Below are 229,483 nucleotides of genomic sequence, written 5' to 3'. Positions count from 1 at the left end.
CATTGATGTTATCAGCCATCTGGTTAAAGGCCACGCCAAGACGCTCAAAGCTGGAACCGCTGTCGAAGTGAATGCGCTCGGTAAAATGCCCCTCGCCAAAACGCTGCGCGGCGGACTCCAGCTTCAGCATGTCCTGCCAGTGGGGGCGCATCCAGATAAAGACCGGAAACGCGAGTGAAATGGCGATAAAGGCCATCAGCGCCATATCCAGCAGACGCATCTGGTGCAGATAATAGAGATAGGGCACCGGCCCGACGGCCAGCACGTAATGGCTGCGCGGGATGCGCTGGATAAAGGTGTATTTCTCATCCAGAGCGACGATATCCCCGTCGCGCAGGCGCTGCATCGCGGGTGTATCCAAATCGAAATCTTTTAACGGCTCGATGCGTAAATCAAATGACAGGTTCAGATCGAGCTCTTTGAGGGTTTTTGCCCAGTCGTGCGGCGGGATCTCTCTCAGCTCGCTGCGCATCAGATACAGCGAGCTTTTCATCAGATCGTCCAGCGACTGCCTGCCCGCACGTTCGGCGGTGAACTTATAGACCAGCCCGACCAGCATGGTCATCACCAGGAAGCAGACAAACAGCAAAAGATAAAACTGCACAAACAGCTTTTTCATTGGATCTCACCGAAAAAACGCTTTGTGCAGAATATACATGAAAACCCGTCGATATTTTCATGTCTGTGAAGCGTGTTACATGGCTTTCGCGCTGTTTTTTAACCTGGCGATGAGTGTTTCCGTTACGGCCAGGCCTTCCGCAATGTGCGGTTCAATCACGGCGGTCCCAAATTCGTTAATTAAATCCAGAAGAATTTCGTAAAACTGGATGAGTTCAAGGAGATCAATGAGCGCTTTTTGATCGGCGCGTGAGAGGGAGGAATGGCTAACTGCTGCCTGATTAACAATCCATTCAAGATTGGTTTTGATGACTTCTACTTCACGGTAGCTATATATAGTTCATGGGCTTAAATCCTCATTTCAAGATTTTATGGGAGAAATGTGCTGAAAAGGTGTGGGTTTATAGCCGGCCCGGTGAGGCTTTAAGAAAAGAATGTAGGAATGTTAATTATGGATTAGTTCGCGGGCTTATCAAGTTAATTGTTGCGCAAACTGGCAAACTAACGCGCGAAAAAGGGGACATCGACGGGTAATGCCTTCATTTCGCGCACGTTATCTTTTATCAGGTTTCCCAGGCGTGCGGGGCAAACAGATACCCCTTATTACGCACGGTTTTAATGCGGTAGGGCTCGGTGGCGTTATCCTGCAATTTTTTGCGCAGACGCGAAATCGCTACGTCAACGCTGCGATCCATTCCGTCATAGCTCACGCCACGGAGGTTTTTTAGCAGCGCGTCGCGGTCCATGATTTGCCCGGCATGCGTTGCCAGCTCCCAAAGCAGGTCAAAGTCTGCGGTGGAGAGGGCGATAAGCTCGCCGGAAAGCAGGACCTGGCGGTTAACCGGGTCAATAGACAGCGTACCGAAGCGCATCGCTTTGTGAGGCGTCAGAGACGGTGCGGGCGCTTCGCGTTCGATACTGGCGTGCTGGCGCAAATGCAGGCGCAGGCGGGCCAGCAGGACGGCAGGCGGTGTGGTCTTCAGAATGTAATCATTGGCGCCCATCTCCAGCGACAGAATATGGTTCATATCGCTGTCCAGTGAGGTGAGCAGAACGATAGGGCCGTCCCAGCGGGCGCGCAGGTCACGGCAGAGCGTCATGCCGTCTTTGCCTGGCAGCATGATGTCCAGCAACACTAAATCCGGATTTTCACGGACGACCACCTCTTCGGCACGATCGCCGCGAGGCTCAACAATGACGTCCATATCATGTTTACCCAGATAGGCGGCGATCAATTGCCCGACTTCGGGTTCGTCTTCAACATAAACAATCTTATTCATACAACGTCTGTTTTCGTGAAAAAAGCCAACATACACCGCGGAACCTTAACCTTCCATTAATCTTTCAAAATTAACGCCGCTTCCGTTATTCTGAAGTCTATTGTTACTTGATTGTTATAGGGAAAAATATGGGGCTGGTGATCAAAGCCGCGTTGGGGGCGCTGGTGGTGTTAATGATTGGCATTCTGGCAAAAACCAAAAACTACTATATTGCCGGGCTGATCCCGCTGTTCCCGACCTTCGCGCTGATTGCCCACTATATTGTGGCTTCTGAACGGGGCACGGAGGCGTTACGTACGACCATTGTGTTTGGCATGTGGTCGATCATCCCGTATTTTCTCTACCTGCTTTCTCTGTGGTATTTCACCGGTTTTCTGCGGCTTCCCCTGGCGCTGGGCGGGGCGGTGATCTGCTGGGCACTCAGCGCCTGGGTGTTAATATTCTTCTGGAGCCGCTTTCACTAGCGCAGCGGGCGTCCACCGTCCACGGCAAAGGTTCTGCCGGTGACATAGCAGCTGGTGAGGAGGTAATCCACAAGGTCGATCACCTCTTTCTCGCCTGGGGCAATTTTCATCAGCGACTTATTCAGCGCCTGCTGGCGGTACTCCGCATCATCGTTTTCGTTAAACAAAATCATCGCCGGGGCGATGGCGTTCACCTTCACCTCGGGCGCAAGCTTGCGGGCAAAGGAGCGCGTCATGTTGTCCAGCGCGGCTTTACTGGCCGCATAAGCGATGTGCTTGTCGCTGCCGCGCTCAACCACATAATCGGTGAAGTGGATGATGTCACCCGCCGCATGGCCGTGACCGCGCAGCAGATCCTGCAGGGCGTGGTTAAGCAGATAAGGGGCGTTGACGTGGATCTGCAGCATGGCGGATAGCGTATCGCTGAGGGACGTGCCGGGCTTCTCTGCACACCAGGCGCTGGCGTTATGGATCACAGCGCGCAGCCCCGTCGCGGTGGATTTCACCTGCTCCGCAAAGGCCAGGATGCCTTCATCGGTGGAAAAATCAGCCTGAATGCAAACCGCTCCGGCTTTGCGCAACCCCTCAATCGACGGGTATTCCGTACGGTAGCTGACAATGACCGGATGGCGAAGGTTGAGAAAGTGATGGGCGAGGGCGAGGCCGATACGGCGGCCTCCACCGGTGATCAATATTGGGCGAAGCGGTGCATTTCCCATCGTATTCTCCTTTACAGTTCAACAATGGGAAAGACAGTGCTATCCCATTAACATCCAGGTTGCCGGTACGGCAGCAACCAGTAACAGCCCGATTAAGGCCATTTCACGGCGTTTCAGCGCGTTCTCCAGCTGATGCGTGCGGCGGGCGTAGATAAATACCAGCAGGCCCGGCGCATACAGCACTACCGACAGCAGCAGATGCATCGGCCCGGAAGCATACAACAACCACAGGCCGTAAATACAGGCCCCAACGCCCACGACATAGTGCGCCGGACGCGTGGCGATTTTTAACAAATACGCACCCACTAAGAAATAGGGTACCAGAATCATCTCGGAGGCGATGGTCAGCAGGGTGTTATAGTCTGAACCTGTGAGCCAGATCAGCACCAGGCAGACCTGAACGCTGATGTTGGTCAGCCAGAGTGAGGCTGATGGTGCATTATTTTTGTTTTGTCGGGCAAACAGGCGTGGAAACGCCTTGTGCGTCGCGGCCAGGAACGGCACTTCAGCCGCCATGATGGTCCAGCTCAGGTAAGCGCCGCAGACGGAGACGATCAGCCCTGCGGCAATCACCACGTCGCCCCAGGGGCCGAGCATTTTCACCATCAGGCCTGCCATCGACGGGTTACGCATTTCGGCCAGTTCAGGACGCGCCACCACGCCCAGCGACAGCAGCGTTACCAGCAGATACACGCCCAGCGCCGCCAGGACGGCCAGCAGCGTGGCGCGGCCCACATCGCGTTTATTACGCGCGCGGGCAGAAACCACCACCGCGCCTTCAACGCCGATAAACACCCACAGGGTAATCAGCATCGTGTTTTTCACCTGTTCCCAGACCGGAACGCCAAGCGCAATTCCGCTGAAATCAAGCGTAAACACGTCGAGACGGAACGCAATGAAGGCCAGCACGATGAACAGGCCAAGCGGCACCAGTTTCGCCAGCGTCGCTACCAGGTTGATGCTGGCGGCGGTCTGGACGCCGCGCAAAATCAGCCAGTGAACAATCCACAGCAGCGCCGAGGCGCCGACGATAGACTGCCAGGTATTGCCGTCGCCAAACAGGCGCAGCTCAGGGGTATCGGTAAAGAAACTGAGCGCCGAGAAGACAATCACCAGATAAGAGACGTTGGCGATGACCGCGCACAGCCAGTAGCCCCAGGCGGAGCAGAAGCCAATCAGCTCGCCAAAACCTTCACGTGCATAGGTGAAAATGCCGCCGTCCAGATCCGGGCGAACGCGGGTCAGCAGCAGCATGGCGAATGCCAGCAGCAATATCCCGACACCGGTAATGCCCCAGCCAATGAGCAGGGCGGCAGGGCTTGCAACGGCCGCCATGTTCTGCGGTAAACTGAATACGCCCGCACCCAGCATTGAGCTTAAAACGAGTGCAGTCAGAGCACTCAGGCCAAGTTTCTTTTCCATTGGCTTCCTGTTATGAAAAGTCCCAATCCAGAATAATTATTTCGCTAAGGCGCATAAAAATGGTGGATCACACTAAGGCGCGGGATTTTACGGAGTGTAACGAAAGCATGCAATGATGTGTGGCAGAAATTCGAAAAAAGTAACAAAAAAAGGCGGCATTGCGCCGCCTTTCGTCAACGATTTTGTTACTTGTACAGATCGGCGCTGATGGTCACGTTGTTGCCACGTTCCTGCCACTGGCGGGTGATGTGGTAATACTTCGCCCCTTTCTTCGCCGCACGCTTCGCGACCTGGTAGGAGACTTCCGTCATATTGCCGTAGTTGCCGGTGAACTTGATGCTGTCGAACGGCACCATTTGCGCGGCAGTGGCTTTGTTCAGCTCTTCAATTTTAGTGCCGTCCGGCAGCGTAACGGAGTAGCGGCCACCTTTCGTGGATTGTGTTTCAAAGAAACGGCCCACTTCAGCGCTTGGCGCCGCAGAGGTCGCGACGCCTGGAATTTCAACTTTCTTCGCTTCTTCGCCGCCTTTGGCTATCGCCGCGCGACCCGCTTCAGAATCCGCAGGGATGGCATCCGGGCTCTGCAGAACGCGTTTTTTCGCATCTTCTTTGTAGATGAATGCGGTAATGCGCTGGTTGCCACCCTGGTTAGCATCCACCTGACGCACGATATAGAAAGAGTAGGCACCTTTCTCTTTTGCGGCTTTGGTGATGGCATCGTTCACTTCAGGCTGGCTGCGATAGAAGCCCTGAACGGTAACGGTGTCGTAAGGTTCCAGCTCAATGGCCTGATCTTTCGGCAGCTCAACGATACCGTTGATCACGCGGTTTTTCGGTGCGTCAGCCTTTGGCGCATTATCTTTATATAGCGCAATGGTCACGCGCTGGTTACCGCTGTTGCCGTAATCGGACTGGTCAACAACGTAAAACGAGGCCGCCCCGTTTTTATCAGCGGCTTTTGATGCGGCGGCGACGGCATCGCCAATAGAATTATAACGACCCACAATGACCGTATGGTCAAAAGGTTTTAATGCTGCCGCTTGCTCCGGCGTTAACTCTGTTGCGGCATTCGCAGACAGGGCGGTCGCACAGAGAAGTGCGGACGCCAGGAGTGTGTTCTTAAGCTTCATAAAAATAATCCTTCGCCTTGCGCAAACCATGTACTGGTATTGTTGTTTATTTGAGACGGTCCCGATTATGGCATTTAAAACCCGTCGCTGTCTGCGCCATTTTTCACAGCCTGTGCTCACTGAATTACCGAATTCGATAACATTTAGTGATATGTTGAAAAAACAGGCGTTTGACAAGCAAAACTGATAAAGCATATGACTTTTACAAGTTAATTTAATGTTAATAACTTGTTCTCTTATGGCGCTATATCATGTTTTTACCGCTTCGCTTGCGCGATTTATCGGTTCTGGCGATGAATTTAAGGTAAATATCACTGTCAGTGACGCCGATCGCTTATTTTTCACAGATAAAGTAAGAAATAGTGTTTTCTGGCGGTAGATCACAAGCGCTATTTTCAGTAGGTTATAGACAGTTTGTTACTGTTTTATTTTGCGGGGGTACTCATTTCTCGTCGCTATCATACTGGCGAAAATTGATACAAACCGCGGGCATTTATCGACAAACCATCATCAAAAACCGATGGAAGGGAAAACTATGCGTATTGGGGTACCAAAAGAACGGTTAGCCAATGAAACCCGCGTAGCGGCAACACCGAAAACGGTGGAGCAACTGCTTAAGCTGGGTTTTACCGTCGCGGTTGAAAGCGGCGCAGGCAAACTGGCGAGTTTCGATGACGAGGCCTTTATTCAGGCTGGCGCAGAAGTGGTGGACGGTGCTGAAGTCTGGCAGTCTCCCGTGATTCTGAAGGTCAACGCGCCGGAAGAGAGCGAGATTGCGCTGCTGAATCCGGGAACAACGTTGGTGAGCTTCGTCTGGCCTGCACAAAATCCTGAACTGATGGAGAAGCTGGCGGCCCGTGGCGTGACCGTGATGGCGATGGACTCCGTGCCGCGTATTTCGCGCGCGCAGTCGCTGGATGCGCTCAGCTCCATGGCAAACATTGCCGGCTACCGCGCCATTGTCGAAGCCGCTCACGAATTTGGACGCTTCTTTACCGGTCAAATCACCGCGGCGGGGAAAGTCCCGCCGGCGAAAGTGATGGTGATTGGCGCGGGCGTGGCGGGTCTTGCTGCAATCGGTGCGGCAAACAGCCTGGGCGCTATCGTGCGCGCGTTCGACACCCGTCCCGAAGTGAAGGAACAGGTTCAGAGTATGGGGGCCGAATTCCTTGAGCTGGACTTTAAGGAAGAAGCGGGCAGCGGTGATGGCTATGCGAAGGTGATGTCAGAAGCCTTTATCAAAGCCGAAATGGAACTCTTTGCCGCGCAGGCGAAAGACGTCGACATTATTGTTACCACCGCGCTTATTCCGGGTAAACCCGCGCCGAAGCTGATCACCCGCGAGATGGTGGACTCCATGAAGCCGGGCAGCGTGATTGTCGACCTGGCGGCGCAAAACGGCGGTAACTGCGAGTATACCGTTGCCAATCAGGTGACCACGACCGCTAACGGCGTGAAGGTTATCGGCTATACCGATCTCCCTGGCCGCCTGCCAACCCAGTCTTCCCAGCTGTACGGTACCAACCTGGTTAACCTGCTGAAGCTGCTTTGCAAAGAGAAAGACGGCAACATCACCGTTGATTTTGATGACGTGGTGGTGCGCGGCGTCACCGTGGTACGCGAAGGTGAAATTACCTGGCCTGCGCCGCCTATTCAGGTTTCTGCTCAGCCTCAGGCGGCGCAGAAAGCGGCACCCGAGCCAAAAGAACCTGCTAAACCGGCTTCACCGTGGCGTAAATACGCCATCATGGCGCTGGTTATCATTCTGTTCGGCTGGTTGGCTGACGTTGCGCCGAAAGAGTTCCTCGGCCACTTTACCGTCTTCGCACTCTCCTGCGTCGTAGGTTATTACGTGGTGTGGAACGTCTCCCACGCGCTGCATACGCCGCTGATGTCGGTCACTAACGCCATCTCGGGGATCATCGTAGTGGGGGCGTTACTGCAGATTGGACACGGCGGCTGGATCAGCTTCCTGAGCTTTATCGCGGTGCTGATCGCCAGTATCAATATTTTCGGTGGTTTCACCGTGACTCAGCGCATGCTGAAAATGTTTCGTAAAGGCTAAGGGGTAGCATATGTCTGGAGGATTAGTCACAGCCGCATACATTGTTGCTGCAATCCTGTTTATTTTCAGTCTGGCGGGGCTTTCCAAACACGAAACGTCTCAGCAGGGAAATAACTTTGGTATCGCCGGGATGGCGATTGCGCTGATTGCCACCATCTTCGGGCCGGATACCGGCAACGTGGCGTGGATCCTGGTGGCGATGATCATCGGCGGCGCGATTGGTATTCGCATGGCGAAGCGCGTTGAAATGACCGAGATGCCTGAGCTGGTGGCGATTCTGCACAGCTTCGTGGGGCTGGCGGCGGTGCTGGTGGGCTTCAACAGCTACCTTTATCACGAACCGGGCATGGAACCGATTCTGGTCAACATTCATCTGACCGAAGTGTTCCTCGGCATCTTCATCGGTGCAGTGACCTTCACCGGTTCTATCGTGGCGTTCGGCAAGCTGCGCGGTAAGATCTCTTCTAAACCGCTGATGCTGCCTAACCGTCACAAGCTGAACCTGGCGGCGCTGGTGGTGTCGTTTGTGCTGCTGGTGGTCTTCGTGCGTACCGAAAGCGTGGGCCTGCAGGTGCTGGCGTTGCTGGTGATGACCATCATCGCGCTGGCGTTCGGCTGGCATCTGGTGGCGTCCATCGGCGGTGCGGATATGCCGGTGGTTGTCTCAATGCTGAACTCCTACTCCGGTTGGGCAGCGGCGGCGGCGGGCTTTATGCTGAGCAACGACCTGCTGATCGTCACCGGTGCGCTGGTGGGTTCTTCCGGTGCGATCCTGTCTTACATCATGTGTAAGGCGATGAACCGCTCGTTCATCAGCGTTATCGCCGGTGGTTTCGGGACCGATGGGTCTTCTTCCAGTGCGGATGAAGAAGTGGGTGAGCACCGTGAAATTTCTGCGGAAGATACCGCAGAGATGCTGAAAAACTCGCATTCCGTGATCATCACCCCGGGCTACGGCATGGCGGTGGCACAGGCGCAGTATCCGGTGGCGGAAATCACCGAGAAGCTGCGCGCGCGAGGCATCAAGGTTCGCTTTGGTATTCACCCGGTGGCAGGGCGTCTGCCGGGCCACATGAATGTGCTGCTGGCGGAAGCGAAAGTGCCTTACGACATCGTGCTGGAAATGGATGAGATCAACGATGATTTCGCCGACACCGACACCGTGCTGGTCATTGGCGCCAACGACACCGTTAACCCTGCTGCACAGGACGATCCGGGTAGCCCAATCGCCGGGATGCCGGTTCTGGAAGTGTGGAAGGCGCAGAACGTCATTGTCTTCAAGCGTTCCATGAACACCGGCTATGCCGGGGTACAGAACCCGCTGTTCTTCAAAGAGAACACCCACATGCTGTTTGGCGACGCCAAGGCCAGCGTGGATGCGATTCTGAAAGCGCTGTAATTCGCTTTCTCCTGACAAACCGCCCTTAGGGGCGGTTTTCTTATTTCTGCGGTCAGCTTTTCTCCTCTGTCTATACTTTACCCTTTGTGTAATACGAGGAGGTGTAATGCAATTTCTGTCCCGCTTCGACTTCATCGCGTTGATGATGACGCCGACATTCTGGATAGGCGCCGCCACGGTTGTCTTTGTGACGCTGCTGGTGTACTGGCTGCTGACGCGCCTGATCGCGTTCGTTAAGAAAGGCATCACCACCTGGGGCGACAAGCACCCGGCCACCAACCGGATGCGTTTTATCCTGACGGATATGCTTAACCGCACCAGCCGTTTCCTGCTGTTTGTGGTGGCACTGCTCCTCAGCCTGCGTTTCGTTGACCTGCCCGATCATCTTTTTGGCACCGTCAGCCACGCCTGGTTCCTGGTCTTCGCCATCCAGGTTGCGCTGTGGATGGATCAGGGGGTCGTGTCGTGGCTTCGTCACGTCATGCTGGCGCCGGGAAGCCATAAAAACCCGGTTACGCTGGTGATCACGGGGCTTATTCTCCGTGCCATCGTCTGGTCAGTGATGCTGCTGTCTATCCTTGCTAACGCGGGCGTCAACATCACTGCTCTGGTTGCCAGCCTTGGGGTAGGGGGTATTGCCATTGCCCTTGCCGTACAAACGATTCTGAGCGACGTGTTTGCCTCGCTTTCTATCGGCTTTGATAAACCGTTCGAAATTGGCGATTTCGTGGTGTTCAACGACGTGGCGGGGACGGTAGAGCACATTGGCCTGAAAACGACCCGTATCCGCAGCCTGAGCGGAGAGCAGATCGTCTGCGGTAACGCCATTTTGCTTCAGCAGACGCTTCACAACTACAAACGCATGCAGACGCGCCGCATCGTCTTTACCTTTGGCGTTGCCAGCGACACGCCGCCCGATAAGCTCCGCTACGTGGGGGATATGGTCAGGCAGATCATTACCGATGTCGGTGAGACAAAATTTGATCGCGCCCATTTTCTCGGATTCGACCGCGACCGCCTGACGTTTGAAGTCGTCCATATTGTTAATACCGCGGATTACAACAAATACATGGACATCCAGCAGGAGATCAATATCCGTATTCTTGAAGGGCTGAACGCCCAGGAGATTAAGCTGGCGCTGCCCAGCATGGTATTGCACGCGCCGTGGATGCAGGAGGAGTCAGGTGAACAGCCGAAGCCGGTAATGGAGAGCTGATGAGAAAAGCCCGCCGGAGCGGCGGGCTTTTAAATTACGTTAATCGTCTTCCGGGTCGTCCAGCTCAATCGGCGTCTGATACTCATCCGGCTTAATCACCAGCAGGTCGCAGCGCAGATGGTCGATCACCTGTTCGGCAGTGTTGCCGAGGAAAGCGGCAGAAATACCGGTCCGGCCAATGGTTCCCAGGACCACAATCCCGGCCTGCAGATGCTCGGCTAAATCCGGGATCACCTCTTCAGGCAGCCCTTTTTCCACGTGCGTCATGTTTTCGTCGATGCTGAACTTCTGGCGCAGCGCTTTCATCGCCAGCAGATGCTGGCCGCGGATGGCGTCGTTATAGACGCTAGGGTCAAATTCCGGCAGCTCGATGGCGATATTGATCGGGGTAACCGGATAGGCACCCACCAGATGCACTTCGGTGTGGTTGACCTGGTCAGCAAGCTGGATGGTCTCCTTCACCAGCTTTTCGTTGAGCGAATTGTGATAATCCTCTTCGCTCGCGAGGTTCACCGCCACAACGGCTTTCCCGCCTTCAGGCCACGGCTGGTCTTTCACCATCCAGACCGGGCAAGGGCATTTGCGCAGCAAATGCCAGTCGGTCGGGGTGAAGATCACGGATTCCAGCTTGTCGTGCTGGTGCGCCATCTTCAGCAGCAGGTCGTGCCCGCCGGCAACCACTTCCTGGATAATGGCTTCAAAAGGTCGGTTATGCCAGACCACTTTAATATCAATAGGCACACCCGCTTCCAGGTAATACTTCGCCTGTTCACGGATCCACGCGGTACGCTGGCTGATGACGCCCTGACGCATAGCGGTGCGCTCGTCAGGCGACAGAAGGGTGGTCATCTCATACGAGAAGTCATAGATCGGCAAAAACGCTTTGATTTTGCCACCAATCCGTTGATGTAAATACACAGCACGTCGTAATGCCGGCTGATCGTCCTGATTCGGATCGATAGCCACCAGCATGTTTTGATACTTTGCCATACAGGTCTCCTTACTACTGTCACCACAGTCTGTAATTAAAAGAGTAACCTATATATCCTGAATGAAACAGAGGGGAGCTTTTGCCAGATCAATAATTCATGAAAATTTATCAGAGGAAAAGTACGGTGGTTGTCACCGCGATAAACGCAATGAACAGCAGCACCATTACCGCTATCGCAAAGGTCGTGGAATCCTGAACGTAGGTTTTTTCCTCCCCCTTCATTGGGCCGACAAGCATGATCCAGATGAAGATAAAGGTCACAGAGGCAATCACGACTGAAACGAAAAACAAACTTTCTCTCAATTCATAACCTCAACGACAACCTTTCAGGCGCTGTGTAGGGACGTGCTACGGTGAAAATGTCTTGAAACGGGGGCGATTATACCAGACCAATAAATCACGTGAATTTATCAGTCTGGTTATCAGCATGCGGAGAGTTATGCCACGTTGCGGGCGTGCCCGGCAAGAACGGCCAGCGCTTCACCGTTTTCGATAGTGATGTATTTACCCTTAACGGCCAGCATACCGCTCTTCTGGAAACGGCCCAGCAGACGGCTGATGGTTTCCACGGTCAGGCCCAGGTAGTTACCGATATCGCCACGGGTCATAGTCAGACGGAACTCACGCGGCGAGAAACCGCGCTCGGCGAAGCGGCGGGAGAGGTTATAGATAAACGCGGCCAGGCGCTCTTCTGCATTCTTTTTGGAAAGCAGCAGAATCATGTCCTGATCGCCTTTGATCTCACCGCTCATCAGACGCATCATCTGCTGACGCAGATTAGGCATCTTGCCGGACAGATCGTCCAGGGTTTCAAACGGGATTTCGCAAACCATCGAAGTTTCGAGTGCCTGAGCAAAGCTCGGGTGGTGGCCAGTGCCGATGGCATCAAAGCCCACAAGATCGCCAGCCAGATGGAAGCCGGTGATCTGCTCGTCACCCTGTTCGGTGATGGTGTAGCTCTTGATGGTGCCAGAACGGATTGCATAGAGCGATTTCAGTTCGTCTCCCGCTTTAAACAGCGTCTGCCCTTTCTGAATAGGCTTTTTGCGCTCGATGATGTTATCAAGCTGATCGAGTTCATGCTCATTCAGGGTAAACGGGATACAGAGCTGGCTGATGCTGCAATCCTGGCAATGGATAGCACAACCGCCAGACTGAATGCGTCGTATAATTCGCTTTTCCGGGATCATAGGTTTGCTCAAGCCTTAATTGATATTGGTCAATTTTAACATCTTTTTGGTAAGTACGTAAGCCTGACAAACCCTCAATAAGGACAAGTGGCGACATTGTGTCGCCATCTTCTTGAAATTCCACAGCTTGATTATGGATTTTTAGCCTAACCGGTAGAAAATTAAGCACAAAAAGCCTGGGAACTAGAGTAAGAGATACCCTTCGTGACGCAGCAACCACTCTTTTCGCTGCACGCCGCCGGCATAGCCGGTCATGGTGCCGTTGCGGCCGATGACCCGATGGCAGGGAACCACAATGCTGACAGGGTTGGAGCCATTGGCAGCACCCACCGCGCGTGCGGCGCCCGCGCGACCTAGCTGCTCCGCGAGCTGACCATAATGCATGACCTGCCCGCACGGAATCGACCGCAGCGCCTGCCACACTTCCCGCTGAAAAGGCGTGCCTGCTGTGGCGGTTGGCAGAGTATCAATGATGCTGAGATCGCCTTCGAAATAGGCGCTGAGCTTATCGCACAACCCCCCCGGGTTAACCGCAGTCCGGCGCTGATAGCCTTCTTTACTGTAATGGATGGCGAGCAGCACCTCCATGCGATCGCTGTGCTCTTGCCACTCTACAGCTCTTAAGCGGTACTGTTCATCACATATGACCCATAGCGGCCCCAGCGGCGTGGGGATCAATTCCTGCAATAGCGTTAGCATAAGCGATACCTGAATAACCAAAGCCATTATCATGTCGGGAAATTTCGGGATGTTCAAGATGTTGCGAGGGAACAAGAGGGGTAGTTTTTCAGATTATATTTACATGCAGGAGGAATAATTTCCGAAGGCGTTAGCATATACTATGGATAATTGTGTCTGGGATTAATTATGCGTGCGTCCTTATATTTATTCATTCGGTTTGTCTCCGTCGGTGTGCTGAATACCGCTATTCATGCCGCTGTATTTCTCCTGACCTTTTTTTTATTTTCATTTTCGCAAAGCCTGGCTAACGTAACTGCTTTTTTTGTTGCGGCATCATTTAGTTTTGTTGCTAACGCTACCTGGACGTTCAAAAAAAAACGGACCTTACATAAATATCTGCTTTTTGTCATGGCGATGGCGTGTCTGGCGTGGTTGACGGGCAAGCTGGCGGAGGTTGCCGGACTTCCCGCTTTATTCACGTTACTCACGTTCTCTTCTGTCAGCATGGTGCTCGGCTTTTTACTTTCTAAACGTTTTATATTCAGGGATTGAATATGGTTATCTCACTTGTGATTCCCGTTTTTAATGAGGAACAGGCTATTCCACTGTTTTTCAACGCGCTGCGATGCGAGCCCCTCCTGGCTCATTACTCGCTTGAACTGATTTTTGTCGACGACGGTAGTCGCGATAATACTGTCCAGGCGATCCGCCGGGAAACGTTTCCCGGCAGCGTTCGTCTTGTCGAGTTTAGCCGTAACTTTGGCAAAGAGGCTGCACTGTTGGCCGGGTTGCGGGCGGCAACGGGCGACGCGGTGATCCCTGTTGATGTAGATTTACAGGATCCTGTTCACGTCATACCTGCGCTTATTTCGCGCTGGCAGGACGGGTTTGATACCGTGCTTGCCCAGCGCATCGATCGCCGATGTGATACCTGGCTAAAACGAAAAACGGCACAGTGGTTTTATCGAGCACATAATCAAATTAGCTCACCAGGCATTGTGGAGAACGTTGGCGATTTCAGGCTCCTGTCACGTGAGACGGTAAACGCGATTCTTCAATTACCAGAAAGAACGCTTTTTATGAAAGGCTTGCTTTCGTGGACAGGAGGAAAAACCACGGTTGTGGCTTATTCCCGTGATCCCCGCCGTGCGGGGATCAGCAAATTCAACGGTTGGAAATTATGGAGGCTGGCGGTGGAAGGCATTACCTCATTTTCCATTTTTCCGCTCCAGCTATGGACTTACCTGGGTTTTTTTATCGCCACCCTTTCTATGACTTACGCTCTATGGATGATTATCGATAAACTCATCTGGGGAAATGATGTCCCAGGCTATCCATCATTAATGGTGGCGATTTTATTTATTGGCGGCGTGCAGCTAGTCAGTATTGGTGTACTGGGTGAATATATCGGCAGGATTTTTATCGAGGTAAAAGGTCGCCCGCGTTATATTCTTAAGCAAGGAAGTGAAGGGTGTGATGATGTTAAAAAATAATGCGGCAATGTTGGGGTTATTCGCACTTTGTGCTTTTATTTATTTTTTCCCCGCTCTGAGCCAAACCTATCTGTTCAATGATGATATTGGGCGTAATGCATTAGGTTACGGCAGGTACGAATTCACAGGTTTAGGTGAATATGCTGACAGCGGTCGTCCGGCCGCGGAAATCCTCATTCGCTTGCTCTCCGGGTGGATCGGTCGTTCAACCGACGTTGTGGCTATTAACCTTGCACCGTTAACCAAACTCATTAGCGCTATGTGCGTGGCGAGCGTAGCGTGGATTGTCTATCAAAGAATCATCAAGGAAGCGACATGGAGCGGTTTTCTGGTCTGCCTGACGGTCGTCTTCTCTCCCTGGTTTATTCATTGTATCCAGTACAGCTTTGACTCAGTGTCAATGGGAGCCGCATTGCTTCTGACTGCGCTTCCATTTATTGGTAAACGTAACTGGCGCGGCTATCTGTTCTTCTATGGCTGCTATTTTCTTTCTCTCTGTTTTTATCAGCTTTTCCTGGTTGCCCCGTTTTTGATTATCGCGGTTTTTCTGTTAAAAGAGTTTTTTGACACCGGAACCTTAAGTCTTGCCACGCGGCAGCACGCCGGGAATGTCATCATTACGTTATTTGCTGGATTTGTTACGTATAAAGTATTTATTCTGCTGCTGCCGCTAAGGGAGTACGTATTAATTCACAGCAAAATGCTGACGCTGAGTATTATTTTCCCTGCGCAGGTTTCTACTCATCTCCGGTATCTTCTGGATGTGTTTTTTTCGCCATTTTACGGTACGGCCGGAGTGGTTCTCATCATATTATTTATGTTTTCCATCGCGGGTGTGATCGTGGCGGCAACGCGTATTCAGCGTAACAGATGGCTCTGTCTAACGATCTATTTGTTATCCTGCGTGCTTGGACTGCTGATGGCGTTGCTACCCCAGGCACTGTTGCGTGCTCCTCTTTATGCGGGAAGGGCGATGGCGGGGAACCAGTTCGTGATGCTTATTTGGTTCTTCCCATTGCTTTATCTGCCGAAGATAATGCTTAAATATCTTTGCGTGGGCTGGGTAATTTTCTTTACGTTGATGGCAAGCCTTAATGCGGCGATTACCGGCGCTATTCTGGCACAATATCAGTATGAAGATCGGTTGCTTGACGTAATTTTAAACTACCCGGTCAATGATACATTGCCTGAGAAAATATTTTTGGTTGCACCATATTACGCGAAAGATCGTGTCTGGCTACGTCAGGCGAGCAACGTTCGCGCTAATTTCCCCTATACAAAATATATTTTGCATAATACCTTTATTTTAAATGCCAGTATCTGGCCAACCCGCCAGGCGCAGTTATACAATAGAGATATACTTATCAAAAAAGTAAAAAATGATGGTTCTTTCTGTCAGTGGAAAGACAAACTGGTCAGGCAAGAATTTACCATGTATGTCAAGGGGGATGTACGCTACGTTGACTTTGACAAAACAGCATGCAATAAATCGTTATAAATAGCAGCGAAAAAAACTGGGCCTGCCGACATCGTCAGGCCCATGAACACACAGCAGTGCTTCCTTTCGCAAGCCCACTTTGCTTTTTTCCCTTACAGCAGGTTTTTTATATATAGCATACGCGCCGGAAAATGACAGCGTGTTTACTGATTGAATTCACAAAATTTTAACTTAAATTTGAATTTTAAGTGTCGTAAAATTTTAGTTAAGCCTTGTTAAAGATAATCATTCCGCAAATATGTTTAGCGCTTTTAAAATATGGCTTCCCCGGTAATTAAACCGCTCTTCTCCATGTACCCGTTTGTCATTGAGCCCGTTATCCTCTATGGGTATAGTACGTCTCTCAGATGTAGCCGGAGGATTTCCATGAACCCTGACGACAAATCTCTTTTTCTTGACGCCATGGAGGATGTCCAGCCCCTGAAGCGCTGCACCGATATCCACTGGCAGCAAAGCCGTAATACCCGGGCTCGCCAGGACATCGATACCGAACAGCTCGACAACTTTCTGACCCTGGGTTTCCTTGAGCTATTGCCCCTTGACGAGCAGCTGGCTTTTCAGCGCGAAGGCGTTCAGCAGGGCGTTATTGATAAGCTGCGTTCGGGTAAATACTCCCGACAGGCCAGCCTGAATCTGTTGCGCCAGCCTGCTGAACGCTGCCGCCAGATGCTGTATTCCTTTATTCGTCAGGCCAGTCGTGACGGACTACGTAACCTGATCGTCATTCACGGGAAAGGGCGCGAGCAGAATTCGCACCCTAATGTGGTGCGCAGCTATCTTGCTCGCTGGTTAACCGAGTTCGAGGAAGTGCAGGCTTTCTGCGTGGCGCTGCCGCATCACGGCGGCAGCGGGGCATGCTATGTTTCCCTGCGAAAATCCGATGAAGCAAAACAGGACAACTGGGAGCGGCACGCCAAGCGCAGCCGCTAGCGGGCGATATCTTCGCCCGCCTGAGGCTTAAAACGTTTCCCAGTTACTGTCGGGGGTGGCGGTTGCCGTTGCCGGACGAAGCAGCTGCGGCGTTTTAACGTTGGCCGGGCGCGGGGCGGTGGCGTTGACTTTACCGTTCAGGCGAAACGCGGCCACGGCCTGGCGCAGCTGTTCGGACTGGTCTTCCAGCGCCGCTGCCGCCGTGGCGGACTGCTGCACCAGCGCGGCGTTTTGCTGCGTCACGCTGTCCATCTGCGACACGGCGAGGCTCACCTGCTCAATACCGCGGCTCTGCTCGTCGGACGCGGACGAAATCTCGCCCATGATATCGGTCACGCGGGTGACGGCGGCGACAATCTCCTTCATGGTGGTGCCAGCCTCGCTGACCTGCTCAGAACCGGTGTTCACCCGGCTGACGGAGTTCTCGATAAGCCCTTTAATCTCTTTCGCCGCCTGCGCGCTGCGGCTGGCCAGCGTACGGACTTCACCGGCGACAACCGCAAAACCGCGGCCTTGCTCGCCGGCGCGCGCGGCTTCCACCGCGGCGTTAAGCGCCAGAATGTTGGTCTGGAACGCAATGCTGTCAATCACGCCGGTAATATGGGCGATTTGCTGCGAACTGTTGGCAATTTCGTTCATGGTGCGAACCACGTTATCCACGACGTGGCCGCCGCGAGCCGCTGTTTCAGAGGCGTTCTTCGCCAGCAACGTCGCCTGACGGGCGTTATCGGAGTTCTGTTTAACCGTCGCGGTCAGCTCTTCCATGCTGGCGGCAGTTTCTTCGAGCGAGGCAGCCTGCTCTTCGGTGCGGGCGGAGAGATCGTTGCTCCCTGCGGCAATTTCACCCGCGCCGGTGTAGATGGAATCGGTGCTGCCGCGCACGGCGCTGACGGTGGTTACCAGCGATTGCTGCATCTCATGCAGGCCGGCGGCCAACTGACCCATTTCATTGCGGCCAGAGAGGGCGATATTCTGCGTCAGGTCGCCTCCTGCAATGGCGCGAATATGGTTCATGATGGCGTTGAGCGGTTTTAACAGCAGGTGCTGTAAACCCTGCCAGATCACCACCAGAACGGCAATAACGGCCAGGAAAATAGCTGCCAGCGTCCACTGCATCTGGGTGAAGCTGCTCTGGTTCTCTTCGGTTGCCGCTTTCAGCAGCGTGTTGTTTTCGGCGCGCCAGCGGTTGTAGACCGCTTCCATATCGTCCTGAGCCTGCTGAGCGTCCAGATCGCCATAGGCCTGATAGTTGTCGGCACGCAGATACTCAATCGACAAACGCATCACTTCATGCATCTGATTCCAGGATTTCTGCATCTCGTCGGTTAACGCCGCATTCTGGCCGTTAACCTGCGGCATTTTCTGCCATTCTTTGTTATAGGTTTCCGCTTTAGCCAGAGAGTCGCCTGCGGTGCTGAGCAGTTTGTTAATTGCGGCAAGGGATGCCGGATCGCGCTGGTTTTTTAGGTAGCGAATTGCCACGCGGGTGACGGTGACGCGCGTTTTCACCAGCGTGTTCACGCTGTCGCTCAGGCTTTCCTGCTGGGCATTCAGCACGCCGGAGTTCTGGAAGTTATGGCGATCGTTGCTGACGGCAGAGTAGAACAACCCTCCCGTGACAACTTGCAGCAGACAGAATATGGTGAGGGCAAAGATAATTCCGGTAATCACGTGCAGATTTTTCAGCATAGCGGTCGTCCGTTAGAAAAGATGCAGAGGTACACCAATACTATCGTCGTATAGAATTTAAACTTTAATTTAACTCGCGCTTAACTTAGGGCTTCGGTCAGGAACCTGTTGTAAATCCGGATCATTTTGATGAGGAAGGTTAATATGAGCAGCATTGATAAAAGCGGGACGTACGCGCTCGGAACGCGAACGGTTAAACGACTGGGCTACGGGGCGATGCAGCTTGCCGGGCCGGGCGTGTTTGGCCCGCCGAAGGATAAACAAGCCGCGTTGGACGTGCTGCGCGAAGCCGTGGCGGCGGGCGTGAACCATATTGATACCAGCGATTTTTATGGTCCGCATGTGACGAACCAGCTGATCCGCGAGGCGCTTCATCCTTACCGGGACGATCTCACCCTCGTCACCAAGATCGGCGCCCGCCGTGATGACAAAGGGGCCTGGCTGCCCGCTTTTTCCGCGCAGGAACTGACTCAGGCGGTGCATGACAACCTGCGTAATCTGAAGCTGGATGTGCTGGACGTGGTGAATCTGCGGATCATGTTTAGCGCGCACGGCCCTGCGGAGGGATCGATTGCTGAACCGCTTTCCACCCTCGCAGAATTACAGCAGCAAGGCCTGGTGCGCCACATTGGCCTGAGCAACGTCACGGCCACGCAGGTGGCGGAAGCGCGGAAGATGGTGCAGGTCGTCTGCGTGCAGAACATGTACAACATTGTGAACCGCGGCGACGATGCGCTGGTAGATTTACTGGCGCAGCAGGGGATTGCGTATGTGCCGTTCTTCCCACTGGGAGGCTTTACGCCACTGCAGTTTACCGGCCTGCAGGCCGTCGCGGATTCCCTGGGCGCAACGGCGATGCAGGTTGCGCTGGCATGGCTGTTGCAACGGTCGCCGAACATCCTGCTGATCCCCGGTACTTCATCCGTGGCGCATCTGCGGCAAAACCTTGCGGCGGGAGAGGTGCAATTGCCGCCTGAAGCACTCGAAAAACTGAATGCTCTGATGGGTTAATCACGGCATGGGCAAAGCCGGAAGGACACTTCCAGACTTTGCCCGATCAGACTCCGCATTGACTTTTCTGTCTGTGAAGTGCTAACGCTTCTGCCACAATCTCCTGCTTGCTTTTACGCGTCTCAAAGGCGGTGATTCTGATGTATTCCATCAAATCAGGCTCAATGCGGGCGCTCAACATCCTGAGATCGGCCTCCTTTGCTAAACCGCGGGCAACTCGCTTGTCGGGATAGTCACGGGCTGGCATAGAAAACGTCCTCCAAAAGTCTTGATAATTTGTGCCCTAAAATATGCGTCACTCTTATATAAAAGTCAATCGATAGTGTTTGCGTAGTGATTTGTTGATCTTTCATTTTTCACTTGAAGTGATTTTAAAGTGTTTGTTTGTGACTTTCTTATGACTTGTGTTTAACCCATCTGCGACCGCCCGCACAAGAGGTTGCTGAATTAAATCCGCTCAAACTTCAAGGCGTTTGCGGTCTTTGTCGGAAATGACCTTGATCCTGTGCCGTAATCCGTAATACTGTGTTTATATACAGTATCTGGCGGGAAAGGCATTTATGGACACTCTCTTTTCTTATCATCCAAAACAACCTATTGAATTACCTCTCTATCTTGAGCGCGTTGCCTGTGGCTTCCCAAGCCCTGCGCAGGATTATGTGGAGGATCGTCTCGATCTTAACCGGCTGGCAGTCAGGCACCCCAGTGCGACCTACTTTATCAAAGTGAGCGGGGACTCCATGATCGACGCGGGGATTAGCGACGGCGATCTGCTGGTGGTCGACCGTTCGTTGAATGCTGAACATGGGGATATCGTTGTGGCGTCGGTCGCCGGTGAGTTCACGGTGAAAGAGCTACAGACCCGTCCGGTTCTGCGACTGTTGCCGCGTAATGCCCGCTATCAGCCGATCGCCTTTCAGTCCGAAGAGGAGCTGCAAATCTTCGGTGTCGTCACTCATACGCTTAAAACGCATAAACATGTTCGCGCTGGTTGATGTGAATAGTTTCTATGCCTCCTGCGAGAGGGTGTTTCGCCCCGATCTGGTGGGTAAACCCATCGTGGTGGTATCCAATAACGACGGCTGCATTATTTCGCTGTCGCGAGAGGCAAAGCAGTTCGGCATAAAAATGGGGGAGCCCTATTTTAAATTCAAAGAGAAGGGTTATTCGTCGCGGGTTTACGTCTTTAGCTCGAACTATGCGCTGTATGCCGACCTCAGCAGCCGGGTGATGCAAACGCTGACCGATCTCGCGCCGGCCATTGAGATCTACTCCATTGATGAAGCATTTGTGAACGTTTCGGGTGTCAGCAACTGCCTGTCGCTGGAAGCATTCGGTCATCAGATGCGTACGCAGGTCTTCAAAAACACAGGCTTAACCGTTGGCGTCGGGATTGCGCCGACCAAAACGCTGGCGAAGCTGGCTAACTATGCGGCGAAGCGGTGGTCAGCCACCGGGGGCGTGGTCGATCTCTCGGACAGTGAACGGCAGCGTAAGCTGCTGGCAAAGGTTCCGGTGGAGGAGGTGTGGGGAGTAGGACGACGTATCACGAAAAAGCTCAATGCGATGGGGATTACCACGGCGCTGGAGCTGGCGGAAGCGTCATCCTGGGTCATCCGCAAACATTTTAACGTGGTTATGGAGCGCACGGCACGCGAGCTTCGCGGTGAGCCCTGCCTCGATCTGGAAGAGTTTACCCCTACGAAGCAGCAAATTATCTGTAGCCGCTCGTTTGGACACCGTATTACGCAGTACGAGGAGATGCACCAGGCCATTTGCGCCTATGCGGAACGCGCAGCAGAGAAACTGCGCGGCGAGCATCAATACTGTCGTTTTATCAGCGTGTTTGTACGCACCAGCCCGCACGCGGACAACGAAATTTATTACGGCAATCAGGCTTCCGTCACCCTGATGACGCCCACCAATGACTCGCGCGATATCATCCGCGCCGCCACGGAGGCGCTGGGGCGTATCTGGCTTGACGGGTATCGCTATATGAAAGCCGGGGTCATGCTGGCGGACTTTTTCAGCAGCGGCGTCGCTCAGCTTAACTTGTTTGACGATAACCGCCCGAGCGCCAACAGTGCGGCGCTGATGGAGACGATCGACAGCCTGAATCATTCCGGCAAAGGGAAGATATGGTTTGCCGGGCAGGGGATTGAGAAATCCTGGGCGATGAAGCGTGAGATGCTGTCACCGGCTTATACGACGCGGTACGCGGATTTACCGGTGGCGCGGTAGGAGGCGGTTATTTTGCGGGGGCGTGCTCCGCGATCTCAATCAGCAATTGCTCAATCACGCCGACGACGCTTCGCACGCGTTGCGGAATAAAGCGGGCGTCAGGATAGACGGCATAGAGAACGCGATCGGGCAACCGCCAGTCGGGCAATACCGGCACCAGCGTGCCGGTTTTCAGCGCCCTGGCCGCAAGCGGTCGCTGCATACCGCCGATACCGATGCCCGCCTCCAGCGCCCTTAGCAGCGCGTCGCTGGTGTTGGCGCGGAAAACGGTATTCACTTTTACTTCGATCGCTTCTTCATCCGTGATGAGCCGCAGGGGGGCATCCAGCGGGATGCCGCTAAAGCGCACGTGGGGCAGCGTGGTCAGCTCGCTCACGTCGTGCACCGCCTGAAAGCCGGGGGCGGCAAACAGCGCGCTTTCAATACGCGCCAGCACGCGGGCCGCATGCGCCTGCGGGGGCTCACTGCCCAGCCTAATCGCGACGTCCACGCCCTCCGTCACCAGGTCTGCAAGGCGGTCATCAAGAGAAAGCCTGAGATGTAATTCTGGATGCAGGCGCTGCAGCTCCAGTAGATGTGGCAAGACGATCTGCCCCAGGCCGCTCGGCAGCTGGACATGAACGCTTCCCTGAAATTGATGATCGACCGGCGCCAGCCGTCCCTCCGCTTCCCGCATGGCGTCCAGCAGCAGCTGCATGTCGCGGCGGTAACGTTCTCCCTGTTCGGTCAGCTTCATTGCACGCGTTGTTCGGTGCAGTAACACCACGCCCAGTTCTTGTTCAAGGGCGGCGATCTGCTGGCTGACGGCGGACTGCTTCATCCCGCTCCGACGGGCTGCGGCAGAAAAAGAGCCTGCGTCCGCGACCCAAAGAAAGGTGGAAATGGCGTTGAGCTTATTATTCATTTAATGGTTTTTCTGATAAGTGCTATCGGATGGAGGGGATATTCACTAAAAAAATAATATATGACACTGCATCTGTCACCCTTTCTGGAGAAACACGATGGATAAGATGCAGCAACAAAATGTCGCCCTGGTCGCGGGCGCGAGCGGAATTGTCGGCAGACAGCTTGTTAAAACGCTTCTGCACAATGGATGGGAAGCGATCGGCCTGAGCCGTCAGGCGTTATCCCATCCTGACGGTATTCCAGTGGTGAACGTCGATTTGCTGGATGCTAAGGACAGCGCGCGGGCGCTGCAATCGCTGAGCAGGGTTACCCATCTCTTTTACAGCGCCTGGGTGAACGCCGCGAACTGGACAGAGATGGTTGAGCCGAACGTCACTATGCTGCGTAACCTGGTCAGCACCCTCGAAAAAACGGCACCTTTGCAGACGGTCAGCCTGATGCAGGGTTACAAAGTGTATGGCGCACACCTGGGGCCGTTTAAAACTCCGGCTCGCGAAAGCGATCCTGGCGTGCCCGGTGCCGAATTTAACGCCGCGCAGCTCGCGTGGCTCAGCCAGTTTCAGCAGGGGAAACGCTGGCACTGGAATGCCATTCGGCCGGGCGTGGTGGGCAGTGCGGTGCCCGGTAATACCATGAACCTTGCGCTGAGTATCGCCCTGTATGTCTCTTTGTGTAAGGCGCTGGGGTTACCGCTGCGTTTTCCCGGTTCGGAACAGACCTGGCACAGCATTGTGGATTACACCGATGCCGGACTGCTGGCGGAGGCCACGCTGTGGGCGGCTACGTCACCGGCGGCACAGAATCAGGCGTTCAACGTGAATAATGGCGATATCTGGCGCTGGAGCGAGCTGTGGCCGCGCATTGCCCGCTGGTTTGAACTGGACTCTGCGCCGCCGGTGAGGTTGTCGTTTCACCAGCTGTTTACGGACTATCGCGGCGTATGGCGCGATCTTGCCGGGGAAGGGCTGGTGGAAGCGGATATTTTGCAGCTGAGCGATGGGCAGTTTGCCGATTTCGTCTTCAGCTGGAACTACGACATGTTTGGTGACGGGAGCAAGCTGCGGCGGTCGGGCTTCACGCGGATGCAGGCGACGGATGAGATGTTTTTCAGCCTGTTCGCGCAGTTGAGAGCGGCGCGGATTATTCCCTGATAAATCTGGGCGTCCAGGTGCAAGCCAGGACGCCGGGGGGTTTACTCAACCGTTAAGGCATTAACAACCTCGGCCACGCTTTTCACGCTGCGGATGTTCCCAATCCCCGTGCCAAGCGCGATATAGCCTTCATCGGTATTATCTTCCAGCATGCCCAGGCGCAGACCCCGTAATCCTCCCATCGCCTTGCCCAGCGCTTCGTTGCTTGCGCCTGCTTTATCCATCGACGCCAGTTTTTCCGCCAGCTTGCCGGGAAGCGCGCGGTAGTAATGGGGCACGGTGCGGAAAAGCAGCAAATCGAGACCGTTGGCAGCAACAATTTTCTCTTTGACTCCCTGCGGCACGCGGCTTTCTTCCGTGCTGATAAAGACCGACCCGGCAAACACGCCTTCCGCGCCTAATGCATGGGCCGCTCTGGCGGTGCGATTATCGGTAATGCCGCCCGCGGCCATCATCGGGATGTGTTTCACGGCATCGGCAATCAGCGGCACGATGGAAAAGGTGCCAAGCACCGTTGCGGGTAACGTTCCGCCCTCATCAAAACCGGTAGCAACGATAATGTCAGCCCCCATTTCTTCTGCGAGGCGGGTGTTCTCCGGCGTTGGATTGATGTCGCGGTAGATAATGGCGATACCCGCCTCTTTTAACTCGCTGAACAGCGCGGGAATAATGCTGCCTTCCCCGTAGCCCGTATACACCACGGCCCTGACGCCTTCGTCTTTCACCACCTGAAGAATAGGCCCAGTCCAGACGTCATTAACGGCCGTGGGGATCAGGTTCACGCCAAACGGTTTTTCGGTCAGCCGTTTGGTTTTACGAATTTCTTCGCGCATTTTTTCGGCGGTCTCTTCCGGCGTGGAGACCGCCGTGTCGGCGGTTAAACCGGCATTGGGCCCCAGCACGCCGAGCCCGCCGGCATTGCTGACCGCGGCGACCAGGCGGGCATCCGTGAGCCAGGATAACGGCCCCTGAATAACAGGTTTTTCGATACCCAGGATCTGACAAATACGGTTATTTTTCATAGCAGACTCTCCCTTACGTTTGAATGGGGAAGAGTGTAGGGCGCAGGATTGTTAGGAAAAATAGCCAAAAAAATTCATCACTGTTATAAAATTAATAACAATAACGTTATTCTGATCGCGGCAAAAGCATCCCTTATGCAAATAAACCTCTTTGAAGCTATTCGAATTTTTATTGAAATTGTCGAGTCGGGGAGCCTGACCCAGGCTGCGGAAAATCTGCAGGTCCATCGCCCGGCGGTCACCAAAGCGTTACAGCTTCTGGAGCAGCACAGCGGCACGCGTTTGCTGCAGCGAACAACGCGTCGAATCAGTCTGACGCCGGATGGCGATGCGTTTTATCGCCGGAGTAAACCTCTGCTGGCGCAGGCGGACGAATTACTGGAGTCGTTTGGTACGGACCGGGCAATACACGGTCAGCTGCGTGTGGATATGCCGGTCTCTTTTGCCACGCTGCGGGTGATCCCTAATCTGCCTGATTTTTATCGGCAGCATCCTGAAATCGACATCATTCTGAGCAGCTCTGACCGCCGTCGGGATATGCTCAGGGACGGCCTTGACTGCGTGCTGCGGGTGGGAGAGCTGGAGGACGGCGAGTATATCGCGCGTAAAATCGGGAACATCAACATCACGACCTGCGCCAGCCCGGCCTGGCTGGCAAAACACGGTACGCCAGAAACGCCGGATGATTTACGCAAACATCAGGCCATCAACTGGATTAATAACCGCAGCAGACACATTCAGCCGTGGACGTTTACCACGCCGGAAGGCATCGCGGAGATTACCCTGCCCGGTAAGCTTGTCGTGGATAACTCCGAAGCCTACATTGCGGCAGGCCTTGCCGGGCTGGGGTTAATGCAGGGGATGAATCTTTTTCTCCAGCCTTACATTGACCGCGGTCTTCTGGTTGAAGTCTTGCCAGACTATCGCTCGCCGGACCGCAAGCTGTCGCTGCTCTATCCACACCGTCACCTCTCCCGCAAGGTGCGGGTCTTTACCGAGTGGCTGGAGACTCTGGTGTGAAAGCGGCCAGCTCGTGACACAGCGCGCCAATCTGGTCCACGGCGTTCAGCAGGCGGGGCGTGGGTTCGTTTGCGCAGTTCAGCCGCAGAAAATGCGTTAACTCTGCGGTCGGGGAAAACAGGGGGCCAGGGCTGACGCCGATGCCCAGCGCCAGCGCGCGACGGTGCACCTCCAGCGCGCTGACCTGCTGAGGCAGTTCTACCCACAGCAGGAAACCGGCTGCGGGTACGCTAACGCGCGTGCCGGGTGGGAAGCTGGCCTCGACCCGCGCGACAACGGCGTGGATCCCCTCTGCGACCCGGCGCTTTAGCCTCCGGAGATGGCGATCGTAGTCGCCGCTTGCCAGCATCTCGCTGGTTGCGGCTTCCAGCAGCGGCGTGCCGGCCCAGTCTCCGGCCATGCGGGCCTGTAAGACCTGCGGGTGGTAGCGTCCGGCGGCAATCCAGCCGATTCGCCAGCCAGGCGCAAGCGTTTTTGACAGGGAACTGCAGTAAATCACATTCCCGCTCTGGTCGAACGCCTTGCAGGCCGGAGGACGTTGCCCCTCGCCGACCAGGTCACCGTAAACATCATCCTCAATCAAAGGAATTTCTGCCTCTTCAAGCAGGGCAACCAGTTCCTGCTTGCGCGCGACGGGCATGCTGGCACCCAACGGGTTTTGCACGGTGGGCGAGGCCAGAACGGCAGCAGGGCGGTGGCAGCGAATGGCGTCTGCCAGCGGTTCCAGCAGCAGGCCTTCGACAGGGTCTGTGGGGATCGCTAAGGCCTTCAGGCCTAAATCCTCCAGCAGCAGGAGCGTGCCAAAGTAGGCGGGCTGCTCAATCGCCACGACATCACCTGGCTGACACACGGCCCGAAGGGCCAGGCGCAGCGCCTGCGTCGCACCTGCGGTAATAATCAGATCGTCTGCGCCGAACCGGGCTCCCCACTGTGCAGAACGCGCGGCAATCTTACTCCGCAAATCCCCCCTTCCCGGAGGCAGGCTGTAGCTCTGTCCATGCGCGTCCAGACGACGACCCGCAGAGTGCAGCGCCCGCTGCAGCGCATCTCCCGGCAGCCACGCGGGATCGGGCAGGGCGGCGCCCAGCGGGATCAGCCTGGCTTCTGCACTGCTGAACAGCGACCGGGCCACGGCGGACATGGTGACGGGGACCGGGCCAGGTGAGGAACGCGAGGGCTCCACGCGCGGAGGCAGGCTGGTCTGGCGGATGTAATAACCTGAACGCGGGCGCGCAACAATCAGCCCTTCAGCCTCAAGGCAGCGAAGGGCCTCCAGCGCCGTCGGAAGGCTAACGTGCTCGCGCTCGGCCAGTTTACGTGCGGAGATCATCCTGTCACCGGCGCGCAGCGCGCCAGAGGTCAGCGTGAGGCGCAGCATCTCAGCAATTCGGCGATAGTGTGGGGACGACTGGGACGGGGCGGACATGGGGATCTGTTCAGGCTAATTTTCGATAAAACTGACTATACAGCCAATGATGCACGCCATCTATAGTGTCCGGCATGTTCAGGACAAGGAGGCATTATGCACAGCGATAATTTCAACATTTCCACCTATTTCAAACGCATAAACTACACCGGACCGGCGGCTGCCGATACGGCCACCCTGCATGCGCTGATGCGTCATCAGCTCTTTTCCGTTCCCTTTGAGAATCTGGACGTGCAGGCGGGTAAAATTGTCTCGCTGGCGCCAGACGACATTGCCGATAAGGTGTTAACGCAGGGGCGCGGCGGCTACTGCTATGAGGTGAACGGGCTTTTTGCCATGGCGCTGGCGGCGTTAGGGATACCTTACCGTTTCGTGGCGGCGCGGCCGATGTTCTACCCCGTGCGGCGACCTAAAACCCATATGGCGCTCATCGCTGAGGTAGATAGCCGACTGTGGCTTTGCGACCTCGGGTTTGGCAGCTACGGTATTCGTGCGCCGATGGCGCTGGACACGCTTGATGTGGATATCACGCAGGATTTCGACACGTTTCGACTAAGCCGCAGCGCGGAGGGCGAATATCTGCTTGAGGCAAAAGTGGAGGGAGAATGGGCCCGGCAGTATGGCTTTGATCTCACGCCTCAGGAATGGATTGATTTTGTTCCGGCCAACTACCTTAACTCCACGCACCCGGATGCGATCTTTGTGCAGAAGCGGGTGGTGGTGCAGCATCGCCCTGAAGGACGCCTGATTTTACTGGGCGATGTGCTGAAAACCATCACGGCGAACGGCACTGAAACGCGGCAACTGGCGGAGGAGGAAATCCACCAGGTCCTGAAGGACCGTTTTGCGCTGACCGCCGCGTAATCAGCCGGGAAACGGTGGAGCCTCAGCGCAGTCCGTCTTCTGTGGCGTTGCGCTGAGCTCCCCACTGTAACAGCAGGCTAAACGACGTGGGTAACACTGTCAGCGTCACCAGCGTCGCAGACAGCAGCCCGCCGATAATGGCATAGGCCATTGGGCCCCAGAATACCTGGTGAGAAATGGGGATCATGCCCAGAATGGCGGCACAGGCGGTCAGACAGATGGGCCTGGCCCGGTGTTCCGCAGCCGCCATAATCGCGGCATCGTTTGTCATCCCCTGAGCAAGATTGCTGTCAACCTCGCTAATCAATATCACCGCGTTACGCACGATCATCCCCGCCAGTGCGATGACGCCCAGCAGCGCGACAAACCCCATCGGCGTTCCGCCGGGCAGCATAGCCAGCACGATCCCCGGTAAACCAAACGGGGCCATCAGGAGTGCCAGCAGCATCCGGGAATATCGCCGCAACTGAAGCATCAGCAGCAACAGCATGATGACCAGCGTCACCGGAAGAACGGTGAAGACGGAGCTGTTCCCCTTATCCGATTCGGCAACCGCGCCGCCTTCTTCAATGCTGTAACCTGCCGGCAGGCTCGCGCGCAGTTTATCGACCGCCGGACGCAGCGCTGCAGATACCGCTTCAGCCTTCAGCCCCGGGGCAAGATCCGTTTGCACCGTGATAAAGGGCACGCGTTGCCGACGCCAGATGACCGGATCGTCCACGCCCCAGACCGGCGTCGCGACGGCGCTGAGCGGAATTTTTTTACCGTCATTCCCCTGGATCGTGAGCGAGGAGAGGGTGGCGGTGCTGTGACGTGCATCGTCCGTGGCCCGGAGCACCACGTCGACAAGGCGGTCGTTATCCCTGATAGACGTGACAACGCTGCCGGACCAGACGGTATTCAGCGTGCGGGCGAGGCTCTCTGATGATATTCCCGCCGCCCTGGCCGCCGTCTGATTCACCTCAAGGGTTATGACCCTCTCCGGCTCTCCGGCCGTCTGGTTAACGTCGCGTGAGAACGGGGACTGCCCAATCGCGTCCGTGAGACGGTTCGCAAACGCCCGAACCTGCAGATAGTCAGGCCCGCTCACCCGGTATTTGATTGGCCAGCCGACGGGGGGCCCCAGCTCAAGGGGCGACACGCGCGTGATGATATCGCTAAACTGCGTCGCCATGATCCTGTTGAGCTGCGCATGCAGACGATCCCGCGCCTCAAGATCCTTAGCCACCACAACCATCTGGGCGATATTTTCATTTTCCAGCAGCACGTCCATCGGCAGGTAAAAACGGATGGCGCCGGACCCGACGTACGTCGAATAGCGATTGATGTTGCCGTTGCCTGCCAGCGCCTTTTCCAGCTTTTCCACCTCTCTTAGCGTTTCCGCCTGCGACGCGTTGGCCGGAAGCGTCAGGCTGACCAGCAGCTCAGGCCGGTCCGAGGCGGGGAAGAACTCGCCATGCATAAATGTCGTGCCGTACGCTGACAGCCCCAGCGCGGAAAGCGCAATCAGTACGGTAGCGAGCCGGTGGCGCAGTGCCAGGCGTAAAAGCCGTCCGTACCCGCGCGCGATCCTTCCGGGGCCCGCCGCGTGATGTCTGACTTTTTCCGGCAGCAGCCACGTACCCGTCAGCGGCGAAAACAGGATCGCGACAGCCCAGGAACAGAGCAGGGCAATGAGCACCACGGCAAACAGGGAAAAACAGTATTCACCGGCGCTGGAGGCCGCAAAACCAACGGGAATAAAACCGGCAATCATCACCAGGGTACCGGTGAGCATCGGGAAGGCCGTCGTTTTGAATGCATGGGTGGCCGCATGCCGACGGGAATCCCCCGCTTCCAGCCGGGAGACCATCGTTTCGACGGCGATCATGGCGTCATCCACCAGCAGGCCCAGGGCAATAATCAGCGCCCCGAGCGAGATGCGCTGAAGGCCAATGCCGGCGAACATCATGCCGGCAAACGTCATGGCGAGCACCAGCGGGATGGCCGTCGCCACCACCAGCCCGGCCCGTAAACCCAGTGAGACAAATGAAACCGCCAGCACGATAATAACGGCTTCGATAAGCACCCGGATAAACCCACTTACCGCGTCACTGACCACCGCTGACTGATCGGCGACTTTCACCATCTCGATACCGTGCGGCAGCCCGGCGCTGAGGGCCGCCATTCTGGCGTTCAGCGCAGCACCGAAACGCAGCATGTTGCCCGTTGGCGCCATCGACACCGCCAGCCCGATAGCCGGTTTGCCGTTCACCCGGTAGGCCGGGGCCGGTGGCTCGGCGATTTCCCGGGTGACGGTGGCAATGTCGGTCAGCGGAATATAGCGATTATTCACGTGCAGTGTGACGGCCCGTAAACTCTCTTCGGTCGTGAGCGCCCCGCTGACTTTTATCGCCATGTTCTCCTGCCCGGTACGCATAGTGCCTGCCGGGACAACCGCGTTCTGCGCCCGGAGGGCGTCGGCGACCGCCTGAATATCGAGCCCCATCCCGGCCAGGCGTGCCGGAGAAAAGGCGAGAACCCACTGCTCCTGCTGTTCGCCCAGCAGGGTGGTTTTGCCCATATCCGGCAGGGACATAAGCTCGCGTCGCAAGGTCTCTACGCGATCCCGCACCTCCCGCAGGGTGAAACCTTCGGGAATAAAGGCATAAATTGTGCCGAACGTGTCGTCAAATTCGTCGTCCACGGCAGGAACCTGCACCCCTTCAGGCAGGGACGGCGCGATGTCCTGCATTTTTTTGCGAACCTGATACCAGATGTCCGGCACGCTTTGCGGGGGCGTATCGTCACGGAGGTTGACATGGATAACGGTGCGTCCGGCCCGGGTTTCACTTTCGAGATAGTCCAGCCAGGGGGTTTCCTGCAGCTTTTTTTCAAGCGTATCGGTCAGCAGGCGGGTGGTATCCGCCACGGATGCTCCCGGCCACTGCGCGGAGACGACGGCCGTTTTAATGGTAAAAGCCGGATCTTCGTTACGCGGCAACTTCTCATAGCAGAACACGCCCATCGCAATCACCAGCAGCATAAAAAAGCTGACCATCTGCTGGTTCTTCAGCGCCCAGGCGGAGAGGTTAAATTTGGCTTCCTGTCCTGTGTTCATGGCTGAACCTCTCCGGCCATCACCGGCTCGTCGGACCGCAATGTGCTCACGCCCGCGGTAATCACCCGATCGCCGGGCTCAAGGCCGGAGGCAATCATGACGGAGGTAGCCGTATAGCTCGCGGGTACCACCGCGCGCAGCTGCGCCCGCGACTGCGGGGTAATCACAAAAACCGCCGGTTTGTCGCCGGCACGGGTCAGCGCGGATGCGGGAAGGGTGTACCCGTGCGGGGCTGACGATGGCAACGTGACGGTAACGCTGGCACCCAGCGCCATGGCCGACGGCGGGTTTTGCAGGGTGGCTCTGACGCGCCAGGTGCGGGTCTGAGGATCGGCCTGCGGGGTGATATCCCGCAGCACGGCAGACGCCTGTACTGACGGGTCGCTGAGAAGGGAAACCCGCAAAACCGCCTTATCCAGAGGCGGGATCGCATCGGGAGTGGCAATATCAAACATCACATCGCGTTCTTCCCCGGTCGCCAGCGTCAGCACGGACTGACCGTCGCTGACAACCTGTCCCGCAGAGGCGTTCACGGCCGTGATGATGCCCGCTTGTGGCGCGATCAGGCGCGTCCAGCCGAGGCTTTCGCGGGCATTTCGCCGCGCGGCCTCGCTGCTTTTTAAGCGCGCGCGGGCGACAAGCCAGTCCGCACGGGCGCTGTCGAGCTGCGTGCGGGCTATTGCCCCCGTTGGCATGAGCTTTTGCATTCGACTGACGTTAAGCGCGGCGACCTGCGCGGAGGCTTTGGCGCCTTCATAGTCGGCCTCAGCGCTGTCGAGCTGATTCTGCCCGGTCGTATTGTCAAGCGTGGCCAGCAGCTGTCCGGCAGTGACCCGGTCGCCAATATCAACGCTGCGCGTCAGTATCCGGCCCCCGGTACGAAAGCTCAGGGTCGTTTCATCGTGGGCATGGATCTCACCGGTTCTTTCCAGCGCGGGAAGGGTTTGAGCGGTGCCAACGACGACGTAGCGTACCGCCCGTGCAGGGACGGGCTTATTTTCGTGTTTATCACCGCAGCCGGTCAGCGGAAAAATCGCCAGCGCAAGCAGGGCCAGGGGAAGAAAATGCAGCCAGGAAAGGGTGCGCGCCACGCCGTACAAATGATGCAGGCAGTGGCGGAGGGAGAGAAAAAATTCGTCTGACATAACGCCGCTCCATAAAGGGAATGGCGTTATTAAATGCGTGCTACGTCGAGAAAGATTCGATGTTCTGTCAAGGCTTTATCAAGAGTGGCGATTTTCATTATCGGACGGATGCCAGGGCAGCAAAATGCGCACGGTGAGGCCGCCGGTTTCCGGTAATGACGCGCTAATCTCACCCCCATGCGCCTGACAAATCGCCCGTGCGATGGACAAGCCGAGGCCGCTGCCGCCGGAATGCCGCGCGCGGGACTGCTCCTCGCGGCTAAAACGTTTAAACATTTCCGGTAAAAACTGGGGCGATACGCCCGGCCCGTCATCGGTAAATTCAAGGGTGTAATGCCCGCGGGCGTAGTACAGTGCCACCTCAAGGTGGCCGCCATCGCGTCCGTAACGTAGCGCATTTTCCATGAGGATAGTAACGACCTGTCCCAGGCGGAACGCATCGCCTCTGAAGGGGCAGGTACGCGGGTTACGAAGGATTATCCGGAAATTATGCGCATCAGCCTGGGGCATGATCCAGGCTGCCCGCTCCTGAATCAGCTCATCCAGACAGAACGGCTGGTCCTCCAGCACAAGGTTACCCGCGTCGGCCAACGAGAGAAGGTGGAGCTCATCGGTGAGGCGGTTGAGGTGCTGGAGCTGTTTCATCACCATGCCCAGCTGCGCCGGGCTGGCATCAAACACGCCGTCTAACATGCCTTGCAGACGCCCAATGGCGGCCGTCAGGGGCGAGCGCAGCTCGTGCGCCATCGCGACGTGTGAGGCGCGGAGCTCTTTTTCATAGCGGGCGAGTTGCCCCGTCATGGAGTTAAAATCGGTCGCAAAGCTGACCATTTCCGCCGGTGCATCCTTGATGAGCTCTGCCTGACGGCCAAACTGCCCGTCGGCGACATCCTTTGCTGCATCGCGAAGGCGGCTGAACTGCTGCGCCAGCGGCCGGGCGTGTTTTAGCCCCATCACCACAATAAACGGGATCATTACCAGCACCAGCAGGGCCACCGTGACCCAGTCGGCTGAGGCGATAGACGGCGTGGAGTAGCTCAGGCCCCACCAGGTGTCCACAATCGTGTGGAAGCGGGCCGGATTGGCCTGCGGGTTCTGGCTGAGCGTAAGAAACTCCTGCCGGACCGCCGCTGGCATTTTGCCCATTATCCAGTAGTTCTGCACCGCATAACGTAGCCACATGCAGGTGGCAATGACGATCACGCTGCCGATGGCCAGCGCTAAGATGCGGGCGCAAATCCAGCGCCACAGAGACGAGTGCCGGTTTTTTATCATGGCTGTCTGAACCTGTAACCCACGCCGCGAACGTTGATCAGCACGCCGGAAATACCCGCCACTTCGAGTTTTTTACGCAGGTTATAAATATGGGTGTCCACCACGCGCTCCAGCGCCTCGCTTTCCGGCAAGCAGTGTTCCAGTAAATACTGGCGGGAGAACGGGTGCGCAGGAGAACGCAGCAGCGTTGCCAGAATCGAGAATTCCGTTGGCGTAAGATCGAGCATCACAGGCGCGTCGCCGCCGTTATCCACGCTCGCCACAATGGCGCCCACATCCACCTCCAGCGTTTGCCAGCGAAGGATCGCTTCGTCTGTCTCTTTTTTACTGCTGCGCCGCAGCACCGCCTGTACCCGAGCCACCACTTCCCCCGGATGATAAGGCTTCACAACGTAATCATCGGCACCGTACCGCAGGGCCCCAATGCGGTCGGGGGTATCCCCCATGGCCGTGACCATAATCACCGGCACATCGCTTTTACGGCGCAGACCAGCCAGCACCTCGGTGCCGTTAAGCCCCGGCAGCATCACGTCCAGCAGGATGAGGTCGGGCTTCCACCGCTGCGCCATATCCAGCCCGGAAAGACCGTCTCCGGTAATGGTCACGTCGTAATTTTCACGCCGTAAATAGGCTTCGAGCACGCCAGCCGCATCGGCGTCATCTTCAATAATCAGCACTCTTCTGGACAACATCCGTTCACCTTGACCATTTCTTAACACTACCCCGACGATTCATTGATTCAGCCAAATCATACTGCGCCAACATTATGTGGCCGCCCCTGTATCAGGTGACGCCAGCGTCTGTATGGAGAGCAGTATGATAGCGATAAAAAAAGTCCTGTATATGTCCGTCCCGCTTCTGATGGTCGTGACGTCCGGCGTGCAGGCGGATGATGGCTCCGCGTCCGATTCCTTAACCGTCGGGCTGGGAGGGCAGTATGCCCCGCGTTACTCAGGCTCAGACAAGCAGGTGTGGCAGGTGGTTCCGGTGCTGCAGGGTCGTAAAGGCGCTTTCTTTATTGATGCGCAAAAAGGGGTGGGATATGACCTGCAAAACGACAGCGGTTGGTACTTCGAACACACGCTGGGCTATGACTTCGGAAGGGCTGAGAAAAATTCTGGCTGGCGTGAGGGCGCAAACAATCTGAAAGGGATGGGGGACATTGATACCACCCTGAATACCGGCCTTGCAGTGGGCTGGCAGGCCGCGCCCTGGCTGAGTGTGGAGGGGAAAGCGACGCTGCCTTTAACGGACAGCCAGGGGGCCAGCTATCAGGCCTCCGTGACGCTAGTCCTCGTACAAAATAACCAGGATACGGTCGCCTTTCAGTCTGCGGCCCTGTTTGGCGACAGCCGTTATCTGAATACCTGGTATGGGGTCAGCGAGCAGCAGAGCCGCCGCAGCGGATATCGCCGCTATTCAGCGCCGGGTGGATTTTATGGCGTCGACACCAGTCTGACCTGGAGCCATCAGTTCGATGCCCACTGGGGGACGGTGCTGAGTGCGGACTATACCTGGCTTGGCGACCATGCCAATGATAGCCCGATTGTGATGCGGCGCAATGAGGGGTCTGCAACCGCCGCTATCACCTGGACATTCTAATTCGCGGAGCGCGATGTGGGCGAGGGGATTATTTCTTCTTATCCATCATCGCTTTTAAATCGGCAAACGGGTTAAACGTGGCGACGCCCACGTCTTTTTGGGCGTCTTCACCGGCGACCACGGTGGTGCCGTACTGATCCGCTTCGGTGTATTTCGAATGTTCGTGATCGTGGCAAAACAGGCACAGCAGCTCCCAGTTGCTGCCATCTTCCGGGTTGTTGGTATGGTCGTGATCGATATGGTGAACCGTCAATTCACGCAGGTTGGAATAGACGAACTCCCGCGAGCAGCGTCCGCAGACCCAGGGATAGATTTTTAATGCTTTTTCGCGATAGCCGCTTTCCAATCGCGCGTAGTTTTTAGGGATCAGAGCCATTGCCGGTTTTACCTGCCATGAAAAAAGTGGGGGATATTATATCCCATTATGAAGCGGAATGACGAACCGCTCAATTCCGTCAATTTATTTGACGCTTTCCGTTAAATAAACGGCATTTCTTCTCACCGGGTAATGCGTAAAGTAGAGAGAACGCAACGCATTATCAGGACACACTGTTATGAAAAAGATCGGGTTTTTATCATTTGGTCACTGGACGCCTTCTCCGCAGTCCGGCACGCGTTCGGCGGCAGATACGCTGCTGCAGTCCATCGACCTGGCCGTGGCGGCCGAAGAGCTGGGGGCAGACGGCGCGTATTTCCGCGTGCACCACTTTGCCCGACAGCTTAGCTCGCCGTTCCCCCTGCTGGCCGCAATCGGCGCCAAAACGAAAACCATCGAAATCGGTACCGGCGTGATTGATATGCGCTATGAAAATCCGATGTACATGGCTGAAGATGCGGGCGCGGCGGATCTGATTTCCGGCGGTCGTTTACAGCTTGGCATCAGCCGGGGCTCCCCGGAGCAGGTCATTGATGGCTGGCGTCATTTCGGCTATGTCCCGCAGGAAGGGGAAAACGAAGCGGACATGGCGCGCCGTCATACCGGGGTGCTGCTTGAGGTACTGCGCGGCGAAGGGTTTGCAAAGCCGAATCCACAGCCGATGTTCCCGAATCCTCCGGGGCTGCTGCGCCTGGAGCCTTATTCAGAAGGTTTGCGGGAGCGTATCTGGTGGGGTGCCGGTTCGAATGCGACGGCCGTATGGGCCGCAAAGCTGGGAATGAACCTGCAAAGCTCAACCCTGAAAGACGATGAAACCGGCGAGCCGTTCCATATTCAACAGGCAAAACAGATCCGCGCGTACCGCCAGGCCTGGCAAGAGGCCGGGCATGCGCGTGAGCCGCGCGTCTCGGTCAGCCGCAGTATTTTTGCCCTGATGGACGACCGCGACCGGATGTACTTCGGCGCCAGCCGCAACGACAGCGACAGCGTGGGGTATCTCGATGAGAAAACGCGCGCGATCTTCGGACGCAGCTATGCCGCAGAGCCTGACAAGCTGATAGAGCAGTTGAAAAAGGACGAGGCGATTGCCGAGGCTGATACATTATTACTGACCGTACCGAACCAACTTGGTGTGGATTACAATGCGCACGTGATTGAGTCCATTCTCAAACATGTCGCACCGGCAATGGGCTGGCGCGATTAGGTATTCCGCCGTCAGCCGTGAGATCGTAATGGAAAATCTGGCCCTCTGGTATCGCCGTTTTGGCGAGCCAGAATCTGTTCTGCAACCTGAAACCGCGTCGCCGGGCGCGCTTGCACCGGGACACCTCCGCGTGCGAATGCTGTTTGCGCCGGTGAACGCGTCCGATCTCATTCCCATGACCGGCGCCTATCGCCACAGGACTCCGTTACCCGCCGTCGCGGGGTATGAAGGCGTCGGCGTTGTCATTCAGGCGCCCGCGTCGTTTGCGCATCTGGAGGGTAAACGCGTTCTGCCGCTGCGCGGGCAGGGCACCTGGCAGCGCTATGTCGATTGCCCGGCAGAGTATGCTATCCCCGTTCCGGACGATCTCGATTCATGCCTGGCCGCGCGGGCCTATATCAATCCTCTGGCGGCGCAGATGATGCTGACCCACTATCCACCGCAGGGAAAGCGGGTGCTGCTCACGGCCGCCGGTTCGGATTGCGCCGTTCTGCTCGGGCAGTGGGCGCGTCTGGCGGGGGCAGACGCGGTGTACGGTATTCATCGTTCGCCCGTTCACGCTGAGCGGCTGGCGGCGATGGGGATTGTTCCTGTCGCACAGCATGACATGCAGAAGATCGCCAGCGTCGCCTCGCGTGCCGATGTCGTTTACGATGCAACCGGCGGGGCGCTGGCGGAAGCGATCCTGAACGTGATGCCTGAGCAGGGTATATTCGTCTGCTATGGGCTGCTCTCCGGGCAGACCTTCCGCCAGCAGCGGCCCCTGCCTCGCGTGGCGTGGTTCCATATTCGTAACTATCTGGACAGGCTCAGCGCTGAGGCGTGGCGCGCGGAGTTCGATCAAATCTGGCCCCGGATGCGCGCCAGCGAGTACAGCCCCGGTACGGTATACCCTCTGACGGACTGGCAGAAGGCGCTCAGGGTTTATCGGGAAGGCGGAAGGGCAAGCAAGCCCCTCCTGTCGATGGCGGAATGACGGCTACTGATGGCTCATATCGCTCAGCAGTACGGCGATGCTTTGCCCGCCCGCCGTCTGTTCCAGACCAATCTTCACGATGATGGTCAGCGGAACGGAGAGCAGCATGCCTACGGGGCCGAGCAGCCAGCCCCAGAAAATCAGGGACAAAAAGACGACCAGCGTCGAAAGCCCCAGCCCGCGTCCCATCATTCGTGGTTCAAGAATATTACCGAATACCAGATTAATCGCCAGATAGCCGGCCAGCAGAATCAGCGCATCATAAAACCCGCTGAACACCAGCACCTGAAGAATAGGGGGGATCGCTGCCAGCACGGAGCCGATGTTGGGAATGTAGTTGAGCGCAAACGCCAGTAACCCCCAGACGAACGCAAAGCGAACGTCCAGCGCCACCAGCATTCCCCAGACCACCACCCCGGTAACCAGGCTAATGGCGGTTTTCAGTACCAGATAGCGGGAAACGCTGTCCAGCGCGCGCTGAATAGCCCCCATTCCTTCAACCGGACGAACCATAATATGCTGTAACTTTGCGGGCAGCTGTGGCACCTCCAGCAGCATGAACACGACCGTTAAAAACAGCAGGAAAATGGAGGTCATGGCATTGGAAAGCTGCGTCAGCAGGCCTGTGACGATCGTCATGGCCGCATTAGGGTCGATATATTTAAGAAGCTCCTCAACGGAGACTTCTATTCCCGCGCGCTGTAGCCAGGGCTCAAGCTGCAGCAGCGGTATCGCCAGCGAGGAGCGGTATTTCGGCAGCGTTCGCGCCAGTTCGTTCAGCGAGGTACCCAGATAAGCAACCAGTAGCACCATGGCGAAAATAATGATGCTAATCAGCAGGGTAATGGCCAGCACGCGCGGGATGCGCAGCCGCGTCATGCGCTGTACCAGCGGGTTAAGGATCACCGCAACGAACAGGGCCAGAATAAAGGGCACAATGATGTCGGCGGCAAAACGAACGCCCGTCAGTATGATCACCAGCATGCCCAGCATGATGACAATTTTTATCCCGTTCAGGGTAATAATGGGTTTAGCCATGGTGACTCCGAAAAACGCTTTTTCTTCATAATAAAGGGTAAACGCCCTGCAATAAACTAACCAAAATCAAACGGGACGGGTAAAGAATTGAAAAGACTTTGAGTAAAATCCTGGCTTATGGTACAAATCTAGCGTGTTCAACTACCGAGGACAATTTTCATCCGCAAAGACGAGAAGCAACAACGCGGATAATTGTAATTTTATGGACAATTTGTTCAGGACGTATTCTTCAAACAACACTGCTGTATTTACCACCTCCTTCTCCCTGCTTGCTGGTGAGCAACACTGGCGCACCGCACTATAGTTATCTCTTCTGCCTGAGCTGGCGCTACGCGCTTAGCTGTCTGATTTAATTTCATATTTTTTGGGTTTGCTGCATGCGGCGGGCCACGATGGATTATATTCTCAAGCAGGAGAAAAACATGTTTTACTGGATCTTATTAGCTCTGGCGATTGTCGCTGAAATTACCGGCACGCTGTCTATGAAGTGGGCAAGCGTCAGCGAGGGTAATACCGGTTTTATTTTAATGCTGGTGATGATTTCACTTTCCTATATTTTCCTTTCGTTTGCGGTGAAAAAAATTGCGCTGGGCGTGGCGTATGCGCTGTGGGAAGGTATTGGTATTTTATTGATTACGCTGTTCAGCGTCCTGATATTTGACGAAACATTAACAACAATGAAAATCGCAGGATTAACGACGCTGGTTGCGGGCATCGTGCTGATTAAATCAGGTACCCGTAAACCGGCTAAACAGCAGAAGGAGCAGAACCATGCAACAGTTTGAATGGGTTCATGCGGCCTGGCTGGGCTTCGCTATCGTGCTGGAAATTTTCGCTAACGTTCTGCTGAAATTCTCCGACGGTTTTCGCCGTAAAATATACGGCCTGATGTCGATTGCCGCGGTGCTGGGAGCGTTTAGCGCCCTGTCACAGGCGGTCAAAGGTATCGATCTTTCAGTGGCCTATGCGCTGTGGGGCGGTTTTGGTATCGCCGCCACCCTGGCCGCCGGGTGGGTGCTTTTCGGGCAGCGTTTAAATAATAAAGGCTGGATAGGGCTGATATTGCTGCTTGCGGGCATGATCATGATAAAACTCGCCTGATCAATCGGAAACCCTTACTTAACGACAGCCGCGCTGGCTTACTCTTTAGCCAGCGCTTCCAGCTTATCGCGAAAGCCGGTGACGGACAGGGCCCGGTTATCGGCTCGCCAGCGGTCTTTCGCCGCCGGGGCGGAGCTTTGAACGCCAATCAGCTGCCAGCCGTTATCGGTTTTCAGCATCAGCGGTGAACCGCTGTCGCCCGGCAACGTATCGCACTGGTGCGAAAGCACGCTGGTTTGTGCCCAGCCCGTCACGATACAGTCCGTGTGGGTGTAGAGCGCATCCAGATGATCGACCGGATAGCCAGACTGCGTCACCTTGCGGTCGGCGGCTTTCAGCGCGGCGGTCAGCGCCGCTTTATCTCCGTCAAACAGGGGCAGCGGCGTAATACCCGAAGGCGGGTAGCGTAAAATAATCAGGCCAAAATCCCATGAGGCTGCCGCGGGCGGCACTATCCAGCCGTCACCATCCGGCTTCAGGCGCTTCCCGAGAGAAGGATCAACCCGGCCTTCAATGCCGTGGATTTCATAGCGCCAGATCCCTTTTTGCGACACAAATCGTAAGGCTACCGCTTTGTCTGGCTTACCGTTGGGTGGCGTCAACAGGCAGTGGCCCGCCGTCAGAGCTAATTGTGGGGTAATCAGGGTTGCAGTACACAGGTTACCGCTGGCGGTTTCCAGTTGCCCGATCGCATCCCAGGGGGCCTGGGTAGGGTCGGAGACGCGAGTACGATCGTCATGACCGAAAAAAAGCGTCTTTAGCTCTTTCGCGCTAATGGCACCATCATCGCCATCATCCGCCTGTGAAAATCCAGAAAAAAGGCCAAACGTTCCCAGCAACAACACAACAGATTTACGCATATCACACTCTGGTGGGGGTAATTATGATTATTAAAAGTGAACCCTATGAAAATACTATAGACGGGACGGCGCTAAAGTGGGAGTAAAATCAGCGTGCTACAGTCAGGAAAGATAAAAATGGCTTGCGATGAGCGCGCATAAAATAAGCAGGATCAGAATCAGCTCAAACCGATAGCGTCGCAGCATACGCCCTCCGGATAAAAAAACGGCGCAGAACCTTTTCCGGTTCAGCGCCGGTTTACCAACGTGCCCCGCAGGGCACGGTTAAGCTTGTACTCTTACGCAGCTGGCTGTGCAGCTGGTTTAGCAGCTTCGTGTTTTACTGCTTTTTTGTGATGCTTTTTCGCAGCCTGGGCTTTTTGCTCTACGGCTGGTTTAGCGGCTTTTTTATGGTGCTTTTTCGCAGCCTGGGCTTTTTGCTCTACGGCTGGTTTAGCGGCTTTTTTGTGGTGCTTTTTAGCCGCCTGCGCTTTTTGCTCTGCAGCCGGTTTAGCGGCTTTGTGGTGTTTCTTGTGATGTACGGTTTTTGCTGGCGCCGCGGTGGTCGTTGCAGCAGGCGCCGCAGCAGCTGGTGCAGCAGTGGTTTCAGCAGCAAACGCAGCAGAAGACAGACCCATAGCAGCGGCAACAACCAGAGCTAATACTTTTTTCATGTTCATACCCTCGAATTTGGTTTTTCATTTAACCCCACTGCGGGGCCGTTGAAATAACTATATCCCTGTAAATTCGGGGTTTCCGTGAGTGATTGGTATCGGCGTGTAACCATATGTACAAGGCCGGGGTTCTGCACGGACGCCCCCCTCTCCCTTGAGGGAGAGGGCTGGGGTGAGGGGGAACATACGGCTCTTTTACTTGAGGTCCCTCACCCCCGGCCAAACAGATTACAAATAGCGCGAGGTCAGATGTTCGCGGAAGTAACGAATATTCAGATCCTCGCCCGTCGCCTGGGTGATTAACTGCGACGTGCTGAAGCGGCTGCCGTGCTGCCAGATGTTCTGACGCAGCCACTCAAAGAGGGCGGAAAAATCGCCTTCGGCGATGGAAGCCTGCAGTCCCGGAAGCGCGGTCTTTGCCGCATGGAACAGCTGCGCGGCATACATCGCGCCCAGCGTGTATGACGGGAAGTAACCAAACCCGCCGTCGGTCCAGTGGATATCCTGCATGCAGCCGTTGCGGTAGTTGTCTTTGGTGGATAACCCGAGCCAGGCCTGCATTTTTTCATCCCACAGGGCGGGGATATCGTCCACCTCGATCTCGCCGTTGATCAGCGCGCGCTCAATCTCATAGCGCAGCACCACGTGTGCCGGGTAGCTCACTTCGTCCGCATCGACGCGGATATAGCCAGGCTTAACGCGCTGGTTCCAGGCAATAAAGTTCTCTTCGCTAAACGCTGCCTGGCTGCCAAAGCGGGCATGTACCGCAGGGAGGAGGTGCTTGAGGAAGGCTTCGCTGCGCCCCAACTGCATTTCAAAGAACAGGCTCTGGGATTCATGGATCGCGGTTGAGCGGGCGAGGGCGATGGGCTGGCCTGCCCACGTACGCGGCAGGTTTTGTTCATAGCGCGCGTGTCCGGTTTCGTGGATCACGCCAAACAGCGCGCTGAGCAGTTCGTCTTCATCATAGCGTGTGGTGATCCGCACGTCTTCCGGAACGCCGCCACAGAACGGGTGCGCGCTTACGTCCAGCCGTCCGCTGTTAAAATCGAAGCCGAGCATCTTCATGGCTTCCAGACCCAGCTCGCGCTGGGTTGCCGTCGGGAAGGGGCCCTGCGGCGGAACGAACGACCGCTGAGCCTGTTTCTCCACCGCGCTTGCCAGCAGGTCCGGCAGCCAGGTTTTCATATCGCCAAACAGCACGTCCAGGCGGGCGCTGGTCATGTCCGGCTCAAAAATGTCCAGCAGCGCGTCGTATGGCGTACAGCCTTTAGCTTCGGCGCGCAGGCGGGCCTCTTCGCGGCTGAGTTTCACCACTTCTTTCAGGTTGGCGGAAAAGCCCTGCCAGTCGTTGGCGGGGCGCTGTGTGCGCCAGGCGTGCTCGCATTTGCTTCCCGCGAGCGATTTGGCTTCCACCAGCGATTCCGGCAGCAGGGTCGCCTGCTGGTAGTGGCGCGTCATTTCGCGCAGATTAGCCTGTTCAACGTCGTTCAGATCTTCTCCTGCTGCGGCCGCTAACAGATCGCCGACTTTTTTATCGGTCAGGATCTGATGTTGCAGAACGCTCATTTCCGCCAGCGCTTCACCGCGCGCGGCGCTGCCGCCTGGCGGCATCATGGTGAACATGTCCCAGTTGGCGATGGAGGAGAGGTGCGAGAAGCGGGAGAGACGCTGGAAGGTTTTGACAAGTGATTGATAGGCTGATGTTTTTTGCAATTCTTATTTCCTCATGCCAGGGATGTGTTTCATGGAGCATACAATGAAACAGACCAAATTCCCCAACATTTCCCACACAGAGGAAATCTGTGCCGATCTCCTCCGTTGAAACCGTCCCCGGCATTCCGGGAGACGGTTTTCGGTGGGCACTCAGGACTTATCACGCATAACCTGTTGCAGGATCGCCAGCGCCTGGGTGAACTGGGCATCCGGAATCGTCAGCGGATAAAGGAAGCGGATCACGTTGCCGTACTGGCCGCAGATCAACAACAGCAGGCCCTGGGCGAGCGCCTTTTGCTGTATCGCCTGCGCGATGGCGGCCGAAGGTTCACGGCTCTCGGGATCAAAAAACTCCGCCGCAATCATCGATCCTCTTCCCCTTATCGCCACGAGCGCAGGGAAGCTGCCCTGAATTTCCTCCAGCGTGGCTTTCAGTTGATCGCCCAGATGGCAGGCGCGGGCGCACAGTGACTCGTTGTCGATAATATTCAGCACCGCGTGCGCGGCGGCCACCGCCAGCGGGTTGCCTGCATAGGTTCCTCCCAGACCGCCGGGCGCCGGCGCGTCCATGATTTCGGCGCGGCCCACCACGCCGGACAGCGGCATTCCGCCTGCCAGGCTTTTCGCCATTGTCATCAGGTCGGGCTTGTCCGCATAGTGTTCCATGGCAAACAGTTTACCCGTACGGGCGAAGCCGCTCTGCACTTCGTCAGCAATCATCACGATCCCGTGCTCATCGCAGATGCGGCGGATGGCGGCCACCAGCTCTGGCGGGGCGACGTTGAATCCGCCTTCACCCTGGATGGGTTCAAAAATAATCGCCGCCACCTGTTTCGCCTCAATATCCGCTTTGAACAGGCGCTCTATCGCCGTGATGGCATCCTGCGTCGTAATGCCGTGCAGCTCAGAGGGATACGGCACGTGATAAACCGACCCGGGGAACGGACCAAACCCCAGCTTATAGGGCGCGACCTTGCCGGTTAAGGCCATGGTCATATAGGTTCGGCCATGAAAGCCTCCCCCGAAGGCAATCACACCCGGTCTGCCGGTGTGGGCCCGGGCGATTTTAATGGCATTTTCCACCGCTTCCGCGCCCGTTGTGAAGAACGCCGTCTTGGCCGGGCCCTGCACCGGGGCCAGCTCGTTAAGTTTTTCGGCTAAGGAAACGTAGCTTTCATACGGCACAATCTGGTAGGCCGTGTGGGTGAACTGGTGAAGCTGTTTTTCCACTGCGGCCACCAGTTCAGGGTGACGATGGCCGGTATTCAGTACCGCGATCCCGGCGGCGAAATCAATATAGTCATTGCCTTCCACGTCGGTGAGGGTGGCATTCCCCGCCGTGCGGGCAAAGAAATTACACATTACGCCTACGCCGCGCGGGGTGGCAGAAAGTCTGCGTTGATGAAATTCCTGGTTACTCATGTCAGATACCCTTTTGTCGAAACGATCATACGCCAAGACGATCGCGCAGGCTGTAGTACGCCGCGCCCATCGCCGTGAATGGAATCCGCAGGCTGCGACCGCCCGGGAAGGGATAGTGCGGGAGGTTGGCAAACGCATCAAAGCGCTCAGCGTCACCGCGCAACAGTTCCGAGATCAGCCGTCCGGCCAGGTGGGTGCAGGTCACGCCGTGACCGCTGTAGCCCTGCATGTAATAGATGTTCTTGTCCAGACGACCAAACTGCGGCATGCGTGACAGGGTCAGCAGGAAGTTGCCCGTCCAGCGGTAGTCGATTTTGACGCCTGCCAGCTGCGGGAAGGTTTTCAGCAGCTTTGGCATCACCAGACGCTCGACATCGTCCGGATCGCGCGCGCCATAGACTACGCCACCGCCGTACAGCAGGCGGTTGTCGGCGGTGAGACGGTAGTAATCCAGCAGGTAGTTGCAATCCTCCACGCAGTAGTTATTAGGGATCAGCGTGCGGACGACCGCTTCCGGCAGCGGGGCGGTGGTCACCACCTGGGTGCCGCAGGGCATGCTGCGTTTTGCCAGCTCCGGTTCTATCTTATCGCCCAGATAGGCATTCCCGGCGACGATCACATAGCGGGCCGTCACCTGGCCATGCTGCGTGCTCACCACGGCCGGGCTGGTGTGCTGAATGGCGGTCACCGGGGACTGTTCATACACCCGCCCGCCGTTGAGGCGAATGGCGTCCGCTTCGCCGATTGCCAGGTTCAGCGGATGAATGTGTCCCCCGCTGCGGTCCAGCAGCGCGCCGGTATAGCGTTCGCTGTCAACTTCCCGGCGGATGGCGTTAGCGTCCAGCAGCTCCAGCTGCGTGTTGCCGTAGCGTTCCCAGTTGGCTTTTTGCTCCTCCAGCGTCTCCAGCTGCTTATGGTTTAGCGCCACAAACAGCCCGCCGGGACGATAGTCGCACTGGATCTGGTAGCGCTGGATACGCTCCCGGATGATTTCCCCGCCCTCAAACATCATGCTCCCGAGGACTCTGGCGGCATCGGGGCCGTAGTTTTTCTCAATCACGTCGATATCGCGGCTGTAGGAGTTAACCAGCTGGCCGCCGTTGCGTCCGCTGGCACCGAAACCGATGCGCGCTCCTTCAAGGAGCACCACGTCGTAGCCCATTTCGGCGAGATGCAGCGCGGAGGAGAGGCCGGTATAGCCGCCGCCCACCACGCACACGTCACAGCTGATCGACTCGTTTAGCGTCGGGAAAGGTTCGTAAGCGTTCGCGCTGGCCGCGTAGTAGCTGGTGGTATGTTCGGTCATGATTGAGGCTCCAGGGCAATCCAGATGGTTTTCAGTTCGGTAAATTTTTCCAGCGCGTGCAGGGACTTGTCGCGACCGTTGCCGCTCTGCTTATAGCCGCCAAAAGGTACAGTCATATCGCCATCGTTATAGTTATTGACGAAGACCGAGCCTGCTTTCAGACGGCGGCTCATGCGGTGCGCGCGGGAAAGATCGCGGGTCCATACCGCCGCGCCAAGCCCATATTCACTGTCGTTGGCCAGCGTTAAGGCTTCTTCTTCGGTTTTAAAACGGGTAACGACCAGCACCGGCCCGAAAATCTCCTCCCGGCACAGCGGGGAGGCTGGGTCGATGTCGACAAAAATGGTGGGACCCACTGCGGAAGGCCATGCTTGTTCCCGCCCGTCCAGCAGCAGCGTACCTTTCCGGGTTCCCTCGCGAATAAACGTGTGGACGGTATCGGCGTGCGCAGCGTCGATGAGCATTCCCATCGTGCTGTCGGGGTCGAGCGGATCGCCCGGCTGCCAGTGACGGGCCTGCGCTTTTAGCTTTGCCAGGAAGTCATCGGCGATGCTGTCTTCGAGCAGCAGGCGGGTACCGGCGATACAGACTTGCCCCTGGTTATAAAAAATCCCGGCGGCGGTCGCGCTCACGGCCTTGTCCAGGTCCGGACAGTCGGCAAAGATAATGTTGGCGCTCTTGCCGCCCGCCTCCAGCCAGACGCGCTTCATGTTGCTTTCTCCCGCGTCCTTCAACAGCTGCTTGCCGGTACGGGTAGAGCCGGTAAACGTCAGCACCTCGACCTCCGGATGCAGTGCCAGCGCCTGGCCCGCTTCGTGGCCGTAACCGCTTATCACATTCAGCACGCCGTCAGGCAGGCCCGCCTCTTTCGCCAGCCCGGCCAGCCGCAGGGCGGTGAGGGGCGATTTCTCCGACGGTTTCAATACCACGCTGTTGCCCGCGATCAGCGCCGGGCCCAGCTTCCAGCAGGCCAGCAGCAGCGGGAAATTCCAGGGGACGATGGCCGCGACAACCCCGATCGGCTCGCGCACGATCATCGCCAGCTCGCCTGGACCCGTAGGCGCCACTTCGCCGTAGACTTTATCCGCCGCTTCGGCGTACCAGCGAATGGCGCGAGCCGCGCCGGGAATATCGTCGCGCAGGCTGTGGCGGATGGGTTTACCGGTGTCCAGCGTTTCCAGTAAGGCCAGCTCTTCGCCGTGGCGTTCCATCAAATCGGCGAGCTTATTCAGCACGGCCTTGCGCTGCGCCGGAGACGCCTGCGACCAGTCACCGCGCTCAAATACCTCACGCGCGGCCTGAACTGCGCGGTCCACGTCCGCCTGCTTTCCCCGGGCCACGTTCGCCAGCGTCTGTTGGGTAGCAGGATTGACGGTTTCAAACGTGGCGTTATCGGCGGCGTCACAATAGGCACCGTTAATAAATAACCGGGTCTCAATGGCGCTGTTTTTTGCTTTATCCTGCCAGTAAGTCAGGTGCTGAAAATGCATATTCACTCCTTTCTTTCGCAATCAGATAAATAAAGGCATGGCCGTTTCAGGCAATACGAAGCCGTGAGGCATCCCGGGAATTAACCCGTTGAATGCCGACATTGATCGTTTTTATTTGTCCCGGCGTAAGCGTGCTTACGCCGGGACTGAGTGGTTATTAGAACGTGGTGGGGGTGTGGGCACTGATAATGCGGCAGATGCCTGCCGAGGTGTTGCTGAAGCTGTGCGGTATGCCGGTATTGATGGCATAGCTCTGCCCCGCAACCAGGTGATAAGGCTGGCCATTAATGGTCAGCACTATTTCACCTTCCAGTATCGTACCGATCTCCTCACCCTGGTGTTTGATCCTCTCTCCGGTCGTGGTTCCAGGCTGGTAAGTTTCAAAAATCATCGCCAGCGTACGGTTCGGATTTCCGTTATGAACCAGCTTCATCGAAACCCCCTGACTGCCTATTTCGATAAGGTCTTCCTGATTAATAACCACCTGCGGTTCATCAGGTTTTTCCGGTTCCGAAAAGAATTCCGAGAGCGACAGCCCATAAACTTTCAGCAGCTTTTGCAGCGTACTGATGGCAGGACTGACTTTGTCCTGCTCGATGGTGCTGATGGCACTGTGTGTTAACCCAGACAGTTCGGCGGCACGCCGCTGCGAGAGACCCAGCTGCTGGCGGATCTCAGACAGACGTTTCCCTGGCGCCAGTCCGTCATCGCTCATAGTTGCATTTCCTTTACGGTAGAGGTCAAAGCCGTTGCTTCTCGGCAATGTGGCTTTGACAGGCGGTGATAAAACCTTCAAACAACATGCGTGACAGGGCGTACTCGCTGCTGTTCCATTCGGGGTGCCATTGCACGCCGAGGGCAAAAGGGTGGTCCTGAACGCTGACCGCTTCGACCAGCCCATCCGTCGAGCGGGCCTCCACGCGAAGCCGTGGTCCTAACGTTCGTGCACCTTGCCCGTGTAACGAGTTTACCCAAAATGTGTTACAGCCTGGTATTAATTGAGACAGCAGTCCTCCCTCCTGAACCTGAACTTCATGAGACGGGGCGTATTGTAGCTCAACCGGCAGTTCAGGGTCTTCCCGGTGCTCAAGCAGGTCGTTCTGCTCGAACAGGCGGCGATACAGCGTCCCTCCCGTCGCAACAACCATTTCCTGCAGCCCCCGGCAGATGGCGAAAATGGGGATGCGCCTTTCGAGCGCGGCACCAATCAGCGCCATACTCAGAAGATCTCGCCCGGGATCGGCGTCAGGCTCATCGCCGTTTTCACCATAAAGGTGCGGCTGCACGTTACTTGGGCTGCCCGGCAGGTAAATCCCGTCCAGGGTGGGCAGCAGAGCGGTAAGTAGCTCTGGCTCTGCCAGCGCATGCGGTAAGGCAATGGGTAAGCCCCCCGCGTTAATAATGGCATTCAGGTACTTTTCTTGCAGGGTCTGGGTCTCATGACCCTTAAGCCTGTTTCTGCACATCACCACGCCAATAACTGGCTTGTTCATTATATTTTCCATGATCGCCCTCACAAAGTGGACTAAATTTAGGCCATTTTCGCCTGTGAAACGGCCTTTTCGTTCAATATTTTCTCAATCTAGCAACGAGATCTGCCTTTTGCAAACTTAATTTAACATTTGACAAACATTTTATTTGCATACAGATTCGATAGGGTGGACATTATATTTGACAGTCCAGAGCAGCGAACGCAAATCCCAAAAACGGTGGTAAATCATGGAAACCAATATCGTAGAAGTTGAGAACTTTGTGCAGCACACGGACGAGAGGCGGGGCAGCGCCTTTACGCAGGAAGTGAAGCGCTATTTAGAAAAGTATCCTGACACCCAGTTTATTGATGTCCTCCTGACCGACCTGAACGGCTGTTTTCGCGGCAAACGTATCCCGGTTGCCGGACTGAACAAGCTTGAAAAAGGCTGCTATTTCCCGGCATCGGTTTTCGCCATGGACATTTTGGGTAACGTCGTGGAAGAGGCGGGGCTGGGGCAGGAGCTCGGCGAGCCGGACTGTATCTGCGTACCGGTACCGGGCACCCTGACACCGTCCGCCGCCGACCCGGAATACATTGGTCAGGTGCAGCTCACCATGGTTGATGAAGATGGCGCTCCCTTTGACGTTGAGCCGCGGAATGTACTCAACCGACTCTGGCAGCAGCTGCGCCAGCGCGGTCTGTTCCCCGTGGTAGCGGTAGAGCTGGAGTTCTATTTACTTGACCGTCAACGCGATGCCGACGGCTATCTGCAGCCTCCCTGCGCGCCGGGCACCGACGTGCGTAACACGCAGAGCCAGGTCTACTCGGTAGATAACCTGAACCACTTTGCTGACGTGCTGAATGACATTGACGAGCTGGCGCAGCTGCAGCTGATCCCCGCCGACGGGGCGGTGGCTGAGGCCTCCCCGGGCCAGTTTGAGATTAACCTGCACCATACGGAAAACGTGCTCGACGCCTGCGATGATGCGCTGGCGCTAAAGCGTCTCGTCAGGCAGATGGCGGAAAAACATAAGATGCACGCCACGTTTATGGCAAAGCCGTATGAAGAGCATGCGGGCAGCGGGATGCATATTCACATCAGCATACAAAACAACAGAGGCGAAAACGTGCTCGCAGACGCCAGCGGCGAGGATTCCGCGCTGCTGAAACGCGCGCTGGCCGGGATGATCGATCTGATGCCGGCGTCCATGGCGCTGCTGGCACCTAACGTCAACTCCTACCGCCGTTTCCAGCCGGGAATGTACGTGCCGACGCAGGCATCATGGGGACACAATAATCGCACGGTTGCCCTGCGTATCCCCTGCGGCGATCGCCATAACCATCGGGTCGAGTACCGGGTGGCGGGAGCAGACGCAAATCCGTATCTGGTGATGGCGGCGATTTTTGCCGGCATTTTACATGGGCTGGATAACGATTTACCACTGCAGGAAGAAGTGGAAGGCAATGGTCTGGAGCAGGACGGGCTGCCGTTCCCGATCCGTCAGAGCGATGCGCTGTGGGAATTTATGCAAAACGATCATCTTCGCGAGCGGCTGGGCGAACGTTTCTGCCACGTATATCACGCCTGCAAAAATGATGAGTTACTGCAGTTTGAACGCCTGATTACCGAAACGGAAATTGAGTGGATGTTGAAAAACGCCTGATGACGAGCCCCGGTAAGGGGCCGCTTTGTTTCATCGCATACGTATCACCAAACGGCCTGCGCGGAGCCTGGCCTAACTGTTCGCTGGCATGCCAGCTATCTCCCGGGAGTCGCGTTATGGAGCGCAGGCGGCACAGGGATTTTCTTAACGACACTGTGTGACGAGGTAGGAAATGATGCAGATGTTCAACTATCCGCAGGGCGAAGGGGGCCAGTCAGGCGCCTGCTGTGAGTGCGAGCGAGAGATGCTGCGCTGGTACGATCGCGTATGTTCTTTACAACTACCCCCTTTGCTAAGCAGGTTTGCGTTAAGGACAACGCGATTGCAAACCACGGTAAGCATGGGGGGGACGGTTTATGGCGACTAACACCTCTCTTGATTCGCCGGGCATGGCCGGAAGAACCCGGCTGCGCAGTTCCCTCAAGCTCTGGCAGGTGGTCATGATGGGCCTGGCTTACCTCACCCCCATGACCGTGTTTGATACCTTCGGCATTGTGTCCGGTATCAGCAATGGCCACGTGCCCGCCTCGTATCTCCTGGCACTGGCGGGCGTCATGTTTACCGCCATCAGCTACGGCAAACTGGTGCGTCAGTTCCCGGAAGCGGGCTCTGCGTATACCTACACGCAGAAATCGATCGGACCCCACCTGGGCTTTATGGTCGGCTGGTCATCGCTGCTGGACTATCTCTTCCTGCCGATGATCAACGTGCTGCTGGCGAAGATCTACCTTTCCGCGTTGTTCCCGGAAGTCCCTCCGTGGGTCTGGGTGGTGGGGTTTGTGACGATCCTGACGCTGGCGAACCTGAAGAGCGTTAATTTGGTCGCCAACTTTAACACCCTGTTTGTGCTGGTGCAGATCGCCATCATGGTGGTGTTTGTCATACTCGTGGTGCATGGCCTGCACAAGGGTGAGGGCGTCGGCACCGTCTGGTCGCTGCAGCCGTTTATCAGCGAGAACGCCCACCTGATCCCGATTATTACCGGCGCGACTATCGTCTGCTTCTCTTTCCTCGGCTTTGACGCGGTCACCACGCTGTCGGAAGAGACGCCAAACGCGGCGCGGGTGATTCCCAAAGCCATTTTCCTGACTGCACTGTATGGCGGGCTGATATTCATTGTTGCCTCGTTTTTCATGCAGCTCTTTTTCCCGACGATCGCGCGTTTCAAGAACCCGGACGCCGCGCTGCCGGAAATTGCGCTGTACGTAGGCGGCAAGCTCTTCCAGTCGGTGTTTCTGTGTACCACGTTTGTGAATACGCTCGCTTCAGGCCTGGCCTCGCACGCCAGCGTCTCACGCTTGTTGTATGTGATGGGGCGTGACAACGTCTTTCCGGAGCGGGTGTTTGGCTATGTGCATCCGAAATGGCGGACTCCGGCTCTGAACGTCATTATGGTAGGGATAGTGGCACTGTCGGCCCTTTACTTTGATCTCGTGACCGCGACGGCGCTGATCAACTTTGGCGCGCTGGTGGCATTTACGTTTGTTAATCTCTCGGTGTACAACCATTTCTGGCGGCGTAAGGGGCTGAACAAAACGTGGAAAGATCGGTTCCACTATTTCCTGCTGCCACTCATTGGTGCCGTAACGGTCGGCGTGCTGTGGATAAACCTCGAAGCGACGTCCCTGACGCTTGGCCTCATCTGGGCGGCGCTGGGGGTCCTTTACCTGGCATGGCTAACGCGCCGTTTCCGCAAACCACCTCCGCAGTTTGAAGCCGGTAAGATAGAGCAGGCCTGGGATTCCTGAACGTGAAACGGCACCAGTACGCTGGTGCCGTTTATCGGGATCGCTCATCTACCGGGCATCAGCCCGCAGGCTTACTATCTCAGACGTTTATGAAGACTTGCTCCCACCAGCAGCGCAGCGCACAGCATCAGCGCGATAAACCCGCCCACGCCGTTCCAGCCGTAGTGATGCCAGAACACGCCCCCGAGGGTCCCGGCGATGCTGGAACCCAGGTAATAGCTAAACAGATACAGCGACGATGCCTGCCCTTTGGCGCGACGCGCGCGCGGGCCAATCCAGCTGCTGGCGACCGAGTGTGCGGCGAAGAATCCTGCGGAGAAGAGCAGCATTCCGGCAAAAATCAGCCACAGGGAGGTGAAGAGCGTCAGCAGCAGGCCGACCAGCATCACCACCGTGAAGAACAGCATGACCGGGCCGCGGCCGAAGCGCGCGGTCATCGCCCCGGCTTTCGGCGAGCTCCACGTGCCGGTGAGATAGGCCACGGAAAGCAAACCTACAACGGCCTGGTTCAGATGCCACGGCGAGAGCATCAGGCGATAGCCAATATAGTTAAACAGCGTCACGAAGGAGCCCATCAGCAGGAATCCCATCAGAAATAGTCGCGGTAAACCTTTGTCGCGCCAGTGCAGGCGGAAGTTGATAAACAGCGTTTTCGGCCGCAGAGAGGTCGGGCGGAAATGGCGCGATTCCGGCAGGATTTTCCAGAACATCAGGGCTGATGCCAGCGCAAAACACCCGATTACCGCCAGCGCAATACGCCAGCTAAAGAAGTCCGTGAAGACCCCGCTCAGCAGGCGTCCGCTCATGCCGCCAATCGAGTTCCCGCTGATGTAGAGCCCCATAGAGAAGGCAACGACGCTCGGGTGGATCTCCTCGCTGAGGTAGGTCATCCCGACCGCCGCTACGCCGCTGAGCGAGAGTCCAATCAGCGCGCGCATTACCAGAATACCGTGCCAGCTGGTCATCATGGTCGAGAGTAACGTGCAGACCGAGGCCAGCATCAGGGCGGTTACCATCACCGGTTTACGGCCAATGGCGTCGGACAGCGGCCCGGTAAAGAGCAGGCCAATCGCCAGCATGCCGGTAGAAACAGAGAGTGAAACGCTGCTGCTGGCAGGCGATACGCCAAACTCGTGCGAGAGAACGGGCAGGATCGGCTGAACGCAATAGAGCAGGGCAAATGTTGCCAGACCGGCGGAGAAGAGCGCCAGCGTGACGCGCATAAACTGGGGGGTACCACGTTTAATGAACTGGACCGGCTGCGGTGCTGCGGGTAAATCATTGATATCTCTTGCCGGATCGATATCAATAGTAGTTGTACGACTCACACAGTTTCCTTGCTTAAACATCCCCGTGATTTCTGGTGACGGGTATGACCACCTGTTCAGGGTAGGAAAATGTAAATATTCTGTCTAATATATTAATAATCTCAAATGATACCTTAAAAATATGAATATCGAGCTGCGTCATCTTCGCTACTTTGTCGCCGTCGCTGAGGAGCTGCATTTTGGTCGCGCGGCGGCGCGGCTGAATATCTCTCAGCCACCCTTAAGCCAGCAGATTCAGATCCTGGAACAGCAGGTCGGGGCGCGCCTTCTGGCCCGCACCAACCGCAGCGTGAGCCTGACGGCGGCGGGGAAGCAGTTTCTGATCGACAGCCGACAAATCCTGAGCATGGTCGATGACGCCGCCGCCCGGGCGGAACGGCTTTATCTCGGGGAAGCCGGAGAGCTGCGAATCGGGTTTACCTCGTCCGCGCCGTTTATCAGCGCCGTCTCGCAGACGCTCTCGTCATTCCGCCGTCATTTTCCGGATGTGCATATTCAGACGCGCGAAATTAATACCCGCGAGCAGATTGCGCCGCTGAATGAAGGTGCGCTCGATCTGGGGCTGATGCGTAATACCCAGCTGCCGGACACGCTGGCGTGGGAGGTGATCCTGCGCGAACCGCTAATGGCCATGATCCCGCTCGATCACCCGCTGGCGTCGCGTCCGGCGGTCTCGCTGGCAGAACTAGCAAAAGAGCCGTTTGTCTTTTTTGACCCGCAGGTCGGAACGGGTCTGTATGATGATATTCTGGGGCTGATGCGCCGCTACGATCTGGCGCCGGTCATTACCCAGGAAGTGGGAGAGGCGATGACCATTATTGGCCTGGTCGCCGCCGGGCTGGGCGTGTCGATACTCCCGGCCTCCTTTAAGCGGGTACAGCTGCGCGAAATGCGCTGGGTTGCCATTGCCGAAGAGGATGCCGTTTCGGAGATGTGGCTGGTGTGGTCAAAACATCGCGAACAGAGTCATGCTGCGCAGCGCTTCAAACAGCAGTTAATCCAGGCCTCCGCAGCCTGATTTTTCCCGGGAAAACGGGTAAAAATGTGCGGTAAATCACATGGCTAAGTAAATATTTGACGACACCCATGGAAGTGCTTCACCATAGCCAATAGTTTATTTCGAAGCTCGAAAATAAGGGAGTACGAGGTGGTTGCTGATAGTCAGCCAGGGCATATTGATCAGATTAAGCAGACCAATGCTGGCGCGGTGTATCGCCTGATTGATCAGCTTGGTCCGGTTTCGCGTATCGATCTGTCGCGCCTGGCACAGCTGGCACCTGCCAGTATCACCAAGATTGTCCGCGAAATGCTGGAAGCGCACCTGGTTCAGGAGACGGAAATTCAGGAGCCGGGCAGCCGTGGCCGTCCGGCGGTCGGGCTGGTAGTTGAGACGGAAGCCTGGCACTACCTCTCACTGCGCATTAGCCGCGGAGAGATCTTCCTTGCGCTGCGCGATCTCAGCAGCAAGCTGGTGGTGGAAGACCGGCTTGAGCTACCGCTCAATGCCGAGGAGCCGCTCCTTGACGCGATTGTCTCGCACATCGATCGCTTCTTTATCCGCCATCAGCAGCGGCTTGAGCGCCTGACGGCGATTGCCATCACCATGCCGGGAATTATTGATACCGAAAACGGCATTGTGCACCGCATGCCGTTTTACGACGACGTCAAAGAGATGCCGCTGGGTGAGGTGCTGAAAAACCATACCGGCGTGCCAGTCTATATTCAGCACGACATTAGCGCCTGGACGATGGCGGAAGCGCTGTTTGGCGCGTCTCGCGGTGCGCGGGATGTCATTCAGGTGGTCATTGACCATAACGTCGGGGCGGGGGTGATCACCGACGGTCGTCTTCTCCACGCCGGAAGCAGCAGCCTGGTGGAAATCGGCCACACCCAGGTCGACCCGTACGGTAAGCGCTGCTACTGCGGGAATCACGGTTGTCTGGAGACGATTGCCAGCGTGGAAAGCGTGCTGGAACTGGCGCAGGTCCGGCTCAGTCAGTCCATGAGCTCCTCGCTGCACGGCCAGCCCTTAACGGTGGACTCCCTCTGCGCCGCCGCGCGCCAGGGCGATCTGCTGGCGAAGGACATCATTACCGGAGTGGGGAATAACGTTGGCCGCATTCTGGCTATCATGGTGAACCTCTTTAACCCGCAAAAAATCCTGATTGGCTCACCGCTCAGCCAGGCGGCGGAGATCCTTTTTCCGGCGATTACGGCCTGTATTCAGCAGCAGTCGCTTCCCGCCTACAGCAAAAATATTGCGGTAGAAAGCACCCAGTTTTCCAACCAGGGCACGATGGCCGGCGCGGCGCTGGTCAAAGATGCCATGTATAACGGCTCGCTGCTTATCCGCCTGTTACAGGGTTAACTCTTTTCCGCTGATGTAAGAAAAATTGCGCTATCTCAAGCCGGGTAGCGCACGCATCCCGTAGACTTCCTCCACTGAATTATTTACCTGGTTTATATTTTCGAAGCATACCCAAGAGGTGGAGTGAGTCATGCTTAAGCGTTTCTTTGTTACTGGTACAGATACCTCTGTCGGCAAGACCGTCGTATCCCGCGCATTGCTGCAGGCGCTGGCAGCAAGCGGTAGACGCGTTGCAGGGTTCAAACCGGTCGCAAAAGGGAGTAAAGAGACGCCAGAGGGATTACGTAATAAAGACGCCCTGGTGCTGCAAAGCGTCTCGTCGCTGGAACTGCCTTATCACGCGGTCAATCCCATTGCGTTAAGCGAAGAGGAGAGCAGCGTGGCGCACAGCGGCCTGATTAACTACTCCCTGTTGTCCGACGGGCTGGCGAACCTGAGCGAGCAGGTTGATCACGTGGTGGTGGAAGGGACGGGCGGCTGGCGCAGCCTGATGAATGACCTGCGCCCGCTCTCCGAATGGGTCGTGCAGGAGCAACTGCCGGTGGTGATGGTAGTGGGTATTCAGGAAGGGTGCATCAACCATGCGCTGCTGACGGCGCAGGCGATTGCCAATGACGGCCTGCCGCTGATTGGCTGGGTGGCAAACCGCATTAATCCGGGCCTCGCGCACTACGCTGAAATCATCGACGTGCTGAGCACCAAGCTGCCTGGCCCGCTGGTGGGCGAGCTGCCTTATCTGCCACGCGCCGAGCAGCGCGAGCTAGCGCAGTACATCGATCTCTCTGCCCTCGGTGGCGTGTTGACCGTAGATCGAGTCGTGGCGTAACGTCCGCGACAGCACGGACGCCATCACGCAGGCGACCAATAAACCGGGCAGTAAAAAATATTGCCCGGTCATTTCACTGACCATCAGCGCCGACATAATGGGCGCATGCGTGGTCGCGGCAAGTAGCGTTGCCATTCCTGCCAGCCCCAGCAGAATCGCCGTCTCAGAGCCCGGCAGCCATAGTGCGAACAGCTGCGCGAACAGCATCCCCGTTGCCATGCCGACAAACAGCGTGGGCGTAAACACCCCGCCCGGCGCGCCCGAACCGCTGCTCGCCAGTACCGCCAGCAGCTTACAGATGAACACCCCGGCAATCACCGACAGCAGCGGCGGGGCGAGCAGAAAAGCCTGAACCACGCTGTAGCCATTCCCCCACACCTTCGGCGTCATGAGAGACAACAGCCCGACGATCAAGCCGCCGAGCGCCAGCTGCCACGGTGGCGAAAGCCTGAGGCGCAGGAAAAGTCCGTGGCTGAAGGCCATCAGCCACATCAGCAGTGGCCCGCAGAGACCCGCCAGCAGGCCCATGGCGACCAGCAGGGCATAATCGGCCGCGGTGAGAATGCCGCTCAGATGGACCACGTAGAGCGTACCGGCGCCCGGAGCCAGAAGCTGCGTGGTGAGAAGCGCCACCACCGCCGCAATCACCACCGGACCGAGCGAGGCCAGCATCAGCGTGCCAAACAGAATCTCAGCGATGAACAGGCTTCCGGCTAACGGTGCATGGTAGGCGCTGGCCATCCCGGCGGCGGCGCCACAGGCGATCCAGAGCTTCCATTCCGATTTGGGCGTAAAACGACGGGCGAAAAAGGAGGCGGCGAGGGCGGCAAGCAGGATCATCGCACCTTCCCGGCCGATGGCGCTTCCGCTGGCAACGACCAGCAGCGAAGCAAGGGATTTAACGAGGCTGGCGCCGTAGTCAAACTGACCGTCGCCGGTCTCCAGCGCTTCCATATAATCGGTCGGGGCGTGGGGACGCTGGGCGGTCAGGCGCTGCCATCCCCAGAGCAGCAGTCCGGCAGTCAGCCCTCCAAGCGCAGGTGTTAGCGCGCGTCGCCAGGGTGAAAGCGACGCGGCGGCATTCACCAGGCTGCCGCTGTCGTTGCTCAGAAGCAGCCACTCCAGCAGGTACATGCTGTGGCGGAACGCCGCAACGGCCAGCGCGGCCAGCACGCCAGTTACGGTGGCAATCAGCAGTCGGCGAAACATCGCGCGGATGTCGGGGTAGGTATGAAGACGTTGCATGGGTCGCGTTTTAACGGGAACGATACGATATTGTGGCGGGAAAACGCGGGGTTAGCAAAAGGTCTGCGTGCGAAAAAGCCGGGCGATGCCCGGCCAGAAAGGTTAGCTGTCGCTATGAATATTCAGCGCCCGACGCGTACGCCCGGAGCTCAGGTACTCGGCAATATAGTCCTGCGAAATCTCGCCGTTATAGCGCCCGTCCTCATCCACGATCGGCATCCAGCTGGTATTACTCTCATACAGACGGGAAAGCACCACGCGCAGGTTGTCCTCGGCCTTGCCGGTCATGCGGAACGGATGCAGGATGTCGGCACAGGTGCCGCTGGCGTTACGCGCTTCGCGACGCTTCACAAAGCCCAGCGGTTTGCCGTGCTCGTCGACCACCGTAACGGCACGAATATCATTATCATCCATGGTCGCAAAAGCTTCGGGAAGCGGAGTAGAGCCCCGCACCGTAATGGTCGGCTGCTGGTCGGTGACGTCTCCCGCGGAGACCAGCAGCAGGCGCTTCAGCGTACGGTCCTGACCGACAAACGAGCCGATAAACTCATTCGCCGGTTTCGCCAGCAGTTCATCCGGGCTGGCGCACTGCACGATTTTCCCCTGACGGAACACCGCAATACGGTCGCCGAGCTTCAGAGCTTCGTCGATATCGTGGCTCACAAGCATGACGGTTTTTTTCAGCTTGCGCTGCATTTCCAGAAACTGGTTCTGGATCACCTCGCGGTTGATCGGGTCCACCGCGCCGAACGGTTCATCCATCAGCAGTACCGGAGGATCCGCCGCCAGGGCGCGGATGACGCCGATACGCTGCTGCTGGCCGCCGGACATCTCGCGCGGATAGCGGTGAAGGAACTTGTGCGGATCCATCGCCACCATGTCCATCAGCTCTTCGGCGCGGGTTTTGCAGCGCGCTTTATCCCAGCCCAGCATGCGCGGCACGACGGTGATGTTCTCTTCAATGGTCATGTTCGGGAACAGGCCAATCTGCTGGATCACGTAGCCGATGTTGCGGCGTAATGTCACGGTGTCCATCCCGCTGGTGTCCTCGCCGTTAATCAGGATGTTCCCGCTGCTTGGGGTGATGAGGCGGTTAATCATCTTCAGGGTGGTGGTTTTCCCGCAGCCGGACGGGCCGAGCAGGACGCACATTTCCCCTTCAGGCACGTTCAGGTTGACGTTATCGACGGCCTTAAAGGTCTGGCCGTGCTTCTGTGAAAATTGTTTGGTGAGGTTTTCCAGTTTTATCATTATCGAATCCCCTTCGGAGTCAGAACCACCTGCAGACGGTGCAGCAGCCAGTCGAGTACAATCGCTAAAAGACAAATCATCAACGCGCCCGCAATCAGCATGCGAATATCGCTTCCGCCGATGCCGTTAAGCAGCAGCAGGCCCAGACCGCCCGCGCCAATCACGGCGGCGATTGCCATCACGCCGATGTTCATCACCACGGCGGTGCGGATCCCGCCGAAAATCACCGGCAGCGCCATCGGAATTTCCACCCAGCGCAGACGCTGCCAGAACGTCATGCCAATGCCGCGTCCGGCTTCGCGCAGGCCCGGCGGCAGGCTGTCGAGCGCCGTGTGGGTGTTACGCACAATCGGCAGCAGCGAGTAAAGAAACACCGCCGTGATGGCGGGCAGGGCGCCAATCCCCTGACCGATCAGCGAAAACAGCGGGATCATCAGGCCAAACAGCGCGATAGACGGAATGGTCAGCACGATGGTGGCTATCCCCAGCACCGGCGTCGCCAGCCACCTGTGGCGGACAATCAGAATGCCCAGCGGGACGCCGATGAGAATCGCTAAGCCCACGGCCAGCGCCACCAGCCACAGATGCTGCAGCGTCAGGGTTAACAGATAGTCCCAGTTGTCCAGAATGTAGTGAACGGTATCCATAGCGCCTCCTACAGCAGCTGTTTGCTACGCAGGAAATCGCGGGCGACCTGCTGCGGTGACTGATGGTCGATATCCACCTTTTTGTTCAGCTCGGTAATAACGTCGTTGTTGAGCTGGGCAGAGAGGGTATTGAGCGCCTCTTCCAGACCGGGATTGGCCTCCAGGGTGTCCTTACGCACCACCGGGGTGACCGCGTAGCTCGGGAAGAAGCCTTTATCATCCTCAAGCACCTTCAGGTCGAATCCTTTCACGCGCCCGTCGGTGGTGTATACCAGGCCGGCGTCAACGAAGCCGTCGCGCACCGCGTTATAGACCAGGCCGGGGTCCATCTGGCGGATTTGCGGGCGGTCCAGATCCAGCTTATAGGCCTCCTGCAGGGGCTTCATGCCGTCGCTGCGCCCGGCAAACTCCAGGTCTAAGCCCAGCAGCCAGTTTTTGTCCGGGTTGGTTTTACGGATCTGCTCAATCTTCGCCACCATCTCCGACATGGTGTTGATATGCTCCGCCTCGGCGCGCTTGCGCTGCATGGCGAAGGCATAGGTGTTGTTCATGTCGGCGGGGTTGAGCCAGACCAGACCGTGCTTCGCGTCGAGGCGCTTCACCGTCTCGTAAGATTCCTGAGGCGACATGCGCTTATTGATGTGGTTGAAGATGATCAGCGACGTACCGGTGTACTCCCACGTCATATCAATCTGCTTGTTGATCATCGCGTTGCGGGAGATCACCGTGGCGATATTGGTTTTTGGCTGAACCTGGAAGCCTTTTTTTTGCAGGTACTGCACGGTCATCGCCGAGAGAATGTGCTGCTCGGTAAAGCTCTTGGTCGCCAGAATCAGCGGGGCTGCCATCGCCTGGCTGGTGAACAGCGCCGCGGCACACAGCGCCGTCAGGCTGGAAAACAGTCTCATAGAAGCTCCTTGTTATTGTTATCGAGCGAGATGGGGGCTCATCACGCGACCCAGCGCGGCCAGCAGGGTGTCGAGGATCAGGGCGAACAGAGCGGTGGCCGCCGCGCCGAGGATCAGGGTCGGGAAATCGTTCAGGTAAATGCCCGGGAAAATCAGCTCGCCGTAGCTGCTGGCGCCAATCAGGAAGGCCAGCGGCGCGGTACCGACGTTAATGGCCGTGGCGATGCGGATCCCCGAGAGCATGACCGGCCATGCGTTGGGCAGCTCAACCTGGCGCAGGCGCTGCCATTTGGTCATCCCAATCCCGTTTGCCGCTTCCAGCAGCGACGCAGGGACCGAGCACAGCCCGGCGTAGGTATTGCGCACTATCGGCAGCAGCGAGGCGAGGAACAGGGCGATGATGGCAGGCGTATCGCCGATGCCAATCACCACCATCGCCAGCGCCAGCACCGCCAGCGGGGGCAGGGTGTTGCCGACGTTGAAGATCTGCATCACATATTCGGCGACGCCCCGCGCGGCCGGGCGGCTCAGCAGAATCCCGGCCGGAATGCCCACCAGCAGGGCAAAAAACATCGAGGAGAAAACCAGAATCATGTGCTGTTGCCCGAGGTAAATCAGGTCAACCTGTCGCGCCTTGATTGTCTCAAGCCCAATACCCCAGACGAGGAGGGCGAGGACCACGATAATGGCGCCGACAAACAGCAGTGAACGTTTGAGTAATGGGTGCATTGCGGTGTGTCTCCCTGTGCGCATGCGTTATAGCAACCACCGGTTGCCTGTTGTTATGCCATGTTTCGGCAGGGGTAATTGAGCTATAGCAAGCGTTTGGGAAGGGTTCCAGCGAAGGGGGAAAATCAGTAACCCTATGAAATTAGTGACAACCTTAATTAAAGCCTTACGGCGTAAGGGCTGGTTGCGTGCCAGGCAGAATAGTCCTAAAGCGAATTTGCACAAGTGACAGTGTCACAAAATACAGGGCCCTTACGCCGATGTCATCGTTATTTACAGAGGGAGGCACGAACCCGGCGAACGCGAACCGAGATGCTAATGATAGAAAAAATGGCAACAATCGCGAGCATCAGCCCCAGCGCCAGCATGGCGTTAAACCCAATCCACCTGAACAGCAGCAGCCCCGCGATACCGCCCGTAATAAACGAGAAAAGGGTGGTTAAGTGGGTCTTGAGCTGACTTTTTTGCGCTGCGGTATCCTTCGAGTAATCCCTGCGAAGCATCGCCACCAGCACGGAGGCCAGTGATATTCCCGCATCCGTCAGGGTGCCGGTAATGTGCGTCGATCTTACCCGCCCTCCGGAGAGCTGCGTCGAGGTCGAATTATGAATGCCCATCAGGCTGCACAGGAAAATAATAATCTCGCGGTTGCTCGTGAGGGCGTGGAAATACATTTCGTAGAGAGATACGCCGGTCAATAATATCCCCTCGACGAATAGGATTTGGCAAAAAACCAGCCGGATATTATGGATAATCCCCCATAACACAATGAGACGCGCAAGGATTGCACCTGCAACAAAGGAGAGAATGATCGAGCCAAAGAAAATGATATCGCTCAGATCGGTGGAGGAGACTTCGCTGGATAATTGTGAGGTGTTGCCGGTCATGTGAGAGGGGAAGAAGCCAAACGCCCCAAGGGCGATGGCGTTCAGTAAACCTGCCGAGGTCGCCAGCCAGAGAGCAAGCCGGCGATCCTCCTTATGCGTTCGTTCTTTCTTGAGTCTAATCAGCAAGAATACCTCCGGGTTGAGCTTTGCCTGAATAGTCAGGCTAGCAAAGCGGTGCAACGGGCTGTCCAGGATATGGCTTAATTATTATTCCCTCTGACGCCAATCAGGGTTTAGTAATTAAATAAAATATCCTTGCTCAAGGTGTGGATGTGAATAATTAAAACTCTACCGTTATTTCCGCTCCCTTTATCCCCGCCGCGTTATCGGTGGAGACGTGAAAGCATAAACGTCAGCACGACCGCACTGAGGAGCAATATTCCACTCAGGGCAAACGTGCTCTGCCAGCCGAGACGATCGAACGCTATACCGCCCGCCGTTGAACCCAGCGCAATGGCGAGCTGGATCACCGCGACCATCAACCCCCCGCCCGCTTCGGCACTCTCCGGCAGTGTTCGGGCGATCCACGTCCACCAGCCCGTCGGTGCCGCCGTCGCCAGCATTCCCCACAGGCCTGACAGCAGGGCAACAATCCACACGCTGTGCCCGGTCAGAATCAACGCGCCAGCGATGGCGGCCATCAGCAGTGGAATGGATATCAACGTAAGGTAAAACGCCGCGTTCAGGACCAGCGCAACGAGCAGGGTGCCAACAAAACCGGCAATCCCGATGGTGAGCAAAATCAGCGACAGCCCGGAGGCGCTGACGTGCGTGACGGTCTCAAGAAAAGGGCGTACGTAGGTAAACAACGTAAACTGCCCCATAAAGAACAGGCCGCAGGCCATCAGACCGACGGAAATGACGGGCTGGCGGAACAGCCGAAAGACGCTGTCGCCTGACGCACCGTTTTTACGCCCGTTCATATCCGGCAGGCTAAAACACTGCCAGATAAATGCCGCTACCGCCACGGGCACCAGGCAAAGAAAGGCGCCGCGCCAGCCGATGGTGGCCCCCAGGTAGCTGCCAAGCGGGGCGGCGACCACCGTTGCCAGCGCGTTACCACCGTTGAAAATAGCCAGCGCGCGAGTGACCTGATGCGAGGGAACAAGACGAATAGCCGTTGCCGCAGACATGGACCAGAACCCGCCGATGGCGATGCCGATCAGCGCGCGGCCAGTCATATACGTCGGATAGTTCGGTGCAAAGGCAATAATCAGCCCCGAGAGAGCCATCAGTATCGTCATGCCCAGCAGAAGGTGTTTACGATTCATATTCCCGGCAAGCCGGGAGAGGAAGAGGCTGGTCAGTACCGCCAGCGCGCCGGAGATGGCAATACCCTGGCCTGCAAGCCCCTCCGTAACACCTAAATCTCCGGCAAGCGGGGTGAGCAGGCTTACGGGCATAAATTCTGAGGCAATCAGGACGAATACGCAGAGGGTCATGGCAAAAATACCGCCCCAGTACGCAGGTTCCTCATGCTGTGAGGTAGCGTGGTTTAATGTGGACATAGTCAGATTTCGCGCAGGACCGCCCGGCAAAACGGGCGGCAGAGGGGGTTATTTCAGGCTGGTTTTGAAGAACTGTTCAAACTGAGCAAACGGGATCTTCCCGGCAGCATTGTCGTAGAGATCGACATGGTTTGCGCCCGGGACAATCACCAGCTCTTTCTGCTTGCTGCCGACTGCTTTAAACGCATCTTCGGCGAAATAGCGGGAGTGTGCTTTTTCACCGGTGACGATAAGCGTCGGGATAGCGATCTCCCCGGCATAACTCAGGAGCGGCATGTTCATGAACGAGAGCGGCATCGTCGCAGTCCATGCGCCGGTTGAGTTAACGGAACGCGCATGGAAGCCGCGCGGCATGCGGTAGTAATCGTAAAACTCTTTCAGAACCGGATGCGGAGCGGCAGGCAAGGCTTCTGGCAGAATACGCTTGGCCGCGGTCACTTTGCCGTTCTCGTCAACATAAATGTCATGGCCACCCTGCGCAAAGGTGCCGCTCTCGGCATCCTTCCAGCGCTGCTCGTTCAGGTATTGCAGCACAGCATGGCGATCCGCCGCTGAATAACGATCTTTCCCGTCGCCCACGCCGTGACCCATCGCCCGGCTCATGTCATACATTACACTGGTTGCGACGGCTTTCACGCGCGTATCCATGGATGCCGCATTCAGCGCCATACCGCCCCAGCCGCAGATGCCAAGAATACCGATTCGGTTACGGTCGACCTCTTTCTGCTGTCCCAGGAAATCTACCGCGGCGCTAAAGTCTTCGGTGTTGATGTCCGGAGACGCGACGTTGCGCGGCTGGCCGCCACTTTCGCCCGTATAGGACGGGTCGAACGCCAGGGTCACAAATCCTTTTTCCGCCAGAGTCTGCGCATAGAGGCCGCTGGACTGCTCTTTGACCGCGCCGAATGGCCCGCTGACGGCAATCGCCGCCAGCTTACCGTCGCCGCGGTTTTTAGGAAGATAAAGATCGCCTATGAGGGTAATTCCGTAGCGGTTCTGGAAGGACACCTTGCGGTGGTTGACCTTGTCGCTCTCGGCGAAGGTTTTATCCCAGGCGGTGACCATCGAAACAGGCGCGTTTGGGTTGGTGTTTTCTGCATAACTCATTGTTGTCACTCCACTTAATGATGCGCAAAGCAGCATCGCAACGGACAATTTTTGGGTGAATGTTTTCATGAAAAGATCCCCTGTGCTGTTGTGTTGCGGTCATTATAGTTAGCAGGAATAGTGCTGATTAGAGGCTAAAACGTGCTAGGATTAATATCATATTGTTATGAATTGGCGGGCAGGATGGCGAAGCGAGAAAACTATAATGAGCTGTACCTGTTTATGCAGGTGGTGCGGGAGGGGAGCTTCACGGCGGCTGCGCAACGGCTCGGGCTGGCGCAGTCCGGCATCAGCCGCTCGGTTCGCGAGCTGGAGGAGCGGCTGGGCGTCCAGCTTCTTGTTCGCACCACGCGCAAGCTGTCACTCACCCACGCCGGGGAACAGCTCTATCAGACCGCCGGATCCGCATTCGATTCGCTCGATTCGGGCCTGGCGACCCTGGCACATTATCGTCAAACGCCGTCAGGTACGGTGCGCATCAACGCCAGTCAGCACGCCATCGACAAATGTCTGCTGCCAAAGCTAGCCATCTTTAAACAGCGTTACCCGGATATCCGGCTGGAGCTGATGAATGAAAGCCGCTTCGTTGACATTATCACCGAGCGGTTTGATGCCGGAGTAAGGCTGGGGCCGGAGGTGGGGCTGGGGATGATTGCGGTGCGCATCACGCCTGACATGGAAATGGCCGTCGTGGCCGCCCCGGGACACTTCAGGCGCTACGGTTTTCCCCAGACGCCAGCCGATTTGGCGGCTCATCCCTGTATTGCCTATCAGTTTGCCGATGGCAGTGATTATCAATGGGAGTTGGTTCAGGACGGGAAAAAAATCACCCATCGGCCAGAAGGGCAGTGGGCGCTGTCGGACAGCTATATGGAAGCCGAAGCCGCCCGGCTGGGGCTGGGGCTGGCCTATGTCCCGCTGGAGCTGGTGGTTGACGATCTGGAGCGAGGAACGCTTATCCGGGTATTACAACGCTACAGCCTGCGCATGGATGGACTGTATCTCTATTACCCGCACCGCAACGTGTCGCCCGCGCTGAGAGCGGTGATTGATACGCTGAAAATTTGATTACTGCGATAGCGGTTATTCGGCGACATTGTCTCCACGGACGTCTGATTGCTTGATTGATGAAAAAAAATTAGGCTAACATCAGATATGTAATGGCTCATTAAGAGTTAAAAAATGAAAAAAACACTCCCGAAATATACGTCCGTTGACTTATCTCGTTGGGCAAGGAAAGAACATTTTGAGATATTTCAGGGCTTTGCTCAATCGACATTTAATCAGACGGTTTTAATTGATATTACTGCGCTGTTAAAACATATCAAAGCGGTTGGCTGGAAATTTTACCCGACTATTATTTTTCTCATTTCGAAAATCGTTAACAGTCATCCGGAGTTCCGTATGGCTATGAAGGACAATGAGCTTATTATATGGAACGAAGTCCATCCAAACTATACCATTTTCCATAATGAAACAGAGACCTTTTCATCATTATGGAGCCATTACGATGGCAATATTCAGCACTTCCAGAACACCTATACTGAAGACATTGCACGCTACGGTAATAATCTTGCTTATTGGCCTAAAGAAGAATCCCGGGAGAATATCTTTTTTATATCAGGTATTCCCTGGGTAAGTTTTACCAGCTTTAACGTCAACGTTGCACACATGAAGAACTTTTTTGCCCCTATGTTTACGCTTGGAAAATACTACGAACAAGATGGAAAAGTATTATTGCCCCTCGCCGTTCAGGTTCATCATTCCGTGTGCGATGGTTTCCATGTGGCAAGACTGTACAATGAGCTACAGGCGATGATCGATGCCTTGCCGCGCCACTCGGCGCAATCCGGCGCGTGATGCGCCAGGCGCTGACGTTAATAAAAAAAAGCCGCAAGCAGCATGCTGCTTACGGCGTCAGGCTCGGTGACAATGTGGCGATCAGGCAGCTTTTACCGCTCTGATTTTTTTACTGTCAGCTTCAGCTGGCTCGGCTTTATCGTCAGCCGTTGGGGCATCGGGAGCAGGGAGCTTGCTGGTGCGCAGAATATGCTGCACGGTCTCTTTCTGCTCGGCGAGATACAGACCAAGATCTTCAGCCTGGTTTTCATCCATCTGCATTCCGCTTTGCAACAGCCAGTCGGTGAACGCGTCTGCCATATCGAGCAGCTTGTCGTGAGCGTCAGCCTCTTTCTTACTGGCAAATGTCATTTTCTCTTCACCTTTTCTTACGACAACATATTTTATTTCAACAGCCATCACGCACCTCTCATACTGTATTTATATACAGTATAACAGATCCGGGATGATGTTGCAGTAAAAAGTGAACTACTGGTGCATCGGCTGGGTTTCACGGCTGCCGATACTGCGTCGCCATGCGCCCGGAGCCTGGCCGTATTGACGCTTAAAGCTGCGGTTGAAGGACTGCTGAGAGTCAAAACCGAGCGCGATTGCCACGTTCAGAATAGGCTCATCGCTGTGGGCTAAGCGTTCAACCGATTTTTGCAGCTTTTGCGCGCGAATATATCCGGCGAGGGGGTAGCCCGTGTGCTCTTTGAACAGGCGCTGGAGGTGCCATTTCGAATAGCCGGAGCGTCTGGAGACGGTCTCAATGTCCAGGCGACTGTCGAGGTTGTTATCGATCCAGTCGAGTAAATCATGCATAAATGCGCCAGTGTTCATCAGGTTTCCCCCACGCAGCGATAGAAAAGTATCTTTGTCTGTTGCACTTTAAGGTGGCCTGGTTTTACGGTAATTGCAAGTTTTATTGTTGCATTTAAATCCTTGCCCGAAACGGGCCTTTTATCGTCGACGCAAATAGCACATAAAGTGCAACAATTATTCTTGCACTTAGTTAGGCGCATTCCTACAATCGCCGCGATAGTGTATTCGAAACTGTTACAGTTTTGTGGCGATGAACGACACAAATGGCCTTAAGCCAGCCCGGACAAAGGAAGTGGCGCAGCGCCTCCCGCTGCGTCTTGCCCGGCGGCTACAATTATCGGAATAAAAATAATGAGCCTGCAAAAAACCTGGGGAAACTATCATCTGAATGCGCTGGGAGCGATGCTGCTCTCCGTGCTGCTTGTCGGATGTGATGACAGCGTCGCGCAAAACGCCGCGCCGCCCGCGCCCGCCGTCAATGCTGCTGACGTGGTTGTTAAATCCATTAGCCAGTGGGATAGCTTTAACGGCCGGATTGAAGCTGTGGAAAGCGTGCAGCTTCGTCCCCGCGTCTCTGGCTACATCGACAAAGTGAATTTCACCGACGGCCAGGAAGTGAAAAAGGGCGAGGTGCTGTTCACGATTGATGACCGAACCTATCGCGCCGCGCTGGAGCAGGCGCAGGCGACGCTGGAAAGGGCCAAAACGCAGGCCAGCCTGGCGCGAAGCGAGGCTAACCGTACCGATAAATTAATCAATACCAACCTGGTATCCCGTGAAGAGTGGGAGCAGCGCCGTTCGGCCGCCATCCAGGCACAGGCCGATATTCGCGCAGCCCAGGCTGCGGTCGACGCCGCGCAGCTGAATCTCGACTTTACCAAAGTGACGGCACCTATTGATGGCCGCGCCAGCCGGGCGTTAATCACCAGCGGCAATCTGGTCTCCGCGGGCGACAGCGCCAGTGTGCTCACCACGCTGGTCTCGCAGAAGACGGTTTACGTCTACTTTGACGTGGATGAGTCAACCTATCTTCACTATCAAAATCTGGCGCGCAGCGGGCAGGGGGCGTCCAGCCATCATACGGCGCTACCGGTTGAGATCGGCCTTGCCGGCGAGGAGGGCTACCCCCATCAGGGTAAAGTGGACTTCCTGGATAATCAGCTCACGCCGAGTACCGGTACGATCCGCATGCGCGCGCTGCTGGATAACGCGCAGCGCCAGTTCACGCCGGGACTTTTTGCCCGCGTTCGCCTGCCGGGCAGCGCAGAATTCCAGGCGATGCTTATCGACGACAAAGCGGTGCTGACTGACCAGGATCGCAAGTATGTCTATATCGTGGATAAAGAGGGCAAAGCGCAGCGTCGCGATATTACGCCGGGGCGTCTGGCCGACGGTTTACGCATCGTGCAGCAGGGGCTGAAACCTGGCGATAAAGTCATCGTCGACGGTTTACAAAAAGTGTTTATGCCGGGTATGCCGGTGAACGCGAAAACCGTCGCCATGACCGCCAGCGCCGCCCTCAACTGATCACTTGACCTGAGAATCCTTCCCATGGACTTTTCCCGCTTTTTCATCGACAGGCCCATTTTCGCTGCCGTACTGTCGATTCTGATTTTTATCACAGGATTAATCGCCATCCCGCTGCTGCCGGTGAGCGAGTATCCTGACGTCGTACCGCCAAGCGTGCAGGTGCGCGCAGAGTATCCGGGCGCCAACCCGAAAGTGATTGCCGAGACCGTGGCGACGCCGCTGGAAGAGGCGATCAACGGCGTCGAGAACATGATGTACATGAAATCCGTCGCCGGCTCGGACGGCGTGCTGGTCACGACCGTCACGTTCCGTCCAGGTACCGATCCGGATCAGGCGCAGGTACAGGTGCAAAACCGCGTAGCGCAGGCCGAGGCGCGTCTACCGGAAGACGTGCGGCGCCTGGGCATCACGACGCAGAAGCAGTCACCAACGCTTACGCTGGTGGTGCATCTGTTCTCGCCCAACGGTAAGTACGATTCACTGTACATGCGCAACTACGCCACGCTGAAGGTGAAGGACGAGCTGGCGCGTCTGCCCGGCGTCGGGCAGATCCAGATTTTTGGCTCCGGTGAATACGCCATGCGCATCTGGCTGGACCCGAACAAGGTTGCGGCCCGCGGGCTGACCGCCTCGGACGTGGTCACGGCAATGCAGGAGCAGAACGTGCAGGTGTCCGCCGGGCAGCTTGGCGCCGAGCCGCTGCCGAAAGAGAGCGATTTCCTGATCTCCATTAACGCTCAGGGCCGTCTGCATACCGAAGAAGAGTTTGGCAACATTGTCCTGAAAACGTCGGAGGACGGTTCGGTCGTCCGCCTGCGCGACGTGGCGCGTATCGAGATGGGTTCCGGCAGCTATGCGCTGCGTTCCCAGCTTAACAATAAAGACGCGGTCGGGATTGGTATCTTCCAGTCACCGGGAGCAAACGCCATCGATTTGTCTAACGCGGTGCGCGCGAAAATGGAGGAACTGTCCACCCGTTTCCCGGAAGATATGAAATGGGCGGCACCTTACGATCCGACGGTTTTCGTGCGCGACTCCATCCGTGCGGTGGTGCAAACCCTGCTGGAAGCGGTGGTGCTGGTTGTACTGGTGGTGATCCTGTTCCTGCAAACCTGGCGCGCGTCGATCATTCCGCTGATCGCGGTGCCGGTGTCGGTGGTGGGGACGTTCAGCATTCTCTATCTGCTGGGCTTTTCGCTTAACACCCTCAGCCTGTTCGGGCTGGTGCTGGCCATCGGCATCGTGGTGGACGACGCCATCGTGGTGGTGGAAAACGTCGAGCGAAATATCGAAGAGGGGCTTGCGCCGCTTGCGGCGGCGCATCAGGCGATGCGTGAGGTCTCCGGGCCGATTATCGCGATTGCGCTGGTGCTGTGCGCGGTGTTCGTGCCGATGGCGTTCCTCTCCGGCGTTACCGGTCAGTTCTACAAGCAGTTTGCGGTGACGATCGCGATTTCCACGGTGATCTCCGCCATCAACTCGCTGACGCTCTCTCCGGCGCTGGCCGCGCTACTGTTAAAACCGCACGGCGCGCCGAAAGACTTCCCGACCCGGCTTATTGATCGCCTGTTCGGCTGGATTTTCCGTCCGTTTAACCGCTTTTTCCATCGTAGCTCGAACGGCTATCAGGGGCTGGTGGGCAAAACGCTTGGCCGACGCGGCGCGGTGTTTGTGGTTTATCTTCTGCTGCTGTGTGCCGCGGGCGTCATGTTTAAAGCGGTGCCCGGCGGGTTTATTCCGACCCAGGATAAGCTTTACCTGATTGGCGGCGTGAAGATGCCGGAAGGCTCGTCGCTGGCCCGCACCGACGCGGTGATCCGCAAAATGAGCGAAATTGGCATGAACACCGAAGGCGTGGATTACGCGGTCGCGTTTCCAGGGCTGAACGCGCTGCAGTTCACCAACACGCCGAATACCGGGACGGTCTTCTTTGGCCTGAAGCCGTTTGACCAGCGCAAGCACTCAGCGGCGGAAATTAACGCGGAGATCAACGCCAAAATCGCGCAAATCCAGCAGGGCTTTGGTTTCTCCATCCTGCCGCCGCCGATTCTGGGCCTGGGCCAGGGATCGGGCTACTCGCTGTACATTCAGGATCGCGCGGGCCTGGGCTATGGTGCGCTGCAAAACGCGGTGAACACCATGTCCGGTGCAATTATGCAGACGCCGGGAATGCATTTCCCAATCTCCACTTACCAGGCTAACGTTCCGCAGCTGGACGTGCAGGTTGACCGCGATAAGGCAAAAGCGCAGGGCGTGTCGCTGACCGATCTGTTCGGTACGCTGCAAACCTATCTGGGCTCGTCGTACGTGAACGACTTCAACCAGTTCGGGCGTACCTGGCGCGTGATGGCGCAGGCAGACGGGCAGTTCCGCGACAGCGTGGAGGATATTGCGAATTTACGCACCCGGAATAGTCAGGGCGAAATGGTGCCGATTGGCAGCATGGTAAAAATCACGACCACCTACGGGCCGGACCCGGTGATCCGCTACAATGGCTACCCGGCGGCAGATCTGATCGGCGATGCCGACCCGCGCGTGCTCTCGTCCGCTCAGGCGATGACGCAGCTGGACGCGATGTCTAAGCAAATCCTGCCGAACGGGATGAACATAGAATGGACGGACCTGAGCTTCCAGCAGGCCACCCAGGGTAATACGGCACTGATCGTCTTCCCGGTCGCGGTGCTGCTGGCGTTCCTGGTGCTGGCGGCGCTGTATGAAAGCTGGACGCTGCCGCTGGCGGTGATCCTCATCGTGCCGATGACGATGCTCTCCGCACTGTTTGGCGTCTGGCTGACCGGTGGCGATAACAACGTCTTCGTGCAGGTGGGGCTGGTGGTGCTGATGGGGCTGGCGTGTAAAAACGCGATTCTTATCGTGGAGTTTGCCCGCGAGCTGGAAATTCAGGGCAAAGGCATCATGGAAGCTGCGCTTGAAGCGTGCCGCCTGCGTTTGCGTCCGATTGTGATGACCTCCATCGCCTTTATCGCCGGGACCATTCCGCTGATCCTCGGCCACGGCGCGGGCGCAGAAGTGCGTGGCGTCACCGGGATCACGGTCTTCTCCGGGATGCTCGGCGTAACGCTGTTTGGCCTGTTCCTGACACCGGTATTCTACGTGACGCTGCGTAAGTTTGTGACGCGCGGCAAAGTGGAAAGAGAGGTTCTGCCCGCGTAGGGATATCGCAGATAACAAAAAAACCGCCTTTATCGTAAAGGCGGTTTTTTTTCGCGAAAATTAATGGGCTTTTTTGTACTGGGCAATAAGTTCAGGTAAAGGATCGCACCCGCTGGTATCGGCTTTTTTAACCTCGTCCAGCGCGCTTGCCACGGTGTGGCGCGCTAATACCGCGAGCGATGCCTGCTCCGCTTCTTCGGAAATCGATTTAAAGTACCAGCAGGCGTTCGCGCTGACCACGCAGCGGGCCGGCACGTCAGGGCGCGACGCCCAGAGTTTTTTATCTTCGGTGACCGAAAGGTAGATATCGCGCAGGGTGATCTCTTCCGGTGGACGACCAAGATGAATAGAGCCGTTGCGGCCAAGCGTTGAGACGATAATGCCGTCGCGCGTGAGTGGAACCATCAATTTGCGGATAAAGCTCGGATTGGCTTCCAGGCCGTAGGCCAGAATTGCACTTGTCGAACGTTCACCTAGTTGCTCCGCCATCGCTACGCTGAGAACCATCTGCAAAGCTGTCGGGAAGCGGTAATCTAACATTTCTCTTTCCTGGGTAGCGGTGAATCTTGTTCTTTTTGGCACCGCAGAGGTGAATAAGCAATAAACAACAATATAACAAATACGGTAATTTTTTTGAAGCAATCTGCGGCATTTGCGATCGAACACCCTGTTCCGGTTTAGCTAAACGTGCGGTCCGGGAAGTCAACCGTCACCAGGAGGCCACCTTCCGCTGAGGTACTCAGGTTTACACTGCTGTTATGTTGCAGTGCAACCGCTTTGACGATGGCAAGCCCCAGTCCGCTTCCGCTCTGCACCTGATTGGGATCGCGGAAAAACCGGTCGAAGACGCGCTCGCGCAATTCAACCGGAATGCCCGGCCCCTCATCGGAGACGCGTATTTGGGCTGATTTATCTGCTGAGCGTACCTCTACCTGAATCCGTCCGCCCTCAGGACTGTACTTCACGGCGTTTTCAATAAGATTGTCTATCAGCGACATCAGACGTTCCCGGACGCCAGCGATCCAGATTTCATCCTCAGCGAAGAATTCCAGCTCAATCCTGCGCCCGGACGCCAGCGGCTCCAGCGCAGCCATTCGCTCTTGTATGAGTGACGTCAGCGGCACGGGCTCCATCGCGGTGTCAATGCGCGCTTCACTGTGCATCATCAGCAGCAGCTGGTTGACGAGCCGAGCCGCCCGGCTGTTGCTGCGCACAATCCCTGCAAGCAGCTGCCGCTGGCTCTCGCTGCTCGCCCAGGACTGCAGCGCCTCCACGTTGATGCGCATCGCTGCCAGCGGCGTACGCAGCTCGTGCGCGGCGTCAGCAATGAAAACCCGTTCCCGTTCAGCGCTTTCCCGCACTCTGGCAAGAAAATCGTTTATCGCGTCCACCATTTTGCGAAGCTCCCTGTGCCTGGGGCCGGCTTTTAAGGGAGAGAGATCGTCTGGCCTGCGTAATGAAATTTCATTCACCACCTTGCTCCAGGGACGCATCGCAATGCGGATCGACAGCCACGCGGGAAACAGAAGAAAAGGAATACAGACCAGCAGCGGCATAATGTAGTAGCCGCGTGAGTTCAGATAGATAAAGAAGTTCCAACTGCCGGCCGGGGTGAAAAGCGTAACTTCCACGTCGGAACGAGGGGACTTAAGGGTACGGCTGGTCCAGGTACGACCGTCACTCTGAACACGCTGCATTTCCCCCAGCCTGGTGTTCATTACCCCCGTCGGAGCGCCATCCGATGAAAAAATGATTGCGTTATTCTTACGAACGATGAGGTTGATTGATAATGCGGGATCTTCGCCGCCGCCATAGCCTTCCCGCAACGCCTTACTGAACGCTTCCAGCACCTCGTTACGGTCCTGCGGGCGCTCGCCAATATGATCAACCAGAGTAAAAATGGTTTCGTAGGTCTTACTGCCCGTGAGTATCGGAGGGCTACGCAGGTCCTCCAACAATATGAAGGTCAAAAAAATACACTACAGCAGGGTGAGCAGCGCCATCTGGGCGATGATAATTCGCCGTACCAGCGTGGGACGCTTCAGGAGGTACCAGACGTTTCGCATTAACCCGTCACCTTCTGAACAGCAACGGTATCAATGACGTATCCGACGCCCCGCACCGTTCGCACATAGCCTTCACCAATTTTCCGCCGCAAATTCCCCATATGGACGTCGAGCGCATTACTGAGATTTTCTTTGTTGCCGAATATCCTTTCTTCCAGAAAACGTCGGGTAATCACCCGGTCAGCGCGCAGCATCAACGTTTCAAGAAGCGCATATTCACTGGCCGTCAATTCAACGTGACGCGCACTCACCGTCACGCGACGCGTCGGTACATGAAGCGATAAGTCCCGGATCTCTATTGCCTCATTTTCAAAACCATAGCTGCGTCGGGCAAGAGCCCTGACTCGCGCCAGCAGTTCGGCGAGAACGAAGGGTTTGACAAGATAGTCGTCTGCACCGGCATCCAGCCCGCACAGGCGATCCTGCAGCGTACCTCGCGCCGTCAGGATGATGACGGGGATCCCCTTCAGCTGCTGGCGCAAACGCGTCATCAGGCTCATGCCGTCGCCGTCGGGCAGCCCCAGGTCGAGCAAAACAAGTTCCGGCGCGCAGACGTCAAGCTGATGCAGCGCATCCTCTTTACGGCGAACCCATATGACATCAAGTCCTTGATCTGAAAGGGCGATACGCACGCCATTGCCAAGATCCAGGTCGTCTTCGATTAGTAAAATTTTCACATTGATAACTGTAACAACCGTGGATGAAGAACAACTTAAGAAAAAAACGGTAGCAGGAAATCGGTCCGGTTTACAGCACCGGCTCGCGCTTCAGCGTTTCTTCATTTTCGGCTCATAAGAACCTTAGGGTCGGTATTCAAAATGGGCGTCCTGGCGTTTAACCGCTTGCATCGCAACCATTTGAATCCATAAGGGCTTCTTTAATGAGAAACATCGAACTGCGTCATACGTTCCTCCATTCACTTTCGGGCTTCAGACTAAAAAGCATAGTGCCGGGCGTTGTTCTGGCGTTACTGGCCACCCCGGTAATGGCGGCAGAGCAGAAGGGTAATGTCTTAACTCTGGGGGGCGGCGCGGACGTCGCGCCACGCTACTCGGGTTCGGATAAAAGCCGCGTCAGCGCGGCTCAGGTGGTGGATTATTCGATGGCGAATGGCTTCTTTATCAGCACCACGCGGGGTATCGGTTACGGCAATAACATCGGTAATTTCGATTACAGCGCTGCCCTGAGCTATCGCGCAGGCCGTAAAGATAAAGACGTCAGCAGCGATTCGATCGCCTCCGGCAGCGACGAGCTGCGTGGAATGGGCGAGATAAAAGGCTCGGCAATCGTTGTGCCCGGGCTGGGGTACAAGGTGACCGACTGGCTTCATCTGCAGCTGCAGGCTGAGGTGCCGGTTTCTGAGAGAGACAACGGAGAGGCGGTGCATTTCGGCATTTCCAGCCCGATCTATGCCTCATCAAAAAATGAGGTGACGCTGGCGCTGACCGGCAGTTGGGGATCCGGCAAGTATATGCAGACGTACTATGGCGTCAGGGACGCTCAGTCGAGCGCATCGGGGTTTGCCCGACATGACGCCGGGGCAGGGATTTATGCCTGGTCTATGAATCTTGACTGGACCCACAAGCTCACCTCGCGCTGGAGCGTGCTTGCCGCTGCGGGGGTTACGCAACTGACGGGGGATGCGGGTGACAGCCCGATCGTACAACGTAAAACGTCCCCCACGGGGAGTTTGAAGGTGACGTACAGTTTTTGATGGCGGTTGCTTATGAGTTTGAGCGCGCAATAGCGACGAATTTGAGCCGCTCCGGTTAAGATGACGGGGCGGTGCTTTTGATGACGGGAATAATGATGGATTATTTAAATTCATTGCAGAGAATATTGTCACTTGATCCTTCACGAATGCAGGTGCTTTACGCGGTTCGTGATTTGCAACTTCCTGATTGCTGGATAGGCGCGGGTTTTGTCAGGGATGCCGTATGGGATCACTTGCATGCCTATTGGAAAAAGTCCTTTTCAGGCGATGTGGATGTGGTCTGGTTCGATCCCGAATGGTGTACGCCAGACGATGAACGTCATCTGGAAGAAAAACTTAAGCAACGGATGCCCGCTTTTGACTGGTCCGTAAAGAATCAAGCCAGGATGCATCTGCGTAATGGTGATAATCCCTATCGCTCAACAGAAAATGCGCTGTTGTACTGGCCCGAAACTGCGACGGCTGTAGGCGTCAGGCTGGGCGCTAACGATGTTATTGAGGTCATTGCACCCTATGGTCTTAATGACCTGTTTGAGCTGAGTTTAAGACCAACGCCTGCGTTTGAGCGGGAAAAATATGACGTATTCAGGCGGCGCGTTGAAGAGAAGCGGTGGTTAGAACGTTATCCTCAACTGCGACTTATTAATTGAGCATAATTAATAGCTTAAAGTCTAATCTGTCTGTTGGGCGCTTATGCCTGTGAACCTTACAGATGACCTGTTGCACACGATCGTGAGCCTTATGTTACGCAAGATATATTACTCAATTTCTGATGCATGAAATCTATGAGCGCTCGTGTTTTAGCAGGCAAGTAGCGCCGATCTGAATAAAGTGCGAACAATTGCAGTGGAGCAGGGGATTGTTCAAAGTTAAGCTCGATTAGCCGTCCATCGTTGATGTAGGGTTGGCAGGCTTGTTTCGATAGAATGGCAAAACCGACACCTGCTACAGCCGCTCGTCCTGCCATCTCTCCGCTGTTTACCCGGTAGTGGCCTTTAACCTTTATCGTCTCGAATCCCCCCTTTTTATTAACAAACTGCCAGGGAGCACCTTTAAGTGCGCTTACGGTTGTAATACAGGGTAATTCTTCAAAATGCTGTATATGAGAAGGGGTGCCATAACGTTGAATGACAGAAGGTGCAGCAACGATGGTACAAGGGATAGTCACCAGATGGCGAGCGATGTAGTCACTGTCATCCATCTGGCCACGGGTGACAATGATCGCTAAATCCAGATCGTCACGAACGGATTCAAAGCCAGACAAATTTGTGACGCAGCTAATTTCCAGATCCGGGTGCTGACAGGCGAAATCGGCAACTATAGATCCCAGCAAGACCGGGCCTATTTCATTAGGAATACAGATACGTAACGGGCCCTTAAGCTGCATTTGCCGCAACGTTAATTCTGTTTCAGTTTGCTCAAGTGCCTCCAGTATTGGCTTCGCTCGGTTATAGAGCAGGTGGCCCGCTTGGGTGAGTTTCATATGGCGGGTACTGCGCTCTATAAGCTGAAGATTGAGTTTGTCTTCTAACTGAGAAATACAACGACTCACATTTGATGTCGGCATTTCCAGCGCCCTGGATGCCCCAACAAAACTCTCTTTTTCAACCACAGCAATGAACACTTTCAGGGTATTAAAATCCAGAGGCGGCCGCATTGATTATCCCATAAATGATAACAATAAGTGCCATTTTTACCATCTAATGAACAGATTTGATAGCGGTTAAACTCGGAGATCTTTCATCCACAGGTCGCCTGCTATGCCACTGGTCACAAAAACGTTAAATCATAAAACACTCACACGAATCGCTGCTGTAATCGCTTTTATCCAGTTCACGAATGCGCTGGAATATATGATGTTCAACCCTATTTTTGCTTTTATGGCGGCTGATTTTGCTGTTCCCGTATCCTTCTCAGGCTACGTTTCCGGCCTGTACACAACAGGTGCCGTTCTGTCGGGCATTATCGCTTTTTACTGGATCGGTCGTTTTAATAAGAAACGCTTTCTCATCGCCAATATGGCTCTCCTGGGGCTGCTGACCTTTTTAACGACATTGACTTCCAGTTTTAGCCTTTTGCTTACATTACGATTCTGTGCAGGATTGTTGGGCGGTACCACAATGGGGGTGGGTATCAGTATATTGATAAACCACGCACCGACTCACTTGCGTGGAAAAATGTTAGCGGCGGTGATTGCGTCATTTTCGATAGTAAGCATTGCGGGAATGCCCACAATATTATTTTTATGTACTCATTATGGCTGGCATATCGCTTTGTGGTTCATCAGTACGCTGTGTTTGTTGGCGTTGCCACTGATTATCACCGTCATTCCACAAGATCGCGTTTCTTTCGAGACACCCCATTCGCAGCCTCTCAATGTGGATATTTTACTGTTTGCTTCCGCTAATGCGCTTGTACAGTTTAGCCCAATGCTGGTCGTTCCTGTTCTGGTACCATTACTGTTACAGCAGCCTGGCGCTTCTCAGGACATGTTGTCCTGGCTATTCTTCGGCGGGGGGATGGCAGGGTACCTGTCGACAAAAATGACAGGCGTGTTAACGACACGTTTTTCTGCTGTGGTTCTGGCGACAGCTTCAACTATCGTTTTTATTCTGAGTTTGCTCATTCCAATCCTGGGGCTTCCGCATCCGGCGCTATTTATTACTTTATTTCTCGGTGCATCTTATAGTCGTCTGGTTTCATCTTCGGCGGTTACGATTCAGTTTCCTGATAACAGGCAACGCGCAGGATTCATGTCATTACAAACATCAATGATGTATTTGATTACAACGATCGCATTTTTTTTGTCTTCTTTTTTATTACCTGGGCATGACATGTCACAACAAAAAATGAACACGTTACTAACGGTAAGCGCCATTTCCGCATTAGGGTTCCCAATCATCGTTATCATTTTGCAAAAGAAACTGGCTAAACGTAAGAACCAACCCGATCTTCTCGTCATTGATTAGCATAACGTCCGCTTTTGGCTGTGAGTACAACGGATCGATGCAACGCGATCCTTTATCCGGAGCATTTGAAAGCCAGAACCTCGTAAAGAAGTGTGCCAATATTACGTGGGTGATATCTATATCCGGAGAATAACGTGTTCGGAAGAGTTTTATTAAACTACATGCCAGGGTTACAAAATTTGTTAGCCTACGATAAAAGCTGGCTAAAACAGGATGTTAAAGCCGGGTTATCCGTTGCGGCTGTAGCGCTACCCGTAGCTATTGCTTATGCTGAGCTGGCAGGGGTTGGGGCAATAGTGGGGCTTTATTCGTGCGTTTTACCGATGATAGCGTATGCACTGTTTGGTTCTTCACGTCAGCTTATTGTTGGCCCTGATGCCACAACCTGCGCGGTGATTGCGGCCGTCGTCTTTCCGCTTTCTGCAGGTAATCCCGAACTGCACTGGCAACTGACGATTATCATGACATTGATGATGGGCGGGTGGTGCCTACTTGCCAGTAAGTTTCGTCTGGGCGCACTTGCCGATCTGCTTTCTCATCCCATTCTTACGGGTTTGCTAAATGGCGTAGCCGTGACGATTATTGTCGGGCAATTAGGCAAGGTTTTAGGGATCAAGCTAGATGAAGCACAGGTTATTGAAAAAATAATAGCCTTGCCAGGCCGATTGTCAGACAGCCATTTATTAACCATAGGGATATCACTTTTAACGTTAATTATTTTAATGGTTATTAAAACGTATCGTAGCCACTGGCCAGCACCGTTGATTGCCATTGTGCTGACAACGGTTCTGGTGTGGGGAACATCTGCGCAACAGTATGGTATCGCCACGATTGGGGGAGATGGCTTCCAGTCGGGCTTACCCGTCGTTAACTGGGGGGAATTCCAGCCTGGTCCGATGCGTGATTTGGTGATCCCGGCGCTGAACCTGGCTTTGGTCAGTTTTGTGAGTCTGATGCTGACCGCCCGCAGTTTCGCCGCGAAAAATGGTTATGAAATCAATGCTGATGCTGAGTTCAGAGCACTGGGTATTGCGAACATTATGTCTGGGTTATCCCAGGGTTTTGCTATCAGTGGAGCTGATTCCCGGACCGCGGTTAATGATTCAGTGGGTGGGAAAAGTCAGCTGGTTTCCATAGTCGCGGCCTTACTCATCGGTATCGTTGTGGTATTTTTCACCCAGCCATTACAATTTATTCCGGTATCTGCATTAGGTATTGTTCTAATGTATGCCTCGTGGTCATTAATTGATTTACGTGGGCTCTGGAACCTGAGGCGCAGAAATAAACAGGCATTCCGCCTGGCCTTCTTCACTTTTGGCTGTGTTTTAATTATCGGCGTTATCCAGGGGATCGGCCTTGCGGTGTTGCTTGGCCTGTTACAGTTCCTTCGTACAGTGTTTCGTCCCTCTGAGCACTTGTTGGGCACTGACGAAGATGGAATGATTCACTCATTAGGTAATACAACCGATATTAAAATGGTCCCGGGCGTGCTGATGTATCGATTTAACTCACCGTTGACCTATTTTAATGTGGCTTATTTTAAACGTCGGGTATTGAACCTGGTTGATGGTACTGCATTACAACCTAAATGGGTGGTCATTGATGCCGTTGCTTGCTTCACCTATTCAGACATCAGCGTCCTGGCAACCATTAATGAGTTAAAGCGTGACCTGAAGGGGCGAAAGATTACGTTAATCCTGGCGGGCAGAAAAACGGAATTAACGCGCTGGTTTAAAGAGAGTCGGCCAACGATGAATGATGATGACATGATTCTGGCGCCAGACCTCTATCTGGCACTTCGGTTCATTCAGAGTAAAGAGAGTGCGAGTGAATCAGGTGGCGAGGTATAAGTTAAAGGCTTGCCCGCCACCGGCGAGCAAGCCACACCTCTAGCGATACAGCGTCTTTTCCGCAACCGGAATAAGCAGTCCGGATCGCCAGTCCGCCAGCGTCAGCTGCGCAAGCCTGCCCAGCGCGGTATAAAACGGATGCCCGGCGTTATCGACAAACACTGACAGGAAGCGGGTGCTCCACGGCAGGAGGTGCCACGCCAGAAGCTGAGCGCACTCCGCTTCGCGGCCATTCTCGGCCAGCCACGCCGCGAGCATTAGCAACGTGCCAAAGTGATCTTCCGGTTCCTGTTGCTGCATCTCAAACGCGATATTGTTCTCCCGCATCCACTGTCGCAGCGCGAGGGTCGAATCGCCAAACAGCACGGATTCACGGTCCAGCCAGACGGAACCCCACGGCGGAGCGGGCAGGGCATAAGGACCAATAAACAGCCGTTGCCAAGCGTCGGTCAGCGGTTCATCGGAAGATGAGGCAAACGTATCGGCAACGGGCTGCAGCGCTTCCGGCGGCAGGGGCCAGTCCTGAACCCATTCGCCAGCGGTGAGAGCGCTCACCAGCGGCGCGGCCTGCTCGCTGTCGGGAGCGAAATAAAACAGCGCGCCCAGTACCCTGGCACTGAACGCGAACGATTCACGATGTGAGACGTCTTCCATAAAACTTTCCTTGCTTGCGCGGACGACGCCCGCGCGACTGTGATAACCGATAATACTGACCATAGATTAAACTATGGTCTCGCGTTTCACCTTTTACACCTTCTCAATCTGCACCAGATTGGTGTGCTGCGGGTTGCCTTTTGCCAGCGGAGAAGGTCGATGGGTCGTCAGCGTGTTGATGCATGAGCCGTGGTCGATACGATCGCCACTCATATTGGCATCGTGCCAGGCACCCTGGCCCATGGCGCTCACGCCGGGCATGATGCGTGGCGTCACTTTTGCTTCAGTTCGCACCTCACCGCGACTATTAAAGACGCGCACCGTATCGCCGTTCCTGATGCCGCGTTTTTCGGCATCGACAGGATTAAGCCAGACCTCCTGGCGGCAGGCCGCTTTCAGCACGTCGACGTTGCCATAGCTCGAGTGGGTTCGGGCTTTAAAGTGGAAACCGAACAGCTGCAGCGGGAACTGCGCACGCTCGGGCGCATCCCATCCGTCAAAGGTCGATGCGTACACGGGCAGTGGGCTAATGGTCTCGTCTTTTGCCAACTCCCAGGTCGCCGCAATCTTCGCCAGCTTGCTGGAGTAAATTTCAATCTTGCCCGATGGCGTTTTCAGCGGATTGGCTTCCGGGTTCTCGCGGAATTTTTTATAGGCCACAAAGTGTCCGTTCGGATCTTTGCGCTTATAAATGCCCATTTTTTTCAGCTCGTCATAGGACGGTAGTGCGGGATCTTTTGCGAGCATTTTGGCATACAGATACTGCAGCCACTCTTCCTGCGTGCGCCCTTCGGTAAATTTCTGATGAATATCCGGCCCGAGGCGTTTTGCCACTTCGCTCATGATCCAATAGATGGGCTTACGCTCAAACTTCGGTGCAGTCACGGGCTGGAGGAAAATCAGGTAGCCCATGTTGCCTGCATAATCGTTAGGAATGATGTCTTCCTGTTCGACGGTCATCAGGTCGGGTAACACGATATCGGCGTACTTCGCTGACGAGGTCATGAAGTTATCAATGACGACGATCGTTTCGCATTTACTTTCGTCCTGCAGGATCTCGTGAGTTTTATTGATATCGGAGTGCTGGTTAATAATGGTGTTGCCCGCGTAGTTCCAGATGAACTTAATCGGCACGTCCAGCTTATCCTTACCGCGCACCCCGTCGCGCAGGGCGGTCATTTCCGGGCCACGGACTATGGCATCCGTCCAGCTAAAGCAGGATATTTGCGTTTTAACCGGATTTTCCGGCAGCGGCATACGTTCAATAGTGATGGTGTAGCTGGATTCGCGCGCGCCACTGTTGCCACCGTTGATCCCCACATTACCTGTGAGGATCGGCAGCATCGCGATGGCGCGGGAGGTCAGCTCGCCGTTCGCCTGGCGCTGTGGTCCCCAGCCCTGGCAGATGTAGGCCGGCTTCGCGGAGCCGATTTCGCGGGCCAGCTTGACGATACGATCTACCGGAATGCCGGTGATGTGCGAGGCCCATTCAGGCGTTTTCGCCGTGTTGTCATCCCCCTGGCCGAGAATATACGCTTTATAGTGACCATTCGCGGGGGCGCCTTCCGGCAGCGTTTTTTCGTCATAGCCAACGCAGTATTTGTCCAGGAACGGCTGGTCGACCAGGTTTTCGTCGATCAATACCCAGGCAATAGCTGCCACCAGTGCGGCATCAGTACCCGGACGGATCGGGATCCATTCATCTTCGCGTCCGGCTGCCGTGTCGGTGTAACGCGGGTCGATGACAATCATGCGCGCGTTGGACCGCTCGCGAGCCTGCTCCAGATAATACGTAATCCCGCCGCCGCTCATGCGCGTTTCCGCCGGATTATTGCCGAACATCACCACCAGTTTGGTGTTTTCAATATCCGAGGTGCTGTTCCCGTCATTGCTGCCGTAGGTATAGGGCATGGCGCAGGCGATTTGCGCCGTGCTGTAGGTGCCGTAGTGGCTCAGAAAACCGCCGTAGCAGTTCATCAGGCGCGCCACCAGCGAAGCGTAAGGAGAGGAACGGGTGATATTGCCGCCGACAATGCCGGAGGAGTAGTTAATATACACCGCTTCGTTGCCGTATTTGTCGACCACGTCTTTCAGGCTGGCGGTGATAGCGTCCAGCGCTTCATCCCAAGTGATGCGCTCAAATTTGCCCTCACCGCGTTTGCCCACGCGTTTCATCGGGTAGTTCAGGCGGTCAGGGTGGTTGATGCGTCGGCGAATAGAGCGCCCGCGCAGGCAGGCCCGGACCTGGTGATTACCATAGATATCCTCACCGGTGTTATCCGTTTCGACCCAGTACACTTCATTGTCGCGGACGTGCAGGCGCAGCGCGCAGCGGCTGCCGCAGTTGACCGAGCAGGCACCCCAGACCACTTTATCTTCCGCAGGCTGGACGGCATTTTGCACCGCAGCGGCTGCGCTTTTTAGACCAAAAGGAAGCGAGATCCCGCCAGCGGCAAGCGCCAGAGAACCTATTGCGGTAGATTTCACGAGAGTTCGGCGGCTAATACCGCCGTGATGATCGACCTCAGACATGGCTCACCCCAAGATTGAGATTACGTATTATTTTTACCCGTGATTACAACCGGGCTAATGATGGGGTGAGTGTTACTTATTTGGAGGTATTAGATCTTAATCCTCATCAAATCAAAGGGGATTGAAGGTAAATTACTGAGATTCCGCAGCCCCATTGCCTGTACGGGTGTACAAAATTTTAAAGGTGTCGTTGGCGCAGTGGCCCACCACCTGCGCGTCCGGCTGGTCAGCTTGATCATTCGGCACAATGCTCAGCGTAAAACCTGACTCCGGCACGCCGTTGTTGATAATCTTCTGCTGAATGTCGCTTTTCACGCGCTCGCAGGAGTCGGGTGCCGCCAGCGCGGCGGTTGAAGCACTCATTAACAGCAGGGCGGTAATCCAGGGTAACCGTTTCATCTGTAGCTCCTTTTCTCTGTGTATAGATTAATTTTAGCATGCTTCGTGTAAACAACTGTATTTGCTAATATGATTGGGAATAATCTCTCTGTATTGGTAAAGAATGTGAAGAAATATGCAGCGATAACGCTCCTGGCAGCCGCTCTCGCAGGGTGTGACAACAACTCCGCGCCGCTGTCGTTTACGCCGGAGATGGCGAGTTTTTCAAACGAGTTTGATTTTGACCCTCTGCGCGGCCCGGTCAAAGACTTTACCCAGACGCTGTTCAACGAGAAGGGCGAAGTGTCCAAACGGGTTACCGGCACCGTGTCGGCGGAAGGGTGTTTCGATACGCTGGAACTGCACGACCTGGAGGCTAACACGGGCGTAGCGCTGGTGCTGGATGCCAACTACTACATTGATGCAGAAACCCAGCAGCGTAAGGTGAAGCTGCAGGGCAAATGCCAACTGGCCGAACTGCCGTCAGCCGGGGTGACGTGGGATACCGACGACAACGGCTTTGTGGTGGCCGCGCACGGCAAAGAGATGGAAGTGAAGTATCGATACGATGCGGATGGCTATCCGCTGGGCAAAACCACTGTCTCCGGGGATCAGCATTTATCGGTGCAGTCGACGCCGTCAAAGGATCTGCGCAAAAGAATGGATTACTCGGCCGTGAGCCTGTTAAACGACAAGCCGCTCGGCAACGTGACGCAGAGCTGCGACTACGATCGACACAACAACCCGGTCAGCTGCGATCTCACCATCACTGACGACAGCGTTAAGCCTGCCGTTGAGCGCAAGTACACCATCAAGAATACGATTGAGTACTACTGAGAATAAAACCGCGCAGGTTACTGCGCGGTTGGTTTCAGCAGGCTGGCGCCTGACGGCTTGTGTCCCGCCAGGTGCTGATGCTGGAAGATGCACATGCGGATGGTGTTGCGGTATTCGCCGTTGATAAAGAACTCGTGAATCAGCTCGCCTTCTACCATAAAGCCCAGCTTACGGTAGATATGGATCGCTTTCTCGTTCTCTTTATCCACGATCAGGTAAAGCTTGTAGAGGTTCAGGACGTTAAATCCGTAATCCATCGCCAGCTTCGCCGCCCGTGAGGCCAGGCCTTTCCCCTGGTGCTCAGGCGAAATAATGATCTGGAACTCCGCCCGACGGTGAACGTGGTTGATCTCAACCAGCTCCACAAGCCCCGCTTTTTCACCCTCACACTCCACCACAAAACGACGCTCGCTCTGATCGTGAATGTGCTTATCGTAGAGATCGGACAGCTCGACAAAGGCCTCGTACGGCTCTTCGAACCAGTAGCGCATTACGCTGGCGTTATTGTCGAGCTGGTGGACAAAGCGCAGATCTTCACGCTCCAGCGGCCGGAGTTTTACGTCACAGGGCGCCGACATTATGGGGCAACCGTACGACCAGTGCGGCGATCCAGGCAGCGCAGGGTGTTCGGCTCCCAGTAGGCATTGACATTCGCACTTTGCTGACACTTATCGCGTGCGTCGAAGGCGACATCTTCTTTGTCCCACTCTTTCTCAGCACGTTTGTTGACCTTCTGACGAAGGCTGCGGGTGTCATTCCATTGTTCTTTGTCCATCGCGGCGTTCTGGCGGCTTTGCGCGCTGTCACCAGACTCAATAACGAGCTTGCTGGTTTCCGCTGTCGCAGAGGCGGCAAAGGCGAACGATGACAGCGCCAGCAGGGCTGTCAGACAAAGGCGTTTGCTTAATGTAGTCATAGCGTTTCCTTTAAAATGGGTGCAGATGAGCAAGTTTCCCCGTTCAGATTCTACACCAAAGAGCAATAACGGCATACCCGCGGAGCGGGTATGGAAAAGTAAAGGACATTATCGGGTATGATGTCTAAATAGATCCTCACCTGACGTTAACTATGCTCAAAACGACGCTGCTTTTTTTTGCTACCGCGCTATGCGAAATCATCGGCTGCTTCCTACCGTGGCTTTGGCTGAAGAAGGGAGGGTCGGTATTGCTGCTCATCCCGGCAAGCGTCGCGCTGGCTCTCTTTGTCTGGCTGTTAACGCTGCATCCGGCTGCCAGTGGCCGCGTCTACGCCGCATACGGTGGTGTCTATGTCTGTACTGCGCTGCTGTGGCTGCGCGTGGTGGACGGCGTCAAACTTAGCGCCTACGACTGGGCCGGCGCGCTGGTTGCTCTGTGCGGTATGCTGATCATTGTGGCGGGATGGGGGCGGGCCTGAGCCCCCGGTTTTGTGATCGTTGGCGGATTTTATGATCATTATACTTGTATGGTAGTAGGGTTGGTGGGTAAATTTCCAGCATCATAACGAACGATGTAAGGAAAGGAATTATGAAGATTGTCGCGGCTGACGTGTTTGTTACCTGCCCGGGGCGGAACTTTGTCACCCTTAAAATCACCACCGATGAGGGGATTGTCGGCCTCGGTGACGCTACGCTGAACGGGCGTGAGCTCTCCGTTGCCTCCTACCTGAAAGATCATCTCTGCCCGCAGCTGATTGGCCGCGACGCGCACCGTATCGAAGACATCTGGCAGTTTTTCTATAAGGGCGCCTACTGGCGTCGCGGGCCGGTCACCATGTCGGCCATCTCCGCCGTGGATATGGCGCTGTGGGACATTAAAGCCAAAGCGGCCAATATGCCGCTCTACCAGCTGCTGGGCGGCGCATCCCGTGAGGGCGTAATGGTCTACTGCCACACCACCGGGCACACCATTGACGACGTGCTGGAAGATTACGCCCGCCATAAGGAGATGGGCTTTAAGGCCATCCGCGTGCAGTGCGGCGTGCCGGGCATGAAAACCACCTACGGCATGGCCAAAGGGAAGGGGCTGGCCTACGAGCCCGCCACTAAAGGCGACTGGCCGGAAGAGCAGCTCTGGTCCACCGAGAAATACCTCGATTTCACGCCAAAGCTGTTTGACGCGGTACGCAGCAAATTTGGCTTCAATGAACATCTTCTGCACGATATGCACCACCGCCTGACGCCCATCGAAGCGGCGCGCTTCGGCAAGAGCATTGAAGCATTCCGCATGTTCTGGATGGAAGACCCAACGCCCGCTGAAAACCAGGAATGCTTCCGCCTGATCCGCCAGCACACCGTCACGCCAATTGCGGTGGGGGAAGTGTTTAACAGTATCTGGGACTGCAAGCAGCTCATCGAAGAGCAGCTTATCGACTATATCCGCACCACCATCACTCATGCTGGCGGGATCACCGGGATGCGCCGCATCGCGGACTTCGCGTCGCTCTACCAGGTGCGCACCGGCTCGCACGGCCCGTCGGATCTCTCGCCTGTATGCCACGCGGCCGCGCTGCATTTTGACCTGTGGGTGCCAAACTTTGGCGTCCAGGAATATATGGGCTACTCCGAACAGATGCTTGAAGTCTTCCCGCACAGCTGGCGCTTTGATAACGGCTATATGCACCCGGGCGACAAGCCGGGCCTGGGCATCGAGTTTGACGAAAAGCTGGCGGCGAAATACCCCTACGATCCGGCCTATCTGCCGGTGGCCCGTCTTGAAGACGGCACGCTGTGGAACTGGTAAGCGAGGAATGAACGATGAAAAGCGTAGTGATTCAACAGCCGAACGAACTTGTGATTGAAGAGCGGCCACGACCGGAGCCCGGCGCAGGTGAAGTCCGCGTCAAAATCACGCTGGCGGGGATCTGCGGTTCGGACAGCCACATCTACCGCGGCCATAATCCGTTTGCGAAGTATCCACGCACGATTGGCCACGAGTTCTTTGGCGTGATTGACGCCGTGGGAGAGGGGGTAGACAGCGCGCGCCTGGGCCAGCGCGTCTCGGTTGATCCGGTGATCAGCTGCGGACACTGCTATCCGTGCTCCGTCGGAAAACCGAACGTCTGCACCTCGCTGGTGGTGCTGGGCGTACACCGTGACGGCGGCTTCAGTGAATATGCGGTAGTGCCCGCTAAAAATGCCTGGCTAGTTCCGGACGGCATTCCTGATAAGCACGCCGTCATGGTTGAGCCCTTCACCATCGCCGCCAACGTGACGGGGCAGGCTAATCCCACCGAACAGGACATTGCGCTGATCTACGGCGCAGGGCCGATGGGGCTGGTCACCGTGCAGGCGCTGAAGGGTGTCTATAAGGTGAAGGAGATTATCGTTGTTGACCGCATAGACGAGCGCCTGGCGATGGCCCGGCGCAGCGGCGCGGACTGGGTCTTAAATAACAGCGAACAGTCGCTGCAGGCCGCGCTGGACGAAAAAGGCATCAAGCCGACGTTAATCATTGATGCCGCCTGTCACCCGGCGATTTTGCACGAAGCGGTCACTCTGGCCTCTCCGGCGGCGCGCATCGTGCTGATGGGGTTCTCCAGCGAGCCGAGCCAGATAGTCCAGCAGGGCATCACCGGCAAAGAGCTGGCGATCTTCTCTTCGCGCCTGAATGCTAACAAATTCCCGGTCGTCATCGACTGGCTGCAAAAAGGGCTGATCGACCCGGACAAACTGATCACCCATACCTTTGACTATCACCATGTAACAGACGCCATCGAACTGTTTGAAAAAGACCAGCGGCAGTGCTGCAAAGTCTTACTCACGTTCGGACAATAATCCTATACGCGGTTAAGAGCCTGCGCAGACAGGCTCTGGTGGTACGCATCTTACCTTTTAGAGATAGCCATTATGACGCAAGCACAACCTCAAAGAACCACCTCCGATCTGGTGAAAGCCGCCGTCTCCGGCTGGCTGGGCACCGCCCTGGAGTTTATGGATTTCCAGCTGTACTCGCTGGGCGCCGCACTGGTCTTCCATGAGATCTTCTTCCCGGAACAGTCCGCCGCGATGGCGCTGATCCTCGCGATGGGCACCTACGGCGCTGGCTATATTGCGCGCATCGTCGGGGCCTTTATCTTTGGCAGAATGGGCGACAGCATTGGTCGTAAGAAGGTGCTGTTCATTACCATCACCATGATGGGGATATGCACCACGCTGATTGGCGTGCTGCCGACCTACGCGCAAATCGGCATTTTTGCGCCCGTACTGCTGGTGACGCTGCGTATTATTCAGGGGCTGGGCGCCGGGGCAGAGATCTCCGGGGCCGGGACCATGCTGGCGGAGTATGCGCCAAAGGGGAAGCGCGGCATCATCTCCTCGCTGGTGGCGATGGGTACAAACTGCGGAACGCTGAGCGCCACGGCGATCTGGGCCATTATGTTCTTTGCCCTCGACCGTGAACAGCTGCTCGCCTGGGGCTGGCGCGTGCCGTTCCTCGCCAGCGTCGTGGTGATGATCTTTGCCATCTGGTTGCGGATGAACCTCAAGGAGAGCCCGGTGTTTGAGAAAGTAAACGATGCAGAAACCGTGCAGCCGGACACCTCGCTGGGTTCAATGGTGAAAAGTAAATCCTTCTGGCTGGCGACCGGCCTGCGTTTCGGTCAGGCGGGCAACTCGGGGCTGATCCAGACATTCCTCGCGGGTTATCTGGTCCAGACGCTGCTGTTCGATAAAGCGATTCCCACCGATGCGCTGATGATAAGCTCCATTCTCGGGTTTATCTCCATCCCGCTGCTGGGCTGGCTTTCCGATAAAGTGGGGCGCAGGCTGCCGTACATTATCCTTAATATCTCCGCCATTATTCTGGCCTACCCGATGCTGTCGATTATCGTCGATAAAAGCTATGCGCCGGGGACAATCATGCTCTCGATCATCGTTATCCATAATTTCGCCGTGCTGGGGCTGTTTGCGCTGGAAAATATCACCATGGCGGAGATGTTTGGCTCGCGGAATCGCTTTACCCGCATGGCTATCTCTAAAGAAGCGGGCGGGCTGGTAGCGGTGGGCTTTGGTCCGGTTCTGGCGGGGATCTTCTGCAACATGACCGGCTCCTGGTGGCCGATCGTTGCCATGCTGGTGGCCTATTCCGCAATCGGCCTGGTTTCGGCGTTCCTGATGCCGGAAGTACGCGACCGCGATTTAAGCGCGGCGGAAGATGCTGCGGAGGCCGCGCCAAAAGAGAGCGTGGGCTACGGTGCGGTCTCCACGCGGCGCTAGTGGTTTATATCTTGCGTGACTTATCACACAACTTTTTGTTTATGTCACACCACATGAGCAAAAGTTAATATAAATCAAAATCTCAAACGGTAGTATCAGTATGGTTGATGGCAGTTATTTTTTACCCCAACTGCCATTCTAGTTGGTGTAGTCAGCAGACGCTGCCGCTTCAGAAGGAGCGGCAGCGATCCACAGCTTACTAATTAGCGAGTCTTAATCATGGAAAACACCTTATTACAGGCCAACGCGACGCTGCCTCAGTACGATCGCGACAGTCTTAAAGCACGCATTGTACATTTAGGCTTCGGCGCATTTCACCGCGCTCATCAGGCGGTGTATGCCGATATCCTCGCGGCTGAACACAGCAGCGACTGGGGCTACTGTGAGGTTAACCTGATTGGTGGCGAGCAGCAGATTGCCGATCTGAACGCGCAGGATAATCTCTACACCGTGGCGGAAATGTCTGCCGATGCCTGGACCTCCCGCGTGGTTGGCGTAGTCAAAAAGGCACTGCACGCGCAGGTTGACGGCCTGGAGAGCGTGCTGGCAGCGATGTGTGAACCTCAGGTGGCGATTGTTTCGCTGACCATCACCGAGAAGGGGTACTGTCACTCGCCGGCGACGGGGCAACTGATGCTCGATCACCCGTTTATCGTCGCCGACCTGCAAAACCCGCACCAGCCCAAATCCGCGCCGGGGGTAGTGGTGGAAGCGCTGGCGCGTCGCAAAGCGGCGGGTCTGCCTGCGTTTAGCGTGATGTCCTGCGACAACATGCCGGAGAACGGCCACGTGATGCGCAACGTGACCTGCGCATACGCCCGGGCGGTAGACGGCGAGCTGGCGGACTGGATCGAGGCAAACGTCACCTTCCCGTCAACCATGGTGGATCGTATCGTGCCGGCGGTTACTCCCGATACGCTGGATAAAATCGAAAAGCTGACCGGCGTGCGCGATCCGGCGGCGGTGGCCTGTGAACCGTTCCGCCAGTGGGTGATCGAAGATAACTTTGTGGCAGGGCGCCCCGAGTGGGAAAAAGCGGGCGCCGAGCTGGTTTCAGACGTGATCCCGTTTGAAGAGATGAAGCTGCGCATGCTCAATGGCAGCCACTCGTTCCTGGCGTACCTGGGCTATCTGGCCGGATACCAGCATATCAACGACTGTATGGAAGATGAGAGCTACCGCGTCGCCGCCCACGCGCTGATGCTCAACGAGCAGGCGCCGACCCTGAAAGTGAAGGGCGTCGATTTAGAACGCTACGCTGACCTGCTGATTGCCCGTTACAGCAACCCGGCCCTGCGTCACCGCACCTGGCAAATTGCGATGGACGGCAGCCAGAAGCTTCCGCAGCGTATGCTGGACTCCGTACGCTGGCACCTGGTGCACCAGACGCCTTTCCCACTCCTGGCGCTGGGCGTGGCAGGGTGGATGCGCTATGTCGGCGGCGTTGACGAGCAGGGTAATGCCATCGATGTGAGTGATCCGCAGCTGGCGGTGATTCAGGCGGCGGTGAAAGGGAGTGCCGAAGGGGAAAACCGGGTTAACGCGCTGCTCGGCATTGAGTCCATTTTTGGGAAAGAGCTGCCGCGAGAAAAAGCCTTCACAGACGCCGTGATGAGCGCATATCTGACGCTGCTGCAGAAGGGGGCAAAGAACACGGTTGCGGAGTGCGTGTCACATCTGTAATTCAACACATGCCGCCGTTCGCGGCGGCATGTTGGCGCACAATTTAGTGCATACCCAGACGAATCAGTTCAATTGGTTCGAACTTACCTTCGCATCCTTCCACTTCCACCGTTTTGCCACGGCGCACCTGCGCGGCATCGAGCCCGTCGCTGTGGATTGCCTTAATCACGCCGGTTTTGCCGGTGCCGCTAATCATGACGCGGCTGCCGGTGGTGATTGCATTGCGGTTACGGTCGTATGTCATCATGGTATTTTCTCCTCTCTAAACTATCCGTTACGGCGCTATTTCAGCTTTTGCCGTTCACGGGGCACTATAAATACGCCTGTCTGCCAGCCATGTTTTTGTTTTTGATCAAACTCACACTTTTTTCTTTATTCCGTGGGGTGCTGACGGTTAACGACAGCAATTTACAAAGCAGACCGTTATTTTCATTTGTTTATAGTTTCGAAGAGGAAGTGTTGAGGATTGGTTTATATTCCCGATGCCATTCTGGGTACAGGAAATAACCCTTCATCGGAATAAGGAGTCAGGCTTATGTATAAGAAGATTTTGATGCCTGTTGACGTGTTTGAAATGGATTTGAGCGACAAAGCGGTTCGCCACGCGGCTAACCTCGCGAAGGCTGAGGGCGCGTCGATTACCCTGGTCAATATTCTGCCAGCCAGCAGCCGGTCTCTGCTGCGAGGATTCAACGCCGATATTAAAAAGTTTGAAGAGTATATGACCGCGGAATCCGCGAAGAAAATGAACGCGTTAAAAAGACTGTTCGATATCTCTGCGGAGAATATTCACTCTCTGGTTCGTTTTGGTAACGTCCGCGATGAAATTATCAGACTGAGCAAAGAGGGGGAATATGACGTGATTGTCATCGGGTCGAAAAATCCGGGCATCACTACCCATCTGCTGGGATCAAATGCAGAATCTATTCTGCGCTACGCCACCATCCCGGTGTTAGTCGTTCGCTAATCACAACGCCGCCCGCGAATGGGGCGGCAAATATCACTCTTCGCTAAACCACTCGCTATTTTCCTGACGAATAAGCTGCACGGATTCGCCGATCTCCTGCAGATGCAGCGTCATCGCTTTTTCCACGCCGTCCGGGTCGCGTTTTTCCAGCGCGCTGAAAATATCGTGATGCTGTCGGAGCAGCATTTCCGGCGGGGAGACGTGATCGAGGCTCATATAGCGCACCCGGTCAATGGTGGCCTTGATGTTCTCGATGGTATCCCAGGCCAGCTGGCAGTCCGCAATTTGCGCCAGCTTCTGGTGAAACTCGTCATCAAGCTGGAAGAAATCGTTGAGCTGCTTACGGTCAATCGCAATTCGCTGCTGATGCAGGTTTTGCTCCAGCAGGTAACACTGGTTGTCATTAATAAGCGTTGCAGCACGGCGCACCACCGCGCATTCAATCGCCTGGCGGACGAAACAGCCGTTGCGCACCTGAGAGAGTGAAATTTTGTTCACGTAGCTGCCGCGCTGCGGGCGGATCTGAATCAGGCCGTTCTCAGCAAGCTTAATAAACGCTTCACGCACCGGCTGGCGGGACACGTCAAAACGCACGGAGACCTCTTTTTCAGAAAGCGGCGTTCCCGGCGGGATCAGGCAATGGACAATATCACGTCGCAAAATGCGATAGATTTGCTGGTTTACGGGCTGGGTGGGATTGAGTTGCGATTCAGCGGCCATGAGTTGTCAGTTCTCAGAGAGTTAGCCTGAACATACTACCATTCTTTTACAACCCGAAACAGACCCGGCCCGCAGGCCGGGAAGGGCATATTTAGCCACGATGGACGCTAAGTCCGGCAAAACTCTGGCTGACCGGCATCATCTCTACGGTATTGATGTTGACGTGTTTTGGCAGCGTTGCCACCCACCAGACCGTTTCGGTCACATCTTCCGGCGTCAACGCGTTGGCGTTTTCGTAGGTTTTATCCGCTTTCGCGTCATCACCCTTGAAGCGCACGTTGGAGAATTCGGTGCCGCCTACCAGGCCCGGTTCGATATCGGTGACGCGAATGGCGGTGCCGTGCAGATCGGTACGCAGGTTCAGGCTGAACTGGCGAACAAAGGCTTTGGTTGCGCCGTAGACGTTACCGCCCGCGTAAGGCCAGCTCCCGGCGGTAGAACCGATGTTGATAATGTGGCCGCGGTTGCGCTCCACCATGCCCGGCAGCACCGCGCGGGTCATGTACACCAGCCCTTTGTTGTTGGTGTCGATCATGTTTTCCCAGTCCTCAACGCTGGCTTTGTGGGCAGGCTCCATGCCCAGCGCCAGACCGGCATTGTTGACCAGTACGTCGATGGCGCGCCACTCTGCCGGCAGGTTAGCAATCATCTCTTCAATGGCCGCGCGGTTACGCACGTCCAGCTGTGCGGTCAGGATGCTGTCACCTAATTCGTCCTTCAGCTCCTGCAGGCGCTCCTGACGACGGCCGGTTGCAATAACCTTGTGTCCGTTGGCGACGAAGCGACGCGTGATGCTTTCACCAAAACCCGCCGTTGCTCCGGTAACTAAAATAATCATCTCACTGTTCCTCAACGCTTTTTGTGTTGCACTAACATAGCACGGTCGCAGAGGGTGCGTTAAGGCAACATTTGTATGACGGCGTTGCAGGCGATGGCGGCCTGGCCTACTCTGGGAGGATACCCGTTCTGAGGAGTGAAAGATGACGGCCACGAATCCCTTTTTTGACATCAGCCTGTTGCCCTATCAGGCACCCCATTTTGATACCATCAAAGACGAGCACTATCGTCCGGCCTTCGATGAAGCGCTTCGTCAGAAGCGTGCGGATATAAACGCGATCGTCTCTCAAACCGCTGCGCCAGACTTCACTAACACCGTGCTGGCTCTGGAGAAAAGCGGCCTCATGCTCGCGCGCGTCAGCAGCGTTTTCTTCGCCATGACCTCCGCGCACACCAATGCGTATCTGCAGGAACTGGAAGAGCAGTTCTCCACCGAACTTGCCGCGCTGGCGAACGACATCTGGCTGAACGATATCCTTTTTGCCCGCGTCGGGAGCGTCTGGCAGGACCGCGCCGCGCTGGACGCCGAATCCCGTCGGCTGGTCGAAGAGACGTACCAGCGCTTTATTCTGGCCGGCGCGCGCCTGAATGAGACAGAAAAAGCCGAGCTGAAGGCGCTGAATACCGAGGCCGCATCCCTGACCAGCCAGTTTAACCAGCGCCTGCTGGCCGCCAACAACGCGGGCGGGCTGGTGGCGGATTACGCGCACCAGCTTGAAGGCCTCAGCGCAGAAGAGATTGCTGCCGCGGCGCAGGCCGCCGCGGAAAAAGGGCTTAAGGACCGCTGGCTGATCCCGCTCCTGAATACGACACAGCAGCCTGCGCTAGCGGCGCTGCGCAATCGCCAGACGCGTGAAAACCTGTTCAACGCCGGCTGGACGCGCACCCAGAAAGGGGATGAAAACGACACCCGCGCATTGATCCTGCGTCTTACGGCGCTGCGCGCGCGCCAGGCCCGTCTGCTCGGCTTTGAAGATTACGCCAGCTGGAGCATCGCCGACCAGATGGCGAAAACTCCAGACGCCGCGCTGGCCTTTATGCGCGGGATTGTGCCCGCGGCGCGTGCCCGTGCAGAGCGCGAGCAGGCCGATATTCAGAAGGTCATTGATGACGAGCAGGGCGATTTCACCGCGCAGGCCTGGGACTGGGCCTTTTATGCCGAGCGCGTGCGCCAGGCGAAATACGCCCTCGATGAATCGCAGATTCGACCCTATTTTGCGCTCAATACCGTATTGCAGGATGGCGTATTCTGGGCGGCCAGCCAGCTGTTTGGCATCCGCTTTGTGGAACGTTTCGATATTCCGGTTTATCACCCGGACGTCCGGGTCTGGGAAATTTTCGACCACACCGGTGAGGGCATGGCGCTGTTTTACGGCGACTTCTTTGCCCGCGATTCCAAGCAGGGCGGTGCCTGGATGGGGAATTTTATCGAGCAATCCTTCGAGTTTGCTGCCCGTCCGGTGATCTACAACGTCTGCAACTACCAAAAGCCGGGTAACGGCGGCGTCGCGCTTCTCTCCTGGGATGACGTGATAACCCTGTTCCACGAGTTTGGCCATACTCTGCACGGTCTGTTTGCCAGCCAGCGCTTCGCTACGCTGTCCGGTACTAATACGCCGCGTGATTTCGTTGAATTCCCGTCGCAAATCAATGAGCACTGGGCCAGCCATCCTCAGGTGTTTAGCCATTATGCCCGTCACTACGAAACCGGTGAACCCATGCCGGACGCGCTGCGGGAAAGCATGCTCAACGCGACCCATTTCAACAAGGGTTATGACATGACGGAGCTGCTGAGCGCGGCGCTGCTGGACATGAACTGGCACGGCATCAGCGAGGGCGTGTCGAGCGTTGAAGAATTTGAAGCTGCGGCGTTGAAAAAAGAGGGGCTGGATCTGCCCGCCGTACCGCCGCGTTATCGCAGCAGCTACTTTGCCCATATTTTTGGCGGCGGCTACGCGGCGGGGTATTACGCCTACCTGTGGACGCAAATGCTGGCGGACGATGGCTATCAGTGGTTCGTGGAGCAGGGGGGCTTAACTCGCGAGAACGGGCAAACGTTCCGTGAGGCGATTTTGTCTCGTGGCAACAGCGCTGATTTAGCCGAACTGTATCGAAACTGGCGCGGGCACGATCCGAAGATTGAACCGATGCTGGAGAATCGCGGGTTGAGCGAATAGCGTCATGTTTGGATGAAAACAGAACCGGGCCGAAGCCCGGTTTTTTATCTCCTTTCTCTTCTTCTGCTATTTCAATAAATATCAGTGACGTTTTCCAGAATATACGCGGTGCAATTATCTTTATCACGAATAGCGCCTTTTATTAAAATTGTCCGGGTCATAAAAATAAACGCTGATTTAAGGTGTGTTTTTCACTGTAAATTTTTTCCTTTTTATGCCGATAAATGAAGATGAGAAAAAATTGACGTTGTAGCAGTTAAGAAGGCGAATGATGACCCTACCTCTGACCACCTCTGGCTTTACGGATGTCGAGCAATCTAAAAGGCTGATAAATAAAACCTTTACCTATGTTGTAACGTTGCTGGTCGGTATTTTTGCGGCAGCAATAGTGTCTTTGCTGGTAATAAAAAATAATGTTAATGAAATCAGCGACAAGCATGACGAATTTTTATTAAGAAAAGCGTTAGAGGCCCGCCAGGAGAGCATCCGCAGTCATCTGAAAGACTATGCAGAGTGGGGCGATGCCTACAAACACCTCCATCAGAAAATGGATACGCACTGGGCATGGGACAAGCAGAATCTGGGCAAGTCGCTGTATGAAAACTTTGGCTATGAAGGCGCGTTTGTCCTCTCCCCGGAAGGCACCACGCGCTACAGCGTGATTGACGGGAAACTGAAACAGGAAGAACTGGAGCGCTGGTTAGGTACATCGACAAAAGACCGTTTACTCAGCGAACTGAGCAAAAATAAGGGATTGCCGGTTTCTGTACTAACGCTAATTGATTCCATGCCTGCCATTGTATCTGCTGAATGGATAACAACGGGCGATGATACCAGTGTACACCCCTTACCGGGCCGGCCTTCGGCAATGGTGTTTGTAGATAAATTAACGGCTAAAAAACTTCTCACGATGGGGCATGATGCCGCCATTAAAAATGTTCGTATTTTACCCAACGCGTTGGTTTCTAAAATAAACGATCGGACGGAATTAACATTAAGCACCCAGAAGGGTGATGTGCAGATTATCTGGGACAGCGAAAATCCCGGCCAGGCGTTGATCGTCTATTTTCTGCCGTTACTTATTCTTTCCGTACTGCTTACAATAACGATGACGGTAATTCTTATGCGTCATATTATGCACAAGGCGAAAATTCATGACGAAAATGCCTTTCTCCTTGAGCAGGCACGGTTGAATCTTATCACCAGTGAAAAACGATTCAGGGATGTCAGCGAAACAACCAGCGACTGGTTCTGGGAAACAGATTTATCGTTAACTATAACGTGGCTATCGGGCCGCTTTTCCACCGTTACGGGATATGAAAACAGCAAATGGATAGGTCGCAGGCTGGATGAACTCTTTCCTTCAACAGGAGACCTGCTTCGTGATTGTGTCAGCCATCGGGAATTAACAGGACGCTTTGAATTCAGGAACTGTCCTTATATCAATAATCAGCACTCCACCTCTTATTGCACGCTTTTGGCAAAATTTTCTGCTCAGCCTGATGGAACGGTAGTTTTACGCGGGGCGGCAACGGATGTCTCTCTGGAAGTAGAGGCAATAAAACGCGTGGAGTTTCTCTCCCGCCATGATGAATTAACGGGGCTCCCGAACCGGTACCACATCAAGGAGTTTCTGGCGGGCCAGTTAGCTCAAGAAGGCGTCAACGCGAGCCCCTTTGCAATGATTTGCCTCGATTTAGATAAGTTTAAGCCCGTCAACGATATATTTGGGCATTCCACGGGCGACGCCCTGCTTGGTGAAGTCGCGTCACGACTTAAGGGCTGTATTCGTGATGGTGATTTTGTTGCACGGCAGGGAGGAGATGAATTTATGCTGCTCCTCGGCAACACCAGCCAAATAGATCGTATTGAAGAGGTGTGTCAACGCATCGTGCAGGAACTTAACCGTCCTTTCTCCATTGAAGGTAATGAGGTAACAATAGGCGTCAGCATGGGGATTGCATTGGCTCCGCGCGATAGCAGCAGCGCAAACGAGCTTCTACGCTATGCGGATATTGCGCTTTATCAGGCTAAACAATCCGGCAGAAACAGATGGGTCTATTATCGTCCGGATATGTCAGAAAAGTTGACCGAACGCAGGAAGCTGGAATTAGAACTGAAGACGGCAATTCGTGAAGACCAGCTCTGCCTGCTCTACCAGCCGCGTTATAACCTCAGATATTCCAGAATAGATGCCGTGGAAGCGCTTGTGCGCTGGCAGCACCCGGTTAGAGGAACCATAATGCCCGATCGGTTCATTCCGCTGGCTGAAGAAACAGGATTAATTATTAGCCTCAGCAACTGGGTTATTTGTAAAGCGTGTGTAGAAACAAAAGGTAAATTACCAGGACTATCGGTATCCGTAAACATCTCTGCTATTGAATTCCAGGCAAGCGATCTCGCTGAACGGATAAAAGAGATCCTCCATGAAACAGGGCTTGAGCCCAACCGTCTGGAAATTGAAGTGACTGAAAACGTCACGCTTTCCGATCCTGAACAAACGCTGCTGACCATGAAGGCCCTTAAAAAAATGGGCGTGCGCATTCTGATTGATGATTTCGGTACGGGCTATGCGTCTCTGAGCTATCTTCGGAAGTTTCAGTTTGACGGCCTCAAGCTCGACAAAAGCTTTATTTTTGCTTTAGGCGATTCACCGCAGAACCAGTCGGTCGTCGAGAAAATTATCGATCTGGGTAAAGCCTATTCGATGGAGATAACCGCAGAAGGGGTGGAAACCATCGAACAGCTGTCGTTCCTGAAAAAAAATAAGTGCGATGAGGTTCAGGGCTACCTGCTTGGAAAACCGGCTGCCATTGCCGATCTCAATTTAAACGCGAACGTACTGAGTGTTTAAACGCGTTTTTTCAGCCCTGACTCAGGGAAGCATCAACGAAAAAAAACCGGGCTTCTCGCCCGGTTTTCTATCTTACGACCAGTACCGGACATTTCGCATGCCGCACCACTGCTGCAGCATTTGAGCCTAACAGATACGTTGATATGTCAGGCTTGTGGGATGCGATGATAATCAGGTCAGCGCCGATCGTGTCAGCGAGCTTTAGAATCTGATCTTTAGGGGATCCCGTCACGGCGTGAGTCTGTATCTTGTCTGGAGGAATTTTGAACTGCTTAACAATTTCATCCAGTTTTGCTAAGGCCACATGCTGGAACTCTTTTATCTTCGGCATTTCCACTGAGTATGCCAACCCTAAAGATGAATAGTAGGGTAGCGAGGGAATAACAGTTAGAAAATGGACTTTGGCCGTGTTGAGTGCTGTATGTGCCTGAACGAACGGGATAACCATGTGGGTCAGGCTATCCTCGGAAATGTCAATCGGAACCAAAATAGAGTTGTACATATGTCCCTCCTGAGTGTTTTTTACACAGTTCAGGTTAGGCTGTTAATTTCAGGAAAACAGAGAGCGAGGTGTCATAACGGGTACAAATTTCTGTTCTGTAGTATTTGTGTAGTCAAACTTGCCTGGCATTTCGTCGTGACTATGTACATTCTCGCTTTATGGGCGAGCTGGCGCTCAGCCTTGATCGGCGCATGTCCCTTTTTATGGGCAGCGAGCAGAGTAGCGTAAAATTATGCTAAAACAGAACCGGGTGTAATGCCCGGTTTAGTATTTATACTGCGTGACAGCTGACGGACGCGATAATTTTATTTCCGCCCATATTCCCCATAATCAGATCGAGTAATTTTCGGTATTCCTCACGGGTCATCACCTCAGCCCGAATTTCGGTTTTTCCCTCGGCGTGCGCCGTAGCGGAATAAATCGCTTTCAGACTTAACGTCAACTCTTTGGCCATATTTACGATGCTATTCCGCACTGCATCTTCATGCTCATCATTGCAGGTGATAGTCAGGACATAGCATTTTTCGTCTTCGTGGAGCGCGGGCAGCTGATTGATTCGCTGCGCGGCTTCACGAAGCAATATGTTGGCGCTGAGAATAATTAAGCTTGCCGTGGCGGCATTCCAGAATTGACCTAAGCCGCACAGTACGCCTATTCCGGCCGAGCACCACAGCGTTGCGGCGGTATTCAAACCGCGAATGTTCATGCCTTCACGCATAATGACGCCTGCGCCAAGAAAGCCTATTCCGGAGACGATCTGCGCTGCGATGCGCCCAGGGCTATCAGAAGACGTAGATATGGAACTTAAAATAAACACGGCCGCACCCGTGGCAACCAGTGCATTGGTACGAAGTCCGGCCATGCGCTGGCGCCACTGTCTTTCCGCGCCAATAATTGCGCCCAGCAGCATTGCTGCGAGCAGATGAGAGATATAAGGGAACATCAGCCTGTCGCCTGTTAACGTATTAAATAATAAGCGTCAGCGCTTCACAAAGCGCGCGATAACGCCGTTTAAACGCAAAGCATTTCAGGCGAAGGCGGCGGGAAAAGGGAATGTTTAAACATGACCATCGCGATTACCCACAATTTTAGTCTTTGTAAATGTATCGGGAGGCAATCGTCTGGAAGAGATTGCTGCCCACCGTTAAGGTAAGCAGCGAGAAAATCGCGTTAGCTTACCTTCGTATCGTATATAAAATGGCTGTCCAACGAAGAGCTCCTGTATGAATTTATCGTCAGTATAATCAGACGTATTAATGAGTAAAGCGAAAAAGAAGGGTCCGTGAGGATTTGTTTAAGATCGGGAAAATTGTTTTTCAGCGTTCCTCTGGTCTTCAAAATACCCGGTATACTACGTTTTGTTCTTTTCAGGCGACAATATGCAAAGGCAGGAAGTATGTCCCTTCGTTCGCTGCGGGCGTTATGCCTCACAAGTTTTTTCATTGCCGACGTCCGCGATGGCCTCGGCCCTTTTCTCGGTATTTTCCTCACTGAGCGTCACTGGACCCCCGATGATATCGGCTTTCTGATGACGGCAGGTGGGCTGGCGGGATTACTGGCCACGTTGCCGGCGGGGGTTATCACCGACACCTCACGGAACAAACGTGCCTTGCTGGCGCTGCTCTGCATGTTGATCACCCTGAGCACGCTGCTGCTCTGGTTTAGCCAGCAGACCAGCGTTGTCGCCGTCTCACAAATGGTCACCGGCATCTGTGCGGCGTTTGTCGGGCCGCTCGTCGCCGGGATTACGCTGGGGCTGACCGGCCAAAGCGGGTTCAGCGCACAGATGGGCAAGAATGAGGCGTTCAATCACGGCGGCAACTTTGTTACCGCGCTGATTGCAGGCGGCATTGCCTGGTACTGGGGCGTCGGCGGGATTTTCCTGCTGATGACCTGTACCACGCTGTTAACGCTCTGTGCGCTACTTGCCATCCGCAACGAGGACATTGATAACGACGCGGCGCGGGGGCTTTCATCCTCAGGAAGCGTGCCTGTCCCCGGCTTCGCGGTGCTGATTAAAAACCGGGCGCTGTTTGTGACCGGGCTGACGCTGCTGCTGTTCCACCTGGCGAACGCCGCGCTGCTGCCGATGCTGAGCATGAGGGTGGCCGCGGCACCCGCCTCGATCAACCCCGGCCTGTACGCGGCGGGCACCGTCATCATCTCTCAGGCGGTGATGATCCCCGTTGCCATCTGGGTCGCCCACCGAATAGACCGCTACGGCTACTGGCGCTTAATTATGCTGGCGCTGCTGGTTATGCCGGTGCGCGCGGCGCTGGCAGCAAGTACGGACGCGCCGTTAATGATGATCCCGGTACAAATTCTCGACGGGCTGGCCGCAGGGATCCTGGGGGTGGTGGTGCCGTCGTTTATCGTGGTGCTGTTGCGCGGGAGCGGGCACGTCAATGCCGGACAGAGCGTGGTGATGCTGATGCAGGGCGTTGGCGCATCCATGAGCCCGGCGTTAACCGGCACGATTGCCGGTCACTACTCCTTTGCGGCGGCGTTCAGCGTGCTGAGCGCGATTGCGCTGGTGGCCGTCCTGCTCTGGTGGTGCTTTGCGCACCGGACCTGGGAAACAGACAGCATGCCGGGTGGGGCATAGCGCCACCCGGGGTCACGTTAAACCAGTTCGTTAGGGCAGGTTTCGCCCTTTTCCAGCTGCTGCAGGTTGCCCAGCGTGGTTTCTGAAATGCTGATCAGCGCTTCGGCAGTCAGAAACGCCTGGTGGCCTGTAAACAGGACGTTATGACAGGCAGACAGGCGGCGGAACACGTCGTCCTGGATCACATCGTTGGACTTATCTTCAAAGAACAGATCGCGCTCGTTCTCATAGACGTCCATCCCCAGCGCGCCAATTTTCTGGGTTTTCAGCGCTTCGATAGCGGCCTGAGAGTCAACCAGACCGCCGCGGCTGGTGTTGATGATCATCACGCCGTCTTTCATCTGGTCAAACGCCGCCTGGTTAAGCAGGTGGTAGTTTTCCGGCGTCAGCGGGCAGTGCAGGGAGATCACGTCTGACTGCGAGAACAGGGTCGCCAGGTCAACGTACTCCACGCCCAGCTCCAGCGCCGCGGCGCTTGGGTACGGATCGAATGCCAGCAGACGCATGCCGAAGCCTTTCAGAATGCGTAGAGCGGCGACGCCGATTTTTCCGGTGCCGATCACGCCCGCGGTTTTGCCGTACATGGTAAAGCCGGTCAGCCCTTCCAGAGAGAAGTTGGCGTCACGGGTGCGCTGATAAGCGCGATGAATACGACGGTTGAGCGACATCATCATGCCAATAGCGTGTTCCGCGACGGCTTCCGGGGAGTATGCAGGAACGCGCACCACTCTCAGACCCAGCTCTTTCGCCGCGTCGAGGTCCACGTTATTAAAGCCCGCGCAGCGCAGGGCGATGTACTTCACCCCCTGTTTTTTCAACTCTTCCAGCACCGGACGACTGCCGTCGTCGTTAACAAAAATGCAGACGCCTTCACAGCCGTGCGCCGTTTTGGCGGTTTTTTCGGACAGCAGAAAGTCGAAAAATTCAAGCTCAAACCCGTAAGCCTCGTTAACATGTTGCAGATACTTTTTGTCGTACTGCTTTGTGCTATATACCGCGAGTTTCATAAGACTTTCTCCAGTGATTTTGCATTCACGTTAGCATGATTAAAATTATCTTACAATTTATAAAATATTATTGAATTCAATAAGTTCTATCAATTATTCTAGAGCATATGTACACCCTAACTCCATGATATTCTTACTACGAGAAATCTTCGGCGCGAATCTGAGCAGGGCATGTAGCGGAAAATGGAGTGGGTAGAGGATGCGAGAAACGCCTGTCTGGATTACGTTAAAGAATGGCAAGAGGGTGTGAAAACTGCAATGCCTCCGGATGCGATGGAAAGATATTAGGAACCGGGTGAGTTTCTGACAAATATGGAGAATGATGCATGTCGCAACAATTGGAGTTGTCCTTATCTCCGCCGATGCTGCCCGCTTTGTACTATTTTGTTGTATCTATTGCGGTTTTATTCTTACTGTTGATGGGGAAACTCAAGGTCAACAGGCTGCGTAAATATCCTCTGCTCATTGCCTATACGCTTTTTGTGATAGCCATTGCTGCCATTCAAATTAACGTTTTTGCCAACGGCTATGAGTTTGTTAGCGGTTTCTTACATATTGATTTTGATCCCTGGCGTTACGACTCGGTGTTTTGGGGGTCGTTGATATTCGCCATGCTTTACCTTCTGGCGATGCCTCGGAACAGGCCCTAGTTTCGCAACTTAACGTTACAACATCTATCCTTAAATCTGGCTTTGGCTTCAACTGACCCGCTAAACATGCGACAATATTCGGTATTGTCGGCTTAATTCTTTCGAAAAATCAGGATATTAATGCCCATGAAGGGTAAATACAAAGCCGCCATTGCGGTTTTACTGCTGTTAATTTTGGTGCCGCTGACGCTGCTGATGACGCTCGCCCAGTGGGTGCCGACGCTCGCCGGGATCTGGCTTCCCGTCGGAACGCGCATCGCTTTTGAAGAGAGTCCAAAACTTACCCGCCATGCGCTGGTGATCCCCGATCTTCGCTATCTGGTTGAAGACTGCGAAATTGCCCGTATCAATAACGTGACGCTGTCACATCCGAGCCGCTGGAAACTGGATGTCGGCTCGCTGGACCTTAACGCCGTCTGTCTGAGCAAGATTCCTCAGTCAGCCCCGTCCACGGTAGCACCAAAAACGCTGGCCCAGTGGCAGGCGGTGTTACCGAATACCTGGCTCACCATTCACCGTCTGACGCTCTCGCCCTGGCAACAGTGGCAGGGCGAGCTGCATGCGTCGCTGACTCCGTCCATTCAGGAGATCGCCTATAAAGGCGAGCAGGTCAGCATTAAAGGCACGCTTCGCGGCCAGACGCTATCGGTCAGCCAGTTTAATGTTCAGCTCCCGGACCAGCCGCAGCCGATTAAGCTGGTGGGCGAGTTTACCTTGCCGCTGGTACCGGATGGCGTGCCGGTGAAAGGCCACGCGGTGGCGACCTTTAACGTGCCTCAGCTAACGTCTCTGGTCGATGCCGATCTGGACTGGGAAGACAATCAGGGGCAACTGGTGGTCATGGCGCGAGACAACCCCGAGCCGCTGCTCGATCTGCCGTGGCAGATCACCGCGGAACAGCTGAACATCAGCGACGGGCGCTGGAACTGGGATCTCTCCGGTATGCCAGCGAGCGGCCGGGTTTCCCTTCGCGCCTACAACTGGCAGCAGGGGCTGGAGAAAGCCACCCTGACCGGACGTCTGAATGTGCTTACCCACGGCGACGCGGGGAAAGGCAACGCGGTACTGAATATTGGGCCCGGCAGGCTCAGCATGGAAAACAGCGATATGCCACTGCATCTCAGCGGCGAGGCGAAGCAAAACGATCTCATTCTTTACGCCAGATTGCCGGCAAAACTGACCGGCAGCCTGTATGAACCGCAGCTGGCCTTTGCGCCGGGCGCGCTGCTTCGCTCGCGCGGGCGCATCATTGACTCGCTAGATATCGATGAAATCCGCTGGCCGCTGGCGGGCGTGAAGCTCACGCAGAAGGGTGTCGACGGTCGTCTGCAGGCTATTCTGCGCGCCCATGAAAACGAGATGGGTGATTTTGAACTCCACCTGGACGGCCAGGCCAACGATTTTCTCCCTGACAACGGCCTGTGGCAGTGGCGCTACTGGGGCAAAGGGCATTTTACGCCAATGAATGCCCGCTGGGATGTCGCCGGGAAAGGCGAGTGGCGCGACAACCTCATTGAGCTGACGGCGCTTTCCACCGGTTTTGACAAGCTCCAGTACGGCACGATGGACGTCAGCAAGCCGCGCCTGGCGCTGGAGCAACCGGTGCGCTGGGTCCGCGATCCCGAAAAGCCTACCTTCAGCGGCGCGCTGTCGCTCAATGCCGGGCAAACCCGTTTCTCCGGCGGCAGCGTTTTGCCGCCGTCGGTCCTGACCTTCAGCGTCGACGGCACCGACCCGACCATTTTCCAGTTTAAGGGTAACCTGCATGCGGACGCCATCGGCCCGGTGCAGGTGAACGGTCGTTGGGATGGGGAGCGCCTTCGCGGACAGGCCTGGTGGCCGAAACAGTCGCTCACCGTCTTCCAGCCGCTGGTCCCGCCGGACTGGAAAATGACGCTGCGTGACGGGGAACTTTATGCGCAGGTTGCCTTCTCGGCGGCCCCCGATCAGGGCTTTGAGGCGGGCGGGCACGGCGTGCTGAAATCCGGTAGCGCCTGGATGCCGGATAACCAGATCAACGGCGTCGATTTTGTGCTGCCGTTCCGCTTCAGCGAGGGAACCTGGTCCCTGGGTACCCGCGGCCCGGTCACGTTGCGCATTGGCGAAGTGGAAAACCTGGTGACCGCGCGCAACATAACCGCCGATCTACAGGGGGATTATCCCTGGACGGAGGACAACCCGCTGCTGCTCACCAACGTCAAGGTGGAAATGCTCGGCGGGAAAATCACCATGCAGCAGCTGCGGATGCCGCAGCACGATCCGGCCCTGCTGCGCGTGGACAATATCTCCTCAAGCGAGCTCATTAGCGCTGTCAACCCGAAGCAGTTTACCCTGTCGGGTCCGGTGAGCGGGGCGCTGCCGTTCTGGCTGGACAATGAAAAATGGATTATTAAAGATGGCTGGCTGACCAACCCTGGGCCAATGATGCTGCGCATCGACAAAGATACGGCAGACGCCATCGTGAAAGATAATATGGTGGCGGGCGCGGCGATTAACTGGCTCCGCTATATGGAGATCTCGCGGTCGTGGACGAGAATCAATTTAGATAACCTGGGTGAATTAACCATGCAGGCGACCATCAAAGGGACCAGCCGGGTGGACGGCAAAAGCAGCTCCGTCAATCTGAACTATACCCATGACGAGAATGTCTTTACCCTCTGGCGCAGCCTGCGTTTTGGAGACAACCTGCAAACCTGGTTTGAGCAACATGCGGTGATACCTGCTCCCCGCAGTTCGACCGGCAAGGAAAGTGAGGAACAACAATGAAAAAGATGGCTGGTGCGCTCACCGTTGCCGCGCTACTGACCGGCTGTACGCCGCGCATTGAAGTCGCTGCGCCAAAGGAGCCGATTACCATCAACATGAATGTCAAAATCGAACACGAGATCCATATTAAGGTTGATAAAGACGTTGAAACCCTGCTGAAATCGCGCAGCGATCTGTTCTGAGGACGCCATGAAACGAGTAGCTCTGATTTTACTGGCACTAGGGATGAACGTGCAGGCGGCTGCGCTGACCTTAAACGATGCCCGCGCGCAGGGGCGCGTGGGGGAAACCCTGAGCGGTTATCTTGCTCCGATCCAGCAGGATGCCGAAACGCTGGAACTGGTAAATCGCATTAACGCGGCGCGCACGGAGAGCTATCAGAAGCTCGCCGACAGCAACAATTTACCGGTTGATGAAGTGGCGAAAATGGCGGGGCAAAAGCTGGTAGCCCGCGCGCAGCCGGGCGAGTACGTGAAGGGCATTAACGGTAAGTGGCTGAAAAAATAGCTAGCGGTAGCGCTTGCGGTATTCCCCCGGCGAGACGCCAAAACGCTGCTTAAACGCCGTTGAAAAGTGGCTATGGTCGGTGAATCCCCAGCTGAAGCCAATGCCCGCCAGCTTTTCGTCATCGCCGGTTGACTGCAATGCCTGCGCGCAGAGATCCAGACGACGGTTTTTGATGTACTGCGCCACCACCAGCCCCTTTTCGGCAAACATGCGGTACAGGCTGCGCACGGACATTCCGCTCTCGGCGGCAATCCATTCCGGGCGCAGCGATTCAGACTGAATATGGTCGTCAATCAGCGCCACCACATGCTGGAACTGGCGCTCCTTGCGCGGCTGAATGATTTCGCGCTGTTGGAAAGCGGGGCGCAGCAGGCAGATCATCGCTTCGAGCGCCGCTTCGCTCTCCCGGTCACTCAGGTCGGCATTGCTCATGCTCTCCATCAGCAGGCGATGGCTCAGCTGTACCGTGGGCAACGAGCGGGAAAGGGCGGTTGCGCAGCTTATCTCCTGGAAGCGACACTGCTGCTCAATAATCTGACGGGGAACCAGCAGCGAAATCTGGCGGGACTTTTCCTGCCAGTTGATCGAGCAGGGGCGAGCGGCGTCAATCAGCGTAATATCGCCGGTTCTGAGCACCGCGCGACGCTCATCCTGCTCAATTTGCGCGCTACCCTCAAGCTGGAACACGGTATAGAACCAGGCATCGTTACTCTGTGTAATCTCCTGGCGGGAGCGGAACAGGTTAACGCCGCCTGCGGTAACGGTACTGAGCTTCAGGCTGCGCGCGTAGCTGGTCTCCAGCTCGCCGAAGAATTTGCCTTCGGTGGGCTGCGCGTTAAAACGGCCGCAAACCTGGTTAATTTGCGCCAGCCACTGCTGATACTGTTCCTGCTCACTTGCACACGCCATCGTTTCTCTCGCCGCACCGTCAACGTTTTCGCATTGTTGCATTTGTGTTGCATTTTGTCAGAGCTATGAGGCTGACTATAGGAAAGAACACTCACCGGTAACAGCGATATAAGCGACGATTATCGCGAATTGCGGCACCTGTCACAGGTGGCAAAGCGAATGTCACAGAGACAAAAGCGAGAATGCAAAACCGCACGTAGACTGGATGAACACCCTGAGAATAACAACGAAGGAGTATCCTATGTCTGAATCACTGGTGGCCATTCTGCCTGCCGTGCAGCAGTTTTTAGACCGACACCACGGCCTGTGGATTGAAGGGCGTCAGGCCGCGTCGGACAGCGAAAAGCGGCTGAACGTCTACAACCCGGCCACGGGCGAGGTGATTGCCTCGACCGCCGATGCCAGCGTCGATGACGTTGACCGGGCCGTTATGTCCGGTTGGCGCGCGTTTGTCGCCCGCTCCTGGGCCGGAAAGTTACCGGCGGAGCGCGAGCGGATCCTGCTTCATTTCGCCGATCTCGTCGAACAGCACGGCGAGGAGCTGGCCCAGCTTGAAACGCTGGAACAGGGCAAATCGATTAACATCTCCCGGGCCTTTGAAGTCGGCTGCACCCTCAACTGGATGCGCTATACCGCCGGGCTGACCACCAAAATTGCGGGCAAAACCCTCGATCTCTCCATCCCGCTGCCGCAGGGGGCGCGCTATCAGGCGTGGACGCGTAAGGAGCCGGTTGGCGTGGTGGCCGGGATTGTGCCCTGGAACTTCCCGCTGATGATCGGAATGTGGAAAGTGATGCCTGCGCTGGCCGCGGGCTGCTCTATTGTCATCAAGCCGTCGGAAACCACGCCGCTGACACTGCTGCGCGTGGCCGAGCTGGCAAGCGAAGCGGGTATCCCGGACGGGGTCTTCAACGTGGTAACCGGGAGCGGCGCGGTGTGCGGCGCAGCGCTGACCTCGCATCCGCATATTGCAAAGGTGAGCTTTACCGGCTCAACGGCGACGGGTAAGCAAATCGCCCGCGCGGCGGCGGACACGCTAACCGGAGTAACCCTGGAGCTGGGTGGGAAAAACCCGGCCATCGTGCTGAAGGATGCGGATCCGGCGTGGGTGATAGAAGGGTTAATGACCGGCAGCTTCCTGAACCAGGGGCAGGTATGCGCGGCGAGCTCGCGCATCTATATTGAAGCGCCGCTGTTCGACACGCTGGTCAGCGGGTTTGAGCAGGCGGTGAAATCCCTGAGCGTCGGGCCGGGCATGTCGCCGGAGGCCTTTATCAACCCGCTGGTATCACGCGCGCACTGCGATAAGGTGCAGACCTTCCTCGATGAAGCGACGTCGCGCAACGCGGAGCTGATCGTCGGCAACCGGGGCCCGGAGGGCAAAGGCTATTACGTGTCGCCGACGCTGGTGGTGAACCCGGATGCCGCGCTGCGGTTAACCCGAGAAGAGGTGTTTGGTCCGGTGGTCAACCTGGTGCGGGTATCCGACGGAGAAGAGGCGCTCCAGCTGGCAAACGACACCGAATATGGCCTGACCGCCAGCGTCTGGACGCAGAATATCAGCAAGGCGCTGGCGTATACCGACAGGCTGCAGGCGGGCACCGTCTGGGTGAACAGCCATACGCTGATCGACGCTAACCTGCCGTTCGGCGGCATGAAGCAGTCCGGTACAGGACGTGATTTTGGCCCGGACTGGCTGGACGGCTGGTGTGAAACCAAGTCGGTGTGCGTGCGCTACTAGTAAAAGCAAAAGGCAACCGGGAGGTTGCCTTTTTAGTGTTTGTTCCCTCTCCCGTGGGAGAGGGTCAGGGTGAGGGCATCAGGCCGCACCCGGCGTTATTCAAAGCGACCACCGATCCCGCCCGGCCTCCTTCGCCCGGTACAGCGCCGCATCGGCGCGAGCAATGATCTCGGTGCCGGCTAAGCCCTCCACCATGCCCGCAATCCCCATGCTCACGGTGACATGCTCGCTAACGGTCGAAGCGCTGTGCGGTATGGACTCCGCGCGAAGGCCGTCCTGAATGCGTAAGGCCACTTTTTCAGCGATGTTTTCCGGGCAGTTAAACAGGATCACCACGAACTCCTCGCCGCCGTAGCGTGACACAACATCGTCAGGCGTCCGCACCGACTGCTTCAGCACCCGCGCCACGCGCGTCAGACAGTCGTCACCCGCCTGATGCCCGTAGGTGTCGTTGTAGCGCTTGAAATAGTCGATATCCAGCATAATCAGTGAGAATGGTTTCTTCTGCTCAACCGCGTTCTCCAGCACCACTTCCATCCTCCGGCGATTGGCGGTTGTGGTTAACGGATCCTGATGCGCCAGCGCATCCAGTCGTGAGATCAGCAGCTGGTTTTGCTGGTTACGTCGCCAGGCCTCGTCAAACCAGCTCAGCAGGATGAAACGCCCGCAGATCAGGATCAGCGAAAAAACGCTCCAGATGATAACGAAATGAAGATTAAGGCCATCATTAAGTACCCAACTCGCTATCGGCAGGGTGATCCAGAGCGGGAGCACGAAGGCGAGCAGCCCCTCGGGGTAAAAATAGAGCGCCGTTAAGCCGGCGAGCAATAAAATGACGCACAGCGGCCAGACGTGCGGTAGCAGAAGCTGGGTGATAAACCAAAAGCAGGAGACCGACCAGATGGCGCTGCAGATAAACAGCACCACGCTGATGCCGGCGATGCGGCGCCAGGCCATCAGGATCAGCGCAGCCGAGAGGATGATGATGCCGAGCATGGAGGCATCGACCATTTTCGTTAGCGGCGGCGAGTGGGGATAAAGAGGATCGCTGGCCTTAAGCAGGACGTGGCGCAGCAGGATCATCACGGCGAAGCTAACGTTGACGAAGGCCAGCCAGGGCAGGTTCATCGCCAGCCCGTGCATGACCATGGCATGGCGCGTCGGCCAGGTTGCCCGTTCAAGTGTCGGTTTTTTTCTTTTTTCCATAAAATCCTTTCCCGTCCGGGGGATAAATCATTCAGGTGAGATATCAGTAACTATAAGCAAGCCCGGACGATCCTCAAACGCTGGGGCAAAAAAAACCGGGCTATTGCCCGGCAGGTGGTTATTTTTCGTCTTTTTTCTTACCAAGCGTTGGCGTCTCGTCGAAGAAGTTCCACGGTTTAAGCAGGGTGTGCACCCATTCCGTCGGCATGATCGGCCACTCTTCCGCTCGCGCCACGTGGGTTGTACCGGTGGTCATCCAGACTACGTCATCCTGGCCGTTGAGCGACTCGTTATCCTTGCTGTACTGACCGAGGCCCGTGTCGTGGATGGAACGGTTGGGGAATTTCCCTTCCGGGTAGAGCTCATCCGGGTGGTAGCGGGTTACCCAAAGCTGTTTGTCCATAAAGCTCAGGCGATGGTAGATCCACTCGTCCGGGGCAAATTTCGCGCCGGTCGCCACCGGATGGGTACCGCCCGCGTAAGGGATGATCTGGTACGAGACCGGGTTGCCCATGCGGTTCTCCTTGCTGGTGTTGCTCAGCAGGCGGATGGTGCCAGGGTCGAACTTCTGCGCCGCCTGCTGTTCGGTATCAATATCGTACTGATTGACCTGCATGGTGCTGGTGCGCGGGCCGCCGGCGGTATTCGGCTTCACTTCCGGATCCATCGCCACCAGCTTGTTGTTGATGCCGTCCACGTCCATATCAAGCCGGAAGTTATAGATGTGCTGGTGAGTAGTGCCCACGATGTTATGGTCGATCAGCGTGCCGTATCGGGTGTCATCTTTAGCGGTGGCATCGTGCATGGTTTTCGCCTGAACGCCTTTCACCGCCTCGATACCCGTCGCGCCGGCATCAATGCCGATGGTGCCGTTTTCATGGAACACCCAGTCGAAGATGTAATCATAGTTGCCCACTGTGCTGACCCAGCGCACCACCAACTCGCGGCGCTCGGCGCTGACGTTGGGCTTACCCATCTCCTGATGCTTATATTCCGGGCCCGCGTAGCGTTCGAAAATGGCGATCGCGCGCGGGATCTCCATCGGCGTACCGGTGTAGTCCGGGATGGTTTCATTGAGCATCACGGCGTTGGACGGCACGTCCTTACCGCGCACCAGCGGCGAGGTCAGGGTGCCCATGCCGTAGTCACCGGAGTCGAGATAGGCTTTAAAGTACCAGCCCACGTCCGGATCGCCGTAAGGGACGATCATGCCGCCGAGCGATCCCTGATACATTACCTGACGCTTTTTGCCGTTGTCGTTATACGTGACGGTTGAAATCATCGGGCCGACGCGGGAATCGAGGCTCAGGTGGAAATCCCAGTTCTGCCAGTGCACCATATCGCCGGTGATGGTGTAGTTCTTGCCTTCCGGCTCAATGATGTGGAGCGGTTTTTTCGGCGTCTCGACACGGTCGCGGCCGTCATAGGGGCGCGGAGTCATCGGAACCGGCACAACGGCGCCTTCTTCAATTTTCTGGATCTTTTTCTGCTCAAGATCGACCACTGCCACGAGGTTCTCAATCGGGTGCGCCCAATAGTTGCCGTCGCCGACGTCCAGATAGCTCACCACCTTCAGCAGGCGGTCTTCCTGCTTCAGGCCGTCTTTTCCGTCGAAATAGCCGACGGTCAGCGGCGTGGTAATCACTTTTTTCGGGTCGGTGATGCCGTGTTTTTTAAGCACCTCGGCGAACTCTGTACTTTCGTTGATGATCTGCTGAACCGCGGTGAAATCATCCAGCAGCACCATGCCGTGCGCGTCTTTCACCGGTTCCCAATGCAGGATTTTTTTATCCTTCAGATCCACCACGCTTTCGATGACGTGCTTGCCGTCGAGCATGACGATTTTCGCCTGGCGAGGGGCATCCACTGCCGTACCGTTGAGGACAAAGTCCCACACTTTGGCCTTCTCTGGTTCCGCAAGGGCAATCTGGGTAAAGCGGGTATTCGGTTTAAAATCCGCAGAGGCTTTAACAATCTCGACGGCCTGCTTAATTTCGTCCGCCGTCAGCGCGTTTAGCGGGTGAGGGCGTTTTTCAACCTGGAAGGTCTGGTCAAGACCAGACTGGAAAACATCGTTGATGAAGGTCTCTGAGATAAAGGCTTTTTGGCCCTTCATCACTACCGGCACCTCAAGCTTGAGGGGTTGACCGTTAACGATGGCCGTCTTAGCGCCTGGTTTGACCTTCACAAAGGCGCCGTCCTTCGCAATGGTGAACATCTGTGCGTAATCATCCCACTGCACGTCCGCGCCAAAGTCCTGCAGGGTTTTGTCCATCGGGACCATATGCGCCTCGCTGCCGTGGGCGAAAACAGGGGATTGCCAGGCGCAACACAGCGCAACGGCCATGGCCAGCGCCGTTCTACGGGCAGAAAAAGAAGAAATGCTTCCCATCGTAGACCTCATCTTGTTGTGTTTATTGTGTTGTGACAGCCTTATCCTGACAGGCGCCTGAGAAAAGCGTTTGCCTGCATCTGCCAGGTTATTTGTTGGTCTTGCCAGGTTAAAAAAAGAGCGGGGGGTAAATCACAGGGTCGTGCAGAACATTCCCCTCTCCCCTTCGGGGAGAGGGTCAGGGTGAGGGGCGACGTTACCTGAAATCACCCTGCTGGCGCGCCACCAGCGTCAGAATGGAATAGAGCGCCACGGCTTGCTGGTGCTGGTTGAAGATCTCAACCGCCCATTCCACCACGCCGGTCGGTCTTTCCTCGGCGGTACGCTGTTTCTTAAGCGTTTTGCGTTTGCAGGTCAAACGCACCTGGATGGTATCGCCCGGCTTGACCGGCTCGATAAAGCGCAGGTTTTCCATGCCGTAGTTGGCAATCACCGGCCCGACGCCCGCATCAACGAACAGTCCCGCCGCGGCGGAGATCAGGAAGTAGCCGTGCACCACGCGCTCGCCAAAGATCGACTCTGCCGCGCCGATCTTGTCCATATGGGCATAGAAGTGGTCGCCGCTCAGGCTGGCAAAGTTCACAATGTCCGCTTCCGTGAGGGTGCGGCGCGGCGTCAGCAGGCTGTCGCCCGGCTGCAGCTCCTCGAAGTATTTGCGGAACGGATGTACGCGATCCTCCTGCACCGCTGCGCCGCGTACCCACTGTTTGCCAATCGCGGCCAGCATCGACGGGCTGCCCTGAATCGCGGTGCGCTGCAGGTAGTGCTTCACCGCGCGCAGGCCGCCCAGCTCTTCGCCGCCGCCCGCGCGGCCCGGACCGCCGTGCACCAGCTGAGGCAGCGGGGAGCCGTGGCCGGTGGACTCTTTTGATGATTCCTCGTTAAGGATCTGAATACGCCCGTGGGCGCGCGCCGCACCGGCAATAAACTGGCGGGCAATCGCCGCATTTGCGGTTACCAGCGTGCCCGCCAGGCTGCCGCCGCCCGCGCGGGCAAGCTGCATCGCGTGGTCTACGCTGCGATACGGCATCAGCGTGGCGACCGGGCCGAAGGCTTCGGTATCGTGCACGGCGGGCGTTTCGTCCGGCTGCGCACAGAACAGCAGGGTCGGCGGGAAGAACGCCCCCGCGGCCTGCAGGTCCGCTTTGCCGCCCAGACGGATCTGGCAGCCTGCGGCGACCAGCCGATCCACTTTCTCCTGCACGTCCGCGCGCTGCTCGGCGTTGACCAGCGCCCCCATCTTCACCCCTTCCTGCGCCGGGTCGCCCACCACCACCTTTTCCAGGCGGGCAATCAGCGCCTGGCTCACGGTGTCAATCTGGTTTTGCGGAACGATAATGCGGCGAATGGCCGTGCATTTTTGCCCGGCCTTAGCGGTCATCTCGCGGGCCACTTCGCGGATGAACAGCGCAAACTCCGGCTGCTCCGGCGTGACGTCTTCCCCCAGCACGCAGCAGTTCAGGGAGTCGGCTTCCATGGTGAACGGTATCGAATTCGCCACAATATTCGGGTGCACGCGCAGGCTTTGCCCGGTGCTGGCAGAGCCGGTAAAAGTGACCACGTCCTGGCCGTCGAGCTGGTCGAGCAGATCGCCCGCGCTGCCGCAGATCAGGCTGATGGCACCGTCCGGCACCAGCCCGCTGTCGACGATGGATTTCACCATCGCCTGCGTCACCTGCGCGGTAGCGGTAGCGGGTTTAATAATGGCGGGCATCCCGGCAAGCCAGGTCGGCGCCAGCTTTTCCAGCATTCCCCAGCAGGGGAAGTTAAAGGCGTTGATATGCACCGCCACGCCGGATTTGGAGGTCAGGACGTGGCGCGCCGCAAAGCCGCCTTCTTTCGACAGGGGGATTAACTCATCTTCCGGCCACAGCGTGTCGTCCGGCAGCTCGCGGCTGCCCAGGCTTGCATAGGTGAAGAGGGTGCCGATCCCGCCTTCAATATCTACCCAGCTGTCCGCCTTCGTTGCCCCGGTCTGGGCTGACAGGGCATAAAACGTCTCTTTCTCGCTGAGCAGGTGCTTTGCCACCGCCTTCAGCATGGCGGCACGTTCGATAAAGGTCATGGCGCGTAATGCCTCGCCCCCCTGCTCAATGGCATAGCGACGGGCGGCCGCCATGTCCAGCCCTTCGCTGGTCACTTCCCAGAGTGCTTCGCCGCTGATGGCGTGATGTATCGCGCGTTCGCGGCCCCGGCCAGACTGCCAGGTACCGGACACGAAGCTGGCTAACTGCTGCATCGCTTATCTCCAAGTGTTTCGTTATTTCACTATTAATAGTTTGATCGCGAATCATAAAAATCAAGCTGTGTTTTTAATGAATTGTTAACGTTGTGATCTGGCTGGACGAATCGCATCGCGTAAAGGCGCTTTCTGCAAGGCCTGTAGTAAAAGCCTTGCGAGCAGCATCACAAAACCGGGAAACAATTCTTGGGGTTATATTTAACCTTTGTGTAACTTTTAAAAAACAAAGTGATTCAACATTTCGCTTTAATTTGCATACTAACGAATCATAAAGGTGAAGATGTGACGCAAGAACAACGGTTTGAGCAGCGCATAGCGCAGGAGACGGCGATTGAGCCTCAGGACTGGATGCCGGAAGCCTACCGTAAAACGCTGATCCGCCAGATTGGTCAGCACGCGCACTCCGAAATTGTCGGCATGCTGCCGGAAGGAAACTGGATCGCTCGCGCGCCGACGCTGCGTCGTAAAGCCATTCTGCTGGCGAAGGTGCAGGACGAAGCCGGACACGGGCTCTACCTCTACAGCGCGGCGGAAACGCTGGGCTGCGCGCGGGAAGACATCTACCAGAAGATGCTCGACGGCAGGATGAAATACTCCTCCATTTTCAACTATCCGACCCTGAGCTGGGCCGATATCGGCGTGATTGGCTGGCTGGTGGACGGCGCCGCCATCGTCAACCAGGTGGCGCTGTGCCGGACCTCCTACGGTCCGTATGCCAGGGCGATGGTGAAAATCTGTAAAGAAGAGAGTTTCCACCAGCGTCAGGGCTTTGAAGCCTGCATGGCGCTGGCGCAGGGCAGTGAGGCCCAGCGCCAGATGCTGCAGGACGCCATCAACCGCTTCTGGTGGCCAGCGCTGATGATGTTCGGGCCGAACGATGACAACTCGCCGAACAGCGCCCGCAGCCTGGCCTGGAAAATCAAACGCTTCGGCAATGACGAGCTGCGCCAGCGCTTTGTTGACAACACGGTGCCGCAGGTGGAGATGCTGGGCATGACGGTGCCGGATCCCGACCTGCGCTTTGACGAAGAAAGCGGCCACTACCGCTTCGGCGAGATCGACTGGCAGGAGTTTGACGAGGTCATTAACGGGCGCGGCATCTGCAACCACGAGCGCCTGGCCGCGAAACGTAAAGCCTGGGAAGAGGGGGCGTGGGTGCGCGAAGCCGCACTGGCGCACGCGGAAAAACAGCGCGCCCGTCAGGCCGCATAAGAGGAAGTAACAATGAGCAATGTCTACTGGCCGCTGTACGAAGTGTTCGTACGCAGCAAACAAGGGTTATCCCACCGTCACGTGGGCAGCCTGCATGCCGCCGACGATCGCATGGCGCTGGAAAATGCGCGTGATGCCTACACTCGCCGCAGCGAAGGGTGCTCTATCTGGGTGGTAAAGGCGAGCGAGATTGTCGCCTCCCAGCCGGAAGAGAGCGGTGAGTTCTTCGACCCGGCGGAAAGCAAGGTTTACCGCCATCCGACGTTCTATACCATCCCTGACGGCATCGAGCATATGTGAGGCAAAGAATGAATTCAGTGACTGCCTATGCCCTGCGTCTGGGCGACAACGGTCTGGTGCTCTCCCATCGTCTCGGCGCCTGGTGCGGCCACGCGCCGGAGCTGGAAATTGACCTTGCGCTCGCCAATATCGGTCTCGACCTGCTGGGCCAGGCGCGCAATTTCCTGACCTATGCCGCGGAATCAGAAGGCCAGGGCGATGAAGACACGCTGGCGTTTGGCCGCGACGAGCGTCAGTTCCGCAACGTCCTGCTGGTGGAGCAGCCGAACGGCAGCTTCGCCGAAACCATTGCCCGCCAGTACCTGATGGATGCCTGGAATGTGGCGCTGTACGAGCGGCTGACCCAAAGTCGCGATAGCCAGCTTGCCGCCATTGCCGCCAAAGCGATTAAAGAGGTGCGCTACCACCTGCGCTTCAGCCGCGGCTGGCTGGTGCGTCTGGGCGACGGGACCGAAACATCCGCGCAAAAAATGCAGCAGGCTATCGACAATCTGTGGCGTTTTACGGCGGAGCTGTTTGACGCCGATGACGTCGAGCTGGCGCTGATTGACGCCGGCGTGGCGGTTGACCCGCGCGTCCTGCGCCAGCCGTGGGAAAGCGAAGTCTTTGCCGGTCTGAATGAAGCCTGCCTGCAGGTGCCCGCAGAGGTGGCATACCGCACCGGGGGCAAGAGGGGGCTGCATACCGAACATCTGGGCCCGATGCTGGCGGAGATGCAGTATCTCCAGCGCGCGTATCCCGGTCAGCAGTGGTAAAGGAGAACGCCATGCAACGCCTCGTCGACATCGCGCCCGCGCAAATTCCGCAGATCTGGTCGCTGTTAAGCCAGATCCCCGATCCGGAAGTGCCGGTATTAACCATCACCGATTTAGGCATGGTGCGCAGCGTGAAGGCGCAAGGGGAAGGCTGGGTCATTGGCTTCACGCCAACCTACTCAGGCTGTCCGGCAACGGAACACCTGCTGGGGGCGATCCGCGACGCGATGACCGCGCACGGCTTTACCCCTGTACACATTGTGCTCCAGCTTGAACCCGCCTGGACCACCGACTGGATGACCGCCGACGCGCGCGAGCGCCTGCGGGCGTACGGCATTAGCCCGCCCGTGGGGCATAGCTGTCACGCGCACGCGCCTTTGGAGGTGAGCTGCCCGCGCTGCGCCAGCACTGACACCTCGCTTATCAGTGAATTTGGCTCGACGGCCTGCAAAGCGCTCTACCGCTGCAACACCTGCCGCGAGCCCTTCGACTATTTCAAATGTATTTGAGGCTGCCATGACAACGTTTTATTCATTAACAGTGGCAAAAGTGGAACCCGAAACCCGCGACGCGGTGACGATTACCTTCGCGGTGCCGCAGGCGCTGCAGGACGCCTACCGCTTCCGCCCCGGCCAGCACCTGACGTTAAAAACGAAGCTTGACGGAGACGATCTACGCCGCTGCTACTCCATCTGCCGGAGTAACGCCCCGGGCGAGATCAGCGTGGCGGTCAAAGCCATCGACGGCGGGCGCTTTTCCCGCTACGCCCGGGATGAGATCAAAGCGGGTATGGCTCTGGAGGTGATGGTGCCTCAGGGGCAGTTTGGCTACCAGCCGCGGGCTGAACGTGAAGGCCACTATCTGGCGATTGCGGCAGGCTCCGGGATCACCCCGATGCTGGCGATTATCTCCGCTACGCTTGCGACCGAACCCAACAGCCATTTCACCCTGATCTACGGCAACCGCAGCAGCCAGAGCATGATGTTCCGCCAGGCGCTGGCGGACCTGAAGGACAAATATCCGCAGCGGCTGCAGCTGGTCTCTATCTTCAGCCAGGAGCGGCTGGACAGCGATCTGCTCTTTGGCCGCATCGACGGAGAAAAGCTGCAGGCGCTGGCGAAAACCCTGATTAACTTCCGTCAGTACGACGAGGCGTTTATCTGCGGCCCGTCGGCGATGATGGATGATGCCGAAGCCACGCTGAAGGCGCTGGGGATGCCGGACAAAGCCATTCACCTTGAGCGCTTTAACACGCCGGGCACTACCGTTAAACGCGCGGCGCACGTCCAGGCGGAAGGTCAGAAAGTGACCGTTCGCCAGGACGGGCGTGACCGTGAAATCACCCTGACGGCGGACGACGAAAGCATCCTCGACGCCGCCCTGCGTCAGGGGGCGGATCTGCCGTACGCCTGCAAGGGCGGCGTGTGCGCCACCTGTAAATGCAAAGTGCTACGCGGGAAGGTGGACATGGCGACCAACTACAGCCTGGAGCCGGATGAGCTGGCCGCCGGGTATGTGCTGAGCTGCCAGTCGCTGCCGTTAACCGCCGACGTGATTGTCGACTTCGACGCGAAGGGGATGGCATGAGCGAACTGATTGTTACCCGCCATGGCCGCGTGCTGCAGCTGACGCTCAACCGTCCGGCGGCGCGCAACGCCCTCAACAACGCGCTGTTAACCGAACTTGCTGAGCAGCTTGAGGCTGCCGCCGTGGATGCCGACATCGCCGTCTGCGTGATTTACGGCAGCGAGCGCTGCTTTGCCGCCGGGGCCGATCTCAACGAAATGGCGGAGAAAGACCTGCCCGCCACCCTGAACGATATCCGCCCGCAGCTGTGGGCGCGCATTAACGCGTTCAGCAAACCGCTGATCGCCGCCGTGAACGGCTTCGCGCTGGGGGCAGGCTGCGAGCTGGCGCTGCTGTGCGACGTGGTGATTGCTGGCGATAACGCCCGCTTTGGCCTGCCGGAAATCACGCTGGGCATTATGCCCGGTGCGGGCGGCACCCAGCGTCTTATCCGCAGCGTCGGTAAATCCCTTGCCAGCAAAATGGTGCTGACCGGCGAGAGTATTTCCGCGCAGCAGGCGCTGAGCGCCGGGCTGGTCAGCGATGTTTTCCCGGCCGCGCTGACGCTGGAGTATGCCCTGAAGCAGGCGGCGCTGATGGCGCGCCACTCGCCGCTGGCGCTGCAGGCGGCGAAACAGGCGCTGCGCCAGTCTCAGGAGGTGCCGCTCCAGGCCGGTCTGGCCCAGGAGCGCCAGCTGTTTACGCTGCTTTCTGCCACCGAAGACCGCCGGGAAGGCATCGACGCCTTCTTACAAAAACGCACCCCCGACTTTAAAGGACGTTAATTGTGGAATTTATTCTCAGTCATGTAGAACAGGGCGTGATGACCATTACGCTGAACCGTCCGGAGCGTCTGAACAGCTTCAACGACGTGATGCACCAGCAGCTGGCCGAGTGCCTGAAACAGGCCGAGCGTGATGACACCGTGCGCTGCCTGCTGATCACCGGGGCAGGACGCGGCTTCTGTGCCGGGCAGGATCTGAACGACCGCAACGTCGACCCCAACGGCCCGGCGCCGGATCTGGGCATGTCCGTTGAAACCTTCTACAACCCGCTGGTGCGCCGCCTTGCAAAGCTGCCGAAGCCGGTCATCTGTGCCGTTAACGGCGTGGCGGCGGGCGCGGGGGCCACGCTGGCGCTCGGGTGCGACATGGTGATTGCCGCCCGTTCCGCCAACTTCGTGATGGCCTTCAGTAAGCTCGGCCTGGTGCCGGACTGCGGCGGCACCTGGCTGCTGCCGCGCGTGGCCGGACGCGCCCGCGCCATGGGGCTGGCGCTGCTCGGCGACAAGCTCAGCGCCGAACAGGCGCAGGCGTGGGGGATGATCTGGCAGGTGGTGGATGACGAACAGCTCTCCGCTACGGCGCAGCAGATGGCGCTGCACTTTGCCTCGCAGCCGACCTTCGGGCTGGGGCTGATCAAGCAGGCCATCAATGCCGCGGAAACCAACACCCTGGACGCCCAGCTCGATCTGGAGCGTGACTATCAGCGGCTGGCCGGGCGCAGCGACGACTACCGCGAGGGCGTCAGCGCCTTCCTGGCGAAGCGCACGCCGAACTTTACGGGGAAATAAGATGCTGAACGTACGGACTGTCGCCGTGATTGGCAGCGGCACGATGGGCGCCGGGATTGCCGAAGTGGCGGCCAGCCATGGGCATCAGGTGCTGCTCTACGACATCTCCAGCGATGCGGTATCCCGCGCTATCGACGGGATCCGCCAGCGTCTGGCCTCCCGGGTGACGCGCGGAAAACTCTCCGCCGATGCCGGGAGCCAGATCCTTGCCCGGCTGGTTCCGGTCACGGATATCACCGCGCTCTCCACAGCTGAACTGGTGATTGAAGCGGCATCCGAGCGGCTGGAGGTGAAAAAGGCGCTGTTTGCGCAGCTGGCTGACATCTGCCCGCCGCAGACGGTGCTGACCAGCAATACCTCTTCCATCTCCGTCACGGCGATTGCCGCGGACATCCACCACCCGGAGCGGGTCGCAGGGCTGCATTTCTTTAACCCGGCGCCGGTGATGAAGCTGGTGGAGGTGGTCAGCGGGCTGGCGACCTCCCCGGAAGTGGCAGACGCGCTGTGCGAGCTGGCGCTGAACTGGGGCAAACAGCCCGTTCGCTGCCAGTCAACGCCGGGGTTCATCGTCAACCGCGTCGCCCGTCCGTTCTATTCCGAAGCCTGGCGCGCGCTGGAAGAGCAGGTCGCGCCGCCGGAGGTGATTGATGCCGCCCTGCGCGAAGGCGGCGGTTTCCCGATGGGGCCGCTGGAGCTGACCGACATGATTGGTCAGGACGTGAACTTCGCGGTGACCTGCTCGGTATTTAACGCCTTCTGGCAGGAGCGTCGTTTTCTGCCTTCGCTGGTGCAGCAGGAGCTGGTGCTGGCGGGAAGGCTTGGCAAAAAGAGCGGGAAGGGCGTCTACGACTGGCAGGGCGACAGGCCCGCCGTGCAATGGGTGCAGGCCGTGAACGATAGCTACAGCCCGATGCGCGTGGAAAAGAGACGTGACGGTGTCACCGAAATTGATGATGTATATCTGATTGAAACGCAAGGAGAAACCGCCCAGGCGCTGGCACTGCGGCTCAACGGCCCGGTGGTGGTGGTGGACCGCATCGAGCGCGACGTGGCGGTGATCGCCGCCGCTGCCAGCAACCCGCATACCGCAACGCAAAAAGCCATCCGCTATCTGCAGCAGCAGGGTAACCGGGTAGTGCAAATTGCCGATTATCCCGGCCTGCTGGTCTGGCGCACGGTGGCGATGATTGCCAACGAAGCGCTGGACGCCCTGCAAAAAGGGGTCGCCAGCGAGAAGGACATCGACACCGCCATGCGCCTGGGCGTCAACTACCCGAGCGGGCCGATTGCCTGGGGCGAGCGTCTGGGCTGGCAACGGCTGCTAACGCTTCTGGAAAACCTGCAGCGTCATTACGGCGAAGAACGCTATCGCCCCTGTTCCCTGCTGCGCCAGCGCGCGCTTCTGGAGAGTAGCTATGAGTCATAACGCCTGGCATAACGCCCGCGCCATGTACGAACGGGACGCCTGCGCGCAGGCGATGGGGATGGACATTGTCGAGATGGACGAGGGCTACGCGGTGGTGACCATGACCATCACCCCGCAGATGCTTAATGGCCACAAAACCTGCCACGGCGGACAGCTATTTTCGCTGGCAGATACCGCCTTTGCCTACGCCTGCAACAGCCAGGGGCTGGCGGCGGTAGCCTCCGGCTGCTCAATTGATTTTCTGCGTCCGGGCTTTGCCGGGGACACGCTCACCGCCACCGCGCGGGTGATGCATCAGGGCAAGCTGACCGGTGTGTATGACATTGAAATCCAGAATCAGCAACAGAAAACCGTCGCCCTTTTTCGCGGAAAATCTCACCGCATCGGCGGCAATGTGACAGGAGAGGCCTGATGCGTGACGCATTTATATGTGATGGCGTTCGAACTCCGGTGGGGCGCTACGGTGGCGCGCTTTCCGCAGTCCGAACTGACGATCTTGGTGCCATGCCGCTGCGCGCGCTGCTGGCCCGCTACCCGCAGCTCGACCTGGAGCGGATTGACGACGTGATTTTCGGCTGCGCTAACCAGGCGGGGGAAGATAACCGCAACGTAGCGCGCATGTCGTCCCTGCTGGCCGGGCTGCCGCAGACGGTGTCCGGGACCACCATTAACCGCCTGTGCGGGTCGGGGCTGGACGCGATTGGTTTTGCGGCGCGCGCCATTAAGGCGGGCGATGGTGACCTGCTGATCGCGGGCGGCGTGGAGTCGATGTCCCGCGCGCCGTTTGTGATGGGTAAAGCCACCGCCGCGTTTCAGCGTCAGGCGGAGATCTTTGATACCACCATCGGCTGGCGATTTGTGAATCCGCTCATGCATCAGCAATTCGGAACTGACAGTATGCCGGAAACGGCAGAGAATGTAGCTGAATTGTTAAATATCAGCCGTACCGATCAGGACGCGTTCGCGCTGCGCAGCCAGCAGCGTACCGCGCAGGCGCAGCAGAACGGCATCCTGGCGCAGGAGATTGTACCGGTTTCGATCCCAGGTAAAAAAGGGGCAGTCACGGAATTCAGCGTGGATGAACATCCGCGGGCGGACACTACGCTTGAGCAGCTTGCTGGTCTGAAAACGCCGTTTCGTAAGAACGGGGTGGTCACGGCGGGAAATGCCTCCGGCGTCAACGACGGCGCGGCGGCGCTGATCGTCGCCAGCGAGAAGATAGCGCTGGCGCAGGGATTAGTCCCGCGCACCCGGATCGTGGCGATGGCGACGGCAGGCGTGGAGCCACGTCTGATGGGCCTCGGCCCGGTACCGGCCACCCGCAAGGTGCTGGAGCGCGCCGGACTCAGCATTAACGATATGGACGTGATCGAGCTTAACGAAGCTTTCGCCTCGCAGGCGCTGGGCGTTCTGCGTCAGCTGGGCCTGCCGGATAATGCCGCGCACGTCAACCCGAACGGTGGCGCGATTGCGCTGGGTCACCCGCTGGGAATGAGCGGCGCCAGGCTGGCGCTGGCCGCGAGTAATGAACTGCACCGACGCGGCGGGCGCTACGCGCTGTGTACGATGTGCATCGGTGTGGGTCAGGGCATTGCCATGATCCTTGAGCGTGTTTGAGCATAAAAACAATGTGAGTACCCTGCGATGACAAATACAACAAAGCTTGATCCGATTGAAACGGCCTCCCTTGATGAACTGCAGGCGCTGCAGACCGCGCGTCTGAAATGGACGCTGCACCACGCCTATAGCAACGTCCCGATGTATAAACGCAAGTTTGACGCCGCGGGCGTTCACCCTGACGATTTCAACGAGCTGGCGGATATCCGCAAATTCCCGTGCACCACCAAGCAGGATCTGCGTGATAACTATCCGTTCGATACCTTTGCCGTGCCGATGGAGCAGGTGGTGCGTATTCACGCGTCATCCGGCACTACCGGCAAACCGACCGTTGTCGGCTACACGCAGGGCGACATCGACAACTGGGCCAACCTGGTGGCACGTTCACTGCGCGCGGCGGGCGGCAGCGCGAAGGACAAAATTCACGTGGCGTATGGCTATGGCCTGTTTACCGGTGGGCTGGGCGCGCACTACGGCGCCGAGCGTTTAGGGGCGACGGTGATCCCCATGTCCGGCGGCCAGACGGAGAAACAGGCGCAGCTGATCCGTGATTTCCAGCCGGACATGATCATGGTGACGCCATCCTACTGCCTCAACCTGATTGAGGAGCTGGAGCGCCAGATGGGCGGCGATGCCAGCGGCTGTTCCCTGCGCGTGGGCGTCTTTGGCGCCGAGCCGTGGACGCAGGCCATGCGTCGCGAAATTGAAAAACGCTTAGGGATTACGGCGCTGGACATTTACGGCCTCTCCGAGGTGATGGGGCCGGGCGTGGCGATGGAGTGTATCGAAACCGCCGATGGCCCGACCATCTGGGAAGATCACTTCTACCCGGAGATCGTCAACCCGAACGACGGCACGCCGCTGGATGACGGTCAGCAGGGCGAACTGCTGTTCACCACGCTGACCAAAGAGGCGCTGCCGGTGATCCGCTACCGCACCCGCGACCTGACGCGTCTGCTCCCGGCCACCGCGCGCAGCATGCGCCGCATGGACCGGATCAGCGGCCGCAGTGACGATATGCTGATCATTCGCGGCGTCAACGTCTTCCCGTCGCAGCTGGAAGAGGAGATTGTGAAGTTCGAGCATCTTTCTCCGCACTACCAGCTGGAGGTGAACCGTCGCGGGCATCTTGATTCACTTTCCGTGAAGGTGGAGCTGAAAGAGAGTAGCCTCACGCTGACGCACGAGCAGCGTTGCCAGGTGTGCCACCAGCTGCGCCACCGCATTAAGTCGATGGTAGGGATCTCCACCGACGTAATGATTGTTAACTGCGGCAGCATTCCGCGCTCAGAGGGGAAAGCCTGCCGGGTGTTTGACTTACGTAAAGTTGCGGCCAACGGTTAAACAACTCCCCCTCATCCTAACCTTCTCCCCAAAGGGGAGAAGGGACTGTACGGTGCGGTCTTTTCCCTCCCCAGAAAGGGGATAAGGAACTGCTCGGTGCGGCCTTTTCCCCTCTCCCCTCAGGGGAGAGGGCCAGGGTGAGGGGGAAACCCCAGAATCCTATGCTATGATTCATCCAGGACAAAAATAACAACAGAATGAATCACATGAATAAACTCGACGCCTTCATCCAGCACGCGGTCAGCTCCGTTCCCGTCAGCGGGACATCGCTTATCTCCTCGCTATACGGTGACGCGCTTTCCCACCGCGGCGGTGAGATTTGGCTCGGCAGCCTGGCCGCCTTGCTGGAAGGCATGGGATTCGGCGAGCGTTTCGTGCGCACCGCGCTGTTTCGCCTCAACAAAGAGGGCTGGCTGGATGTTTCCCGCATCGGGCGTCGCAGCTTTTACCGCCTGAGCGATAAGGGGCTTCGCCTGACGCGCCGCGCGGAGAATAAGATTTACCGCGCGGAACTGCCCGCCTGGGACGGCAAATGGCTGTTGCTGCTCTCCGAGGGGCTGGATAAAACCACCCTTGCCGACGTCAAAAAACAGCTGATCTGGCAGGGTTTCGGCACGCTGGCGCCGAGCCTGATGGCCTCGCCGTCACAGCATCTGGCGGACGTGCAGTCCCTGCTTCACGATGCCGGGGTGGCGGAAAACGTGATTTTCTTTGAAGCCCACTCGCCGCTGGCGCTCTCCCGCGCCGCGCTGCGTTCGCGGGTGGAGGAGTGCTGGCAGTTAACCGAGCAAAACGCGATGTACGAGTCGTTTATCAACTCGTTCCGTCCGCTGCTGCCGCTGTTAAAAGAGGCCGCGCCGGAGGAGCTGACGCCGGAACGCTGCTTCCAGATCCAGCTGCTGCTGATTCACTTTTATCGTCGCGTGGTGCTGAAAGATCCGCTGCTGCCGGAAGAGTTGCTGCCCGCGCACTGGGCGGGGCAAAGCGCCCGACAGCTCTGCATTAATATCTATCAGCGTGTCGCGCCGGGGGCGCTGGCGTTTGTCAGCGAGAAGGGCGAAACCTCCGTGGGCGAACTGCCCGTGCCCGGCACGCTCTACTATCAACGCTTTGGTGGTCTTACAAGCGCATAAGGAGTGAAGATGCCAGTTTATCAAATTGACGGTCTGACCCCGGTCGTGCCTGACGAGAGCTATGTTCACCCGACGGCGGTGCTGATTGGCGACGTGATCCTGGGTAAAGGCGTTTATGTTGGCCCTAACGCCAGCCTGCGTGGTGATTTTGGCCGTATCGTCGTGAAAGACGGTGCGAACATTCAGGATAACTGTGTGATGCACGGCTTCCCGGAGCAGGACACGGTGGTGGAGGAGGACGGGCATATCGGCCACAGCGCCATTCTCCACGGCTGCGTGATCCGCCGTAACGCGCTGGTGGGCATGAACGCGGTAGTCATGGATGGCGCGGTCATCGGTGAAAACAGCATCGTCGGCGCGGCGGCGTTCGTGAAGGCGAAAGCGGAGATGCCCGCCAACCATTTGATTATCGGCAGCCCGGCCAAAGCGATCCGTGAGCTAAGCGAGCAGGAGCTGGCGTGGAAGCGGCAGGGCACGCGGGAGTATCAGGTGCTGGTGGAGCGCTGCAAGCTGACTATGCACCAGGTTGAACCGCTGCGCGAGGTAGAGCCTGACCGGAAACGGCTGACGTTTGACGAGAATTTAAGGCCGAAGTCGGCGAACCAGGGGTAAGGTCGTCTTTTTTCGCCATATCCATCAATAGCGCAATGCCAATGTAATTACTCCAGTTAAAGGTATTTTGCAGCACCACCACCGCATTGCCTTTTTCTTTGTCATAACCGATAAAGCTGGAGTAGCCGCCGATATAGCCGACCTGATAGGTGATTTTTTCCAGGCCGATAAAGTCGGTGGTCCAGGCAATACCCTGCACTCCGTCGGGGCGTTGAATATCGGTATTTCTGACTTCGTCAAAAACGCTGTCCAGCAAGGGACTGTGGGTCGTTGAGACGTGATAGCGGGCATAGGCCGCCAGATCTTCGGCGTTGCTGTACAAGCTCGCTGCCGCCACCATGTTGTTAGAAAAATGCCAGTCCGGGGTGAGCTGCCCGCGCGGGATAAATTTCGGCTGATCGCCCGCGTGGCCGAGCGCCCGCTGCGGGTAGCCTTTGAGCTTCTGGGGCGTAAAACTGCTGTTAGCCATGTGCAGCGGACGGAAAATATAGCGTGAGGCTAAACTCTGAATATCTTCCCCGGTTTTGTGCTTCAGGATATAGCCGATCAGGGCGTAGCCGGTATTGGAGTATTGCGGCGTTTTATCCTTCGGCGCTCGCCAGTTGGCGAGATAATTCAGCACGTTATCGCTGTCCAGCTCACCGTAGAAGTTATCACCCGTGCTTAAATAGCGGATGAATTTTCCGAGCATCGGAACATCCATATTCTGGCGCGGCAGGCCGGAGGTGTGGGTTACCAGCTCCAGAAGAGTGATTTTTTGTGCATCCTTGCTTAGCGGCGTTCCCGCCGGTAGCAATGTCGCAAGGCTGTCGTTCCAGTTCAGTTGCCCCTCACTCACCAGACAGGCCACCACTTCCGCCGTGATCCCTTTGCTGAGCGAGCCGAGCGCAAACAGGGTGTCGGGCCTGACCGGATAGCGATTGACCGCATCGGTTACTCCCCAGGTATAAAACTGCGGTGAGCCGTGATTATGGATCACCGCGACCGTCATCCCGGGAACGGACTTTTGCGCCATGTAGTGACGCACCACGCTGTCAACGTCGCCATCCAGCGACTCATGGGTGAGAAGTTCCTGTGTACCTTCCGGGGAGGACATTTGTGAGAGCGTGCCGCAACCACTGAGGAGTGGGAGAGTAAGCAGAAGCCAGTGAATTTTTTTTGTTATGTTCTGCATACCTGATAGCGAGTGTGGTGATCATTGACGCGCCAGGAATGTACCACACTTAGCCTGCCATGAGGGAATTTTTCGGGTGACCCAATTACCGTCAATTTTGTGCCGGGAACGGAAGCGATATCCACCTGACAATGTTGCTGATATGATAATTTATTGTTAATCAGGAGGGGAAAATGGATACAAGCACGATTGTCACGTTATTCAAATTCAAACGCTGGGCAGACACGGAAACCTTACAAGCAATACAGAGGGTTGATGCCTCAGCCAATCCTGAAAAGCACCATCTGATGCTCAGACTTATGAATCATGTTTATGTCGTGGATATGATTTTCAGAGCAAATATTACTGGTCAAACGCATCAATACACCGCGTTGAATACGCCAGAAACGCCGTCTGCAGACGAGCTTCTGAATAACATGACTGAATGCACTGACTGGTATATTAAGCACTCAGGTTCAATGGACATTCCCGGACTTTCTGAAATCATCAAATTCCGCTTCGTCGATGGCGGACACGGTGAAATGAAAGCGGTGGATATGCTTAATCATGTGCTGTTTCACAGTATCTATCATCGCGGCGCTGTGGGCTGGATGCTTTCTGAAACGGGTATAACCCCTCCAAAGGATGTGCTAACCGTTTTTCTAAGAGATCATCATTAACATGACTCATTTTCATCAGCTTACCGCCGCCCGTCTGGATGGGCAGCTTATCTCTATGGCCGACTATGCGGGGAAGGTGGTTCTGGTCGTGAATACTGCCAGCCACTGTGGCTTTACGCCGCAATATGCGGGTCTTGAAGCGCTATACAAAAAATATGCCGAACGAGGGTTAGTGGTGCTGGGCTTCCCCTGCAACCAGTTCGGCAAACAGGAACCCGGCGGCACCGACGAAATCTCGAAAACCTGTTACATCAACTACGGCGTGAGTTTCCCGATGTTTGAGAAAGTCGAGGTCAACGGTAACGCAGCGCATCCGCTGTTTCGTTATCTGAAAAATGAATTGCCCGGCGTGCTGGGGGGGCGGATCAAGTGGAACTTTACTAAGTTTCTGATTGGACGCGACGGTAAACCACTCAAGCGTTTTGCACCGATGACTACGCCCGAGAAAATGGAGGGGGCGATTGTCGCCGCACTGGGAAGCCAGGCGTTGTAGGTGTTGGAACTTGCCTGGCGTCGATAACGTCCGAAATGCTGATGTTCACTTTTGTAACGAGCGACATTGCTATAAATGCCGGCCCGTTTCGTTATCCTACAGCACCTCAGTCACTTCAAATTCTTCTGCAATCAACTCCATATCTTCAGAAAAATGACCTTCGCTGGTGAAAAATCGCTGATGCTCTTTCTGCCAGTATTCAAGGCTTAAATCACCTTCACCTTCTTTACGGGCAAACGCCTCAGTAACATCACAAAAACGCACCAGCCGCATTGAAACGAGCCTGGTTACGCAAACAGGGACATTCTGACCATCGAGGATAATGTTATAGCTCCCGATCCTGGGAGCAGATTGTTCCTGCTGGTAAGAGGCAAAAGATCCACAGGAGGCCGTTTTAATCCCTTTTTTAATCAGATCCGCAAGCTCGCTGGCCAGTTCCGGACTGTCACCCATTTGCCAGGCCTCTGCGCCTGGATATTTCACTCTAATTTCCTCAACCGTAACCATTAAGAACCCTTTAAAACTGCCGATGATAAGAAACGTTATACGGGTTTTAGCATGTGCTGTCCCGACTTCATGTGTGAGCATTCTGTAGCCATGGATTCAGGAAAGCCTCGAAATGAGGTCAGCCGCGCCATTCAGGCAACCGAGCAATGACTGCTGACGTTTCCGTCTAATCAACCAGGTGATAAGTTACGTGGGCGATAAAAAACGCCACGATCAAACCTCATTAAAAGGGAACGTATGTCTTTACCGCCACTGTATGCGCTGCGCGCGTTTGAAGTTGCCGCGCGGCTGAACTCCTTCAGCAAAGCCGCTGAAGCATTGAATATCACTCCGGGGGCGGTCAGCAGGCATGTCCGGACCCTTGAACAGTGGTTCGACTGCGAGCTGTTTAAGCGGCAGGGGCCGAGAGTGGAGGTCAGTGACGCCGGGCGTATTCTTGCCGGGCAGCTTAGCGAAAGTTTCTCGAATATTGAGTGGGCCTGCCGCGCGTTCAGGAGTGAAAATCACCTTCTGCGCCTCAAGGCCCCCAGTACCCTGACGATGCGATGGCTTCTTAGTGTCCTGAAATCTTTTCGCGAGAACCATGCAAAGCCGAAAATCGAAATTGCCAGCGTCTGGATGGACTTCGACACCGTTGACTTCAGCCGTGAGCCATACGATTGTGCGATCCTCCTCGGGAATGGTTATTTCGGCGAGTCAACGGAGAGCAGCCTGCTTTTCAGCGAATGGCTTATTCCGGTTTGTCCCCCGTCGCTGCTCGAACCTGCCCGGCATCGGCTTGAACAGTGCGATCTTATCCATCCCTCACCGGACAGGCGGGACTGGAAGCGCTGGCTTAAAACGACGGGGTTATTTCCCGGTCTCGACATGAGCGGCGGGATTGTGTTCGACACGTTAGAGCAGGGAAGCCTGGCCGCCATGCACGGTCACGGCGTGGCGATGGCCGATCTCCGCCTCACGCTCGACGCGCTGAAAAGCGGCCTGCTCGCGCTGCCCTTCAGGGAGGCGATAGCAACGGGAGATGGCTACTACCTCGTCTGGCCGAAACATTCGCTCAGAGGACAGAGTATTGAACGGTTGCTGGCCTGGCTTAATCTTAACGCGCCGGTTGTTCCTTCGTTGGATATCGTCTGTCTTGATTACAATGAAAAGCGTGTATGAAATAAAAAGCAGGATATTTCTCGCGGAATATCCTGCCTGTTAAATGTATTCAGGCGTAGGGAATATTTGCCATTTTCTTATATCTTTCCGGCAGCGCACTGTTCAGATCGAGTAATTTGTCCAGAATATAAAGCGCAGGCGTTCCTTTTACGCGCTCGGCATCGATCAGTGCCGCGCGTATCACATTGGCAGCCGAGGTCATTTTGCTGAAATACTCTTCTGATTCCGGCGTCTGGACATCCCCGGACACTGCGTAACGCACCCGAGGCCAGTCAGCGAAGTCAGGCAGGGTAAGGGCTGCATCGTCTTTTGGAACGTGTGCCGAGAGCAACGCTTCGGCGTTACCCGGATTGCGTTGAGCGAAAGACAGGAGATGAAGTCGATGGATAAATGGCGAAAGCGCCTCAGCGCGATCGCTATCTGACGAAAGTAACGTGATGAGCTCATGTATATTTTCACCGGCGGTGTTTTTTTCAGGTGAGATCGTTTTCATTAGATGAAATAAAACATCGAGTGTCATAGGTGCTCCATATACATATATTATTATTTGAATTTTGCTATCAATTTCTGGCCAGCAATATACCAGGGATGAAGGGATGGTATTTCAACGCGGATAGGTTTGAAAAACGATAAATAGTGGCAGTCAATGTGAGTTTTACTCAACGTGGGATGATGATCTACTATCCTTCACACTACCTCATGGGTACGCATGAAAAACCGGATTCATTCATTAACTCATTGTTAATTATGAAGAAGCAAGAAATGTTGTTTGCATTGCTTTTATACTGTTTTTCGGCGTTGCAGTTGAGTGTGTATTGCAGAATGAGGTGTTATGGCGGGCGAGAACAAGTTAAGCGACAAGGCGTTAAAAGCCTACATGGTAAACCGCTGCCGCGTCAAAAGATGGTGGCCGATGGACGGGAACTGTCCGCCAGAGTCAGTATGAGTGGCGCTGTGAGCTTTGTTTATTTCTTCAGACATTCCGGCCGACAAAGCGTCCCCGTCTGGATGACGTTAGGCAAGTATCCAGAAATGACACTTAAACAGGCCAGAGAGAAAAGGGACGAGTGCCGGGCATGGTTTTCTCCGGGACTCGATCCACGGAAAGAGAACAAACTCACCAAAGAGAAACTGTTCACTCCAGTAACTGTGTAGAACGCTATCGATTACTGGTGTGATATCTATGCCAGTGAAAAGCGCAAAGAGCAAAGAGACTGTACTTATTTTAATTTTTTCTACCTGGTCCAAATATTTTTCCGATTAAATTCATCTCTTCAAGGTCAGGGGTGAATTGCAGCATTAAAAACTCTTCTAAGGGATGACCGAAGCTAGCCTTTGATGTATTAAGATCCATCGTAGGATTATCTTGCATAAACTTAATTAAATGTTGAAATGTTGTGTAAGATAATACATCGGAAATAAACGTGATTGCTGAGTTTTCAACGCGAATATCAACTTCGAACTTCCCATTTTTGGGTCTCGGATCATGTGATAAATTGGTTATTTCTGATTCGACATATTCGGTTTTGGTTATGTATGTTCTATTCCTTGCCCCATTTAAAAAATTAACTATTCGGGAAAAATCTTTTTTCATTGTTTTTAATACGCCGGAATCTATGTTATCACTTACAATTTGTAATTTCACATCGGTGTTGAACTTTTCAATTATACGGGTACAGAGTGATAGAGCTGTAATTAAGATGTTTTGTAGTAACTGAGAGTGCATGGACTCTTTTTGTTGTTCCGGGTTGAGTCCAACAAAATATGCATATGATGAGGTATATATTACAGAATAAAAAAACTTTAGATTAAATTTTTTAAACAACTCTTTGATTAAATCAATTACTTTGGCTTGCTGAGTTTTATCTAACTCTGACATGTGAAGTTTTTTTATGGGATCGAGGTTGAGTTTGCTTAATCCACTCTCTATCTTTTCTTGTAGGATTGGGACATTCCAGTCATTAATAAGGAATCCTGCCATTACTCCTATTTCGTGGAAGGGTCTTGAGTTTGAATAACCTTTGTCACCAGATTCATCTATGAAAAAATATATTGTTGTTTTGTTCATGCAATCTCCTTAAATCAATATCTTGTCGGTTTAATTACGCGCTGTTGATATTTTTTAAAAATCCCATTAACCTTTAGGATCTATTCCACTTTTGCGAATTTTTTCTCTGCACTCTTTTTTTACCCATGAGCTAAAATCGCCTTCACCAGCCAAAATGTCTATTTGATTAAGTAATTCATCTTCGAGGCGGATGATCTTTCTTGTGCTATTTGAACGATCAGTTTTGTTTTTGGCATTCTTCTCTTACATTGGTTCATGCCACTGTGTTAGCGTTAATTTGAATAGTATGAACCACTTTATATGCGAATACCATAAAAAGCAACGCCCTGAAGTGGTGGAACACTGCCGAGGCGTCTAACCAGATCGTTAACAGGAGTAACGACTATGGCTGGAACACAGCATACCCAAACTCGGCCCAAATTTACATGACTATTCCCTGGTACGCCGCGAGGTCACTCCTGTCTCCAGGTAGTTCTGCGCACCGTTGCAGACACTGGCCCGTGCAAAGTTCTGCGGCTGGGACTTAACCTTTGCCGCTAAAATCCGAACCGAAAGCCCGCTCTCAGTGGCGTGGGTGGATTATGAGAACCACACCCTGTGGAGCAGTTCAAATAATTCATATGCAACTCGCAATATTAGAGTTGCATATATTCAATATTTAACTAATTGCCTCGTAAGATTCTTGATATGATTTCATCTATATTTGGGCTGTAGAGTGATATTGTATAGTAACCATCAATCCCAGCTAAATAATTGTCATAAATATCTTTTGTTACACGCTCGGAATCTGCGAAGTAGACATAATTTCCCTTGAGTTCTGTATCGGAGTAACTTATTTCAGAATAATGATGAAGTTCAATGTTTATTAGATTGATACCTTTATCGTTAAATTTTTTTATGATTTGTTTTTTTTAGGTTGCTGAATAATAAGATGTTGTTCTCACCTATGCCCCCTGACATGCGATCTTTTCCGCCGGACTTCTTTGATTGAACAGAGAAGTAATCAACGTAGAATTTTTTTTCATATGATTTGTTGCTAAGGGTATATGCAACATTCATGATTGAATGGAGTTTATAGTCATGATTGTTTATGGAATAACCTTCGTTGAATATATCAAATTTTTCTGATTGAGTTGGTGAGTAATCTTTTCCGAAAAGTTGGTTAATGCTTAAAATAAAAAGTGGTGAGTATTGGAGTTTTGATATTCTATTTTGCTCAAGGCTAAAGGTTACACTAAGTATAAAAGTTGCGAGCGCTAATATGAATTGTATTGTAGGCGAAATAAATGAAGTAATTTTAAATCCAGACTTTGTCATTTTTAAATCCGCTGCGTTAATGAAAATGGGGGGGGCTTGTGTATAGCAGGTGTTCAGCAGTTCCCGTTTAAAGGGGTAATTTTAAACTAAAAGATTAGTAAGTTCAGAGGGTTATTTTCATAGCATTGCATAATGATCCACTATACTTATGCCCCGAACCAGTGACATGAGGGTGGTATGTCTGGCGAGAACTTATCCAGAATGGGCGCAGCAAAAGTCCGCCTGATTGCGGATCGCCATGGCAATCAGGTAATAGAAAAATGCCCTGTTAGCGATGTTGAATATGGCTTTTATACGCGTGCGGCGGAACCACTCAGCGGCGTTGTTGAATCCCCGCGACTGCTGCACGCCGACCCACGCCGACGCAGCCTGACGCTCGAATACGTTCCTTATAAGATCTGCCAGGATGAGGTTGCAGGGGACGAGATATTGAGGCAACTTTCACGCCTTCACAATTATCCTGCCGACGCCGAATGGATATATCACACCCACACCTGGTCTGCGTCAGCACTTGAAAAATCTCTGTCTCTTCTGGAATTGCCCGCCCGCGCTGAGCGGCAGATGCGACGTTTTCAACAAGCGGGCAGCGTTTTGTTTCGTCAGGAATGTTTAATTTCAGGCGATACCAATGCGGGTAACTGGGGCAGAAGAGAAAACGGCGATACGATACTTTTCGACTGGGAAAGATTCGGCACCGGCAGCCCGGCTATCGACCTTGCTCCACTGGTTAAGGGGATGGGCTCAAAACAAAGCATTTTACAACTTGCCGAGCGCTACTGTGTTTTTGCCACGCATCTGGACGCAGACAGGTTAGCCAGAGAGATTATTCTCGCTAAAGCATGGATTGTGACTGAAGTCGTGTTACTCCTGCACGAAAGGAAAAAGAGCGACTTTAATCTCTATCTTACCTGGTACAGAGAACATCTCCCCGGCTGGCTGGATGAGTCCCTCTCTCTGCTTTGAGCACGTTGTAACAGAACATGCGAACCCCATGCAGCGTTTTGTTTCATAAATGCCATCGCTCATCGACCTTTCAGGATGGTATAACGTCGTGCGGCTATCGGGTTGCCGTAGACTGCCCACATTCACAAAGGCTTATATGAAACAAATTACCTTCAGTGACCTGCAGCAGCAAAGCGAGCAGGCCGCAAATTCTCCTCGCTTACGGGCGCACCGTAATTTACATCCTGAGCTGAGCGACCCGGTGCAGCGCCTGGCTATCGCCATGGAGCCCGGCACTTATGTTCGCCCCCATCGCCACCCGCATACGTTTGAGCTGCTGACGGCGCTGAGCGGTCGCTTTCTGGTATTGAACTTCGATGACAGCGGGAACGTGACCCGGCGCGTGGTGTTAGGCGAAGAGTGCAAAGTGCTGGAGATGGATCCCGGTACCTGGCATGCCGTGCTGTCGCTGGATAAAGGCGGCGTTATTTTTGAGGTTAAGCACGGCGGCTACCAGCCTGTTCCTGAGCAGGATACCGCCCCCTGGTCACCGGCGGAGAACGCGCCCGGTACCGCGGCGCTGATGAAATGGTACGCTCAGGCGCAGGTAGGGGACGGGGGTTTTACCCTGTAATTGTGCTCTCATATCCCCGGCGCGCTGAAAGTCGCGCAGGGAAAGAGGGAGACGATTCCATCAACTCAGCTGACCGTATTAAAATGCCAGTCGCCGGCAGTCGACAGCGTCACGAACGGACCGGCCAGCGTGCTGTTGTGATGCGCAATGATGTCATTGGCGGATAAATGTGCATTATCCATTGTGGTATGCGCATCTGAAATCAATACCGTCCTGAAACCCAGCTCCGGCGCGGCCCGGCAGGTGGTGTCGACACAAAAATCTGTTTTCATCCCGGCAATGACCAGCTGTTTGACACCTCGCTGATTAAGTTTGTGCTGCAAATCGGTTTCCCGAAAACAGCTGGGATAGCGCTTGGTGAAAACAACATCCTGCTCCTTCACGTCCAGCTCCGGTATCAGCTGTGTTAACGGCCCCTTCTCTGAGAAGGGCGAGTCGTCTGGTCCGATATGGCGGGCAAAAAAGACGGGTACCTGCGCGTGCCGCGCGTTGGCTATTAACAAACGGATATTTGCCAGAACGGCATCGGCGGAACTGGGGGAAAAAGGGCCCCGGAAGAGACCCTGCTGCATGTCGATGATTAAGAGAGCATTGTCAGATGAAACCATTTTCTTTCTCCATTCAGAGGGTGGTGAACGGAGAGAGATTTCCCCGTCCTGGCTGGCGGGGATTGAGGTTCTGTTTGTCAGTCGTTCGCTACAGATACGCTCGCACCGCCGAAGGTTCCGGTGGTGGTGAGGGTGGTTGTTGGCTGAACTGACTGATACATAACATGGCCTTTGTTAATACATTCCGCTGTATACGGAATTATCGCGTTAGTTATAACGTTGCTTAACTCATTCCTTCAATACACCAACTTGAGTAGGGGCCTGATGCAGCGGCAGGAAGGAGTCTGCAAACATGTCAGGCTCATAGCCTGCAGCGGTATAAAGATGCTGACGTGATTCATCAATCGCTGCACGGAGACGTGCTCTGTCCACGCCCAGCACGTTGCCGCCTTGCTTAACGATGCGTCCGCCAATCATCACGGTGTCAATATTGCTGCGCTCTGCTGCATGCACGACCGTGCCAAAGGCATTTCCGGAGGGGTAAAGGTTCAGATCCCCCGCGTTAATCAGGATCAGATCGGCCTTCTTGCCCGGCGTCAGGCTGCCGACTTTCTCCTGCAGACCGGCGCACGCCGCGCCATCGAGAGTGGCGGCCTTCAGAAGCTGGGCTGCCTGAAGCGTTTTCGGGGAATGTGCGCTGCGACAGCCGTGTTGTTGATGCATACCCATAACGCGCTGCAGGTAAAACGCTACGCGCATCTCCATAAACATGTCACCGCTGTAGGACGTTTCATTATCCACGCTTAGGCCAGGGTGAATGCCGTGGCGCATCGCTGACTGAATGGCAAACATCCCGTCCTCAATGCCGTAGTGTGCGTCGGAGCGAGGGCAGACGTTTACCCTCACGCCAGCATCTCTCAGGATCGCCCAGCCTTCGTCAGGCAGCGCCGTGCAGTGATTAAAGATATTATCCGCGCCCAGCAGTCCCTCCTGATGCAATACCGCAAGCCGTGAGGCCATCTCACCGCCGAAAAATTCAGTGACGATCGGCAGCCCGAGCCTGCGCGCCTCAGCCCACATTTCCGGCTCCAGCTGCGCCATCACCGCCAGCGACACAAGTCCGTCCGGTTTGTCCCGGAAATACTTTTCCTGCAGGCGTTGCCAGTTTCCTGGCCAGTGTGCGGTATCCCATTCCCCGGAAACCGGTGCGCCTGAAGCGTGAATGGCGCGGATCCCCGCATCCAGAAGCGCCTCGACGGCGGCATCCGAATGGGCTGCGCTGCGGCTGTTGTGGGAATTATCAATGACGGTGGTGATCCCGGCGTCAATACAGCCCAGCGCGGAGAGGAGGTTGCCAACGTACATATCGGCAGGGCGGTAGTATTTCGCAAATGAGAAATGCGTGGCGTTGCAGTAGTCTTCCAGCGATTCCGCGTTGGGGTTGATGCGACGCAATTGCCCCTCCCAGGCGTGGCGATGGGTGTCCACCATCCCCGGCATAGCAATCATGTTTGTAGCATCAATAACCCTCGCTCCCTTTGCCTCCAGGTTTTCGCCGACAGCCACAATGGTGGGCCCGGCGATCAGGATCTCGCCGCGTTCAATATTGCCCACGCTCTCATCCATGCTGAGGATCGTAGCGCCACGGATGAGCGTCGCCGGGGAAGTGGTGTTTTGATTATTCACAATATTTCTTGCGTAGCCGGTCATTTTCAGTCTCTTTCTGTCATTAGTACCGAAACGCTACGCCACTTAATTAACGCGAAAAAGATGCGCAATGCGTTTTCATTATTCATAATTAGCGAATAATTAAATTTATAAAGGCTTTGGGACAAATGGATCGTATCCAGGCAATGCAAATCTTTGTGCGGGTGGCGGAGTCCGGCAGCTTCGTTCGCGCGGCTGAAACACTCTTCCTGCCTTCATCAACGGTCACCAGCACGATTAAAAATCTGGAAAAATACCTGCAGGTGCGCCTGCTGAACAGGACGACACGGCGGGTGAGCGTGACGCCGGAAGGTTTACAGTACCTGACGCACTGTCGGGAAATTCTCTCATTAATCGAGCAGGCGGAGTCCAGCCTGAGCGATTCCGGCAGTCGGCCACAGGGACGCCTGCGGGTAGATATACCTGCCGGGATTGCTCATCACATCGTGATGCCACATCTGGACGAGTTCTGCCGTCTTTATCCGGATATCTACCTGACGATCGGCGTCAGCGATCGCCAGGTTGACCTGGTGCAGGAGGGCGTCGACTGTGTAATTCGAACAGGGGAACTGAATAACTCCACGCTGGTAGCCCGTCCTCTGGGCCGTTTTCGCTGGGTCACCTGCGCCTCGCCGGACTATCTCCGGGAATACGGTATTCCCCAGTCGCCCGATGCGCTGAGCGGGCACCGAGCGGTTCACTATTTTTCCGGGCAGAGACGACGCGCGAACGAATTGCGCTTCGTTCAGGGCAATGAAATGCGGTCTGTTCCAGTGAGCGGTGCTGCCGCCGTCAATGATACGGAGCTTTATATCCAGATGTGTCTTAAGGGTTTTGGGCTGGTGCAGGTTGCCGGGAATATTGTCGCAGAGCATCTGCGCGAGGGAAGGCTGGTGGAGGTGCTGGCGGACTGGCAGCCGCCGTCGGTGCCCGTCACGCTGCTTTATCCCCACCAGCGTTATCTTTCTCCTGTCGTGCGCGCTTTTGCTGACTGGATAGCCGGGATTATTTAATACTCCCAAGCCCCTCCAGAAAATCCTCAACCTGCTCAGGCGTAGCCGTGTCTGCCTGGTAAAGGATATCGAGCTTAACGTTCTTCAACCCGCAGAAGCCAAATACACCTTCGATAATCTGCGTCTGAATCGCCGTCGAATAGCCATGTTTGTCGAATCCGGCGAGATCGCTGCCGCCGGTGGCAATCAGGCGGACGGGAACGTCCCGTAAGTTACCCACAATCCGTCCGTCGTCGGCCACCTTATACGCCCAGTTCAGGGTTAAAACGCGATCGAACCAGCCTTTCAACAGCGCGGGGACCGACCACCAGTACACCGGGAAGACAAACACCAGCATATCCGCCCGCTCGACGCGCTGCTGCTCGCGCAAAATATCGTCGGGAAGCGCGCTCGGATCGCCGTGATAGAAATCGAGATCGGCGCGGGCCATCGCCGGATTAAACCCTTCAGCATGCAGATCGGCGATCTCAACCTGTGTACCTTGCTCGCGTAATTTCCCGGCAATGCGGGTAGCCAGCGTATGGGATAAGGACGTGTCGACAGGGTGAGCCGTCACGATCAGCGCGTTATTGATGGCGTGTGTTGCAGACATAGCGACCTCGCAATGGGTGAGAATTGATGTCTATATTACTATTGGTAACTTATCTGTCAATCCGCCCCAGGCGATCATTTTGTGCTATTCACATAGGTCTCCAGCACGCCGATCATCGCGCCGCTGAGCGTATCTTCCGCCACGTTCCGGGCGAGCACGCCGTTACCCGCGGCCGTGCTGAGCGCGTCTGCCGCACCGATAATGGCCGTCAGAGCTGCTTCTCCCTGAACGCCTTTCAGTACGACGAACGGGGAAAGCGCGGTACGCAGGCAGTCGGCACATTCGGTCACGCATGCCTCCCGAAACGTCTGCAACGCGCGGGAGCCGGATAGCGCCGCTGCGATTGGCCCGGTTTCAGGCCCGGCGGAAATGGCGCAGTCGATATAAGCGGCGCTGAAAAAGCGGATCGTCTTTTCCAGCGTTTTGCTGTCGACCGCCAGCGTCTCACGGAATTTCGCCAACTGCCGATCGCTATAGTCCTGGTACAGCGCCATCAGCAGCCCTTCACGATCGCCGAAGTGGTCGTAGGGGATAGGCTTGGTCACGTTGGCTCGCTCCGCCAGGTAGCCAAGGGTCAGCGCCTCCGTGCCTTGCTGACGAACGATTCCGCGCGCAACCTCCAGTAGCTGCACGCGGCGGTCCTCTTTTCTCAAGCGCTTAACAACCATGTTTTCCTCTGAACTGTTATCTACTCATGGTAGTTTACACGTTTTCTGCGGGGTGCTGCACCCGTTGTTCCGCAGGGCGGATCCGGAACCAGATCGCATACATCGCGGGCAGGAAGACGAGCGTGACAATTGTCCCGCCCAGCGTTCCGCCGATTAGCGTGTAAGCCAACGTGCCCCAAAATACCGAATGCGTCAGGGGGATGAACGCCAGCACGGCGGCCAGTGCCGTCAGCAAGACGGGCCTGGCTCGCTGGACCGTTGCCTCGACCACCGCCCGGAACGGATCGAGACCCTCGTTCTGGTTATGATTGATTTGGCCAATCAGGATCAGCGTATTGCGCATAAGAATCCCGGAAAGGGCGATCAGGCCGACCAGCGCGTTGATGCCAAACGGCTGATTGAAAATCAGCAGGGTCGGCACCACGCCAATCAGCCCCAGCGGGGCGGTTAAGAACACCATCACCATCGCCGAGATTGAGCGCACCTGCAAAATGATGATCAGCAGCGTCAGGGCAATCATAATCGGGAACAATGGAATCATTGCCTGCGTGGCTTTTCCCGATTCCTCAATCGAACCCGCCATGTCAATACGGTACCCGGCCGGCAGCGTCTCAACAATCGGCTGGAGCTGCTTCATGATGGCGACCGACACGTCCGGTGGCTGAAGGCCGTCGGCGATATCACCGCGCACGGTGATTGTGGGGGTACGATCGCGACGGCGCAGAATCGGATCTTCCATACCGATCTCAATCTTGCCGATTTGAGACAGCGGAAGGCGCTGTCCCGCATTGCCGACCAGGGTGAAGCCCTCAATTTTCGCCGGATCGAGACGGATATCACCCGCCGCGCGACCAATGACCTCTACCGAACGAATATCTTCCCGTACGGTGGTTATCGGCACGCCTGATAGAAGGAACTGAAGCTGCTCGGCAACGGCGCTGGAGGTTAAGCCGGTCGCCTGCAGGCGGCTTTGATCGAGAGTGAAATGCAATACCGGAACGCGCGACCCCCAGTCGGTGTTGACGGTTCGCATCATCGGGCTTGCCTGAAGCACGGCTTTCACCTTATCAGCAATGTCGCGCACCTTGCCTACGTCCGGGCCTGACACACGCCAGGCGACCGGGAAGGGCGAGTAGGGGCCAAACACCAGCTGCGTCACCCGCACGCGCGCTTCGGGCGCAAGGCCGTTGGCGACAGCCTCTCTCAGCCGGAGCTTGAGCGCCTCGCGTGACGTCTCGCTGTCCGTCAGGATCACAATTTTCGCAAAAGACGGGTCGGGCAGTTCAGGCGCCATCGCCAGATAAAAGCGGGGCGAACCCTGACCAATATAGGCAGTGACAATGTTGGCTTCAGGCTGCTGGCCCAGCCACGCTTCGATTTTTGCCGCTGCGGCGCTGGTTTGTTCAATCGAGGTGCCGTAGGGCATCTGCACCTCAACCAGAACTTCCGGGCGATCGGAGGTCGGGAAAAATTGTTTTTTTACCAGACCCATGCCGAGCACGGCCAGGATGAAAATGGCGACCACCGACCCGGCCACTCGCCATTTTCTGGCGATAACGCTGGCAAGCAGCTGGCGAAAACGGTTATAGCGAGGCGTGTTATAGATGGCGGCATGGCCTCCTTCTACTTTAGGGATCGTTGGCAGGATCTTCACCCCCAGATAGGGCGTGAACACCACGGCGACGAACCACGAGGCCATGAGAGCGAGGCCAACCACCCAGAACATGTTGCTGGTGTATTCTCCGGCGGTCGACTGGGCAAAACCATTCGGCATAAAGCCAATGGCCGTCACCAGGGTACCGGCCAGCATCGGCGCGGCGGTGTGGCTCCAGGCGTAGGCCGAGGCTTTGATTCTGTCGTAACCTTCCTCCATTTTCACCACCATCATTTCAATGGCGATAATGGCATCATCAACCAGCAGGCCGAGGGCGAGGATCAGGGAGCCCAACGTGACGCGGTCAAAGTTTATCCCCGCCGCCTCCATCACCACGAAGACCACCGCCAGCGTCAGCGGCACCGCCGCCGCAACCACCACCCCCACGCGCCAGCCCATGCTGACAAAACACACCACCATGACAACCAGCAGGGCGACGAAGAATTTAATCATGAACTCGTCAACCGACGAGCGAATATTCACGGACTGGTCGGTGACCTTGGTCAGGGTCATGCCAAGCGGCAGACTCTCATTAATTTTCGCCGTTTCCGCATCCAGCGCTTTACCCAGCGTCAGGCCGTTCCAGCCCTCGCGCATCACGATGCCGAGCAGCAGGGCGGGCTCATGCTGGTTACGTATCAGCATCGTCGGGGGATCTTCGTAGCCGCGTTCAACCGTGGCGATGTCGGACAGCCTGAGCGTTTTGCCCCGGGCCACAACGGGCGTATCGCGGATCTTCTGCAGTTCGTCGAACGCGCCGTCGAGGCGGATAAAGATTTGTGCGCCTCGGGTCTCGATGGAGCCCGCCGCGGTCAATGCGTTCTGGCCGTTAAGTGCGTTAAAAATGTCCTCAGGGGCGAGGCCCATCGTCGCCAGACGGTCATGGGAGAAGGCGATATAAATCCGCTCGGCCTGTTCGCCAATAATGTTCACTTTCTTGACGCCGGGAACGTGCAGAAGCTGCTGGCGCAGGCCTTCGGCATCACGTACCAGCTGCCGCTGCGGTTCGCTTTTTGCTTTCAGGGCAAAAAGGGCAAAGGTGACATCCGAGAATTCGTCGTTGATCATCGGGCCGATGACGCCCGTCGGAAGACGCTGCGATTCATCTCCAAGCTTCTTCCGCGCCTGATAGAACTCCTCCTGCACCTCGGCAGGCGGGGTTTTGTCCTGCAACGACAAGGTGATAAACGCCATGCCGGGACGGGTATAAGTTTCCGTCCGGTCATACCATTTAAGTTCCTGCAGCCGCTTTTCCAGCGGCTCGGCGACCTGATCCTGGATCTCCTGCGCGGTCGCCCCCGGCCAGACGGTTATCACCGTCATTTGCTTCACCGTGAAGGGCGGGTCTTCCGCGCGCCCGAGCCCAAAGAAGGCGTAAATTCCGGCGATGGTAACGAGAACGATCAGAAACAGCGTGACGGAACGCTCACGCACGGCCAGCGCTGACAGGTTGAAGCGGCTTCCGCTCATGGCGCGCTCTCCGCAAGTGTGGCATTGCGTTGCGCGGCAAGCCTGACAATTTCACCTTCATGTAAAAGGTGTGCGCCTAACGCCACAATCTTCTCGCCGGGCTTCACGCCGCCCGCGATCTGCACCGCATCTTCACCCACGCTCAGCACCCTGACGGGCGTCCAGGCGACCTTTGCAGGCGGAGCAGAAATGCGCCAGACGCCGGGGCCGTTGCCCGCATCGTAGAGCGAGGCCAGCGGGACCTGCATGACCTGACCTTCCGCTTTATTGTGCTGAATGTTAATCGTGACGGTCGCCCCCAGCGGCGCGTTCGCCAGCGGCCCGTCCAGCACGTAACGAGCTTCGTAGGTGCGGGTTGTGGCATCGGCCGAGTCAGACAGCAGGCGCAGCGTTGCGGTGACCGGGTGTTCTTCATTGCCATACAGCGTGGCCTGCGCTTCGCTGCCGACGGCAGGGCGCAGCGTTTCCGGAAGCTGCACGAGCGCTTCACGCTGTCCCGCTCTGGCGAGCCTGATCGCCACCTGTCCGGCACTGACGACTTGACCCGGCTCGGCGAGCGTCTCCATGACCACGCCGTCAGAATCCGCCAGCAGGACGGCATAGCCCGTGGCGTTGTGCGCCACGCTGGCCTGCGCCCGTGCCGCGCTGAGTTCTGCTCTGGCGGTATCCGCCGCCGCTTTGATTTGGTCATACTCGGAGGCGGACACCGCGCCGGTGGCCACCAGACCACGATAGCGCGCCTCATCGCTGGAGGCTTTTCGCGCGCGCGCCTGGGCTGCGTCCACCGCGCGCTGCTGCGCCTGGGCCTGTAATTTCAGGTCAATTGGATCCAGGCGCAGCAAGGGCTGGCCCTGTTTGACGGTCTGACCCGTATCAACCAGGCGTTCAAGGATTTTCCCCTGAACCCTGAAGCCTAAATCGCTCTGCGTTCTGGCAACCACCACGCCCGTGAAGGCACGGGCGGTATTGTTCGCAAGCTCGACGGAGACGGATCGGACAAGCGGTGGCTTTGTGCGCGGATCGTCATTCGCGGAAATATCGCCGCATGCCGCGAGGGCAAACGGCAGGAGACAAACGGCAACGCGGGCTGAAGTGAGCCTGAGCATGGGAAACCCTTATTGAGGTAACAGGACAGTTTCCGCATTCTGTGATTAGTGACCAATAAAGTCAATGGTCACTAATCAGGGGGCCAGGCTTCTTAAGATCAGTGAGGAGAGAAGTACCGCTGCCGTTGGGGCGGTTTCAAGGTTGTACTGCAGCTGAACGGGGTTAATGTAAGGGCACATCACCATATAGACGGCACAGGTTACCTCATCCAGCGGCGTCTTCCTTTCGAACTCGCCGGACTGTCTGCCTTCGATAATGATGCTCTCAATCAGCTTCATCAGGCTTTGACAATACTTTTCGGTTGAAGGCCACTGCTCCTGCGCGGCGACGGCGGCAATGTCGTAAAGCTTACGGTCGTGGAAAAACAGCTCGCTCCCCGCTTCGGTGAGCGCCTTGAAAAGACGGCGTAATCTTTCGCTTGCTGAAGGCGCATCCTCGATGGCGGAAAGCACCGCCTCCATAATCAGCTCCAGGCGGTTAGCGCAGATCACTTCGCCGATAGCCTGCTTGGAATCGAAGAACTTATAAATGTAGGATTTTGAAAAACCGATAGATTTCGCCAGCTCGGCGACGGTGGTTTTTTCATAGCCGTAGTGACCGAAGTGCTCAAAGGCCGCTTCGACGATTTGTTCTCTGACAGCGTGGTCAAGGGGACCACGTGCTGATGGGGGATTCATATTTTTAGTCATTATTTAAGCTTAGCGTGACAGGCTACGATTAACAACGAGTGACCATTTTGTACTTTGGTTACCGTCATTCATCATGCGCCGTTCAGACGGGACGATCAACCAGGTGGGGTGAGTGTATCACTGTTTTTCGCGCATTATGGCATCTATCTGTCTGCGATAAGCAAGGATTTCAGCGCAACTCCCTTGCACTGAACAAAGCCATTTTTGCTTAAGCCGAGCGTGGACGCAATATTTTTTCAACGATGAGCACCAGACGCCTGCGCGTCACGAAGCGGTGTAGCTGCCCCAGAAGCCAGTTACCGCATCCGGTAATCAGGTAGCTACGGTTACTCTCCACGGCCTTCAGTGCCAGGGTGACCACTTTGTCAGCGGGCATTCTTTTACCTACCGAGGCTTCCTCAGCATTCACCACATCAAAAAAGGCCGTATCCGTTGCGCCGGGGCAAAGCGCCAGCACGCGGATGCCCTTTGAGCGATACTCTCCCCACAGCGCATTCGAAAAGAGTTTTTTTTCGAGGTGAGGGCGACGCGATGCGAATTGGTGAACTGTGTGCGAAAACGGGATTGTCGAAAGAGGCGGTGCGTTACTATGAGCGGCAGGGGCTATTAGAGAATATCCCGCAGCCCAATCGCAGCAATAACTACAAAGTTTATTCCGCCGTCGATTTACAGCGTTTAAACATGATCAAGCATGCCAAAATGCTGGGTTTTACCTTATCCGAAATTTCAGAGGTTTTAGCTGTCTGGGTTGACGACAAATTTACCGCTGAGCAAAAACGCGATTCTTTACAGCGCAAGTTATAGCAGCTTGAAGAGAAAGAAGCGGCGTTAATTGAGCTCAGAGCCAGGATAATAAACGCCATTAACAAAGTCGGCCAGCCTTGTATCGATACGTTTTAATCGACAAGTAAGAAGAGGCCGCAAAACCGATGCGGCCTTATATTTCAGACAGCCAGTTCAGGCATCTGTTCCTTTACAAAATCCAACACCTTCCTCGCGTCCACAAATGCATACGGATATTTATGAGATCGATGATGGAAAGATTGTGGCTAACTGGTACATCAAGAACAATACGGCCCGGTTGATGCGATAATCCTATAAGCCAAGATCGCTCAGCGAAGGGTGATCGTCCGGGCGTCTGCCCAGCGGCCAGTGAAACAGGCGCTCGGATTCTTTTATCGGCATATCGTTAACGCAGGCATAACGCCGCTTCATCAGTCCGTCCGGCTCAAATTCCCAGTTTTCATTGCCATACGAGCGGAACCAGTTGCCGGAATCATCATGCCATTCATAGGCATAGCGCACCGCGATCCGGTTATCCGTAAATGCCCAGAGCTCTTTAATCAGACGATAGTCCAGCTCTTTTTTCCATTTCCGCGCCAGAAACGCCCGGGCTTCTTCACGGTTGGTGGCGAACTCTGCGCGGTTGCGCCACTGGGTATCCAGCGTATAGGCCAGCGCGACTTTCGCCGGGTCGCGGCTGTTCCAGCCATCTTCTGCCAGTCTGACTTTTTCGATGGCGCTTTCACGTGTGAAGGGCGGTAAAGGAGGACGTGTGTTCATTGCGGTAACCTCAGCGTTAGATGAAGTAGACAGGTCTGTCTACCTGATGTAATCTATGCCTGTGAAATAACGCTGTCAATATCCGTTTTGAGGCCGCCGAAAAAATGAAAACACAATCCGCAAGCAACGATACAAAAATTAGCGTCAGGGATAAGATATTATTGACGGCGCACGATCTGTTTTATTCCACGGGCTTCAGGGCGACGGGGGTGGATACGCTGATTAAAGCGTCAAAAGTGACCAAGGTGACTTTTTATCGCCATTTCCCGAGTAAGAGCTTGCTTATTCTCGCCTATTTGCACTATCGGCATGAAATATGGATGAACTGGTTTGAAGCCTCTCTGCGCCGTAACCTCGCCGAAGGTCAGGTACTTTCTGACGCGATATCTGCAACGCTTTGCGAATGGTTTAATTCGTCCGAATTCCACGGCTGTGCGTTTATTAACGCCAGCGCAGAGGCAAAGTCCGAAGAGATTGAAAATGAAATAAAAGAGATATGCCGCGACCATAAAGCAGAAACAAAGAAAAAAATCGAAACGCTCGCCGGTATAACGGATGAAAAGACCAGTAATGACATTATGATGCTTATTGACGGGGCTATTATTCATGCCCAAATGGGAATGGATACCGAAGCGGTAATAAACGCGTTAAAAACGGGCTTAGAAAAACTGACGGGTCAGTGATATTTCCCCGTGCTTAATCGGCCCTTATCCCGGGCCGATTAAGCCCCCGTGTCATACCGTCGGGATGGTGCCGCCATCAATGACAAATTCAGTACCGGTAATACTCGCAGCATGTGATGAGGCGAGGAAGACGATGAGGTTAGCCACCTCAATCGGTCTGGCGGGGCGTCCGAGCGGTATTCCACCTAACGCCTTCATAATGATCTGCTTGCCACCTTCGTAGTCTGTTCCTGCCTGCTTCGCCAGTCTCTCCGCGAGTGCCACCGCCGCTTCAGTTTCGATCCAGCCGGGTGCAACGCGCACTACCCGAACGCCCTTCGGCGAGACTTCCTTTGACAGGCTCTTGCTGTAGGTTGAGAGGGCTGCTTTAGCCGCCGCATAGCCCGTGGTTGATTCCGGTAACGGCAGGTCGCGCTGAATAGACGTCACGTGAATAATCACCCCATTTCCCTGTGCGAGCATTCCGGGAAGCAGGGCGCGGTCTAAGCGTACCGCAGGTAACAAATTAAGATTGAGTTCCTGCTGCCACGCTTCTTCGTCAAGCGCAGCAAAACCGCCACCGGGGGAGGTTGAACCGCCTGCAACATGGATAATCACGTCGACCCCTCCCATCTGTTCCTGCACCGCAGATGCGACAGCGGCACATCCGGAGACCGTCGTAAGGTCAGCGGCTACGAACGTATCAGCGATATTTACGTCTGGCTCGTGGCGCGCAGTGGTGAATACCGTTGCGCCGAGCTGTTTTAAAAGCCCGACAACTGCTTTTCCCAGCCCTTTCGTGCCAGCGGTAACAAGCACGCGCTTACCGGTGAAATTAATATCTAATGACATGACCAATAACTCCCGTTATTTACAGTACAGGCATATTCAACATAGACTGAGAAATTGACAAGTACGCACGAAAAAGTGAGTTACTAAATTATGAGTAAGTTATATAGTCCGGAATCTGCCGCAAGCGGCGTGGAGCAAGTATTACGGCTGCTGGAAGGGCGCTGGAAATTAATTATTCTTTTTCATCTTTTCGACGGAAAAGTGCAGCGCTACTCTGATTTCGAAAAGCTGATCCCCGGTATTTCTCAGAAGATGCTGGCGCAGCAGCTTCGACAGCTTGAGTCCGACGGTATTGTTTCGCGGATGGTCTACCCTCAGGTACCACCGAAAGTGGAATATCGCCTCACCGATTGGGGGCAGGCACTGTGCCCGGCGCTGGATGCCATGCTGAAATGGGCAGAAAAACGTGAGGATTACGCGAGCCAGGCAACCGATGGAAGTGCTCTCAACATTCCCAACGGCGAATGACACCATAAAATTGTTGTCATTCGCCTTTCGTTAACGCCGGTTATTAGCACGGAGAGCGCCCATGCCCCCTCGCAGCAGAGCATTCTCAGGATTATGAGGATGCCTCTTTAGAAAGCGTGTCATGCTGTGCCAGCGACAGCGCGCTGGCGCTGGCGGGGTCGAACAGCGAGATGCTCTCAATCTGATTAAGTAAAATCACCTTCCGGAACGACATGGCGCTTTGGGGTTCAGAGTCGAGCGTGATGTCATGCTCTGCATACCATCTGCTGTAATTATTCTCGATGCGAAAGTTCATCGTCTTCGCGTCCCTGTACCCGCTTAGCATCGGGATCAACACGATATTGGCCGTTTTTTCATATTCCAGCGTCGCGGTGTGGATCATGCCGACGTAAATTCTCCTCGACCGGAGCGTGACCTGCGCCAGTTCGCCTTGCTCCATACACTGGTACAGCAGCTGTTCAATACCGCTCGACTGGGCCAGACGTTTGTAGAGCTTTTTACGGCTTTTACCGTCCAGCCTGGCGCTGCCCGCCCAGTTAGAGCGGTAGAGGCAAAACAGGATGGCAAACGCCAGCATCACGACCACCGGTGCCTGAATGCCCAAAAAACTCCAGTTCATAAAGTCGACTTGCCAGTCGGCATACTGCTGCGACGTAAAGTGAAACGTGTTGTCGGCGGCGGAGAGGGCGAGCAAGAATAGCCAGAGCAGACCGGTGGCAATCACGCCCTGCAGAACGAAAATACAGCCATAAAGCGCAACGAGAAAATAGACGTCCCAGCCGAAGGAACGCTTGATTTTAAAGCGCGTCGACAGATCCCGGCTGGTGTACCAGTACCCGCATACCATCAGCACCATAAATATCGCCGTTCCCATTTCAGGCCCTCTTCAGCGCGTTGACGTGACGCAGAAAATCCTGCCGCACCTCGTTGCTTTTGTAGTTCACCGAGGCGTTCCCGTCCTGGTCGATAATGATGCGATCGCCATCTTCGACGGCTTCAATAATTTCCTGCTGGCTCATCACCTGGAGCAAAGATTCGGGGCTGGAGAAAAGCGAGAGAAAGAAGCGTTTCATGTCAGGCATCCTTATGAATTAAAAAGAATAAGCCTGGAAGATGACCGGCGAATTTGCCTTAAGGATATCCTGAAAGTGAAAGCCGGGTGGCGGCTACGCCTTACCCTGACTACAAAAGTCACTTATTTGAACGTCAATAACTTATTGATGTGTCTACATAATAAAAAATAAATAATCACAAACTTGGACAAATAACGTTAATTGTGTAAGTTTTAATTATGCGATTACGCCACGTTGTTTACAGCCAGGATGTGACCCATGAGCACTTTGCCCTCTGTCGTGAGTCGGTTTGTTGAGTTCTACGCCGCACTGGATAGCCAGCCGCCTTCCGCGCTGGTGGGGCTTTACCATTCGAATGCCACGCTTATCGATCCATTCGGCGAGCACGACGGGATTTTCGCGCTTCAGCGCTATTTCACCCATCTGCTGGCCAATGTCGAGAAGTGCCGTTTTACCATCGACACGCCGCTGTGCAGCGGTAACCGGTTTGTTGTCACCTGGGTGATGCACTGGTCGCATCCGCGCATCGCCGGGGGCGAGCCGCTTGAACTGCCTGGGTGTTCAGTGGTGGAGACGGAAAATGATCTCATCACGCATCAGCGGGACTACTACGATGCGGGAGAGATGATCTACGAACACCTCCCTCTGCTGGGCTGGGCGGTACGCGGCGTGAAGCGGAGGGTCAAATCATGAAGACGGTGCTGATTACCGGCGCAAGCTCGGGCATCGGCGCGGGGCTGGCGAAGTCCTTTGCCGCTGACGGCTTCCACGTGATTGCCTGCGGGCGCGATCCGGCGCGGCTTGAAGCGCTGCATCAGACCTGCCCCAATCTCACCGTTCGCCTGTTCGATATGACAGACAGGGACGCCTGTCGCCAGGCGCTTAGCGGCGTTTACGCCGATCTGGTTATTCTCTGCGCCGGAACCTGCGAATACCTCGACGGTGGCGTGGTGGATGCGGCGCTGGTGGAGCGGGTCATATCCACCAATTTCCTCGGTCCGGTGAACTGCCTGGCCGCGCTGCAGCCGCAGCTGGCCGCCGGCAACCGCGTGGTGCTGGTGAGCTCGATGGCCCACTGGCTTCCCTTCCCGCGGGCAGAGGCCTACGGCGCGTCCAAAGCGGCGCTGAGCTGGTTTGCCGAGAGCCTGCGGCTGGACTGGGAGCCAAAGGGGATTGACGTGACGGTCGTCTCTCCGGGCTTTGTCGATACCCCGCTGACGCGCAAAAACGATTTTGCCATGCCGGGCAGGGTGAGCGTCGACGAGGCGGTCAAGGCGATCCGTACCGGGCTGGCGAAAGGCAAAATGCATATCGCGTTTCCCGCCGGGTTCGGCTTCATTTTGCGGCTGCTCTCCGGGCTGCCCGCGTTGTTGCAGCGCGCGCTGCTGCGCAGGATGGTGCGCTCATGAACATTGCGATTATCGGCAGCGGCATCGCCGGGCTGACCTGCGCCTGGCGTCTGGCCGGGCACCATCAGGTAACCCTGTTTGAAGCGGGCGCCACGCCCGGCGGCCATACCGCGACGGTTGACGTCTCAACGCCACAGGGCACATACGCGATCGACACCGGGTTTATCGTCTACAACGACCGCACCTATCCGCGCTTTATGGGTCTGCTCAGCGAGCTCGGCATCAGTGGGCAAAAAACGCAGATGAGCTTTTCGGTGCACAACCCCGAGACGGGGCTGGAGTACAACGGCCACACCCTGACGTCGCTGTTTGCCCAGCGCCGAAACCTCGTGAATCCGGCATTCTGGCGGCTGCTTGGGGAGATCGTCCGCTTCAATCGTCTGGCGAAACAGGCGCTGGACGGAGAAGTGAACCCGAACGCCACGCTGCAGACGTTTCTGGATCAGCACGGCTTCACGCCGTTTTTCGCGCGCCACTACATTCTGCCGATGGGGGCCGCTATCTGGTCATCGTCGCTGCAGGAGATGAAGCGTTTCCCGCTGCCGCTCTTTTTGCGCTTCTTCCACCACCACGGCCTGCTGGATATCATCCAACGCCCGCAGTGGTACGTGGTGCCGGGCGGCTCGCGGGAGTATATCCGCGCCATGCTCGACAAGCTGGGCGACCGTCTGAATCTGCATCTTAATTCACCGGTGCAGCGCGTGAGCCGCCACGAGCATGGGGTCACGCTTCAGCTCGAAAACGGCGGCCATACCTTCGATCGGGTGATTTTTGCCTGCCACTCCGCCAGCGCGCTGGCAATGCTTGAGAACCCGACGCCCGCCGAACGCGAGGTGCTGGGCGATATCGGCTGGCAGCGCAACGAGGTCGTTTTGCACAGCGATCCGCGCTGGCTGCCGGTGCGGCAGCGCGCGTGGGCCAGCTGGAACTACCGCCTGAGCGCGCAGGAACAGGCCAGCGCCTGCGTGACCTACAACATGAACATTCTGCAGGGGCTGCCTGCGGGCAGTCCGCTGTTCTGCGTCACCCTGAACCCGGACGCGCCGGTGGATGAACGCTTCGTCCTGCAACGCTTTGTCTATGAGCATCCGCTGTTTAACCCGCAAAGCTGGCGGGCGCAGGCGCGTCGCGGCGAGATCAACGGTCATAACCGAAGCTGGTTCTGCGGAGCTTACTGGTACAACGGTTTTCATGAAGACGGCGTGCGCAGCGCGCTGGACGTGGTCAATGAAATAGCCGCCGGGGAGGGGAACTGAGATGAATAGCTGCCTCTATCACGGCGTACTACGCCACCGCCGCCTTCAGCCGAAAACCCACGAATTCAGCTACGGCGTCTTTATGGCCTGGCTGGATCTTGATGAGCTGCCGCTGCTGGCCTCCGTCGGCGTGCGGCGCAACCGCTTTGCCGCCGCCTCGTTCCACGACGCGGACTATCCGCTCGGCTCGCCGCTTAAAGACAACGTGCTCAACAGGCTGGAGAGCCTGACCGGAGAACGTCCGGACGGGCGGGTCATGCTTCTGACGCAGCTGCGCTACTTCGGGTTCCATTTCAATCCGGTCAACTTTTACTACTGCTATGACGGTAAGGGAACGCTTCGCTGGGTGCTCGCCGAGGTGCGCAACACGCCGTGGAACGAGCGGCACTACTACGCGGTAGACGGGCAAAACGCCCAGCCCACGGCAAAAGCGTTTCACGTTTCCCCCTTCAACCCGATGGACATGATCTACCACTGGCGCTTCAACAACCCGGACAACACGCTGCATATGCACATTGAAAATCATCAGGAGGCGAAGGTCTTTGACGCCACCCTGGCGCTGCGCCGGGAACCTCTGACCCGCCCGACGTTGCGCTCGCTGCTGCTGCGTATCCCGCTGATGACCCTGAAAACCGTTTTCGCCATTTACTGGCAGGCGCTGAGGCTGTGGCTCAAGCGCGTGCCGCTGTATAACCATCCCGTCAGCAGGAGTGAACGCTCATGACCGATCCCGTTTTTGCGCTAGAACCCGATTTCCCGCGCAACGCTCGCATTGCGCGCTGGCTGCTGTTTCGTCTGTTAAGCGGCATTCGCGGCGGCTCGCTCACCCTGCGTGAAGGGGCGCAGACCTTCCATTTTGGCGAGACATCCTCCGCGCTGCACGCGGACGTGCAGATCCTCACGCCCGGCGTCTACTGGCGCGTCTTAACGGGCGGGAGCCTTGCTGCGGCAGAAGCATGGATGGACGGCGAATGGGAAACCGCGCAGCTTACGCCGCTTCTGCAAATCCTGGCCCTCAACGGCGAGGTGCTTGGTCGTCTGGAGAAAGGGTTCCGGCTGCTCGGCAGGCCGCTGGAGCGTCTGCGCCACTGGACGCGGCGTAACTCTCGCGCTCAGGCCCGCGAAAATATTGCCGCCCATTACGACCTGGGCAACACCTTCTATGCCCATTTTCTGGATAAGGAGCTGCTTTACTCCAGCGCGCTGTTTAACTCTGACGAGCAGGATCTGACGGCGGCTCAGCAGGCCAAAATGGCGCGCCTGTGCGACCAGCTGGCGCTAAGTCCGGGTGACCACCTGCTGGAAATTGGCACCGGCTGGGGGGCGATGGCGGAGTACGCCGCTCGTCATTATGGCTGTCGGGTAACGACCACCACGCTGTCGCAGGAGCAATATATCTGGGCGACCGAGCGGATCGCCCGCGCCGGGTTGCAGAATCGCGTTGAGGTACTGCTCTGCGACTATCGCGACCTCACCGGACAGTACGACAAGCTGGTCTCGATAGAGATGATTGAGGCCGTGGGGCAACGCTATCTGCCGACGTTCTTCCGTACCTGCCAGGCGCGCCTGCGCCCCGGAGGACGGATGGCAATTCAGGCCATCACTATTCAGGACCAGCGCTATCGCGACTACAGCAAAAGCGTCGATTTTATCCAGCGCTACATTTTTCCCGGCGGCTTCCTGCCGAGCATTACCGCGATGAACGAGCTGATGACGCGCCACACCGATTTCGTGGTGCGCAATCTCTTCGACATGGGCCCCGACTACGCCCGCACGCTGGCCCACTGGCGGCAGCGCTTTGTCCACGCCTGGCAGGAGATAGAAAAGCTCGGCTTCGATGAACGGTTTCGCCGCATGTGGCTGTACTACTTCGGCTACTGCGAAGCCGGGTTTAACGCTCGCACCATCAGCGTGGTGCAGCTGACCGCCGAGCGCGTATGAGACGTTACCTTCAGGTCTTTCTGCTGGCCGTGGCGTTCGATGTCTACTGGGCGCTGGTGGTGCTTTTTCGCGAACAGGGCCTGATTATCTGGCTCGGGCTGGCGGTCCTGGCGTGTATGTTATTGCCGTCAGCTTACCGTCTATACGCCATTGGGCTGGCCGCGGCGGGCAGCCTGCTGGATGCGCTCTGGGCGTTGACGGGGCTGATTGCCTTCACGGGCGACTCCCTGATGCCGCTCTGGATGGTGGCATTGTGGCTGATGTTCGCCACCGTCTGGACGCAGCTAACGCGCACCACCACGTTACCCGGCTGGCTGCTGACCCTGCTGGCCGCCGTGGGGGGGCCTGTGGCCTACCTGTTTGGCGAGCGGCTGGGCGCCATCACGTTTCTGGAGCCGACCTTTATCGTCGTCAGCTGGATGGTGCCGGGCTGGCTGGTGTTGATGCTGTTTTTCCACCTGCTGATGGGGAGACAAAAATGAGAGCTGCGATTCTGCTGCTTTGGCTGATGCTGGTTGTTCCCGGGGCCCAGGCCGCCGACTGGCTGGCCTGGCGTAAGGTGGGCGACGCCACGCTGACCTGGGGGCCGTTCACCGTTTATACCTCCCAGCTGCGTACTCCGGACGGGCGTTACGGTCGGGAGAACCAGGATCAGGCGCTGATTATTACCTATGCGCGCGATATCGATCGCGATGAGCTGGTCGAGGCGACCCGCGATCAGTGGCAGGCGCAGGGGATCCTGAAACGGGAACCCCGGAGTGAAGCCTGGTTACAGATGCTCCGCTCGCTGTGGCCGGATGTCCGGCCAGGCGCACAGCTGGCGTTTGTGCTCGACGACGGGCAAGGGCAGTTCTGGTATCGCGCGTCAGCGGCGCAAACATCCTTTATTCCGCTCGGGCCGCGACAGTCAGAAGCGTTCAGCACCCGTTTTCTGGCCATCTGGCTCGATCCCCGCACGCAATATCCTGAGCTGCGTCAGCAGTTAATCGGAGGCCAAAAATGAAACGAATCCTGAGGCTGGCGCTGGCATTCACGATGCTGCTGGCCGGCTGTAGCACCGACGTGTCCGAGTATCGCCAGCAGCAGCCGCGGCTTGATATTTTTAACTACTTTCAGGGCAAAACCGAAGCGTGGGGCATGGTGCAGGATCGCAGCGGCAAGCAGATACGTCGCTTTCACGTTGAGATTGCCGGGGACGTTATTGGCGATACGCTGACGCTGAACGAGCAGTTCGTTTACGACGATGGCGAGAAGCAGCAGCGGGTCTGGCATATTCGCCGCGTGGGGAACGACCGCTACGAGGGAACGGCAGGGGATATTGAAGGGGTTGCCACGGGGCAGGCCGCAGGCAACGCCTTTAACTGGCATTACAGCATGAACGTGAAGGCCAACGGCAAAACCTGGCTGCTGAACTTTGACGACTGGATGTACCTGCAGGATGAAACGCATCTGTTTAATAAAACCGAGATGAAGAAATTTGGCGTCACCGTCGCCACGGTGACGCTGTTCTTCACCCGGAAGACGTAAGCTTAGTCGCGAACATTGCCGGTTTTGCTGCTGGAGTAAATGAAGTACAGGGCAATCCCCAGGCAAACCACCGCGCCCAGACGGCTCGGTGAAAACGGAATAGCGGGATTGTTCAGCCAGCCAAAGTTATCAATCAGCATGCTCATGGCGAGCTGGCCGAAGATCACCGCGACCGTGGCGACGGCGGTGCCGATGCGCTGAACGGCGAGCACCATGATTACGATATAGGGCACGCCAAACATCGCCCCGAGGAGCTGCCATTTCGGCACGTCCAGCAGGCTGACGGCCTGCTTAGGTTCAAAGAAGAAAATCAGCAGGGCGGTGACCAGCGCGCCGACGGAAAACGTCAGAAACGCGCTTTTGAAAACGCCCACGCTACTGCCGAGCTGCCCGTTAATCGCCGCCTGGACGCTCAGTGTGGCGCCGCCGCAGACGGCCAGAAGAATCATTATCAGCGTCATAGCATTACCCCTGCGCGACCAGAACCAGTGCCGCAATGATGAATCCCAGGGCGATAAACCGTTTGGCATCGATCTTGCGCGCCTGCGTGCCGAGCAGACCAAAGTGATCAATGATCAGGCTTTTAAAAATCTGGCCCGCCAGAATACCGATCATAGTCAGGGCGATGCCGATGGCGGGCGTGGCGATAGTCAGAATGACAACGTAAACAGGACCCAGAACGCCGCCGAGCAGCTGCCAGCCGGGCTGGGCGAAAAACGACGGGCTGCTGCGCGGGCTGAAAAACAGCATCAGCAGAAACGTCAGCGCGGCGCCGACGCCAAAAATACTGAACGTCGCCCATAAATCGCCCACTTCTCCCCCTAATGGCCCCAGCAGCCCAGCCTCGACGGAAAGGCCCATCCCGCCGGCAATTACCAGTAAAATCATAACAAACTGCATTAAGCTTCCTCCGTTTTCAGGCGAAGAAGATTACGTCGGTAGACCCGTGAGAAAAATGCCATAATGCAGGAAACACCTTTGCAGGAAATGCATTAATGCCAGATGCCGGAAGCATGAACCTTCGATCGCTGCTGCTGTTTATTGCCGTCTATGAAACGCAAAACTTTTCCGTCGTTGCTCGGCGGGAGGGGATTTCTGCATCGCAGGTGTCGCGCATTGTTCATCAGCTTGAGGACGCGCTCGGCCAGCAGCTCTTCTATCGCAATACCCGGGCGGTGATCCCCACGGAAAGCGGGCATCTGTTTATCCGCTATGCCCGGGCGATGGTTGATAACTTCGAAGAGGCGCGGCGGGAGCTGGATGAGCGTTCGACCGAACCTTCCGGCACGGTCCGCATTAACGGGCCGGTATTTTTTGGACAGAGGCACGTTGCACCCGGCCTGGCAGGCCTGGCCGAGCGTTATCCACGGTTAACCATAGAGCTGACGCTGACTGATGACTTTATCGACCCGCACCGGGATGCCGCCGATCTCATCTTCCGCATCGGCACGCTGACGGATTCAACGTTCCACGCCCGTGTTTTCGGGCAGCAGCGCTACCACCTTGCCGCGTCGCCCGCGTACCTGCGTCAACACGGCGTACCGGTCGATCCGGCCGAGCTGAGCCAGCATAAATGCCTGGTCTATCGCGGTTCGTCCGGGCCTAACCGCTGGCTGGTGCGGCGCAAGGGGGAGAATTGGGTGCACTATCCTGTCGCGCCGCTGATGACGTCCAATAGTGCGGAGTCGCTGCTCGTTGCCGCGCTGGGTGGGATGGGGATCGTCCTGTTTCCGGACTGGCTGATTGGCGACAGGCTGCAGCGGGGGGAGCTGGTCGCCCTTATGCCGGAAATGGCCTGCGCCATCAACACGGAGCAACTGAATATTGCGGCGATTTACCCTAACGCACGTCATCCGCCCCTGAACGTCAGGGCGGTGATTGATTATTACGTAGCGTTTTTCGGCTCGCCGCTCTACTGGCAAGCGTAAGGCAATTACGCGCCGAGCTCCTTGCGGATGATCTCTGCGCCGGCGCTGAGTGCTTTCAGCTTGCCGTTAGCCACCTGACGTGAAAGCGGAGCCATGCCGCAGTTGGTTGACGGGTAAAGCTTGTCCGCATCGACGAACTGCAGCGCTTTACGCAGCGTATCGGCCACTTCCTCCGGCGTTTCAACGGCGTTGGTTGCTACGTCAATCGCGCCGACCATCACTTTCTTACCACGGATCAGCTCCAGCAGATCCATCGGTACGCGGGAGTTGTGGCACTCCAGGGAGATGATGTCGATGTTAGAGGTCTGCAGCTTAGGGAAGGCCTCTTCGTACTGGCGCCACTCGGATCCGAGCGTCTTTTTCCAGTCGGTATTGGCCTTGATGCCATAGCCGTAGCAGATGTGAACCGCGGTTTCGCACTTCAGCCCTTCGATTGCGCGCTCCAGCGCGGCGATGCCCCAGTCGTTGACCTCGTCAAAAAAGACGTTAAATGCCGGTTCATCAAACTGGATAATATCCACGCCTGCGGCCTCTAACTCACGCGCTTCCTGATTGAGGATTTTGGCGAATTCCCAGGCCAGCTTTTCGCGGCTTTTATAGTGCGCGTCGTAAAGGGTGTCGATCATGGTCATCGGCCCGGGCAGGGCCCATTTGATCGGCTTATCGGTAAGCTGGCGCAGGTACTTCGCATCGTCCACGAATACCGGCTTCTGGCGCGCAACGGCAGAAACCACGGTCGGCACGCTGGCGTCATAGCGGTTACGAATGCGCACCGTCTGGCGGTTCTCAAAATCGACGCCGCTCAGGTGTTCAATAAAGGTGGTGACGAAGTGCTGGCGGGTCTGTTCCCCGTCGCTGACAATATCGATTCCCGCACGGATCTGCTCATCCAGAGACAGGCGCAGCGCATCCTGTTTACCCGCCAGCAGTTCCTGATCCTGCAACTTCCACGGAGACCAGAGCGTTTCAGGTTGCGCAAGCCAGGTCGGCTTAGGCAGGCTGCCAGCTGTAGACGTCGGGAGCAATGTTTTCATAATAAAAGACCTTTTTTGATAAATTAAAGCGTGTAGTTATCAGACCACTGCTCAAGAATGTGTTTATAAGGCTTAATGAAATATTCTTCGGTAAATCGACCCTGTTCAATCGCCAGGCGGCTTCGCTCTTCGCGGTCATAAACAATTTTGGTTAATGAATGGTCCTGTTGGTTCAGATCCGGGCGATAAAACAGTCCCGCCGCCGAGTTCGCGTTATAAATTTCCGGGCGATAGATTTTCTGGAACGTCTCCATCGTGCTGATGGTGGCAATCAGTTCCAGATCGGTGTAATCACTCAGTAAATCTCCGGTAAAGAAGAACGCGAAAGGCGCCACGCTATTCTCCGGCATGAAGTAGCGCACCTTCAGGCCCATTTTGGCGAAGTACAGTTCAGTTAGCGACTCGCCATCGGGCTGATACTCAATGCCCAGCACAGGATGCTGGTTGCCGGTGCGGCGGTAGGTGTCTTTGCTGGAAACGCTCAGGCAGATTACCGGGCCCTTTTTGAAGTTCTCTTTATATTCCGGGGAATTTATAAAATGGCGGAAAATATTGCCGTGCAGTTCGCCAAATTTTTCCGGAATGCTAAAGTGCTGCTGGTTCTTATTGTGTTCCAGCAGTCGCACGCTGAAATCATAATCCCGCACGTAAGAAGAGAAATTATTCCCGACAATGCCAGGGATGCGCTGGTTATTTTTCTTGTCGACAATATATGTTTGTAATACCTCAATGGCCGGGAACGGCTTTTCCGCGCCAATGTTCAGGTCAACTGAGATAATTTCAAGCTCAACCGCGTAGCGATCGGCATTAGGGTTATCCCAGTGCGCCAGGGCGTTAAAGCGGTTGTTGATCATCACCAGCGTATTGCGCAGGTTTTCCTGACGTTTTTCCCCGCGTGCCAGGTTGGCAAAGTTGGTGGTCGTACGCGTATTTTCAGACGGGTTGTAATTCTCATCGAAGCAACTGCGCTTAAGGGTATATGTGAAAGCTTTGCTCATTGTGGTTATGCATCCTAAGTTCATGTTGCTAAGAAGTTACCGATGCATAATTTATGCCTGAGCCCGCGGCGCAGGGGAAGTGACTTAATTTCAATGCAACATGAGCGAAGTTCATGATGTTGATCACAAATTCCCACGACTCTCGTGCAGCGCTAGTTTTTTTGCGAAACAGACGGCTTCTTGCCTGCCGATGTAGGGGCCATAGTTATCAATTACACGGTAGCCATTTCGCTCATAAAATTTCACCGCACGTGCATTAACGTGTCGGGTTTCTAGCCAGATTTCGCTATAGCCTGGACGTAGCGCCGACGCTTCAAGAAAAGCCAGTAAAGCCTTTCCAATCCCCGGCTCGCTCCTGACGGAATACATGCGTTTCAGCTCCGCAACCTGTCCGGAGAGGGGGCGCAAAGCCGCACATCCAACGGCTTTATCTTTTTCATTCCTGGCGACAACCCACAGGGCGCGTTCGGCCATCATCGAGTCGACGTTAAAATGACGCCTGCCGCCATCCCCGGTGATATTCGCCAGTTCTGATGACAATTTTTCAATCAGACGCAGGGATTCAGAAGTGTGCAGGTCGGCTTTTTTAATCGTTATCATTGGAGGATTCCATTGAGCTTTATTTTGCAGACGTCAAATTATCAGACGGTTAAGTTGAGTCGTCCTATGTTTTACTTATGTTTCGGCACGCGCTTAATGACGCTATAATCCCCAAAATTTCCAACCGGTTTAGAAACGATCATGACAAAACTCACCTTACAAGAGCAGATGCTGAAAGCGGGCCTGGTCAGCAGCAAAAAAGCGGCGAAAGTGCAGCGCACGGCAAAGAAATCACGCGTTCAGGCGCGTGAGGCTCGGGAAGCGGTAGAAGAGAACAAGAAGGCGCAGATCGAGCGTGACAAGCTGCTGAGCGAGCAGCAGAAGCAGGCCGTGCTCGCGAAAGAGTTTAAAGCGCAGGTGAAGCAACTGATCGAGATGAACCGCATCACCGTGGCGAAAGGCAACATCACCTTTAACTTCACCGACGGTACTCTCATCAAAAAAATCGAGGTCGACAAGCAGACGCAAACCCAGCTGATCAACGGTCGTCTGGCGATTGCCCGTCTGGTGACTAACGCCAGCGGCGACTGCGAATACGCGATTATTCCGGCGGTAGTGGCCGATAAAATCGCCCAGCGCGATGCCGACAGCATCGTGTTAAACAGCGCGCTCAGCCAGGAAGAACAGGACGAAGACGATCCGTACGCGGACTTCAAAATCCCTGACGATTTGATGTGGTAAACCTCATTCAGAACGGGGCGGCATGACGGGCGTTAACCGGCTCTCCGCTCACGGGATGAATAAAATTCAGAACGCTTGCATGCAGCATCAGCCGGGGCGTTCCCTCAGCCCCCGGCGCGTCAAGACCGCCATACAGATCGCAGCCCAGAATCGGGTGCCCCAGCCGCTGGCAGTGGATGCGCAGCTGGTGGGTTCGCCCGGTTTCCGGCGTGAGTTCAACCCGCGTTAACGGCACTCCCGTTCCCTGATAAAACCGTTCCACCACCCGATAGCGGGAGCGGGAGGGTTTACCGTTGATGGCGCAGATCGACATCAGCGGGAACAGCGCCGGGTCTTTGGCAATCGGCGCGTCTATTACACCTTCGTCATTTTCCAGATGCCCGCAAAGCAGGGCGCTGTAGACTTTCTCCACGCTGCGCTGGCTGAACTGCTGGCACAGCGCCGCGTTGATGGCCTTATTGCGCGCAACCACCATCAGCCCGGACGTGCCGAAATCCAGACGGTGTACCAGCGTGCAGCCGGGGAACATCTGGACCAGACGATAATGGACAGAATCAAGATTTTGCGGGTTTTTGCCCGAGAGGCTGAGCAGGCCGGAAGGCTTATCGATCAGCAGCAGATGTTCATCCTGCCAGAGGATATTGATGTCGTCGTGACACGGTGGGGCTATAAAAGAATCGATAATCGCAGACATCAGGCCGCCCGGCTGGAGAGTGGGAGCGGATGATAACGAAATGCGGGGAAAAAGAAAAACCCTCCCACCGGGCGGTGAGAGGGCAAAATCTTAAGCTGCTACCAGGCTGTCGATGGCGGCTTTCGCATCGGTCTGCGCTTTGGTCGCCACTTCCGGACCGTAAGCGATACCTTCAGCGAACACGAAGTTCACGTCGGTGATGCCGATGAAGCCCAGGAACAGGCTCAGGTACGGCGCAACCAGGTCGGTTGGGGTATCTTTATGGATGCCGCCACGGCTGGTCAGGACGATCGCACGTTTACCTTTCACCAGACCTTCAGGGCCGTTCTCGGTGTAGCGGAAGGTTACGCCAGCGCGCGCCACCAGGTCGAAGTAGTTCTTCAGCTGGGTAGGGATGTTGAAGTTGTACATTGGGGCGTTGATAACGATAACGTCGTGCGCCTGCAGCTCAGCAATCAGCTCGTCGGACAGGGCCAGCGCTTCCTGCTGACGTGGAGACAGCGGTGCATCGCTTGGGCGCAGCGCGCCAACCAGCTCGCCGTCCAGCACAGGAATTGGGTTTGCAGCCAGATCACGCACGGTGATTTGATCTGCGGAATGCTGTTCACGCCACTGTTCAACGAAGTAATCAGACAGCTGACCAGACTGAGAGTACCCTGCCAGAATGCTGGATTTCAAAACTAATACTTTGCTCATGGGTGATTCCTGTTTTTGCATTTGATTGAAGGGGGTTGCCCCGTTGCTTGTTGACACTCTATTCACAATCCTGTCGCAGGGATAGCGCAATATATCGAAGCCTATGTTCGAATTTTTTGAATAAGGCGCTGAAAGCGTCGATGTGGTACTCTATAGCAATCATTAAAAAGAGATTTTACCCGGCAGAGCACTGCCCATTAATGCTATGACAGAACAACAAAAAATCACCTTCCCGATGCTCCTGCAACAGCTTGATTCCCTGATGCTGCGCGATAAACAGCGGTTTTCACGCCGGCTGCACGGCGTGAAGAAGGTTAAAAATCCTGATGCACAACAGGCCATTTACCAGGAGATGGCTAAAGAGATTGAACAGGCGGCAGGGAAGGTTGTGCTGCGCGAAGCCGCACGTCCGGCGATTACCTACCCGGAAAACCTCCCCGTCAGCCAGAAAAAACAGGACATCCTTGAGGCCGTACGCGACCACCAGGTGGTGATTGTCGCGGGTGAAACCGGTTCGGGAAAAACCACCCAGCTGCCGAAAATCTGTATGGAGCTTGGGCGAGGGCTAAAAGGGCTGATTGGCCACACCCAGCCGCGTCGTCTGGCGGCGCGTACCGTGGCGAACCGTATTGCCGAAGAGTTGCAGACGGAGCCGGGCGGCTGCATTGGTTATAAGGTGCGATTCAGCGACCACGTTAGTGATAACACCATGGTCAAGCTGATGACCGACGGTATTCTGCTGGCGGAAATCCAGCAGGATCGCCTGCTGATGCAGTACGACACCATCATCATTGACGAAGCGCACGAGCGCAGCCTGAACATCGACTTCCTGCTCGGCTACCTGAAAGAGCTGCTGCCGCGTCGCCCGGATCTCAAAATCATCATCACCTCCGCGACCATCGACCCGGAACGCTTCTCGAAGCATTTCAACAATGCGCCGATTATCGAGGTGTCAGGCCGCACATATCCGGTTGAAGTGCGCTATCGCCCGATTGTGGAAGAGGCGGATGATACCGAGCGCGACCAGCTGCAGGCCATCTTCGACGCCGTTGACGAGCTGGGCAACGAAAGCGCGGGCGACATTCTGATCTTCATGAGCGGCGAGCGCGAGATCCGCGATACCGCCGATGCGCTCAGCAAGCGCGACCTGCGCCACACGGAGATCCTGCCGCTTTACGCGCGTCTGTCAAACAGCGAGCAGAACCGCGTCTTCCAGCCGCACAGCGGACGCCGTATCGTTCTGGCGACCAACGTGGCGGAAACCTCGCTCACCGTGCCGGGGATTAAATACGTGATCGACCCGGGCACAGCGCGCATCAGCCGCTACAGTTACCGCACGAAGGTTCAGCGACTGCCGATTGAGCCGGTCTCTCAGGCTTCTGCTAACCAGCGTAAAGGCCGCTGCGGCCGCGTGTCGGAAGGGATCTGTATTCGTCTCTATTCCGAAGATGATTTCCTGTCACGCCCTGAATTTACCGACCCGGAAATTCTGCGCACCAACCTGGCGTCCGTTATCCTGCAGATGACCGCGCTGGGGCTGGGCGACATCGCGGCGTTCCCGTTCGTCGAAGCGCCGGACAAGCGCAACATTCAGGACGGCGTACGTCTGCTGGAAGAGCTTGGCGCCATTACCACCGACGAACAGGCGAGCATCTATAAGCTGACGCCGCTGGGCCGCCAGCTCAGCCAACTGCCGGTGGATCCGCGTCTGGCCCGTATGGTGCTGGAAGCGCAAAAGCACGGCTGCGTGCGCGAGGCGATGATCATTACCTCGGCGCTCTCCATCCAGGACCCGCGCGAGCGTCCGATGGACAAACAGCAGGCGTCTGACGAAAAGCATCGTCGCTTCCACGACAAAGAGTCCGACTTCCTCGCCTTCGTGAACCTGTGGAACTATCTCGGCGAGCAGCAGAAAGCGCTCTCCTCGAACCAGTTCCGCCGCCAGTGCCGCGTGGATTTCCTCAACTATCTGCGCGTGCGCGAGTGGCAGGATATCTACACCCAGTTGCGCCAGGTGGTGAAAGAGCTGGGCATTCCGGTTAATAGTGAGCCGGCGGAGTACCGCGAAATTCACATCGCGCTGCTGACCGGCCTGTTGTCGCATATCGGGATGAAAGATGCGGACAAGCAGGAGTACACCGGCGCGCGCAACGCTCGCTTCTCCATCTTCCCTGGCTCCGGCTTGTTCAAGAAACCGCCGAAGTGGACCATGGTTGCCGAGCTGGTAGAAACCAGCCGCCTGTGGGGGCGCATTGCCGCGCGTATCGATCCGGAATGGGTCGAACCGGTGGCGCAGCACCTGCTGAAACGCTCGTACAGTGAACCGCACTGGGAACGCGCGCAGGGCGCGGTAATGGCGACCGAGAAAGTGACCGTTTACGGCCTGCCGGTGGTCGCCGCGCGTAAGGTTAACTACAGCCAAATCGATCCGGCACTCAGCCGCGAGCTGTTTATCCGCCACGCGCTGGTGGAGGGGGACTGGCAGACGCGTCACGCCTTCTTCCGTGAAAACCTGAAGCTGCGTGCCGAGGTGGAGGAGCTTGAGCACAAGTCCCGCCGTCGCGATATTCTGGTGGACGATGAGGCGCTGTTTGAGTTTTACGACCAGCGCATCAGCCACGATGTTATCTCCGCCCGTCACTTCGACAGCTGGTGGAAAAAGGCCAGCAAAGAGACGCCGGACCTGCTCAACTTCGAAAAGAGCATGCTGATTAAAGAGGGGGCGGAGTCGGTCAGCAAGCTCGACTACCCGAACTTCTGGCATCAGGGAAACCTCAAGCTGCGGCTGACCTATCAGTTTGAACCGGGTGCCGACGCGGATGGCGTGACCGTTCATATTCCGCTGCCGCTGTTAAACCAGGTCGATGAGGGCGGCTTTGAGTGGCAAATCCCCGGCCTGCGCCGGGAGCTGGTGATTGCGCTGATCAAATCCCTGCCGAAACCGGTGCGCCGTAACTTTGTACCTGCGCCAAACTATGCGGAAGCGTTTTTGGGCCGCGTCACGCCGCTGGAGCTGCCGCTGCTGGACGCGCTGGAGCGCGAGTTCCGCCGCATGACCGGTACCACCATCGACCGCGAAGACTGGAACTGGGATCAGGTGCCCGATCACCTGAAAATCAGCTTCCGCGTAGTGGACGATAAAAACAAAAAGCTGCTGGAAGGGCGTTCGCTGAGCGAGCTGAAAGAGGCGCTGAAGGGGAAAGTTCAGGAGACGCTTTCTGCGGTGGCGGACGACGGTATCGAGCAAAGCGGGCTGCACATCTGGAGCTTTGGCCAGCTTCCGGAAAGCTACGAGCAGAAGCGCGGGAACTATAAGGTCAAGGCCTGGCCTGCGCTGGTGGACGAGCGCGACAGCGTGGCGATCAAACTCTTTGATAATCCGCAGGAACAGCAGCAGATGATGTGGCGCGGGCTGCGCCGCCTGCTGCTGCTGAACATCCCGTCGCCGATCAAGTATCTGCACGAGAAGCTGCCGAACAAGGCCAAGCTGGGGCTGTACTTTAACCCGTACGGCAAGGTGCTGGATCTGATTGACGACTGCATCTCCTGCGGCGTGGACAAGCTGATCCACGAGGCAGGCGGTCCGGTCTGGACGGAAGAGGGCTTTGCACAGCTTCATGAGAAGGTGCGCGCGGAGCTGAACGACACCGTGGTGGAGATTGCCAAACAGGTCGAGCAGATCCTCACTACTGTGTTCAATATCAACAAGCGCCTGAAGGGGCGCGTGGATATGACCATGGCGCTGGGGCTCTCGGACGTGAAGGCGCAGATGGCGGGGCTGGTGTACCGCGGCTTTGTCACCGGGAATGGCTTCGCACGCCTGGGCGACACCCTTCGTTATCTCCAGGCGATTGAAAAACGTCTGGAGAAAATGGCCATCGATCCGCACCGCGATCGCGCGCAGATGCTGAAGGTCGAAAGCGTGCAGCAGGCGTGGCAGCAGTGGCTAAACAAGCTGCCGCCGGCGCGCCGCGACGATGAAGACGTAAAGGCGATCCGCTGGATGATCGAGGAGCTGCGCGTCAGCTTCTTTGCCCAGCAGCTCGGTACGCCGTATCCGATTTCGGATAAGCGTATTCTGCAGGCGATGGAGCAGATTTCCGGTTAAACCCCGGTTTTCTCCCTCTCCCTGTAGGAGAGGGGCGGGGTGAGGGCATCAGGCCGCACAATTTTCACCCGTTCACAATTGCCAGCGTAAACCCATCCCAACCCTTAACCCCCACCGTTTGCAGCGCGGTGGCGGTTACGCGCGGGTTATCCCCAATCATCTCGATAAAACGCCGCACGCCCTGCACGCGCGCGTCGTCGCTTTCCCCGTTAATGACTTCGCCGTCGCGCACCACGTTATCGCCAATGATTATCGTGCCGGGACGGGAATAGTGCAGCGCCCACTCCAGATAGCCGGGATTGTTGGGCTTATCGGCATCGATAAAAATTAAATCGAACGGGGAAACGTCACCGAAATTCTCCAGCGAGTTCAGCGCCGGGCCTTCAATCAGTTCAATGCGATCGTTTAGCCCCGCGAGGTGAATATTCTGGCGGGCAACATTGGCATGCGTCGGGTCAGCCTCAAGCGTGATTAGCTTTCCATCCGGCGGCAGGGCGCGCGCCATCCAGATTGAGCTATAGGCACCCAGCGTACCGATCTCAAGAATGCGCCGCGCCTGCGTCATGCGTACGAACAGCGCCAGCAACTGCCCCTGATTGGCCGCTACGTCGTGTTCGGGTAGCCCGGCGCGTTTGTTGTTTTCCAGTACCTGATGAAGTACGTCATCGCCAGGGATAAGCGAAGAAATCATGTAATTATCTACTGCAGACCATTGTTGTTGCATAGATTGACTCCTTGGATTTTTCTCCCTCTCCCTGTGGGAGAGGGTCGGGGTGAGGGCATCAGCGCGCAAGGCGGTTCATGCGTTCTTCCAGCCGCCGCCCAGCGCCCTGTACAAATCGATCTGCGCCAGCAGCAGGTTATTTTTCACCTGCACCACGCTGGTCTGGACCGAGTACAGCGTGCGCTGCGCGTCCAGCACGTCCAGATAAGAGGAGTAGCCGTTGCGATAGCGATTCTGGGCAATGCGCAGCGTCTCCTGGGCCACGTCCTGCTGGGCAAGCAGCTCCGTCAGCTGTTCCTGATAGCGCGTAATGGCATCAAGGCTGTTGTTCACCTCGGCAAACGCGTTACGCACGGTTTTTTCATAGGCGTACAGCGCCTGGTTACGCTGGGACTGGGAAATATCCACCTGCGCATTCAGCGCCTGGCGGTTAAGGAGCGGGGCGAGAATGCTGCCGCCTGCGCTCCAGAGCTGAAGCGGGTTGTCCAGCAGGCCGGAAAGCGTACGATCCTGAATCGATCCGGTTGCGGTCAGGTTGATCGACGGCAGCAGGCTGGCGCGTGACGCGGCAAGCGAGGCGTCAGCCGCAACCAGCTGTCGCTCGGCCTGAACGATATCCGGCCTGCGATTCAGCAGCGTAGAAGGCAGCTGCGACGGCAGCGTGAGCGGCGTCAGCGCCGCAAAGCTTTCGCTGCGAGCCACCGCGCCGGGATTGCTTCCCAGCAGCAGGCTCAGGGCATTCTCCTGTTGCGCTATCTGATGCCGCAGCACGGGCACCTGCGCCCGCGTTGAGCGAAGCTCGGAATCCGACTGCATCAGCTCCAGGCGAGAGCTGTAGCCCGTCTCAAGCTGGCGTTTGGCGAGCTTAAACGCCTCCTCGCGCGATTTCAGCGTGGATTCGGTCACGCGCAGCTGTTCGTCAAGCGAGAGCAGGGTGACGTACCCGGAGGCAACGGACGACGCGACGGTGAGATCCGCGGCGGCAGCGGCGGCTTTTTGCGCTGCCAGCGAGGCTTCGGCGGCATTGGCTGTGCTGCGGTTGACGCCCCAAATATCAACGTCATAGCTCGCCGTCAGGCTGCCTCTGTACAGTGTGCCGTAGACCGGCAGCCCGGTCGCGGCGGATTGCGACCGGGCGCGCGTCCCCGTTACGCCCGCGTCAAGGGACGGAAACAGGCTGCCGTCGGCAGCAAAGACCCGCGCCTGATACTCGTTAATTCGTTCGCGGGCGATCAGCACGTCGCTGTTGTTCTTAAGCGCCTGATCCACGTAGCGGTTGAGGTTGTTGTCATGAAAATTACGCCACCAGAGCTGCTCCGTCGGGCTGGCAGGACCGGCGTCAGCACGCCACTGGGCAGGAATTTGCAGCGTCGGCTGCGCCGGTTTGACATCGACGGACTGGCATCCGGCCAGCATGACCGCCAGCACCAGACCGGCTATCGGGCGAAGAGTCATTGCTTCGCCTCCCGCGTATCAATCGTCACCTGTACCGACATACCCGGACGCAGCAGTTTGTACGCGTCTTCTTCACCCAGCACCTCAATACGCACCGGAATACGCTGGGCGATTTTGACAAAGTTGCCGGTAGCGTTGTCCGGCGTGATGGCGCTGAATTCAACCCCGGTCGCCGGGGAGATGCTCTCCACGCGGCCCTGATACGCCTTGTTGTTTAAGGCATCGACGGTGAATTTCACTGGCTGGCCGACGCGCAGCTCCGCCAGCTGGGTCTCTTTGATGTTGGCGATCACCCAGTGCTGAGGCGGCACCAGGGTAGTGAGGTGCGTTCCGGCGGTTACATACGCCCCGAGACGCACGGCAATCTGACCGAGCTGGCCGTCGCGCGGGGCGATAATGCGGGTGTTTTGCAGGTCAATCTGCGCCAGCTCCAGCGCCGCTTTGGCGTTTTCAACATCCGCCTCCAGCGCGCCGCGGTTCACAATCACCGTCTGCAGATCCTGACGCGACATCTCAAGCGTGGCTTTCGCCTGGTCGATGTCGGCGCTGCCCTGGGCGGCGCTGGCCAGCGCGGCATCACGTTCGCGAATGGAAAGCGATCCGTCTGCCGTCAGATCCTTCACGCGCTTTAGATCCGCCTGGGTTTTCAGGCTCTGGGCGCGGGCATTTTTCAGCGCGGCGTCATTTTTGGCGATGGTCGCTTCGGCGCTTTTACGCTGCTGCAGGTTGTTATTCAGGGCGGCAATTTTCATCGCCAGCTGTGCCTCGGCCTGATGGACGCGCTGACGATAGATCCGGTCGTCGATCTGCAACAGCAGGTCACCTTTTTTGACCTGCACAAAGTCCTGAACCTTCACCTCGGTGATATAGCCGTTAACCTGGGGGCTGATGAACGTCGTCTGGCCGCGCACGTAGGCGTTGTCGGTAAACTGCGCGTGGCGGGTAAACGGCGGCAGCTGCCATGCATAAAGGATCACCAGTACGCCGACAATACCGATGGCGGCAGCGGTAAAAACGGACACAATGCGCACATTTTTGCGGGTGTTGGCCTGCTCTTTGGCGGCATCCTGCTGACTCATAAATTCTCCAGAAATAATTCAATTATTTGTTGCCGGTGGCGTTCTTCAGCGCCATACGGGCAGTGATGCGCAGGCGCAGCAAGCGCCATAAAATCCAGACCAGCGTGGCGGCGGCAATGCTCGCCGTCAGAAGATAAGTATCGTTGTAAGCCAGAATGTTTGCCTCAAGGGTGGTCACCGTCTGTAGCTGAGTAATGGCCTGCGTTCCCAGCAGCGAGCTGTCGCCAATCAGGCTTTTATACATCTGGGTATATAGCTGTATCCGCTCGTTGACCAGCGGGTTGAGCGTGGTGAGCTGATCCGCCAGCAGGCTGGAGTGGTACTTCTCGCGCCAGGTCTGGAAGGTGCCGAGAATCGCCGACCCCAGCAGGCCGCCGAGGTTCTGGCTCATGCCGAACATGACCGAGAAGCTGACCAGGTTACGCGGGTCGGCGATCACCCCGCCAATGGCGGCCAGCATGGCGGGCGCCAGGAAAAAGGCGCTGCCGAAGCCAAGCAGAAACTGGCTTAGCATCAGCTGATCCGGCCGGGTCAGGTTGTTGGACTGGCTGTCCAGCAGCGAGGCGATAATCATCAGCGCCAGTGAGGTGACGATCGGCCACGCCAGCTTTGTAGGCTTGATGGTGAGACAGCTGGTGACGATCCCGCAGACGATCCCGGCGAAAATGGACCACGCCAGGTGGGTCATCTGCTCGTTCTGTAATCCCACGTACTGCAGCCAGCCGATGACGCCGGTGTTTTGCTCCGCCAGCACGATGCGGATCAGCAGCATAATGAGCCCCAGACGGACGATGCTGCCGCTCGACAGCCAGCGGGTGTTCAGGAGCGGGTTGCTGCGGTTATGTTCAAACACGATGGCGGAAACAATGAGCACCAGCGATAGCGCCAGCGACCAGCCGATCCACGGCGCCTCGAACCACCATTCAAGGCGGCCTAACGAGAGCACGGCGCAGAGCAGGGCCATACCAGGAGCCAGTAAAAAGAAGGTGATGAAGTCTTTCTTCTCAAAGACCTTGCGCCGATCCCCCGGCGGCAGCTTTAAGGCTATCACGCAGGCAAGGGAGATCAGCGCCAGCCCGAGCTCGAAGAAATAGAGCCCACGCCATTCGTCCAGCTGCAGCAGTTCGGTGGAAAAGAGACGCGCCAGCGGAATAGCGAGCGACGATCCGGTGATGCCGATGGTGAGCGCCTTCAGGCGGTGCTTCGCAGGCCAGGCTTGTATTTGATAATAAATCCCCAGCGAGCTGAGCGCCGCGGCCACCATCCCGTGCGCGGCGCGCACCATCAGCGCCGAGCTGAGATCGTTAACGAACAGGTGGAAAAAGGTGACCAGTACGTACAGCACCAGAAAACCTTCCGTAAAGGCGCGCAGGCCGTACTGCTGGCGGAATTTGACCAGCAGCAGGTTGATGGAGATGTTGGTCATCACATAGACCGCGGGTAGCCAGGCGATTTCGGTCGACCAGGCCCCGAAGGTTCCCTGCAGGTTTTGCAGGTTGGCGGTCACCACCGCATTTCCCAGCGCCCCCGTCAGACATACCAGCAGGCCAACGACGCCGTAGGCGATGCGTTTTGGCGTACTGTGCTCCGGGGTGGAAGGTGAACCCAGCAGGGCGGGTTTCTCATGTGGCTGCCACTCGCGAGGAGCATAAGGGTCGCGTTCGGGCAGGCGCATAACGTCATTACCTTAGAAATAATTGAATAATTAGCGGGCTGGCGATTCTACGTCTGCCGCAAATGATAATTCAAGTGAATATGATTTACGCATGTTAATCAAATGTAGAAGAAAAATTTAAGTAAAAAGAGCGGCCCGGAGGACGGGCCGGGAAAGGTCAGAGACGTTCGGGCTGCGCCTGGATGAGGGTTGCACGCTTAACGCGGCTGGCGCAGAAGATCGCGATTAAGGAGATGACCACCGTGACGGCAAGATACCAGGCCACCGGAACCCAGTCGCCGTCATATTTTGCCAGCAGACCGGTGGCAATCAGCGGGGCAGTACCGCCAGCCAGCGCGGCACCGAGCTGATAACCGAGCGTAATGCCGGTGTAGCGTACGTTTGCGCTAAAGATTTCAGAGCACAGCGTCCCGAGTACCGCCGTTACCGGTGCCCACAGCACGCCAAAAGCGATGACCGTTGCGAGCACGATGCCCCAGGTTGTACCGGTATTGAGCAACATAAACCACGGCACGATAAACAAACCGAGGATAAAGACGCTTGTGGCATACATACGCTGACGGCCAATTTTATCCGAGAGCAGCCCCATTAACGGAATCATTATCGTGGCCACCAGGGCTCCCAGCGTCACGGCCTCCAGCGCCTGCGATTTTTGATAGGTCAGCGTGCTGGTGGCGTAGCTCACCACAAACGTAGAGAAAATATAGAACGGCGCGGTTTCCACGACTTTGAGACCGGCGGCAATCAGCACTTCACGCCAGTGGTGCTTCAGCGTATCGCGCAGGGGAGCCTTAGCCACCTGACCGGACGCTTTGACTTTCTTAAAATCAGGCGTTTCATCGATATCTTTGCGGATCCACAGGCCAAGCAACACCAGAACCGAACTCAGCAGGAACGGGATGCGCCAGCCCCAGGAGAGGAAATCTTCCTCACTGAAAAGCGTCATCAGCGAAACAATAAAGGTCGCCATCAGCATGCCGATGGTCACGCCTGCCTGTGGAATGCTGCCGAAGAAGCCTTTACGTTTTTCGGGCGCGTATTCGTAGGCCAGCAACAGCGCGCCGCCCCATTCACCGCCTATGCCCATCCCCTGAATAATACGCATCAGGATCAGCAGTGCGGGCGCCCACAGGCCAATCATGTCATACGTTGGGAGCAGGCCGATCATGACGGTTGCACCTCCCATCAAAGAGAGGGTAAGTACAAGGGTTTTTTTACGGCCAATGCGGTCGCCGATATGGGCGAAAAGTACTCCGCCAATCGGACGGATAAAAAAGGTTAATGAGAAAGAGAGATACGAGAGAATGAGCCCGATCACCGGATCGACCATCGGGAAAAAGATCTTATTAAAGACCAGCGCGGCCGCCGTACCGTAGAGAAAATAGTCAAACCATTCAATGGCGCTCCCGGTAAGGCTGGCGATTAACACCTTCTTATTTTTTCGTAATACCGTCGTCGTACTTTCATGTTCTGTCATGACCTGAAACCCCGCCACGTTGATGATGTATGAGGTGTCACCTGGCGCGCTTCAGGTGCAACCCGTGATGATGAAAAAGGTTGTCAAATTGTTAAGCAACTTAGGGTCGGATGTTGTATTTGGCAAGCACAGGGGGGTGGAAACTGGTCAGATCACGGTGAAATAAGCAGCGTTGGGTGCTTTTCCATGACGTCTGTACAATACAATGTTTTGTAAGGCTGGAAATCAAAAGCATAATAGGCAGGTGCAACCTGATGATATTTGGATGTTTCTGGTTATTTCAGAAAAACGATAAATTCGGCGATTCAACAACATGAGGAGTTGACCATGGTTCAGCCCCATTTTCCCATTCTGGCGGATGCCACGCTGGCGGCCATCAATACTGTCGGCGCATGGCTGGCGCAGGACGACCTGAGCGAGACCCGTCAGCCCCCGGCGGTCGATGTGGTGATTCTGGCTGGCAACGCGGTGATCCCGACCATTGACGCGGCCTGCCGTGTTGCCTTTCAGAAAAACGTGCCGCTTCTGATCAGCGGCGGCATCGGCCATTCGACCACGTTTTTATATGAAGCGATCCGCAACCACCCGCGTTATCACACTCTATCGGTCGCGGGGCGGGCGGAAGCAAGCATTCTTGCCGACGTTGCGCGGGAGTTCTGGCAGATCCCCGATGAGCGCCTGTGGGTTGAAGATCGCTCCACTAACTGCGGTGAGAACGCGCGTTTTAGCTGGAACATGCTGAAGCAACGCCAGCGGACAAGCGGGCGGGTGCTGGTGGTGCAGGACCCGACGATGCAGCGCCGCACGATGGCAACCTTTGCCCGCGTGTGCCGCGATGAGCCCGCGCCACCGCAGTGGATAAGCCATCCCGGATTTACGCCGATGCTGCAAAACGGAAAAGAGGGCGTGGAATTTAGCGAGGACACCGCCGGGCTGTGGCCCGTTGACCGCTATCTTTCACTGGTTCTGGGTGAACTGCCGCGGCTGTATGATGACGTTAACGGCTATGGCCCGGCCGGGCGTGATTATATCGCTCACGTTGAGTTCCCAGAGGTCGTCACCGCCGCATGGAGACGGTTACAACAGGACCCGATCCTGAAGGGCGCACGTAAAATAATCTGAGCACGGAACAATCCCCTCGCCCCTTTGGGGAGAGGGTTAGGATGAGGGGTAGGGTTGGAAATTCACAGCGCCGCAAACTTATCCAGCGTGCGCACCAGCTGGGTCACAAAACCATATTCGTTGTCATACCAGGCCACGGCTTTCACCAGCTGCAGATCTCCCGCTTCTGACACTTCCGTCTGCGTGGCGTCGAAGACCGAACCATAGTGCGAGCCAATCACATCGGACGAGACAATCTCCTCATCCGTATACCCAAACGATTTATTCCCCTGGGTCGCCTTTTTCAGCGCGGCGTTGATCTCCTCGACCGTCACCTTTTTACCCAGAATCGCTACCAGCTCGGTAACGGAGCCGGTTTTCACCGGCACGCGCTGGGCGTGGCCTTTCAGTTTGCCGCTGAGCGCGGGGATCACCAGACCGATGGCTTTCGCCGCACCGGTGGTATGCGGAATAATATTTTCTGCCGCCGCCCGCGAGGCGCGGAGGTCTTTCCCGCGCGGCCCATCCACCAGCGCCTGGGTGCCGGTGTAGGCATGAATGGTGGTCATGGTGCCCACTTTAATTTCAAACGCGTCGTTCAGGGCTTTTGCCAGCGGAGCGAGGCAGTTGGTGGTGCAGGACGCGACGGAAATAATGGTATCGCTGGCGTCAATGGTGTCGTCATTCACGCTGTAGACGATGGTTTTCATCTCACCCGCAGGTGCCGAGATCAGCACTTTCTTCGCTCCGGCGTCCAGGTGCGCCCGCGATTTCTCTTCTGAGGTATAAAAGCCGGTGCACTCCACGACGATATCCACGCCCGCGGCTTTCCACGGAATGTGCTTTGCCTCTTTTTCGGCGTACACCGCGATGGTTTTACCGTCGACGATCAGCGCATCCTCGGTGAAGTCCACACTCCACGGGAAGCCACCGTAGTTGGAATCATGCCTGAGCAGGTAGGCCAGGACTTTCGGGGAGGTAAGGTCGTTGATGGCGACGACGGTATTGCTGTCCTGGGTTTCAAGAAGGCGGCGCAGCACAAGGCGTCCAATGCGTCCAAATCCGTTAATGCCAATTTTACTCATGATGTTCTCCTGTGAACGTGTCGATACGACAGTTTGAACTCATCCAGGCTTAGACCATCACGGGCAGGGCGGCAATTGAAGATACTTCATACGACGGGAAGTATTTGAAAAACCATACAGAAAAGTTAATGAATTTTTAAGGAAAGGAGATTATGTTGGCGCGGTGACTGTTTTTTTTCAGGAAATCCCATGCGCACTAAATATACAAGCCTGCAAATCACGATTCACTGGCTGGTGTTTTTGTTAATCGCCGTCGCATACAGCGCGATGGAATTCAGAGGCTTTTTCCCGCGTACTGACCGTCCGCTTATAAACATGATCCACGTTTCCTGCGGGATCTCGGTTCTGGTGCTGATGGTGGCGCGATTGTTGATCCGCCTCAAGTTTCCCGCACCGCCCATTCAGCCGAAACCCAAAGCGATGATCACCGGTATGTCCCACCTTGGGCATCTGATTGTCTATCTGCTGTTTATTGCGCTGCCGCTGATTGGCATTGTGATGATGTATAACCGCGGAAACGACTGGTTCGCCTTCGGTCTGGCGATGCCGCACGCGGCGGAGGGGAATTTTGACCTGGTGGATGTGCTGAAGGAGTGGCATGAGACGCTGGCAAACCTGGGCTATTTCGTGATTGGTCTGCACGCGGCGGCGGCGCTGATGCATCACTATTTCTGGAAAGATAATACTCTTCTGCGCATGATGCCGAAAAAGCGTCAGTAGTGCTGAAACATTGTCGCCGCCTTTCTTGCCCGGCGGCGCTTCGCTTGCACGGGCCTACAAACGGCTCTGAATCGTAGGCCGGGATCGCTACGCGTCACCCGGCTTGTTTTTTAACCCAGCAGCGCGCGCTCTTCATCAGTTAACGCCAGCGTCTGCGTTGACCCCGTCTCTGACGATATCACCGCCGCTTCCAGAACAGCCATGACCGCTAACGCCTCGACAGGATGAACAGGATTGGTGATTTTCCCGAGCAGTGCATCACGTACGTTGACGTAATACTGGCGCTGATCGCCTTTCGGGGTCGGGATCGCCTGCGGTTCGCCGTCAGCCCCAAAGAACACCAGGCTGTCGTCGTCTTCGCCCCAGGCGTCGCTGCCGGGGATCACGCCAGCAAGCAGCTGCGCTTCCTGCTGGTCGATTCTGGCTTTCACCACGCTGCCTTTGTCGCCATGGACGGTAAAGCGCGCCGTACCTCCAGCCACCAGCATGCTGGCGTGCAGAACCACCTTATGTTCCGGGTAATTTAAGACCACGTGCGCCCAGTCGTTAATCTCTGCGCCGTCGCGCAGCGTTGCGATATTTCCCTGCACAGAATCTGGCAGGCCAAACAGCTGAAGCGTCTGGTCGATCAGGTGCGGCCCCAGGTCAAACCACAGCCCGCTGCCGGGCACGTTCTGCTCGCGCCAGCGCACGCGCACTTCCGGGCGGAAGCGGTCAATATGCGACTCCAGATGCTTAACCTTGCCGAGCGTACCCTGCTCGATAATTTGCTTAATGCCGAGGAAATCGCTGTCCCAGCGACGGTTGTGGAAAACGGAGAGCAGAAGCTGCTTTTCATCCGCCAGGGCAATCAGGTCCCGGGCTTCCTGCATATCAAGAGTGAAAGGCTTATCCACGACCACGTGTTTACCCGAGTTCAGGGCCAGCGTCGCCAGCGGCGCGTGGGTGGCGTTAGGGGAGGCAATCACCACCAGGTCGATATCGGGATGCTGAATGGCCTCTTCCGGGGTTGCCACCACCTGTACGTCCGGCAGATCGCGTTTAACCTTCTCTTCATCACGGGAAGAGACCACCGCCAGCTTAAGCCCGTCCACGGACTGGATCAGCGGGGCATGGAACGTTTTCCCCACAAATCCATACCCGATCAGCGCAATGTTGATTGTTTGAACTTTACTCATGACCTTCTCCACGTTAATTCACGCACACCGTGACCTGCAATGCGCCTGGGTCCCCAAGTTCAGGCCAGGGACGATCTAAAAAGAGTTGATGAATGTCGGTTAACCCGGAGACCAGATACGGTTCGCAGCGGTTAACCTTCAGGTGATCGGCGACAATCCAGCCAGCATGGCTGGCGGCGAGCATCGCGCGTTTTACCTCGGCATCTGCTTCTTTACCGGCGCTTAAACCGAGTTCGGCATGAAGGGCGCACGCCCCAAGAATGGCGATATCTGCCCGATAGCGGGACAGCAGGGACAAGGTGGCGCTTCCGGCAAACAGGCGCTGCTTCCGGTCCCAGTTTCCGCCGAGCAGAACAAGCTCTATGTCCTCCCGGTCACTAAAATGCTGGGCGATATCCAGCGAGGTAGTGATCACGGTGTGAGGCCCCTGTAGAAAAGTGGCCACGGCCATCACCGTGCTGCCGGCATCCAGAAACAGGGTGGAACCCGGCGGAACCGCCTGCGCAACCCGTTTCCCGAGGCGCTGCTTGGTTTCCGGCAGCAGGGTATTGCGGCCCTGACGATTCATGGCCGAAAGATTGAGTGCAATTGCCCCGCCGTGATTCTTCTGGGCAAGGCCCTGATTTTCCAGATCGGTTAGATCCCGACGAATAGTATCCGCTGAAACCTGCAGCTTTTCTGCCAGTTCGGTGATGCTGGCCTGACCTTGTTCACTGAGAATATCAAGGACATAGCGCTGACGTGCGGTTTTGTGCATGGCAGTAATCCTGCAAAATGTCGCAATAGTTTGCATAATACAGCATTTTAAAGCAGAGGGAAGGGTGAGAATGGAAATGCAATGACGACGAGAGAAATCGTTCAGATAGGTGATTATTGAAATTATATTAAACAGATATCATTAAGCCGTTCTGAATGTTAACGAGAGTGTTACTGTTTTGTTTTTATTAATGATTTGGATTATGTAACCAGTGCGCAACCCTTAATAGAATTAATATTCTGATAAAAACAATATTGATAGCATTTAATTTCTTACATTAGTTTTTTAATGGAATTTAATGTCAACATAAGTGTGTTGGTTACTTAAATTGACACTTCTTTGAAAATCTTTGTGTCTGACCCGCCGAGAAATTAACGCAAAAATGTACGCAGAGGAGATTAAGAATTTTCCTTAAATAACAGAGGGTTTTGATGTTTCATCTGAAAGGCCATTTTCGGAGTTTTGTCCAGAAACCCCATGTTTTTTCTTATTTGTAACACCACATTAACATTACGGGTGTAGTGGCCTATACCACATTTTGTTATGCTGCAAATCAACTTAAGAAATAAGTAAATTCTTATTTTTAATAAGACGAAGGCGTTTCTCATCTCCAATGGAAATGGGTATGGGACGTTTTACCTGAAATTCAGTGAGGGAGCGAAAAAGATATTTGTCTAATTATCTATACCTCTTTTTGGGTAATTGTTTTGAGTATCACTCAGAGTCAGGGAGATAAAAATGACGATATTGCACAAGCCTGTGTCACGCCAATTTATAGCTGCGCTGGCATTAATTTCACTAGCCATTAATACGGCTTACGCCAATAGTCGCCAGGTGGGTATTGCCCCGGTGGCAACGACAACCTTAAAAGAAAGTATCCTTTTTGCTATCGACCGCGACCCCTCTGTTAGCCAGCAGGCCGCGCAGTTAGGTATTGGTCAGGCACAAATAGATGAGGCGCGCAGCGGCTGGATGCCGCAAATAGCCTTAAACGGGAGCACGGGGCACAGCCAGACCACCGATTCCAGCGGTTCGCTGAAGAATTCTGCGGCCTGGGGGCTGAGCCTTACCCAGCTGATATACGATTTTGGCAAGACCAACAACAGCATCAGCCAGTCTTCCGCCCGGCGCGATAGCTACCGCTATCAGCTCATGAGCACACTTTCTGATGTGGCGGAAAAAACGGCGCTCGGCTACGTGGAGGTTAAACGCTATTCCGACCTGTTACAGGCGGCAAAAGATAACGTTCAGGCGCTGAAAAACGTGGAGCAGCTGGCCAAACTGCGCGCCGATGCGGGCGTGAGTTCCACCTCCGATGAGCTCCAGACCCGCACGCGGATTGCCGGCATGCAGGCGACGGTGGCGCAGTATAACGCCGCGTTGAACAGCGCCCGCGCGCGGCTCGCGGTATTAACCGGGATGCAGGCGGATAACTATTCGCCGGTACCCGCAAACCTTGCGGTTGAGCCGGATTCGCTCAACCGCATTGATTATTCGTTGATACCGGCGGTAATGGCTGCGCAAAACATGGAACGTTCTGCCCAGTATGGCGTTGAAACGGCGAAGTCCCAGCACTGGCCAACCCTGAGCCTGAAAGGGGGACGCACGCGTTACGAATCGGACAACCGTTCCTACTGGGACGACCAGATCCAGCTCAATATCGATGCACCGCTTTATCAGGGCGGCGCGGTATCCGCACGCGTGCGGCAGGCTGAAGGCGCACGGGCGATGGCGTCCTCTCAGGTCGATCAGGCGCGTTTCGACGTGCTGCAAAAGGCCTCCGTCGCACAGGCTGACTGGACCGGCGCACGGGGAAGAATGGAGGCCGGGAAGCGGCAGCTGGAAAACGCGCTGCGGGCCCGCGAGGTTTATAAAAATGAATACACCCTGAGCAAGCGGAGCATTAATGATTTGCTCAGCGTTGAGCAGGATGTCTGGCAGGCCACGTCGGCGAAAATAATTGCCGAGTATGATGGCTGGAGTTCGGCAATTAATTATGCTTCCGCGGTTGATAATTTAATGCCGCTTATTGGAATAGAGAAAAACGCTGCCGCAAAATTACCCGATTTGAGTTAACAAAAGCCACGCATAGCTGCGCGAAATAAGTCTGAAAATAATGGGTGTTTTTTCCCAGGGATAGCTACATCCGTCTGGTGGACATATCCACAGGAATTCGTACACCTGCAAGGAGAAGAATATGAGTAACGTAAAGGTTGTTGATGTCATCATTCGTAAAACGGCGGAGAAAACGAAATTAACCGGCGAAGGAAATCTGTCGGTGTCAATTTCATCGCCGAGCGTGATTGAAATTCAGGGCTCTGCTCAGGACGTGGTGCGTTATGTCCGCCAGGGTAAAGACCTTCTCATTTATATGAAGGACGGCAGCGTTATTCGCTGCAATAACTATTTTGTCGAAGATCCTGACACCCAACATCAGTCAGAGCTGGTGTTCAACGACGGGCAGGAGCTGACTCATATCTCTTTTGCCGATACCGGTGAAGCGTCAGGCGTTGCCGTCACTGAATTATCCGCGCAGGCCACACCCATTAGCAGCATTGAACCCTTCCTGGAGCAGGGAAGCGTCCTGAGCGATGCGCCGTGGGGCTGGATTGCAGGGGCGGCATTAGGCGGTGGTGCTATTGGCGCCCTGCTGGCCCACGGCGGAGATGGCGAAACAAAAACCAAAGTTATTGATAATACGAAGGAAGTAGAAAGCGCCACGCCGACCTTTTTGCTGTCGGACAAGGTGGGCGACAAGCAGGGAGTACTGAGCGCAAACGCGATCACGGACGACAACGCGCCGACCTTTAGCGGTACCGGTCAGCCGGGCGCGACCATCCAGATTAAAGACGGCAGCGGCAGCACCATCGCCAGCGCGATGGTCAGTAAAGACGGTACCTGGACGGTAAAACTTCCGACCCAGGCCGACGGAGAGCACACCTGGTCGGTGGTGCAGATCGACGGCAGTAAAACCACCTCTGCGGGCAGCATCACCGTGACCGTTTCCACGGCTGAGGCCACGCTTGCGCTGGCGACAACGGCGGGGGACAACGTGATTAACGCCAGCGAACAGTCCGCAGGCTTTACGCTCTCCGGCAGCAGCCAGCATCTGGCTGAGGGAACCGACGTTTCCGTGACGCTGAACGGTAAAACCTACACCGCTCAGGTGGGGGCAGACGGCGCGTGGGGCGTTAACGTGCCTGCGGCAGACGCGCAGGCGCTCGGCGACGGCACCTGGACGGTCAACGTCAGCGGCAAAGACGCGGCGGGGAATACCGTGAGCGGAAGCCAGACGATTGGCGTGGATACTGCCGCGCCAACCCTCTCCGTCGATACGCTCGCGCAGGACAACATCATTAATGCCGCCGAGCACAACCAGCCGCTGACGCTGAGTGGTAAAACCAACGCGGAAGCCGGGCAGATTGTGACGGTGACGCTAAACGGCAAAAATTATAACACCACGGTGGGCAGCGACGGCACCTGGTCCGTCACGCTGGCGGCCAGCGAGGTGCAGGCCCTTAATGAGGGAAACCATACCCTGACGGTGAACGTCAGTGACAAAGCGGGCAACGGCTCGTCCGTGACTGCAGATTTCACGGTGGATACCACCGCGCCGGTCGTCACCATCAATACTGTCGCGGGTGACGACATTCTGAACACCGGCGAGCAGGGCCAGGCGCAGATTATTTCCGGGCAGGCGAGCGGCGCGGCGGCAGGGGATGTCGTCACCGTGACCGTTGGCGGCCAGATCTTCACCGGCGTAGTACAGGCAGACGGCAGCTGGAGCGTGGGCGTTCCTGCCTCCGTCATCGGCGCGCTGGGTGAGGGCAACCACACCATTGCCGTCTCCGTCACTGATGCGGCGGGGAATACCGGTAGCGCCACGCACGGCATTTCGCTGAGCGGCAACCCGCCGGAATTCACGATTGACGCCATCAGCCAGGACAACGTGCTGAATGCCCGGGAGGCGATGCAGCCGCTGAGCCTGACCGGAACCAGCAACCTGCCGGACGGCAGCGCCGTCACCGTGACGCTGAACAACGTCAACTATCACGCTACCGTCGAAAACGGTATCTGGGCGGTCCAGGTGCCGGTGTCCGACGTCCTGAATCTGGCGAACACCCTTTACACCGTCAGCGTCAGCGGCACCGACAGCGTGGGCAACAGCGGCTCTGCCGGGGCGACGCTGCTGGTGGATACCGTGCTTCCGCAGGTTATTATCAACACCTTTGCGGGCGACAACCTGGTCAATAACGCCGAAGCGGGCGTGGACCAAACCCTCAGCGGCCGCGTTACCGGCGCGGCGGCGGGCGATACGGTGTCTGTTACCGTGGGCGGCAAGAGCTACAGCGCCACGGTGGGCAGCGATCTGACCTGGAGCGTGAAAATCCCGTCAGCGGATCTTCAGGCGTTTGGCGACGGTGATTTAACCTTCACCGCATCGGTGACCAATTCGCACGGTAATACCGGCACCGGCGAGCGCGATATCAATATCAACGCGGAACTGCCGGGGCTGCGCGTAAACACCATTTCCGGCGATGACGTTATCAACGCCATCGAGCAGCAGCAGGACCTGACCGTCACCGGCGCCAGCACCCACCTGGCCGCGGGCACGACGATCGTCGTCACCATTAACAACGTCGAATATAACGCCGTGGTTACTGCCAGCGGCGGCTGGAGCATTGGTGTTCCTGCTGCGGACCTGCAGGCCTGGACGGCGGGAGAGGTGACGGTTAGCGTCAGCGCAAAAGATGCCTGGGGCAATACCGTTGCGGCTGAACACCCGATTGAACTCGATCTCAACGCCGTGGCGGTCACCATTGATACCGTCTCCGGCGATGACCTGCTGAATGCGGCTGAAAAAGGCAGTGATTTAACCCTTTCCGGCCAGACGCAGGGCGTGGAGGCGGGGCAAACCGTGGTGGTGAAATTTGCCGACCAGACCTTTACCGCGCAGGTGCAGCAGGATGGCTCCTGGAGCCTGACCGTGCCCGCCAGCGCCATGGAAACGCTGATTGACGGGCGCGCGCAGGTGAGCGTCAGCGTCACTAACATCAGCGGCAACAGCGCGGACGCCGCGCGCGTGGTCACGGTGGATACGCAGCCTCCGGCGATTACGCTCGATAACCTGACCGACGACAACATTATCAACGCGGCGGAAGCGCAGCAGGATTTAGCGTTAAGCGGCAGCAGCACGGCGGAACCTGGCCAGACGGTCACCGTGACGCTGAACGGCAAAAACTATCAGACCACCGTCCAGGCGGACGGAACCTGGCAACTGAGCGTGCCCGCGGCCGACGTGGGCGCGCTGGCAGACGGCATTGTTACCGTGAAGGCAACCGTCAGCGACGTGGCGGGCAACACCAGCAGCGCCGATCGCGTGGGTCTGGTGGACGCAACCGTACCGCAGGTAACCATTAACGAGTTTGTCACCGCCACCAACACCGTTAATCAGCTCGCCCATTCACAGGCGCAGATCCTGAGCGGCTCCGTCACCGGCGCGGCAGCGGGCGATCTTGTGACTGTCACCATTAACAGCGTGGATTACACCACCGTGGTGGACGCGGCGGGCAACTGGAGCCTCGGCCTGCCCGCGTCCGTCGTGCAGGGGCTGGCGGACGGCACCTGGACCATTAACGTCTCCGTGACCGACCAGTCCGGAAATACCGGCAGCAGCTCACTGGACGTGGTGGTGAATACCGTGACGCCAGCTATCGGCATTAACACGCTGGCGGCGGACGATGTGATCAATGCGAAGGAGAAAGGCGAAGATCTGCAGATCTCCGGCTCCAGCAACCAGCCGGAAGGCACGACCATTACCGTGACCCTGAACGGTATCCACTATACGGCCACCGCTGACGCCAGCGGCAACTGGAGCGTGACCGTGCCTGCGGCCGCGGTCAGCGCGCTGGGCGAAGCGAATTACACCGTGACGGCGAGCGTCACCGATAGCGTGGGCAACAGCGCCTCAACCTCACACGACGTGCTGGTGGACAGCTCGCTGCCGGTTGTAACGATCGACGCGCTGGCGGGTGACAATGTCGTTAACGCGGCGGAAGTGGCTGCAGGGCAAACCCTGACCGGCAAGGTGACGAATGCGGCGCCAGGTGACACTGTCACGATTACTCTTGGCGGCCAGACATACACTGCAACCGTGCAGGACGATCTCTCCTGGAGCCTGCCGTTAACCCAGAGCCAGCTAACCGCGCTTGGCAACGGCGATTTGACCGTATCCGCCAGCGTTACCAACGCGCACGGCAATACCGGTTCGTCTTCGCTGGACTTCACCATCGACGCCCAGCTGCCGGGACTGCGTATTGATACCGTCGCAGGTGACGACGTGATCAACGTGATTGAACACGCTCAGAACCTGATTGTGTCCGGCACCAGCACCGATCTGGCGGCGGGCAGCACAGTGACCGTGACCATCAACGGCAATGCCTATTCCGCCACCGTGCTGGCGGACGGCACCTGGAAGGCCGCGGTACCAGCAGCGGACGTGTCCCAGTGGGCGGACGGTTCGCTCACCATCAGCGCCAGCGCAAAGGATGCCTCCGGCAACCCGGTGACCATCGGCACCGTCGTGGACGTCGATCTCGCGCCTGTCGCCATCACCATCAGCAGCGTGACCGACGATAACGTGCTCAACGCGGCGGAAAAAGGCCAGGACCTGGTGCTTTCCGGCTCCACGTCCAACGTTGAAGCGGGTCAGACCGTAACCATCACCTTCGCCGGTAAAACCTATACCACGACGGTGGATGCCAACGGCGACTGGACGTACACCGTTCCGGCAGCCGATCTGAGTGGACTGAAAGACGGCGACGCCAGCGTGCAGGTGAGCGTCACTAACGTCAACGGCAACGCGGCTTCGTCTGCGCAGGAATTCAGCGTCGATACCGCCGCGCCGATGGTCACGATTAACACCATCAGCGGCGATAACATGCTGAACGCGGCAGAGGCGGCGCAGGATCTGACCCTGAGCGGGACCTCTACTGCCGAGGTGGGCCAGACGGTCACCGTGAACTTCAACGGCAAGCAGTACAGCGCGCAGGTTCAGGCGGACGGCAGCTGGACGCTGGACGTGCCGGCAGCCGATCTGGTGGGTATTTCCGACGGCAGCGCCACGGTCACCGCTTCCGTTTCCGATAAAGCCGGCAACCCGGCCAGCGCGGATGCTTCCGTGCTGGTGGATACCACCGTACCGCAGATTAGCTTCAACATCGTCGCGGGCGACGACATCGTGAATATTGCCGAGCACGGCCAGGCGCTGATCGTCTCCGGTAAGGTGACGGGCGCGCAGGCGGGCGACGTGATTACCGTCACCCTGAACGGCAAAGACTACACCGCCATGCTGGACGCGTCCGGAAGCTGGAGCGTGGGCGTTCCGGCGACGGACGTGGGCGCGCTGACAAACGGCGACCAGACGATTTCCGCGACCCTCACCGATAAAGCCGGTAACAGCACCACCGCGACGCACGAGTTTGACGTCTCCCTGACCGCGCCGGTGGTTGCCATCAATACCCTGGCGGGTGATGACGTGATCAATGCGGTAGAGAAAGGTCAGGATCTGCAGGTGTCCGGTACCAGCAACCAGCCTGAGGGTACCACCATTACGGTGACCCTGAACGGCATCAATTACACCGCTACTACCGACGCCAGCGGCAGCTGGAGCGTCACCGTTCCGGCGGTAAACGTATCTGCGCTGGGCGAAGCGAACTATGCCGTGACGGCAGCAGTGACCGACGCGGCGGGCAACAGCGCAAGCGCCAGCCATGACGTGCTGGTCGACAGCGCGCTGCCGCAGGTGTCCATCAACCCTGTTGCCACGGACGATGTCATTAACGCAGCGGAAGTGGCTGCCGGGCAGACTCTGAGTGGCAAAGTGAGCGGTGCGGCGAGCGGTGACACTGTCACTATTTCAATCGGCGGCAATACGTATACTGCCACCGTTCAGGACGATCTGAGCTGGTCGGTCAACGTGCCGTCCACGGTCTTAACCGCCATCGGTAACGGCGATCTGACGGTGTCAGCCAGCGTCACCAACGGCCACGGCAACACCGGCTCCGGCGAGCGCGACATCACCATTGATGCCAACCTGCCGGGCCTGCGCGTCGATACCGTGGCGGGCGACGATGTCATCAACAGCATTGAGCACGCTCAGAACCTGATTATCACCGGCTCCAGCGACGGCCTGGCAGCGGGCGCGGCGTTAACAGTCACCGTCAACGGCAAAACCTACGCCGCAACGGTGCTGGCGGACGGCACCTGGACGGCGGCCATTCCGGCGGCAGACGTCAGCGCGCTCGGTGCAGGCACGGTCACCGTGAAGGTCGAGGGGAATAGCGCGGCGGGCAACCCGGTCTCCATCAGCCATGACGTGACGGTGGATCTGGCGGCGGTCGCCATCAGCATTGACGCGATTGCCACCGACGACGTGATTAACGCGGCGGAGAAAGGCGCGGACCTGGTGCTGTCCGGCTCCACCACCAACGTAGAAGAAAACCAGACCGTCACCATCACCTTCGGCGGCAAGTCGTACACCGCGACCGTGGATGCCAGCGGCAACTGGACGGCGACCGTACCGTCTGCCGATTTGGGCAGCCTGAAGGACGGCGATGCCAGCGTGCAGGTGAGCGTCACCAACGTGAACGGCAACAGCGCGTCGGCAGGCCGCGAGTACAGCGTGGACGCCACCGCGCCGACGGTGTCTATCGAGATCGTCAGCGACAACAACATCATCAATGCGGCCGAGGCGCAGCAGGATCTGGTCGTTAACGGCGTAACTAACGCCGAAGCGGGCCAGACCGTCACCGTGACGCTGAACGGTGTGAACTACATCACCACCGTACAGGCAAACGGCAGCTGGAGCGTGACCGTGCCTTCCGCGGATGTCGGCGCGATTACCGACGGTAACTACACCATTAGCGCGGCGGTCTCCGATAAGGCGGGCAACCCGGCCTCTGCGGATCGCGACGTGCTGGTCGATACCACCGTCCCGCAGCTGACCATTAACACCGTTTCCGACGACGACGTGATCAACAGCGCCGAGCACGCTCAGGCCCTGATTGTCACCGGTTCCGTGACCGGCGCGGCTGCGGGCGACGTGGTCACCGTTACCCTCAATAACAAATCGTACACCGCCACCCTGGACGCCTCCGGCAACTGGAGCGTGGGCGTACCTGCAGCAGACGTTACCGCTCTCACCGCCGGGGACTACACCATCACCGCGGCGCTGACCGATAAGGCGGGCAACAGCAACAGCGCCACGCACGGCGTGGAGGTGAACCTGACCGCGCCGGTGCTGACCATTGACACCGTTTCCGGTGACGATGTGATCAACAATACCGAGAAAACCCAGGAACTGACGATCTCCGGTACGGCCTCCGGCCTGGCGACGGGCGCGGTGGTGACCGTGATGCTGAACGGCAAAGCGTACAGCGCGCAGGTAGACAGCAACGGAAAATGGACCACCACCGTTCCGGCTAGCGAGGTAGGTCAACTGGGCGAGGCGCTTTACACCGTCACCGCATCGGCGACGGACAGCGTTGGCAACAGCACCAGCGCGTCGCACGCCGTGATCGTCGAGTCCGTTCTGCCGGGGATTATCATCAACACCGTCGCGGGTGATGACGTTATTAACGCGGCGGAGCTGGCAGCCGGCCAGACCATCAGCGGTAAGGTGGTGAACGCTGAGGCGGGCAACACCGTGACTGTGACGATTGGCGGCAACAGCTACACCGCAACGGTGCAGAGCGATCTCACCTGGTCCGTGAACGTGCCGTCCGACGTGCTGACCGCGCTGGGTAACGGCGATCTGACCGTGTCAGCCAGCGTTACCAACGACGTGGGCAATAGCGGAACGGGCGAGCGCGAAATCGTTATAGACGCTAACCTGCCGGGCCTGCGCGTGGATACCGTGGCGGGTGACGACGTGATCAACAGCATCGAACGTACTCAAAACCTGATTATCACCGGCTCCAGCGACGGCCTTGCAGCGGGCGCGACGCTGACCGTGGCCGTAAACGGCAAAACCTATCCGGCGACCGTGCTGGCCGACGGCACCTGGAGCGCGGCTATTCCGGCGGCAGACGTCAGCGCGCTGAACGCAGGCACAGTCACCGTGACCGTCACGGGCCAGAGCAGCGCGGGTAACCCGGTTTCCATCAGCCACGATGTGACGGTGGATCTGGCAAGCGTCGCCATCAGCATTGACGCCATCGCCACCGATGATGTGATTAACGCGGCCGAGAAGGGCGCGGATCTGCTGCTCTCCGGCACCACAAGCAATGTGGAAGAAAACCAGACCGTCACCATCATCTTCGGCGGCAAGAGCTACACTGCGACCGTAGGCGCCAACGGCAAGTGGACCGCCACGGTGCCATCAGCCGATCTGGCGGGCCTGAAAGACGGCGACGCCAGCGTGCAGGTGAGCGTCACCAACGTCAACGGCAACAGCGCCTCGGCGGGCCGCGAGTACAGCGTGGATGCGACCGCGCCGTCCGTGACCATAAACACCCTGGCGACGGACGACATTCTGAACGCGACGGAGGCGAAAGCCGATCTGACCGTGTCAGGCACCAGCACCGCCGAAGCGGGCCAGACGGTCACCGTCTCGCTGAACGGTAAAGACTACACCTCAACCGTCAGCGCAGACGGCAGCTGGACGCTGAACGTTCCGGCGGCGGACCTGGCAGGATTAACCGACGGCAGCGTGACTGTCACCGCATCGGTAAGCGATAAAGCGGGTAACCCGGCGTCCGTGGATCACAACCTGGCGGTAGATATCACCGCGCCTGCGGTGACCATCAACACCGTGGCGGGCGACGATGTCATTAACATTGCAGAGCACGGCCAGGCGCAAATCATCAGCGGTACCGCCACCGGCGCGGCAGCGGGTGATAAGGTCACCGTCACGATTGGCGGCCAGACTTACACCACCGTGCTGGATGCGGCGGGTAACTGGAGCGTGGGCGTACCGGCGAACGTGATTTCCGGCCTCAGCGACGGCACCGTGACCGTCACGGCGTCAGTCACCGACGCGGCGGGCAACACCGGCACCGGCACGCATAACGTGACCGTCGATACCGGGCTGCCATCGGTGGCCTTCAACGCCATCAGCGACGATAACGTTCTGAACGCGGCAGAAAAAGGTCAGGATCTGAACGTCAGCGGCACCAGCGCCAACCTTGCGGAAGGCACCGTGGTGACCGTAACCCTCAACGGTAAAAACTACACGGCGACAACGGCGGCAGACGGCACCTGGAGCCTGACGGTTCCGGCCGCCGATCTGGCCGGCCTCGGCCAGGCTAACTACACCCTGAACGCGACCGCCACCAACGGCGTGGGCAACAGCGTGAGCAACACCGCGAACCTGCTGGTGGACACCGCGCTGCCGACCGTCACCATCAACACCGTGGCGGGCGATAACGTCATCAACGCGGCGGAAGTGGCGGCAGGCCAGACCCTGAGCGGCACCGTGGCGAATGCCGAAGCGGGTAACGCCGTGACCGTCACCCTCGGCGGAAACACGTACACCGCAACGGTGCAGGACGATCTGACCTGGTCCGTGAACGTGCCGTCTGACGTGCTGGCAGCCCTGGGCAACGGCAGCCTGAGCGTGACGGCGACCGTCACCAACGGCCACGGCAACACCGGTTCCGGCGAGCGCGACATTGCCATTGACGCTAACCTGCCGGGCCTGCGCGTCAATACCGTGGCGGGCGACAATGTCGTCAACAGCATTGAGCACGCGCAGAACCTGATTGTCACCGGTTCCAGCGACGGGCTGGCATCGGGCACGGCGCTGACGGTGACCGTCAACGGTAAAGACTATGTGGCGACGGTGCTGGCGGACGGCACCTGGAGTGCGGCGATCCCGTCCACCGACGTGAACGCGTGGCCGGAAGGCACCGTCAAAATTAGCGTTACCGGCGACAGCTCGGCGGGCAACCCGATTACCATCAGCCACGACGTGACGGTGGATCTGGCGACCGTTGCCATCAGCATCAATTCCATCGCTACCGACGACGTGATTAACGCGGCGGAGAAGGGCGCGGATCTGGTGCTGTCCGGTGCGACCACCAACGTGGAAGCCGGGCAGACCGTGACCATCAGCCTGAACGGCAAAATCTATAGCGCGACAGTAGACGACAGCGGTAACTGGACCTGGACCGTGCCGTCTGCGGATCTGGTACACCTCAAGGATGGCGACGCCAGCGTGCAGGTGAGCGTCACTAACGTGAACGGCAACAGCGCCTCGGCGGGCCGCGAGTACAGCGTGGATGCCACCGCGCCGTCCGTGACCATCAATACCCTGGCATCCGACGATATTCTGAATGCCGCAGAAGCGCAGTCCGATCTGACCATTTCCGGCACCACCACCGCCGAAGCGGGCCAGACCGTGACCGTGACGCTGAACGGCAAAGACTACACCACAACCGCAGGCGCGGACGGCAGCTGGACGCTGAACGTTCCGGCGGCGGATCTGGCATCGCTCGGCGACGGCAGCGTCACCGTGACGGCGAGCGTCAGCGACAAGGCGGGCAACCCGGCGTCGGTTGATCACACTCTGACGGTGGACGTGACCGTGCCTGCGGTGACCATCAACACCGTGGCGGGAGACGACGTGATTAACATCGCTGAGCACGCTCAGGCGCAGATCGTCAGCGGCACCGCCACCGGCGCGGCAGCGGGCGATAAGGTCACCGTCACCATCGGCGGCCAGACCTACACCACCGTGCTGGACGCGGCGGGCAACTGGAGCGTCGGCGTACCGGCCAGCGTCATTTCCGGCCTCAGCGACGGCACCGTAACCGTCACTGCGTCAGTCACCGACGCGGCGGGCAACACCGGCACCGGCACGCATAACGTGACCGTCGATACTGGCCTGCCGTCCGTGGCGTTCAACGCCATCAGCGGCGACAACGTGCTGAACGCGGTGGAGAAAGGCCAGGACCTGAGCGTCAGCGGCACCAGCGCCAACCTGGCGGAAGGCACCGTGGTGACCGTGACCCTGAACGGTAAAAACTACGCGGCGACGACAGCGGCAGACGGCACCTGGAGCCTGACCGTTCCGGCAGCGGACCTTGCGGGGCTGGGCGAAGCGAACTACACCCTGAGCGTCGCCGCCACCAACGGCGTGGGCAACAGCATCAGCAATACGGCGACCCTTCTGGTGGACACCGCGCTGCCAACCGTCACCATCAACACCGTGGCGGGCGATAACGTCATCAACGCGGCGGAAGTGGCGGCAGGCCAGACCATCAGCGGTAAGGTAGCGAACGCGGAAGCGGGCAACACGGTAACCGTGACTGTCGGCGGCAACAGCTATACCGCAACGGTGCAGAGCGATCTGACCTGGTCCGTGAGCGTGCCGGAATCCGTCCTGACAGCGCTGGGCAACGGCGATTTGACCGTGTCGGCGACCGTCACCAACGGCCACGGCAACACCGGCGCGGGCGAGCGCGAAATCGTTATAGACGCCAGCCTGCCGGGTCTGCGCATTGATACCGTGGCGGGCGACGATGTGATCAACAGCATCGAGCACGGTCAGAACCTGATTGTCACCGGCTCCAGCGACGGGCTGGCGGCGGGCACCACGCTCACCGTGACCGTCAATGGCAAAACCTATGCGGCCTCCGTGCTGGCAGATGGCAGCTGGAGCGCGGCGATCCCGGCGGCAGACGTTGGTGCCCTTGCTGCGGGCACGGTCACCGTGACCGTTGCTGGCCAGAGCGCGGCGGGCAACCCGGTGACCATCAGCCACGATGTCACCGTCGATCTGTCTGTCGTTGCCGTCAGTATCGATGTGATTGCCACCGACGACGTGATTAACGCGGCGGAGAAAGGCGCGGATCTGGTGCTCTCGGGCAGCACCTCGAACGTGGAGGAAAACCAGACCGTTACCGTTAACTTCGGCGGCAAGACGTACGCCACGAAAGTGGACGCCGACGGTAACTGGACGGCAACCGTACCGTCTGCGGATCTCGCGGGCCTGAAAGAGGGCGATGCCAGCGTGCAGGTGAACGTCACCAACGCGCACGGCAACAGCGCCTCGGCGGGCCGCGAGTACAGCGTGGATACGACCGCGCCTGCCGTGACCATTGATACGGTGGCCGGTGATAACGTGATTAACGCCAGTGAAGCGGCTGCGGGCGTGACCGTCTCCGGTACCACCACGGCGGAAGCCGGGCAGACGGTCACCGTGACGTTGGGCGGTAAGAGCTATACCGCGCAGGTGCAGCAGGGCGGCATCTGGAGCGTGAACGTGCCGGGTACAGACCTGTCCGCACTGGCGGATAACGGCTACACCGTGCAGGCCAGCGTGAGCGACGCCGCGGGTAACCCGGGCAGCGCGGGCAAGACGATTACGCTTGATACCACGCCGCCGACCGTCAGCTTTAACGCTGTCGCGGGCGATAACGTCATCAACAGCGTGGAGCACGGGCAGGCGCAGATTGTCAGCGGCACGGCAACCGGCGCGAGCGTCGGCGATAAGCTGGTCATCACCATCGGTTCGAACCAGTACACCACCACCGTTGACGCCAGCGGTAACTGGAGCGTGGGCGTTCCGGCCAGCTTGATTTCCGCGCTGACCGACGGCACCGTGACCCTCAGCGCGACGATTACCGACAGCGCGGGCAACAGCAGCACCCGCACCCACGATGTGGAGGTCAATACTGCATCGGTCGTGCTGACAGTTAACACCATCAGCGGCGATGACGTCATTAACGCGGCAGAAGCGGGCAGCTCACTGGTGATTAACGGCTCCAGCGCCCAGTTCGCCAGCGGAACCCAGATCACCGTGACCCTGAACGGCAAGAGCTATACGGCCACCATCCAGAGCGACGGCAGCTGGACGACCACCGTTCCGGCCGCAGACGTGGGCGCCCTGGCCGATGGCGCGAGCTATCAGGTGTCTGTGTCGGCGCAGGACAGCGCGGGCAACAGCGCGTCGGCGACGCACGGCATCAGCGTGGATACCACCGCGCCGGTCGTGAGCATTGCGACGCTGTCCGGCGACGACATGCTGAACGCGCTTGAAACGCAGCAGCCGCTGACCGTGCACGGCTCCTCCAGCGCGGAGGCGGGCCAGAGCGTCACCGTTTCCCTGGGCGGTAAGACCTACACCGCCACCGTGGCAAACGACGGCACCTGGACGCTCGACGTGCCGGCGGCAGATCTGGCCGCCCTGAGCCAGGGCGCGCTGACGGTCACCGCATCGGTCAACGACAAAGCCGGCAACGGCGGCCAGACCACGCATACCTTAACGGTAGACACCGTCGCGCCAACCGTGACCATCAGCACTGTCGCGGATGACGATATCGTCAACAACGCGGAGCAGCTGGCGGGCCAGACGATCCGTGGTACCACCACGGCGGAACAGGGCCAGACGGTGACCGTCTCCTTCAACGGACACAGCTATCAGGCAACCGTTGGGGCGGACGGATCGTGGTCGGTCTTCGTGCCGGGCCGCGATTTCCTCGGCCTGAGCGACGGGGATTACACCATCACCGCTTCAGTAAGCGACAGGGCGGGCAACCCGGGCAGCGCAACGCACGACGTGACGCTGAACGGCGATGTCCCAACCATCACCATTAACACCTTTGCGCAGGACGATATCGTCAACGCCGCCGAGCACGGAACGCCGCTGATTATCAGCGGCACCACCGACGCCCCGGCGGGCCAGACGGTGACCATCACCCTGAACGGTAAAACCTATACGGCGACCGTGCAAAATGACGGCTCCTGGAGCTACACGCTGGGCAGCGCAGACGTGGCCGCGCTGGCGGACGGCGGTTCGTACGTGATTAACGCGCAGGTCAGCAACGCCATCGGCAACAGCGCCAGCGATAACCACACCGTCACGGTGGATCTCACCGCGCCGTCGATGGGCATCAGCATTGATTCGCTGCAAAACGACACCGGCCTGAGCGCGAGTGATTTCATCACCAACGACGCTCAGGTGGTGGTCAACGGCTCGCTGACCTCGCAGCTCGGCAATAACGAAAAGGCGCAGATCAGCCTTGACGGCGGCACCACCTGGATTGACCTGACCGTGACCGGCACCAGCTGGCGCTACACCGATGGTCGCACCCTGACGGACGGTACGTACCAGTACCAGGTGCGCGTTATCGATAACGCGGGCAACGTCGGGGCGACGGACAGCCAGGACGTGGTGATTGACCTGACGAAGCCTGTGGCAACGACGATTACGGTCGATTCCATCACCCAGGATACCGGCCTGTCCGGCAGCGACTTTATCACCAGCGACAACCAGATCAGCCTGAAAGGGACGCTCGGCGCGGCGCTGGGCAGCGGCGACCACGCGCAGATCAGTCTGGACGGCGGCGTTACCTGGATCGACGTCAGCGTCAGCGGCCTGAGCTGGACGTACGTTGATGGCCGCACGCTGGCCGACGGGGATTACAACTACCAGCTGCGCGTGATTGACGACGCGGGCAATATCAGCGCCACCGCCAGCCAGGTGGTGACCATTGATACGGTTGCACCGGACGCCAGTAAAACTATCGCCATCGACAGCATCAGCGACGATACCGGTCTGAGCGGCAGCGACTTTATCACTAACGATACGTCCCTGACCCTGCACGGCTCGCTCGGCGCGACGCTGGCGGACGGTGAGTATGCCCAGATCAGCATCGACGGTGGCGTTACCTGGCAGAACGTGATTGTTACAGGCAACAGCTGGTACTACGTGGACGGTCGCACGCTGGGTAACCAGACCTATGACTACTACGTTCGCGTTGTGGATGCGGCGGGCAACGTGGGCGCCAGCGCCCATCAGCAGGTGACCGTTGATACGGTCGCGCCGGATGCAGCGATTACGGTGACCGTGGATAACATCACCGTGGATACCGGGTTCGACAATAACGACTTCCTGACCAGTTCGACCTCGTACACGCTGCACGGAACGCTCGGCGCAGAACTCGGCGCGGGTGAATTCGTGCAGGTGAGCGTGGACGGCGGCAGCACCTGGGTGTACGCCACCGTAAGCGGTACGCAGTGGAGCTACAGCGACACCCGTACCCTGACCGACGGTAGCCATAACTATCAGGTGCGGGTCGTTGACCAGGCAGGCAACGTTGGGGCAACCACCTCGCAGGCGGTGACGGTTGATACCCAGGCGCCGCAGTACGGCATCACCATCGACAGCATCAGCGAAGATACCGGACAGTCCGGCAGTGATTTCATCACCATGGACACCACGCTGACCATCAATGGTTCGCTGGGCAGCGCGCTGGCAAACGACGAGCGCGTACAGATCAGCCTGGACGGCGGGAATACCTGGTCAGACGCCACGGTCACCAACCAGCGCTGGAGCTACACCGATATCCGCGATCTGCCTGACGGGGACTACACCTACCAGGTGCGGATTATCGACCAGGCGGGCAACGTTGGCTCCACCGCGTCGCAGGTGGTGACGGTGGACACCACGCCGCCTACCACGGTCGGCAGCGTAGTGAGCTATACCGACGGCGAAGGCGAGCGTCAGGGCACCTTTGGCAGTGCGGTGGCAACGGACGATAACTCGCCGCTGATCAACGGGACGCTTAACCGCGCCCCGGATGACGGTGAAATTGTTCAGCTCTACCGTGACGGCGTTCTGCTCGGCCAGGTGACCATGAATGGCAGCGCAAGCTGGTCCTTCCAGGACAACGGCCTGAGCGATGGCAACCACATCTACATTGTGCGCGTCACCGACAGGGCCGGTAACTACACGGAATCCGATGGCTTCGTGCTGAACGTGGATACCAGCATCCCGACCACCACAGCGGCGATTACCGCGCAGACTACGTCGGACACCACGCCGATCGTCAGCGGTACCGTCTCCGCTGACCTGGTGAACGGTGAATACCTGGTGGTAACGGTGAACGGAAAAACCTACACCTCCCAGACCGGCGGCGCGGTGGTGGTCGACCCGGATCATAACACCTGGTATCTGCAGATCCCGGATGGCGACGCCCTGAGCGTGGCGAGCTACAGCGTGACGGCGCAGGTGAAGAGCAGCGCGGGTAACGGCAATACCACCGGTACGGCGACGGGCAGCCTGGTGATTGATACCACCTCGGTGAATACCGACTGGGCGACCACGGCGGGGAACAGCAACAACTCGACCATGACCTTCGGCATCAACAGCAGCGGTCTGTGGAATATCATCGCTAACGGTCAGTCTTACTCCAGCAGCGATAGCTCGACCTATGCCGGCAATACGCTGACCAATACCCGTAACTACTACGTGGTGAGCCAGACCGCCGCCGACTTTGACCGTAACGGCACGCAGGATATCTTCGCGACGGAGACCACCTACTCGGGCTCTACGCAGGTGATGTGGACCTATGATGGCAGCACCTATAACGCCAGCCAGTTGGCAATGGGCACCACCATCTGGTACGGCGGCGTGATTGCGTACGATAAAACCGGCGATGGCTATCTGGATCTGGCGTACGGTGACTCAGGCGCGGACTCCATCACCTATTTGATCAACAACAACGGAGTACTCTCGCCTGACGGCACCTACGGCGGCGCGGGTTTCTGGGGACAGTTCACCACCATGCGTGAAATCTCCGGCGTCGATATTAACAATGACGGCACCGTGGATGTGGTTCAGCACACCAACCGCAGCGGCGCGAACTCGTTAACCGTGATCAACAACAACGGCAACGGCACGCTATCCATCGGCCAGAACCTGACCAACGTGTTTGTAGGGAACGCCTCGAATACCACCACGGCGGCGTCGATGACGTGGGCGGACTTCAACGGCGATGGCTACATGGATCTGTACCTGGGCAGCAGCTACAACAACAATGGCGGGGTAATCTACTACAACGACGGTACCGGGAAGCTCTCTGCCACCAAGAGCGCGGTGGAAGCCTCTAACGCCACGGCGGGGTATTTGTCGGTGGCGGTGGACTGGAACGGGGACGGGCAGATGGACATCATCAAGCTCAGCACCTACGGCGGTTCACAGACGGCGACGCTGTTCACTAACAACGGTTACGGTTCTACCTGGACCTCAAGCCAGCTGGCGTCCGGTATTGCCTACGCCACCGGTGTGGCGGCATTGGACTACAACTGGGACGGCGCGAAGGATCTGCTGGTGTCGCAGCAGAACGGCAAGGTGGTGCTGGTGCAAAACAGCGCCAAAATTGCTGACGGTACCGCGATGCACCTGCACATTGTCGACAGCGAGGGCATCAACGCCTACTACGGCAACACGGTCAATCTGTACAACGCCGCGGGCGTGCTGGTGGCCTCGCAGATCATCAACGCCCAGTCCGGTATCGGTTCGAACGATACCTCTGCGCTGGTGAGCTTCTACGGGCTGGATCCGAATGAAACCTATTCGGCCGAGATCCTGAAGATCACCAACGGCGTATCGGATAACGTCACATGGAGCGGCCTGGAGGCGGGCAATGGCAAAGAGGGCTATGTCCTGACGGCCGAAGCCGCCACCGGGGGCCACAGCGGGACCATTACCGGAACCGGGTATAACGACACCTTTATTGCAGAGGATGGCACCTATACCTACAACGGCTCCGGCGGCTGGAATACCCATTCCGACTACGACACCTGGAGCAACACTAGTGGGATGGACGTGGTGGATTACCGCAATGCGACCTCCGGCGTGACCGTTGACCTGCGCCTTTCAACCGCGCAGGACACCGGGTTCGGTACGTCACGACTGCTCAACATTGAGGGGATCAACGGCTCGAACTTCGACGACGTCATTACCGGCAACAGCGGTGATAACCAGTTCGAAGGCCGCGGCGGGAACGACACCTTCAATATCGGCAGCGGCGGTCACGATACGTTGCTCTACAAGCTGATCAACGCCTCGGATGCGACGGGCGGTAACGGTCACGACGTGGTGAACGGCTTTACGGTCGGCACCTGGGAAGGGACCGCGGACACGGATCGCATCGACCTGCGCGATCTGCTCTCCGGCAGCGGCTATACCGGCACGGGCTCGGCGAGCTACGTGAACGGCGTGGCCACGCTGGACAGCAGCGCGGGCAATATCAGCGATTACATCCGCGTGGTGCAAAACGGCAGCAATACCGAGATCCAGGTTGACCTGGACGGTACCGGCGGTCAGTTCTCGCCAACCACCCTGGTGACCCTGAACGGCGTGCAGACGGATCTGGCAACGCTGCTGGCTAACCATCAGCTGTTAATTGCGTAAAACAACGCCGCGGGGAGCGATCCTCGCGGTCTTTTGCGTTTCTTTACATGAATAGCCATAACCCTATATTTCACAAGATTATTTTGCGGGCTCGTTTAAAGAGTGTTCGAATTTTAATCACCCCGTAAAGGTATCATTTCAGGGCGAAATTATCGCCCTGGACAGGACGTAGCATTATGAAGACACATCCACAGTACGAACCCTGGCTGCAGGGCATGCTCATCATCGCGAAGCACTACCGGCTGGACTTTTCCGCGGAGCATGTTCGGGTCACGATTAACCATGAAAGCCAGTCTCCGCGCCAGCTGGTGCTGGAGGAAATGGCGCGCCAGCTTGGGCTGGGGATGCGTGTGGTGGCGGCCGAGGCGGTCTCTCTCGATCCATGGCGCCTGCCGCTTCTCGCGGAATTCACTGGCGGACAAATCGCGGTCATTAACCGCATGGACAACGATGGCAACGTCAGCCTGCAGTTCAGCGGCGACGGTGGGCTGGAGACGACGCTGACGCGTGACGAACTCGGGGCACGGTTAAAGGGGCTGATGGTGTTGCGCCCCCTCGAATCCACGCCGGATGCCCGCGTGGACGACTACATCAAACCGTATGAGAAAAACTGGTTCTGGCAGCTGGCGCTGAAGGACTGGCGACGCTACAGCGACATTATGCTGGTGGCGCTGGTGGCTAACGTGCTGGCGCTCTCCGGCATGGTCTTCTCCATGCAGGTCTATGACAGGGTGGTACCGTCCCAGTCGGAAGCCACGTTGTGGGTGCTGTTTGGCGGCGTGATGATTGCCATCGTGTTCGAATTCATCATGCGCATGCTGCGGGTGCATATTTCTGACGTGGTGGGGAAGCGCGCCGACCTGCGCATCTCTGAACGCGTTTTTGCCCACGCGCTGCGGATTAAAAACGGCGCGCGCTCGAAATCAACCGGATCCTTTATCGCCCAGATCCGCGAGCTGGAGTCGGTGCGCGAGCTGATCACCTCGACCACCATTGCGGCGATTTCCGATCTGCCGTTTTTCCTGCTGTTCGTCTTTATTCTGTGGATGATTGGCGGTCCGCTGGTGCTGGTGGTTCTGCTCGCCGTGCCGCTGTTGCTCATCCCCGGCCTGCTGGTGCAGCGCCCGCTGGGGAAGCTCTCCAGCGAAGGGATGCGCGAATCCGCCATCCGTAACGCCACGCTGGTGGAGGCGGTGCAGGGCATTGAAGACATCAAGCTAATGCGCGCCGAGCAGCGTTTCCAGAACCAGTGGAACAACACCAACGACGTGGCCGCCAGCGTCGGCATGAAGCAGCGCTGGCTGACGGGCCTGCTGCTCACCTGGACGCAGGAGGTGCAGTCCATCGTCTATGCGGTGGTGCTGCTGGTGGGCTGCTACCTGGTCATCAGCGGCGACATGACCACCGGCGCGCTGGTCGGGACCTCGATTCTGGCGTCGCGCACCATCGCGCCGCTGTCGCAGATTTCAGGCGTGCTCTCGCGCTGGCAGTCGGCAAAAGTGGCCCGCAAGGGGCTGGACGACCTGATGCAACGCCCGATTGACGATCCGCAACACGGCAAGAAGGTGCACAAAGCGCACCTGCGAGGCGACTATGCGCTTGAAGACGTCGGGTTCTATTACGACGAGGAAGAGAAACTTACCGTGCTCAACATCAGCAAGCTGCAGATCCGCGCCGGGGAGCGCGTGGCGGTGCTCGGGCGTAACGGCTCCGGCAAAAGCACGCTGCTGCAGCTTCTTGCTGGCATGCAGGAGCCGCAGCAGGGGAGCATTCTGCTGGACGATATTGCTCTCAATCACCTGGACCCGGCCGACCTGCGTCGCGACATGCAGCTGCTTAGCCAGCAGGCCCGGCTGTTCTTTGGCTCCGTGCGGGACAACATCCTGATGGGGAATCCGCTCGCCACCGACGATGAAATTCATCAGGCGCTGGTCAACAGCGGCGCGCTGGAGTTTGTGCGCAAGCAGAAAATGGGGCTGAACTATATCATCAACGAAGGCGGGGCTGGCCTGTCGGGCGGCCAGCGTCAGGCGCTGCTGCTGGCGCGCGCGCTGATCACTTCCCCTAATATCCTGCTGCTGGATGAGCCTACCGCCTGGCTGGATGAGATGAGCGAGAAGCAGTTTATTCAGCATCTTCACAAATGGCTGGGCAAGCGCCGGACGCTGGTGGTGGCAACCCATCGCCTGCCGATTCTGGACCTGGTCGACCGCATCATCGTGCTGGAAAACGGCAAAGTGGTGATGGACGGCCCGCGCGACGCGATCCTGCATCAGCACGGGCTGGCGCCGCAGAAAGCAGCGCAGCGTACTGTTACCATGAAAACGGAGGGCGTGGCATGAACGATTTCTCCCGTTTTAACAGCCGTCTGAAAGAGCCTCGCCTGCCGCGATCGTCACTGGTGGCATGGTCGCTGTTCGCCCTGATGGCGGTGTTTATCGCCTGGGCGAGCTTGTTCCAGCTGGATGAAGTCACGACCGGCAGCGGCAAGGTGATACCGTCTTCCCACGAGCAGGTGATTCAGTCCCTGGAAGGGGGGATTATTCACAGCCTGATGGTGCGCGAAGGTGACATTGTGGAACGCGGTCAGCAGCTGGCACAGCTTGACCGGACCAAAACCGAGTCCAGCGTGCTGGAGAGCGAGTCTCGTCTGAACGCGGCGCTGGCAACGGCTGCGCGTCTGAAGGCCGAAGTCAACGACACGGAGCTCGCGTTTCCCGAGGAGCTGGACGATGATGTTGAGCTGGTTAAACAGGAAACAGCGCTTTATCAGTCCCGTCGCGAGAGCCTTGAAAAAGGGCTGGCCGGCTTACGTCAGGGCGCCGAACTGGTCCAGCGCGAGCTGTCGCTGACCCGTCCGCTGGTCACCCAGGGGGCGGCCAGCAAGGTTGAGGTGTTACGTCTTGAGCGTCAAAAAAATGAGCTTGAGAACAAAATTACCGAGATGAAAAACCAGTATTACGTCCGCGCCCGCGAAGAGCTGGCGAAAGCCAACGCGGAGATTGAAGCCCAGCGTTCGGTGATGAAAGGGCGTGAGGACTCCCTGACCCGGCTGACCTTCAACGCGCCGGTGCGCGGGATCGTGAAGGATATTGACGTTACGACCGTGGGCGGCGTTATCCCTCCGAACGGCAAGCTGATGAGCCTGGTGCCGCTGGACGACCAGATGGTGGTTGAGGCGAAAATCTCGCCGCGTGATGTTGCGTTTATCCACCCCGGCCAGAAAGCGCTGGTGAAAATTACGGCCTATGACTACTCCATTTACGGCGGGCTGGAGGGCGAGGTGACCATGATTTCACCGGACACGTTGCAGGACGAGGTGAAAAGAGATGTCTACTACTACCGCGTCTACATCCGTACCGACAGTAACCATCTGACCAATAAGCAGGGCAAAGCCTTTCCGGTCTTTCCGGGCATGATTGCTACCGTTGATATCAAAACCGGCAGCAAAACTATCCTGGATTATCTGCTGAAACCGCTGAACAAGGCAAAAGAGGCGCTGCGCGAGAGATAAGGGTTGGCGTTCGGGATACCGAACGCCATCTGCATTATACCGTTGACGTTACGATGTTTGGGTGGCGTCGCTCCTTCGGCACCACGTTAATGTAATGTGTGACGTAGGCGAAATATAATCCGGCATAGTTTTCGACCAGTTCGAAAAACGCCGGATACACCGACAGGCGACCGTCACCGCGATCTTTCAGATAGCCTGCCTCTTGCGCCGATTTGATAATTCGGTTGACGTGGATCCGGGAGACAAAGAATTCTTTCGCGAGCGTGCTGGCGGAATAGTCAATAACCGCGCCATGGGCAGATTTGTTTTTTATGGCCTGCAGGTAAAGATACAGCATAATCATGCGGCCTCCGTCCTTATCTATAAATAACCCTACCTCCGGTAAAACTTTTCTGAACGTTAATCCACGAAAGAGATATTCCGCCGCGCGGCGGAAGAAATTATTTCTCAACGTGTCATTATCGAGCAGGTTTACATCAATATTAAACGTCGGGTAAAGAGTGCTGACGGGCAAAAATGCACCGGACATATAGCGCTTGAGTTCATTCAATCCTTTTTCTGTTGGGGCAATTCTTGTTTTACGCCGATCTTCCGTACAGCGCCAGGTCCTGATGCGCCCCGTGGTTCGAAGTATTGTAATGATCGCAATTACGCTGTTGGGGCTGGCTATTTTATAGCGGGAACATAACTCTTTAATCTCTGATACAGATTCGGCCTGATTGCCAAATATAAAACAACACATGGAGAGGATAATGTTAAACCGTGATTCCTGAAGCATTGTCTTATAGAACAAAGGTTGTTTTTTGTAGATGGCGTCATTGATTGTGTAGTGCTCTAATATTGCCTCACTAAATCGCGGGTTGCTCTTTATAACATCCCTTCGATGTAGCAAGGCCCTGGATGAGATGTGATTATCCATAGCATTTTTCTCGTATTTGATAAGCCGATAGATGAAGTATCCAGCCTTCTTTTTCGGAATTTTCATTATACCTGAGAAAAAGTGGCTTGCGGTCGTTATTTTAAAAGAAACATATATTTATATCGGTGCGTGGAAAAGGGTGATTAACGCAAAGATGTTCCGGTGCGTGGCGTTGATAACAGTATCTTAACCTGGAGGTGTATTGTAAAATTATTATACACACCGCTGTTGGTTTACATATTCATAATAATAATGGCGCTTTCGTGCCCAGGAGCAGGTTATGACCCATAAAATTTCACTCAGTAATGTCGCGAGCAATGAGCAAAGATTTGTCATTTCAACCTGCGGTTTTACGTTTCAGGGGTATCGCCTGCTGCTCAAAAAGTACGGAATAGAGGCTGCGCATATTCATTTTGATGGAGATGAGCTATCTCAACTGGACAAGGAAAATATCCTTATTCATCAGAATGCTCACATCGTAGTGTTCCTGGGAAAAGGTACGGTAACTCTGCTGGAGAGCCTGACGCGACTGGCTTCCGTACTCAATGCACTTCCTGTTATTCGTTGTGTAACCCTGTATGGTGATATACCCGACAGCTGGCTCTATCGAACTCTGGGTAGCCTTTTAAATAACAGCTATCAATTATCACTGATTCGTATAGCCAGCGTTTCTGATGTAATAACCTGCTTCCACACCCACAATAATGGGTTTAGAGACCGCTCGCGCTTATTACGCGATTACTATCTGGATTGCTCGTCGCGTGAAAACCTTAAATGGCTGACAAGAAGAGAGGTTGATGTTTTATTAAATTTCTATCGCGGCATGTCCATAAAAGATATGTGCGACAGACTGAGGCTTTCTAATAAAACGGTTTATACCCATCGTAAAGAAGGTTTGCAGAAATTACATTATATTAAACGATGGTTGAATGAACCGCACACATTCAAAGTGGAAAAGCGGATTAAAAGCCAAAGTCAAAGAGTGGACTTCACGGATAAAGAAGCGGAGGTTTTTAATGCGCTGGTAAAAAGGGAAATATTCCCCGCTTATCAAATTATTACCGATTGTGACAAAAAAGGAGTGGGGTTTGAGATACTCATTCGCTGGAATAAAAACGGAAAAATAGTCAAGCCCGCCCGTTTTTTGAATGATATCGATAATTATGAAGTATGGCTAAAAATTACGGCATTGGTGATTCATGCCGCCGTTTCCGGGATTAATAAATATAATGGTAAGTTCTATTTTTCAGTGAATATACCGCCTCGCCTGGCGTCCGGGAATGCACTGCCAGAGATGGCCAGGAAAGCCATCGGCATGCTGCTCAACCCCCAGTGGGCGGAAAAGCTGGTCTTTGAATTCGCGGAAGATATTGATGTGACGAAAGACAAAAATATCCCTGAAACCATGCGCCATCTGCGTAATACGGGGTGCAGACTGTTTCTTGACGACTGCTTCTCAAGCCATCACGCCATGTTCCCCGTCAGGCAGGTGCATTTTGATGGGCTGAAACTGGACCGGGACATCGTCGATCATTTTGTGGCGAACGATAACGATTATAATCTGATTAAAGCGATACAGATTTACAGCGACATGACCGGAACGGCTTGCATTGCAGAGGGCGTTGACAGTGAAGAGAAATTTGAAAAATTAGTTGAGCTGGGTGTGAAAAACTTTCAGGGATATTATCTTTCGCGCGCCGTGAAAGAGGAGGAGTTAGACCGTATGGTGAGATTGTTCAGCTAAAAAATAAAGCCCCGAAGGGCCTTGATTATTTACGTCCCAGCAACAGGCCAAGCACAATACCGACGGCACCCGCTGCGATGAGACCGGTCAGCGGATTATTTCTGACCGCTTCAGTCACGTCAGAGACGGCATCGCTGGCCTGAGCCGCATATTTTTTCGCAGCGCCTTTTACCTGGTGTTTTGGTGAATCAACAAATTCACCGAACTGCTGCTGGGCTGAACCTGCAAGCTCATCAAATTTATTTTTTGCTTTGTCTTCAGCAAACTGGGTGTTTTTATCAGTACCGAAATCAGACATTTTTGCCTCCTTTTGTTGATAGTTAAAGGATAGCCTCTCTTTGAAAAGATGAGAGGCGTAACGCTAAATTTCGGAGGGAATTGACCTGTTTTCGGATATATCTACACGAGATGAGAGCGTTATTTTTCGTTCTCATCCTGGCCGTAATACAGTTTTCCAATCCGGATAAGCGGGCGGCCCTGAGACTTGCGGTGCAGGTTGCTGTCCCGAAGGGAATACACGCAGCCGCAATATTCCTGCTGGTAAAACTGTTCCCGCTTGCTGATCTCAATCATGCGTGATGAGCCGCCCTGTTTGCGCCAGTTGTAGTCCCAGTAGACCATCCCCGGATAGCGCGCTGCCGCACGCTGGCCGCAGTCGTTTATCTGCTGCATATTCTTCCAGCGGGAAATCCCCAGCGAACTGCTGATAACGCTAAAACCATTTTCTGCCGCATAAAGCGCTGTGCGCTCGAAACGCATATCGAAGCACATGGTGCAGCGAACGCCGCGCTCGGGTTCCCACTCCATGCCTTTCGCGCGTTCAAACCAGTTATCGGTTTCGTAATCGGCATCGACAAACGGCACGCCGTGTTTTTCCGCAAAACGAATATTCTCCTCCTTGCGGATGAGGTATTCCTTTTGCGGATGGATATTGGGGTTATAGAAGAAAATGGTGTAATCAATACCCGAGGCCTGAATGGCTTCCATTACTTCACCGGAGCAGGGGGCGCAGCAGGAGTGCAGCAGAAGTTTATCAGCCCCGTTGGGCAGGGTGAGTTGCGGGCGGATGAAGGGAGTCGTACTCATGTTGCTCTACAATATGTTAATGAAATTTATGGAATTGTAGCACAAGTTATTAATCTCTTCAGACTGTACTGATGAGCTGAGGGATCCTCATAAATAAACGCAAGCAGCGAACAATCCCCTCGCCCCTTTGGGGAGAGGGTTAGGGTGAGGGGAACATACGGCTCAGGTGGTCATTATTCGGCAAATTTGAGCAGCGCTTCGCCGTCAAGACGGTAGCGCACCCATTCGGACTGCGGCAGCGCGCCAATGCTCAGATAAAAATCGATGGCGGGTTGGTTCCAGTCCAGCACGCTCCATTCAAGGCGGCCACACTGCCGTTTTACCGCGAGCTGCGCGATATGTTTCAGCAGCGCTCTGCCCGCGCCTTTACCGCGATAGTCCGGGGAAATATAGAGGTCTTCCATATAAATACCATTGCGTCCAAGCCAGGTCGAATAGCTGGTGAAGAACACGGCATAGCCGGCGATCCTGCCGTCAAACTCAGCGATCAACGCCTCGGTTTTACTGCCCGCGCCAAAGAGGGTTTCCCGGATCTCGTCCTGCGTGGTTACGACCTCTTCGGGCGCTTTTTCATATACCGCCAGCTCATAGATCATGGCGTAAATGGCCGCGGCATCTTCGGGACGGGCCTGACGAAGGGTTATGCTCATTGTTTTTCCTGTTTTTTTGCATGGTTCGCGATTGATGGCGTTAAGCATACGGAGTATTGTCCGAAGAATTAAGTGCAATGAAATCAACAAATGATGAATATTATGCATCCGGCTCTGAGACGTCTTGATTTAAACCTGCTGCCCGTTTTTGACGCCATTTACCGCCACCGTTCCGTTCGCCTCGCAGCCGACGAGCTGGCGATGAGCACCTCGGCGCTAAGCCATGCGCTGTCGCGTCTGCGCATGACCCTTAACGATCCGCTCTTTTTTCGGGAAGGGCATCGTATGTCCCCCAGCGTGTATGCTTCTCAGCTCGCGCCTTCCATTGCTTCCGCATTGTCATTTCTTAATCAGGAGCTGACCCCGCAGCCGGAGTTTGACGCGGCCAGCAGTACCGAAAGCGTACAAATTGGGATTACTGACTTTACCGCGCTGTGCATTTTTCCCGCCCTGATGCACAAGCTGCAGCTTGCTGCCCCGGGGCTGCGTTTCGAATTGCGCTATCTGCCGCACAGCCCGGCGCTGACGGAACTGCTGGCGGGTGAAGTGGATCTGGCACTCGGTTTCAGCACGCCGGATGATATCCGCCATCCGGAACTGGAGGAGATCGGCTGGTTTGAAGATGAGTATGTGGTCATCAGCAACGCGCGCCGGACGCGGCTGACGCTGGAGGATTATCTCGCTGCCCGACACCTGGTGGTGACGCCGTGGAACGAGAAGCAGGGCGTTCTGGATTTACGGCTTGAGCAACTGGGCTATACGCGGCACATTGCGATCAAAACGCCGTCGATGCTGAGCGCACCGTTTATCGTTGCGGAAAGCGACCTGCTGATGGCGATCCCTCGTTTTGCCGCTGAGAAGCTGACGACGGCAGCGGACCTGAGGATTTTTCCTTTACCGTTTTCGATACACACGTTTGAAGTGAAAATATACTCGCATAAACGCAGCGGCCAGCGGGGCGCGACCCGATGGCTTAAGGAGGAGCTGCAAACGCTGGCGCAGGCTGGCAGGGGACTGTAGGCCGGGCAAGCGCTGTGCCGCCCGGCAGAAATGGCGGTCAATAAGGGATAGTCACTTTAACGGCAGGTAGATATCCGTTTGCAGCGCATGTTCTGGCACCTCGTGAATAAAATTGAGGTAATGGAAAAACACCGGGGCATCGCGCAGCGTTTCGCCGCTGGCCGGTAGCCAGTCGCGAAACATTGCCCACACCGTGGCGGAAATGGTATCCAGCGAACCGGTGTGACGCCCGACGGCGTAGCGTCCGCCGTCAATTTCACCACTGGAAACGCCAAATTCATTCTCTGGTATCGGTTCCGAGATACTGCCGCAGATATCGAAACGAAAGGCGTCTGCGGGTGTGGTTGCCGGGTCATCCCAGGCAATGCCAAACGTGCTGCTTTCGTGTACTGGCGATAGGCCCGTGCTTTTACGCCAGGCAATAAATTTCGCCGCGCTGTCATTAACCCGATCCGGGCTGCCACGGTGCTGCAGCATTGCCACCTGGGTCTGTGGGAAATCGACAATCTTAACTTCCATCGTTTTTTGCTCCTGAAAGGTCATTTTCGGTACGCGCTGGTGCCAGTTCAGCCAGTCCGGCTGCTGCCGAAACTGACGCGGGCTTTTTCCAAACGCGTTTCTGAAGGCGCGACTGAACGATTCAGGGCTCTGGAACCCGGCATCGAGCGCAATATCAATCACCTTATCCTGAGGATTAAACGCCAGTCGCCAGGAAGCATGACGCAGACGCAGCCACTGGATATAGCGATACAGAGGCTGACCGCTAAATGCCAGAAACTGTCGGTGAAAATGATAAGGCGAACAGCAGGCTAACGCGCTGAGCTTCTCCAGCGTAAGCGGTTCATCGAGATGGTTGGCGATATAGTCGCACACCATCGTGAAACGCTCGCGGTAGGCCGTTTTGATTGCATCGTTCATTGCATCCTCCTGATGACCCACTTTGCCTCACCGAATGGATATAATCCTGACCGATCTTGCTGACTAGTTTCATCGTTGACAAAGTTTTTTCCTGTGAGGGCCATATTGTTCTGGCTTTAACCCGCGTCATTAAGCAGGTGCGGGGAAGGAATCTGGGACACGAATGCCAGGTTGATCCCCTGGCATTACAATATTTTCGACGCTATCAACGCTGAATGGACTGAGGGATGAAGTTAAATCTGTCCTCCGAAAAAGGTGGACTATTTGTCAGCGATCAGCCCTAACAACTTACAGTGCTCGTCAATTGCTTCCCATATCATGTCCTGCTCATCACCGTCCCATTCTTCAGCCATCGCAAGCTCTGAGCGGAACTGTTTGAGCCTGATATGGATAGCGGCTATCTCATTGCGACCACATTGCTTTGCCATTTTTATCAATAAGGATTCGGGCGTTTTTTCGTAGGGGGACAGCCCAGCGCGCGCTTTAATGTAGAGTGTTGTTAGTTTGTCCATAGAAGCTTAGGTCGTGAAGGTTCTATCAATCCAGTAACGGTTTGCGACTTTCTTTCGCCGGCTCTGGCTTGAGTTCTTCAACGGGAATACTGCACATGCTTTCAGCTATTATCCCAAAAAGAGAGCCTTTCGGGAAACTTTCCCATTGCCCCACATCCTGTGACACATGTATGACATCGCCTTCCGCGAACGGTTTGGAAAAATAGGTTCGCGCCATAATGGCACGCTCGTTTTTGTCGCAATTAATCACGTCGATTGCCCGGGAACTCGCTACGTAGACGGGAGGATTTTTTATGATGAGTTCCTGCTCGGCGTAGTTATTGATGAAATAAAAGCGGCGCAAGTGGTCGTTACCCTGATAAGTTGAAATCACCCGAAGATCGATATATGAAGTGACTTTTTGATCTTCAAGAATTTTTATGACGCCAGCCGGTGGCTTGGGCGTAGACTGCAGCAGGGGTTTACCTATCCCGGTACAACCTGTCAGCATAAGTAATACCAGCCATGTTAGCTTTTTCATTTCGCACCCCCTGCGGATAAATCAGGTCGTAATGTCGTCAGCATGTCAGGCGTTACATTCCCCTGAACGGTACAGAGCAATAATGTCCCGTCTTTACCTTTGCTGAGCATTAACAGCTTTTCGGTACTTTCTTTTGCCGGAGCAATACCTGACACCGCCTGCGCGTTGTCTTCCCAGTCACTGTTTGGGTTGATTTTAATCATCGTCTGAGAAACATAATCGTCTCCCGCCTTTTTCCAGGATAAACGATCGAGTTTGGACATTACTTCTTCCGGTGACTCTTTGAAAATTAGTCCCCAGTAATAGTACTTACCGTAATTGATTTCATCGAGATTGCTGGTTTGTATATAATATCCCGATACCGTCAGATTTAATTCATGCAGTGGTTGGGTAAACCAGACGTTGCGATTGCCGTCTTCAGGGGCTTTGAACCAGGCCTGCGAATGCTTGTTAAGCGTTAAGGGGGCTAAGCGGCTGAGTTTGGCTCGCTGATGATAAATCTCGCTGAAAAAGGTTGAGTCGCAACGGGTCAAACTTTGTGTCAACGTGCTGGCGTGAACTGCGGGTGAGGCTGCAGCCATACCCGCTATGAGCCCAATGGAGGAGATGAGTTTACGCATGTAATTTCCCTATAATAAAAAAGACCCTGTTTTTATCGGCTCATCAGGATGAGACTTTACGCTTTTTATTTTACTACATTATCAGGCGTATTGAATGCCTAACCTACAGTCAGTTAATCCTGCTCATCGAGCGTCTAGCGATGGGTTATTGCCTTCGTTTAAAAACCTGCGAAGTTTTAGTATCCATGAAAGAAGTAGCGAATCTTCAGGCCGATAAACTTCAATACAGGCCAGACATAATGCTGAATTAAATATAAGACAGGTGGCACAACTAATGTCGCACCAGTTGCGCAGATTGCGTATGCCGCCGAATCCTTTGCAATTAATTCATAGTTTAGGTTAAGTGTTTCAAGATTAATTGCATTGGCTGTACTCGAACCTACAAATCCAGAACTAAAAACTACCAGGAACACATAAAGTGATGCTGTTATGAGTTTTAAAATTAGCCAAAAAAATTTCACGATGACCACCTGCTGATTGATGTCACCATTTAACACAAAAATGTCCTGCTTAGCTAGTTTATGGTTTGCGTTTTTCTGAATAGTATTCAGATCTTGACACATCCTCATTTTCCCTGACTGTCGCCGGGTATTTAATTCAGGCAGCAGAAAATCATTTTCAGATACCTCTTCGCTTTTTATCTAATATCACGAATAGGGCAGGGAGAATAAGAGTTGCGTACCGAAACTTTTAACATGTTAAGAAACCGGCTAATAACCATATAAAACTTAATGTTTACATAAAGTTGCTTTAAAAGATACAATACCCCCCTATAGTATCAGGAGGGCGTATGCCGCATTCACCCGAAGATAAAAAACGTATTCTTACTCGCGTTCGTCGCATTCGGGGCCAGGTTGATGCCCTTGAACGCGCGCTGGAGTCGGGCGACCCCTGTCTGGCCATCCTGCAGCAAATTGCCGCCGTGCGCGGCGCTGCCAATGGTCTGATGGGCGAAATGGTTGAAATTCATCTCAAAGACGAGCTGGTGACGGGAGACACAACGCCGGATCAGCGAGCCGTACGCATGGCGGAAGTCGGCCATTTGCTGCGCTCTTATCTAAAATAAACCCACACACCTCACAATAAGGGACGTCACTATGAAATCTCGCGCTGCTGTCGCATTTGGCCCCGGCCAGCCGCTGAAAATCGTCGAAATCGACGTAGCACCGCCGAAAAAAGGCGAAGTGCTGATCAAAATCACCCATACCGGCGTGTGCCATACCGATGCGTTTACCCTCTCCGGTGACGATCCTGAAGGCGTCTTCCCGGCGGTGCTGGGTCATGAAGGCGGCGGGATTGTGGTGGAAGTGGGCGAGGGCGTGACCAGCCTGAAGCCTGGCGATCACGTTATCCCGCTGTATACCGCAGAATGCGGCGAGTGTAAGTTTTGTAAATCCGGCAAAACTAACCTCTGCCAGGCCGTTCGCGCTACCCAGGGGAAAGGGCTGATGCCGGACGGCACTACCCGTTTCTCCTACAACGGTGAGCCAATCTATCACTACATGGGTACCAGTACCTTCAGCGAATACACCGTTTGCGCGGAGATCTCCCTGGCGAAGGTGAACCCTCAGGCGCCGCTGGATAAAGTCTGCCTGCTGGGCTGCGGCGTAACCACTGGCATTGGCGCGGTGCATAACACGGCAAAAGTCAAAGAGGGCGACACCGTGGCGGTGTTTGGTCTTGGCGGCATTGGTCTGGCGGTGATTCAGGGCGCAGTCCAGGCGAAGGCCGGTCGTATCATCGCGGTCGATACCAACCCGGAAAAATTCAAGCTGGCGGGCGAAATGGGCGCGACCGATTTTGTGAACCCGAAAGATCACGAGAAACCGATTCAGGAGGTCATCGTAGAGATGACCGACGGCGGCGTGGACTTCAGCTTCGAGTGTATCGGCAACGTGAACGTGATGCGTTCCGCGCTGGAGTGCTGCCATAAAGGCTGGGGCGAGAGCATCATCATCGGCGTGGCCGGGGCGGGCCAGGAGATCAAAACCCGTCCATTCCAGCTGGTCACCGGACGCGTCTGGCGCGGCTCCGCCTTTGGCGGCGTGAAGGGGCGTACCCAGCTTCCTGGCATGGTGGAGGATGCGATGGTCGGTAAAATTCAGCTCGACCCGTTCATTACCCACCGTTTGCCGCTGGAGCAGATCAACGACGCGTTCGATCTGATGCACGAAGGAAAATCCATCCGCACCGTCATTCATTTCGGCGACAAGTAACTCTTCTGCCAGCGGTTTTTAGCCGCTGGCATTTCTTTAATAATCTTCTCTAAAGTGTGACCAGTGCGGCGTTTTTAGCCGTAATCTAAATCCCCACCGTGCCGATGACTATTTAACACGCATGTTTTTACGCATCTTCCCTACAAGAGAGTCGACGGTCATGGACAACACTACTTCGATGCAGGCGCAGCGCAAGCTGGGCTTCCTGCATCACATCAGGCTGGTTCCGCTGTTTTCCTCCATTCTCGGTGGCATTATTCTGCTGTTTGCCTTAAGCTCAGGGCTGGCGGGGTATTTCCTGCTGCAGGCCGATAACGATCAGCAGGACGTTACATCTGAAATTCAGGTGCGTATGGGGCTGTCGAACAGCTCAAACCATCTGCGAACCGCGCGTATCAATATGATCCACGCCGGGGCGGCAAGCCGTATCGCGGAGATGGAAGCGATGAAGCAGAACATCCGCGAGGCGGAAACGCGAATTAAGCAGTCCCAGGATAGCTTTACCGCCTATATGAATCGTTCCGTGCGTAGCCCGGCGGACGAAGCGCTGGATGCGGACCTGAAGGCACGCTACGACGCCTATATCGCGGGCCTGCAGCCGATGGTCAAATTTGCCAAAAACGGCATGTTCGAGGCGATCATCAACCACGAAAATGAAACCGCCCGCCCGCTGGATGACGCTTATAACGCCGTTCTGCTGAAGGCGATTAAGATCCGTACCGACCGCGCCAATGCGCTGACGGCACAGGCGCACAGCCGCACGCAGCTGGGCCTGATGTTTATGGTGGGGGCGTTTGCGCTGGCGCTGGTGCTGACCGCCATGACCTTCGTTGTGCTGCGCCGCACCGTCATTAATCCGCTGCAGCGTGCAGCGAAACGTATCGAGAATATCGCCAAAGGCGACCTGACGATGCCGGACGACGTGGCCGGACGCAGCGAAATTGGCCGCCTGACGCGCGATCTGCAAACCATGCAGCACTCCCTTGAAACAACGGTCGGCACCGTCCGTCAGGGGGCGGAGGAGATCTACCGGGGTACCAGCGAGATTTCAGCCGGTAACACCGATCTCTCTTCGCGCACCGAGCAGCAGGCCGCGGCCATTGAGCAGACAGCCGCGAGCATGGAGCAACTGACCGCGACGGTGAAGCAGAACGCCGATAACGCGCATCATGCCAGCAAGCTGGCGGAGGATGCCTCCGGAAAAGCCAGCCGCGGCGGCCAGATGGTCTCCGGCGTGGTGAAAACCATGGGCAATATTTCGACCAGTTCGAAGAAAATCTCTGAGATTACCGCGGTGATCAACAGTATTGCCTTCCAGACCAATATCCTGGCGCTTAACGCGGCGGTAGAAGCGGCGCGCGCGGGCGAGCAGGGGCGCGGGTTCGCCGTGGTGGCCAGCGAAGTCCGAACTCTGGCCAGCCGCAGCGCCAACGCCGCAAAAGAGATCGAAAGCCTGATCAACGAATCGGTGTCGCTGATTGACCAGGGTTCCGGTGAGGTCGTTGCCGCAGGCAACACCATGAATGAGATCGTCGAAGCGGTTAAGCGCGTGACCGACATCATGCTGGAAATTGCCGCCGCATCTGACGAGCAGAGCCGCGGTATCGTGCAGGTAAGCCAGGCCATTTCGGAGATGGATAAAGTGACCCAGCAGAACGCCTCGCTGGTGGAAGAAGCCTCCGCGGCGGCGGCGTCGCTGGAAGAACAGGGGGCGCGTCTGACCGAGGCGGTCGGGGCGTTTCGTCTGAGCGGTGCGAAGCCGAACCGCGCGGTGGCGTCAGCGCCAGTGGCGACGAGCGCGCCGTTGCGCCCGGCGGCGACGGTTTCGGGGGATAACTGGGAGACGTTCTGAGTCGTGTGTTTTGTCGGGTGGCGGCTTCGCCTTACCCGACTTACTTGTATTTGTCGGCCCGTGTAAGCGTAGCGCCACCGGGAAAAAAAAGGGACCTTTCGGTCCCTTTTTCATTTGTTACTGCTTATCGGGTAACGCGTACGCGATAACGTAATCACCGCGATCCGGCGACTGGCGGGCGCCCCCGGCGTTAATCACGATGTACTGCTTACCGGTTTTCGGCGAGACGTAGGTCATCGGGCCGGACTGGCTGCCGACCGGCAGACGGTCCTTCCAGATCTCTTTCCCGGTGGCGGTATCAAACGCGCGCAGGTAGAAATCCTGGGTGCCGGCGAAGAACAGCAGACCGGACTGGGTTGACAGTGACGCGCCCAGCGTCGGCATACCGATCGGGATTGGCATGTGCATGCGAATGCCCAGAGGGCCGGTATCTTCCACCGTGCCGACAGGGACCTGCCACACCAGCTTGCCGGTTTTCAGGTCAACGGCCGACATGGTGCCGAACGGCGGCTTCTGGCACGGAATGCCCAGCGGCGACAGAAAACGTTCGCGCATCGCGCCGAACGGCGTACCGTCCATCGGGACAATCCCCATCTCAATGCCGCTGGCGTTTTTCGCCACGTTCGCGCGCGGCACCATGTAGTTTGCCAGGCCCAGGCGCATATCGTTGACGAACATCAGGCTGTTGTTCGGGTCAACGGAGACGCTGCCCCAGTTCATTCCGCCGAGCGAGCCGGGGAACTGCAGGGAACGGTCGAGACCCGGCGGGGTGAAGACGCCCTGATGACGCATCTCTTTAAACTGAATGCGGCACAGCAGCAGGTCAACAGGCGTCGCCCCCCACATGTCGGACTCGGTCAGCGTCTGGTTGCCAATCATCGGCATGCCCACGGAATACGGCTGGGTCGGAGAGTAGCGTTCACCTTCAACGTTACCCGCCGGAACGGGACGTTCCTCTACCTTCGCCACCGGCTTGCCGGTTTCGCGGTTAAGCATGAAGATCATGCCCTGCTTGCTGGTCTGGACGAGCACAGGTGTGGTGCCGCCTTTGCCGTCCGGCAGGTCGTACAGCAGGGGCTGGGAAGGCAGGTCAAAGTCCCACAGATCGTGGTGGGTGGTCTGGAAATGCCAGCGGACCTGTCCGGTGGCGGCGTCAACGGCGACGATGGAAGAGCTGTATTTATCGTCCAGCGCGGTGCGCTCACCCGCCCAGAAGTCCGGAGTGGCGTTGCCGGTTGGCAGATAGATCAGGTTTAGCTTAGCGTCGTAAGACATCGCTGACCAGACGTTCGGCGTGCCGAGCGTGTAGGTCTGGCCTTCCGGTGGCAGGCCGGTCAGGTTCGGATTACCCGGATCCCACGCCCACGCCAGTTTACCGGTGTGAACGTCGTAGGCGCGCACCACGCCCGGCGGTTCGCCGGTGGAGAAGTTATCCGCGACGCGGCCGCCGACGACAACGACATTGCCGGCAACCAGCGGCGTGGAGGTCTGCTGATAATACCCGGGCTTGATCTCGCCCATGCCGACGCTCAGATCAACGGTGCCATGGTCGCCGAAGTCTTCGCAGACCTTGCCGGTATCCGCATTGATGGCAATCAGGCGGGCATCGGTGGTCGGCAGGAACAGACGGCGAGGGCAGGCCGCAGGCGATGTGTCTGTTTGTGACGTTGTCACGCTTGCGCGATCTTCAAAATAGCCCAGGCCACGGCAGCGCTGCCAGTTCGGGGCTGTGGCTTTGGAATCATAACGCCATTTCTCTTTACCGGAATCCACGTCCAGCGCCAGTACTTTACTGTACGGGGTACAGACATATAGCGTGTCGCCAACCTGCAGCGGCGTGTTCTGATCTTCCGCGCCGGAGCCATTGCTTTGCGGAATATCGCCAGTGTGCGCAACCCAGGCAACTTTTAGATCGCTGACGTTTTGCTTGTTGATCTGGTCCAGCGCGGCGAAACGGTCGCCGTGGGTGGTATTGCCCCAGTGCTCCCAGTTCTTTTGCTGCTCGCCGGGTGCGACGGGTTTAACCGGAACGGGCTCGTTCGCGGCCACGAGGGTTTGTGGTTTAAACATCCAGCCGAGGCTGACCAGCATCGCCAGCGCGAGCACGACCGCGACGCCAAAAGCGGGCGCCTTGTTCGCGGCGCTGTGGTTCGCAGCACGCAGGAAAGGCCAGACGATGGCGCAGAGGAAGGCCAGTACGGCAAAGGTGAACAGGCGAGAGAAGAGCGGCCAGAAATCCCAGCCCGCATCGCTTACAGCCCAGAACAGCGAGGCAATAAACGCGATGCCGTAAAGCAGGATCCCGCTGCTGCGATTGAGGAAAATCAGGAGCGCGGCAACGACCATCACCACGCCCATTATCAGGAAGTAAAAACTTCCGCCTACGGTGGCGAGCTTAAAGCCCAACCCGCCGACCGCCAGACCGATGAGCATCATCAGTCCGACAAGAAGCCACTGCAGAATACGAGGTACCCCGCGCGGCGCGCTGCCAAATGCCATTTCTGTCTCCTTTAAATCCCCCGCCGTGCCGGATGTGTACCATTTGGATAAAAAATGCGGGGAACACAATGATTAACACGAGTGAATTCGTATTTATAAAATGATATGCGAACCATTTGGTGAATTCGTGGCTATGATAAAACTGTTAAATTGTTTTGCGCAATTGTTAATGAATCATTCCGCATTATTTGATTAACGCACAGGCCAGTTCCCTCTCCCCTAAGGGGAGAGGGTTAGGGTGAGGGGTAAGAGTTCAGACAGGCATGGATTTGCGAATGGCGCTCAGCAGCGTTTGTGCGCCCGTGGAAAGTGGGGTATCCACCCGGGTCAGAATGCCGATGGGTTCGCCCGCACCGGGGGAGGTGATCGGCAGGGCGGTCAGCGTCCCCTGTCGCAAATCGTCTTTTACCGCACCGGAAGGCACGAACCAGACGTAGTCATAATCCAGGGTGAGCTGACGCGAAAGGGAGGCCGAAAGCGTTTCGATACACCCTGAAGACAGCGTACACCCCTGCATCTGCAGCAAAGTTTCAGCGGCCTGGCGCGGAACGGTCCCTTTTGGGCAAACCACTACCGGCCACTCCATCACCCGGCTTAACGTCACGGTGTCCTGAAGCAGGGGGTGATCGGGACGAACCACCAGCTTCAGGGATTCCAGAAACAGCAGTTCATAATTGAGGCCGCCCATCAGTTCAGGGTCGGACATTCGACCGATACCAAGATCCAGTTCACCGGATTTAAGCCCCGCGAGCAGCATGGTGTTATTCATGGTAGCAACCTGAATAGTGGTATTGCGCTGCTGCTTGTGGAACTGACCAATAACAGGCGGCAGAATCCCCAGCGCCGCGGTTGGCAAGGCGCCGACGCGAACCACCTCGCTGGAGAGCTCTTCTTTTCGGTGCAGGGACTGGCCGGCGGTGTTGAGCGCATCCAGCACCTTTACGGCGTGCGTCAGGAACTGTTCGCCTACCAGAGTCAGCTGTGCCCCAAGCCGACCGCGATCAAATAGCCGGGCGCCGGTCAGCTGTTCCAGCTCGTTGAGGGTTTTCGAGAGCGCAGGCTGGCTCAGGTTAAGAGTTTCAGCCGCACGCCCCAGCGTTCCCTGTTGAGCGACGGCCACAAATGTATGCAAATGGCGCAAGCGTATGCGCTGACTGAACAGACCATTTTTTTCCATAGGCGATGTTAAAAACAGAGCGATGCGGGTGACAAGTTAAGTTGTTTAATTTTGATAACCTGATAGCAAAATATTTTTAACATTTGATCTGTTTGAGTTACAACATGTTTTTCAGGCAAGGCGGGTGATGAACGTCCTTGTTCATTTATTGCTCACTGCGAGGAAGGGAGAAAAGGGTAACGCATTTTTAAATCACGCCGTCGCCGCCGTCAGAACACCACACCTGACCGGAGGTAAAGGAACATTCGTCGGAGGCCAGCGTGACGTACAGCGGAGCAATCTCGACGGGCTGCCCCGGACGACCCAGCGGGGTATCACCGCCGAACTCCTTCACTTTATCCATCGGCTGCCCGCCGCTGGACTGCAGTACCGTCCAGTACGGGCCGGGGGCGACCGCGTTGACGCGAATCCCTTTCGGACCCAGCTGTTTGGCTAAGGATTTGGTAAACACCGCCAGACAGGCTTTCGTCTGGGCATAGTCAAGCAAAACAGGGCTGGGCTTCACCGCCTGAACGGAAGAGGTGTTAATGATCACGGACGACGCTTTCAGGTGGCGCAGAGCCGCCTTGGTGATCCAGAAGGGGGCGTAAACGTTGGTTTTAAACGTCGCGTCAAAATCTTCGGTGGTCAGCTCTTCAAGGGATTCCCGGTATTGCTGACGGCCTGCGTTGTTGATCAGAATATCCAGCCCGCCCAGCTTCGAGACGGCTTCTTCGACCAGATTCTGACAGAAGGTTTCGTCCCGGACGTCTCCGGGCAGCGCGATGGCCTTACGACCTTCCGCTTTGATCAGATCGATCACCTCGGCGGCATCTTTCTCTTCTTCAGGCAGATAGTTGATCGCAACGTCAGCGCCTTCACGCGCAAAGGCGATAGCGACCGCGCGACCGATACCGGAGTCACCACCGGTAATCAGCGCTTTTTTGCCGGCAAGGCGGCCATGTCCTTTGTAGCTTGTTTCCCCGTGGTCGGGTACCGGCTGCATTTCGGATGCCAGTCCCGGCGGCGTTTGCGGCTGTTCCGGGAACGGGGGCTGCGGGTAAGCGTTCGTACGTTGTGTTGTATCACTCATAGCTGACTCCTTAAGCCAAGGGGTGAGATTTGATGGATAGCTGCAGCGTTAACGCTTCGCTGAATTATTTCTGCAAACGATCAACACGAACGACGGCAGGAGATGATTTTTTATCAAGCGAACCGTTGATACTGATCATCTGATCGGGTTTTACCGTTCTGCCGTCGAAGACTGCCTGGGGAATAATAACGTCGATTTTTCCGGTTTTATCCTGGAATACAAACTTATCGCCGCTACCGTCAATAAGATTACCGCGCAATGAAATTGTCGCACCATCGTGCATTTGTTTTGCCTGTTCGATGGTCATAATACGCGCGTCGTCGGCTCCACGATATCCGCTGTCCAGCGCGTGGGGTGGCGGCGGTGCTTCACCTTTTTGTAACCCGCCGTTATTATCAGCCCATGCGGCTGGAACCAGAAATATCAAAAAAGCGGAAATAAGTGATAATTTCATCTGATATCCTTCATTTTTGAGTGTCTTGACATATTAAGTATTGTTGCTATTCCTTTATGTGGCAAATGTGATAAGTCTTAAAAACATTCTCTTTTGAAATCAAAACTATCATTAAATAAGCGAAACGGTGACGACGGCCATGAAGCGTGAAAATGAAAAGTTACCCGGGATAGATGAGAGTTATCGCTTGCTGAGGTTCGAATATACATTTCGGCAGGTGGGTTTAGTGGTCCTCCTGGTTATTATCATCGCAGCGGTTGCCGGTCTTTTTTCCAGCGGAATGGTGAGCGAGACGGCCAAAACCAATTCCGCTAACTCATTGAGCATAAACTATGAACGTTTTGGCAGGCGGGAGACGGAGTCAAGAATGCAGTTCACGTTCCCGGTGAAAACGGAGGGCAGCTATACCCTCAGCCTGACCAGCGACAGCAGCGACGTGTACAAGCCCGGCAGCGTCTGGCCGCAGCCGGACAAAATGTATAGCCATGAAAAAACCCTCTATTTGGTCTATGACAACCTGCAAAAATCAGACAATTTCTCTGTTTTATACTTCACGACGCCTTCCAGAGCCGGTAAATGGAACACCGTCATCCGCGTCAACAACGAGCCAGAGATAAATATCTGGCAATTTATTTATCCGTAGGAGGCTGATATGGATATGGTCTTTCGCGCGCTGGCGATTTATCTGTTTCTCGTGGTGGTATTTAAAGTGGCGGGGCGTCGCGCGCTGCTGCAGATGACCAGCTTTGATTTCATCCTCCTCTTGATTATTAGTGAGGCGACGCAACAGGCGCTTCTGGGTCAGGATTTCTCCGTCACCGGCGCGATGATTACCATTACCACACTGGTGGTAGTTGACATTATATTTGGGCTTATGAAGAAGTATTTTTCACCGGTGGAGAATATTCTGGATGGTACGCCGGTAATTCTGGTTGAAAACGGCGTGCCGCTCGCGGATAAGCTAAAAAAAGTCGACGTGTCCTGTGATGATATTCTGGTGTCAGCGCGACAGAATAATGGCATTACAGAAATGAGTGGAATTAAATATGCCATACTTGAGCGCAATGGTCATATTTCAATCATTCCTTTTGAGAAATAAGAGGCGGAAAGATGAGCAATCTTTTACACGACAGTCATTTTACCGTGAGTGAACTCACCAAAAAGCTGGCGAGTAAATTAACCGATGCCGGGCTGCGCTTAACCACGGCGGAATCCTGCACGGGAGGAAAGCTCTCGGTGGCGCTGTGTGCAGAGGAAAACACGGCCGATTTTTATGATGTCGGGCTGGTTGTGTTCAGCGATGAAGCCAAATCGCGGATCCTCGGCGTGCGTCCTGAGACGCTGGCGCGCTACACCGCCGTCAGTGAACAGACGGTGACCGAGATGGCCGCCAGCATCCGCGACATTGCCCGGGCGGATATCAGCATCGCTATCAGCGGCTATGCGGGCCCGGAAGGGGGCGATGACGGCACCGCGGCGGGTACGGTCTGCTTTGCCTGGAATGTGCGCGGCGAGACGGAAACCCGCACCGTCCTTTTCTCCGGCGACTGTGAGGATGTGGTGAAGAAAGCGGTGCACTACTCGCTCGCGGAACTGGTAACAAAACTGTCGGACGGCAATAACGGCTAAATTCACGCGGAGGTTCTATGGCGGTCATAGTGATTACCGGCGGGACGGCGGGCGTGGGAAAAGCCACGGCGCTGCACTTTGCAAAGGCAGGTTACAATGTGGGGATTATCGCCCGCGATGAAGCCAGCCTGCACTCAACCCAGGAAGAGCTGCGCCGCTTTGGTGTTAATGCCCATGCGGTGCAGGCGGACGTCGTCGACAGCCAGGCGGTGGTGGATGCGGCTAATGAGATCGAGTATCGCCTCGGGGCGATTGATGTCTGGGTCAACAATGCGATGGGGGCCGTGCTGGCACCGTTTCGTACCCTGACGCCGGATGAGTTTCGTCGCGTGACGGATGTTACCTACCTCGGGTTTGTCAACGGCACCCGCGCCGCGCTGGAGCTGATGGTGCCTCGCGACAGGGGCGTGATTATTCAGGTGGGTTCCGCGCTGGCCTACCGTTCCATCCCTTTGCAGTCGGCCTACTGCGGAGCCAAAGCGGCGATCCGCGGGTTCACCGATGCGGTGCGAACTGAGCTAATGCACGAGAACAGCCGGGTACAGCTTTCGATGGTTCAAATGCCGGGCCTCAATACGCCGCAGTTCGAATGGGCGAGGAATAAGTTTGCCTGGGCTATGCGCCCGGTGCCGCCGGTCTTTGAGCCTGAAGTCGCCGCCAGGGCCATCTTTAAAGTTGCACAGAAACCGGTGCGCGAGCTGTGGGTGGGCAGCAGCACCATCCAGTCCATCGTCGGGCAATTCCTCTTCCCAGGCTACCTTGACCGGCTGATGGTGAAAAAGGCCTGGGAAGGCCAGATGACCGACGATCTGAACGCAGCGGATCGCCGGGACTATCTCGACCAGCCGGTTAACGACCTGCACAAAATCCATGGGCGTTTTACGGACGAAGCAAAAGACCGCGCCCCGTCCGTCACCTCCGGTATGCCGGGTAAGGTGGCGCTGGGGGCGCTCGCGGTGGCGGGGATTATGCTGACCCGTCTGATCGCCCGGCGGAAACGCTAATCAGCGCAGCGCGCTGCGGTGCGTCCAGAACCATCGGTAGCCGTAGCCGCTAATACTGAGCTCGACGGTTTTGCCGCAAACCAGCGCGTCGTCGTAGCGTTTGTCCTCAAGGCAGGCGGTCCAGGTGGCGTTGCGGATCCCCTTTGCGGTGAACTGAACGGGCTGGTCGCTGAAGTTAACGAATGTCAGGATGCTGCGCTCGTCGGTCTCGTAATAGATCCCCAGCACCGCGTCATGATCGAGGGTGATGAGGCGAAAGGGCGCCACGGCAATTTCGGGGAACTCCGAGCGGGTATTGGCAATATCGATTATCCGGTGCAGGAGCGAGTTGCGGTGAAGCAGCGAATCGGCGACGTTGATTTTCTGATAGCGATAGGGTCCGTGGTCGATTATCGGCGCAATAAATTTTTCAGGATCGGCCGCCGAAAAACCGCCGCCCTGCGAACCTGCCCACTGCATCGGGGTGCGAACGGCGTAGCGTTCCTCCAGCTCCAGGTCATCACCCATGCCGATCTCATCTCCGTAGCGCATCACCGGCACGCCCGGCAGGGAGAAGAGCACCGCGTGGCAGAACGCCAGCCGCTTTTGATCGCCATTCAGCATCGGCGCCAGGCGTCTGCGGATCCCGCGCTGATAGACGTTCATCTCCTCGTCAGGGGCGAAGGTGTCGAGGACAAACTGTTTATCTTTCTGACTAATCCCTTCCAGATCCAGCTCGTCATGGTTGCGCAGCCAGTTGGCAAAGCAGCATGAATCGGGCGGGACGATCATTTTCTTCACCGCGTTGCGCAGTGGGCGAGCGCTTTTCCTGGCCAGGCTGACGTAGAAATACTTGTTGAGCCAGAAATTAAGCACCAGATGCAGGCGGTCGTTATTGCCGAAGTAGTCTTTATAGGTCTCAACGTCCACGTCCACTTCACCGAGCAGGATGGCGTCCGGATTACGCTCCTGGATTAGACGGCGCATATGCTCCAGGATCCACAGGCCCTTTTTTTCATCACCGTTTCCTGCCTGCGTGGTGAGGTGGGATGCTGCATCGAGGCGAAACCCGGACACGCCCAGCTTGAGCCAGAAGAGGATAATATTCTCAATCTCTTTAAGCACAGCGGGCGAGGTCAGGTTCAGATCCGGCTCGTGACGATAAAACATATGCCGGTAATACTGTCCCGCCTCGTCATCCCAGGTCCAGATGCTCTTTTCCACGCCGGGGAACATGGGTGGCGTGTCGTCGTCGTCGTTATCCGACCAGAGATAGTAGTCGCGATACGGTGAGGTGGGGCTGCGGCGAGCCTGCTGGAACCAGGGATGGGCGTCGGAGGTGTGCTGGATCAGCAGCTCAATAATGACCTGCATGCCCAGCTCCCGGGCTTGTTCGATAAAGGCGATGATATCGGCCAGTTTTCCGAAGCGGGGATCCACCTGCAGATGGTCGCTGACGTCGTAGCCTTCATCCAGAAAGGGCGTGAGGTAAAACGGGGTGATCCAGATAACCGTCGCCCCCATGCGGCGAATATAGCGCAGCTTGGCCGCTATCCCGGCGATATCCCCGCAGCCATCGCCGTTCATATCGTAAAAAAGCGCGGTATCAATCTGGTAGATAATGGCTCGTGTATGCCAGTCCGTCATAGCGTTCCTCAGTGATAGCCTTCAGTATCCGACACTTTTCCCCGGAAGACATAGTAGCTCCAGGCGGTGTACACCAGAATCACCGGAATAATCAGCAGGGTCCCGACCAGCATAAACAGCTGGCTGGCGGGGGGCGCTGCGGCTTCCCACAGAGTGATGCGCGGTGGAATAATGTTCGGCCACAGGCTGATACCCAGGCCGCTAAAGCCGAGGAAAATCAGCCCCAGCGTCAGCAGGAAGGGACGCGAGTGGCTGCTCGGGTTGTGGGTCAGGCGCCAGATCAGCACGCTGAAAAGCCCGACCAGCAGCGGAACTGGCAGGAACCAGAAGAAGTTGGGCAGGGTAAACCAGCGGTCGGCTACGTACTGCCAGCCGAGCGGCGTCCAGACGCTGACGACCGCGATTACCACCACCAGGGCCAGCAGCACGCGGCGGGTCAGCTCGCGCATGCGGTGCTGCAATGCGCCTTCACTTTTCATGATAAGCCAGGTGGTGCCCAGCAGCGTGTAGGCGACGACCAGCCCGATACCGCAGAAAAGGTTAAAGGGCGTCAGCCAGTCAAGCGGCGAGCCCACAAATCGTCTGCCCTCAACCTCAAAGCCGTTGATCACCGCCCCCACGACGATCCCCTGGCTGAAGGTCGCGAGCAGGGAGCCACCGGCGAAAGAGTAGTCCCAGAATTTGCGGTGCGAAGGCGTCGCTTTAAAGCGAAACTCAAAGGCTACCCCACGAAAGATGAGGCCGATCAGCATCGCAGTAAGGGGGATGGTGAGCGCATCAATAATGACCGCATAAGCCAGCGGGAACGCGCCGAACAGCCCGGCGCCGCCGAGCACCAGCCAGGTCTCGTTGCCGTCCCACACGGGTGCTACGCTGTTGACCATCACATCCCGCTCTTTCGCATCGCCCACGAAGTTAAACAGCAGGCCGATGCCCAAATCAAAGCCATCCATAATGATGTACATCAGCGTGGCAAAGACGATGATGGCAAACCAGATAACAGAGATATCGACGCCCATCAGTTTCTCTCCTGTTCCGGAACAGACTCCGCGGCAGACAGCGGACGGGCGGGGGTGCCCGACGTGTTTGAGGTCAGCGTATCGACAGGCTGCGGGCCTTTCTTAATCAGCCGGATGAGGTAAACATAGCCCACGCCAAACACCGACGAGTAGACAACGAAGAACGCCAGCAGGCTGATGCTCATCTGCAGGGTGCTGTGCAGGGAGACCGCATCAATTGTGCGCAGATAACCGTAGACGACCCACGGCTGGCGGCCCACTTCGGTGGTTACCCAGCCGGCGAGCAGCGCCACCAGACCCGCGGGCCCCATGCAGAGGGCAAACCACTGGAACGGGCGCGAGTGATAGAGCCTGTGGCGATAGCGTAGCCAGAGGCTGACCAGGCCGAGGGTAATCATCAGCAGGCCCATCCCGACCATGATGCGGAACGACCAGAAGACGATGGTTGAGTTTGGGCGATCCTCTTTCGGGAAGTCTTTCAGCGCCGGCACCTGCTTATCCAGGCTGTGCGTCAGGATAAGGCTGCCGAGGGCGGGGATCTCCAGACCGTATTTGGTGCGCTCCTCGTCCATATCCGGCAGGCCAAACAGCAGCAGCGGCGTGGCCTCACCGGGCGGATTTTCCCAGTGCCCCTCAATGGCGGCAATTTTGGCAGGCTGATGCTCAAGCGTGTTCAGGCCATGCATGTCGCCCACCACGGCCTGGATGGGGGCGACCAGCAGCGCCATCCACATCGCCATGGAGAACATGGTGCGTATGGCAGGGGTATCATTTCCGCGCAGCAGGTGCCATGCGCCCGACGCGCCGACGAACAGCGCGCTGCTCAGAAACGCGGCGATGGCCATATGAATAAGGCGGTAAGGGAAGGAGGGGTTAAAGATAATCGCCAGCCAGTCCTGCGGAATGACCTGTCCGTTTTCAATCGTAAAACCCTGCGGGGTGTGCATCCAGCTGTTGGAGGCGAGGATCCAGAAGGTCGACATCAGCGTGCCGAGCGCCACCATGCAGGTTGAAAAGAAGTGCAGCCCGGGGCCGACCTTGTTCCAGCCGAACATCATAACGCCAAGAAAGCCGGCTTCCAGGAAGAAGGCGGTTAACACCTCGTAAGTCAGCAGGGGGCCGGTAATGCTGCCCGCGAACTGGGAGAACCCGCTCCAGTTGGTACCGAACTGATACGCCATGACCAGCCCGGAAACCACCCCCATCCCGAAGTTAACGGCAAATATCTTGAGCCAGAAGTGGTAAAGCGAACGCCAGACGTCGTTTTTGGTGCGCAGCCACATGCCCTCCAGCACGACAAGATAGCTGGCAAGACCAATGGTAATCGCCGGGAAAAGAATGTGAAACGAGACGGTAAAAGCGAACTGAATTCTGGCGAGATGGAATGCATCAAGTTCGAACATTGTCCGTACCTCTGAAGCGATGGGGCACGAGAATTACCGGTAGCGCAGGGCTACCGGCAAAACCGATTACGGTTTAGTCTTTCCGGCGCCCAGCTCGGCACCGGTCAGCGGGTCGGAATGTGGATCGGACTTCGTGCGGGCAGACATCGCCTTAACCAGGGTTGCCTGTTCGGTTGTGAGCGTCACGCTGGCGCTGCCGTCACCGCCATCCACCGCAGGCTGGGGGGACTCAACGTAATCAAAGTGCTTATCGCTGTTCCAGCTTCCGCGAACCTCTCCACCTTCTGACATATTGTAGTACTTGTTGGTGAATTCCTCGATTGGCGGCAGTTTCCCCGGCGGGAAATTATTACGAATGGACTGCAACGCTTTTTCAAAGGAGAGCTGATGCGCCGCCTCACGCGTCATCAAAAACGCCAGCGCATCTTTTACTCCGGGATCGTCAGTGACGTTTATCAGCCGTTCGTAGATGATCTTCGCCCTGGCCTCTGCCGCCACGTTAGAGCGCAGATCCGCCGTCGGCTCACCGATGGTATCGACGTAGGCCGCCGTCCAGGGCACGCCCGCCGAGTTAGTGAGCGGTGTGCCGCCGCCGTAGAGCAGGGAAGTGATGTGGCTGTCGTTCCCGTTTTCGGTCATGGACCGATAGAGCTCAGCCTCATTTTCCACCCCTTCCGCCAGCGCGCCTTTGGCACCTTTATTCAGCATGCCGACCAACGTACCGATGATTTCGAGGTGGCTTAACTCCTCGGTTGCAATGTCCATCAGCATATCCTTACGGCCAGGATCGTCATCGCTCAACCCTTGCGTAAAGTAGCGGCAGGCGGCCGCCAGTTCGCCCTGCGGCCCGCCAAACTGTTCCAGGAGTAGATTGGCGAGACCCGGGTTCGGTTCAGCAACGCGAACCGTGTATTGCAGCTGTTTAACGTGTCGAAACATATAGACTCTCCTGAGTTATTTTTTCGCTTCGACACCCGATGCGTCTGAACGCAGCAGGAACTGTTCCGTCGTCTGCGGGATGTGGCGAATCAGCCAGTCGGCCATCTCGCGCTCTTCCGCCAGGATCGTCTCAATGGCGGGCACGGAGGCGGTATCGCCCGCTTTTTTTGCGGCGGCGAGCAGGGAGGTGTAGCAGGCGATTTCAAACTGTTCGAAAACATAGCCGCTGATTGAGCCCTTAACGATTTCATCAGACGGGAACATGCCGCCGATGGACTGACCCAGCGCCGCCATTTTGCTCATCGAGTCTTTTAAAACCGAACGAGAAATATCATTACGGTCGAGGATTTCCTCCAGCAATGTAATTTGCCGTTTTGTCTCATTAATATGCTGTTCAATTCTGGCGCGAACATCGGGATAATTATCGATGCGGCTGGCCATGGATTCCAGCATTGACTCGGCTTGCTTTTCCATCGCATGGGCATCGCGTAGCCAGTCATGGTAGTGTTCTACGTGATTCATCATTGTATCCTCATTAGGGGTTCGCTTATTTGGTCTCACTCTCAGCAGCCTGATCGGCACGCGCGGCACTGTAGCCAGATAAATGGCCGACAATATTGGCGTAAATGCTGATGATAATGACCCATAGCACGCTGTTCTTCCACCATATTACGGAAGGGATAGCGAGAATGAACCATATTATAGCTGCCGTTAAATGGCACCGTTTAATTGTCCTGGGACTGATGCTCATTTTATTTAACCTGTATTATTGCGTCATTTCTGCGCTTTTTGGTTAATATTTCCAACGGCCAGATCGGTGAGTTTAAGGTCGGTCTCTTTTTCTTCTTCCAGCGTTTCGGCAAGAAGCTTAACGGCTTTTTTATAGCCAAGTTGTTCTGCAAGCGTTGCTAGAGTACCGTAACTGGCAATTTCGTAATGCTCTACTTTTTGCGCAGCGGCAATTAGGGCAGCATCACGGACTTCATTTTTTTCCGTGCTTTCGATGACTTCGTTGGCTTCTTCAATTAAGCCTTCCATCGCCACGCATTTCATGCGCTTGAGTTTGATACCGTCTTCTTGTTCGACGATCTGGTCGATACGCTCGATCTGGCCCTGCGTCTCTTCAAGGTGTGCGGTAAAGGCCGCGCTCAGTTTCTCGCTGGAAGCGGCACGGGCAAGCTTACTCAGCGCGCGGGTAAGCTGTTTTTCCGCACTGTAGGTATCCGAGAGAAGATGAATAAATACATCCTCAACATTTTTCATATTCATAATTATTACGCTCCGGTAAAATAAGGAGAGGGTACTGCGAGCTTTTCAGCCCGCAGCATGCTCTCTGGTTTTATTAAAAGAGTACTAAATAAGATCAGGAGTTATCAGATTTACGGCCTCCGCCGTGACTGTTCTGTCCCCCTTTCTTACCCGCTTCAGATGCGCGTTGCGGATCGTTTTTAAAATTACCACCGCTGTGCTGGCCACCTTTACGTCCAGCTTCTGATGC

207 protein-coding genes and 1 pseudogene (2 of these 208 only partly in view) are annotated in these 229,483 nt (G+C 56.4%); 97 read left to right on the top strand and 111 right to left on the bottom strand.

Annotated features, from left to right (window positions below; translation table 11 throughout):
• A protein-coding gene (gene rstB, locus URZ40_RS01585) for a two-component system sensor histidine kinase RstB (protein ID WP_316378997.1) crosses the window boundary here: on the bottom strand, positions 1-619 show its beginning. The gene continues 680 nt to the left of window position 1, outside the view; the window shows 619 of its 1,299 coding nt (coding positions 1-619); its start codon is at positions 617-619; the stop codon falls past the left edge of the window.
• Positions 620-1,181: 562 nt separating this feature from the next.
• Entirely contained in the window at positions 1,182-1,898 is a 717-nt protein-coding gene (rstA, locus tag URZ40_RS01580) for a two-component system response regulator RstA (protein ID WP_116340319.1), read from the bottom strand.
• Positions 1,899-2,026: 128 nt separating this feature from the next.
• On the opposite strand from rstA, the gene URZ40_RS01575 reads away from it, so the two are divergent.
• A complete protein-coding gene (locus tag URZ40_RS01575) occupies positions 2,027-2,362 on the top strand; it encodes a GlpM family protein (protein ID WP_233002431.1) in 336 nt (111 codons plus the stop codon).
• On the opposite strand, the gene folM is transcribed toward URZ40_RS01575, so the two are convergent.
• The 3 genes from folM to ydgH all read right to left on the bottom strand — a co-directional run bounded on the left by folM (position 2,359) and on the right by ydgH (position 5,633).
• On the bottom strand, positions 2,359-3,081 hold the full coding sequence (folM, locus tag URZ40_RS01570; protein ID WP_061098394.1) for a dihydromonapterin reductase: 723 nt from the start codon (positions 3,079-3,081) through the stop codon (positions 2,359-2,361). The genes URZ40_RS01575 and folM overlap by 4 nt on opposite strands.
• 39 nt (positions 3,082-3,120) lie before the next feature.
• Entirely contained in the window at positions 3,121-4,503 is a 1,383-nt protein-coding gene (locus tag URZ40_RS01565) for an amino acid permease (protein ID WP_116340315.1), read from the bottom strand.
• 185 nt (positions 4,504-4,688) lie between these two features.
• Positions 4,689-5,633 carry a DUF1471 family protein YdgH gene (gene ydgH, locus URZ40_RS01560; protein WP_028012941.1) on the bottom strand — a complete coding sequence of 315 codons (945 nt, stop codon included), beginning with the start codon at positions 5,631-5,633 and terminating at the stop codon, positions 4,689-4,691.
• Positions 5,634-6,168: 535 nt separating this feature from the next.
• On the opposite strand from ydgH, the gene pntA reads away from it, so the two are divergent.
• From pntA to URZ40_RS01545, 3 genes are all read left to right on the top strand, one after another.
• Positions 6,169-7,698, top strand: a complete 1,530-nt coding sequence (pntA, locus tag URZ40_RS01555) for a Re/Si-specific NAD(P)(+) transhydrogenase subunit alpha (protein WP_163329068.1) — start codon at positions 6,169-6,171, stop codon at positions 7,696-7,698.
• A gap of 10 nt (positions 7,699-7,708) precedes the next feature.
• Entirely contained in the window at positions 7,709-9,097 is a 1,389-nt protein-coding gene (pntB, locus tag URZ40_RS01550; RefSeq protein ID WP_320719654.1) for a Re/Si-specific NAD(P)(+) transhydrogenase subunit beta, read from the top strand.
• A gap of 106 nt (positions 9,098-9,203) precedes the next feature.
• On the top strand, positions 9,204-10,313 hold the full coding sequence (locus URZ40_RS01545; RefSeq protein WP_316379001.1) for a mechanosensitive ion channel family protein: 1,110 nt from the start codon (positions 9,204-9,206) through the stop codon (positions 10,311-10,313).
• Positions 10,314-10,352: 39 nt separating this feature from the next.
• Here URZ40_RS01545 and uspE read toward each other — a convergent pair whose 3' ends face one another.
• From uspE to ogt, 4 genes are all read right to left on the bottom strand, one after another.
• Positions 10,353-11,303, bottom strand: a complete 951-nt coding sequence (gene uspE, locus URZ40_RS01540; protein WP_028012944.1) for a universal stress protein UspE — start codon at positions 11,301-11,303, stop codon at positions 10,353-10,355.
• A 109-nt stretch (positions 11,304-11,412) separates the two neighbouring features.
• Positions 11,413-11,595: a hypothetical protein gene (locus URZ40_RS01535; RefSeq protein ID WP_014883604.1), complete on the bottom strand. Its 183-nt coding sequence runs from the start codon at positions 11,593-11,595 to the stop codon at positions 11,413-11,415.
• Between the two features lie 146 nt (positions 11,596-11,741).
• Entirely contained in the window at positions 11,742-12,494 is a 753-nt protein-coding gene (gene fnr / locus URZ40_RS01530) for a fumarate/nitrate reduction transcriptional regulator Fnr (protein WP_006174991.1), read from the bottom strand.
• Positions 12,495-12,677: 183 nt separating this feature from the next.
• Positions 12,678-13,193 (bottom strand): methylated-DNA--[protein]-cysteine S-methyltransferase, encoded by a 516-nt coding sequence (gene ogt, locus URZ40_RS01525; protein WP_320719653.1) that lies wholly within the window; start codon positions 13,191-13,193, stop codon positions 12,678-12,680.
• A 168-nt stretch (positions 13,194-13,361) separates the two neighbouring features.
• On the opposite strand from ogt, the gene URZ40_RS01520 reads away from it, so the two are divergent.
• From URZ40_RS01520 to smrA, 4 genes are all read left to right on the top strand, one after another.
• A complete protein-coding gene (locus tag URZ40_RS01520) occupies positions 13,362-13,727 on the top strand; it encodes a GtrA family protein (RefSeq protein WP_316379002.1) in 366 nt (121 codons plus the stop codon).
• A 2-nt stretch (positions 13,728-13,729) separates the two neighbouring features.
• Positions 13,730-14,668: a glycosyltransferase family 2 protein gene (locus URZ40_RS01515; RefSeq protein WP_320719651.1), complete on the top strand. Its 939-nt coding sequence runs from the start codon at positions 13,730-13,732 to the stop codon at positions 14,666-14,668.
• On the top strand, positions 14,652-16,166 hold the full coding sequence (locus URZ40_RS01510) for a glucosyltransferase domain-containing protein (RefSeq protein WP_320719665.1): 1,515 nt from the start codon (positions 14,652-14,654) through the stop codon (positions 16,164-16,166). Before URZ40_RS01515 ends, URZ40_RS01510 begins: the two co-directional genes overlap by 17 nt.
• A 366-nt stretch (positions 16,167-16,532) precedes the next feature.
• Positions 16,533-17,096, top strand: a complete 564-nt coding sequence (gene smrA, locus URZ40_RS01505) for a DNA endonuclease SmrA (RefSeq protein WP_163329080.1) — start codon at positions 16,533-16,535, stop codon at positions 17,094-17,096.
• Between the two features lie 27 nt (positions 17,097-17,123).
• Here smrA and URZ40_RS01500 read toward each other — a convergent pair whose 3' ends face one another.
• The gene (locus URZ40_RS01500; protein WP_320719650.1) at positions 17,124-18,785 is read right to left on the bottom strand and encodes a methyl-accepting chemotaxis citrate transducer; all 1,662 of its coding nucleotides are present in this window, start codon (positions 18,783-18,785) and stop codon (positions 17,124-17,126) included.
• Between the two features lie 144 nt (positions 18,786-18,929).
• Between URZ40_RS01500 and URZ40_RS01495 the strand changes: the two genes are divergently transcribed.
• Positions 18,930-19,796, top strand: coding sequence for an aldo/keto reductase family oxidoreductase (locus URZ40_RS01495; protein WP_320719649.1), 867 nt, complete (start codon positions 18,930-18,932; stop codon positions 19,794-19,796).
• A gap of 46 nt (positions 19,797-19,842) precedes the next feature.
• Here the strand turns inward: URZ40_RS01495 and URZ40_RS01490 are convergent, their stop codons facing one another.
• Positions 19,843-20,043, bottom strand: a complete 201-nt coding sequence (locus URZ40_RS01490) for a hypothetical protein (protein ID WP_028012954.1) — start codon at positions 20,041-20,043, stop codon at positions 19,843-19,845.
• 313 nt (positions 20,044-20,356) lie between these two features.
• Between URZ40_RS01490 and umuD the strand changes: the two genes are divergently transcribed.
• A complete protein-coding gene (gene umuD, locus URZ40_RS01485; protein WP_116340291.1) occupies positions 20,357-20,791 on the top strand; it encodes a translesion error-prone DNA polymerase V autoproteolytic subunit in 435 nt (144 codons plus the stop codon).
• Positions 20,775-22,037, top strand: a complete 1,263-nt coding sequence (umuC, locus tag URZ40_RS01480; protein WP_320719648.1) for a translesion error-prone DNA polymerase V subunit UmuC — start codon at positions 20,775-20,777, stop codon at positions 22,035-22,037. Before umuD ends, umuC begins: the two co-directional genes overlap by 17 nt.
• Positions 22,038-22,044: 7 nt before the next feature.
• Here umuC and URZ40_RS01475 read toward each other — a convergent pair whose 3' ends face one another.
• Positions 22,045-22,941, bottom strand: a complete 897-nt coding sequence (locus URZ40_RS01475) for a LysR substrate-binding domain-containing protein (protein ID WP_320719647.1) — start codon at positions 22,939-22,941, stop codon at positions 22,045-22,047.
• Positions 22,942-23,038: 97 nt separating this feature from the next.
• Here URZ40_RS01475 and URZ40_RS01470 point away from each other — a divergent pair, with 97 nt between their 5' ends.
• Positions 23,039-24,094 carry an SDR family oxidoreductase gene (locus tag URZ40_RS01470; RefSeq protein WP_320719646.1) on the top strand — a complete coding sequence of 352 codons (1,056 nt, stop codon included), beginning with the start codon at positions 23,039-23,041 and terminating at the stop codon, positions 24,092-24,094.
• A 41-nt stretch (positions 24,095-24,135) separates the two neighbouring features.
• On the opposite strand, the gene URZ40_RS01465 is transcribed toward URZ40_RS01470, so the two are convergent.
• Complete coding sequence (locus URZ40_RS01465; protein WP_320719645.1) at positions 24,136-25,116, bottom strand: nitronate monooxygenase; 981 nt, start codon at positions 25,114-25,116, stop codon at positions 24,136-24,138.
• A 135-nt stretch (positions 25,117-25,251) separates the two neighbouring features.
• On the opposite strand from URZ40_RS01465, the gene URZ40_RS01460 reads away from it, so the two are divergent.
• Entirely contained in the window at positions 25,252-26,136 is an 885-nt protein-coding gene (locus URZ40_RS01460; RefSeq protein WP_192981461.1) for a LysR family transcriptional regulator, read from the top strand.
• Here URZ40_RS01460 and URZ40_RS01455 read toward each other — a convergent pair.
• Positions 26,108-27,562: a PLP-dependent aminotransferase family protein gene (locus URZ40_RS01455; RefSeq protein ID WP_320719643.1), complete on the bottom strand. Its 1,455-nt coding sequence runs from the start codon at positions 27,560-27,562 to the stop codon at positions 26,108-26,110. The genes URZ40_RS01460 and URZ40_RS01455 overlap by 29 nt on opposite strands.
• 96 nt (positions 27,563-27,658) lie before the next feature.
• Here URZ40_RS01455 and URZ40_RS01450 point away from each other — a divergent pair, with 96 nt between their 5' ends.
• Positions 27,659-28,426 carry an arylamine N-acetyltransferase gene (locus URZ40_RS01450; protein WP_233002437.1) on the top strand — a complete coding sequence of 256 codons (768 nt, stop codon included), beginning with the start codon at positions 27,659-27,661 and terminating at the stop codon, positions 28,424-28,426.
• A 22-nt stretch (positions 28,427-28,448) separates the two neighbouring features.
• Here the strand turns inward: URZ40_RS01450 and URZ40_RS01445 are convergent, their stop codons facing one another.
• The 4 genes from URZ40_RS01445 to URZ40_RS01430 all read right to left on the bottom strand — a co-directional run bounded on the left by URZ40_RS01445 (position 28,449) and on the right by URZ40_RS01430 (position 34,638).
• On the bottom strand, positions 28,449-31,526 hold the full coding sequence (locus URZ40_RS01445) for an efflux RND transporter permease subunit (protein WP_320719642.1): 3,078 nt from the start codon (positions 31,524-31,526) through the stop codon (positions 28,449-28,451).
• A complete protein-coding gene (locus URZ40_RS01440) occupies positions 31,523-32,671 on the bottom strand; it encodes an efflux RND transporter periplasmic adaptor subunit (RefSeq protein WP_320719641.1) in 1,149 nt (382 codons plus the stop codon). The genes URZ40_RS01445 and URZ40_RS01440 overlap by 4 nt, the downstream gene beginning before the upstream one ends.
• Positions 32,672-32,749: 78 nt before the next feature.
• Entirely contained in the window at positions 32,750-33,946 is a 1,197-nt protein-coding gene (locus URZ40_RS01435) for a HAMP domain-containing sensor histidine kinase (protein WP_320719640.1), read from the bottom strand.
• Complete coding sequence (locus URZ40_RS01430; protein WP_163329103.1) at positions 33,943-34,638, bottom strand: response regulator; 696 nt, start codon at positions 34,636-34,638, stop codon at positions 33,943-33,945. Before URZ40_RS01430 ends, URZ40_RS01435 begins: the two co-directional genes overlap by 4 nt.
• 124 nt (positions 34,639-34,762) lie before the next feature.
• On the opposite strand from URZ40_RS01430, the gene URZ40_RS01425 reads away from it, so the two are divergent.
• A complete protein-coding gene (locus tag URZ40_RS01425; protein ID WP_320719639.1) occupies positions 34,763-35,548 on the top strand; it encodes a MipA/OmpV family protein in 786 nt (261 codons plus the stop codon).
• Between the two features lie 28 nt (positions 35,549-35,576).
• Here the strand turns inward: URZ40_RS01425 and yajD are convergent, their stop codons facing one another.
• On the bottom strand, positions 35,577-35,924 hold the full coding sequence (yajD, locus tag URZ40_RS01420; RefSeq protein ID WP_003857471.1) for an HNH nuclease YajD: 348 nt from the start codon (positions 35,922-35,924) through the stop codon (positions 35,577-35,579).
• A 178-nt stretch (positions 35,925-36,102) separates the two neighbouring features.
• Between yajD and URZ40_RS01415 the strand changes: the two genes are divergently transcribed.
• Both URZ40_RS01415 and URZ40_RS01410 read left to right on the top strand, forming a co-directional pair.
• Entirely contained in the window at positions 36,103-37,128 is a 1,026-nt protein-coding gene (locus URZ40_RS01415) for an LLM class flavin-dependent oxidoreductase (RefSeq protein ID WP_320719638.1), read from the top strand.
• 28 nt (positions 37,129-37,156) lie between these two features.
• Positions 37,157-38,104 (top strand): zinc-dependent alcohol dehydrogenase family protein, encoded by a 948-nt coding sequence (locus URZ40_RS01410; protein ID WP_320719637.1) that lies wholly within the window; start codon positions 37,157-37,159, stop codon positions 38,102-38,104.
• A gap of 3 nt (positions 38,105-38,107) precedes the next feature.
• On the opposite strand, the gene URZ40_RS01405 is transcribed toward URZ40_RS01410, so the two are convergent.
• Complete coding sequence (locus URZ40_RS01405; protein ID WP_320719636.1) at positions 38,108-39,142, bottom strand: AI-2E family transporter; 1,035 nt, start codon at positions 39,140-39,142, stop codon at positions 38,108-38,110.
• A gap of 422 nt (positions 39,143-39,564) precedes the next feature.
• On the opposite strand from URZ40_RS01405, the gene mdtJ reads away from it, so the two are divergent.
• Entirely contained in the window at positions 39,565-39,927 is a 363-nt protein-coding gene (gene mdtJ, locus URZ40_RS01400; RefSeq protein ID WP_320719635.1) for a multidrug/spermidine efflux SMR transporter subunit MdtJ, read from the top strand.
• Complete coding sequence (mdtI, locus tag URZ40_RS01395) at positions 39,914-40,243, top strand: multidrug/spermidine efflux SMR transporter subunit MdtI (protein ID WP_116340271.1); 330 nt, start codon at positions 39,914-39,916, stop codon at positions 40,241-40,243. Before mdtJ ends, mdtI begins: the two co-directional genes overlap by 14 nt.
• A 38-nt stretch (positions 40,244-40,281) precedes the next feature.
• Here mdtI and URZ40_RS01390 read toward each other — a convergent pair whose 3' ends face one another.
• From URZ40_RS01390 to puuD, 8 genes are all read right to left on the bottom strand, one after another.
• Positions 40,282-41,103, bottom strand: a complete 822-nt coding sequence (locus URZ40_RS01390) for a serine protease (protein WP_163329111.1) — start codon at positions 41,101-41,103, stop codon at positions 40,282-40,284.
• Between the two features lie 278 nt (positions 41,104-41,381).
• Positions 41,382-41,756: an acid resistance repetitive basic protein Asr gene (gene asr / locus URZ40_RS01385; protein WP_032642591.1), complete on the bottom strand. Its 375-nt coding sequence runs from the start codon at positions 41,754-41,756 to the stop codon at positions 41,382-41,384.
• 228 nt (positions 41,757-41,984) lie between these two features.
• Complete coding sequence (locus URZ40_RS01380) at positions 41,985-43,472, bottom strand: carboxypeptidase M32 (protein WP_316379014.1); 1,488 nt, start codon at positions 43,470-43,472, stop codon at positions 41,985-41,987.
• A 150-nt stretch (positions 43,473-43,622) separates the two neighbouring features.
• Complete coding sequence (gene puuE / locus URZ40_RS01375) at positions 43,623-44,894, bottom strand: 4-aminobutyrate transaminase (protein WP_320719634.1); 1,272 nt, start codon at positions 44,892-44,894, stop codon at positions 43,623-43,625.
• Positions 44,895-44,919: 25 nt separating this feature from the next.
• Positions 44,920-46,200: an FAD-binding oxidoreductase gene (locus tag URZ40_RS01370; protein ID WP_163329115.1), complete on the bottom strand. Its 1,281-nt coding sequence runs from the start codon at positions 46,198-46,200 to the stop codon at positions 44,920-44,922.
• Entirely contained in the window at positions 46,197-47,690 is a 1,494-nt protein-coding gene (puuC, locus tag URZ40_RS01365) for an aldehyde dehydrogenase PuuC (RefSeq protein ID WP_316379017.1), read from the bottom strand. Before puuC ends, URZ40_RS01370 begins: the two co-directional genes overlap by 4 nt.
• Positions 47,691-47,847: 157 nt before the next feature.
• Complete coding sequence (gene puuR, locus URZ40_RS01360; RefSeq protein WP_013096835.1) at positions 47,848-48,405, bottom strand: HTH-type transcriptional regulator PuuR; 558 nt, start codon at positions 48,403-48,405, stop codon at positions 47,848-47,850.
• A 25-nt stretch (positions 48,406-48,430) separates the two neighbouring features.
• Positions 48,431-49,195 (bottom strand): gamma-glutamyl-gamma-aminobutyrate hydrolase, encoded by a 765-nt coding sequence (puuD, locus tag URZ40_RS01355; protein ID WP_302218667.1) that lies wholly within the window; start codon positions 49,193-49,195, stop codon positions 48,431-48,433.
• Between the two features lie 214 nt (positions 49,196-49,409).
• Between puuD and URZ40_RS01350 the strand changes: the two genes are divergently transcribed.
• Entirely contained in the window at positions 49,410-50,828 is a 1,419-nt protein-coding gene (locus tag URZ40_RS01350; RefSeq protein ID WP_302218665.1) for a glutamine synthetase family protein, read from the top strand.
• Positions 50,829-51,184: 356 nt separating this feature from the next.
• Positions 51,185-52,576 carry an APC family permease gene (locus tag URZ40_RS01345; RefSeq protein ID WP_116340255.1) on the top strand — a complete coding sequence of 464 codons (1,392 nt, stop codon included), beginning with the start codon at positions 51,185-51,187 and terminating at the stop codon, positions 52,574-52,576.
• A gap of 74 nt (positions 52,577-52,650) precedes the next feature.
• On the opposite strand, the gene URZ40_RS01340 is transcribed toward URZ40_RS01345, so the two are convergent.
• Positions 52,651-53,904 (bottom strand): MFS transporter, encoded by a 1,254-nt coding sequence (locus URZ40_RS01340; RefSeq protein WP_320719633.1) that lies wholly within the window; start codon positions 53,902-53,904, stop codon positions 52,651-52,653.
• 121 nt (positions 53,905-54,025) lie between these two features.
• On the opposite strand from URZ40_RS01340, the gene URZ40_RS01335 reads away from it, so the two are divergent.
• From URZ40_RS01335 to bioD, 3 genes are all read left to right on the top strand, one after another.
• Positions 54,026-54,922, top strand: coding sequence for a LysR family transcriptional regulator (locus URZ40_RS01335; protein ID WP_116340251.1), 897 nt, complete (start codon positions 54,026-54,028; stop codon positions 54,920-54,922).
• Positions 54,923-55,051: 129 nt separating this feature from the next.
• Positions 55,052-56,272, top strand: a complete 1,221-nt coding sequence (gene mlc, locus URZ40_RS01330; protein ID WP_045401244.1) for a sugar metabolism global transcriptional regulator Mlc — start codon at positions 55,052-55,054, stop codon at positions 56,270-56,272.
• Positions 56,273-56,402: 130 nt separating this feature from the next.
• On the top strand, positions 56,403-57,098 hold the full coding sequence (bioD, locus tag URZ40_RS01325) for a dethiobiotin synthase (protein ID WP_116340249.1): 696 nt from the start codon (positions 56,403-56,405) through the stop codon (positions 57,096-57,098).
• Here the strand turns inward: bioD and clcB are convergent.
• The 8 genes from clcB to URZ40_RS01285 form a co-directional block, all read right to left on the bottom strand.
• Positions 57,033-58,343 carry a voltage-gated ClC-type chloride channel ClcB gene (clcB, locus tag URZ40_RS01320; protein WP_320719632.1) on the bottom strand — a complete coding sequence of 437 codons (1,311 nt, stop codon included), beginning with the start codon at positions 58,341-58,343 and terminating at the stop codon, positions 57,033-57,035. The genes bioD and clcB overlap by 66 nt on opposite strands.
• Positions 58,344-58,445: 102 nt before the next feature.
• Entirely contained in the window at positions 58,446-59,594 is a 1,149-nt protein-coding gene (gene osmV / locus URZ40_RS01315) for an osmoprotectant ABC transporter ATP-binding protein OsmV (RefSeq protein WP_320719631.1), read from the bottom strand.
• Positions 59,594-60,241 (bottom strand): osmoprotectant ABC transporter permease OsmW, encoded by a 648-nt coding sequence (osmW, locus tag URZ40_RS01310; RefSeq protein ID WP_316379023.1) that lies wholly within the window; start codon positions 60,239-60,241, stop codon positions 59,594-59,596. Before osmW ends, osmV begins: the two co-directional genes overlap by 1 nt.
• A gap of 8 nt (positions 60,242-60,249) precedes the next feature.
• A complete protein-coding gene (gene osmX / locus URZ40_RS01305; protein WP_320719630.1) occupies positions 60,250-61,149 on the bottom strand; it encodes an osmoprotectant ABC transporter substrate-binding protein OsmX in 900 nt (299 codons plus the stop codon).
• 18 nt (positions 61,150-61,167) lie between these two features.
• A complete protein-coding gene (osmY, locus tag URZ40_RS01300) occupies positions 61,168-61,878 on the bottom strand; it encodes an osmoprotectant ABC transporter permease OsmY (protein ID WP_116340238.1) in 711 nt (236 codons plus the stop codon).
• Between the two features lie 269 nt (positions 61,879-62,147).
• The gene (locus tag URZ40_RS01295; RefSeq protein WP_320719664.1) at positions 62,148-62,891 is read right to left on the bottom strand and encodes a YoaK family protein; all 744 of its coding nucleotides are present in this window, start codon (positions 62,889-62,891) and stop codon (positions 62,148-62,150) included.
• Between the two features lie 197 nt (positions 62,892-63,088).
• Positions 63,089-64,273, bottom strand: coding sequence for an MFS transporter (locus tag URZ40_RS01290; RefSeq protein ID WP_320719629.1), 1,185 nt, complete (start codon positions 64,271-64,273; stop codon positions 63,089-63,091).
• 48 nt (positions 64,274-64,321) lie between these two features.
• Positions 64,322-65,449, bottom strand: coding sequence for an alpha/beta hydrolase (locus URZ40_RS01285; RefSeq protein ID WP_320719628.1), 1,128 nt, complete (start codon positions 65,447-65,449; stop codon positions 64,322-64,324).
• A gap of 114 nt (positions 65,450-65,563) precedes the next feature.
• Here URZ40_RS01285 and URZ40_RS01280 point away from each other — a divergent pair, with 114 nt between their 5' ends.
• Together URZ40_RS01280 and catA are read left to right on the top strand one after the other, a co-directional pair.
• Positions 65,564-66,448 carry a LysR family transcriptional regulator gene (locus tag URZ40_RS01280; RefSeq protein ID WP_320719627.1) on the top strand — a complete coding sequence of 295 codons (885 nt, stop codon included), beginning with the start codon at positions 65,564-65,566 and terminating at the stop codon, positions 66,446-66,448.
• 114 nt (positions 66,449-66,562) lie between these two features.
• The gene (catA, locus tag URZ40_RS01275) at positions 66,563-67,240 is read left to right on the top strand and encodes a type A chloramphenicol O-acetyltransferase (RefSeq protein WP_320719626.1); all 678 of its coding nucleotides are present in this window, start codon (positions 66,563-66,565) and stop codon (positions 67,238-67,240) included.
• An 81-nt stretch (positions 67,241-67,321) separates the two neighbouring features.
• On the opposite strand, the gene URZ40_RS01270 is transcribed toward catA, so the two are convergent.
• Positions 67,322-67,639: a YebG family protein gene (locus tag URZ40_RS01270; protein ID WP_116340232.1), complete on the bottom strand. Its 318-nt coding sequence runs from the start codon at positions 67,637-67,639 to the stop codon at positions 67,322-67,324.
• A gap of 69 nt (positions 67,640-67,708) precedes the next feature.
• Positions 67,709-68,062 carry a helix-turn-helix domain-containing protein gene (locus URZ40_RS01265; RefSeq protein WP_116340230.1) on the bottom strand — a complete coding sequence of 118 codons (354 nt, stop codon included), beginning with the start codon at positions 68,060-68,062 and terminating at the stop codon, positions 67,709-67,711.
• Between the two features lie 333 nt (positions 68,063-68,395).
• Here URZ40_RS01265 and URZ40_RS01260 point away from each other — a divergent pair, with 333 nt between their 5' ends.
• Both URZ40_RS01260 and oqxB read left to right on the top strand, forming a co-directional pair.
• Positions 68,396-69,571: an efflux RND transporter periplasmic adaptor subunit gene (locus URZ40_RS01260; RefSeq protein WP_163329133.1), complete on the top strand. Its 1,176-nt coding sequence runs from the start codon at positions 68,396-68,398 to the stop codon at positions 69,569-69,571.
• 24 nt (positions 69,572-69,595) lie between these two features.
• Entirely contained in the window at positions 69,596-72,748 is a 3,153-nt protein-coding gene (gene oqxB, locus URZ40_RS01255) for a multidrug efflux RND transporter permease subunit OqxB (RefSeq protein ID WP_116340225.1), read from the top strand.
• 60 nt (positions 72,749-72,808) lie between these two features.
• On the opposite strand, the gene URZ40_RS01250 is transcribed toward oqxB, so the two are convergent.
• The 3 genes from URZ40_RS01250 to URZ40_RS01240 all read right to left on the bottom strand — a co-directional run bounded on the left by URZ40_RS01250 (position 72,809) and on the right by URZ40_RS01240 (position 75,491).
• The gene (locus URZ40_RS01250) at positions 72,809-73,288 is read right to left on the bottom strand and encodes an Rrf2 family transcriptional regulator (RefSeq protein ID WP_116340223.1); all 480 of its coding nucleotides are present in this window, start codon (positions 73,286-73,288) and stop codon (positions 72,809-72,811) included.
• A gap of 137 nt (positions 73,289-73,425) precedes the next feature.
• A complete protein-coding gene (locus tag URZ40_RS01245) occupies positions 73,426-74,724 on the bottom strand; it encodes a HAMP domain-containing sensor histidine kinase (protein WP_320719663.1) in 1,299 nt (432 codons plus the stop codon).
• Positions 74,725-74,813: 89 nt separating this feature from the next.
• A complete protein-coding gene (locus URZ40_RS01240; protein ID WP_192981418.1) occupies positions 74,814-75,491 on the bottom strand; it encodes a response regulator in 678 nt (225 codons plus the stop codon).
• 203 nt (positions 75,492-75,694) lie between these two features.
• Between URZ40_RS01240 and URZ40_RS01235 the strand changes: the two genes are divergently transcribed.
• Both URZ40_RS01235 and URZ40_RS01230 read left to right on the top strand, forming a co-directional pair.
• Positions 75,695-76,528, top strand: coding sequence for a MipA/OmpV family protein (locus URZ40_RS01235; RefSeq protein WP_320719625.1), 834 nt, complete (start codon positions 75,695-75,697; stop codon positions 76,526-76,528).
• A 95-nt stretch (positions 76,529-76,623) separates the two neighbouring features.
• Positions 76,624-77,178, top strand: a complete 555-nt coding sequence (locus URZ40_RS01230) for a nucleotidyltransferase family protein (RefSeq protein ID WP_302218831.1) — start codon at positions 76,624-76,626, stop codon at positions 77,176-77,178.
• 89 nt (positions 77,179-77,267) lie between these two features.
• Here the strand turns inward: URZ40_RS01230 and URZ40_RS01225 are convergent, their stop codons facing one another.
• Positions 77,268-78,185 carry a LysR family transcriptional regulator gene (locus tag URZ40_RS01225; protein WP_116340213.1) on the bottom strand — a complete coding sequence of 306 codons (918 nt, stop codon included), beginning with the start codon at positions 78,183-78,185 and terminating at the stop codon, positions 77,268-77,270.
• A gap of 103 nt (positions 78,186-78,288) precedes the next feature.
• Here URZ40_RS01225 and URZ40_RS01220 point away from each other — a divergent pair, with 103 nt between their 5' ends.
• Both URZ40_RS01220 and URZ40_RS01215 read left to right on the top strand, forming a co-directional pair.
• Positions 78,289-79,497: an MFS transporter gene (locus URZ40_RS01220; RefSeq protein ID WP_116340211.1), complete on the top strand. Its 1,209-nt coding sequence runs from the start codon at positions 78,289-78,291 to the stop codon at positions 79,495-79,497.
• Between the two features lie 134 nt (positions 79,498-79,631).
• Positions 79,632-81,347: a SulP family inorganic anion transporter gene (locus URZ40_RS01215; protein WP_320719623.1), complete on the top strand. Its 1,716-nt coding sequence runs from the start codon at positions 79,632-79,634 to the stop codon at positions 81,345-81,347.
• A gap of 39 nt (positions 81,348-81,386) precedes the next feature.
• On the opposite strand, the gene dmsD is transcribed toward URZ40_RS01215, so the two are convergent.
• The 3 genes from dmsD to URZ40_RS01200 all read right to left on the bottom strand — a co-directional run bounded on the left by dmsD (position 81,387) and on the right by URZ40_RS01200 (position 84,932).
• Positions 81,387-82,001: a Tat proofreading chaperone DmsD gene (gene dmsD, locus URZ40_RS01210; protein ID WP_166710978.1), complete on the bottom strand. Its 615-nt coding sequence runs from the start codon at positions 81,999-82,001 to the stop codon at positions 81,387-81,389.
• Positions 82,002-82,094: 93 nt separating this feature from the next.
• A complete protein-coding gene (gene ynfE / locus URZ40_RS01205; protein WP_320719622.1) occupies positions 82,095-84,533 on the bottom strand; it encodes a selenate/tellurate reductase subunit YnfE in 2,439 nt (812 codons plus the stop codon).
• A gap of 132 nt (positions 84,534-84,665) precedes the next feature.
• Entirely contained in the window at positions 84,666-84,932 is a 267-nt protein-coding gene (locus URZ40_RS01200; RefSeq protein WP_316379033.1) for a DUF1161 domain-containing protein, read from the bottom strand.
• 69 nt (positions 84,933-85,001) lie between these two features.
• Between URZ40_RS01200 and URZ40_RS01195 the strand changes: the two genes are divergently transcribed.
• On the top strand, positions 85,002-85,748 hold the full coding sequence (locus URZ40_RS01195) for a YnfC family lipoprotein (protein ID WP_395312775.1): 747 nt from the start codon (positions 85,002-85,004) through the stop codon (positions 85,746-85,748).
• Positions 85,749-85,765: 17 nt separating this feature from the next.
• On the opposite strand, the gene speG is transcribed toward URZ40_RS01195, so the two are convergent.
• Positions 85,766-86,326 (bottom strand): spermidine N1-acetyltransferase, encoded by a 561-nt coding sequence (gene speG, locus URZ40_RS01190; protein ID WP_023311549.1) that lies wholly within the window; start codon positions 86,324-86,326, stop codon positions 85,766-85,768.
• On the bottom strand, positions 86,326-86,664 hold the full coding sequence (locus tag URZ40_RS01185; RefSeq protein WP_063145673.1) for a DUF1283 family protein: 339 nt from the start codon (positions 86,662-86,664) through the stop codon (positions 86,326-86,328). The genes speG and URZ40_RS01185 overlap by 1 nt, the downstream gene beginning before the upstream one ends.
• A gap of 152 nt (positions 86,665-86,816) precedes the next feature.
• Between URZ40_RS01185 and URZ40_RS01180 the strand changes: the two genes are divergently transcribed.
• The 5 genes from URZ40_RS01180 to URZ40_RS01160 all read left to right on the top strand — a co-directional run bounded on the left by URZ40_RS01180 (position 86,817) and on the right by URZ40_RS01160 (position 92,625).
• Positions 86,817-87,143, top strand: coding sequence for a YnfA family protein (locus tag URZ40_RS01180; protein WP_032657499.1), 327 nt, complete (start codon positions 86,817-86,819; stop codon positions 87,141-87,143).
• Positions 87,144-87,253: 110 nt separating this feature from the next.
• A complete protein-coding gene (gene rspA, locus URZ40_RS01175) occupies positions 87,254-88,468 on the top strand; it encodes a starvation-sensing protein RspA (protein WP_116340201.1) in 1,215 nt (404 codons plus the stop codon).
• Positions 88,469-88,482: 14 nt separating this feature from the next.
• Positions 88,483-89,502, top strand: coding sequence for a Zn-dependent oxidoreductase (locus URZ40_RS01170; RefSeq protein WP_320719621.1), 1,020 nt, complete (start codon positions 88,483-88,485; stop codon positions 89,500-89,502).
• Between the two features lie 72 nt (positions 89,503-89,574).
• Entirely contained in the window at positions 89,575-90,942 is a 1,368-nt protein-coding gene (locus URZ40_RS01165) for an MFS transporter (RefSeq protein ID WP_166710986.1), read from the top strand.
• Between the two features lie 219 nt (positions 90,943-91,161).
• The gene (locus URZ40_RS01160) at positions 91,162-92,625 is read left to right on the top strand and encodes a mannitol dehydrogenase family protein (protein ID WP_320719620.1); all 1,464 of its coding nucleotides are present in this window, start codon (positions 91,162-91,164) and stop codon (positions 92,623-92,625) included.
• A gap of 43 nt (positions 92,626-92,668) precedes the next feature.
• Here URZ40_RS01160 and ydfZ read toward each other — a convergent pair whose 3' ends face one another.
• Complete coding sequence (ydfZ, locus tag URZ40_RS01155) at positions 92,669-92,872, bottom strand: putative selenium delivery protein YdfZ (protein WP_028013008.1); 204 nt, start codon at positions 92,870-92,872, stop codon at positions 92,669-92,671.
• Between the two features lie 288 nt (positions 92,873-93,160).
• On the opposite strand from ydfZ, the gene URZ40_RS01150 reads away from it, so the two are divergent.
• On the top strand, positions 93,161-93,592 hold the full coding sequence (locus URZ40_RS01150) for a universal stress protein (protein ID WP_116340191.1): 432 nt from the start codon (positions 93,161-93,163) through the stop codon (positions 93,590-93,592).
• 33 nt (positions 93,593-93,625) lie between these two features.
• Here the strand turns inward: URZ40_RS01150 and URZ40_RS01145 are convergent, their stop codons facing one another.
• Together URZ40_RS01145 and ydfG are read right to left on the bottom strand one after the other, a co-directional pair.
• A complete protein-coding gene (locus URZ40_RS01145; protein ID WP_028013010.1) occupies positions 93,626-94,312 on the bottom strand; it encodes a GntR family transcriptional regulator in 687 nt (228 codons plus the stop codon).
• Positions 94,313-94,403: 91 nt separating this feature from the next.
• Positions 94,404-95,150 (bottom strand): bifunctional NADP-dependent 3-hydroxy acid dehydrogenase/3-hydroxypropionate dehydrogenase YdfG, encoded by a 747-nt coding sequence (ydfG, locus tag URZ40_RS01140; RefSeq protein ID WP_023292548.1) that lies wholly within the window; start codon positions 95,148-95,150, stop codon positions 94,404-94,406.
• A 142-nt stretch (positions 95,151-95,292) separates the two neighbouring features.
• On the opposite strand from ydfG, the gene dcp reads away from it, so the two are divergent.
• Together dcp and URZ40_RS01130 are read left to right on the top strand one after the other, a co-directional pair.
• Entirely contained in the window at positions 95,293-97,326 is a 2,034-nt protein-coding gene (dcp, locus tag URZ40_RS01135; RefSeq protein ID WP_320719618.1) for a peptidyl-dipeptidase Dcp, read from the top strand.
• Positions 97,327-97,597: 271 nt separating this feature from the next.
• Complete coding sequence (locus URZ40_RS01130; protein WP_407065506.1) at positions 97,598-100,180, top strand: EAL domain-containing protein; 2,583 nt, start codon at positions 97,598-97,600, stop codon at positions 100,178-100,180.
• A gap of 67 nt (positions 100,181-100,247) precedes the next feature.
• Here the strand turns inward: URZ40_RS01130 and uspF are convergent, their stop codons facing one another.
• Positions 100,248-100,682: a universal stress protein UspF gene (uspF, locus tag URZ40_RS01125; protein WP_316379041.1), complete on the bottom strand. Its 435-nt coding sequence runs from the start codon at positions 100,680-100,682 to the stop codon at positions 100,248-100,250.
• A 271-nt stretch (positions 100,683-100,953) separates the two neighbouring features.
• Entirely contained in the window at positions 100,954-101,625 is a 672-nt protein-coding gene (locus tag URZ40_RS01120; protein ID WP_116340180.1) for an MgtC family protein, read from the bottom strand.
• A 453-nt stretch (positions 101,626-102,078) separates the two neighbouring features.
• On the opposite strand from URZ40_RS01120, the gene URZ40_RS01115 reads away from it, so the two are divergent.
• Positions 102,079-103,287, top strand: a complete 1,209-nt coding sequence (locus URZ40_RS01115) for an MFS transporter (RefSeq protein WP_316379043.1) — start codon at positions 102,079-102,081, stop codon at positions 103,285-103,287.
• Positions 103,288-103,304: 17 nt separating this feature from the next.
• Here URZ40_RS01115 and URZ40_RS01110 read toward each other — a convergent pair whose 3' ends face one another.
• Positions 103,305-104,294: a 2-hydroxyacid dehydrogenase gene (locus URZ40_RS01110; protein ID WP_116340177.1), complete on the bottom strand. Its 990-nt coding sequence runs from the start codon at positions 104,292-104,294 to the stop codon at positions 103,305-103,307.
• 326 nt (positions 104,295-104,620) lie between these two features.
• Between URZ40_RS01110 and URZ40_RS01105 the strand changes: the two genes are divergently transcribed.
• The 4 genes from URZ40_RS01105 to URZ40_RS01090 all read left to right on the top strand — a co-directional run bounded on the left by URZ40_RS01105 (position 104,621) and on the right by URZ40_RS01090 (position 108,217).
• Positions 104,621-104,944 carry a hypothetical protein gene (locus URZ40_RS01105; protein ID WP_316379045.1) on the top strand — a complete coding sequence of 108 codons (324 nt, stop codon included), beginning with the start codon at positions 104,621-104,623 and terminating at the stop codon, positions 104,942-104,944.
• A gap of 126 nt (positions 104,945-105,070) precedes the next feature.
• Positions 105,071-107,710, top strand: a complete 2,640-nt coding sequence (locus URZ40_RS01100; RefSeq protein WP_320719615.1) for a YdbH family protein — start codon at positions 105,071-105,073, stop codon at positions 107,708-107,710.
• Positions 107,707-107,892 (top strand): YnbE family lipoprotein, encoded by a 186-nt coding sequence (locus tag URZ40_RS01095; RefSeq protein WP_080327221.1) that lies wholly within the window; start codon positions 107,707-107,709, stop codon positions 107,890-107,892. The genes URZ40_RS01100 and URZ40_RS01095 overlap by 4 nt, the downstream gene beginning before the upstream one ends.
• 7 nt (positions 107,893-107,899) lie before the next feature.
• A complete protein-coding gene (locus URZ40_RS01090) occupies positions 107,900-108,217 on the top strand; it encodes a YdbL family protein (protein ID WP_116340169.1) in 318 nt (105 codons plus the stop codon).
• Here URZ40_RS01090 and feaR read toward each other — a convergent pair whose 3' ends face one another.
• Complete coding sequence (gene feaR, locus URZ40_RS01085) at positions 108,218-109,126, bottom strand: transcriptional regulator FeaR (protein WP_320719662.1); 909 nt, start codon at positions 109,124-109,126, stop codon at positions 108,218-108,220.
• Positions 109,127-109,367: 241 nt separating this feature from the next.
• Between feaR and URZ40_RS01080 the strand changes: the two genes are divergently transcribed.
• Positions 109,368-110,867, top strand: a complete 1,500-nt coding sequence (locus URZ40_RS01080) for an aldehyde dehydrogenase family protein (RefSeq protein ID WP_320719614.1) — start codon at positions 109,368-109,370, stop codon at positions 110,865-110,867.
• A gap of 99 nt (positions 110,868-110,966) precedes the next feature.
• Here URZ40_RS01080 and URZ40_RS01075 read toward each other — a convergent pair whose 3' ends face one another.
• From URZ40_RS01075 to paaZ, 3 genes are all read right to left on the bottom strand, one after another.
• Positions 110,967-112,073, bottom strand: a complete 1,107-nt coding sequence (locus tag URZ40_RS01075) for a membrane-associated sensor domain-containing protein (RefSeq protein ID WP_320719613.1) — start codon at positions 112,071-112,073, stop codon at positions 110,967-110,969.
• A gap of 118 nt (positions 112,074-112,191) precedes the next feature.
• The gene (tynA, locus tag URZ40_RS01070) at positions 112,192-114,465 is read right to left on the bottom strand and encodes a primary-amine oxidase (protein WP_316379050.1); all 2,274 of its coding nucleotides are present in this window, start codon (positions 114,463-114,465) and stop codon (positions 112,192-112,194) included.
• A gap of 196 nt (positions 114,466-114,661) precedes the next feature.
• The gene (gene paaZ, locus URZ40_RS01065) at positions 114,662-116,704 is read right to left on the bottom strand and encodes a phenylacetic acid degradation bifunctional protein PaaZ (protein ID WP_320719612.1); all 2,043 of its coding nucleotides are present in this window, start codon (positions 116,702-116,704) and stop codon (positions 114,662-114,664) included.
• A gap of 285 nt (positions 116,705-116,989) precedes the next feature.
• Here paaZ and paaA point away from each other — a divergent pair, with 285 nt between their 5' ends.
• The 13 genes from paaA (at position 116,990) to paaY (ending at position 128,245) form a co-directional block, all read left to right on the top strand.
• Positions 116,990-117,919, top strand: coding sequence for a 1,2-phenylacetyl-CoA epoxidase subunit PaaA (gene paaA, locus URZ40_RS01060; protein WP_316379053.1), 930 nt, complete (start codon positions 116,990-116,992; stop codon positions 117,917-117,919).
• A 12-nt stretch (positions 117,920-117,931) separates the two neighbouring features.
• A complete protein-coding gene (gene paaB, locus URZ40_RS01055; protein ID WP_003857353.1) occupies positions 117,932-118,219 on the top strand; it encodes a 1,2-phenylacetyl-CoA epoxidase subunit PaaB in 288 nt (95 codons plus the stop codon).
• Between the two features lie 8 nt (positions 118,220-118,227).
• Positions 118,228-118,974, top strand: coding sequence for a 1,2-phenylacetyl-CoA epoxidase subunit PaaC (gene paaC, locus URZ40_RS01050; RefSeq protein WP_320719610.1), 747 nt, complete (start codon positions 118,228-118,230; stop codon positions 118,972-118,974).
• Positions 118,975-118,985: 11 nt separating this feature from the next.
• Positions 118,986-119,483 carry a 1,2-phenylacetyl-CoA epoxidase subunit PaaD gene (gene paaD, locus URZ40_RS01045; RefSeq protein ID WP_166711004.1) on the top strand — a complete coding sequence of 166 codons (498 nt, stop codon included), beginning with the start codon at positions 118,986-118,988 and terminating at the stop codon, positions 119,481-119,483.
• A gap of 7 nt (positions 119,484-119,490) precedes the next feature.
• On the top strand, positions 119,491-120,561 hold the full coding sequence (paaE, locus tag URZ40_RS01040; RefSeq protein ID WP_316379055.1) for a 1,2-phenylacetyl-CoA epoxidase subunit PaaE: 1,071 nt from the start codon (positions 119,491-119,493) through the stop codon (positions 120,559-120,561).
• Positions 120,558-121,325 (top strand): 2,3-dehydroadipyl-CoA hydratase PaaF, encoded by a 768-nt coding sequence (gene paaF / locus URZ40_RS01035; protein WP_316379056.1) that lies wholly within the window; start codon positions 120,558-120,560, stop codon positions 121,323-121,325. The genes paaE and paaF overlap by 4 nt, the downstream gene beginning before the upstream one ends.
• Positions 121,325-122,113, top strand: coding sequence for a 2-(1,2-epoxy-1,2-dihydrophenyl)acetyl-CoA isomerase PaaG (paaG, locus tag URZ40_RS01030; protein ID WP_116340151.1), 789 nt, complete (start codon positions 121,325-121,327; stop codon positions 122,111-122,113). Before paaF ends, paaG begins: the two co-directional genes overlap by 1 nt.
• A gap of 1 nt (position 122,114) precedes the next feature.
• On the top strand, positions 122,115-123,539 hold the full coding sequence (gene paaH / locus URZ40_RS01025; protein ID WP_320719609.1) for a 3-hydroxyacyl-CoA dehydrogenase PaaH: 1,425 nt from the start codon (positions 122,115-122,117) through the stop codon (positions 123,537-123,539).
• Positions 123,529-123,951 (top strand): hydroxyphenylacetyl-CoA thioesterase PaaI, encoded by a 423-nt coding sequence (paaI, locus tag URZ40_RS01020; RefSeq protein ID WP_116340147.1) that lies wholly within the window; start codon positions 123,529-123,531, stop codon positions 123,949-123,951. The genes paaH and paaI overlap by 11 nt, the downstream gene beginning before the upstream one ends.
• Complete coding sequence (gene pcaF / locus URZ40_RS01015; RefSeq protein ID WP_316379059.1) at positions 123,951-125,156, top strand: 3-oxoadipyl-CoA thiolase; 1,206 nt, start codon at positions 123,951-123,953, stop codon at positions 125,154-125,156. Before paaI ends, pcaF begins: the two co-directional genes overlap by 1 nt.
• A gap of 27 nt (positions 125,157-125,183) precedes the next feature.
• A complete protein-coding gene (gene paaK, locus URZ40_RS01010; protein WP_116340143.1) occupies positions 125,184-126,500 on the top strand; it encodes a phenylacetate--CoA ligase PaaK in 1,317 nt (438 codons plus the stop codon).
• Between the two features lie 197 nt (positions 126,501-126,697).
• Positions 126,698-127,633: a phenylacetic acid degradation operon negative regulatory protein PaaX gene (paaX, locus tag URZ40_RS01005; RefSeq protein WP_021241337.1), complete on the top strand. Its 936-nt coding sequence runs from the start codon at positions 126,698-126,700 to the stop codon at positions 127,631-127,633.
• Between the two features lie 9 nt (positions 127,634-127,642).
• Complete coding sequence (gene paaY / locus URZ40_RS01000; protein ID WP_023327376.1) at positions 127,643-128,245, top strand: phenylacetic acid degradation protein PaaY; 603 nt, start codon at positions 127,643-127,645, stop codon at positions 128,243-128,245.
• Here paaY and URZ40_RS00995 read toward each other — a convergent pair.
• Positions 128,148-129,419 carry a serine hydrolase gene (locus URZ40_RS00995; RefSeq protein ID WP_116340139.1) on the bottom strand — a complete coding sequence of 424 codons (1,272 nt, stop codon included), beginning with the start codon at positions 129,417-129,419 and terminating at the stop codon, positions 128,148-128,150. The two genes, paaY and URZ40_RS00995, sit on opposite strands and share 98 nt — an antisense overlap.
• Before the next feature lie 173 nt (positions 129,420-129,592).
• Here URZ40_RS00995 and URZ40_RS00990 point away from each other — a divergent pair, with 173 nt between their 5' ends.
• Both URZ40_RS00990 and URZ40_RS00985 read left to right on the top strand, forming a co-directional pair.
• On the top strand, positions 129,593-130,078 hold the full coding sequence (locus tag URZ40_RS00990; protein ID WP_320719608.1) for a DinB family protein: 486 nt from the start codon (positions 129,593-129,595) through the stop codon (positions 130,076-130,078).
• Position 130,079: 1 nt separating this feature from the next.
• Positions 130,080-130,571 (top strand): glutathione peroxidase, encoded by a 492-nt coding sequence (locus URZ40_RS00985; RefSeq protein ID WP_302218588.1) that lies wholly within the window; start codon positions 130,080-130,082, stop codon positions 130,569-130,571.
• Between the two features lie 96 nt (positions 130,572-130,667).
• On the opposite strand, the gene URZ40_RS00980 is transcribed toward URZ40_RS00985, so the two are convergent.
• Positions 130,668-131,078 carry an ASCH domain-containing protein gene (locus URZ40_RS00980; RefSeq protein ID WP_302218829.1) on the bottom strand — a complete coding sequence of 137 codons (411 nt, stop codon included), beginning with the start codon at positions 131,076-131,078 and terminating at the stop codon, positions 130,668-130,670.
• Between the two features lie 237 nt (positions 131,079-131,315).
• Between URZ40_RS00980 and URZ40_RS00975 the strand changes: the two genes are divergently transcribed.
• Positions 131,316-132,239, top strand: a complete 924-nt coding sequence (locus URZ40_RS00975) for a LysR substrate-binding domain-containing protein (RefSeq protein WP_116340133.1) — start codon at positions 131,316-131,318, stop codon at positions 132,237-132,239.
• Between the two features lie 49 nt (positions 132,240-132,288).
• Here URZ40_RS00975 and URZ40_RS00970 read toward each other — a convergent pair whose 3' ends face one another.
• Complete coding sequence (locus tag URZ40_RS00970) at positions 132,289-132,759, bottom strand: hypothetical protein (protein WP_320719607.1); 471 nt, start codon at positions 132,757-132,759, stop codon at positions 132,289-132,291.
• A gap of 116 nt (positions 132,760-132,875) precedes the next feature.
• Here URZ40_RS00970 and URZ40_RS00965 point away from each other — a divergent pair, with 116 nt between their 5' ends.
• Positions 132,876-133,394, top strand: coding sequence for an Arm DNA-binding domain-containing protein (locus tag URZ40_RS00965; RefSeq protein WP_320719606.1), 519 nt, complete (start codon positions 132,876-132,878; stop codon positions 133,392-133,394).
• Between the two features lie 70 nt (positions 133,395-133,464).
• Here the strand turns inward: URZ40_RS00965 and URZ40_RS00960 are convergent, their stop codons facing one another.
• Positions 133,465-134,307 carry a DUF3800 domain-containing protein gene (locus tag URZ40_RS00960; RefSeq protein ID WP_320719605.1) on the bottom strand — a complete coding sequence of 281 codons (843 nt, stop codon included), beginning with the start codon at positions 134,305-134,307 and terminating at the stop codon, positions 133,465-133,467.
• Positions 134,308-135,192: 885 nt separating this feature from the next.
• Positions 135,193-135,624, bottom strand: a complete 432-nt coding sequence (locus URZ40_RS00955; protein ID WP_320719604.1) for a hypothetical protein — start codon at positions 135,622-135,624, stop codon at positions 135,193-135,195.
• 177 nt (positions 135,625-135,801) lie between these two features.
• Here URZ40_RS00955 and URZ40_RS00950 point away from each other — a divergent pair, with 177 nt between their 5' ends.
• Positions 135,802-136,587 carry a phosphotransferase gene (locus URZ40_RS00950; RefSeq protein WP_320719603.1) on the top strand — a complete coding sequence of 262 codons (786 nt, stop codon included), beginning with the start codon at positions 135,802-135,804 and terminating at the stop codon, positions 136,585-136,587.
• A 136-nt stretch (positions 136,588-136,723) separates the two neighbouring features.
• Positions 136,724-137,200 carry a WbuC family cupin fold metalloprotein gene (locus URZ40_RS00945; RefSeq protein WP_320719602.1) on the top strand — a complete coding sequence of 159 codons (477 nt, stop codon included), beginning with the start codon at positions 136,724-136,726 and terminating at the stop codon, positions 137,198-137,200.
• 65 nt (positions 137,201-137,265) lie between these two features.
• On the opposite strand, the gene URZ40_RS00940 is transcribed toward URZ40_RS00945, so the two are convergent.
• Together URZ40_RS00940 and URZ40_RS00935 are read right to left on the bottom strand one after the other, a co-directional pair.
• On the bottom strand, positions 137,266-137,808 hold the full coding sequence (locus URZ40_RS00940) for a cysteine hydrolase family protein (protein WP_320719601.1): 543 nt from the start codon (positions 137,806-137,808) through the stop codon (positions 137,266-137,268).
• A gap of 228 nt (positions 137,809-138,036) precedes the next feature.
• A complete protein-coding gene (locus tag URZ40_RS00935; protein WP_320719600.1) occupies positions 138,037-139,458 on the bottom strand; it encodes an amidohydrolase family protein in 1,422 nt (473 codons plus the stop codon).
• 125 nt (positions 139,459-139,583) lie between these two features.
• Here URZ40_RS00935 and URZ40_RS00930 point away from each other — a divergent pair, with 125 nt between their 5' ends.
• Positions 139,584-140,468 carry a LysR family transcriptional regulator gene (locus tag URZ40_RS00930; RefSeq protein WP_320719599.1) on the top strand — a complete coding sequence of 295 codons (885 nt, stop codon included), beginning with the start codon at positions 139,584-139,586 and terminating at the stop codon, positions 140,466-140,468.
• Here the strand turns inward: URZ40_RS00930 and URZ40_RS00925 are convergent.
• From URZ40_RS00925 to URZ40_RS00900, 6 genes are all read right to left on the bottom strand, one after another.
• On the bottom strand, positions 140,461-141,060 hold the full coding sequence (locus URZ40_RS00925) for an NAD(P)H-dependent oxidoreductase (protein WP_320719598.1): 600 nt from the start codon (positions 141,058-141,060) through the stop codon (positions 140,461-140,463). The genes URZ40_RS00930 and URZ40_RS00925 overlap by 8 nt on opposite strands.
• A 74-nt stretch (positions 141,061-141,134) precedes the next feature.
• Entirely contained in the window at positions 141,135-141,728 is a 594-nt protein-coding gene (locus URZ40_RS00920; protein WP_320719597.1) for a TetR/AcrR family transcriptional regulator, read from the bottom strand.
• Between the two features lie 34 nt (positions 141,729-141,762).
• Positions 141,763-144,852, bottom strand: coding sequence for an efflux RND transporter permease subunit (locus tag URZ40_RS00915; RefSeq protein WP_320719596.1), 3,090 nt, complete (start codon positions 144,850-144,852; stop codon positions 141,763-141,765).
• The gene (locus tag URZ40_RS00910) at positions 144,849-145,958 is read right to left on the bottom strand and encodes an efflux RND transporter periplasmic adaptor subunit (RefSeq protein ID WP_320719595.1); all 1,110 of its coding nucleotides are present in this window, start codon (positions 145,956-145,958) and stop codon (positions 144,849-144,851) included. The genes URZ40_RS00915 and URZ40_RS00910 overlap by 4 nt, the downstream gene beginning before the upstream one ends.
• A gap of 75 nt (positions 145,959-146,033) precedes the next feature.
• On the bottom strand, positions 146,034-146,648 hold the full coding sequence (locus URZ40_RS00905) for a TetR/AcrR family transcriptional regulator (RefSeq protein WP_320719594.1): 615 nt from the start codon (positions 146,646-146,648) through the stop codon (positions 146,034-146,036).
• Positions 146,649-146,856: 208 nt separating this feature from the next.
• Positions 146,857-147,105, bottom strand: a complete 249-nt coding sequence (locus URZ40_RS00900; RefSeq protein ID WP_320719593.1) for a hypothetical protein — start codon at positions 147,103-147,105, stop codon at positions 146,857-146,859.
• Positions 147,106-147,179: 74 nt separating this feature from the next.
• Here URZ40_RS00900 and URZ40_RS00895 point away from each other — a divergent pair, with 74 nt between their 5' ends.
• Positions 147,180-147,452 carry a MerR family transcriptional regulator gene (locus tag URZ40_RS00895; RefSeq protein WP_320719592.1) on the top strand — a complete coding sequence of 91 codons (273 nt, stop codon included), beginning with the start codon at positions 147,180-147,182 and terminating at the stop codon, positions 147,450-147,452.
• A gap of 291 nt (positions 147,453-147,743) precedes the next feature.
• Here URZ40_RS00895 and URZ40_RS00890 read toward each other — a convergent pair whose 3' ends face one another.
• Positions 147,744-148,211 carry a nuclear transport factor 2 family protein gene (locus URZ40_RS00890; protein ID WP_320719591.1) on the bottom strand — a complete coding sequence of 156 codons (468 nt, stop codon included), beginning with the start codon at positions 148,209-148,211 and terminating at the stop codon, positions 147,744-147,746.
• Between the two features lie 104 nt (positions 148,212-148,315).
• On the opposite strand from URZ40_RS00890, the gene URZ40_RS00885 reads away from it, so the two are divergent.
• Entirely contained in the window at positions 148,316-148,894 is a 579-nt protein-coding gene (locus tag URZ40_RS00885; RefSeq protein ID WP_116340101.1) for a TetR/AcrR family transcriptional regulator, read from the top strand.
• A 51-nt stretch (positions 148,895-148,945) separates the two neighbouring features.
• Here URZ40_RS00885 and URZ40_RS00880 read toward each other — a convergent pair whose 3' ends face one another.
• Positions 148,946-149,725 carry an SDR family oxidoreductase gene (locus URZ40_RS00880; protein ID WP_116340099.1) on the bottom strand — a complete coding sequence of 260 codons (780 nt, stop codon included), beginning with the start codon at positions 149,723-149,725 and terminating at the stop codon, positions 148,946-148,948.
• 90 nt (positions 149,726-149,815) lie between these two features.
• On the opposite strand from URZ40_RS00880, the gene URZ40_RS00875 reads away from it, so the two are divergent.
• Complete coding sequence (locus URZ40_RS00875) at positions 149,816-150,193, top strand: helix-turn-helix domain-containing protein (protein WP_126328462.1); 378 nt, start codon at positions 149,816-149,818, stop codon at positions 150,191-150,193.
• A gap of 91 nt (positions 150,194-150,284) precedes the next feature.
• Here URZ40_RS00875 and URZ40_RS00870 read toward each other — a convergent pair whose 3' ends face one another.
• Entirely contained in the window at positions 150,285-151,067 is a 783-nt protein-coding gene (locus URZ40_RS00870; protein WP_320719590.1) for a hypothetical protein, read from the bottom strand.
• Position 151,068: 1 nt separating this feature from the next.
• Entirely contained in the window at positions 151,069-151,266 is a 198-nt protein-coding gene (locus URZ40_RS00865; RefSeq protein WP_008502331.1) for a hypothetical protein, read from the bottom strand.
• A gap of 258 nt (positions 151,267-151,524) precedes the next feature.
• Between URZ40_RS00865 and URZ40_RS00860 the strand changes: the two genes are divergently transcribed.
• The 8 genes from URZ40_RS00860 to URZ40_RS00825 are packed head-to-tail and all read left to right on the top strand — an operon-like array spanning position 151,525 to position 157,399.
• Positions 151,525-151,959: a nuclear transport factor 2 family protein gene (locus URZ40_RS00860; protein ID WP_320719589.1), complete on the top strand. Its 435-nt coding sequence runs from the start codon at positions 151,525-151,527 to the stop codon at positions 151,957-151,959.
• Positions 151,956-152,675, top strand: coding sequence for an SDR family NAD(P)-dependent oxidoreductase (locus URZ40_RS00855; RefSeq protein WP_316379082.1), 720 nt, complete (start codon positions 151,956-151,958; stop codon positions 152,673-152,675). The genes URZ40_RS00860 and URZ40_RS00855 overlap by 4 nt, the downstream gene beginning before the upstream one ends.
• A complete protein-coding gene (locus URZ40_RS00850) occupies positions 152,672-153,931 on the top strand; it encodes an FAD-dependent oxidoreductase (RefSeq protein WP_320719587.1) in 1,260 nt (419 codons plus the stop codon). Before URZ40_RS00855 ends, URZ40_RS00850 begins: the two co-directional genes overlap by 4 nt.
• 1 nt (position 153,932) lies before the next feature.
• Positions 153,933-154,655: a DUF1365 domain-containing protein gene (locus tag URZ40_RS00845; protein ID WP_320719586.1), complete on the top strand. Its 723-nt coding sequence runs from the start codon at positions 153,933-153,935 to the stop codon at positions 154,653-154,655.
• On the top strand, positions 154,652-155,872 hold the full coding sequence (locus URZ40_RS00840; protein ID WP_320719585.1) for a cyclopropane-fatty-acyl-phospholipid synthase family protein: 1,221 nt from the start codon (positions 154,652-154,654) through the stop codon (positions 155,870-155,872). Before URZ40_RS00845 ends, URZ40_RS00840 begins: the two co-directional genes overlap by 4 nt.
• Entirely contained in the window at positions 155,869-156,354 is a 486-nt protein-coding gene (locus URZ40_RS00835) for a DUF2878 domain-containing protein (RefSeq protein WP_166711038.1), read from the top strand. Before URZ40_RS00840 ends, URZ40_RS00835 begins: the two co-directional genes overlap by 4 nt.
• Positions 156,351-156,875, top strand: a complete 525-nt coding sequence (locus URZ40_RS00830) for a hypothetical protein (protein ID WP_163329245.1) — start codon at positions 156,351-156,353, stop codon at positions 156,873-156,875. Before URZ40_RS00835 ends, URZ40_RS00830 begins: the two co-directional genes overlap by 4 nt.
• Positions 156,872-157,399, top strand: a complete 528-nt coding sequence (locus URZ40_RS00825) for a DUF3833 domain-containing protein (protein ID WP_316379086.1) — start codon at positions 156,872-156,874, stop codon at positions 157,397-157,399. Before URZ40_RS00830 ends, URZ40_RS00825 begins: the two co-directional genes overlap by 4 nt.
• A gap of 2 nt (positions 157,400-157,401) precedes the next feature.
• Here URZ40_RS00825 and URZ40_RS00820 read toward each other — a convergent pair whose 3' ends face one another.
• Together URZ40_RS00820 and URZ40_RS00815 are read right to left on the bottom strand one after the other, a co-directional pair.
• Positions 157,402-157,860 (bottom strand): DMT family transporter, encoded by a 459-nt coding sequence (locus URZ40_RS00820; protein WP_316379087.1) that lies wholly within the window; start codon positions 157,858-157,860, stop codon positions 157,402-157,404.
• A gap of 4 nt (positions 157,861-157,864) precedes the next feature.
• The gene (locus tag URZ40_RS00815) at positions 157,865-158,299 is read right to left on the bottom strand and encodes a DMT family transporter (RefSeq protein ID WP_316379088.1); all 435 of its coding nucleotides are present in this window, start codon (positions 158,297-158,299) and stop codon (positions 157,865-157,867) included.
• Positions 158,300-158,394: 95 nt separating this feature from the next.
• Here URZ40_RS00815 and URZ40_RS00810 point away from each other — a divergent pair, with 95 nt between their 5' ends.
• Positions 158,395-159,327, top strand: a complete 933-nt coding sequence (locus tag URZ40_RS00810) for a LysR family transcriptional regulator (protein ID WP_192982440.1) — start codon at positions 158,395-158,397, stop codon at positions 159,325-159,327.
• Positions 159,328-159,332: 5 nt separating this feature from the next.
• Here the strand turns inward: URZ40_RS00810 and URZ40_RS00805 are convergent, their stop codons facing one another.
• From URZ40_RS00805 to URZ40_RS00795, 3 genes are all read right to left on the bottom strand, one after another.
• A complete protein-coding gene (locus URZ40_RS00805) occupies positions 159,333-160,361 on the bottom strand; it encodes a methionine synthase (protein WP_023311627.1) in 1,029 nt (342 codons plus the stop codon).
• A gap of 23 nt (positions 160,362-160,384) precedes the next feature.
• On the bottom strand, positions 160,385-161,359 hold the full coding sequence (locus tag URZ40_RS00800) for a DUF1852 domain-containing protein (protein WP_233003533.1): 975 nt from the start codon (positions 161,357-161,359) through the stop codon (positions 160,385-160,387).
• A 123-nt stretch (positions 161,360-161,482) separates the two neighbouring features.
• The gene (locus URZ40_RS00795) at positions 161,483-161,959 is read right to left on the bottom strand and encodes a GNAT family N-acetyltransferase (RefSeq protein WP_320719584.1); all 477 of its coding nucleotides are present in this window, start codon (positions 161,957-161,959) and stop codon (positions 161,483-161,485) included.
• A 141-nt stretch (positions 161,960-162,100) separates the two neighbouring features.
• On the opposite strand from URZ40_RS00795, the gene URZ40_RS00790 reads away from it, so the two are divergent.
• Positions 162,101-162,640 (top strand): DUF2058 domain-containing protein, encoded by a 540-nt coding sequence (locus URZ40_RS00790; RefSeq protein WP_302218534.1) that lies wholly within the window; start codon positions 162,101-162,103, stop codon positions 162,638-162,640.
• Positions 162,641-162,647: 7 nt separating this feature from the next.
• Here the strand turns inward: URZ40_RS00790 and URZ40_RS00785 are convergent, their stop codons facing one another.
• Entirely contained in the window at positions 162,648-163,334 is a 687-nt protein-coding gene (locus tag URZ40_RS00785) for an RluA family pseudouridine synthase (protein WP_320719583.1), read from the bottom strand.
• 90 nt (positions 163,335-163,424) lie between these two features.
• Positions 163,425-164,030 carry an FMN-dependent NADH-azoreductase gene (azoR, locus tag URZ40_RS00780; protein WP_116340063.1) on the bottom strand — a complete coding sequence of 202 codons (606 nt, stop codon included), beginning with the start codon at positions 164,028-164,030 and terminating at the stop codon, positions 163,425-163,427.
• A 205-nt stretch (positions 164,031-164,235) separates the two neighbouring features.
• On the opposite strand from azoR, the gene hrpA reads away from it, so the two are divergent.
• Positions 164,236-168,138 (top strand): ATP-dependent RNA helicase HrpA, encoded by a 3,903-nt coding sequence (gene hrpA / locus URZ40_RS00775; RefSeq protein ID WP_320719582.1) that lies wholly within the window; start codon positions 164,236-164,238, stop codon positions 168,136-168,138.
• A 64-nt stretch (positions 168,139-168,202) separates the two neighbouring features.
• Here the strand turns inward: hrpA and URZ40_RS00770 are convergent, their stop codons facing one another.
• The 5 genes from URZ40_RS00770 to URZ40_RS00750 all read right to left on the bottom strand — a co-directional run bounded on the left by URZ40_RS00770 (position 168,203) and on the right by URZ40_RS00750 (position 174,548).
• Complete coding sequence (locus URZ40_RS00770) at positions 168,203-168,862, bottom strand: O-methyltransferase (RefSeq protein WP_320719581.1); 660 nt, start codon at positions 168,860-168,862, stop codon at positions 168,203-168,205.
• Between the two features lie 75 nt (positions 168,863-168,937).
• The gene (locus URZ40_RS00765; protein ID WP_163329267.1) at positions 168,938-170,317 is read right to left on the bottom strand and encodes an efflux transporter outer membrane subunit; all 1,380 of its coding nucleotides are present in this window, start codon (positions 170,315-170,317) and stop codon (positions 168,938-168,940) included.
• A complete protein-coding gene (locus tag URZ40_RS00760) occupies positions 170,314-171,396 on the bottom strand; it encodes an HlyD family secretion protein (protein ID WP_116340055.1) in 1,083 nt (360 codons plus the stop codon). The genes URZ40_RS00765 and URZ40_RS00760 overlap by 4 nt, the downstream gene beginning before the upstream one ends.
• Positions 171,397-171,418: 22 nt before the next feature.
• Positions 171,419-173,071 (bottom strand): MFS transporter, encoded by a 1,653-nt coding sequence (locus tag URZ40_RS00755; protein ID WP_320719580.1) that lies wholly within the window; start codon positions 173,069-173,071, stop codon positions 171,419-171,421.
• Between the two features lie 157 nt (positions 173,072-173,228).
• Complete coding sequence (locus URZ40_RS00750) at positions 173,229-174,548, bottom strand: MFS transporter (protein ID WP_116341129.1); 1,320 nt, start codon at positions 174,546-174,548, stop codon at positions 173,229-173,231.
• A gap of 327 nt (positions 174,549-174,875) precedes the next feature.
• Here URZ40_RS00750 and URZ40_RS00745 point away from each other — a divergent pair, with 327 nt between their 5' ends.
• Positions 174,876-175,670 (top strand): YdcF family protein, encoded by a 795-nt coding sequence (locus tag URZ40_RS00745; RefSeq protein ID WP_320719579.1) that lies wholly within the window; start codon positions 174,876-174,878, stop codon positions 175,668-175,670.
• Positions 175,671-175,732: 62 nt separating this feature from the next.
• Here URZ40_RS00745 and gap read toward each other — a convergent pair whose 3' ends face one another.
• A complete protein-coding gene (gene gap, locus URZ40_RS00740) occupies positions 175,733-176,734 on the bottom strand; it encodes a type I glyceraldehyde-3-phosphate dehydrogenase (protein WP_116340049.1) in 1,002 nt (333 codons plus the stop codon).
• A gap of 189 nt (positions 176,735-176,923) precedes the next feature.
• Here gap and cybB point away from each other — a divergent pair, with 189 nt between their 5' ends.
• Entirely contained in the window at positions 176,924-177,454 is a 531-nt protein-coding gene (gene cybB, locus URZ40_RS00735; RefSeq protein ID WP_320719578.1) for a cytochrome b561, read from the top strand.
• 110 nt (positions 177,455-177,564) lie between these two features.
• Here cybB and URZ40_RS00730 read toward each other — a convergent pair whose 3' ends face one another.
• Both URZ40_RS00730 and URZ40_RS00725 read right to left on the bottom strand, forming a co-directional pair.
• On the bottom strand, positions 177,565-178,632 hold the full coding sequence (locus tag URZ40_RS00730) for an oxidoreductase (protein ID WP_116340045.1): 1,068 nt from the start codon (positions 178,630-178,632) through the stop codon (positions 177,565-177,567).
• A 13-nt stretch (positions 178,633-178,645) separates the two neighbouring features.
• Positions 178,646-179,389, bottom strand: coding sequence for a DeoR/GlpR family DNA-binding transcription regulator (locus URZ40_RS00725; protein ID WP_316379097.1), 744 nt, complete (start codon positions 179,387-179,389; stop codon positions 178,646-178,648).
• Positions 179,390-180,127: 738 nt separating this feature from the next.
• On the opposite strand from URZ40_RS00725, the gene URZ40_RS00720 reads away from it, so the two are divergent.
• From URZ40_RS00720 to URZ40_RS00705, 5 genes and pseudogenes are all read left to right on the top strand, one after another.
• The gene (locus URZ40_RS00720) at positions 180,128-181,465 is read left to right on the top strand and encodes a TolC family outer membrane protein (RefSeq protein ID WP_163329275.1); all 1,338 of its coding nucleotides are present in this window, start codon (positions 180,128-180,130) and stop codon (positions 181,463-181,465) included.
• A gap of 121 nt (positions 181,466-181,586) precedes the next feature.
• A pseudogene (locus URZ40_RS00715) lies at positions 181,587-197,909 on the top strand (Ig-like domain-containing protein); the annotation flags it as partial.
• 51 nt (positions 197,910-197,960) lie between these two features.
• Positions 197,961-199,592, top strand: a complete 1,632-nt coding sequence (locus URZ40_RS23160; RefSeq protein ID WP_407065505.1) for an FG-GAP-like repeat-containing protein — start codon at positions 197,961-197,963, stop codon at positions 199,590-199,592.
• Positions 199,593-199,768: 176 nt separating this feature from the next.
• Complete coding sequence (locus URZ40_RS00710; protein WP_316379100.1) at positions 199,769-201,934, top strand: type I secretion system permease/ATPase; 2,166 nt, start codon at positions 199,769-199,771, stop codon at positions 201,932-201,934.
• Positions 201,931-203,106 carry an HlyD family type I secretion periplasmic adaptor subunit gene (locus tag URZ40_RS00705; protein WP_316379101.1) on the top strand — a complete coding sequence of 392 codons (1,176 nt, stop codon included), beginning with the start codon at positions 201,931-201,933 and terminating at the stop codon, positions 203,104-203,106. Before URZ40_RS00710 ends, URZ40_RS00705 begins: the two co-directional genes overlap by 4 nt.
• A gap of 34 nt (positions 203,107-203,140) precedes the next feature.
• Here the strand turns inward: URZ40_RS00705 and URZ40_RS00700 are convergent, their stop codons facing one another.
• Entirely contained in the window at positions 203,141-204,025 is an 885-nt protein-coding gene (locus URZ40_RS00700; protein ID WP_116341127.1) for a MarR family transcriptional regulator, read from the bottom strand.
• A gap of 280 nt (positions 204,026-204,305) precedes the next feature.
• Here URZ40_RS00700 and URZ40_RS00695 point away from each other — a divergent pair, with 280 nt between their 5' ends.
• Positions 204,306-205,769, top strand: a complete 1,464-nt coding sequence (locus URZ40_RS00695; RefSeq protein ID WP_192982419.1) for an EAL domain-containing protein — start codon at positions 204,306-204,308, stop codon at positions 205,767-205,769.
• 25 nt (positions 205,770-205,794) lie between these two features.
• Here the strand turns inward: URZ40_RS00695 and URZ40_RS00690 are convergent, their stop codons facing one another.
• From URZ40_RS00690 to URZ40_RS00680, 3 genes are all read right to left on the bottom strand, one after another.
• Positions 205,795-206,067 (bottom strand): YqjD family protein, encoded by a 273-nt coding sequence (locus URZ40_RS00690; RefSeq protein ID WP_047651242.1) that lies wholly within the window; start codon positions 206,065-206,067, stop codon positions 205,795-205,797.
• Positions 206,068-206,186: 119 nt separating this feature from the next.
• Positions 206,187-206,855: an epoxyqueuosine reductase QueH gene (locus URZ40_RS00685; protein WP_320719576.1), complete on the bottom strand. Its 669-nt coding sequence runs from the start codon at positions 206,853-206,855 to the stop codon at positions 206,187-206,189.
• Positions 206,856-207,028: 173 nt separating this feature from the next.
• Positions 207,029-207,505: a GNAT family N-acetyltransferase gene (locus tag URZ40_RS00680; RefSeq protein WP_320719575.1), complete on the bottom strand. Its 477-nt coding sequence runs from the start codon at positions 207,503-207,505 to the stop codon at positions 207,029-207,031.
• A gap of 90 nt (positions 207,506-207,595) precedes the next feature.
• On the opposite strand from URZ40_RS00680, the gene URZ40_RS00675 reads away from it, so the two are divergent.
• A complete protein-coding gene (locus URZ40_RS00675; RefSeq protein ID WP_166711081.1) occupies positions 207,596-208,525 on the top strand; it encodes a LysR family transcriptional regulator in 930 nt (309 codons plus the stop codon).
• Positions 208,526-208,576: 51 nt separating this feature from the next.
• Here URZ40_RS00675 and URZ40_RS00670 read toward each other — a convergent pair whose 3' ends face one another.
• The 5 genes from URZ40_RS00670 to URZ40_RS00650 form a co-directional block, all read right to left on the bottom strand.
• Entirely contained in the window at positions 208,577-209,443 is an 867-nt protein-coding gene (locus URZ40_RS00670; protein WP_166711083.1) for a GyrI-like domain-containing protein, read from the bottom strand.
• Between the two features lie 260 nt (positions 209,444-209,703).
• Positions 209,704-209,955: a hypothetical protein gene (locus tag URZ40_RS00665; protein ID WP_116340023.1), complete on the bottom strand. Its 252-nt coding sequence runs from the start codon at positions 209,953-209,955 to the stop codon at positions 209,704-209,706.
• 25 nt (positions 209,956-209,980) lie between these two features.
• The gene (locus URZ40_RS00660; RefSeq protein WP_320719574.1) at positions 209,981-210,475 is read right to left on the bottom strand and encodes a surface-adhesin E family protein; all 495 of its coding nucleotides are present in this window, start codon (positions 210,473-210,475) and stop codon (positions 209,981-209,983) included.
• Positions 210,472-211,095: a hypothetical protein gene (locus URZ40_RS00655; RefSeq protein ID WP_116340022.1), complete on the bottom strand. Its 624-nt coding sequence runs from the start codon at positions 211,093-211,095 to the stop codon at positions 210,472-210,474. Before URZ40_RS00655 ends, URZ40_RS00660 begins: the two co-directional genes overlap by 4 nt.
• A 176-nt stretch (positions 211,096-211,271) precedes the next feature.
• Complete coding sequence (locus URZ40_RS00650; RefSeq protein WP_320719573.1) at positions 211,272-211,658, bottom strand: hypothetical protein; 387 nt, start codon at positions 211,656-211,658, stop codon at positions 211,272-211,274.
• 227 nt (positions 211,659-211,885) lie between these two features.
• Between URZ40_RS00650 and URZ40_RS00645 the strand changes: the two genes are divergently transcribed.
• From URZ40_RS00645 to URZ40_RS00635, 3 genes are all read left to right on the top strand, one after another.
• Positions 211,886-212,161, top strand: a complete 276-nt coding sequence (locus URZ40_RS00645; protein WP_028013093.1) for a metal/formaldehyde-sensitive transcriptional repressor — start codon at positions 211,886-211,888, stop codon at positions 212,159-212,161.
• Positions 212,162-212,192: 31 nt separating this feature from the next.
• Positions 212,193-213,311: an S-(hydroxymethyl)glutathione dehydrogenase/class III alcohol dehydrogenase gene (locus URZ40_RS00640; protein WP_166711085.1), complete on the top strand. Its 1,119-nt coding sequence runs from the start codon at positions 212,193-212,195 to the stop codon at positions 213,309-213,311.
• A 160-nt stretch (positions 213,312-213,471) separates the two neighbouring features.
• A complete protein-coding gene (locus URZ40_RS00635; RefSeq protein ID WP_116340016.1) occupies positions 213,472-215,163 on the top strand; it encodes a methyl-accepting chemotaxis protein in 1,692 nt (563 codons plus the stop codon).
• A gap of 117 nt (positions 215,164-215,280) precedes the next feature.
• Here URZ40_RS00635 and URZ40_RS00630 read toward each other — a convergent pair whose 3' ends face one another.
• The 4 genes from URZ40_RS00630 to URZ40_RS00615 form a co-directional block, all read right to left on the bottom strand.
• Positions 215,281-217,662: a glucose/quinate/shikimate family membrane-bound PQQ-dependent dehydrogenase gene (locus URZ40_RS00630; RefSeq protein ID WP_320719572.1), complete on the bottom strand. Its 2,382-nt coding sequence runs from the start codon at positions 217,660-217,662 to the stop codon at positions 215,281-215,283.
• A gap of 253 nt (positions 217,663-217,915) precedes the next feature.
• Complete coding sequence (locus URZ40_RS00625) at positions 217,916-218,839, bottom strand: LysR substrate-binding domain-containing protein (RefSeq protein ID WP_316379105.1); 924 nt, start codon at positions 218,837-218,839, stop codon at positions 217,916-217,918.
• Between the two features lie 187 nt (positions 218,840-219,026).
• Positions 219,027-219,911 carry an SDR family oxidoreductase gene (locus URZ40_RS00620; RefSeq protein ID WP_320719571.1) on the bottom strand — a complete coding sequence of 295 codons (885 nt, stop codon included), beginning with the start codon at positions 219,909-219,911 and terminating at the stop codon, positions 219,027-219,029.
• 64 nt (positions 219,912-219,975) lie between these two features.
• Entirely contained in the window at positions 219,976-220,365 is a 390-nt protein-coding gene (locus tag URZ40_RS00615) for a YdeI family stress tolerance OB fold protein (RefSeq protein ID WP_320719570.1), read from the bottom strand.
• Positions 220,366-220,504: 139 nt separating this feature from the next.
• On the opposite strand from URZ40_RS00615, the gene URZ40_RS00610 reads away from it, so the two are divergent.
• Genes URZ40_RS00610 through URZ40_RS00595 form a run of 4 tightly spaced genes read left to right on the top strand, consistent with a single transcriptional unit; the run spans position 220,505 to position 222,998 of the window.
• Entirely contained in the window at positions 220,505-221,008 is a 504-nt protein-coding gene (locus tag URZ40_RS00610; RefSeq protein WP_320719569.1) for a hypothetical protein, read from the top strand.
• Between the two features lie 9 nt (positions 221,009-221,017).
• Positions 221,018-221,464 (top strand): YetF domain-containing protein, encoded by a 447-nt coding sequence (locus tag URZ40_RS00605; RefSeq protein ID WP_320719568.1) that lies wholly within the window; start codon positions 221,018-221,020, stop codon positions 221,462-221,464.
• Positions 221,465-221,475: 11 nt separating this feature from the next.
• Entirely contained in the window at positions 221,476-221,994 is a 519-nt protein-coding gene (locus URZ40_RS00600; protein WP_320719567.1) for a 2-oxo-tetronate isomerase, read from the top strand.
• A gap of 17 nt (positions 221,995-222,011) precedes the next feature.
• The gene (locus tag URZ40_RS00595; protein WP_320719566.1) at positions 222,012-222,998 is read left to right on the top strand and encodes an SDR family oxidoreductase; all 987 of its coding nucleotides are present in this window, start codon (positions 222,012-222,014) and stop codon (positions 222,996-222,998) included.
• On the opposite strand, the gene URZ40_RS00590 is transcribed toward URZ40_RS00595, so the two are convergent.
• The 8 genes from URZ40_RS00590 to URZ40_RS00555 form a co-directional block, all read right to left on the bottom strand.
• Positions 222,999-224,624, bottom strand: a complete 1,626-nt coding sequence (locus URZ40_RS00590) for an alpha-amylase family protein (RefSeq protein ID WP_320719565.1) — start codon at positions 224,622-224,624, stop codon at positions 222,999-223,001.
• Between the two features lie 8 nt (positions 224,625-224,632).
• Complete coding sequence (cydB, locus tag URZ40_RS00585; protein WP_320719564.1) at positions 224,633-225,643, bottom strand: cytochrome d ubiquinol oxidase subunit II; 1,011 nt, start codon at positions 225,641-225,643, stop codon at positions 224,633-224,635.
• The gene (locus URZ40_RS00580) at positions 225,643-227,046 is read right to left on the bottom strand and encodes a cytochrome ubiquinol oxidase subunit I (RefSeq protein ID WP_028013105.1); all 1,404 of its coding nucleotides are present in this window, start codon (positions 227,044-227,046) and stop codon (positions 225,643-225,645) included. The genes cydB and URZ40_RS00580 overlap by 1 nt, the downstream gene beginning before the upstream one ends.
• Before the next feature lie 66 nt (positions 227,047-227,112).
• Entirely contained in the window at positions 227,113-227,985 is an 873-nt protein-coding gene (locus tag URZ40_RS00575) for a manganese catalase family protein (protein WP_008502274.1), read from the bottom strand.
• A gap of 15 nt (positions 227,986-228,000) precedes the next feature.
• Positions 228,001-228,507, bottom strand: coding sequence for a ferritin-like domain-containing protein (locus URZ40_RS00570; RefSeq protein WP_014831871.1), 507 nt, complete (start codon positions 228,505-228,507; stop codon positions 228,001-228,003).
• A gap of 25 nt (positions 228,508-228,532) precedes the next feature.
• Entirely contained in the window at positions 228,533-228,736 is a 204-nt protein-coding gene (locus URZ40_RS00565) for a hypothetical protein (RefSeq protein WP_013096662.1), read from the bottom strand.
• A gap of 23 nt (positions 228,737-228,759) precedes the next feature.
• Positions 228,760-229,254: a ferritin-like domain-containing protein gene (locus URZ40_RS00560; RefSeq protein WP_059364306.1), complete on the bottom strand. Its 495-nt coding sequence runs from the start codon at positions 229,252-229,254 to the stop codon at positions 228,760-228,762.
• A 94-nt stretch (positions 229,255-229,348) separates the two neighbouring features.
• On the bottom strand, positions 229,349-229,483 hold the 3' portion of the coding sequence (locus URZ40_RS00555) for a general stress protein (protein WP_004150795.1). 51 nt of this gene lie beyond the right edge of the window; the window shows 135 of its 186 coding nt (coding positions 52-186); the start codon falls outside the window, past its right edge — the gene reads right to left on this strand; its stop codon occupies positions 229,349-229,351.

Origin of the sequence: Enterobacter sp. 296B2 (assembly GCF_034106185.1) — a bacterium.
Taxonomy (GTDB): domain Bacteria; phylum Pseudomonadota; class Gammaproteobacteria; order Enterobacterales; family Enterobacteriaceae; genus Enterobacter; species Enterobacter cloacae_N.
The sequence above is the reverse complement of the archived record's forward strand: the minus strand, read 5'-3'. Positions and strand labels throughout refer to the sequence as shown.

Excerpts from the sequence above, each read along its gene's own strand:
- rstA (WP_116340319.1), bottom strand. The coding sequence starts at position 1,898 with ATGAATAAGATTGTTTATGTTGAAGACGAACCCGAAGTCGGGCAATTG.
- URZ40_RS01575 (WP_233002431.1), top strand. The coding sequence starts at position 2,027 with ATGGGGCTGGTGATCAAAGCCGCGTTGGGGGCGCTGGTGGTGTTAATG.
- folM (WP_061098394.1), bottom strand. The coding sequence starts at position 3,081 with ATGGGAAATGCACCGCTTCGCCCAATATTGATCACCGGTGGAGGCCGC.
- URZ40_RS01565 (WP_116340315.1), bottom strand. The coding sequence starts at position 4,503 with ATGGAAAAGAAACTTGGCCTGAGTGCTCTGACTGCACTCGTTTTAAGC.
- ydgH (WP_028012941.1), bottom strand. The coding sequence starts at position 5,633 with ATGAAGCTTAAGAACACACTCCTGGCGTCCGCACTTCTCTGTGCGACC.
- pntA (WP_163329068.1), top strand. The coding sequence starts at position 6,169 with ATGCGTATTGGGGTACCAAAAGAACGGTTAGCCAATGAAACCCGCGTA.
- pntB (WP_320719654.1), top strand. The coding sequence starts at position 7,709 with ATGTCTGGAGGATTAGTCACAGCCGCATACATTGTTGCTGCAATCCTG.
- URZ40_RS01545 (WP_316379001.1), top strand. The coding sequence starts at position 9,204 with ATGCAATTTCTGTCCCGCTTCGACTTCATCGCGTTGATGATGACGCCG.
- uspE (WP_028012944.1), bottom strand. The coding sequence starts at position 11,303 with ATGGCAAAGTATCAAAACATGCTGGTGGCTATCGATCCGAATCAGGAC.
- fnr (WP_006174991.1), bottom strand. The coding sequence starts at position 12,494 with ATGATCCCGGAAAAGCGAATTATACGACGCATTCAGTCTGGCGGTTGT.
- ogt (WP_320719653.1), bottom strand. The coding sequence starts at position 13,193 with ATGCTAACGCTATTGCAGGAATTGATCCCCACGCCGCTGGGGCCGCTA.
- URZ40_RS01520 (WP_316379002.1), top strand. The coding sequence starts at position 13,362 with ATGCGTGCGTCCTTATATTTATTCATTCGGTTTGTCTCCGTCGGTGTG.
- URZ40_RS01515 (WP_320719651.1), top strand. The coding sequence starts at position 13,730 with ATGGTTATCTCACTTGTGATTCCCGTTTTTAATGAGGAACAGGCTATT.
- URZ40_RS01510 (WP_320719665.1), top strand. The coding sequence starts at position 14,652 with ATGATGTTAAAAAATAATGCGGCAATGTTGGGGTTATTCGCACTTTGT.
- smrA (WP_163329080.1), top strand. The coding sequence starts at position 16,533 with ATGAACCCTGACGACAAATCTCTTTTTCTTGACGCCATGGAGGATGTC.
- URZ40_RS01500 (WP_320719650.1), bottom strand. The coding sequence starts at position 18,785 with ATGCTGAAAAATCTGCACGTGATTACCGGAATTATCTTTGCCCTCACC.
- URZ40_RS01495 (WP_320719649.1), top strand. The coding sequence starts at position 18,930 with ATGAGCAGCATTGATAAAAGCGGGACGTACGCGCTCGGAACGCGAACG.
- URZ40_RS01490 (WP_028012954.1), bottom strand. The coding sequence starts at position 20,043 with ATGCCAGCCCGTGACTATCCCGACAAGCGAGTTGCCCGCGGTTTAGCA.
- umuD (WP_116340291.1), top strand. The coding sequence starts at position 20,357 with ATGGACACTCTCTTTTCTTATCATCCAAAACAACCTATTGAATTACCT.
- umuC (WP_320719648.1), top strand. The coding sequence starts at position 20,775 with ATGTTCGCGCTGGTTGATGTGAATAGTTTCTATGCCTCCTGCGAGAGG.
- URZ40_RS01475 (WP_320719647.1), bottom strand. The coding sequence starts at position 22,941 with ATGAATAATAAGCTCAACGCCATTTCCACCTTTCTTTGGGTCGCGGAC.
- URZ40_RS01470 (WP_320719646.1), top strand. The coding sequence starts at position 23,039 with ATGGATAAGATGCAGCAACAAAATGTCGCCCTGGTCGCGGGCGCGAGC.
- URZ40_RS01465 (WP_320719645.1), bottom strand. The coding sequence starts at position 25,116 with ATGAAAAATAACCGTATTTGTCAGATCCTGGGTATCGAAAAACCTGTT.
- URZ40_RS01460 (WP_192981461.1), top strand. The coding sequence starts at position 25,252 with ATGCAAATAAACCTCTTTGAAGCTATTCGAATTTTTATTGAAATTGTC.
- URZ40_RS01455 (WP_320719643.1), bottom strand. The coding sequence starts at position 27,562 with ATGTCCGCCCCGTCCCAGTCGTCCCCACACTATCGCCGAATTGCTGAG.
- URZ40_RS01450 (WP_233002437.1), top strand. The coding sequence starts at position 27,659 with ATGCACAGCGATAATTTCAACATTTCCACCTATTTCAAACGCATAAAC.
- URZ40_RS01445 (WP_320719642.1), bottom strand. The coding sequence starts at position 31,526 with ATGAACACAGGACAGGAAGCCAAATTTAACCTCTCCGCCTGGGCGCTG.
- URZ40_RS01440 (WP_320719641.1), bottom strand. The coding sequence starts at position 32,671 with ATGTCAGACGAATTTTTTCTCTCCCTCCGCCACTGCCTGCATCATTTG.
- URZ40_RS01435 (WP_320719640.1), bottom strand. The coding sequence starts at position 33,946 with ATGATAAAAAACCGGCACTCGTCTCTGTGGCGCTGGATTTGCGCCCGC.
- URZ40_RS01430 (WP_163329103.1), bottom strand. The coding sequence starts at position 34,638 with ATGTTGTCCAGAAGAGTGCTGATTATTGAAGATGACGCCGATGCGGCT.
- URZ40_RS01425 (WP_320719639.1), top strand. The coding sequence starts at position 34,763 with ATGATAGCGATAAAAAAAGTCCTGTATATGTCCGTCCCGCTTCTGATG.
- yajD (WP_003857471.1), bottom strand. The coding sequence starts at position 35,924 with ATGGCTCTGATCCCTAAAAACTACGCGCGATTGGAAAGCGGCTATCGC.
- URZ40_RS01415 (WP_320719638.1), top strand. The coding sequence starts at position 36,103 with ATGAAAAAGATCGGGTTTTTATCATTTGGTCACTGGACGCCTTCTCCG.
- URZ40_RS01410 (WP_320719637.1), top strand. The coding sequence starts at position 37,157 with ATGGAAAATCTGGCCCTCTGGTATCGCCGTTTTGGCGAGCCAGAATCT.
- URZ40_RS01405 (WP_320719636.1), bottom strand. The coding sequence starts at position 39,142 with ATGGCTAAACCCATTATTACCCTGAACGGGATAAAAATTGTCATCATG.
- mdtJ (WP_320719635.1), top strand. The coding sequence starts at position 39,565 with ATGTTTTACTGGATCTTATTAGCTCTGGCGATTGTCGCTGAAATTACC.
- mdtI (WP_116340271.1), top strand. The coding sequence starts at position 39,914 with ATGCAACAGTTTGAATGGGTTCATGCGGCCTGGCTGGGCTTCGCTATC.
- URZ40_RS01390 (WP_163329111.1), bottom strand. The coding sequence starts at position 41,103 with ATGCGTAAATCTGTTGTGTTGTTGCTGGGAACGTTTGGCCTTTTTTCT.
- asr (WP_032642591.1), bottom strand. The coding sequence starts at position 41,756 with ATGAAAAAAGTATTAGCTCTGGTTGTTGCCGCTGCTATGGGTCTGTCT.
- puuE (WP_320719634.1), bottom strand. The coding sequence starts at position 44,894 with ATGAGTAACCAGGAATTTCATCAACGCAGACTTTCTGCCACCCCGCGC.
- URZ40_RS01370 (WP_163329115.1), bottom strand. The coding sequence starts at position 46,200 with ATGACCGAACATACCACCAGCTACTACGCGGCCAGCGCGAACGCTTAC.
- puuC (WP_316379017.1), bottom strand. The coding sequence starts at position 47,690 with ATGCATTTTCAGCACCTGACTTACTGGCAGGATAAAGCAAAAAACAGC.
- puuR (WP_013096835.1), bottom strand. The coding sequence starts at position 48,405 with ATGAGCGATGACGGACTGGCGCCAGGGAAACGTCTGTCTGAGATCCGC.
- puuD (WP_302218667.1), bottom strand. The coding sequence starts at position 49,195 with ATGGAAAATATAATGAACAAGCCAGTTATTGGCGTGGTGATGTGCAGA.
- URZ40_RS01350 (WP_302218665.1), top strand. The coding sequence starts at position 49,410 with ATGGAAACCAATATCGTAGAAGTTGAGAACTTTGTGCAGCACACGGAC.
- URZ40_RS01345 (WP_116340255.1), top strand. The coding sequence starts at position 51,185 with ATGGCGACTAACACCTCTCTTGATTCGCCGGGCATGGCCGGAAGAACC.
- URZ40_RS01335 (WP_116340251.1), top strand. The coding sequence starts at position 54,026 with ATGAATATCGAGCTGCGTCATCTTCGCTACTTTGTCGCCGTCGCTGAG.
- bioD (WP_116340249.1), top strand. The coding sequence starts at position 56,403 with ATGCTTAAGCGTTTCTTTGTTACTGGTACAGATACCTCTGTCGGCAAG.
- clcB (WP_320719632.1), bottom strand. The coding sequence starts at position 58,343 with ATGCAACGTCTTCATACCTACCCCGACATCCGCGCGATGTTTCGCCGA.
- osmV (WP_320719631.1), bottom strand. The coding sequence starts at position 59,594 with ATGATAAAACTGGAAAACCTCACCAAACAATTTTCACAGAAGCACGGC.
- osmW (WP_316379023.1), bottom strand. The coding sequence starts at position 60,241 with ATGGATACCGTTCACTACATTCTGGACAACTGGGACTATCTGTTAACC.
- osmX (WP_320719630.1), bottom strand. The coding sequence starts at position 61,149 with ATGAGACTGTTTTCCAGCCTGACGGCGCTGTGTGCCGCGGCGCTGTTC.
- osmY (WP_116340238.1), bottom strand. The coding sequence starts at position 61,878 with ATGCACCCATTACTCAAACGTTCACTGCTGTTTGTCGGCGCCATTATC.
- URZ40_RS01290 (WP_320719629.1), bottom strand. The coding sequence starts at position 64,273 with ATGTCCACATTAAACCACGCTACCTCACAGCATGAGGAACCTGCGTAC.
- URZ40_RS01285 (WP_320719628.1), bottom strand. The coding sequence starts at position 65,449 with ATGAAAACATTCACCCAAAAATTGTCCGTTGCGATGCTGCTTTGCGCA.
- URZ40_RS01280 (WP_320719627.1), top strand. The coding sequence starts at position 65,564 with ATGGCGAAGCGAGAAAACTATAATGAGCTGTACCTGTTTATGCAGGTG.
- catA (WP_320719626.1), top strand. The coding sequence starts at position 66,563 with ATGAAAAAAACACTCCCGAAATATACGTCCGTTGACTTATCTCGTTGG.
- URZ40_RS01270 (WP_116340232.1), bottom strand. The coding sequence starts at position 67,639 with ATGGCTGTTGAAATAAAATATGTTGTCGTAAGAAAAGGTGAAGAGAAA.
- URZ40_RS01265 (WP_116340230.1), bottom strand. The coding sequence starts at position 68,062 with ATGAACACTGGCGCATTTATGCATGATTTACTCGACTGGATCGATAAC.
- URZ40_RS01260 (WP_163329133.1), top strand. The coding sequence starts at position 68,396 with ATGAGCCTGCAAAAAACCTGGGGAAACTATCATCTGAATGCGCTGGGA.
- oqxB (WP_116340225.1), top strand. The coding sequence starts at position 69,596 with ATGGACTTTTCCCGCTTTTTCATCGACAGGCCCATTTTCGCTGCCGTA.
- URZ40_RS01250 (WP_116340223.1), bottom strand. The coding sequence starts at position 73,288 with ATGTTAGATTACCGCTTCCCGACAGCTTTGCAGATGGTTCTCAGCGTA.
- URZ40_RS01235 (WP_320719625.1), top strand. The coding sequence starts at position 75,695 with ATGAGAAACATCGAACTGCGTCATACGTTCCTCCATTCACTTTCGGGC.
- URZ40_RS01230 (WP_302218831.1), top strand. The coding sequence starts at position 76,624 with ATGGATTATTTAAATTCATTGCAGAGAATATTGTCACTTGATCCTTCA.
- URZ40_RS01225 (WP_116340213.1), bottom strand. The coding sequence starts at position 78,185 with ATGCGGCCGCCTCTGGATTTTAATACCCTGAAAGTGTTCATTGCTGTG.
- URZ40_RS01220 (WP_116340211.1), top strand. The coding sequence starts at position 78,289 with ATGCCACTGGTCACAAAAACGTTAAATCATAAAACACTCACACGAATC.
- dmsD (WP_166710978.1), bottom strand. The coding sequence starts at position 82,001 with ATGGAAGACGTCTCACATCGTGAATCGTTCGCGTTCAGTGCCAGGGTA.
- ynfE (WP_320719622.1), bottom strand. The coding sequence starts at position 84,533 with ATGTCTGAGGTCGATCATCACGGCGGTATTAGCCGCCGAACTCTCGTG.
- URZ40_RS01200 (WP_316379033.1), bottom strand. The coding sequence starts at position 84,932 with ATGAAACGGTTACCCTGGATTACCGCCCTGCTGTTAATGAGTGCTTCA.
- URZ40_RS01195 (WP_395312775.1), top strand. The coding sequence starts at position 85,002 with ATGATTGGGAATAATCTCTCTGTATTGGTAAAGAATGTGAAGAAATAT.
- speG (WP_023311549.1), bottom strand. The coding sequence starts at position 86,326 with ATGTCGGCGCCCTGTGACGTAAAACTCCGGCCGCTGGAGCGTGAAGAT.
- URZ40_RS01185 (WP_063145673.1), bottom strand. The coding sequence starts at position 86,664 with ATGACTACATTAAGCAAACGCCTTTGTCTGACAGCCCTGCTGGCGCTG.
- URZ40_RS01180 (WP_032657499.1), top strand. The coding sequence starts at position 86,817 with ATGCTCAAAACGACGCTGCTTTTTTTTGCTACCGCGCTATGCGAAATC.
- rspA (WP_116340201.1), top strand. The coding sequence starts at position 87,254 with ATGAAGATTGTCGCGGCTGACGTGTTTGTTACCTGCCCGGGGCGGAAC.
- URZ40_RS01170 (WP_320719621.1), top strand. The coding sequence starts at position 88,483 with ATGAAAAGCGTAGTGATTCAACAGCCGAACGAACTTGTGATTGAAGAG.
- URZ40_RS01165 (WP_166710986.1), top strand. The coding sequence starts at position 89,575 with ATGACGCAAGCACAACCTCAAAGAACCACCTCCGATCTGGTGAAAGCC.
- URZ40_RS01160 (WP_320719620.1), top strand. The coding sequence starts at position 91,162 with ATGGAAAACACCTTATTACAGGCCAACGCGACGCTGCCTCAGTACGAT.
- ydfZ (WP_028013008.1), bottom strand. The coding sequence starts at position 92,872 with ATGATGACATACGACCGTAACCGCAATGCAATCACCACCGGCAGCCGC.
- URZ40_RS01150 (WP_116340191.1), top strand. The coding sequence starts at position 93,161 with ATGTATAAGAAGATTTTGATGCCTGTTGACGTGTTTGAAATGGATTTG.
- URZ40_RS01145 (WP_028013010.1), bottom strand. The coding sequence starts at position 94,312 with ATGGCCGCTGAATCGCAACTCAATCCCACCCAGCCCGTAAACCAGCAA.
- ydfG (WP_023292548.1), bottom strand. The coding sequence starts at position 95,150 with ATGATTATTTTAGTTACCGGAGCAACGGCGGGTTTTGGTGAAAGCATC.
- dcp (WP_320719618.1), top strand. The coding sequence starts at position 95,293 with ATGACGGCCACGAATCCCTTTTTTGACATCAGCCTGTTGCCCTATCAG.
- URZ40_RS01130 (WP_407065506.1), top strand. The coding sequence starts at position 97,598 with ATGACCCTACCTCTGACCACCTCTGGCTTTACGGATGTCGAGCAATCT.
- uspF (WP_316379041.1), bottom strand. The coding sequence starts at position 100,682 with ATGTACAACTCTATTTTGGTTCCGATTGACATTTCCGAGGATAGCCTG.
- URZ40_RS01120 (WP_116340180.1), bottom strand. The coding sequence starts at position 101,625 with ATGTTCCCTTATATCTCTCATCTGCTCGCAGCAATGCTGCTGGGCGCA.
- URZ40_RS01115 (WP_316379043.1), top strand. The coding sequence starts at position 102,079 with ATGTCCCTTCGTTCGCTGCGGGCGTTATGCCTCACAAGTTTTTTCATT.
- URZ40_RS01110 (WP_116340177.1), bottom strand. The coding sequence starts at position 104,294 with ATGAAACTCGCGGTATATAGCACAAAGCAGTACGACAAAAAGTATCTG.
- URZ40_RS01105 (WP_316379045.1), top strand. The coding sequence starts at position 104,621 with ATGTCGCAACAATTGGAGTTGTCCTTATCTCCGCCGATGCTGCCCGCT.
- URZ40_RS01100 (WP_320719615.1), top strand. The coding sequence starts at position 105,071 with ATGAAGGGTAAATACAAAGCCGCCATTGCGGTTTTACTGCTGTTAATT.
- URZ40_RS01095 (WP_080327221.1), top strand. The coding sequence starts at position 107,707 with ATGAAAAAGATGGCTGGTGCGCTCACCGTTGCCGCGCTACTGACCGGC.
- URZ40_RS01090 (WP_116340169.1), top strand. The coding sequence starts at position 107,900 with ATGAAACGAGTAGCTCTGATTTTACTGGCACTAGGGATGAACGTGCAG.
- feaR (WP_320719662.1), bottom strand. The coding sequence starts at position 109,126 with ATGGCGTGTGCAAGTGAGCAGGAACAGTATCAGCAGTGGCTGGCGCAA.
- URZ40_RS01080 (WP_320719614.1), top strand. The coding sequence starts at position 109,368 with ATGTCTGAATCACTGGTGGCCATTCTGCCTGCCGTGCAGCAGTTTTTA.
- URZ40_RS01075 (WP_320719613.1), bottom strand. The coding sequence starts at position 112,073 with ATGGAAAAAAGAAAAAAACCGACACTTGAACGGGCAACCTGGCCGACG.
- tynA (WP_316379050.1), bottom strand. The coding sequence starts at position 114,465 with ATGGGAAGCATTTCTTCTTTTTCTGCCCGTAGAACGGCGCTGGCCATG.
- paaZ (WP_320719612.1), bottom strand. The coding sequence starts at position 116,704 with ATGCAGCAGTTAGCCAGCTTCGTGTCCGGTACCTGGCAGTCTGGCCGG.
- paaB (WP_003857353.1), top strand. The coding sequence starts at position 117,932 with ATGAGCAATGTCTACTGGCCGCTGTACGAAGTGTTCGTACGCAGCAAA.
- paaC (WP_320719610.1), top strand. The coding sequence starts at position 118,228 with ATGAATTCAGTGACTGCCTATGCCCTGCGTCTGGGCGACAACGGTCTG.
- paaD (WP_166711004.1), top strand. The coding sequence starts at position 118,986 with ATGCAACGCCTCGTCGACATCGCGCCCGCGCAAATTCCGCAGATCTGG.
- paaE (WP_316379055.1), top strand. The coding sequence starts at position 119,491 with ATGACAACGTTTTATTCATTAACAGTGGCAAAAGTGGAACCCGAAACC.
- paaF (WP_316379056.1), top strand. The coding sequence starts at position 120,558 with ATGAGCGAACTGATTGTTACCCGCCATGGCCGCGTGCTGCAGCTGACG.
- paaH (WP_320719609.1), top strand. The coding sequence starts at position 122,115 with ATGCTGAACGTACGGACTGTCGCCGTGATTGGCAGCGGCACGATGGGC.
- paaI (WP_116340147.1), top strand. The coding sequence starts at position 123,529 with ATGAGTCATAACGCCTGGCATAACGCCCGCGCCATGTACGAACGGGAC.
- pcaF (WP_316379059.1), top strand. The coding sequence starts at position 123,951 with ATGCGTGACGCATTTATATGTGATGGCGTTCGAACTCCGGTGGGGCGC.
- paaK (WP_116340143.1), top strand. The coding sequence starts at position 125,184 with ATGACAAATACAACAAAGCTTGATCCGATTGAAACGGCCTCCCTTGAT.
- paaX (WP_021241337.1), top strand. The coding sequence starts at position 126,698 with ATGAATCACATGAATAAACTCGACGCCTTCATCCAGCACGCGGTCAGC.
- paaY (WP_023327376.1), top strand. The coding sequence starts at position 127,643 with ATGCCAGTTTATCAAATTGACGGTCTGACCCCGGTCGTGCCTGACGAG.
- URZ40_RS00995 (WP_116340139.1), bottom strand. The coding sequence starts at position 129,419 with ATGCAGAACATAACAAAAAAAATTCACTGGCTTCTGCTTACTCTCCCA.
- URZ40_RS00990 (WP_320719608.1), top strand. The coding sequence starts at position 129,593 with ATGGATACAAGCACGATTGTCACGTTATTCAAATTCAAACGCTGGGCA.
- URZ40_RS00985 (WP_302218588.1), top strand. The coding sequence starts at position 130,080 with ATGACTCATTTTCATCAGCTTACCGCCGCCCGTCTGGATGGGCAGCTT.
- URZ40_RS00980 (WP_302218829.1), bottom strand. The coding sequence starts at position 131,078 with ATGGTTACGGTTGAGGAAATTAGAGTGAAATATCCAGGCGCAGAGGCC.
- URZ40_RS00975 (WP_116340133.1), top strand. The coding sequence starts at position 131,316 with ATGTCTTTACCGCCACTGTATGCGCTGCGCGCGTTTGAAGTTGCCGCG.
- URZ40_RS00970 (WP_320719607.1), bottom strand. The coding sequence starts at position 132,759 with ATGACACTCGATGTTTTATTTCATCTAATGAAAACGATCTCACCTGAA.
- URZ40_RS00960 (WP_320719605.1), bottom strand. The coding sequence starts at position 134,307 with ATGAACAAAACAACAATATATTTTTTCATAGATGAATCTGGTGACAAA.
- URZ40_RS00955 (WP_320719604.1), bottom strand. The coding sequence starts at position 135,624 with ATGACAAAGTCTGGATTTAAAATTACTTCATTTATTTCGCCTACAATA.
- URZ40_RS00950 (WP_320719603.1), top strand. The coding sequence starts at position 135,802 with ATGTCTGGCGAGAACTTATCCAGAATGGGCGCAGCAAAAGTCCGCCTG.
- URZ40_RS00945 (WP_320719602.1), top strand. The coding sequence starts at position 136,724 with ATGAAACAAATTACCTTCAGTGACCTGCAGCAGCAAAGCGAGCAGGCC.
- URZ40_RS00940 (WP_320719601.1), bottom strand. The coding sequence starts at position 137,808 with ATGGTTTCATCTGACAATGCTCTCTTAATCATCGACATGCAGCAGGGT.
- URZ40_RS00935 (WP_320719600.1), bottom strand. The coding sequence starts at position 139,458 with ATGACCGGCTACGCAAGAAATATTGTGAATAATCAAAACACCACTTCC.
- URZ40_RS00930 (WP_320719599.1), top strand. The coding sequence starts at position 139,584 with ATGGATCGTATCCAGGCAATGCAAATCTTTGTGCGGGTGGCGGAGTCC.
- URZ40_RS00925 (WP_320719598.1), bottom strand. The coding sequence starts at position 141,060 with ATGTCTGCAACACACGCCATCAATAACGCGCTGATCGTGACGGCTCAC.
- URZ40_RS00920 (WP_320719597.1), bottom strand. The coding sequence starts at position 141,728 with ATGGTTGTTAAGCGCTTGAGAAAAGAGGACCGCCGCGTGCAGCTACTG.
- URZ40_RS00915 (WP_320719596.1), bottom strand. The coding sequence starts at position 144,852 with ATGAGCGGAAGCCGCTTCAACCTGTCAGCGCTGGCCGTGCGTGAGCGT.
- URZ40_RS00910 (WP_320719595.1), bottom strand. The coding sequence starts at position 145,958 with ATGCTCAGGCTCACTTCAGCCCGCGTTGCCGTTTGTCTCCTGCCGTTT.
- URZ40_RS00905 (WP_320719594.1), bottom strand. The coding sequence starts at position 146,648 with ATGACTAAAAATATGAATCCCCCATCAGCACGTGGTCCCCTTGACCAC.
- URZ40_RS00895 (WP_320719592.1), top strand. The coding sequence starts at position 147,180 with ATGCGAATTGGTGAACTGTGTGCGAAAACGGGATTGTCGAAAGAGGCG.
- URZ40_RS00890 (WP_320719591.1), bottom strand. The coding sequence starts at position 148,211 with ATGAACACACGTCCTCCTTTACCGCCCTTCACACGTGAAAGCGCCATC.
- URZ40_RS00885 (WP_116340101.1), top strand. The coding sequence starts at position 148,316 with ATGAAAACACAATCCGCAAGCAACGATACAAAAATTAGCGTCAGGGAT.
- URZ40_RS00880 (WP_116340099.1), bottom strand. The coding sequence starts at position 149,725 with ATGTCATTAGATATTAATTTCACCGGTAAGCGCGTGCTTGTTACCGCT.
- URZ40_RS00875 (WP_126328462.1), top strand. The coding sequence starts at position 149,816 with ATGAGTAAGTTATATAGTCCGGAATCTGCCGCAAGCGGCGTGGAGCAA.
- URZ40_RS00870 (WP_320719590.1), bottom strand. The coding sequence starts at position 151,067 with ATGGGAACGGCGATATTTATGGTGCTGATGGTATGCGGGTACTGGTAC.
- URZ40_RS00865 (WP_008502331.1), bottom strand. The coding sequence starts at position 151,266 with ATGAAACGCTTCTTTCTCTCGCTTTTCTCCAGCCCCGAATCTTTGCTC.
- URZ40_RS00860 (WP_320719589.1), top strand. The coding sequence starts at position 151,525 with ATGAGCACTTTGCCCTCTGTCGTGAGTCGGTTTGTTGAGTTCTACGCC.
- URZ40_RS00855 (WP_316379082.1), top strand. The coding sequence starts at position 151,956 with ATGAAGACGGTGCTGATTACCGGCGCAAGCTCGGGCATCGGCGCGGGG.
- URZ40_RS00850 (WP_320719587.1), top strand. The coding sequence starts at position 152,672 with ATGAACATTGCGATTATCGGCAGCGGCATCGCCGGGCTGACCTGCGCC.
- URZ40_RS00845 (WP_320719586.1), top strand. The coding sequence starts at position 153,933 with ATGAATAGCTGCCTCTATCACGGCGTACTACGCCACCGCCGCCTTCAG.
- URZ40_RS00840 (WP_320719585.1), top strand. The coding sequence starts at position 154,652 with ATGACCGATCCCGTTTTTGCGCTAGAACCCGATTTCCCGCGCAACGCT.
- URZ40_RS00835 (WP_166711038.1), top strand. The coding sequence starts at position 155,869 with ATGAGACGTTACCTTCAGGTCTTTCTGCTGGCCGTGGCGTTCGATGTC.
- URZ40_RS00830 (WP_163329245.1), top strand. The coding sequence starts at position 156,351 with ATGAGAGCTGCGATTCTGCTGCTTTGGCTGATGCTGGTTGTTCCCGGG.
- URZ40_RS00825 (WP_316379086.1), top strand. The coding sequence starts at position 156,872 with ATGAAACGAATCCTGAGGCTGGCGCTGGCATTCACGATGCTGCTGGCC.
- URZ40_RS00820 (WP_316379087.1), bottom strand. The coding sequence starts at position 157,860 with ATGACGCTGATAATGATTCTTCTGGCCGTCTGCGGCGGCGCCACACTG.
- URZ40_RS00815 (WP_316379088.1), bottom strand. The coding sequence starts at position 158,299 with ATGCAGTTTGTTATGATTTTACTGGTAATTGCCGGCGGGATGGGCCTT.
- URZ40_RS00810 (WP_192982440.1), top strand. The coding sequence starts at position 158,395 with ATGCCAGATGCCGGAAGCATGAACCTTCGATCGCTGCTGCTGTTTATT.
- URZ40_RS00805 (WP_023311627.1), bottom strand. The coding sequence starts at position 160,361 with ATGAAAACATTGCTCCCGACGTCTACAGCTGGCAGCCTGCCTAAGCCG.
- URZ40_RS00800 (WP_233003533.1), bottom strand. The coding sequence starts at position 161,359 with ATGAGCAAAGCTTTCACATATACCCTTAAGCGCAGTTGCTTCGATGAG.
- URZ40_RS00795 (WP_320719584.1), bottom strand. The coding sequence starts at position 161,959 with ATGATAACGATTAAAAAAGCCGACCTGCACACTTCTGAATCCCTGCGT.
- URZ40_RS00790 (WP_302218534.1), top strand. The coding sequence starts at position 162,101 with ATGACAAAACTCACCTTACAAGAGCAGATGCTGAAAGCGGGCCTGGTC.
- URZ40_RS00785 (WP_320719583.1), bottom strand. The coding sequence starts at position 163,334 with ATGTCTGCGATTATCGATTCTTTTATAGCCCCACCGTGTCACGACGAC.
- azoR (WP_116340063.1), bottom strand. The coding sequence starts at position 164,030 with ATGAGCAAAGTATTAGTTTTGAAATCCAGCATTCTGGCAGGGTACTCT.
- hrpA (WP_320719582.1), top strand. The coding sequence starts at position 164,236 with ATGACAGAACAACAAAAAATCACCTTCCCGATGCTCCTGCAACAGCTT.
- URZ40_RS00770 (WP_320719581.1), bottom strand. The coding sequence starts at position 168,862 with ATGCAACAACAATGGTCTGCAGTAGATAATTACATGATTTCTTCGCTT.
- URZ40_RS00765 (WP_163329267.1), bottom strand. The coding sequence starts at position 170,317 with ATGACTCTTCGCCCGATAGCCGGTCTGGTGCTGGCGGTCATGCTGGCC.
- URZ40_RS00760 (WP_116340055.1), bottom strand. The coding sequence starts at position 171,396 with ATGAGTCAGCAGGATGCCGCCAAAGAGCAGGCCAACACCCGCAAAAAT.
- URZ40_RS00755 (WP_320719580.1), bottom strand. The coding sequence starts at position 173,071 with ATGCGCCTGCCCGAACGCGACCCTTATGCTCCTCGCGAGTGGCAGCCA.
- URZ40_RS00750 (WP_116341129.1), bottom strand. The coding sequence starts at position 174,548 with ATGACAGAACATGAAAGTACGACGACGGTATTACGAAAAAATAAGAAG.
- URZ40_RS00745 (WP_320719579.1), top strand. The coding sequence starts at position 174,876 with ATGGTTCAGCCCCATTTTCCCATTCTGGCGGATGCCACGCTGGCGGCC.
- gap (WP_116340049.1), bottom strand. The coding sequence starts at position 176,734 with ATGAGTAAAATTGGCATTAACGGATTTGGACGCATTGGACGCCTTGTG.
- cybB (WP_320719578.1), top strand. The coding sequence starts at position 176,924 with ATGCGCACTAAATATACAAGCCTGCAAATCACGATTCACTGGCTGGTG.
- URZ40_RS00730 (WP_116340045.1), bottom strand. The coding sequence starts at position 178,632 with ATGAGTAAAGTTCAAACAATCAACATTGCGCTGATCGGGTATGGATTT.
- URZ40_RS00725 (WP_316379097.1), bottom strand. The coding sequence starts at position 179,389 with ATGCACAAAACCGCACGTCAGCGCTATGTCCTTGATATTCTCAGTGAA.
- URZ40_RS00720 (WP_163329275.1), top strand. The coding sequence starts at position 180,128 with ATGACGATATTGCACAAGCCTGTGTCACGCCAATTTATAGCTGCGCTG.
- URZ40_RS23160 (WP_407065505.1), top strand. The coding sequence starts at position 197,961 with ATGCGTGAAATCTCCGGCGTCGATATTAACAATGACGGCACCGTGGAT.
- URZ40_RS00710 (WP_316379100.1), top strand. The coding sequence starts at position 199,769 with ATGAAGACACATCCACAGTACGAACCCTGGCTGCAGGGCATGCTCATC.
- URZ40_RS00705 (WP_316379101.1), top strand. The coding sequence starts at position 201,931 with ATGAACGATTTCTCCCGTTTTAACAGCCGTCTGAAAGAGCCTCGCCTG.
- URZ40_RS00700 (WP_116341127.1), bottom strand. The coding sequence starts at position 204,025 with ATGGATAATCACATCTCATCCAGGGCCTTGCTACATCGAAGGGATGTT.
- URZ40_RS00695 (WP_192982419.1), top strand. The coding sequence starts at position 204,306 with ATGACCCATAAAATTTCACTCAGTAATGTCGCGAGCAATGAGCAAAGA.
- URZ40_RS00690 (WP_047651242.1), bottom strand. The coding sequence starts at position 206,067 with ATGTCTGATTTCGGTACTGATAAAAACACCCAGTTTGCTGAAGACAAA.
- URZ40_RS00685 (WP_320719576.1), bottom strand. The coding sequence starts at position 206,855 with ATGAGTACGACTCCCTTCATCCGCCCGCAACTCACCCTGCCCAACGGG.
- URZ40_RS00680 (WP_320719575.1), bottom strand. The coding sequence starts at position 207,505 with ATGAGCATAACCCTTCGTCAGGCCCGTCCCGAAGATGCCGCGGCCATT.
- URZ40_RS00675 (WP_166711081.1), top strand. The coding sequence starts at position 207,596 with ATGATGAATATTATGCATCCGGCTCTGAGACGTCTTGATTTAAACCTG.
- URZ40_RS00670 (WP_166711083.1), bottom strand. The coding sequence starts at position 209,443 with ATGAACGATGCAATCAAAACGGCCTACCGCGAGCGTTTCACGATGGTG.
- URZ40_RS00665 (WP_116340023.1), bottom strand. The coding sequence starts at position 209,955 with ATGGACAAACTAACAACACTCTACATTAAAGCGCGCGCTGGGCTGTCC.
- URZ40_RS00660 (WP_320719574.1), bottom strand. The coding sequence starts at position 210,475 with ATGAAAAAGCTAACATGGCTGGTATTACTTATGCTGACAGGTTGTACC.
- URZ40_RS00655 (WP_116340022.1), bottom strand. The coding sequence starts at position 211,095 with ATGCGTAAACTCATCTCCTCCATTGGGCTCATAGCGGGTATGGCTGCA.
- URZ40_RS00650 (WP_320719573.1), bottom strand. The coding sequence starts at position 211,658 with ATGTGTCAAGATCTGAATACTATTCAGAAAAACGCAAACCATAAACTA.
- URZ40_RS00645 (WP_028013093.1), top strand. The coding sequence starts at position 211,886 with ATGCCGCATTCACCCGAAGATAAAAAACGTATTCTTACTCGCGTTCGT.
- URZ40_RS00640 (WP_166711085.1), top strand. The coding sequence starts at position 212,193 with ATGAAATCTCGCGCTGCTGTCGCATTTGGCCCCGGCCAGCCGCTGAAA.
- URZ40_RS00635 (WP_116340016.1), top strand. The coding sequence starts at position 213,472 with ATGGACAACACTACTTCGATGCAGGCGCAGCGCAAGCTGGGCTTCCTG.
- URZ40_RS00630 (WP_320719572.1), bottom strand. The coding sequence starts at position 217,662 with ATGGCATTTGGCAGCGCGCCGCGCGGGGTACCTCGTATTCTGCAGTGG.
- URZ40_RS00625 (WP_316379105.1), bottom strand. The coding sequence starts at position 218,839 with ATGGAAAAAAATGGTCTGTTCAGTCAGCGCATACGCTTGCGCCATTTG.
- URZ40_RS00620 (WP_320719571.1), bottom strand. The coding sequence starts at position 219,911 with ATGAGTGATACAACACAACGTACGAACGCTTACCCGCAGCCCCCGTTC.
- URZ40_RS00615 (WP_320719570.1), bottom strand. The coding sequence starts at position 220,365 with ATGAAATTATCACTTATTTCCGCTTTTTTGATATTTCTGGTTCCAGCC.
- URZ40_RS00610 (WP_320719569.1), top strand. The coding sequence starts at position 220,505 with ATGAAGCGTGAAAATGAAAAGTTACCCGGGATAGATGAGAGTTATCGC.
- URZ40_RS00605 (WP_320719568.1), top strand. The coding sequence starts at position 221,018 with ATGGATATGGTCTTTCGCGCGCTGGCGATTTATCTGTTTCTCGTGGTG.
- URZ40_RS00600 (WP_320719567.1), top strand. The coding sequence starts at position 221,476 with ATGAGCAATCTTTTACACGACAGTCATTTTACCGTGAGTGAACTCACC.
- URZ40_RS00595 (WP_320719566.1), top strand. The coding sequence starts at position 222,012 with ATGGCGGTCATAGTGATTACCGGCGGGACGGCGGGCGTGGGAAAAGCC.
- URZ40_RS00590 (WP_320719565.1), bottom strand. The coding sequence starts at position 224,624 with ATGACGGACTGGCATACACGAGCCATTATCTACCAGATTGATACCGCG.
- cydB (WP_320719564.1), bottom strand. The coding sequence starts at position 225,643 with ATGGGCGTCGATATCTCTGTTATCTGGTTTGCCATCATCGTCTTTGCC.
- URZ40_RS00580 (WP_028013105.1), bottom strand. The coding sequence starts at position 227,046 with ATGTTCGAACTTGATGCATTCCATCTCGCCAGAATTCAGTTCGCTTTT.
- URZ40_RS00575 (WP_008502274.1), bottom strand. The coding sequence starts at position 227,985 with ATGTTTCGACACGTTAAACAGCTGCAATACACGGTTCGCGTTGCTGAA.
- URZ40_RS00570 (WP_014831871.1), bottom strand. The coding sequence starts at position 228,507 with ATGAATCACGTAGAACACTACCATGACTGGCTACGCGATGCCCATGCG.
- URZ40_RS00565 (WP_013096662.1), bottom strand. The coding sequence starts at position 228,736 with ATGAGCATCAGTCCCAGGACAATTAAACGGTGCCATTTAACGGCAGCT.
- URZ40_RS00560 (WP_059364306.1), bottom strand. The coding sequence starts at position 229,254 with ATGAATATGAAAAATGTTGAGGATGTATTTATTCATCTTCTCTCGGAT.